The sequence below is a fragment of the Paraflavitalea speifideaquila genome (assembly GCF_032395985.1).
Lineage (GTDB): Bacteria > Bacteroidota > Bacteroidia > Chitinophagales > Chitinophagaceae > Paraflavitalea > Paraflavitalea speifideaquila.
This window is the reverse complement of sequence record NZ_CP135920.1, coordinates 780656-1006940: the sequence shown is the minus strand read 5'-3', so window position 1 is coordinate 1006940 and position 226285 is coordinate 780656. Positions and strand designations below refer to the sequence as shown.

The 226285-nt window shown below is 46.4% G+C and carries 293 protein-coding genes, 1 tRNA gene and 21 pseudogenes (2 of these 315 cut by a window edge); 83 read left to right on the top strand and 232 right to left on the bottom strand.

All coding sequences use genetic code 11. From position 1 onward, the window contains the following. The 5 genes from lpxC to RS881_RS07135 form a co-directional block, all read left to right on the top strand. On the top strand, positions 1 to 420 hold the 3' end of the coding sequence (lpxC, locus tag RS881_RS07155) for a UDP-3-O-acyl-N-acetylglucosamine deacetylase (protein WP_315820445.1). Its footprint begins 543 nt before the window's first position; only the last 420 of its 963 coding nucleotides appear in the window; the start codon falls outside the window, past its left edge; the stop codon is at positions 418 to 420. Positions 421 to 508: 88 nt separating this feature from the next. Further along, positions 509 to 886, top strand: a complete 378-nt coding sequence (gene fabZ / locus RS881_RS07150) for a 3-hydroxyacyl-ACP dehydratase FabZ (RefSeq protein WP_315820444.1) — start codon at positions 509 to 511, stop codon at positions 884 to 886. Between the two features lie 221 nt (positions 887 to 1107). Further along, the gene (lpxA, locus tag RS881_RS07145; protein ID WP_315820443.1) at positions 1108 to 1662 is read left to right on the top strand and encodes an acyl-ACP--UDP-N-acetylglucosamine O-acyltransferase; all 555 of its coding nucleotides are present in this window, start codon (positions 1108 to 1110) and stop codon (positions 1660 to 1662) included. Next, positions 1659 to 1913, top strand: a complete 255-nt coding sequence (locus RS881_RS07140) for a hypothetical protein (protein WP_315820442.1) — start codon at positions 1659 to 1661, stop codon at positions 1911 to 1913. The genes lpxA and RS881_RS07140 overlap by 4 nt, the downstream gene beginning before the upstream one ends. Further along, positions 1894 to 2538 carry an ABC transporter ATP-binding protein gene (locus tag RS881_RS07135; RefSeq protein WP_315820441.1) on the top strand — a complete coding sequence of 215 codons (645 nt, stop codon included), beginning with the start codon at positions 1894 to 1896 and terminating at the stop codon, positions 2536 to 2538. The genes RS881_RS07140 and RS881_RS07135 overlap by 20 nt, the downstream gene beginning before the upstream one ends. 56 nt (positions 2539 to 2594) lie before the next feature. Here RS881_RS07135 and RS881_RS07130 read toward each other — a convergent pair. Both RS881_RS07130 and tsaE read right to left on the bottom strand, forming a co-directional pair. Further along, positions 2595 to 3808, bottom strand: a pseudogene (locus RS881_RS07130) (alanine dehydrogenase). A 63-nt stretch (positions 3809 to 3871) separates the two neighbouring features. Then, positions 3872 to 4312, bottom strand: coding sequence for a tRNA (adenosine(37)-N6)-threonylcarbamoyltransferase complex ATPase subunit type 1 TsaE (gene tsaE, locus RS881_RS07125; RefSeq protein WP_315820440.1), 441 nt, complete (start codon positions 4310 to 4312; stop codon positions 3872 to 3874). 229 nt (positions 4313 to 4541) lie between these two features. On the opposite strand from tsaE, the gene RS881_RS07120 reads away from it, so the two are divergent. The 5 genes from RS881_RS07120 (at position 4542) to RS881_RS07100 (ending at position 8598) form a co-directional block, all read left to right on the top strand. Beyond that, on the top strand, positions 4542 to 5579 hold the full coding sequence (locus tag RS881_RS07120) for a heavy metal translocating P-type ATPase (protein WP_315820439.1): 1038 nt from the start codon (positions 4542 to 4544) through the stop codon (positions 5577 to 5579). Continuing rightward, a complete protein-coding gene (locus RS881_RS62205; RefSeq protein ID WP_315820438.1) occupies positions 5522 to 5881 on the top strand; it encodes an HAD-IC family P-type ATPase in 360 nt (119 codons plus the stop codon). Before RS881_RS07120 ends, RS881_RS62205 begins: the two co-directional genes overlap by 58 nt. Beyond that, a complete protein-coding gene (locus tag RS881_RS07110) occupies positions 5818 to 6663 on the top strand; it encodes an HAD-IC family P-type ATPase (protein ID WP_315824385.1) in 846 nt (281 codons plus the stop codon). The genes RS881_RS62205 and RS881_RS07110 overlap by 64 nt, the downstream gene beginning before the upstream one ends. A 95-nt stretch (positions 6664 to 6758) precedes the next feature. After that, positions 6759 to 7388, top strand: coding sequence for a RecQ family ATP-dependent DNA helicase (locus RS881_RS07105; protein ID WP_315820437.1), 630 nt, complete (start codon positions 6759 to 6761; stop codon positions 7386 to 7388). Further along, positions 7309 to 8598: a RecQ family ATP-dependent DNA helicase gene (locus RS881_RS07100; protein WP_315820436.1), complete on the top strand. Its 1290-nt coding sequence runs from the start codon at positions 7309 to 7311 to the stop codon at positions 8596 to 8598. Before RS881_RS07105 ends, RS881_RS07100 begins: the two co-directional genes overlap by 80 nt. Before the next feature lie 224 nt (positions 8599 to 8822). Here the strand turns inward: RS881_RS07100 and RS881_RS07095 are convergent. Next, positions 8823 to 10264 (bottom strand): annotated as a pseudogene (locus RS881_RS07095) (helicase HerA-like domain-containing protein). A gap of 318 nt (positions 10265 to 10582) precedes the next feature. Next, entirely contained in the window at positions 10583 to 10861 is a 279-nt protein-coding gene (locus RS881_RS07090) for a co-chaperone GroES (RefSeq protein ID WP_315820435.1), read from the bottom strand. A gap of 333 nt (positions 10862 to 11194) precedes the next feature. Here RS881_RS07090 and RS881_RS07085 point away from each other — a divergent pair, with 333 nt between their 5' ends. Continuing rightward, positions 11195 to 11896, top strand: a complete 702-nt coding sequence (locus tag RS881_RS07085; RefSeq protein ID WP_315820434.1) for a response regulator transcription factor — start codon at positions 11195 to 11197, stop codon at positions 11894 to 11896. A 61-nt stretch (positions 11897 to 11957) separates the two neighbouring features. Here the strand turns inward: RS881_RS07085 and RS881_RS07080 are convergent, their stop codons facing one another. Then, positions 11958 to 12887 carry a hypothetical protein gene (locus RS881_RS07080; RefSeq protein WP_315820433.1) on the bottom strand — a complete coding sequence of 310 codons (930 nt, stop codon included), beginning with the start codon at positions 12885 to 12887 and terminating at the stop codon, positions 11958 to 11960. 558 nt (positions 12888 to 13445) lie between these two features. On the opposite strand from RS881_RS07080, the gene RS881_RS07075 reads away from it, so the two are divergent. The 3 genes from RS881_RS07075 to rhuM all read left to right on the top strand — a co-directional run bounded on the left by RS881_RS07075 (position 13446) and on the right by rhuM (position 14740). Beyond that, positions 13446 to 13724 carry a hypothetical protein gene (locus tag RS881_RS07075; RefSeq protein WP_315820432.1) on the top strand — a complete coding sequence of 93 codons (279 nt, stop codon included), beginning with the start codon at positions 13446 to 13448 and terminating at the stop codon, positions 13722 to 13724. Between the two features lie 115 nt (positions 13725 to 13839). Further along, positions 13840 to 14304, top strand: a complete 465-nt coding sequence (locus tag RS881_RS07070) for a RhuM family protein (RefSeq protein ID WP_315820431.1) — start codon at positions 13840 to 13842, stop codon at positions 14302 to 14304. Further along, a complete protein-coding gene (gene rhuM, locus RS881_RS07065; protein ID WP_315824384.1) occupies positions 14297 to 14740 on the top strand; it encodes a RhuM family protein in 444 nt (147 codons plus the stop codon). Before RS881_RS07070 ends, rhuM begins: the two co-directional genes overlap by 8 nt. A gap of 63 nt (positions 14741 to 14803) precedes the next feature. Here the strand turns inward: rhuM and ruvB are convergent, their stop codons facing one another. Then, positions 14804 to 15832, bottom strand: a complete 1029-nt coding sequence (gene ruvB / locus RS881_RS07060) for a Holliday junction branch migration DNA helicase RuvB (RefSeq protein ID WP_315820430.1) — start codon at positions 15830 to 15832, stop codon at positions 14804 to 14806. Positions 15833 to 15881: 49 nt separating this feature from the next. Here ruvB and RS881_RS07055 point away from each other — a divergent pair, with 49 nt between their 5' ends. From RS881_RS07055 to RS881_RS07030, 6 genes are all read left to right on the top strand, one after another. Further along, positions 15882 to 16238 carry a type 1 glutamine amidotransferase family protein gene (locus RS881_RS07055; RefSeq protein WP_315820429.1) on the top strand — a complete coding sequence of 119 codons (357 nt, stop codon included), beginning with the start codon at positions 15882 to 15884 and terminating at the stop codon, positions 16236 to 16238. Continuing rightward, positions 16129 to 16575, top strand: coding sequence for a type 1 glutamine amidotransferase (locus RS881_RS07050; protein ID WP_315820428.1), 447 nt, complete (start codon positions 16129 to 16131; stop codon positions 16573 to 16575). Before RS881_RS07055 ends, RS881_RS07050 begins: the two co-directional genes overlap by 110 nt. 357 nt (positions 16576 to 16932) lie before the next feature. Next, a complete protein-coding gene (locus RS881_RS07045) occupies positions 16933 to 17361 on the top strand; it encodes a MarR family winged helix-turn-helix transcriptional regulator (protein ID WP_315820427.1) in 429 nt (142 codons plus the stop codon). A 63-nt stretch (positions 17362 to 17424) separates the two neighbouring features. Further along, entirely contained in the window at positions 17425 to 17667 is a 243-nt protein-coding gene (locus RS881_RS07040; protein ID WP_315820426.1) for an NAD(P)H-binding protein, read from the top strand. Positions 17668 to 17684: 17 nt separating this feature from the next. Further along, the gene (locus tag RS881_RS07035) at positions 17685 to 18311 is read left to right on the top strand and encodes a Rossmann-fold NAD(P)-binding domain-containing protein (protein ID WP_315820425.1); all 627 of its coding nucleotides are present in this window, start codon (positions 17685 to 17687) and stop codon (positions 18309 to 18311) included. Between the two features lie 230 nt (positions 18312 to 18541). Further along, positions 18542 to 18826, top strand: coding sequence for a hypothetical protein (locus tag RS881_RS07030; RefSeq protein ID WP_315820424.1), 285 nt, complete (start codon positions 18542 to 18544; stop codon positions 18824 to 18826). Positions 18827 to 18943: 117 nt separating this feature from the next. Here the strand turns inward: RS881_RS07030 and RS881_RS07025 are convergent, their stop codons facing one another. From RS881_RS07025 to RS881_RS07015, 3 genes are all read right to left on the bottom strand, one after another. Beyond that, positions 18944 to 19564: an OmpA family protein gene (locus RS881_RS07025; RefSeq protein ID WP_315820423.1), complete on the bottom strand. Its 621-nt coding sequence runs from the start codon at positions 19562 to 19564 to the stop codon at positions 18944 to 18946. A gap of 131 nt (positions 19565 to 19695) precedes the next feature. Continuing rightward, positions 19696 to 20058 (bottom strand): DUF937 domain-containing protein, encoded by a 363-nt coding sequence (locus tag RS881_RS07020; RefSeq protein ID WP_315824383.1) that lies wholly within the window; start codon positions 20056 to 20058, stop codon positions 19696 to 19698. A 377-nt stretch (positions 20059 to 20435) separates the two neighbouring features. After that, complete coding sequence (locus RS881_RS07015; protein WP_315820422.1) at positions 20436 to 21122, bottom strand: peptidoglycan DD-metalloendopeptidase family protein; 687 nt, start codon at positions 21120 to 21122, stop codon at positions 20436 to 20438. Positions 21123 to 21248: 126 nt separating this feature from the next. On the opposite strand from RS881_RS07015, the gene RS881_RS07010 reads away from it, so the two are divergent. The 4 genes from RS881_RS07010 (at position 21249) to RS881_RS06995 (ending at position 25831) form a co-directional block, all read left to right on the top strand. Beyond that, positions 21249 to 23264 carry a S41 family peptidase gene (locus RS881_RS07010; RefSeq protein ID WP_315820421.1) on the top strand — a complete coding sequence of 672 codons (2016 nt, stop codon included), beginning with the start codon at positions 21249 to 21251 and terminating at the stop codon, positions 23262 to 23264. After that, the gene (locus RS881_RS07005; RefSeq protein WP_315820420.1) at positions 23228 to 24502 is read left to right on the top strand and encodes a S41 family peptidase; all 1275 of its coding nucleotides are present in this window, start codon (positions 23228 to 23230) and stop codon (positions 24500 to 24502) included. The genes RS881_RS07010 and RS881_RS07005 overlap by 37 nt, the downstream gene beginning before the upstream one ends. A 352-nt stretch (positions 24503 to 24854) precedes the next feature. Beyond that, positions 24855 to 25175, top strand: coding sequence for a hypothetical protein (locus RS881_RS07000; protein ID WP_315820419.1), 321 nt, complete (start codon positions 24855 to 24857; stop codon positions 25173 to 25175). Between the two features lie 29 nt (positions 25176 to 25204). Further along, positions 25205 to 25831, top strand: a complete 627-nt coding sequence (locus RS881_RS06995) for a hypothetical protein (protein ID WP_315820418.1) — start codon at positions 25205 to 25207, stop codon at positions 25829 to 25831. Between the two features lie 152 nt (positions 25832 to 25983). On the opposite strand, the gene RS881_RS06990 is transcribed toward RS881_RS06995, so the two are convergent. The 4 genes and pseudogenes from RS881_RS06990 to RS881_RS06975 all read right to left on the bottom strand — a co-directional run bounded on the left by RS881_RS06990 (position 25984) and on the right by RS881_RS06975 (position 28784). Further along, on the bottom strand, positions 25984 to 26583 hold the full coding sequence (locus RS881_RS06990; RefSeq protein ID WP_315824382.1) for a class I tRNA ligase family protein: 600 nt from the start codon (positions 26581 to 26583) through the stop codon (positions 25984 to 25986). An 861-nt stretch (positions 26584 to 27444) separates the two neighbouring features. Then, positions 27445 to 27908: pseudogene (locus RS881_RS06985) on the bottom strand (leucine--tRNA ligase); the annotation flags it as partial. A gap of 64 nt (positions 27909 to 27972) precedes the next feature. Further along, positions 27973 to 28299 carry a hypothetical protein gene (locus RS881_RS06980; RefSeq protein WP_315820417.1) on the bottom strand — a complete coding sequence of 109 codons (327 nt, stop codon included), beginning with the start codon at positions 28297 to 28299 and terminating at the stop codon, positions 27973 to 27975. A gap of 2 nt (positions 28300 to 28301) precedes the next feature. Continuing rightward, the gene (locus RS881_RS06975; RefSeq protein ID WP_350340096.1) at positions 28302 to 28784 is read right to left on the bottom strand and encodes a class I tRNA ligase family protein; all 483 of its coding nucleotides are present in this window, start codon (positions 28782 to 28784) and stop codon (positions 28302 to 28304) included. A gap of 364 nt (positions 28785 to 29148) precedes the next feature. Between RS881_RS06975 and RS881_RS06970 the strand changes: the two genes are divergently transcribed. From RS881_RS06970 to RS881_RS06940, 7 genes are all read left to right on the top strand, one after another. Further along, positions 29149 to 29922: a cell division protein FtsX gene (locus RS881_RS06970; RefSeq protein ID WP_315820416.1), complete on the top strand. Its 774-nt coding sequence runs from the start codon at positions 29149 to 29151 to the stop codon at positions 29920 to 29922. 250 nt (positions 29923 to 30172) lie between these two features. Continuing rightward, a complete protein-coding gene (locus RS881_RS06965; RefSeq protein ID WP_315820415.1) occupies positions 30173 to 30337 on the top strand; it encodes a DUF3098 domain-containing protein in 165 nt (54 codons plus the stop codon). A gap of 109 nt (positions 30338 to 30446) precedes the next feature. Further along, positions 30447 to 31088 carry an undecaprenyl-diphosphate phosphatase gene (locus RS881_RS06960; RefSeq protein WP_315820414.1) on the top strand — a complete coding sequence of 214 codons (642 nt, stop codon included), beginning with the start codon at positions 30447 to 30449 and terminating at the stop codon, positions 31086 to 31088. 245 nt (positions 31089 to 31333) lie between these two features. Further along, the gene (locus RS881_RS06955) at positions 31334 to 32059 is read left to right on the top strand and encodes an MFS transporter (RefSeq protein WP_315820413.1); all 726 of its coding nucleotides are present in this window, start codon (positions 31334 to 31336) and stop codon (positions 32057 to 32059) included. Then, the gene (locus RS881_RS06950) at positions 32026 to 32403 is read left to right on the top strand and encodes an MFS transporter (RefSeq protein WP_315820412.1); all 378 of its coding nucleotides are present in this window, start codon (positions 32026 to 32028) and stop codon (positions 32401 to 32403) included. Before RS881_RS06955 ends, RS881_RS06950 begins: the two co-directional genes overlap by 34 nt. Before the next feature lie 88 nt (positions 32404 to 32491). Continuing rightward, a complete protein-coding gene (locus tag RS881_RS06945; protein ID WP_315820411.1) occupies positions 32492 to 32662 on the top strand; it encodes a hypothetical protein in 171 nt (56 codons plus the stop codon). Then, a complete protein-coding gene (locus RS881_RS06940; protein ID WP_315820410.1) occupies positions 32634 to 33347 on the top strand; it encodes an MBL fold metallo-hydrolase in 714 nt (237 codons plus the stop codon). The genes RS881_RS06945 and RS881_RS06940 overlap by 29 nt, the downstream gene beginning before the upstream one ends. 266 nt (positions 33348 to 33613) lie before the next feature. Here RS881_RS06940 and RS881_RS06935 read toward each other — a convergent pair whose 3' ends face one another. From RS881_RS06935 to RS881_RS06920, 4 genes are all read right to left on the bottom strand, one after another. Then, positions 33614 to 34120: a DUF3108 domain-containing protein gene (locus tag RS881_RS06935; RefSeq protein ID WP_484557630.1), complete on the bottom strand. Its 507-nt coding sequence runs from the start codon at positions 34118 to 34120 to the stop codon at positions 33614 to 33616. Beyond that, positions 34075 to 34422, bottom strand: coding sequence for a hypothetical protein (locus tag RS881_RS06930; protein WP_315820409.1), 348 nt, complete (start codon positions 34420 to 34422; stop codon positions 34075 to 34077). The genes RS881_RS06935 and RS881_RS06930 overlap by 46 nt, the downstream gene beginning before the upstream one ends. Positions 34423 to 34539: 117 nt before the next feature. Next, complete coding sequence (locus RS881_RS06925) at positions 34540 to 34800, bottom strand: hypothetical protein (protein WP_315820408.1); 261 nt, start codon at positions 34798 to 34800, stop codon at positions 34540 to 34542. Continuing rightward, positions 34785 to 35264 (bottom strand): hypothetical protein, encoded by a 480-nt coding sequence (locus tag RS881_RS06920; protein ID WP_315820407.1) that lies wholly within the window; start codon positions 35262 to 35264, stop codon positions 34785 to 34787. Before RS881_RS06920 ends, RS881_RS06925 begins: the two co-directional genes overlap by 16 nt. Positions 35265 to 35608: 344 nt before the next feature. On the opposite strand from RS881_RS06920, the pseudogene ruvC reads away from it, so the two are divergent. After that, positions 35609 to 36120 (top strand): annotated as a pseudogene (gene ruvC, locus RS881_RS06915) (crossover junction endodeoxyribonuclease RuvC). A 596-nt stretch (positions 36121 to 36716) separates the two neighbouring features. Here the strand turns inward: ruvC and RS881_RS06910 are convergent. The 8 genes and pseudogenes from RS881_RS06910 to RS881_RS06875 all read right to left on the bottom strand — a co-directional run bounded on the left by RS881_RS06910 (position 36717) and on the right by RS881_RS06875 (position 41772). Then, complete coding sequence (locus RS881_RS06910) at positions 36717 to 37106, bottom strand: HIT family protein (protein WP_315820406.1); 390 nt, start codon at positions 37104 to 37106, stop codon at positions 36717 to 36719. A 133-nt stretch (positions 37107 to 37239) separates the two neighbouring features. Further along, positions 37240 to 37365: a GreA/GreB family elongation factor gene (locus RS881_RS06905; RefSeq protein ID WP_315820405.1), complete on the bottom strand. Its 126-nt coding sequence runs from the start codon at positions 37363 to 37365 to the stop codon at positions 37240 to 37242. A gap of 19 nt (positions 37366 to 37384) precedes the next feature. Then, complete coding sequence (locus tag RS881_RS06900) at positions 37385 to 37714, bottom strand: GreA/GreB family elongation factor (RefSeq protein WP_315820404.1); 330 nt, start codon at positions 37712 to 37714, stop codon at positions 37385 to 37387. A gap of 362 nt (positions 37715 to 38076) precedes the next feature. After that, positions 38077 to 38975 (bottom strand): annotated as a pseudogene (locus RS881_RS06895) (NAD(P)-dependent oxidoreductase). A 50-nt stretch (positions 38976 to 39025) separates the two neighbouring features. Continuing rightward, positions 39026 to 40246, bottom strand: a complete 1221-nt coding sequence (locus tag RS881_RS06890) for an alpha/beta hydrolase family protein (RefSeq protein ID WP_315820403.1) — start codon at positions 40244 to 40246, stop codon at positions 39026 to 39028. Positions 40247 to 40423: 177 nt separating this feature from the next. Continuing rightward, the gene (locus RS881_RS06885) at positions 40424 to 40732 is read right to left on the bottom strand and encodes a hypothetical protein (RefSeq protein ID WP_315820402.1); all 309 of its coding nucleotides are present in this window, start codon (positions 40730 to 40732) and stop codon (positions 40424 to 40426) included. 87 nt (positions 40733 to 40819) lie between these two features. Next, positions 40820 to 40990: a hypothetical protein gene (locus RS881_RS06880; protein ID WP_315820401.1), complete on the bottom strand. Its 171-nt coding sequence runs from the start codon at positions 40988 to 40990 to the stop codon at positions 40820 to 40822. A gap of 257 nt (positions 40991 to 41247) precedes the next feature. Next, positions 41248 to 41772, bottom strand: a complete 525-nt coding sequence (locus RS881_RS06875; RefSeq protein ID WP_315820400.1) for a hypothetical protein — start codon at positions 41770 to 41772, stop codon at positions 41248 to 41250. A 77-nt stretch (positions 41773 to 41849) separates the two neighbouring features. Between RS881_RS06875 and RS881_RS06870 the strand changes: the two genes are divergently transcribed. The 3 genes from RS881_RS06870 to RS881_RS06860 all read left to right on the top strand — a co-directional run bounded on the left by RS881_RS06870 (position 41850) and on the right by RS881_RS06860 (position 43868). Beyond that, the gene (locus RS881_RS06870; protein WP_315820399.1) at positions 41850 to 42152 is read left to right on the top strand and encodes a hypothetical protein; all 303 of its coding nucleotides are present in this window, start codon (positions 41850 to 41852) and stop codon (positions 42150 to 42152) included. A gap of 56 nt (positions 42153 to 42208) precedes the next feature. Next, entirely contained in the window at positions 42209 to 42661 is a 453-nt protein-coding gene (locus RS881_RS06865; RefSeq protein ID WP_315820398.1) for a helix-turn-helix domain-containing protein, read from the top strand. Between the two features lie 733 nt (positions 42662 to 43394). Continuing rightward, positions 43395 to 43868: a hypothetical protein gene (locus tag RS881_RS06860; protein ID WP_315820397.1), complete on the top strand. Its 474-nt coding sequence runs from the start codon at positions 43395 to 43397 to the stop codon at positions 43866 to 43868. A gap of 137 nt (positions 43869 to 44005) precedes the next feature. Here the strand turns inward: RS881_RS06860 and RS881_RS06855 are convergent, their stop codons facing one another. The 9 genes and pseudogenes from RS881_RS06855 to RS881_RS06815 all read right to left on the bottom strand — a co-directional run bounded on the left by RS881_RS06855 (position 44006) and on the right by RS881_RS06815 (position 52027). Next, positions 44006 to 44644, bottom strand: a complete 639-nt coding sequence (locus RS881_RS06855) for an FN3 associated domain-containing protein (protein WP_315820396.1) — start codon at positions 44642 to 44644, stop codon at positions 44006 to 44008. A gap of 243 nt (positions 44645 to 44887) precedes the next feature. After that, positions 44888 to 45034 carry a hypothetical protein gene (locus RS881_RS06850; RefSeq protein ID WP_315820395.1) on the bottom strand — a complete coding sequence of 49 codons (147 nt, stop codon included), beginning with the start codon at positions 45032 to 45034 and terminating at the stop codon, positions 44888 to 44890. Next, on the bottom strand, positions 45028 to 45303 hold the full coding sequence (locus RS881_RS06845) for a hypothetical protein (protein ID WP_315820394.1): 276 nt from the start codon (positions 45301 to 45303) through the stop codon (positions 45028 to 45030). Before RS881_RS06845 ends, RS881_RS06850 begins: the two co-directional genes overlap by 7 nt. Before the next feature lie 17 nt (positions 45304 to 45320). After that, a complete protein-coding gene (locus RS881_RS06840) occupies positions 45321 to 45785 on the bottom strand; it encodes a c-type cytochrome domain-containing protein (protein ID WP_315820393.1) in 465 nt (154 codons plus the stop codon). A 541-nt stretch (positions 45786 to 46326) separates the two neighbouring features. Continuing rightward, positions 46327 to 47250, bottom strand: a complete 924-nt coding sequence (locus RS881_RS06835) for a DUF1501 domain-containing protein (RefSeq protein ID WP_315820392.1) — start codon at positions 47248 to 47250, stop codon at positions 46327 to 46329. Next, positions 47177 to 47761, bottom strand: a complete 585-nt coding sequence (locus tag RS881_RS06830) for a DUF1501 domain-containing protein (RefSeq protein WP_315820391.1) — start codon at positions 47759 to 47761, stop codon at positions 47177 to 47179. The genes RS881_RS06835 and RS881_RS06830 overlap by 74 nt, the downstream gene beginning before the upstream one ends. A gap of 52 nt (positions 47762 to 47813) precedes the next feature. Continuing rightward, a complete protein-coding gene (locus tag RS881_RS06825; RefSeq protein WP_315824380.1) occupies positions 47814 to 48740 on the bottom strand; it encodes a DUF1553 domain-containing protein in 927 nt (308 codons plus the stop codon). Then, a pseudogene (locus RS881_RS06820) lies at positions 48656 to 50151 on the bottom strand (DUF1549 domain-containing protein). Before RS881_RS06820 ends, RS881_RS06825 begins: the two are co-directional and overlap by 85 nt. 307 nt (positions 50152 to 50458) lie before the next feature. Continuing rightward, the gene (locus RS881_RS06815; protein ID WP_350340095.1) at positions 50459 to 52027 is read right to left on the bottom strand and encodes a DUF3320 domain-containing protein; all 1569 of its coding nucleotides are present in this window, start codon (positions 52025 to 52027) and stop codon (positions 50459 to 50461) included. Here RS881_RS06815 and RS881_RS06810 point away from each other — a divergent pair. Then, complete coding sequence (locus RS881_RS06810) at positions 52001 to 52210, top strand: hypothetical protein (protein ID WP_315820389.1); 210 nt, start codon at positions 52001 to 52003, stop codon at positions 52208 to 52210. The genes RS881_RS06815 and RS881_RS06810 overlap by 27 nt on opposite strands. Before the next feature lie 18 nt (positions 52211 to 52228). Here RS881_RS06810 and RS881_RS06805 read toward each other — a convergent pair whose 3' ends face one another. The 3 genes from RS881_RS06805 to RS881_RS06795 are packed head-to-tail and all read right to left on the bottom strand — an operon-like array spanning position 52229 to position 55036. Further along, a complete protein-coding gene (locus RS881_RS06805) occupies positions 52229 to 53713 on the bottom strand; it encodes a hypothetical protein (protein ID WP_315820388.1) in 1485 nt (494 codons plus the stop codon). Then, entirely contained in the window at positions 53698 to 53862 is a 165-nt protein-coding gene (locus RS881_RS06800; RefSeq protein WP_315820387.1) for a hypothetical protein, read from the bottom strand. Before RS881_RS06800 ends, RS881_RS06805 begins: the two co-directional genes overlap by 16 nt. Positions 53863 to 53869: 7 nt before the next feature. Next, on the bottom strand, positions 53870 to 55036 hold the full coding sequence (locus RS881_RS06795) for a DUF4011 domain-containing protein (RefSeq protein ID WP_315820386.1): 1167 nt from the start codon (positions 55034 to 55036) through the stop codon (positions 53870 to 53872). Between the two features lie 473 nt (positions 55037 to 55509). On the opposite strand from RS881_RS06795, the gene RS881_RS06790 reads away from it, so the two are divergent. Genes RS881_RS06790 through RS881_RS62195 form a run of 4 tightly spaced genes read left to right on the top strand, consistent with a single transcriptional unit; the run spans position 55510 to position 56894 of the window. Next, on the top strand, positions 55510 to 55782 hold the full coding sequence (locus RS881_RS06790) for a hypothetical protein (protein WP_315820385.1): 273 nt from the start codon (positions 55510 to 55512) through the stop codon (positions 55780 to 55782). Next, positions 55779 to 56186 carry a hypothetical protein gene (locus tag RS881_RS06785; RefSeq protein WP_315820384.1) on the top strand — a complete coding sequence of 136 codons (408 nt, stop codon included), beginning with the start codon at positions 55779 to 55781 and terminating at the stop codon, positions 56184 to 56186. Before RS881_RS06790 ends, RS881_RS06785 begins: the two co-directional genes overlap by 4 nt. A 55-nt stretch (positions 56187 to 56241) precedes the next feature. Beyond that, positions 56242 to 56517: a DUF6304 family protein gene (locus RS881_RS62200; protein WP_315820383.1), complete on the top strand. Its 276-nt coding sequence runs from the start codon at positions 56242 to 56244 to the stop codon at positions 56515 to 56517. Beyond that, the gene (locus tag RS881_RS62195; RefSeq protein ID WP_315820382.1) at positions 56490 to 56894 is read left to right on the top strand and encodes a DUF6304 family protein; all 405 of its coding nucleotides are present in this window, start codon (positions 56490 to 56492) and stop codon (positions 56892 to 56894) included. Before RS881_RS62200 ends, RS881_RS62195 begins: the two co-directional genes overlap by 28 nt. A 12-nt stretch (positions 56895 to 56906) precedes the next feature. On the opposite strand, the gene RS881_RS06770 is transcribed toward RS881_RS62195, so the two are convergent. Then, entirely contained in the window at positions 56907 to 58793 is a 1887-nt protein-coding gene (locus tag RS881_RS06770) for an FtsX-like permease family protein (protein WP_315820381.1), read from the bottom strand. Further along, the gene (locus RS881_RS06765; RefSeq protein ID WP_315820380.1) at positions 58766 to 59290 is read right to left on the bottom strand and encodes an ABC transporter permease; all 525 of its coding nucleotides are present in this window, start codon (positions 59288 to 59290) and stop codon (positions 58766 to 58768) included. The genes RS881_RS06770 and RS881_RS06765 overlap by 28 nt, the downstream gene beginning before the upstream one ends. A 404-nt stretch (positions 59291 to 59694) precedes the next feature. Between RS881_RS06765 and RS881_RS06760 the strand changes: the two genes are divergently transcribed. Then, complete coding sequence (locus tag RS881_RS06760) at positions 59695 to 60999, top strand: hypothetical protein (protein ID WP_315820379.1); 1305 nt, start codon at positions 59695 to 59697, stop codon at positions 60997 to 60999. Positions 61000 to 62396: 1397 nt separating this feature from the next. Here RS881_RS06760 and RS881_RS06755 read toward each other — a convergent pair. The 4 genes from RS881_RS06755 to RS881_RS06740 form a co-directional block, all read right to left on the bottom strand. Beyond that, positions 62397 to 63758, bottom strand: a complete 1362-nt coding sequence (locus RS881_RS06755) for a cellulase family glycosylhydrolase (protein ID WP_315820378.1) — start codon at positions 63756 to 63758, stop codon at positions 62397 to 62399. Beyond that, positions 63716 to 64006, bottom strand: coding sequence for a hypothetical protein (locus RS881_RS06750; RefSeq protein ID WP_315820377.1), 291 nt, complete (start codon positions 64004 to 64006; stop codon positions 63716 to 63718). The genes RS881_RS06755 and RS881_RS06750 overlap by 43 nt, the downstream gene beginning before the upstream one ends. 253 nt (positions 64007 to 64259) lie before the next feature. Then, positions 64260 to 65660, bottom strand: a complete 1401-nt coding sequence (locus RS881_RS06745; RefSeq protein WP_315820376.1) for a glycoside hydrolase family 30 protein — start codon at positions 65658 to 65660, stop codon at positions 64260 to 64262. Positions 65661 to 65684: 24 nt separating this feature from the next. Beyond that, positions 65685 to 67103 (bottom strand): glycoside hydrolase family 30 protein, encoded by a 1419-nt coding sequence (locus RS881_RS06740; RefSeq protein WP_315820375.1) that lies wholly within the window; start codon positions 67101 to 67103, stop codon positions 65685 to 65687. 1453 nt (positions 67104 to 68556) lie between these two features. Here RS881_RS06740 and RS881_RS06735 point away from each other — a divergent pair. Further along, positions 68557 to 68988, top strand: coding sequence for a glycosyl hydrolase family 18 protein (locus RS881_RS06735; protein WP_315820374.1), 432 nt, complete (start codon positions 68557 to 68559; stop codon positions 68986 to 68988). Further along, on the top strand, positions 68967 to 69197 hold the full coding sequence (locus tag RS881_RS59095; RefSeq protein WP_350340192.1) for a glycosyl hydrolase family 18 protein: 231 nt from the start codon (positions 68967 to 68969) through the stop codon (positions 69195 to 69197). The genes RS881_RS06735 and RS881_RS59095 overlap by 22 nt, the downstream gene beginning before the upstream one ends. Positions 69198 to 69266: 69 nt before the next feature. On the opposite strand, the gene RS881_RS06730 is transcribed toward RS881_RS59095, so the two are convergent. The 17 genes from RS881_RS06730 to RS881_RS06650 all read right to left on the bottom strand — a co-directional run bounded on the left by RS881_RS06730 (position 69267) and on the right by RS881_RS06650 (position 79622). Then, positions 69267 to 70634, bottom strand: coding sequence for a triple tyrosine motif-containing protein (locus RS881_RS06730; RefSeq protein ID WP_315820373.1), 1368 nt, complete (start codon positions 70632 to 70634; stop codon positions 69267 to 69269). Further along, entirely contained in the window at positions 70520 to 71140 is a 621-nt protein-coding gene (locus tag RS881_RS06725) for a hypothetical protein (protein WP_315820372.1), read from the bottom strand. The genes RS881_RS06730 and RS881_RS06725 overlap by 115 nt, the downstream gene beginning before the upstream one ends. A 247-nt stretch (positions 71141 to 71387) precedes the next feature. After that, entirely contained in the window at positions 71388 to 72176 is a 789-nt protein-coding gene (locus tag RS881_RS06720) for a hypothetical protein (RefSeq protein WP_315820371.1), read from the bottom strand. A 110-nt stretch (positions 72177 to 72286) separates the two neighbouring features. Then, complete coding sequence (locus tag RS881_RS06715) at positions 72287 to 72844, bottom strand: alpha/beta hydrolase (protein ID WP_315820370.1); 558 nt, start codon at positions 72842 to 72844, stop codon at positions 72287 to 72289. A 196-nt stretch (positions 72845 to 73040) separates the two neighbouring features. Beyond that, positions 73041 to 73766 carry a VOC family protein gene (locus tag RS881_RS06710; RefSeq protein ID WP_315820369.1) on the bottom strand — a complete coding sequence of 242 codons (726 nt, stop codon included), beginning with the start codon at positions 73764 to 73766 and terminating at the stop codon, positions 73041 to 73043. Positions 73767 to 73786: 20 nt separating this feature from the next. Next, positions 73787 to 73996: a VOC family protein gene (locus RS881_RS06705; protein WP_315820368.1), complete on the bottom strand. Its 210-nt coding sequence runs from the start codon at positions 73994 to 73996 to the stop codon at positions 73787 to 73789. Positions 73997 to 74008: 12 nt separating this feature from the next. After that, positions 74009 to 74269, bottom strand: coding sequence for a VOC family protein (locus RS881_RS06700; RefSeq protein WP_315820367.1), 261 nt, complete (start codon positions 74267 to 74269; stop codon positions 74009 to 74011). A gap of 32 nt (positions 74270 to 74301) precedes the next feature. Beyond that, positions 74302 to 74832 (bottom strand): VOC family protein, encoded by a 531-nt coding sequence (locus RS881_RS06695; RefSeq protein ID WP_315820366.1) that lies wholly within the window; start codon positions 74830 to 74832, stop codon positions 74302 to 74304. Next, positions 74829 to 74942, bottom strand: coding sequence for a VOC family protein (locus tag RS881_RS06690; protein ID WP_315820365.1), 114 nt, complete (start codon positions 74940 to 74942; stop codon positions 74829 to 74831). Before RS881_RS06690 ends, RS881_RS06695 begins: the two co-directional genes overlap by 4 nt. A gap of 28 nt (positions 74943 to 74970) precedes the next feature. After that, positions 74971 to 75504, bottom strand: a complete 534-nt coding sequence (locus RS881_RS06685; protein WP_315820364.1) for a YceI family protein — start codon at positions 75502 to 75504, stop codon at positions 74971 to 74973. 398 nt (positions 75505 to 75902) lie between these two features. Next, complete coding sequence (locus RS881_RS06680) at positions 75903 to 76445, bottom strand: YceI family protein (protein ID WP_315820363.1); 543 nt, start codon at positions 76443 to 76445, stop codon at positions 75903 to 75905. Positions 76446 to 76616: 171 nt separating this feature from the next. Next, entirely contained in the window at positions 76617 to 76901 is a 285-nt protein-coding gene (locus RS881_RS06675) for a pirin-like C-terminal cupin domain-containing protein (protein ID WP_315824379.1), read from the bottom strand. Positions 76902 to 76932: 31 nt separating this feature from the next. Next, positions 76933 to 77265 (bottom strand): pirin family protein, encoded by a 333-nt coding sequence (locus RS881_RS06670; protein ID WP_315820362.1) that lies wholly within the window; start codon positions 77263 to 77265, stop codon positions 76933 to 76935. Then, entirely contained in the window at positions 77211 to 77468 is a 258-nt protein-coding gene (locus tag RS881_RS06665) for a hypothetical protein (protein WP_315820361.1), read from the bottom strand. Before RS881_RS06665 ends, RS881_RS06670 begins: the two co-directional genes overlap by 55 nt. Beyond that, the gene (locus RS881_RS06660; protein WP_315820360.1) at positions 77465 to 78439 is read right to left on the bottom strand and encodes a BamA/TamA family outer membrane protein; all 975 of its coding nucleotides are present in this window, start codon (positions 78437 to 78439) and stop codon (positions 77465 to 77467) included. Before RS881_RS06660 ends, RS881_RS06665 begins: the two co-directional genes overlap by 4 nt. Continuing rightward, a complete protein-coding gene (locus RS881_RS06655; RefSeq protein ID WP_315820359.1) occupies positions 78400 to 78597 on the bottom strand; it encodes a hypothetical protein in 198 nt (65 codons plus the stop codon). The genes RS881_RS06660 and RS881_RS06655 overlap by 40 nt, the downstream gene beginning before the upstream one ends. 89 nt (positions 78598 to 78686) lie before the next feature. Then, on the bottom strand, positions 78687 to 79622 hold the full coding sequence (locus RS881_RS06650; RefSeq protein WP_315820358.1) for a hypothetical protein: 936 nt from the start codon (positions 79620 to 79622) through the stop codon (positions 78687 to 78689). Between RS881_RS06650 and RS881_RS06645 the strand changes: the two genes are divergently transcribed. Continuing rightward, on the top strand, positions 79621 to 79800 hold the full coding sequence (locus RS881_RS06645; protein ID WP_315820357.1) for a hypothetical protein: 180 nt from the start codon (positions 79621 to 79623) through the stop codon (positions 79798 to 79800). The genes RS881_RS06650 and RS881_RS06645 overlap by 2 nt on opposite strands. Positions 79801 to 79822: 22 nt before the next feature. Here RS881_RS06645 and RS881_RS06640 read toward each other — a convergent pair whose 3' ends face one another. The 10 genes from RS881_RS06640 to RS881_RS06595 all read right to left on the bottom strand — a co-directional run bounded on the left by RS881_RS06640 (position 79823) and on the right by RS881_RS06595 (position 87815). Beyond that, the gene (locus tag RS881_RS06640; protein ID WP_315820356.1) at positions 79823 to 80179 is read right to left on the bottom strand and encodes a hypothetical protein; all 357 of its coding nucleotides are present in this window, start codon (positions 80177 to 80179) and stop codon (positions 79823 to 79825) included. 23 nt (positions 80180 to 80202) lie between these two features. Beyond that, entirely contained in the window at positions 80203 to 80781 is a 579-nt protein-coding gene (locus tag RS881_RS06635; protein WP_315820355.1) for a metallophosphoesterase family protein, read from the bottom strand. 8 nt (positions 80782 to 80789) lie between these two features. Then, a complete protein-coding gene (locus tag RS881_RS06630) occupies positions 80790 to 81206 on the bottom strand; it encodes a metallophosphoesterase family protein (protein ID WP_350340191.1) in 417 nt (138 codons plus the stop codon). Positions 81207 to 81510: 304 nt separating this feature from the next. After that, positions 81511 to 82005 carry a polyphosphate kinase gene (locus RS881_RS06625; protein WP_315824378.1) on the bottom strand — a complete coding sequence of 165 codons (495 nt, stop codon included), beginning with the start codon at positions 82003 to 82005 and terminating at the stop codon, positions 81511 to 81513. 67 nt (positions 82006 to 82072) lie between these two features. Continuing rightward, positions 82073 to 82495, bottom strand: coding sequence for a phospholipase D-like domain-containing protein (locus RS881_RS06620; protein ID WP_315824377.1), 423 nt, complete (start codon positions 82493 to 82495; stop codon positions 82073 to 82075). A 7-nt stretch (positions 82496 to 82502) separates the two neighbouring features. Continuing rightward, positions 82503 to 83546 carry a polyphosphate kinase gene (locus RS881_RS06615; RefSeq protein ID WP_315820353.1) on the bottom strand — a complete coding sequence of 348 codons (1044 nt, stop codon included), beginning with the start codon at positions 83544 to 83546 and terminating at the stop codon, positions 82503 to 82505. Positions 83547 to 84954: 1408 nt separating this feature from the next. Next, entirely contained in the window at positions 84955 to 85824 is an 870-nt protein-coding gene (locus RS881_RS06610) for a helix-turn-helix transcriptional regulator (RefSeq protein WP_315820352.1), read from the bottom strand. 67 nt (positions 85825 to 85891) lie between these two features. Then, entirely contained in the window at positions 85892 to 86185 is a 294-nt protein-coding gene (locus RS881_RS06605) for an Hpt domain-containing protein (RefSeq protein ID WP_315820351.1), read from the bottom strand. A gap of 29 nt (positions 86186 to 86214) precedes the next feature. Further along, positions 86215 to 87540, bottom strand: a complete 1326-nt coding sequence (locus tag RS881_RS06600) for an ATP-binding protein (protein WP_315824376.1) — start codon at positions 87538 to 87540, stop codon at positions 86215 to 86217. Then, on the bottom strand, positions 87492 to 87815 hold the full coding sequence (locus tag RS881_RS06595; protein ID WP_315824375.1) for a PAS domain S-box protein: 324 nt from the start codon (positions 87813 to 87815) through the stop codon (positions 87492 to 87494). The genes RS881_RS06600 and RS881_RS06595 overlap by 49 nt, the downstream gene beginning before the upstream one ends. 555 nt (positions 87816 to 88370) lie before the next feature. Here RS881_RS06595 and RS881_RS06590 point away from each other — a divergent pair. From RS881_RS06590 to RS881_RS06555, 7 genes and pseudogenes are all read left to right on the top strand, one after another. Beyond that, positions 88371 to 88670 carry a hypothetical protein gene (locus RS881_RS06590; protein ID WP_315820350.1) on the top strand — a complete coding sequence of 100 codons (300 nt, stop codon included), beginning with the start codon at positions 88371 to 88373 and terminating at the stop codon, positions 88668 to 88670. Between the two features lie 32 nt (positions 88671 to 88702). After that, positions 88703 to 89287 (top strand): hypothetical protein, encoded by a 585-nt coding sequence (locus tag RS881_RS06585; protein WP_315820349.1) that lies wholly within the window; start codon positions 88703 to 88705, stop codon positions 89285 to 89287. 129 nt (positions 89288 to 89416) lie between these two features. After that, the gene (locus RS881_RS06580; RefSeq protein WP_315820348.1) at positions 89417 to 90028 is read left to right on the top strand and encodes a tetratricopeptide repeat protein; all 612 of its coding nucleotides are present in this window, start codon (positions 89417 to 89419) and stop codon (positions 90026 to 90028) included. Continuing rightward, complete coding sequence (locus RS881_RS06575; RefSeq protein WP_315820347.1) at positions 90025 to 90336, top strand: hypothetical protein; 312 nt, start codon at positions 90025 to 90027, stop codon at positions 90334 to 90336. The genes RS881_RS06580 and RS881_RS06575 overlap by 4 nt, the downstream gene beginning before the upstream one ends. After that, the gene (locus RS881_RS06570) at positions 90324 to 92123 is read left to right on the top strand and encodes a DUF3857 domain-containing transglutaminase family protein (protein ID WP_315820346.1); all 1800 of its coding nucleotides are present in this window, start codon (positions 90324 to 90326) and stop codon (positions 92121 to 92123) included. Before RS881_RS06575 ends, RS881_RS06570 begins: the two co-directional genes overlap by 13 nt. Before the next feature lie 303 nt (positions 92124 to 92426). Continuing rightward, positions 92427 to 93005 carry a HipA family kinase gene (locus tag RS881_RS06565; RefSeq protein WP_315820345.1) on the top strand — a complete coding sequence of 193 codons (579 nt, stop codon included), beginning with the start codon at positions 92427 to 92429 and terminating at the stop codon, positions 93003 to 93005. A gap of 42 nt (positions 93006 to 93047) precedes the next feature. Continuing rightward, positions 93048 to 93430, top strand: a pseudogene (locus RS881_RS06555) (DUF3037 domain-containing protein). A 25-nt stretch (positions 93431 to 93455) separates the two neighbouring features. Here the strand turns inward: RS881_RS06555 and RS881_RS06550 are convergent. The 14 genes from RS881_RS06550 to RS881_RS06485 form a co-directional block, all read right to left on the bottom strand. Next, positions 93456 to 94139 (bottom strand): FHA domain-containing protein, encoded by a 684-nt coding sequence (locus tag RS881_RS06550; RefSeq protein ID WP_315820342.1) that lies wholly within the window; start codon positions 94137 to 94139, stop codon positions 93456 to 93458. A gap of 476 nt (positions 94140 to 94615) precedes the next feature. Then, positions 94616 to 94795 (bottom strand): hypothetical protein, encoded by a 180-nt coding sequence (locus tag RS881_RS06545; protein ID WP_315820341.1) that lies wholly within the window; start codon positions 94793 to 94795, stop codon positions 94616 to 94618. 17 nt (positions 94796 to 94812) lie between these two features. Beyond that, positions 94813 to 95109 (bottom strand): hypothetical protein, encoded by a 297-nt coding sequence (locus RS881_RS06540; protein ID WP_315820340.1) that lies wholly within the window; start codon positions 95107 to 95109, stop codon positions 94813 to 94815. A gap of 238 nt (positions 95110 to 95347) precedes the next feature. Beyond that, positions 95348 to 95659, bottom strand: coding sequence for a hypothetical protein (locus RS881_RS06535; RefSeq protein WP_315820339.1), 312 nt, complete (start codon positions 95657 to 95659; stop codon positions 95348 to 95350). Between the two features lie 139 nt (positions 95660 to 95798). Continuing rightward, complete coding sequence (locus RS881_RS06530; RefSeq protein WP_315820338.1) at positions 95799 to 97487, bottom strand: FtsW/RodA/SpoVE family cell cycle protein; 1689 nt, start codon at positions 97485 to 97487, stop codon at positions 95799 to 95801. Continuing rightward, positions 97478 to 98182: a hypothetical protein gene (locus tag RS881_RS06525; protein WP_315820337.1), complete on the bottom strand. Its 705-nt coding sequence runs from the start codon at positions 98180 to 98182 to the stop codon at positions 97478 to 97480. The genes RS881_RS06530 and RS881_RS06525 overlap by 10 nt, the downstream gene beginning before the upstream one ends. Before the next feature lie 77 nt (positions 98183 to 98259). After that, positions 98260 to 98424 (bottom strand): hypothetical protein, encoded by a 165-nt coding sequence (locus tag RS881_RS06520; protein ID WP_315820336.1) that lies wholly within the window; start codon positions 98422 to 98424, stop codon positions 98260 to 98262. A 203-nt stretch (positions 98425 to 98627) separates the two neighbouring features. Further along, positions 98628 to 98855: a hypothetical protein gene (locus RS881_RS06515; RefSeq protein ID WP_315820335.1), complete on the bottom strand. Its 228-nt coding sequence runs from the start codon at positions 98853 to 98855 to the stop codon at positions 98628 to 98630. A 34-nt stretch (positions 98856 to 98889) separates the two neighbouring features. Beyond that, positions 98890 to 99186 (bottom strand): hypothetical protein, encoded by a 297-nt coding sequence (locus RS881_RS06510; protein ID WP_315820334.1) that lies wholly within the window; start codon positions 99184 to 99186, stop codon positions 98890 to 98892. Positions 99187 to 99391: 205 nt separating this feature from the next. After that, entirely contained in the window at positions 99392 to 99727 is a 336-nt protein-coding gene (locus RS881_RS06505) for a protein kinase family protein (protein WP_315820333.1), read from the bottom strand. 88 nt (positions 99728 to 99815) lie between these two features. Beyond that, complete coding sequence (locus RS881_RS06500) at positions 99816 to 100325, bottom strand: serine/threonine-protein kinase (protein WP_315820332.1); 510 nt, start codon at positions 100323 to 100325, stop codon at positions 99816 to 99818. A gap of 334 nt (positions 100326 to 100659) precedes the next feature. After that, positions 100660 to 101778: a PP2C family protein-serine/threonine phosphatase gene (locus tag RS881_RS06495; protein ID WP_315820331.1), complete on the bottom strand. Its 1119-nt coding sequence runs from the start codon at positions 101776 to 101778 to the stop codon at positions 100660 to 100662. A gap of 87 nt (positions 101779 to 101865) precedes the next feature. Further along, the gene (locus tag RS881_RS06490; RefSeq protein WP_315820330.1) at positions 101866 to 102372 is read right to left on the bottom strand and encodes an FHA domain-containing protein; all 507 of its coding nucleotides are present in this window, start codon (positions 102370 to 102372) and stop codon (positions 101866 to 101868) included. Between the two features lie 88 nt (positions 102373 to 102460). Next, positions 102461 to 102829 (bottom strand): hypothetical protein, encoded by a 369-nt coding sequence (locus RS881_RS06485; RefSeq protein WP_315820329.1) that lies wholly within the window; start codon positions 102827 to 102829, stop codon positions 102461 to 102463. A 269-nt stretch (positions 102830 to 103098) separates the two neighbouring features. Between RS881_RS06485 and RS881_RS59090 the strand changes: the two are divergent. Then, a pseudogene (locus tag RS881_RS59090) lies at positions 103099 to 103877 on the top strand (DUF92 domain-containing protein). Positions 103878 to 103922: 45 nt separating this feature from the next. Here the strand turns inward: RS881_RS59090 and RS881_RS06470 are convergent. Together RS881_RS06470 and RS881_RS06465 are read right to left on the bottom strand one after the other, a co-directional pair. Further along, on the bottom strand, positions 103923 to 104573 hold the full coding sequence (locus RS881_RS06470; protein WP_315820327.1) for an START domain-containing protein: 651 nt from the start codon (positions 104571 to 104573) through the stop codon (positions 103923 to 103925). A 426-nt stretch (positions 104574 to 104999) separates the two neighbouring features. Then, a complete protein-coding gene (locus tag RS881_RS06465) occupies positions 105000 to 105212 on the bottom strand; it encodes a hypothetical protein (protein ID WP_315820326.1) in 213 nt (70 codons plus the stop codon). Positions 105213 to 105231: 19 nt separating this feature from the next. Between RS881_RS06465 and RS881_RS06460 the strand changes: the two genes are divergently transcribed. Continuing rightward, positions 105232 to 105501: a RidA family protein gene (locus tag RS881_RS06460; RefSeq protein ID WP_315820325.1), complete on the top strand. Its 270-nt coding sequence runs from the start codon at positions 105232 to 105234 to the stop codon at positions 105499 to 105501. Next, positions 105498 to 105689, top strand: coding sequence for a Rid family hydrolase (locus RS881_RS06455; protein ID WP_315820324.1), 192 nt, complete (start codon positions 105498 to 105500; stop codon positions 105687 to 105689). Before RS881_RS06460 ends, RS881_RS06455 begins: the two co-directional genes overlap by 4 nt. Positions 105690 to 105693: 4 nt before the next feature. Here the strand turns inward: RS881_RS06455 and RS881_RS06450 are convergent, their stop codons facing one another. The 3 genes from RS881_RS06450 to RS881_RS06440 all read right to left on the bottom strand — a co-directional run bounded on the left by RS881_RS06450 (position 105694) and on the right by RS881_RS06440 (position 106873). After that, complete coding sequence (locus RS881_RS06450; protein WP_315820323.1) at positions 105694 to 106185, bottom strand: carbon-nitrogen hydrolase family protein; 492 nt, start codon at positions 106183 to 106185, stop codon at positions 105694 to 105696. 14 nt (positions 106186 to 106199) lie between these two features. Then, positions 106200 to 106427 (bottom strand): carbon-nitrogen hydrolase family protein, encoded by a 228-nt coding sequence (locus RS881_RS06445; RefSeq protein WP_315820322.1) that lies wholly within the window; start codon positions 106425 to 106427, stop codon positions 106200 to 106202. 68 nt (positions 106428 to 106495) lie between these two features. Then, a complete protein-coding gene (locus RS881_RS06440) occupies positions 106496 to 106873 on the bottom strand; it encodes a hypothetical protein (RefSeq protein WP_315820321.1) in 378 nt (125 codons plus the stop codon). A 355-nt stretch (positions 106874 to 107228) separates the two neighbouring features. On the opposite strand from RS881_RS06440, the gene RS881_RS06435 reads away from it, so the two are divergent. Next, positions 107229 to 107756 carry a Panacea domain-containing protein gene (locus tag RS881_RS06435; RefSeq protein WP_315820320.1) on the top strand — a complete coding sequence of 176 codons (528 nt, stop codon included), beginning with the start codon at positions 107229 to 107231 and terminating at the stop codon, positions 107754 to 107756. Between the two features lie 591 nt (positions 107757 to 108347). Here RS881_RS06435 and RS881_RS06430 read toward each other — a convergent pair. From RS881_RS06430 to agmC, 33 genes and pseudogenes are all read right to left on the bottom strand, one after another. Further along, on the bottom strand, positions 108348 to 108782 hold the full coding sequence (locus RS881_RS06430) for a hypothetical protein (protein WP_315820319.1): 435 nt from the start codon (positions 108780 to 108782) through the stop codon (positions 108348 to 108350). Further along, positions 108782 to 109009: a hypothetical protein gene (locus RS881_RS06425; RefSeq protein WP_315820318.1), complete on the bottom strand. Its 228-nt coding sequence runs from the start codon at positions 109007 to 109009 to the stop codon at positions 108782 to 108784. Before RS881_RS06425 ends, RS881_RS06430 begins: the two co-directional genes overlap by 1 nt. Next, positions 109006 to 109350 carry a hypothetical protein gene (locus RS881_RS06420; RefSeq protein WP_315820317.1) on the bottom strand — a complete coding sequence of 115 codons (345 nt, stop codon included), beginning with the start codon at positions 109348 to 109350 and terminating at the stop codon, positions 109006 to 109008. Before RS881_RS06420 ends, RS881_RS06425 begins: the two co-directional genes overlap by 4 nt. 96 nt (positions 109351 to 109446) lie before the next feature. Continuing rightward, positions 109447 to 109875, bottom strand: coding sequence for a GntT/GntP/DsdX family permease (locus RS881_RS06415; RefSeq protein ID WP_315820316.1), 429 nt, complete (start codon positions 109873 to 109875; stop codon positions 109447 to 109449). After that, positions 109872 to 110186, bottom strand: a complete 315-nt coding sequence (locus RS881_RS06410) for a GntT/GntP/DsdX family permease (protein ID WP_315820315.1) — start codon at positions 110184 to 110186, stop codon at positions 109872 to 109874. Before RS881_RS06410 ends, RS881_RS06415 begins: the two co-directional genes overlap by 4 nt. Further along, positions 110153 to 110446 carry a GntT/GntP/DsdX family permease gene (locus RS881_RS06405; RefSeq protein ID WP_315820314.1) on the bottom strand — a complete coding sequence of 98 codons (294 nt, stop codon included), beginning with the start codon at positions 110444 to 110446 and terminating at the stop codon, positions 110153 to 110155. Before RS881_RS06405 ends, RS881_RS06410 begins: the two co-directional genes overlap by 34 nt. Before the next feature lie 43 nt (positions 110447 to 110489). Beyond that, a complete protein-coding gene (locus tag RS881_RS06400) occupies positions 110490 to 110780 on the bottom strand; it encodes a GntT/GntP/DsdX family permease (protein WP_315820313.1) in 291 nt (96 codons plus the stop codon). 11 nt (positions 110781 to 110791) lie between these two features. Next, on the bottom strand, positions 110792 to 111340 hold the full coding sequence (locus tag RS881_RS06395; RefSeq protein WP_315820312.1) for an MOFRL family protein: 549 nt from the start codon (positions 111338 to 111340) through the stop codon (positions 110792 to 110794). A 54-nt stretch (positions 111341 to 111394) separates the two neighbouring features. Then, on the bottom strand, positions 111395 to 112108 hold the full coding sequence (locus RS881_RS06390; protein WP_315820311.1) for a glycerate kinase type-2 family protein: 714 nt from the start codon (positions 112106 to 112108) through the stop codon (positions 111395 to 111397). Between the two features lie 225 nt (positions 112109 to 112333). After that, positions 112334 to 113785 carry a hypothetical protein gene (locus RS881_RS06385; protein WP_315820310.1) on the bottom strand — a complete coding sequence of 484 codons (1452 nt, stop codon included), beginning with the start codon at positions 113783 to 113785 and terminating at the stop codon, positions 112334 to 112336. Continuing rightward, positions 113767 to 114090 carry a hypothetical protein gene (locus tag RS881_RS06380; RefSeq protein ID WP_315820309.1) on the bottom strand — a complete coding sequence of 108 codons (324 nt, stop codon included), beginning with the start codon at positions 114088 to 114090 and terminating at the stop codon, positions 113767 to 113769. The genes RS881_RS06385 and RS881_RS06380 overlap by 19 nt, the downstream gene beginning before the upstream one ends. A 22-nt stretch (positions 114091 to 114112) precedes the next feature. Then, positions 114113 to 115153 (bottom strand): hypothetical protein, encoded by a 1041-nt coding sequence (locus RS881_RS06375; protein ID WP_315820308.1) that lies wholly within the window; start codon positions 115151 to 115153, stop codon positions 114113 to 114115. After that, the gene (locus tag RS881_RS06370) at positions 115057 to 116004 is read right to left on the bottom strand and encodes a hypothetical protein (RefSeq protein WP_315820307.1); all 948 of its coding nucleotides are present in this window, start codon (positions 116002 to 116004) and stop codon (positions 115057 to 115059) included. The genes RS881_RS06375 and RS881_RS06370 overlap by 97 nt, the downstream gene beginning before the upstream one ends. 32 nt (positions 116005 to 116036) lie before the next feature. Then, complete coding sequence (locus RS881_RS06365; protein WP_315820306.1) at positions 116037 to 116771, bottom strand: hypothetical protein; 735 nt, start codon at positions 116769 to 116771, stop codon at positions 116037 to 116039. Further along, on the bottom strand, positions 116728 to 117516 hold the full coding sequence (locus tag RS881_RS06360) for a hypothetical protein (protein WP_315820305.1): 789 nt from the start codon (positions 117514 to 117516) through the stop codon (positions 116728 to 116730). Before RS881_RS06360 ends, RS881_RS06365 begins: the two co-directional genes overlap by 44 nt. A 104-nt stretch (positions 117517 to 117620) precedes the next feature. Then, positions 117621 to 117815, bottom strand: coding sequence for a hypothetical protein (locus RS881_RS06355; protein ID WP_315820304.1), 195 nt, complete (start codon positions 117813 to 117815; stop codon positions 117621 to 117623). Positions 117816 to 117864: 49 nt separating this feature from the next. Further along, positions 117865 to 118764 (bottom strand): hypothetical protein, encoded by a 900-nt coding sequence (locus RS881_RS06350; protein WP_315820303.1) that lies wholly within the window; start codon positions 118762 to 118764, stop codon positions 117865 to 117867. Then, a complete protein-coding gene (locus RS881_RS06345) occupies positions 118725 to 118985 on the bottom strand; it encodes a hypothetical protein (RefSeq protein ID WP_315820302.1) in 261 nt (86 codons plus the stop codon). Before RS881_RS06345 ends, RS881_RS06350 begins: the two co-directional genes overlap by 40 nt. A gap of 103 nt (positions 118986 to 119088) precedes the next feature. Continuing rightward, positions 119089 to 119415 carry a hypothetical protein gene (locus tag RS881_RS06340; protein WP_315820301.1) on the bottom strand — a complete coding sequence of 109 codons (327 nt, stop codon included), beginning with the start codon at positions 119413 to 119415 and terminating at the stop codon, positions 119089 to 119091. 14 nt (positions 119416 to 119429) lie between these two features. Next, complete coding sequence (locus RS881_RS06335) at positions 119430 to 119753, bottom strand: hypothetical protein (RefSeq protein WP_315820300.1); 324 nt, start codon at positions 119751 to 119753, stop codon at positions 119430 to 119432. Between the two features lie 24 nt (positions 119754 to 119777). Beyond that, positions 119778 to 120146 (bottom strand): hypothetical protein, encoded by a 369-nt coding sequence (locus RS881_RS06330; protein WP_315820299.1) that lies wholly within the window; start codon positions 120144 to 120146, stop codon positions 119778 to 119780. Then, a complete protein-coding gene (locus RS881_RS06325) occupies positions 120110 to 121375 on the bottom strand; it encodes a hypothetical protein (protein WP_315820298.1) in 1266 nt (421 codons plus the stop codon). Before RS881_RS06325 ends, RS881_RS06330 begins: the two co-directional genes overlap by 37 nt. 189 nt (positions 121376 to 121564) lie before the next feature. Next, positions 121565 to 122404, bottom strand: coding sequence for a hypothetical protein (locus tag RS881_RS06320; RefSeq protein WP_315820297.1), 840 nt, complete (start codon positions 122402 to 122404; stop codon positions 121565 to 121567). Next, on the bottom strand, positions 122338 to 122877 hold the full coding sequence (locus RS881_RS06315; RefSeq protein WP_315820296.1) for a hypothetical protein: 540 nt from the start codon (positions 122875 to 122877) through the stop codon (positions 122338 to 122340). Before RS881_RS06315 ends, RS881_RS06320 begins: the two co-directional genes overlap by 67 nt. A 4-nt stretch (positions 122878 to 122881) precedes the next feature. Further along, positions 122882 to 123295 (bottom strand): hypothetical protein, encoded by a 414-nt coding sequence (locus tag RS881_RS06310; protein ID WP_315820295.1) that lies wholly within the window; start codon positions 123293 to 123295, stop codon positions 122882 to 122884. Then, positions 123292 to 124957: pseudogene (locus RS881_RS06305) on the bottom strand (DUF6603 domain-containing protein). The gene RS881_RS06310 and the pseudogene RS881_RS06305 overlap by 4 nt, the downstream one beginning before the upstream one ends. A 62-nt stretch (positions 124958 to 125019) precedes the next feature. Continuing rightward, positions 125020 to 126309, bottom strand: a complete 1290-nt coding sequence (locus tag RS881_RS06300; RefSeq protein WP_315820294.1) for a hypothetical protein — start codon at positions 126307 to 126309, stop codon at positions 125020 to 125022. A gap of 1 nt (position 126310) precedes the next feature. Then, positions 126311 to 126808: a CFI-box extended C-terminal domain-containing protein gene (locus RS881_RS06295; protein ID WP_315820293.1), complete on the bottom strand. Its 498-nt coding sequence runs from the start codon at positions 126806 to 126808 to the stop codon at positions 126311 to 126313. Beyond that, entirely contained in the window at positions 126748 to 127203 is a 456-nt protein-coding gene (locus RS881_RS06290) for a galactose oxidase-like domain-containing protein (RefSeq protein WP_315820292.1), read from the bottom strand. The genes RS881_RS06295 and RS881_RS06290 overlap by 61 nt, the downstream gene beginning before the upstream one ends. Beyond that, positions 127185 to 128078 (bottom strand): Kelch repeat-containing protein, encoded by an 894-nt coding sequence (locus tag RS881_RS06285; RefSeq protein ID WP_315820291.1) that lies wholly within the window; start codon positions 128076 to 128078, stop codon positions 127185 to 127187. Before RS881_RS06285 ends, RS881_RS06290 begins: the two co-directional genes overlap by 19 nt. Before the next feature lie 44 nt (positions 128079 to 128122). Then, complete coding sequence (locus RS881_RS06280; RefSeq protein WP_315820290.1) at positions 128123 to 128497, bottom strand: hypothetical protein; 375 nt, start codon at positions 128495 to 128497, stop codon at positions 128123 to 128125. A gap of 427 nt (positions 128498 to 128924) precedes the next feature. After that, positions 128925 to 129170 carry a T9SS type A sorting domain-containing protein gene (locus tag RS881_RS06275; protein WP_315820289.1) on the bottom strand — a complete coding sequence of 82 codons (246 nt, stop codon included), beginning with the start codon at positions 129168 to 129170 and terminating at the stop codon, positions 128925 to 128927. A gap of 8 nt (positions 129171 to 129178) precedes the next feature. After that, on the bottom strand, positions 129179 to 131056 hold the full coding sequence (gene agmC / locus RS881_RS06270; RefSeq protein WP_315820288.1) for an adventurous gliding motility protein AgmC: 1878 nt from the start codon (positions 131054 to 131056) through the stop codon (positions 129179 to 129181). 99 nt (positions 131057 to 131155) lie between these two features. On the opposite strand from agmC, the gene RS881_RS06265 reads away from it, so the two are divergent. Beyond that, positions 131156 to 131368 carry a hypothetical protein gene (locus RS881_RS06265; RefSeq protein WP_315820287.1) on the top strand — a complete coding sequence of 71 codons (213 nt, stop codon included), beginning with the start codon at positions 131156 to 131158 and terminating at the stop codon, positions 131366 to 131368. Between the two features lie 123 nt (positions 131369 to 131491). On the opposite strand, the gene RS881_RS06260 is transcribed toward RS881_RS06265, so the two are convergent. The 8 genes from RS881_RS06260 to RS881_RS06225 all read right to left on the bottom strand — a co-directional run bounded on the left by RS881_RS06260 (position 131492) and on the right by RS881_RS06225 (position 135549). Beyond that, complete coding sequence (locus RS881_RS06260) at positions 131492 to 132454, bottom strand: hypothetical protein (RefSeq protein ID WP_315824374.1); 963 nt, start codon at positions 132452 to 132454, stop codon at positions 131492 to 131494. A 44-nt stretch (positions 132455 to 132498) separates the two neighbouring features. Beyond that, positions 132499 to 132711 (bottom strand): hypothetical protein, encoded by a 213-nt coding sequence (locus tag RS881_RS06255; protein ID WP_315820286.1) that lies wholly within the window; start codon positions 132709 to 132711, stop codon positions 132499 to 132501. Then, positions 132708 to 133094 carry a TlpA family protein disulfide reductase gene (locus RS881_RS06250; protein WP_315820285.1) on the bottom strand — a complete coding sequence of 129 codons (387 nt, stop codon included), beginning with the start codon at positions 133092 to 133094 and terminating at the stop codon, positions 132708 to 132710. Before RS881_RS06250 ends, RS881_RS06255 begins: the two co-directional genes overlap by 4 nt. Before the next feature lie 208 nt (positions 133095 to 133302). Further along, positions 133303 to 133506, bottom strand: a complete 204-nt coding sequence (locus RS881_RS06245; protein ID WP_315820284.1) for a nuclear transport factor 2 family protein — start codon at positions 133504 to 133506, stop codon at positions 133303 to 133305. Between the two features lie 22 nt (positions 133507 to 133528). Continuing rightward, positions 133529 to 133774: a nuclear transport factor 2 family protein gene (locus tag RS881_RS06240; protein WP_315820283.1), complete on the bottom strand. Its 246-nt coding sequence runs from the start codon at positions 133772 to 133774 to the stop codon at positions 133529 to 133531. A gap of 1025 nt (positions 133775 to 134799) precedes the next feature. Further along, positions 134800 to 134886, bottom strand: a tRNA-Ser gene (locus RS881_RS06235). Between the two features lies 1 nt (position 134887). Beyond that, positions 134888 to 135094, bottom strand: coding sequence for a TatD family hydrolase (locus tag RS881_RS06230; RefSeq protein WP_315820282.1), 207 nt, complete (start codon positions 135092 to 135094; stop codon positions 134888 to 134890). Further along, positions 135019 to 135549 (bottom strand): TatD family hydrolase, encoded by a 531-nt coding sequence (locus RS881_RS06225; protein ID WP_315820281.1) that lies wholly within the window; start codon positions 135547 to 135549, stop codon positions 135019 to 135021. The genes RS881_RS06230 and RS881_RS06225 overlap by 76 nt, the downstream gene beginning before the upstream one ends. Positions 135550 to 135979: 430 nt before the next feature. Here RS881_RS06225 and RS881_RS06220 point away from each other — a divergent pair, with 430 nt between their 5' ends. From RS881_RS06220 to RS881_RS06210, 3 genes are read left to right on the top strand one after another with little or no spacing between them, the layout of a single operon-like run. Continuing rightward, a complete protein-coding gene (locus RS881_RS06220) occupies positions 135980 to 136195 on the top strand; it encodes a hypothetical protein (RefSeq protein WP_315820280.1) in 216 nt (71 codons plus the stop codon). Continuing rightward, the gene (locus RS881_RS06215) at positions 136192 to 136488 is read left to right on the top strand and encodes a hypothetical protein (protein ID WP_315820279.1); all 297 of its coding nucleotides are present in this window, start codon (positions 136192 to 136194) and stop codon (positions 136486 to 136488) included. Before RS881_RS06220 ends, RS881_RS06215 begins: the two co-directional genes overlap by 4 nt. Continuing rightward, positions 136452 to 136694, top strand: a complete 243-nt coding sequence (locus tag RS881_RS06210; protein ID WP_315820278.1) for a hypothetical protein — start codon at positions 136452 to 136454, stop codon at positions 136692 to 136694. The genes RS881_RS06215 and RS881_RS06210 overlap by 37 nt, the downstream gene beginning before the upstream one ends. A gap of 150 nt (positions 136695 to 136844) precedes the next feature. On the opposite strand, the gene RS881_RS06205 is transcribed toward RS881_RS06210, so the two are convergent. The 3 genes from RS881_RS06205 to RS881_RS06195 all read right to left on the bottom strand — a co-directional run bounded on the left by RS881_RS06205 (position 136845) and on the right by RS881_RS06195 (position 138505). Then, positions 136845 to 137048, bottom strand: coding sequence for a polysaccharide deacetylase family protein (locus tag RS881_RS06205; RefSeq protein ID WP_315820277.1), 204 nt, complete (start codon positions 137046 to 137048; stop codon positions 136845 to 136847). Between the two features lie 56 nt (positions 137049 to 137104). Next, complete coding sequence (locus tag RS881_RS06200; RefSeq protein WP_315820276.1) at positions 137105 to 137464, bottom strand: polysaccharide deacetylase family protein; 360 nt, start codon at positions 137462 to 137464, stop codon at positions 137105 to 137107. A gap of 117 nt (positions 137465 to 137581) precedes the next feature. After that, positions 137582 to 138505 carry an ARPP-1 family domain-containing protein gene (locus RS881_RS06195; RefSeq protein WP_315820275.1) on the bottom strand — a complete coding sequence of 308 codons (924 nt, stop codon included), beginning with the start codon at positions 138503 to 138505 and terminating at the stop codon, positions 137582 to 137584. Between the two features lie 182 nt (positions 138506 to 138687). Between RS881_RS06195 and RS881_RS06190 the strand changes: the two genes are divergently transcribed. The 4 genes and pseudogenes from RS881_RS06190 (at position 138688) to RS881_RS06170 (ending at position 141077) form a co-directional block, all read left to right on the top strand. Continuing rightward, positions 138688 to 139386, top strand: a complete 699-nt coding sequence (locus RS881_RS06190; RefSeq protein WP_315820274.1) for a glutamate--tRNA ligase — start codon at positions 138688 to 138690, stop codon at positions 139384 to 139386. Beyond that, a pseudogene (locus tag RS881_RS06185) lies at positions 139299 to 140152 on the top strand (glutamate--tRNA ligase). Before RS881_RS06190 ends, RS881_RS06185 begins: the two are co-directional and overlap by 88 nt. Positions 140153 to 140212: 60 nt before the next feature. Next, positions 140213 to 140566 carry a four helix bundle protein gene (locus RS881_RS06175; protein WP_315820272.1) on the top strand — a complete coding sequence of 118 codons (354 nt, stop codon included), beginning with the start codon at positions 140213 to 140215 and terminating at the stop codon, positions 140564 to 140566. Positions 140567 to 140711: 145 nt separating this feature from the next. Next, positions 140712 to 141077: a cobalamin B12-binding domain-containing protein gene (locus tag RS881_RS06170; protein ID WP_315820271.1), complete on the top strand. Its 366-nt coding sequence runs from the start codon at positions 140712 to 140714 to the stop codon at positions 141075 to 141077. Position 141078: 1 nt separating this feature from the next. Here the strand turns inward: RS881_RS06170 and RS881_RS06165 are convergent, their stop codons facing one another. Further along, the gene (locus tag RS881_RS06165; protein WP_315820270.1) at positions 141079 to 141258 is read right to left on the bottom strand and encodes a hypothetical protein; all 180 of its coding nucleotides are present in this window, start codon (positions 141256 to 141258) and stop codon (positions 141079 to 141081) included. A gap of 100 nt (positions 141259 to 141358) precedes the next feature. On the opposite strand from RS881_RS06165, the gene RS881_RS06160 reads away from it, so the two are divergent. Then, the gene (locus RS881_RS06160; protein ID WP_315820269.1) at positions 141359 to 142135 is read left to right on the top strand and encodes an enoyl-CoA hydratase/isomerase family protein; all 777 of its coding nucleotides are present in this window, start codon (positions 141359 to 141361) and stop codon (positions 142133 to 142135) included. 139 nt (positions 142136 to 142274) lie between these two features. Here the strand turns inward: RS881_RS06160 and RS881_RS06155 are convergent, their stop codons facing one another. The 8 genes and pseudogenes from RS881_RS06155 to RS881_RS06120 form a co-directional block, all read right to left on the bottom strand. Beyond that, positions 142275 to 142832, bottom strand: coding sequence for a hypothetical protein (locus tag RS881_RS06155; RefSeq protein WP_315820268.1), 558 nt, complete (start codon positions 142830 to 142832; stop codon positions 142275 to 142277). A gap of 74 nt (positions 142833 to 142906) precedes the next feature. Then, positions 142907 to 143443 carry a c-type cytochrome domain-containing protein gene (locus RS881_RS06150; RefSeq protein ID WP_315820267.1) on the bottom strand — a complete coding sequence of 179 codons (537 nt, stop codon included), beginning with the start codon at positions 143441 to 143443 and terminating at the stop codon, positions 142907 to 142909. Positions 143444 to 143453: 10 nt separating this feature from the next. Further along, complete coding sequence (locus tag RS881_RS06145; protein ID WP_315820266.1) at positions 143454 to 143687, bottom strand: DUF2231 domain-containing protein; 234 nt, start codon at positions 143685 to 143687, stop codon at positions 143454 to 143456. 99 nt (positions 143688 to 143786) lie between these two features. After that, complete coding sequence (locus RS881_RS06140) at positions 143787 to 144368, bottom strand: sugar phosphate isomerase/epimerase family protein (protein ID WP_315820265.1); 582 nt, start codon at positions 144366 to 144368, stop codon at positions 143787 to 143789. 82 nt (positions 144369 to 144450) lie between these two features. Next, complete coding sequence (locus RS881_RS06135) at positions 144451 to 144714, bottom strand: hypothetical protein (RefSeq protein ID WP_315820264.1); 264 nt, start codon at positions 144712 to 144714, stop codon at positions 144451 to 144453. 250 nt (positions 144715 to 144964) lie between these two features. After that, positions 144965 to 146391, bottom strand: a pseudogene (locus tag RS881_RS06130) (DUF1501 domain-containing protein). A 101-nt stretch (positions 146392 to 146492) separates the two neighbouring features. Next, the gene (locus RS881_RS06125) at positions 146493 to 147791 is read right to left on the bottom strand and encodes a DUF1553 domain-containing protein (protein ID WP_315820263.1); all 1299 of its coding nucleotides are present in this window, start codon (positions 147789 to 147791) and stop codon (positions 146493 to 146495) included. Continuing rightward, complete coding sequence (locus RS881_RS06120) at positions 147740 to 149221, bottom strand: DUF1549 domain-containing protein (RefSeq protein WP_315820262.1); 1482 nt, start codon at positions 149219 to 149221, stop codon at positions 147740 to 147742. The genes RS881_RS06125 and RS881_RS06120 overlap by 52 nt, the downstream gene beginning before the upstream one ends. Positions 149222 to 149349: 128 nt before the next feature. Here RS881_RS06120 and RS881_RS06115 point away from each other — a divergent pair, with 128 nt between their 5' ends. From RS881_RS06115 to fumC, 3 genes are all read left to right on the top strand, one after another. Continuing rightward, positions 149350 to 150012, top strand: a complete 663-nt coding sequence (locus tag RS881_RS06115) for a LacI family DNA-binding transcriptional regulator (RefSeq protein ID WP_315820261.1) — start codon at positions 149350 to 149352, stop codon at positions 150010 to 150012. Between the two features lie 94 nt (positions 150013 to 150106). After that, a complete protein-coding gene (locus RS881_RS06110; RefSeq protein ID WP_315820260.1) occupies positions 150107 to 150361 on the top strand; it encodes a substrate-binding domain-containing protein in 255 nt (84 codons plus the stop codon). A 39-nt stretch (positions 150362 to 150400) separates the two neighbouring features. Next, positions 150401 to 151798 carry a class II fumarate hydratase gene (gene fumC, locus RS881_RS06105; protein WP_315820259.1) on the top strand — a complete coding sequence of 466 codons (1398 nt, stop codon included), beginning with the start codon at positions 150401 to 150403 and terminating at the stop codon, positions 151796 to 151798. Positions 151799 to 151895: 97 nt separating this feature from the next. Here fumC and RS881_RS06100 read toward each other — a convergent pair whose 3' ends face one another. The 40 genes from RS881_RS06100 to RS881_RS05905 all read right to left on the bottom strand — a co-directional run bounded on the left by RS881_RS06100 (position 151896) and on the right by RS881_RS05905 (position 179430). Further along, positions 151896 to 153383: a TonB-dependent siderophore receptor gene (locus RS881_RS06100; protein ID WP_315820258.1), complete on the bottom strand. Its 1488-nt coding sequence runs from the start codon at positions 153381 to 153383 to the stop codon at positions 151896 to 151898. Further along, complete coding sequence (locus RS881_RS06095) at positions 153362 to 153919, bottom strand: TonB-dependent siderophore receptor (RefSeq protein ID WP_315824372.1); 558 nt, start codon at positions 153917 to 153919, stop codon at positions 153362 to 153364. The genes RS881_RS06100 and RS881_RS06095 overlap by 22 nt, the downstream gene beginning before the upstream one ends. Then, positions 153910 to 154113, bottom strand: a complete 204-nt coding sequence (locus RS881_RS06090; protein ID WP_315824371.1) for a peptidase associated/transthyretin-like domain-containing protein — start codon at positions 154111 to 154113, stop codon at positions 153910 to 153912. Before RS881_RS06090 ends, RS881_RS06095 begins: the two co-directional genes overlap by 10 nt. Next, the gene (locus RS881_RS06085) at positions 154110 to 154343 is read right to left on the bottom strand and encodes a hypothetical protein (RefSeq protein ID WP_315820257.1); all 234 of its coding nucleotides are present in this window, start codon (positions 154341 to 154343) and stop codon (positions 154110 to 154112) included. The genes RS881_RS06090 and RS881_RS06085 overlap by 4 nt, the downstream gene beginning before the upstream one ends. Before the next feature lie 803 nt (positions 154344 to 155146). Further along, a complete protein-coding gene (locus tag RS881_RS06080; RefSeq protein ID WP_315820256.1) occupies positions 155147 to 155746 on the bottom strand; it encodes a hypothetical protein in 600 nt (199 codons plus the stop codon). 11 nt (positions 155747 to 155757) lie between these two features. Further along, positions 155758 to 156315 carry a C40 family peptidase gene (locus RS881_RS06075; RefSeq protein ID WP_315820255.1) on the bottom strand — a complete coding sequence of 186 codons (558 nt, stop codon included), beginning with the start codon at positions 156313 to 156315 and terminating at the stop codon, positions 155758 to 155760. Positions 156316 to 156808: 493 nt separating this feature from the next. After that, the gene (locus tag RS881_RS06070) at positions 156809 to 157318 is read right to left on the bottom strand and encodes a hypothetical protein (protein ID WP_315820254.1); all 510 of its coding nucleotides are present in this window, start codon (positions 157316 to 157318) and stop codon (positions 156809 to 156811) included. After that, positions 157302 to 158105 (bottom strand): hypothetical protein, encoded by an 804-nt coding sequence (locus tag RS881_RS06065; RefSeq protein WP_315820253.1) that lies wholly within the window; start codon positions 158103 to 158105, stop codon positions 157302 to 157304. The genes RS881_RS06070 and RS881_RS06065 overlap by 17 nt, the downstream gene beginning before the upstream one ends. Further along, entirely contained in the window at positions 158102 to 159589 is a 1488-nt protein-coding gene (locus tag RS881_RS06060; RefSeq protein ID WP_315820252.1) for an RHS repeat domain-containing protein, read from the bottom strand. The genes RS881_RS06065 and RS881_RS06060 overlap by 4 nt, the downstream gene beginning before the upstream one ends. Further along, the gene (locus RS881_RS06055) at positions 159490 to 162096 is read right to left on the bottom strand and encodes a LamG domain-containing protein (RefSeq protein ID WP_315820251.1); all 2607 of its coding nucleotides are present in this window, start codon (positions 162094 to 162096) and stop codon (positions 159490 to 159492) included. The genes RS881_RS06060 and RS881_RS06055 overlap by 100 nt, the downstream gene beginning before the upstream one ends. A 32-nt stretch (positions 162097 to 162128) precedes the next feature. Continuing rightward, positions 162129 to 162992 (bottom strand): hypothetical protein, encoded by an 864-nt coding sequence (locus tag RS881_RS06050; protein ID WP_315820250.1) that lies wholly within the window; start codon positions 162990 to 162992, stop codon positions 162129 to 162131. Next, entirely contained in the window at positions 162953 to 163414 is a 462-nt protein-coding gene (locus tag RS881_RS06045) for a hypothetical protein (RefSeq protein WP_315820249.1), read from the bottom strand. Before RS881_RS06045 ends, RS881_RS06050 begins: the two co-directional genes overlap by 40 nt. A gap of 92 nt (positions 163415 to 163506) precedes the next feature. Beyond that, complete coding sequence (locus RS881_RS06040; RefSeq protein ID WP_315820248.1) at positions 163507 to 164223, bottom strand: hypothetical protein; 717 nt, start codon at positions 164221 to 164223, stop codon at positions 163507 to 163509. A gap of 44 nt (positions 164224 to 164267) precedes the next feature. After that, positions 164268 to 164843: a DUF6443 domain-containing protein gene (locus RS881_RS06035; protein ID WP_315820247.1), complete on the bottom strand. Its 576-nt coding sequence runs from the start codon at positions 164841 to 164843 to the stop codon at positions 164268 to 164270. Positions 164844 to 164872: 29 nt separating this feature from the next. Further along, the gene (locus RS881_RS06030; protein ID WP_315820246.1) at positions 164873 to 165109 is read right to left on the bottom strand and encodes a hypothetical protein; all 237 of its coding nucleotides are present in this window, start codon (positions 165107 to 165109) and stop codon (positions 164873 to 164875) included. Next, the gene (locus RS881_RS06025; protein ID WP_315820245.1) at positions 165102 to 165632 is read right to left on the bottom strand and encodes a hypothetical protein; all 531 of its coding nucleotides are present in this window, start codon (positions 165630 to 165632) and stop codon (positions 165102 to 165104) included. The genes RS881_RS06030 and RS881_RS06025 overlap by 8 nt, the downstream gene beginning before the upstream one ends. Before the next feature lie 34 nt (positions 165633 to 165666). Beyond that, the gene (locus RS881_RS06020; protein ID WP_315820244.1) at positions 165667 to 166524 is read right to left on the bottom strand and encodes a hypothetical protein; all 858 of its coding nucleotides are present in this window, start codon (positions 166522 to 166524) and stop codon (positions 165667 to 165669) included. Positions 166525 to 166543: 19 nt separating this feature from the next. Next, positions 166544 to 166915 carry a hypothetical protein gene (locus RS881_RS06015; protein WP_315820243.1) on the bottom strand — a complete coding sequence of 124 codons (372 nt, stop codon included), beginning with the start codon at positions 166913 to 166915 and terminating at the stop codon, positions 166544 to 166546. A 24-nt stretch (positions 166916 to 166939) separates the two neighbouring features. After that, a complete protein-coding gene (locus tag RS881_RS06010) occupies positions 166940 to 168100 on the bottom strand; it encodes a hypothetical protein (RefSeq protein ID WP_315820242.1) in 1161 nt (386 codons plus the stop codon). Next, complete coding sequence (locus RS881_RS06005; protein ID WP_315820241.1) at positions 168097 to 169239, bottom strand: hypothetical protein; 1143 nt, start codon at positions 169237 to 169239, stop codon at positions 168097 to 168099. Before RS881_RS06005 ends, RS881_RS06010 begins: the two co-directional genes overlap by 4 nt. Further along, entirely contained in the window at positions 169188 to 169802 is a 615-nt protein-coding gene (locus RS881_RS06000; RefSeq protein WP_315820240.1) for a hypothetical protein, read from the bottom strand. Before RS881_RS06000 ends, RS881_RS06005 begins: the two co-directional genes overlap by 52 nt. An 80-nt stretch (positions 169803 to 169882) precedes the next feature. Then, the gene (locus RS881_RS05995; RefSeq protein WP_315820239.1) at positions 169883 to 170062 is read right to left on the bottom strand and encodes a hypothetical protein; all 180 of its coding nucleotides are present in this window, start codon (positions 170060 to 170062) and stop codon (positions 169883 to 169885) included. Between the two features lie 82 nt (positions 170063 to 170144). Continuing rightward, the gene (locus RS881_RS05990; RefSeq protein ID WP_315820238.1) at positions 170145 to 170489 is read right to left on the bottom strand and encodes a hypothetical protein; all 345 of its coding nucleotides are present in this window, start codon (positions 170487 to 170489) and stop codon (positions 170145 to 170147) included. After that, entirely contained in the window at positions 170456 to 171139 is a 684-nt protein-coding gene (locus RS881_RS05985) for a hypothetical protein (RefSeq protein ID WP_315820237.1), read from the bottom strand. The genes RS881_RS05990 and RS881_RS05985 overlap by 34 nt, the downstream gene beginning before the upstream one ends. A 426-nt stretch (positions 171140 to 171565) precedes the next feature. Then, entirely contained in the window at positions 171566 to 171790 is a 225-nt protein-coding gene (locus RS881_RS05980; protein WP_315820236.1) for a hypothetical protein, read from the bottom strand. A gap of 121 nt (positions 171791 to 171911) precedes the next feature. After that, entirely contained in the window at positions 171912 to 172238 is a 327-nt protein-coding gene (locus tag RS881_RS05975) for a hypothetical protein (protein ID WP_315820235.1), read from the bottom strand. A 321-nt stretch (positions 172239 to 172559) separates the two neighbouring features. Continuing rightward, positions 172560 to 173213 (bottom strand): hypothetical protein, encoded by a 654-nt coding sequence (locus tag RS881_RS05970; protein WP_315820234.1) that lies wholly within the window; start codon positions 173211 to 173213, stop codon positions 172560 to 172562. Between the two features lie 39 nt (positions 173214 to 173252). Beyond that, entirely contained in the window at positions 173253 to 173411 is a 159-nt protein-coding gene (locus tag RS881_RS05965) for a hypothetical protein (protein ID WP_315820233.1), read from the bottom strand. A gap of 336 nt (positions 173412 to 173747) precedes the next feature. After that, positions 173748 to 174155, bottom strand: coding sequence for a hypothetical protein (locus tag RS881_RS05960; protein ID WP_315820232.1), 408 nt, complete (start codon positions 174153 to 174155; stop codon positions 173748 to 173750). Continuing rightward, on the bottom strand, positions 174106 to 174309 hold the full coding sequence (locus RS881_RS05955; RefSeq protein ID WP_315820231.1) for a hypothetical protein: 204 nt from the start codon (positions 174307 to 174309) through the stop codon (positions 174106 to 174108). The genes RS881_RS05960 and RS881_RS05955 overlap by 50 nt, the downstream gene beginning before the upstream one ends. Further along, positions 174294 to 174644, bottom strand: a complete 351-nt coding sequence (locus tag RS881_RS05950) for a hypothetical protein (RefSeq protein ID WP_315820230.1) — start codon at positions 174642 to 174644, stop codon at positions 174294 to 174296. The genes RS881_RS05955 and RS881_RS05950 overlap by 16 nt, the downstream gene beginning before the upstream one ends. After that, positions 174644 to 174856, bottom strand: a complete 213-nt coding sequence (locus RS881_RS05945) for a hypothetical protein (RefSeq protein ID WP_315820229.1) — start codon at positions 174854 to 174856, stop codon at positions 174644 to 174646. The genes RS881_RS05950 and RS881_RS05945 overlap by 1 nt, the downstream gene beginning before the upstream one ends. A 29-nt stretch (positions 174857 to 174885) precedes the next feature. Then, entirely contained in the window at positions 174886 to 175458 is a 573-nt protein-coding gene (locus RS881_RS05940) for a hypothetical protein (RefSeq protein WP_315820228.1), read from the bottom strand. After that, positions 175437 to 175805 (bottom strand): hypothetical protein, encoded by a 369-nt coding sequence (locus tag RS881_RS05935; protein ID WP_315820227.1) that lies wholly within the window; start codon positions 175803 to 175805, stop codon positions 175437 to 175439. Before RS881_RS05935 ends, RS881_RS05940 begins: the two co-directional genes overlap by 22 nt. Positions 175806 to 175928: 123 nt before the next feature. Next, the gene (locus tag RS881_RS05930) at positions 175929 to 176285 is read right to left on the bottom strand and encodes a hypothetical protein (protein WP_315820226.1); all 357 of its coding nucleotides are present in this window, start codon (positions 176283 to 176285) and stop codon (positions 175929 to 175931) included. Positions 176286 to 176304: 19 nt separating this feature from the next. Continuing rightward, positions 176305 to 176478: a hypothetical protein gene (locus RS881_RS05925; RefSeq protein WP_315820225.1), complete on the bottom strand. Its 174-nt coding sequence runs from the start codon at positions 176476 to 176478 to the stop codon at positions 176305 to 176307. Between the two features lie 49 nt (positions 176479 to 176527). Continuing rightward, positions 176528 to 176896 carry a hypothetical protein gene (locus tag RS881_RS05920; RefSeq protein WP_315820224.1) on the bottom strand — a complete coding sequence of 123 codons (369 nt, stop codon included), beginning with the start codon at positions 176894 to 176896 and terminating at the stop codon, positions 176528 to 176530. Then, entirely contained in the window at positions 176893 to 177300 is a 408-nt protein-coding gene (locus RS881_RS05915) for a hypothetical protein (RefSeq protein WP_315820223.1), read from the bottom strand. The genes RS881_RS05920 and RS881_RS05915 overlap by 4 nt, the downstream gene beginning before the upstream one ends. A 436-nt stretch (positions 177301 to 177736) precedes the next feature. Further along, positions 177737 to 178414 (bottom strand): PQQ-dependent sugar dehydrogenase, encoded by a 678-nt coding sequence (locus tag RS881_RS05910; protein ID WP_315824370.1) that lies wholly within the window; start codon positions 178412 to 178414, stop codon positions 177737 to 177739. After that, positions 178414 to 179430 (bottom strand): PQQ-dependent sugar dehydrogenase, encoded by a 1017-nt coding sequence (locus RS881_RS05905; protein WP_315820222.1) that lies wholly within the window; start codon positions 179428 to 179430, stop codon positions 178414 to 178416. The genes RS881_RS05910 and RS881_RS05905 overlap by 1 nt, the downstream gene beginning before the upstream one ends. Positions 179431 to 179663: 233 nt before the next feature. Here RS881_RS05905 and RS881_RS05900 point away from each other — a divergent pair, with 233 nt between their 5' ends. Both RS881_RS05900 and RS881_RS05895 read left to right on the top strand, forming a co-directional pair. Further along, positions 179664 to 180065 carry a hypothetical protein gene (locus RS881_RS05900; protein WP_315820221.1) on the top strand — a complete coding sequence of 134 codons (402 nt, stop codon included), beginning with the start codon at positions 179664 to 179666 and terminating at the stop codon, positions 180063 to 180065. A gap of 43 nt (positions 180066 to 180108) precedes the next feature. Next, the gene (locus RS881_RS05895) at positions 180109 to 182025 is read left to right on the top strand and encodes a hypothetical protein (protein ID WP_315820220.1); all 1917 of its coding nucleotides are present in this window, start codon (positions 180109 to 180111) and stop codon (positions 182023 to 182025) included. A gap of 91 nt (positions 182026 to 182116) precedes the next feature. Here RS881_RS05895 and RS881_RS05890 read toward each other — a convergent pair whose 3' ends face one another. The 16 genes and pseudogenes from RS881_RS05890 to RS881_RS61525 all read right to left on the bottom strand — a co-directional run. Next, on the bottom strand, positions 182117 to 183001 hold the full coding sequence (locus RS881_RS05890) for a hypothetical protein (RefSeq protein ID WP_315820219.1): 885 nt from the start codon (positions 182999 to 183001) through the stop codon (positions 182117 to 182119). Positions 183002 to 183047: 46 nt separating this feature from the next. After that, complete coding sequence (locus tag RS881_RS05885; RefSeq protein ID WP_315820218.1) at positions 183048 to 183353, bottom strand: hypothetical protein; 306 nt, start codon at positions 183351 to 183353, stop codon at positions 183048 to 183050. 221 nt (positions 183354 to 183574) lie between these two features. Further along, positions 183575 to 183958, bottom strand: a complete 384-nt coding sequence (locus tag RS881_RS05880) for a signal peptidase II (protein WP_315820217.1) — start codon at positions 183956 to 183958, stop codon at positions 183575 to 183577. Further along, positions 183888 to 184253: a signal peptidase II gene (locus RS881_RS05875; RefSeq protein WP_315820216.1), complete on the bottom strand. Its 366-nt coding sequence runs from the start codon at positions 184251 to 184253 to the stop codon at positions 183888 to 183890. The genes RS881_RS05880 and RS881_RS05875 overlap by 71 nt, the downstream gene beginning before the upstream one ends. Before the next feature lie 70 nt (positions 184254 to 184323). Beyond that, positions 184324 to 184602: an alanine racemase gene (locus tag RS881_RS05870; protein ID WP_315820215.1), complete on the bottom strand. Its 279-nt coding sequence runs from the start codon at positions 184600 to 184602 to the stop codon at positions 184324 to 184326. A gap of 26 nt (positions 184603 to 184628) precedes the next feature. Beyond that, complete coding sequence (gene alr, locus RS881_RS05865) at positions 184629 to 185357, bottom strand: alanine racemase (protein WP_315820214.1); 729 nt, start codon at positions 185355 to 185357, stop codon at positions 184629 to 184631. A 41-nt stretch (positions 185358 to 185398) separates the two neighbouring features. After that, entirely contained in the window at positions 185399 to 185992 is a 594-nt protein-coding gene (locus RS881_RS05860; RefSeq protein ID WP_315820213.1) for a glutamate ligase domain-containing protein, read from the bottom strand. 8 nt (positions 185993 to 186000) lie between these two features. Next, complete coding sequence (locus RS881_RS05855) at positions 186001 to 186162, bottom strand: hypothetical protein (protein WP_315820212.1); 162 nt, start codon at positions 186160 to 186162, stop codon at positions 186001 to 186003. A 56-nt stretch (positions 186163 to 186218) separates the two neighbouring features. Beyond that, positions 186219 to 186818 carry a Mur ligase family protein gene (locus RS881_RS05850; protein WP_315820211.1) on the bottom strand — a complete coding sequence of 200 codons (600 nt, stop codon included), beginning with the start codon at positions 186816 to 186818 and terminating at the stop codon, positions 186219 to 186221. A 57-nt stretch (positions 186819 to 186875) separates the two neighbouring features. After that, positions 186876 to 187268: a TerC family protein gene (locus RS881_RS05845; RefSeq protein WP_315820210.1), complete on the bottom strand. Its 393-nt coding sequence runs from the start codon at positions 187266 to 187268 to the stop codon at positions 186876 to 186878. Further along, positions 187262 to 187855 (bottom strand): TerC family protein, encoded by a 594-nt coding sequence (locus RS881_RS05840; protein WP_315820209.1) that lies wholly within the window; start codon positions 187853 to 187855, stop codon positions 187262 to 187264. Before RS881_RS05840 ends, RS881_RS05845 begins: the two co-directional genes overlap by 7 nt. A 36-nt stretch (positions 187856 to 187891) precedes the next feature. Beyond that, positions 187892 to 188976, bottom strand: a pseudogene (locus RS881_RS61535) (Gldg family protein). A 163-nt stretch (positions 188977 to 189139) separates the two neighbouring features. Continuing rightward, the gene (locus tag RS881_RS05825; protein WP_315820207.1) at positions 189140 to 189451 is read right to left on the bottom strand and encodes a DUF7088 domain-containing protein; all 312 of its coding nucleotides are present in this window, start codon (positions 189449 to 189451) and stop codon (positions 189140 to 189142) included. A 305-nt stretch (positions 189452 to 189756) separates the two neighbouring features. Further along, positions 189757 to 190314 carry an ABC transporter permease subunit gene (locus tag RS881_RS05820; RefSeq protein ID WP_315820206.1) on the bottom strand — a complete coding sequence of 186 codons (558 nt, stop codon included), beginning with the start codon at positions 190312 to 190314 and terminating at the stop codon, positions 189757 to 189759. Positions 190315 to 191229: 915 nt separating this feature from the next. After that, positions 191230 to 191652: an aminotransferase class V-fold PLP-dependent enzyme gene (locus tag RS881_RS61530; RefSeq protein ID WP_315820205.1), complete on the bottom strand. Its 423-nt coding sequence runs from the start codon at positions 191650 to 191652 to the stop codon at positions 191230 to 191232. A 155-nt stretch (positions 191653 to 191807) separates the two neighbouring features. Beyond that, positions 191808 to 192329 (bottom strand): annotated as a pseudogene (locus tag RS881_RS61525) (cysteine desulfurase family protein); the annotation flags it as partial. Between the two features lie 177 nt (positions 192330 to 192506). On the opposite strand from RS881_RS61525, the gene mce reads away from it, so the two are divergent. Further along, positions 192507 to 192911, top strand: a complete 405-nt coding sequence (gene mce, locus RS881_RS05805; protein WP_315820204.1) for a methylmalonyl-CoA epimerase — start codon at positions 192507 to 192509, stop codon at positions 192909 to 192911. A 121-nt stretch (positions 192912 to 193032) separates the two neighbouring features. Here mce and RS881_RS05800 read toward each other — a convergent pair whose 3' ends face one another. From RS881_RS05800 to RS881_RS05785, 4 genes and pseudogenes are all read right to left on the bottom strand, one after another. Next, on the bottom strand, positions 193033 to 193461 hold the full coding sequence (locus RS881_RS05800; protein WP_315820203.1) for a cytochrome-c peroxidase: 429 nt from the start codon (positions 193459 to 193461) through the stop codon (positions 193033 to 193035). Beyond that, complete coding sequence (locus RS881_RS05795; protein WP_315820202.1) at positions 193431 to 194075, bottom strand: cytochrome-c peroxidase; 645 nt, start codon at positions 194073 to 194075, stop codon at positions 193431 to 193433. The genes RS881_RS05800 and RS881_RS05795 overlap by 31 nt, the downstream gene beginning before the upstream one ends. 2 nt (positions 194076 to 194077) lie before the next feature. Next, positions 194078 to 194857: an MbnP family protein gene (locus RS881_RS05790; RefSeq protein WP_315820201.1), complete on the bottom strand. Its 780-nt coding sequence runs from the start codon at positions 194855 to 194857 to the stop codon at positions 194078 to 194080. A gap of 182 nt (positions 194858 to 195039) precedes the next feature. Continuing rightward, positions 195040 to 195285 (bottom strand): annotated as a pseudogene (locus RS881_RS05785) (peptide chain release factor-like protein); the annotation flags it as partial. 85 nt (positions 195286 to 195370) lie between these two features. Between RS881_RS05785 and dtd the strand changes: the two are divergent. Beyond that, a pseudogene (gene dtd, locus RS881_RS05780) lies at positions 195371 to 195821 on the top strand (D-aminoacyl-tRNA deacylase). A 35-nt stretch (positions 195822 to 195856) separates the two neighbouring features. Then, positions 195857 to 196183 carry a nucleotide pyrophosphohydrolase gene (locus tag RS881_RS05775; RefSeq protein ID WP_315820198.1) on the top strand — a complete coding sequence of 109 codons (327 nt, stop codon included), beginning with the start codon at positions 195857 to 195859 and terminating at the stop codon, positions 196181 to 196183. Between the two features lie 45 nt (positions 196184 to 196228). Here RS881_RS05775 and RS881_RS05770 read toward each other — a convergent pair whose 3' ends face one another. Continuing rightward, positions 196229 to 196423: a hypothetical protein gene (locus RS881_RS05770; RefSeq protein WP_315820197.1), complete on the bottom strand. Its 195-nt coding sequence runs from the start codon at positions 196421 to 196423 to the stop codon at positions 196229 to 196231. A gap of 494 nt (positions 196424 to 196917) precedes the next feature. On the opposite strand from RS881_RS05770, the pseudogene RS881_RS05760 reads away from it, so the two are divergent. Further along, positions 196918 to 198191: pseudogene (locus RS881_RS05760) on the top strand (glycine--tRNA ligase). Between the two features lie 414 nt (positions 198192 to 198605). Continuing rightward, positions 198606 to 198791: a hypothetical protein gene (locus RS881_RS05755; protein WP_315820194.1), complete on the top strand. Its 186-nt coding sequence runs from the start codon at positions 198606 to 198608 to the stop codon at positions 198789 to 198791. Positions 198792 to 198886: 95 nt separating this feature from the next. On the opposite strand, the gene RS881_RS05750 is transcribed toward RS881_RS05755, so the two are convergent. Beyond that, positions 198887 to 199645, bottom strand: a complete 759-nt coding sequence (locus RS881_RS05750; RefSeq protein ID WP_315820193.1) for a ferredoxin--NADP reductase — start codon at positions 199643 to 199645, stop codon at positions 198887 to 198889. 586 nt (positions 199646 to 200231) lie between these two features. On the opposite strand from RS881_RS05750, the gene RS881_RS05745 reads away from it, so the two are divergent. From RS881_RS05745 to RS881_RS05730, 4 genes are read left to right on the top strand one after another with little or no spacing between them, the layout of a single operon-like run. Further along, entirely contained in the window at positions 200232 to 201065 is an 834-nt protein-coding gene (locus tag RS881_RS05745; protein WP_315820192.1) for a hypothetical protein, read from the top strand. A gap of 41 nt (positions 201066 to 201106) precedes the next feature. Next, on the top strand, positions 201107 to 202186 hold the full coding sequence (locus tag RS881_RS05740) for a CarD family transcriptional regulator (protein WP_315824368.1): 1080 nt from the start codon (positions 201107 to 201109) through the stop codon (positions 202184 to 202186). After that, positions 202183 to 202554 (top strand): DEAD/DEAH box helicase, encoded by a 372-nt coding sequence (locus tag RS881_RS05735; protein WP_315820191.1) that lies wholly within the window; start codon positions 202183 to 202185, stop codon positions 202552 to 202554. Before RS881_RS05740 ends, RS881_RS05735 begins: the two co-directional genes overlap by 4 nt. Beyond that, positions 202467 to 203600 carry a TRCF domain-containing protein gene (locus tag RS881_RS05730; protein WP_315820190.1) on the top strand — a complete coding sequence of 378 codons (1134 nt, stop codon included), beginning with the start codon at positions 202467 to 202469 and terminating at the stop codon, positions 203598 to 203600. Before RS881_RS05735 ends, RS881_RS05730 begins: the two co-directional genes overlap by 88 nt. Before the next feature lie 172 nt (positions 203601 to 203772). On the opposite strand, the gene RS881_RS05725 is transcribed toward RS881_RS05730, so the two are convergent. The 15 genes and pseudogenes from RS881_RS05725 to RS881_RS05660 form a co-directional block, all read right to left on the bottom strand. Beyond that, positions 203773 to 204615 (bottom strand): tetratricopeptide repeat protein, encoded by an 843-nt coding sequence (locus RS881_RS05725; RefSeq protein ID WP_315820189.1) that lies wholly within the window; start codon positions 204613 to 204615, stop codon positions 203773 to 203775. Positions 204616 to 205077: 462 nt separating this feature from the next. Further along, on the bottom strand, positions 205078 to 205590 hold the full coding sequence (locus RS881_RS05720) for a T9SS type A sorting domain-containing protein (protein ID WP_315820188.1): 513 nt from the start codon (positions 205588 to 205590) through the stop codon (positions 205078 to 205080). Positions 205591 to 206097: 507 nt separating this feature from the next. Beyond that, a complete protein-coding gene (locus RS881_RS61515; protein WP_425476345.1) occupies positions 206098 to 207069 on the bottom strand; it encodes a hypothetical protein in 972 nt (323 codons plus the stop codon). Between the two features lie 28 nt (positions 207070 to 207097). After that, positions 207098 to 207676, bottom strand: a complete 579-nt coding sequence (locus RS881_RS61510; protein ID WP_425476344.1) for a hypothetical protein — start codon at positions 207674 to 207676, stop codon at positions 207098 to 207100. A gap of 29 nt (positions 207677 to 207705) precedes the next feature. Then, a pseudogene (gene atpH / locus RS881_RS05710) lies at positions 207706 to 208268 on the bottom strand (ATP synthase F1 subunit delta). A gap of 95 nt (positions 208269 to 208363) precedes the next feature. Further along, positions 208364 to 208858 (bottom strand): F0F1 ATP synthase subunit B, encoded by a 495-nt coding sequence (gene atpF, locus RS881_RS05705; RefSeq protein ID WP_315820187.1) that lies wholly within the window; start codon positions 208856 to 208858, stop codon positions 208364 to 208366. Positions 208859 to 208952: 94 nt separating this feature from the next. Next, positions 208953 to 209204 carry an ATP synthase F0 subunit C gene (atpE, locus tag RS881_RS05700; protein WP_315820186.1) on the bottom strand — a complete coding sequence of 84 codons (252 nt, stop codon included), beginning with the start codon at positions 209202 to 209204 and terminating at the stop codon, positions 208953 to 208955. A gap of 40 nt (positions 209205 to 209244) precedes the next feature. Next, positions 209245 to 209813, bottom strand: a pseudogene (gene atpB / locus RS881_RS05695) (F0F1 ATP synthase subunit A). A gap of 2 nt (positions 209814 to 209815) precedes the next feature. After that, positions 209816 to 209968 carry a hypothetical protein gene (locus RS881_RS05690; RefSeq protein ID WP_315820184.1) on the bottom strand — a complete coding sequence of 51 codons (153 nt, stop codon included), beginning with the start codon at positions 209966 to 209968 and terminating at the stop codon, positions 209816 to 209818. 103 nt (positions 209969 to 210071) lie between these two features. After that, a complete protein-coding gene (locus tag RS881_RS05685) occupies positions 210072 to 210332 on the bottom strand; it encodes a hypothetical protein (RefSeq protein ID WP_315820183.1) in 261 nt (86 codons plus the stop codon). Between the two features lie 92 nt (positions 210333 to 210424). After that, positions 210425 to 211132, bottom strand: a complete 708-nt coding sequence (locus tag RS881_RS05680) for a hypothetical protein (protein ID WP_315820182.1) — start codon at positions 211130 to 211132, stop codon at positions 210425 to 210427. A 55-nt stretch (positions 211133 to 211187) separates the two neighbouring features. Further along, entirely contained in the window at positions 211188 to 212165 is a 978-nt protein-coding gene (locus RS881_RS05675) for an ABC transporter ATP-binding protein (protein ID WP_315820181.1), read from the bottom strand. A 29-nt stretch (positions 212166 to 212194) separates the two neighbouring features. After that, a complete protein-coding gene (locus RS881_RS05670; RefSeq protein WP_315820180.1) occupies positions 212195 to 213058 on the bottom strand; it encodes an ABC transporter ATP-binding protein in 864 nt (287 codons plus the stop codon). 57 nt (positions 213059 to 213115) lie between these two features. Further along, positions 213116 to 213889 (bottom strand): hypothetical protein, encoded by a 774-nt coding sequence (locus RS881_RS05665; RefSeq protein ID WP_315820179.1) that lies wholly within the window; start codon positions 213887 to 213889, stop codon positions 213116 to 213118. After that, a complete protein-coding gene (locus RS881_RS05660; RefSeq protein WP_315820178.1) occupies positions 213886 to 215046 on the bottom strand; it encodes a hypothetical protein in 1161 nt (386 codons plus the stop codon). Before RS881_RS05660 ends, RS881_RS05665 begins: the two co-directional genes overlap by 4 nt. A 453-nt stretch (positions 215047 to 215499) precedes the next feature. Between RS881_RS05660 and RS881_RS05655 the strand changes: the two genes are divergently transcribed. The 5 genes from RS881_RS05655 (at position 215500) to RS881_RS05635 (ending at position 217378) form a co-directional block, all read left to right on the top strand. Continuing rightward, positions 215500 to 215829, top strand: coding sequence for a response regulator (locus RS881_RS05655; RefSeq protein WP_315820177.1), 330 nt, complete (start codon positions 215500 to 215502; stop codon positions 215827 to 215829). A gap of 74 nt (positions 215830 to 215903) precedes the next feature. Then, positions 215904 to 216185 carry a winged helix-turn-helix domain-containing protein gene (locus tag RS881_RS05650; RefSeq protein WP_315820176.1) on the top strand — a complete coding sequence of 94 codons (282 nt, stop codon included), beginning with the start codon at positions 215904 to 215906 and terminating at the stop codon, positions 216183 to 216185. Between the two features lie 139 nt (positions 216186 to 216324). Continuing rightward, positions 216325 to 216615 (top strand): hypothetical protein, encoded by a 291-nt coding sequence (locus tag RS881_RS05645; protein WP_315820175.1) that lies wholly within the window; start codon positions 216325 to 216327, stop codon positions 216613 to 216615. Between the two features lie 8 nt (positions 216616 to 216623). Next, positions 216624 to 217055 (top strand): histidine kinase dimerization/phospho-acceptor domain-containing protein, encoded by a 432-nt coding sequence (locus RS881_RS05640; RefSeq protein ID WP_315820174.1) that lies wholly within the window; start codon positions 216624 to 216626, stop codon positions 217053 to 217055. Next, positions 217013 to 217378 carry a sensor histidine kinase gene (locus tag RS881_RS05635; protein WP_315824367.1) on the top strand — a complete coding sequence of 122 codons (366 nt, stop codon included), beginning with the start codon at positions 217013 to 217015 and terminating at the stop codon, positions 217376 to 217378. Before RS881_RS05640 ends, RS881_RS05635 begins: the two co-directional genes overlap by 43 nt. Positions 217379 to 217432: 54 nt before the next feature. Here the strand turns inward: RS881_RS05635 and RS881_RS05630 are convergent, their stop codons facing one another. From RS881_RS05630 to RS881_RS05570, 13 genes and pseudogenes are all read right to left on the bottom strand, one after another. After that, on the bottom strand, positions 217433 to 218230 hold the full coding sequence (locus RS881_RS05630; RefSeq protein ID WP_315820173.1) for a hypothetical protein: 798 nt from the start codon (positions 218228 to 218230) through the stop codon (positions 217433 to 217435). Positions 218231 to 218327: 97 nt separating this feature from the next. Further along, positions 218328 to 218839: pseudogene (locus tag RS881_RS59075) on the bottom strand (ArnT family glycosyltransferase). 161 nt (positions 218840 to 219000) lie between these two features. Beyond that, complete coding sequence (locus RS881_RS05620) at positions 219001 to 219525, bottom strand: phosphatase PAP2 family protein (protein WP_315820171.1); 525 nt, start codon at positions 219523 to 219525, stop codon at positions 219001 to 219003. 238 nt (positions 219526 to 219763) lie between these two features. Next, on the bottom strand, positions 219764 to 220747 hold the full coding sequence (locus tag RS881_RS05615) for a TIGR03364 family FAD-dependent oxidoreductase (protein WP_315820170.1): 984 nt from the start codon (positions 220745 to 220747) through the stop codon (positions 219764 to 219766). Beyond that, the gene (locus tag RS881_RS05610) at positions 220744 to 220887 is read right to left on the bottom strand and encodes an FAD-dependent oxidoreductase (protein WP_315820169.1); all 144 of its coding nucleotides are present in this window, start codon (positions 220885 to 220887) and stop codon (positions 220744 to 220746) included. The genes RS881_RS05615 and RS881_RS05610 overlap by 4 nt, the downstream gene beginning before the upstream one ends. Further along, a pseudogene (locus tag RS881_RS05605) lies at positions 220887 to 222070 on the bottom strand (DUF5690 family protein). Before RS881_RS05605 ends, RS881_RS05610 begins: the two are co-directional and overlap by 1 nt. Before the next feature lie 99 nt (positions 222071 to 222169). Beyond that, on the bottom strand, positions 222170 to 222853 hold the full coding sequence (locus RS881_RS05600; RefSeq protein WP_315820168.1) for an HAD-IA family hydrolase: 684 nt from the start codon (positions 222851 to 222853) through the stop codon (positions 222170 to 222172). Positions 222854 to 222938: 85 nt separating this feature from the next. Next, complete coding sequence (locus RS881_RS05595) at positions 222939 to 223514, bottom strand: HD domain-containing protein (RefSeq protein WP_315820167.1); 576 nt, start codon at positions 223512 to 223514, stop codon at positions 222939 to 222941. Positions 223515 to 223519: 5 nt separating this feature from the next. Next, the gene (locus RS881_RS05590) at positions 223520 to 224017 is read right to left on the bottom strand and encodes a hypothetical protein (RefSeq protein ID WP_315820166.1); all 498 of its coding nucleotides are present in this window, start codon (positions 224015 to 224017) and stop codon (positions 223520 to 223522) included. A gap of 5 nt (positions 224018 to 224022) precedes the next feature. Then, positions 224023 to 224346 (bottom strand): hypothetical protein, encoded by a 324-nt coding sequence (locus tag RS881_RS05585; protein ID WP_315820165.1) that lies wholly within the window; start codon positions 224344 to 224346, stop codon positions 224023 to 224025. Further along, entirely contained in the window at positions 224295 to 224597 is a 303-nt protein-coding gene (locus RS881_RS05580; RefSeq protein WP_315820164.1) for a hypothetical protein, read from the bottom strand. Before RS881_RS05580 ends, RS881_RS05585 begins: the two co-directional genes overlap by 52 nt. 224 nt (positions 224598 to 224821) lie before the next feature. Then, positions 224822 to 225423: pseudogene (locus tag RS881_RS59070) on the bottom strand (SusD/RagB family nutrient-binding outer membrane lipoprotein). Then, positions 225336 to 226285 carry the 3' portion of a SusD/RagB family nutrient-binding outer membrane lipoprotein gene (locus RS881_RS05570; RefSeq protein ID WP_315820162.1) on the bottom strand. Its footprint extends 112 nt past the window's final position, so only the last 950 of its 1062 coding nucleotides appear in the window; its start codon lies beyond the right edge, outside the window; the stop codon is at positions 225336 to 225338. The pseudogene RS881_RS59070 and the gene RS881_RS05570 overlap by 88 nt, the downstream one beginning before the upstream one ends.

Genomic DNA, 226285 nt, shown 5'->3' with positions numbered 1-226285 from the left:
GGCACCCAGCATGCCGGCCTTAAATCTATGCAGGAATTCAGAACAGAGATAGCTTCCTCCCGCACCTTCGTTTTCCTGCATGAGCTGGAAGCCCTGTTGGAGCACAACCTCATCAAAGGAGGCGATATCAACAATGCTATTGTTGTAGTAGACAAGCCCGTTACCGATGGGGAAATGGAGCGCCTGGCCAAAGCCTTTGGCCGCAAGAAAATGGAAGTAAAAAGCGAAGGCTACCTCAACAACCTGGAGTTGCGCTTTTCCAATGAGCCCGCCCGCCATAAACTACTGGATGTTGTTGGCGATCTTGCCCTGATCGGTTATCCCATCAAAGCACATATTATTGCCAATCGCCCGGGCCATAGCACCAACGTTGACTTTGCACGCAAGATCAAGCAATACATTAAAAGAATAAACACGTAAAAGATATTCCTGTATACGATGCAAACCAACCGCCGGTTTATACGTTACAGCAAATAGAAAAACGTTACCGCATCGTTTTCCGTTCTTATTGGTCGATAAAATCATTGAACTGAGCGATCGCCACATAGTAGGCATCAAGAATGTCACCTTTAATGAGCCTTTTTTTCAGGGCCATTTTCCAGGCAACCCGGTTATGCCTGGTGTATTACAGGTAGAGGCCCTCGCACAAACGGGCGGTATTCTCTGTATCAATGCCATGCCTCCTGGGGAATATGATACCTACTTTCTCAAGATTGACAATGTTAAGTTCAAGCAAAAAGTAGTTCCCGGAGATACTATGATCCTTAAAATGGAGTTGTTAGCTCCAATACGCCGTGGTATCTGTGAAATGCGTGGAAAAGTGTACATCGGCAATAAGATCGCCACAGAAGGCGACCTGATGGCACAACTGGTAAAACGTGGCTAACGAAGCAATTATAGGCAGGCAACCCGCTTTAACAGAATAAATTATATTTGATTATAGGGGTTAATTGCATGACTTTTGTCTATTTTAGTACAATCATTTAATATCAAACATCAACCAATCCATAAGTATACGCCAGGCGAGCATCAGCCGGATTCCCAGGGGGAACCGATGTCTGTAGCTCAAAAAGCCAATTTCAGGCTACACTTAAGAATGTCAATACAATGATCCATCCTCATACGTATATTCATCCCAATGCCAGGTTGGCTACCAACGTTAAGATCGATCCTTTCACGGTTATTCACCAAAATGTAGAAATTGGTGAAGGCACCTGGATCGGCAGTAATGTTACCATCATGGAGGGAGCACGCATCGGTAAAAACTGCCGCATTTTCCCCGGCGCTGTTATTGCAGCCATGCCCCAGGATCTCAAATTTGAAGGAGAGGATACCATTGTGGAAATTGGCGACAATACCACCATCCGTGAATTTGTAACCATCAACCGGGGAACCAAAGATAGCTGGAAAACAAAAGTAGGGCACAATAGCCTGATCATGGCCTACAGTCACCTGGCACACGATTGTGTGGTAGGCAATTATTGCGTATTGAGCAACAATACCCAATTGGCTGGTCACGTAGAAGTAGGCGATTGGGCCATCCTGGGCGGTATGTGTGCTGTTCACCAGTTTGTAAAGATCGGCCAACACGCCTTTGTAAGCGGAGGTTCACTGGTGGGCAAAGATGTGCCCCCTATATTAAAGCTGGCCGCCAGCCATTGAGCTATTCCGGCGCCAACTCGGTAGGTCTTAAACGCCGGGGCTTCACCATTGACAAGATCAATCATATCCTCGATATTTACCGTGTTATCTACAACAAAGGAATGAATACCAGCCAGGCCCTCGAATTCCTGGAAGAAGAATTCCCCGCAACAGATGAGCGCGACGAGATCGTAACTTTCATCCGCGAAAGTGGTCGTGGTATCATCAAACGCTATGTAAAAGGTAGCCTGGATGAAGATATCGCTGACTAAAGCTGGCAAAAGATTCAACCGCGATTGGATATTCCGTAACGTCAATTACGAATTTACTTCTGGCAATGCCTATGCCATCACCGGCCCCAATGGCTCGGGTAAATCTACTTTATTGCAGGTAATAGGCGGCGCACTGATGATGAGTGAAGGAACACTTGGTTATCAGGTGGGAGTATCCGGAAACCAGCATCAGGAAACCGGAAATAGCAGATTAATTGACAACCTTTATCAACACATCGCTATTGCCGCTCCTTACCTCGACGTGATCGAAGAAATGACCGCTACCGAATTCCTGGCATTTCATACCCAATTCAAACCATTCCTGCCAGGCGTTGCTACCACCCAGGCCCTTGAAGTGGTAGGCCTCGCCAAAGCCGCCCACAAACAGATTCGCTATTATAGCAGTGGAATGAAACAACGCATCAAACTGGTCCAGGCCATCTTCAGCCACGTCCCTTGCGTACTTTTGGACGAACCTTGCACCAACCTCGATGCCGAAGGAATTGCCCTCTACCAGCAACTCATTAATGATTATTGCACCACACGCCTCGTTATTGTAAGTAGTAATGATATCCAGGAATATGGATTCTGCAAAGAGAAGATCAGTATACTCGATTATAAGTAGAAAACAATTACCCGGCCCAACTCAGCAATAAACATTGCAGCCATTTTCAAATTAACTTACCGTTGACTAGCTATCAATAAATTCAGGTCCGTATACTTGAGATCAAAACGCTGACTCAGGTGGAAATTGGTAAGCGCCCCTTTGAAGATATAGATGCCACTGCGCAGGTGCACCTTATGCCATACCAGGTTTTCAAACCCGCCTTCGTCGCCGGCTTCCAGCAACAATGGCATCAATACATTACTAATGGCCTGAGAGGCCGTACGGGCAAAACCCGATGGTATATTGGGCACACAGTAATGAATAACCCCATACTTCATAAAGATGGGCTGCTCATGACTGGTAATTTCAGATGTTTCAAAACACCCCCGCGATCAATACTCACATCAATCACTACACTTCCCGGGCGCATATTGCTCACCATTTCTTCTGTTACCACCACCGGCGTACGGCCACTTTGCGATGCCAGGGCTCCCACGGCAACCTCACAGGTCTTTAACTGCTTGGCCAGGATGCGTGGTTCCATCACAGAGGTCCACATACGCTGACCGATATTGTTTTGCAACCGCTTCAGGCGGTATACACTGTTGTCAAATACTTTTACCGAAGCTCCCAGGGCCAAAGCGGCACGGGCGGCAAATTCACCTACAATACCCGCTCCCAGAATAATTACTTTGGTAGGCGGAATACCGGAAATACCTCCCAGCAATACCCCCTTGCCATGATTGGCCGAACCCAGGTACTGCGCCGCAATCAGCATCACGGCACTACCCGCAATTTCACTCATGCTGCGTACAATGGGCAGGCTATCACTGTCATCCTTTAGCGTTTCAAATGAAATAGCGGTAATGCGCTTGTCCATCATTTTCTGCAGCAACTCTGCCTTCATGGCCGACAGATGGATGGGCGAAATGATCACCTGGTTAAATTGCAGGTAAGGAAGGTCCTCCTCCACCACAGGCGCACTCTTCACCAATATGGGCGATTTGAATACTTCCGCCTTGTCATATACAATGCGCGCACCCGCTTCACTATAATCCCGGTCGCGGTAATGAGCAGCTTCGCCTGCATTGTGTTCAATGATCACCTCATGACCATTGCTGATCAATACCCCTACAGCCTCAGGCGTAAGCGCTATCCGGTTTTCCTGGAAAGCGGTTTCCTTCGGTATACCAATATGTAATTGAGCCCCCTTGGGTTTTATATCAAGTTTTTCTTCAAGTGTTTCGTAACTGAAAGAGGTGCTGATGATCGGTTTTTGCTGAGACATGAAGCGTTTTCAGTTTTCAGGTTGCTATTGTTTAAACTTATGGCCGAAAGCCATCAAATATACTCATTTATCCCCGATCCTCAGAAGACGGGTTTGAGGATCAAGGGCCTCAATGAAAACAGGTACCGTATCATCCGGAAAGATCCCTTTGGCCCTTTCGGGCCATTCTACCAGGCATATCTTGCCCGAATACAAGCAATCTTCTACCCCGGCCTGTATAGCTTCGTCTTCATCTTTCAACCGATACAGATCAATATGGAACATCGTTCCACCCGGCCAGGCATATTCATTGATAATGGAAAAAGTAGGACTCCCTACCGTACTGCTTACCCCTTTCACATCACACAAAGCATGAACAAAAGTGGTTTTACCGGCTCCCATGGCGCCATGAAAAGCGTAGACCTTTGCCTGCCCGGCCACTTGCCAGAACTGCCTGGCCGCATCCTGAATACCCTCAAGGAGAACCGTATTTCCATAGGCCGCAAAGATACAGCCGGGAACCATGTTTTAAGACCAGACTAACAGGAAATTGCAACCCAGTAAAGATATTAATCGTAGATTCACGCCGTACCCCGTCATTACGCGGTAAATTTGCAGTAGCCCCTGAACGCAATAGTCCCATAGAAATTCTATGAACTGCCAACCAACTTGTAAGAACACCCATTCACTATGAACTGTTTGATCCCCATTGATCAACAGTAATATCATAGCGAGATCAAAACCCGGCTAGTAAATGAAAACAGTGAATTGGAAAGTTGAAGGCATGACCTGCTCTAACTGCGCGTTAACCATCCACAAATACCTTGAAAAAGAAGGTATGGAAGATGTTAAAGTGAGTTTGGCCAGTGGCGACGTCAGCTTTGGCATCAATGGCGGTAACACCACCAGCCAGCAGATCGTTAAGGGCCTCGAATCCTTAGGTTATACCGTTCATGACGAAACGGGTGCCATTCCCCCTGCCAGGAAAAAATTCCTGTCCAACCACAAACAACGCTTCTTATTCTGCCTCCTGTTTACAGCGCCCCTCATGCTCCACATGCTCGACAAATGGGTTGCTATTCACTGGCTCATGAACCCCTGGATACAGTTAGCACTCTGTTTACCCGTTTTTATTGTAGGCATGGATTTCTTCGGTCGCAGTGCTCTCCAAAGCATCCGCAATGGCATGCCCAACATGAATGTGCTGGTAGCCATTGGCGCCACCGCCGCCTTTGTATATAGCCTGATAGGCACCGGCTTTAACCTGGGTACCGGCTTTCTTTTTTATGAAACAGCCGCCTCTGTCATTACCCTCGTATTCCTGGGCAATTACCTCGAAGATGCTTCCATACAATCCACCCAACGCGCTTTGAATAAACTGGCCCGCTCACAAAAAGTGATGGCCAATATGATCGCCTACCACGAAGGACAGGAAAATGTATTCCCAGTAGAAAATACCGCCCTCCGCCCTGGCGACCTCATCCTCATCAAAAATGGAGAACAGATACCCGCTGATTGTAAAATTCTATCCGGCGAAGCCACGGTAAATGAAGCCATCCTGACCGGCGAAAGCATGCCCCTCCATAAAAAATCAAAAGACACCCTCATCGGTGGCAGCCTCCTCATAGATGGCACCATCAGGGCCCAGGTTACCACAGAAGCGAAAGACTCTGTACTGGCCAATATCATTAACCTGGTAAAAAGAGCTCAGGGCGAAAAGCCCCGGTACAACAAATGGCCGATAAGATCAGCGCTGTGTTTGTACCTGTTGTATTGGGCATTGCTGCTGTAACCTTTATCGTAAACTTTATTGTACTGCAAAACTTCACTGCCTCCCTCATGCGCAGCATCGCCGTATTGGTTATTGCCTGTCCATGCGCCATGGGATTGGCTACGCCCGCCGCCATTGCAGTAGGCCTGGGCAGGGCAGCCCGCAATGGCATCCTCTTCCGCAATGCCAAAAGCCTTGAATTGTTCCGCAATATCAGGCAGGTGGTATTTGATAAAACAGGCACCCTCACGACCGGCAAATTTGTAGTAGCCGATTACAAACTGATAACAGACAACATTACCCTGGACGAATTCAAAAGATAGCCACTTCCCTGGAAAAATATTCCAACCACCCCATCGCGCAAAGTATTGCCACGGAATGGAAACATCCGGAAGTGATCCGCTGGCAAACCATCGACGAAGTGAAGGGCCAGGGAATGAAAGCCACCACCAAAGAAGGCGATGTATACCAGGCAGGCTCTTACCGCATTGTCATGGCCCATACCCGCGATGAAAGCCACAATGTATACATCCTCAAAAATGAGGAACTACTGGGTTGGATCGATGTAAAAGATGAAATACGCCCCGAAGCCATACAGGTTGTACAATACCTGCGCCACAGGAATATACGTACCATCCTGCTTAGTGGCGACCGCTATGCTAAATGTCAGCAACTGGCCACCTTCATCGGCATAGATGAAGTGATTGCCGAAAAAACACCCGAAGAGAAACTGACAGTGGTAGAAGACCTTACCCTGCAAGGTCCTACTGCCATGGTGGGCGACGGCATTAATGATGCCCCGGCATTGGCCAAAGCTACCATTGGGATTTCATTGAGTGAGGCATCACAGATAGCCGTACAAACGGCCGATGTAGTGCTCATGAACCAGGGCATCAGGAACCTACCCCTCTCATTGGGCCTGGGCCGGCATACTTTTCTTACCATCAAACAAAACCTGTTCTGGGCATTCTTTTATAATATCATTGCCATTCCCGTTGCTGCTTTTGGTTTACTCACCCCCACCTTCGGCGCCTTGGTCATGGGATTAAGCGATGTGGTGTTAGGGATTAATTCTGTACGTTTGTTTGTTAAAAAAGTAACCTGACCGTGAACCAGTCATCGTGTTCCGACGGCAATCAGCCACTATAATGATCAGCGACCTTTTCACGATTGACGTTTCACGTCTCACGTTTCGCCTCCATGTCCAACATTCACTCCATACTAAAATACTATTGGAATTATGATTCCTTCCGGCCCTTACAGGAAGAGATTATTACCTCCATCCTGGATGGGAAAGATACCCTCGCCCTTCTGCCTACAGGCGGCGGCAAATCACTCTGCTTTCAAGTGCCCGCCATGGCCCAGGAAGGATTGTGTTTGGTAATTAGCCCATTGATTGCCTTGATGAAGGACCAGGTGCAGAACCTGCGCAAGAAAGGTATCACAGCCTATGCCATCTATTCGGGCATGAGCCGTAAGGAAGTTATCAATGCCTTGAAGGTGGCTACTGATAGCAATTGTAAGTTCCTCTACGTATCACCCGAGCGACTGGAAACCTCTCTCTTCAAAGAATACCTGCCGGCATTGGATGTAAGCCTCATTGCCGTAGATGAAGCCCATTGTATTTCTCAATGGGGTTATGATTTCAGACCACCTTACCTGCGTATTGCCGCCCTGCGCGAAGAATTGCCAGGAGTCCCTATCCTGGCCCTTACGGCATCGGCAACTCCCACCGTACAACAGGATATTTGTGAGAAGCTGGAATTTGCCCAACCCAATATCTACCGCCAGTCTTTTGAAAGGCCCAACCTATCGTACAGCCTTTTTTGAGGAAGAGGCCAGGAACAATAAGATTGTCGATATACTACAGAAGGTACCCGGCAGTGCTATTGTTTATTGCAAAAGTCGCAAACGCACCAAATCCATCAGCGACCTGCTAAATATGCAAGGTATCCAGGCCGATTACTACCATGCTGGCCTTACGCAGGATGAAAGGAACAAGAAGCAGGAAGCCTGGATAAAGGATCAAACCCGCATCATCGTTTGCACCAATGCTTTCGGCATGGGCATCGACAAGCCCGATGTACGTACCGTGGTCCATGCCGATGTGCCCGATTGCCTGGAAAACTATTACCAGGAAGCAGGTCGTGCAGGCAGAGATGGGAAGAAAGCCTATGCTGTATTGGTGTATGATAATAAAGAGCTGGACGAACTGCAAGCTTTGCCCGATGTTCGGTTCCCTACCCTCGACAATATCCGGTTGGTATACCAGGCCATTGTAAACTACCTCCAGGTGCCTACCGGTCTGGGCGAAGGCGTATATTATGATTTCGACATAACCGACTTTGGCAGCAAGTTCAAACTGGATGCCTGGCTTACCACCTATGCCCTCAAGGCACTGGAACAGGATGGCTGGCTTAGTTTTAATGAGCAGGTATTCCTGCCTTCCAAAGTACAGTTTGTAACCGGTAAAGAGTGGTTGTATGGATTTGAAAAAAGCAGCCCCTTACTGGAACCCCTTATCCAAACCTTGTTAAGGACTTATGAGGGCATTTATGATGTGCCGGTAAGCATTCACGAAAAAACACTGGCCTTCCTGCTCAGAAAAGAACAGGAGGAAGTGGTGAAGCAATTAAAAATACTGGATGCCAATGCCATCATTGAATATATACCACAGAAGGATAAACCACAGCTTTACTTCCTGCGCCGACGCGTGAAAGCCGAAAACCTGTTTATCAATATGGCGGATTATGAAAAACGCAAACAACAATACAAAGAAAGGATAGCCGCCATTATACGTTATATCCGGGAAAAGAAACAATGCCGCAGCCAATACATAGCGGCCTATTTTGGCGACAAAGCAGTACGCGATTGTGGCATTTGCGACAATTGCCGCAACCGGCAGGAACAGCCATTATCAGCCGAAGATTTTAAACAGATCCACCAGCGCATCAACGGCATTCTAGGCGTCAGCCCCATTAGCATCGATACTTTACTGCAGCAACTCAATGGTATTAAAAAGAAAAAGCCTGGCAGGTGATTAACTTCCTCCAGGCCGAACAAAAAATATCAGTTGATGAAAACGGGTTGATCAAATTGTCACGCTAGACCTGCTTCCTGCCTCCCGCAGCTTGTCGAAGAGCAGCTTTAGACTAAGGTGAGTCACCCTGCAGCCCGGCAAAGCAGCGCAGCAGGGTGGCCCATCTTCAAGCAAAATCTGCATTCAACTCTGCACAATGACGATTAAATCAGTGTAATCTGCGTTTAGAACCAGCTACTACTTTTCTTCTTGCTGCTCTTACCACCCAATCCCAATGCACCCAGCAAACTACGCGTAATCACATTGGCAGCAGTACGTCCTATCTGGCGCGTTACTGAATTATCCAGCACTTGTTCCAGGGTAGACTTTTCCTGCTTGCCACCTGAAGTCTTTTTAGCAGCTTTTTCTTCCTCTTTCGCAGCTTTCTCTTCAGCAGATTTCTGTGCTGCTTCTTCTAACTTGGCATTCAGTATTTCATAAGCACTTTCCGTATCAGCTGTTTCAGCATATTTCTTTACCAGCTTCGATCCGCTCACCAGCTTATCTATTTCACCATCACTCAATACATCCATCCTCGACCGGGGCGATACCAGCATGGTATGCACCAGCGGTGTGGGTATACCCTTTTCATTCAACATCGTCACCAGCGCTTCACCAATACCCAACTCGGTAAGCAATTCCTCTGTTTTATAGAATTCTGTTTCCGGATAGTTTTGAGCAGCTTGTTTGATCGTTTTACGATCGGCAGCCGTAAAGGCACGCAAAGCATGTTGCACTTTTAAACCCAGTTGACTTAATACACTGGCCGGTACGTCCTGCGGATTTTGCGTACAGAAGAAGATACCTACCCCTTTGGAGCGGATAAGCTTGATCACCGTTTCAATTTGCTGCATCAACGCATCCGTGGCTTCCTGGAATACCAGGTGCGCTTCATCAATGAACATCACCAGCTTGGGTTTATCCAGGTCACCGGCTTCCGGAAGTGTGGCATACAATTCGGCCAGCAATTGCAGCATGAAGGTCGAGAACAACTTCGGCCTGTTTTGCATATCTGTTACCCGCAGTACACTGATCATCCCCGGCCATCATCGGCAATACGCATCAGGTCGTCCACCTCAAAAGAAGGTTCTCCAAAGAATACATCAGCTCCTTGTTGTTGCAATTCAATAACCTTACGTAGAATGGTGCCCGTACTGGTGGTGGCAATTTTACCATACTCTTTTTCTATCTCCGCTTTGCCCTCATTGCTTACAAATTGAAGTACTTTAATAAAGTCCTTCAGGTCCAGCAAGGGCAACTTATTGTCGTCACAATATTTAAAGATCATGGCCACCAACCCTTGTTGCGTATCGTTGAGGTCCAATATTTTTGACAACAGTATCGGGCCAAACTCGCTCACCGTAGCCCTTAACCGTACTCCCTTCTCATTACTCAGGCTCATCAACTCTGCTGGAAATGCAGCGGGCTTATATGCCCCTCCAATAACAGCCATCCTTTCTTTGATCTTCTCATTTTCCACCCCCGCAGCGGCAATACCACTTAGGTCGCCTTTAATATCCATCAACAATACCGGCACGCTGGCATCACTCAATGCTTCTGCAATTACCTGTAAGGTTTTCGTTTTACCTGTACCCGTAGCACCGGCAATCAAGCCGTGGCGGTTCATGGTTTTGAGGGGCAGCTTTACCAACGCCCCGGGAACGGCTGCTTTATCAAGCATACCTACTCCCAATACAGCAAATTCTCCTTTGAAAGTATAACCACCCTGCACAGCTTGCAGGAATGCTTCAGTGTTTGGCATAAGGCAATATTATAGAAGGAAAGATACAGGATTGACCGAATATCAATCACAAAAACTTGTTATCTGTATGTAATTAGCTGCCCACTCGTCACTACATATCCTCTTCCCGCTCCAACATGAGGATGGCACTTTGCGGTACGATATAGTATTTTTCACTTTCATACAATACCTCAGTGGCGCCACTCAAAGGAATACAGCCAGGTCACCTTCCCTGGCCTGCAGGGGTATATATTTCACCTGTTCCTCCTGCCCTTTCCAGGATTCATCTTCTACGGGCATGGGAATGACATACCCGGGTCCCGTTTTGATCACATAGCCTTGTTGCACCTTTTCTTTTTCCTGGACGCCGGGAGGCAGGTACAGCCCACTATCCGTACGTTCATTGGCTTTGGAAGGCCGTATCAAAACCCGGTCACCGATCACTATCAGTTTCTTAAAAGTATTATCGTTCGTCAGTCGCATATCATTAATCTTAAGCTACAAAAATACGATAAAAGACGAGTGGTAAGAGGCGGGTAGCCAGTGGTGCCCTGGAGGGTCATTTTTATGGATATTTGTTCGTAACCTGCCATATATAACCGCCTCCCGCCACAGCCGGAATCAAGGTTTGCCACGCAAACGCCTCCCGGCGAATGGCAGCACCACTAGCCTGTAACCCCACTTGCCATTTACCACTATCCCCTTTAACCACTCCTCACTGCCCTCCCCATTTATTAACAAAATATTACACGGCACTTGTCGGTTATAGCAAATAGATTAATTTTATTTACACTATCGAACTAAATCTACCAAACAATGGACGGAAAGAAACCGAAAATATTATTGTGTGAAGACGATCAGAACCTGGGCAGTGTATTGAAGAATTACCTGGAGTTAAATGATTTTGATGTAACCCTCGAACGCGATGGCCGCTTGGGACTGGCAGCTTTTCAAAGGGAGAAATTCGAGCTTTGCCTGCTGGATATCATGATGCCGCACATGGACGGATTTACCCTTGCCGAAGAGATCCGCGATATTGATCCCGATATTCCATTATTCTTCCTCAGTGCTAAAACCATGAAAGAAGATATCATTCAGGGCTACAAACTCGGCGCCGATGACTATATTACCAAGCCCTTCGACAGTGAAGTACTGTTAATGAAGATCAAGGCCATCCTCAAAAGGAATGAAGAAGTTACCCGCGAAGCAGAAAACAAAGAGTTCGACCTGGGCGGCTATCACTTTAATCCCAAATTGCGCGAACTAAGCCATGCCGGTAAAACGCAGACCTTATCGCCCAAAGAAAATGAATTGCTGAAAATGCTTTCCGAACATATGAATGACCTGCTTCCCCGCGAACAGGCATTGAAAAAAATATGGGGCAGCGATACTTATTTCAATGGTCGCAGTATGGATGTGTACATTGCCAAACTGCGTAAGTACCTGAAAGAAGATGAAAAAATAGAGATCGTAAACATCCACGGAAATGGCTTCAGATTAGTAGCGCCCGTAGCATAATACGATATTACATACTTACAATATATTAAGTCCCGCTTAGCAATGGCGGGACTTATTCATTTTAAAACTTCACCCTTTTTGTTCTGCCTATCGACATGCTCAACTTGAACTGTATTGTAAAATAAGCGTCCTTATCTTTTGGATTGCCGCGTATACTTCCTTCAGTGGTCACAATGGTAGGGTCCAGCTCCTGCCGCCTGTCGGCCATTTTCACAGCCAGTTCTGCCTCCCCATGCTGCAAATTCTCTGCAAACAATGCCGGGTTAATATACTGTTTGCTTACATCATCCAAATAATCGGTGGTTAAGACGCGGTGCATAATTTCCAATCTTGCATTTAGCCAGGCAGATACCTCATATTTAACGCCAATGCCCATAGGGAAATTAGCCTGCGTCAGCTGGTAAGTCCTTCTGTCGGGATATTCAGTAAAGCCCTGTCCTTCTGTTCGCAAGGGTTGTAAGGCCACCCATTTCCATCCTGTAAATGCTTCGGGGTTAAAATGAAATATACCTACCCCACCTACGATATACGGCGAAAAATGAGAAGGCTCTTTAGCGAGTGATTGGAAAAGGGTAAGCGGATGAAACTCGGCCAGCAAGGCCAGTTCTGTTATCTTACTCCGGAAATGCAGGTTGCGCATGTACCGGCCTTTGGCCGCACCTACATCGCCTGTCAACATATTATCAGCCGCACTGACCGTACCAAAGGTGGCTTCCAACCTGCCCCCAATGGTTTGCTGATAAAGTGCGCCTACATAAAAACCACCGGAAAAGTTAAACTGCTGCCCGTTGAGGTCTTTAATAAATCCCCTGCCTACGCCTTTCTTACCACCCAGGTCGGTAAAACAATTCATGGCGCCTATTGATACGCCGGCCTCCCACAGTACAGCAGGCTCCAATAGTTCATTATCATAAAAATAGTATTGGGCTGATACGGTATGGGCGCACAAAGACATTACCCATAGTATCACAATGGATTTCAATAATCTCATAGCAATAAGAATAAATTAGGCTTACAATCAGGAAGTGGGGTGTAGTGAAAGGCTAACCAAACAGACTTAACTGCTAATCAAAAAGAGTACCACTTACGAAAATATATGGTGGTTGGTTTTATATTTTGAAAATAAAATACTGTACAACTCCCCGAACAAAATAAAGCAGCCATTACTAAAACTGTTGTAGATAGTAAAAATTTAGCGACACTCCAGCTATCATAAGAAATCCGCTTTTTTGAAGCTCGTCTAAATTCTAGCTTCTTTCTTTTCAGCTTCCGGCAATAGCTATTCCATTAAAAATGTAATAGCCTTTATTAATAACTTGAGCAATAGCCCGGGCGCCATATTCCTATCTAAGATTTAGGAAAATCCAAACAAAATACAAATAAGATTGAATTAAAATTCAAATAAGAAACTAAAATAAATACAAATAAAATTCATTATATTTACATATATGAAAATTAAATTCTTTAATCCAAATAATTTGGATAAAAACCTTAAAGCTACGGTTCATAAAACTGGCAAGCTTGGGTTTTCGATGGATGCAGCCCAAAAATGCAGTTATCAGTCGAAAAATCAGCAGGAATTGGCATGAATGAGGAGAACGAGGCCGATCCTAGTTTATATATCGTCATTTACCCGCACAAACAGGAAGGGGCGTTCACCATAAGCAAAGCTGGTAAATACTATTACATCAATACCAAAGCCCTTTTCGATAACTTAAGGGTCGATTATATCAATGAATATGTCGCATTTAACATTTCCGAGCAATCCATTGATAATCAACGAATTTTCAGATTCGAAAGAAGAGAAAGAATAGAAAAAGATCAATAACGAATCATAAACAAAAAGAAAATGGAAAGCGAAATATTAATATATCAAACCGAGGGGGAATACTAAAATTGAAGTTCGACTTGAAAACGATGATGTTTGGTTAAGTCAGGGGCAGATGGGCATCCTATACCAAAAAGCGAAATCTTCAATAAGTGAGCATATAAAAGAGATTTTTAAGGATGGAGAATTGAATGAAGATTCAGTTGTTCGGAAATACCGAACAACTGCTGCAGACGGGAAAGTTTACAACACTTCTTATTATAATCTTGATGTTATTATTTCTGTTGGGTACAGGGTAAAAAGTCATCAGGGCACTCAATTCAGAATTTGGGCAACACAACGAATTAAAGAATATATCATTAAAGGCTTTACTATTGACGATGAAAGACTAAAGTCCGGCAATCAGCCCAACTATTTTCAGGAATTACTGGACCGGATAAGGGATATCAGGTCCTCGGAAAAAGTATTTTATCAAAGAGTCAAAGACATTTATACAACCAGTATTGATTATGACCCTGGTGCTAAAACAACAGAAACTTTTTTGCTAAGTACAAAACAAATTACACTGGGCAATCCATAAACATACAGCCGCTGAGTTAATATACAACAGAGCAGATGCCGAAAAAGACAATATGGGATTAACCACCTGGAAATCTGATAAGATCAGGAAAGGTGATGTTACAATTGCGAAGAATTATTTATCAGAATTAGAACTGAAGGAACTTAATCTTTTGGTTGAACAATTCCTGGCTTTTGCCGAAGCTCAGGCACTTGCTCAAAGGCCAATGTATATGGTTGACTGGTCAAATAAATTAAATGATATACTGACCATCAATCAAAGAGAAGTTTTACTGGATGCAGGCAGGATCAGCAAAAAGATTGCAGATGAGTTGGCCGAAAAAGAATTTGAAAAGTATACTGTCAAACAAAGAACAATAGAGGCTACTCAAAGCCTGAAAGAATTGGAGAACGATGTAAAGAGTTTCAAGAATAGCAATGGGAAAAAGAAAAAATGAACTCTTTGAAGAAGCTACATTCATTCCTAAACCAGCACACAATTATAAAACAATCTTCCAGCCTCAAAACAACAAGTGCTCACCACTGCCGCCATGTTTGCGGCCCAGGTGTTCATAAGCCTTGGGCGTTACTTCGCGGCCACGGGGTGTACGCTTAATAAAGCCTTCCTGAATTAAGAAAGGTTCATATACCTCTTCCAGCGTACCTGTTTCTTCTCCTACGGCCGTAGCAATGGTGGTGATGCCCACCGGGCCGCCTTTGAATTTATCAATGATGGTAAGTAGAATACGATTGTCCATTTCATCCAGGCCATATTCATCCACATTCAATGCACGCAAGGCATGTTGGGTAATAGCCAGGTCGATCACCCCATTGCTCAATACCTGTGCAAAATCGCGCACCCGGCGCAAAAGGCCATTGCCAATACGGGGTGTACCCCGGCTGCGACGGGCAATTTCATTGGCCGCATCTGACGTGATCTTTGTATTCAGAATGCCAGCCGCACGATTAATGATCTTTTGTAATACTTCGGCATTATAATATTCCAGGCGCGATTTAATAGCAAAGCGCGATAATAAAGGTGCTGTCAATAATCCGCTGCGGGTGGTAGCGCCCACCAGTGTAAAGGGATTCAAATTGATCTGTATACTGCGGGCATTGGGTCCGCTATCGATCATAATGTCCAGGCGATAATCTTCCATCGCCGCATAGAGGTATTCTTCCACTACCGTACTCAACCGGTGAATTTCATCAATAAACAATACATCATGCGGCTCCAGGTTGGTGAGCAGCCCGGCCAGGTCGCCCGGCTTTTCAATAACCGGCCCGGAAGTTTCTTTGATGTTCACGCCCATCTCATTGGCCACAATACGGCTCAGCGTGGTCTTACCCAGTCCGGGAGGGCCATGAAACAATACATGGTCCAATGCCTCACCACGCAGCTTGGCAGCTTTGATAAATATTTTGAGGTTCTCAATGATCTGACCCTGCCCCGCAAAATCTTCAATTTCTGTGGGTCGAATATTGTTTTCAAACTCTTTATCTGCAGCGGATAAGGAACTCTTTTCGGTATGTAAGTTTGGTTTGGCCATGCTTTTCGCTCAACTTTGTAAAACTACACAAAAGTAAGCCAGTAATACCATGCACCTGCATTTTATACAACATGTACATTTTGAAACGCCCGGCTATTTATTGGAATGGGCAGCAGCACAACAACACAGCACCAGCTTTACCAAAATATTTGAAGCAGCAAACTTTCCGCCGCCCAATAGCATGGACCTGCTGGTGATCATGGGTGGCCCCATGGGTGTATATGAAGAGGATACCTATACATGGCTTGCTACCGAAAAAGCCTTTATCAGATCCGTGATCGATGCCGGCAAAAGTATTGGGCATTTGCCTCGGCGCTCAACTCATCGCCGAAGTATGCGGCGCAAAAGTATATCCCAACAAGGAAAAAGAAATTGGCTGGTGGCCCATACAGAAAATAAGCAATGAACACACAGCTCCCCTCACCACCTCCCTACCCGCTACCTTCATCACCTTTCACTGGCATGGCGATACGTTCGACCTGCCACCCGGCGCCCACCACCTGTTCGCCACCGGCGCCTGTACTCACCAGGGCTTCCTATTGAATAAGCAGGTGACAGGTTTACAATTCCACCTGGAAGCTACACCCGCCCTGGTACAACAAATGGTAATCCACGGACAACAAGAGTTGGTACCCGCTCCATGTATCCAACCGGGACCGCTCATGGAGGAACAAAGCGCCCGGTTCGTTGCCAGTCAGCAACAACACCTCGCTACTTTCCTTTCCCATTTCCTGCAACTGTAAGCCGATCTTTTGGCAATTGAACCCCGGCTGGGTAGACTGTCCAGGCATACCTGAGTGCTGCCTGAAATAGACCTTATTCAATGATAAGCTGTAGATAAGCCGTATATAAGCTGTACATAAGCCGTAGATAAGCCATCCTTATATAGATACGGCTTATCTTCAGGTTACATACAAGTTACAGACAGGTTAAATACAGGTTATTGATGAAGTTAACCCAAACCTCTCCCGGTTACAACAGCCTTATGCCGGCATAAATAACTGAATAGAAATGTCTTATATTCTTCCATCCGGGGAATTTAATATTTTTCTTTCTATATTTGCATATACAAATAAAAAGCCCTTACCTTTGTTCTGTACATGAAGGCATCTGACAGTAAATACCGGCATTGTTTATATTTTGTAGCCAATGCATTGGGCCGCAGGATTGAGAAACTGGCCATTGAAAGCTGGAAAAAGGTGGATCTTTCCCCCAGTCACGCCTATCTTTTGATGCTGGCCATTGAAAATCCAGGTATTCAACCAACGGCCTTGAGTGAACAATTGATCCTGACCCCCTCTACGATTACCCGGCTAATAGAAAAACTGGAAGGCAAAGGGCTGGTCATCCGCAATACAGAAGGCAAGCAAACATTGGTTTATCCTACCGATAAGGCCAAAGAATTGTACCCGGTACTGTTGGGATGCATTACACAATTCGTTGAGGATTACTCCAGTATACTGGGCAAGGAAGAAAGTGTACGGATGGTGGAAAATATGGCCTGCCTGGCAGACAAATTAGGCGATTAATTTTTTTTACCCCAATACTTGTATATACAATAATAAAACACAATCATTCTCAAATCAACTATTATGAATTACGTACTTACCGGTGGCGCAGGCCACATTACAAAACCCCTGGCAGAAACATTATTAGCAGCAGGGCACCAGGTTACCATTATTGGGCGCAATGCCGCCAATTTGCAGGAACTGGTCAATAAAGGGGCTAAGGCGGCCATAGGAACGGTTACTGATATTCCGTTCTTAACAGCAGCTTTTGCGGGGGCCGATGCGGTGTATATCATGAATCCCCCGATTATACCAGCAATGAGGTAAAAGCCAACCTTGAAAGGGTGGGCAATAACTATACAACGGCCCTGAAGGCCAATAAAACGCCCTATATAGTACAATTGAGTAGTATAGGCGCTCACCTGCCTCAAGGGGTGGGACCGGTAAGCGGCTTATACCGGGTAGAACAATCATTGCGTAGTTTGCCCGGCGCCAACATCCTGCATCTGCGTCCGTCTTATTTCTATTATAACCTGATGCCCAATATCGGGTTGATCAAACAGGCGGGCATCATGGGCAGCAACTTCAATGTAGCCGCCAATAAATTCCCCATTGTTGATACCAGCGATATTGCCGCCGTGGCTGCCGAAGAACTCCTGCAACTGAAATTTAAAGGGCATAATGTACGGTATATCGTTAGTGATGAAGTAGGCACCGATACCATTGCCGCCACGCTGGGTAAGGCCATTGGCAAGCCAGCGCTGGCCTGGGTTAAATTTGCCGACGAGCAGGCAAAAGGCGGTATGGTACAGGCCGGCCTTACACCGGACCTGGCCGATAATTATATTGAGATGGGTCATGCCATAGACAGTGGCGTTATGTTTGAAGATTACTGGGCTCACAAGCAGGCCCTGGGTAAAGTGAAGCTGGATGACTTTGCAAAGACATTTGCAGCAGCCTACAATGCTTAAGGGATAACACCAATTGCACGAATTATATGAATTGATCTTCAGGGGTACTGTTCATCTGGATGATCAATCAAAGCGGCGACAGCTTTCACTGGCATAGCAAAATAAGACCGCCTATTCTTTCGCATACAGGTGGGCCTCTCTGCAGCCCGGCATAACAGGGCGGCAGGGTGACTCGCCTTCTGCCGCATTACAAAGAAAAGGTGTCGCCACTTTTGTATCTTTGAAACACTATGAATTACGATCAATTCTATGCCAGCATAACGCACTCCACTCCTCCCCAGGGGTTGAGTGTTTATTTGCAAGCCTTGTGGCAGGATGCTAAAGGCGATTGGGAGGCTTCACATAATACAATACAGGATGTTCCCGATAAAACAGCTTCCTGGATTCATGCCTACCTGCACCGCAAGGAAGGCGATGTATTCAATGCCAATTACTGGTACAATAAAGCCGATAAACGGATGCCGGGTTATTCACTGGAGCAGGAATGGGAAGAAATTGTAAAAGCGCTTTTATAAGATGCCCTTACAGCATTAAAAAAGCATGAAGAATAACTTCATGCTTTTTTAATTTGGAGGCAGGTCCCTATAGGTAACCTGCCTTACCGGGAGTAATTGCTATCTACATGTATCCTTTTATTTCTCTCTTACGCCAATGGCAATCCTTCTGTCGAGTTTGCGCTCGGCATCGGGTGCATCGGCGGCGGCTTTGGCAAATTCAGCTCCATATCCTTCTGCACCTACCAGTTGATCCTTGTTGGCACCTGAATTACCTAAAACACCCAGTACAGCATCGGCTCTTTCCTGGGATAGTTTTTTATTGATGGATGCATCACCGCTCTTATCGGTATAACCTCCTATCTTGATCTTCAATTTGGGATAGGCTTTCAGGATAGCGGCTATATTATTTACCTGCACCATGCTTTCGGGGGTTAGCTCGGCGCTGCCCAATTTGAAATTAAGGTTGTCGAAATCAAACCACACATCTTTACCACCCTTAGAGGCGGGATCATTCAAGAAAGTGACCAGCTTATCTTCAATACCTCCTTTATAAGCATCCAGCTCTACACCATCGGGTAGTTTCACCTTGATGGATTCCATGCCAGCAGGTGCGGCTGCAGGTGTTTCCTGGGCCGGTGTTACCTGCGTGGTAGTAGTATCGGTTGGCGGTACTGTTCCCTCTCCTGCATTCTTATTACAGCCCTTCATGAAATACCACAAAGCGCCAATGATGATCAGGGCCAGCAATAAGGGCAATAACCATTTATTACCTCCACTGGTTGCTTTATCGGCAGTGGCCCTGGCGGTACCGGCAGCATTGCTGAAGGCGCCGGTAAGCTTACTGCCCAGGTCGCCCAGGCTTCCTAAGCCCAGTGCACCAGCAAGGTTCAGGCCTGATGGCAGGGCGCCCAGGATGGAATCTTTTGACCGGCCAATAAGGAAGTGAGGCCCGATACGTTTAAATTGTTCTGTGTTACCTGTTTGCCCAGGGTACCCAGGGCTGCCGGCGCTGCTACGCTCAGTACAGAGGCTGCAGATGAATCGCGGATGCCAGCATGGCCGGCAATCATGCTGATGATACTATCTGCTTTATCACCAAAAAGTTTCTTTATCCATTCCAGTCCTTTACTTACCAGGCTGCCGCCACCTGCCAATCCGGCCAGGTTGCCAAGCAAACCACTACCCGCTGCTTCTTTTGACAGGTTTAAAATACTGGAGGCCCCGTCTGCAGTGCCTGCTTTATTTAGCAGACCAGCCAGTACAGTAGGGATAGCGCCACCAATGGCTTTTTGATCCCACCCTCACTTTCTCCGAAAGAAGAAGCCATTTTGGAAGTAAGGTCGCTCGTAAAAAGGCCTTTGACAGAATCAAGAAGGTTGAATGACATAAACAAAACATTTTTAGATGAATAAAAAATGAGTGGTAGAAAAGCGATTGCTTTAAAACTATTAGATATAACCGCAGTTGGGCGGAACGGAGGAGGGTTATGGCATATAGCCGGGGCTGGTGGGCTCAGTGGGAGTAACAATCATAAAGCATCCGCAAGCTGAAATATAGCAAAAAAGATAATATATAGCCCTTTTTGTTGAACTTTAAGGGGAGGTTTAGGTGGGTTTTGCATAACGCATTAACTGCAATACCAGGTCAGGATCGGGGCAATTGGCCAGGTATTTTTCTCTTTCGGAGTACTTACACACGCCCGGGTAATCGCCTTTTTTAGCTCCATGTCAAGGATCAGTTGGAAGTGCAGGTGGGGAGGCCAATGGCCATTCTCGGCCGCCTGGCCAAAGCGGGCTATTTGCTGCCCGATAGAAACATATTGACCGCTGGCCAGTTTCTGTATATCGGCCAGGCTAACATGGCCGTATAAGGTATAAAAGGGTAATCCGTCCAATTGGTGCAAGAGGATCATGGTGGCGCCATAATCGCCATACTGCTCGTTGAAAGCAAAGCTATGTACCATACCGCCCATGAAAGCATATACCGGTGTACCCGCCGCTCCCCAGATATCGATACCCAGGTGCAGGCGCCGGGGCTCCTCGCCTGGCTGGGTTGCATCAAATAGCTTGCTGCGGTTGTATACCGTTCTATGCTCATCATACCCGCCAATACCAAAACGGCTGTGGGTAGTTTGTAGCTTGTTATCTATATAAGCTGCGAACCGGGCCGTATTGTCAATGATGGTTTCATGCAGCTCCTTGTTCTTTTCTGTAAAATCAAGCAGCAATAACTTATCCTGTTCAGGATCCACTTTCACTACAGGATGAAAGGTAGACTGGTATTTACGAATGGTATTTTCAAAAACAGAGGGCATATACAGGATTTAAGGATAAAAACTGCCGTTTGTAAGCAATTTGCTGCTTTTATGCATTCCCGCCAATTGCAAATATCCCGGTTTGCTACCTTTAAATCAATATGAATCTCTAAAACGTATTGTTTTATGAATAAATCCCTATTCCTGGTCCTGCTATTGATTATGGTCAAGGTAACAGTAGCCCAACAAACCCCTTTATGGCTAAGGTATCCAGCCCTTTCACCGGATGGCAAAACAATCGTATTCAGTTACAAAGGCGATCTGTATAAGGTGCCGGCGGCTGGTGGAGATGCCATTCCCTTAACCTTGCATGAAGCGCATGATTTTATGCCGGTATGGAGCCGGGATGGTCAGTTTATTGCTTTTGCCAGTGACCGCTATGGCAATTTCGATGTATACATCATGCCGGCCAGTGGTGGCGAGGCCACGCGCCTCACCTATCATTCGGCCAATGATTATCCCTATGATTTTACACCGGATGGCAAGAAGGTGATCTTTGGCACCAACCGGAATGATATTTATACCAGTGCTCGTTTTCCCCAGCGCAACCTGTTTCAGAAGTTATATGAGGTACCGGTTACAGGCGGGCGCTCGGTTATGTTCCTGTCGGCAGGATCCGAATTTGCACGTTTTAACAGTAAAGGCGACCAACTGGTATTCCAGGACCGGAAAGGATATGAAGATGCCTGGCGCAAGCACCATACTTCGGCTGTTACCCGCGATATCTGGATCTATGATGTGAAGAAAGATGATTACCAACAAGTCTCGGGTTTTGGTGGAGAAGACCGGGAGCCGCTCTTTTCGGCCGATGACCAGTCATTCTATTACCTGAGCGAGAAGAATAGCAATAATCAGAATATCTACAAGGCGCCTGTTAAAACAAAGATGGCGGAGCAGCAGTTGACCAAATTCAAAGACCACCCGGTGCGTCACCTCTCCCGGGCCAACGACAATACGCTTTGTTTTACTTATGATGGAGAGATCTATACGCTGAAGGAAGGCGATCAACCCAGAAAAGTAAACATCCGCATCAATACGGATGGCCGCACAAATACAGAAAAGATCATCCCTATCAATACGGGGGTTACGCAAACGGCTTTATCGCCCAATGGCAAAGAGATCGCTTTCATTGTACGGGGTGAGGTATTTGTAACATCGGTAGAAGGTGGTATCACCAAACGCATCACGAATACACCGCAACAGGAACGTACTTTACAATTTACACCTGATGGCCGTTCGCTGATCTATGCCGCCGAAAGGGGCAATAGCTGGGATATTTACCGTACTACGATCGACCGCAAGGAAGAACCCTATTTCTATGCCTCTACGGTATTGAAAGAAGAACCGCTGGTAGCCACAGAAGCTGAAGAGTTTCAGCCGGTGGTATCACCCGACGGAAAAGAAATTGCCTACCTCGAAGAAAGGAATATTATCAAGGTATACAATATCGCTTCTAAAAAGAGCCGCACCATTGTACCCAAGGGTATTAACTTTTCTTATGCGGATGGAGACCAGAGTTTCAAATGGTCGCCCGATGGTAAATGGATTGCCTTCAATTCAGCAGAAGGTAAGTGGGGTACTGCAGAAATAGACCTGATGAAAGCAGATGGTACGGGCGAAAGAAAAAATGTAACAGAAAGCGGTTTTTCGGATGGATCGGCCAAATGGGCTTTTAATGGCAAAGCGCTGTTGTGGTTAACCGACCGGGATGGCAAGAAACCCCTGGCTTTCCAGGGAGCGCGTGAAGTAGATATTTATGCGATGTTCTTCGACCAGGAACTGTATGACCGCTTTAAGCTCAATAAAGACGATTATACGCTCCTGAAAGAGAAAGAGGAGAATGACAAGAAAGAAAAGAAGGATTCTGCTTTGCAAGTGTTGGCAGCTAAAAAGGAAAAAGACTGGCAACCGCTGTTTGAAAACCTGGGCAACCGCAAGGAAAGGCTCACGATCAATTCGGGTAATATTTCTGACTATATCCTTTCGGCCGATGGAGAGAAGCTCTATTACCTGGCCCGGGTAGAAAAAGGATATGATCTGTGGTTGACCAATACACGCACGCGTGAAACAAAAATATTGACCAAGCTGGATGGGGTGCTGCCGGCATGGAAATTACCAAAGATGGTAAGAGCTTGTTTGTAGCCAGTGATGGCCGCATCATGAAAGTAGATGCAGAAGCGGGCAGGATATCGCCGGTAACGGTAAATGGGGAAATGAACCTGAATGCAGCAGCAGAAAGGAGCTATATTTTTGAGCATGCCTGGAGGCAGGTGGTGAAGAAATTCTATGATCCCAAATTACAAGGCACGGATTGGAAACTGTATAAAACAACCTACGAAAAATTCCTGCCCTATATCAACAACAATTATGATTACCAGGAATTGCTGAGTGAACTGCTGGGTGAGCTGAATGCCTCACACACAGGAGGCCGTTATGCACCACCACAGGTTAATACAGATGCCACGGCCAGCCTGGGTTTGTTGTATGATGAAACCTATGATGGGGCAGGTGTAAAAGTGATGGAAGTAATAGAAGGCGGCCCCTTACTGAATGCCAAAACAAAGATCGCTGCCGGCACGGTGATCGAAAAGATAGATGGCGAGCAGGTTGCTGAAAACCTGGACTGGAATAAATTACTGAACCGTAAATCGGGTAAGAATGTATTGCTAAGCCTGTATAACCCTACAACCAGGGAACGTTGGGAAGAAACCCTGAAGCCCATTTCCCAAGGCGAAGAACAAGGCTTGTTATATGGTCGTTGGGTAAAGACGATGCGTAAAAAAGTAGATGAATTATCGGGTGGCAAGGTAGGTTATGTACACGTACAGGGTATGAATGATGGCAGCTACCGCACGGTATATGAAGAAGTGCTGGGCAAAAACGCGGATAAAGAAGCACTGATCGTAGATACGCGCTTTAATGGTGGCGGCTGGCTGCATGATGACCTGGTGACCTTCCTGGGTGGCAAGAAATACATGAATTTCTCTCCCCAGGGAGTAACGCCTACCTCGGGCGAACCCCGTAATAAATGGGCCAACCCTTCCTGTGTATTGATGAGTGAAAGCAACTATTCTGATGCCTTCCTGTTCCCCTATGCTTATAAGAGTCTTGACCTGGGTAAACTGATCGGTATGCCGGTACCAGGCACCGGTACAGCGGTATGGTGGGAAACACAGATCGACCCCACGCTGGTATTCGGTATTCCCATGGTAGCCACCATTGGTAAAGAAAACCGCCCCACGGAGAACCTTCAACTGGAACCGGATATTAAGTTGCCCAATGATTTTAAGTCTATCCTGAAAGGTTATGACCAGCAACTGGAAAGGGCGGTGAAGGAAATGCTGGAAGAGATCAAGAAGTCGCCGAAGAAAGGTTTCTGATCGCAGATGAATCGCAGGTTGCGCAGATTGGAGTTGATTGCACAGATGAATACAGGTAATCACGGATTATGCGGAATGGATTTGATTATACGGATGAATACCGATAATTCAGCATCGGGAAACGGAGATACACAATGCGCAGTATAAAATAGCCACTGCGTGATCAAAATAGCTCACAGACAAGGTTGATGAGCACAGATGATAAGGTTTAAATAAAACGGTGGACCACCTTTGAAGGAGTCCACCGTTTTTTATTCTATATGCCCTTATTGGTACATTCGTTAAAAGAAACCAAACACAAAATATTCAAGTGTAGGGGGCGTTTCTACTAGTATCATCCAACAATAACTATTTGAAAACTATTGCCATTTCGTGGTGTTGCCTGGTGGCCGCCTTTGCGCTTACTCAACAAACGGCTCTATCCCAAACCATTACAGGTGCCTGGAAAGGGAAAACAGGTAATGTACGTACGGAATTGAAACTGGTTAAAAAGGGGGATAGCCTGCTGGGCACTGTTTACTATTATACTTCCAAGGCCAATTACCGGCGCTATGGAGTACGGGGTTATTTCGACGGGCAAACGAATGCCGTGGTATGGTGGGATGAATCGCTGGTAGAAGAAAAAGGCGGAGGCAGCCTATTTGGTTCCTCAAAGAACCGGTACTTACGGTAGCTGATTTTAACTGCCCTGGTGAAGATAAAATGTTACTGGATGGCAATAGTACAGCGCGGGACCATAAAGATAAACCCAAAGGGCCGGTAGCCCTGGAAAAAGTGAATAGTCCCGGCTTTACGGATGAGTGGGACTATGTGATCGAAAACTATATGGTGGGGGCTAATCACCCGGCTATCATTGACAGCATTGCGCGGCTATCTTTTACAGTACCGCCCACAGAAGAAGTAATACCTGCTGATCGTAACTTAACCGCTACCAGTCTGCCTCCTACCGCACCGGTTATAGTGGCCGGGCCGGCCATTAAAGCGCTTCCACCGGTGGTGGTATCAGCTCCGGAAGAAAAGAAGATCGTTGGCAAACCTATTACACCGGAAGACAAGTTCACTGCCCGTACCAATAAATTGCAGACGGTAATACCTGTCACGGATAAAAAGATCGAACTGCGCTTTTATGACAATGCTCAGGTAGATGGAGACAGCATTGCGCTATTCCTGAACAAAAGACTGATCATTAAAAACATCCGCCTCACCGAACAGCCTTACACCATTTTCCTGAATGCCGATGAGCTGGACAATGACAATGAACTGGTAATGGTAGCTGAACCTGGGCTCCATACCACCCAATACCTCCTTCATGGTAGCCATCGTGGGTAAGAAACGCTATGAAGCCCGGTTACATGCGGATGAAAACAGCAGCGCGCTGATAAGACTGATCAAACAGGATGGAGACCAATAAAAAGCAAGCCAGAGGCTTGCTAAAAGGCGTCACCAACCAGAGGCTGGCGACTGAGACCCACCTTATAGAATTATACCACTACATTGACCATCTTTCCCTTTACATAGATGATCCGCTTGTGGGGCTTGCCCTCCATCCATTTTTGGATAACATCATTGGAAAGTACCAGCTTTTCAACATCTTCCTGTACAGCATCCATAGCGATATTGATGGTGGTACGCAGCTTGCCATTTACTGAAATAGGATATTCCTTATTGCTTTCTACCAGGTACTTCGACTCAAACCTGGGATAGGCTGCATCCAGGATGGTAGTAGTATTGCCCAATAAGCTCCAAAGCTCTTCGCACACATGGGGCGCAAAAGGCGCCAGCAAAATAAGTAAGGGCTGCAGAATATCTTTCTTATTACATTTCAGATCGGAGAGATCATTCACACAGATCATGAAAGTGCTCACGGCTGTATTGAAAGAGAAACGTTCGGTATCTTCTTCTGCCCGCTTAATGGCTTTGTGCAATACCTTCCATTCCGCATCGGTAGGGGCATTGGTATTCCATACCTGTCCTTTCACCTCATCATAAAACAACCTCCACAGTTTCTTCAGGAAGCGGTGTACACCCTCAATACCCTTGGTATCCCAGGGTTTGTCCTGCTCTACCGGGCCAAGGAACATTTCATACATCCGGAAGGTATCGGCACCATATTTATTGACGATATCATCTGGATTCACCACATTGAAATAACGCTTGCTCATCTTCTCCAACCGGGAGCCGCAAATATATTTGCCCTCTTCCTGGATGAAAGTAGCAGTATAATATTCAGTTCTTGACTTTTTGAAAGCCTCCTGGTCCAGTTCCAATCCATCTACCAACGATACATCCACATGGAGTTCGTCGGTTTCATGTTGGTCTTTCAACCCGGCAGATACAAATTGGTTGGTACCCCGTACCCGGTAAACCAGTCTGGAGTCGCCACCAATCTTACCCTGGTTCACCAGTTTCTTATATGGTTCATCGAAACCAATATGCCCCAGGTCATACAGGGCCTTGGTCCACATGCGGCTGTACAGGAGGTGCCCCACGGCATGTTCGGTACCGCCAATGTAAAGATCCACCTGTCCCCAGTAATCACTTGCTTTGCGATCGCAGAAAGTGCTGTCATTATGGGGGTCCATATAGCGCAGGAAATACCAGCTGCTGCCGGCATAACCGGGCATGGTGGAACTTTCCCTTTGTCCGCCGATGGGAGAAGCATTGATCCAGTCGGGCAAATTGCTCAAAGGGCCTTCTCCTTCTTTACCGGGTTTTATTTCATCAATATGGGGCAATACAACGGGTAGATCGGTTTCGGGCAGGGAATAGGCCACCCCTTCTTTCCATGCAATGGGAAATGGTTCGCCCCAATAACGCTGGCGGCTGAAAGCAGCATCGCGCATTTTAAAATTCACCTTCCGGGTACCAATGCCCAATTCCTCCACTTTATTGGCAGCTACTTCTATCGCTTCACGCATGACCAGTCCATTGAGGAAACCTGAGTTTTCCAATACCGCATCCTTGGTAGGATTGGCTTCTTCGCCATTGTAATGGCTGCCGATGATATTGGTAATGGGTATATTAAAATGCCTGGCAAACTTATGATCACGCTCATCACCACAGGGTACGGCCATGATGGCGCCGGTACCATATCCCGCCAGTACGTATTCGGAGATCCAGACGGGTATTTCGCGGCCATCAAAGGATTGAGTACATAGGCGCCGGTAAAAACGCCGGATATTTTCTTTTCGGCCATGCGCTCCCGCTCGCTGCGGCTCTTCACGTAGGTAATATAATCTTCTACCGCCTTTTTTTTGTTCAGGGGTAGTGATCTGGTCAATCAACTCATGCTCGGGGCAATGACCATGAAGTCGACCCCAAAGATGGTATCGGGACGGGTGGTATAAACAACCAGCTGTGAGCTGTGAGCTGCGAGCTGCGCGCTTTTCTCTTGCTCGTGGCTCATGGCTCGTAGCTCGAAGCTGATCTCAGCGCCATAGCTTTGCCGATCCAATTGCTTTGCATTTCCTTCATGGCATCGCTAAAATCAACCTGTTCGAGGCCTTCCAGGAGGCGGTCGGCATATTCAGTAATGCGCAGGTACCACTGGCGGAGTTTTTCTTCACCACAGGAAAACCACCGCGCTCACTTACACCATTGATCACCTCATCATTGGCCAATACGGTGCCCAGGGCTTCGCACCAATTCACCTCACCAATACCACAATAAGCCAGGCGGTATTGCATCAGGATATCCATCTGCTGCGCCTCTTCAAAGCTGATCCATAATTGAGCAGTAAACTTAAGGGTTGAATCGCCAGGACAAGGGTGGCTGGCATTGCCTTCCTTTTCAAACAACTTTACCAGCTGATCAAGGGGCTCGGCCTTTTGGTTTTACGGTTGAACCAGCTGTGGAAGAGTTGAAGGAAGATCCATTGGGTCCATTTATAGTATTGGGGATCGGAGGTTTTGATCTCGCGGTTCCAGTCGTAACAAAAACCGATATTGTCGAGTTGACGGCGAAAATTGTTGATATTGTCGTCGGTGGATACGGCAGGATGAATGCCATGATCAATGGCATATTGTTCGGCAGGGAGGCCAAAGGCATCATAACCCATGGGGTGCAGCACATTGAATCCCTGAAGTCTTTTATAGCGGGCAAATATATCGCTGGCAATATAGCCAAGGGGATGGCCTACATGAAGGCCGGCTCCGCTGGGATAAGGAAACATATCCAGCACATAATATTTGGGCCGGCTGTTATCATTGCTCACCTTGTAAACGTTGGTCTCTTTCCAGGTCTGTTGCCATTTCTTCTCAATATGGCTGAATTTGTATTCCATATATCCGTTACGATTCTGATTGTTTTAATGGTATTATTCTTGTACCGCTGCATGCGGGCTGGTACTGCAGGGCCATACCTGCTATTATTTCAAAGACGAATTATTTCGTTGAGGAAACGTTAAAAGGCGTTACCCCGAAAAATTTTTCCGGCCCTGCAACCGTTAGTAGGGCGTCAAAAATACGGATTATCCGGCTTAAGCTGGATAAAACCGCTATTTTTGCCGTTATCCGTTTATTAACTAACCCATCAAAATTATTGTTTCATGGCGCAATTAGGTAAAGGATCGGCCAGGCGTTCAAAGCCCTCGTATTTTATGGCCATTTTGGGGTCACCATTGTACTTTTCTTTGTCGGCATTTTTGGTTGGTTGCTGCTGAATGCCCGTCAATATACCGAGGAAATGAAAGAGGATGTGAAAGTGCAGTTGTTTCTCCGGAAGAACATTACCCCCAGGATGTAGAGACCCTCAAAACCTTCATTGCAGCCCAGCCATATACTAAATCTTACGAATATATTGATAAGGAGGCCGCCAAACAGCGTTGGCTGAAAAGCGGGGAGAATGACTTTAAGGAGCTGCTGGACGAAAATCCGCTGCCTGCTTCTTTTGACCTGAACCTGAAAAGCAACTACGTACAAAAAGATAGTGTAACAGCGATCAAGGCCGACCTGGAAAAGCAGTCGATGGTGATCGAGAGTGTTCAATACCCGGCTTTTGTGGTAGAAAAAATGAGTAGTTCAGTCCGGGTAGGATTGATTGCTTTTGCCATCCTGGCGGGTATATTCTGTATTTTCTCCATTGTGTTGATCGATAATACCATCCGCCTGGCCATGTACAGCAACCGGTTTATCATCAAAACCATGCAAATGGTAGGCGCCACCCGTGGTTTTATAGCCCGGCCCATGACTGTCAGGGCCATTATTAACGGTACTATATCGGCCATTGTGGCCATTGCCATCATCTACATTGTGATGATGCTGAGTGAGTATTTCCTGCCTTACCTGCGCGATCTGCGTGATAATGGCAAATTGATCCTGTTGTTTGCCTTCCTGGTATTGCTGGGCATCAGTATTTCGTTGTTCAGCACCTACCGGAGTGTGGTAAAGTACCTGAAAATGAAGCTGGACGACCTATATTAGCCTCGAGCTGTGAGCTACGAGCTGCGAGCAAAATACAAGGTATCCGGGCTCGCAGCTCGTAGGTCGCTGCTCGCCACTTTCTCCCGTCTATTACTTTGAGCGTGAAACTTGTATCTTCTACCTTATTTCCTATATTGCAGCCCTAATTTTAATGGATAATGGCCGAAAAGTTAACCACTGAAAAAAGCAACCTTCTACTACCCTGTTTGGGAAGGAAAACTATATCTGGATCTTCGCCGGACTGGTGGTCATGTTACTGGGCCTGCTCCTGATGGCAGGTGGCAACAGTAAAGACCCCAATATATTTACGGATAATGAAGTGTACAGCTTCCGGCGCATTACTGTAGCCCCCATTGTTATCCTGCTGGGTCTGGGCATTGAAGTATTTGCCATTTTCCGGAAACCGAAAGGCTAGCTTAATTTGACAAAGAGTCAATTTGAAAATTTGAAAATGGAAATCTGTTGATTAGCCGGTTGGCAGTTCATTACCACCTTTTCAAATTACCGAATTATCAAATTCTCCCATGAGCATATTTGAAGCCATTATCATCGCCATTGTAGAAGGCATTACTGAATATCTTCCTGTTTCTTCCACCGGGCATATGATCATTGCCAGCAGCCTGATGGATATTCACAAGGAAGAGTTTACCAAACTTTTTGAAGTAGCTGTACAGTTGGGAGCGATCCTGGCGGTAGTGGTATTGTATTGGAAGAAATTCTTCGACTTCAAACGCTGGCAGTTCTATGTGAAGTTGATCGTTGCAGTGATCCCTGCCATTACATTGGGTTATTTCTTTTCCGATAAGATCGACGCATTACTGGAAAGCCCTACCACGGTAGCCATCACGCTGTTGGCGGGTGGTATTGTCTTGTTGTTTATCGACAAAATTTTCAACCAGCAGGCGACCAGTCAGGTTGATACTGAAGAAAAGATCAGTAATGGCAAGGCATTTTCCATTGGCCTCTGGCAATGTATTGCCATGATTCCTGGAGTTAGCCGCAGTGCCGCCACCATCATTGGCGGTATGCAACAAAAGCTTACGCGTAAGCTGGCTGCCGAGTTCTCTTTCTTCCTGGCTGTGCCTACCATGTGCGCCGCCAGCGGCTATTCACTGTTCCTGAAAGCGTGGAAAGGCCCGGAGGGGCCTCAAAAGGCTATGAGCTGATCATGAGTACCCCGGGCAACCTGTATGCTTTTATTGTAGGTAATATTGTAGCTTTCGTAGTGGCGATGCTGGCCATTCGTTTTTCATAGGCTTTTTACAAAAACGGGGGTTCCGTTTGTTCGGCTGGTACCGCATTATTGCCGGTATCATACTGCTGATCCTGATCTATACCCAGGTGATCACCGAGTGAGTAAGGTAAGCCCTCAGCGGCGTGGAGTGTACTTTATGTAATAAACCCTTCTGCCATGCAAACAGCTTCCAAAAAAGTAATTAACGGATGGGCCATGTACGACTGGGCCAATTCGGTGTACAACCTGGTTATTACAACCACTTTCTTTCCTATCTATTTTAATGCAGCTACCAAGGACCATTTCAAAAGTGATCATATCACTTTCCTGGGCAGGCAGTACATTAATTCGGCCTTGTACGATTATGCCATTGCGGCTGCCTACCTGGTCATAGCCTTATTATATCCCCTGCTTACCTCGATTGCCGATACCAGGGGTAATAAAAAGCGCTTCATGCAGTTCTTTTGTTATATGGGAGCGCTCGGTTGTAGTGCCCTGTATTTCTTCAATGGAGCCAATGTTGAGTTTGGAATATTCTTCTTTATACTGGCAGCCATCGGCTATTGCGGCAGCCTGGTATTTTATAATTCCTATTTACCAGAAATAGCAGCGGAACAGGACAGGGACCGGATCAGCGCGCGAGGTTATTCCTTTGGTTATGTCGGCAGCGTATTGCTGCAGATCATTGGCTTTGTATTGGTGATCGTATTGCCCAGTGCAGGTCTGGCTTCCCGTATCACCTTCCTGCTTACCGGTATCTGGTGGCTGGGGTTTGCCCAGATCACTTTCAGGGTATTGCCCCTTCAATCCCTTCCATCGAAAAACATACAGCCGGGGTATTCAAAGAAAGTATCAGTGAAATCAAAAAAGTGTATGGGCAGGTTAAGGCAATGCCGGTATTGAAACGCTTTCTGCGTGGATTCTTTTTCTATAGCATGGGAGTGCAAACGGTAATGCTAGCTGCCACCATGTTTGGCAGTAAGATGTTGGGACTCAATGAAACCAAGCTGATCCTTACGGTAGTGATCATTCAGCTGGTAGCCATTATTGGCGCCTGGGGTATGTCGAAGTTATCGGCTGTGTTCGGAAACCTGAAAGTACTGATGGGGGTAGTGATCTTCTGGATCCTTATTTGCGTAGCCGCCTATTATACGGCCGTACTGAAAGAAAATGGAGTGGACCCGGAGTTTCATTTTTATGGATTGGCTGTGGCTGTAGGTTTGGTAATGGGGGTATACAATCACTAAGCCGGTCAACTTATTCCAAGCTGATGCCGGAAACAAAAGATACTGCTTCATTTTTAGCTATTATGACCTTACAGAGAAGATTGCCATTGTGATTGGCATTTTCAGCTTCGGCTTTATTGAAGAGAAAACGGGCAGTATGAAAGCTTCCGTATTATCATTAATCGTTTTCTTTGCCATCGGGCTGGTCTGGTTATATTCGGCCCTGTATAAGCAGCAACAAAAGCTTCCTGATGAAACTACATACTGTACATACGGGTAATTTTAAGTTGGATGGTGGCGCTATGTTTGGGGTAGTACCCAAAAGTATCTGGCAAAAGTTAAACCCCGCCGACGATAACAATCTTTGCAGCTGGGCCATGCGCTGCCTGCTGATTGAAGATGGCAAACGGCTGATCCTGGTAGACAACGGGATTGGCAATAAACAGGATGCTAAATTCCTGGGGCATTATTGCCTGCATGGCAATGAGTCGCTGGATGGATCACTCAGTAAACTGGGCTTTCACCGGAACGACATTACCGATGTATTCCTCACCCACCTGCATTTTGACCACTGCGGGGGCAGTATTGACCGGGAGGGAGACCAATTGGTCCCTGCTTTTAAAAATGCCACTTACTGGAGTAACCTGAAGCATTGGGAATGGGCTACACAACCCAATGAACGGGAGAAAGCCTCTTTCCTCAAAGAAAATATCCTTCCCATAGAACAGAGCGGGCAATTGAAATATATAGAACCGCTGGATGGGATCAACTTCACCGACCATATTTCCATCCGTTTCGTAAACGGGCATACGGATGCCATGATGTTGCCGCAAATACGGTACAAAGGCCGCACCATCGTTTTTATGGCCGACCTGCTGCCTTCTACCGGGCATATCCCCCTGCCCTACGTGATGGCCTATGATATGTTTCCGCTGACCACTTTACAGGAAAAGAAAGTCTTTTGACTGAAGCTGTAGACAATGATTATATCCTGTTCTTTGAACATGACCCCTAAATGAGTGCTGTACGCTACAGCTGACAGAGAAGGGCATCCGGCACAAGGAAGTGTTCAGATTGGAGGATATCTGAGGTTAGAAGTCAGAAAGTCGGGAAGTCCGGAAGACCGGAAGTCGGGAAGTCCGGAAGACATGAAGTCTGAGGTCTGAATGCAGCAGATGACAGGTAATCATGTAATGAGAAGTACAGCCGCATGGGTTATACCAATGCCGGTTTAACGTACATCGATCAAGGAAGTAAGATCGTGGCGAAGGTTGCGGTAGCTGATCATATCCACCTTTACGCTGCCTACAGAGATGGGGCTTTCCACCCTGAGGGGAATATGGTTTTTGTCATCACTTACCCACACGGTCATTTTCTCGCCGCCTTCAAAAATGGTTCCTTTGATGAGGAGGGGCTTAAATTTAATAGCCCTGAATTTCCCATATTTGGTTTTCACGGTTTCCTTACCCAGGTACCGGATATACATTTCAAATACTTCTTTATCGAGGAAGAGGGAGAAGTTGATCTTATCGCCGGGCTTGTATTTGTTGAAGTCGATATTACGGGCATAGTAAATAGCGCTTAATACATCCTGCACGCATTCGGGCACTTTGTACACGCCGTCATTCGTTACTGCCGCATTGGTGGTTTTGTTGAAATCAACATGTTCGAATTTCTTATAGCTGCCTTCATTCACATTGCGTACAAAACGGTAGGGCTGGAATGTAGCGGTATCGATATAGGTTTCATACTTATCGCGTACTTTGAAGATGCCATCATAAAAGCTAAAGGTTTTACCCTCCCTATGATATGGTATACGGGTTTATTGTTGAGTTGTTCGATATTGGACCTGAAAGTGGCCTCACCAGCTCCGAAATAGGCGCCTACTACTGTATAGAATACCTTATAGGTCAACGTTTCGGCGGCATGGAAAGCAGTGTTCCTGATATCGCAAAAGCCATTGCCCGAGCCATTACCCGCCTGGATAGGAAAGCTGATCACCGTGAGCAGGAGGAAAGCCAAAGGTCGATAGAGTTTCATGTAACAATCTTATTCTTATAATAATACGAACCAATCATGCCAGGGGTTTATTCCCTTACCTGTTTTTGAAGATACGGATTCCTAAAATTAGCAAACTCCCAATCAATGCAGGTATTACTAAATTAATAAACCATATTGACAACGAAGTAGCCAATACCCCCATGTATTGGTACTAAAAAACTGTACCAACTCTATGCTGGCCTTCCACCTTACGCCCAGTTCGGTAATCACGGCAATGGTGGGAACCACGGCCAGGACCAGGAAGACCACCCCAATGGAGGCAAATACCTGCGGAAGGGTGAGTGACACGTCAAAAACTGCAAAGAGCAAAGAATATTGCCCGATAAATACGAGATAACGGGCTACAGATAAAGACAAAATGCGCAGGAGGATAGTTGCGTTAAAAGAATCCAATACCTGGATATAGCGTACAAACCGCTTGATCCCCGGTATTTTTCGATCCACTTGACGAGCCAGGCCAACCGGAAATAAAATAATGTTAAAATGAGGGTACCCAAGGCTGTCATGCACAACAGGGTATTGATCCAGAATAACAGTGATTGATCGGCAGGCTGTTGGGCGCCAATTACATTTTTCATGTACACGAGGGCTACCATACCAGCAAGGAGGGTAACGAGCAACTGGGCCATGCTGCAAACAATGGTGAGGGAAATGGCCTGAATACGTTTATTTTCCTGGATGTATAAAATGCGTCCTACATACTCGCCAATGCGGTTGGGTGTAAAAAGGCCATTGTAGTGCCCGTAAAAGTGGCTTTCAGGACTGCAGGAAGGAAATAGGCTGAATACGACGGATAGCCACCTGCCACTTCCGGGCCTCAATACCCCAGTTGACAAGCATCAGGATGACGGCCAGCCAGAGTTTCCAAATCTCTGCACCTGTAAATGCCAGGCGGATATGTTTAAAAGACGCTTTCAATTGGGTTGCCGCTGTAGCTGGTGATAAATGGACCAGGCCAGCAGGCAGAACACCAACGGGCCGATCACATAGTTGAGGATTATTTTGATATTTTTGTTCAGTGGCTATTAATTATGTTGTCATTAGGATACTGAAGAAGCCGGCTTCAACAGGTACTGGCTGGCAACAATGAGGTACAAAATAAACTGAATTGACGCACTCCTTGCAAAACTCACCCAAAATAATTCTTGGTATTGACCCCGGCACCATGATGATGGGGTACAGTATCATTGCTGCTACACCCCGCCAGATAACGGTTCTCGAAATGAATGTACTGCGGTTGAACGCCCGGAAAGACCACTATGAACGGCTGCGACTGATCCATCAAAAGATCACTGACCTGATTGCCACCTTTAAGCCACAATACTTTGCTATAGAGGCCCCCTTCTTTGGCAAAAACGTACAAAGTATGCTTAAACTGGGCAGGGCTCAGGGTGTAGCCATTGCCGCAGCCATGGGAGCAGGATTGGTGGTACATGAATACTCTCCTAAAAGGTAAAACAATCCATTACGGGTAATGGTAATGCCGATAAAGACCAGGTATGGAAAATGCTGCAAACGATACTAACACTACAAGGTACTGTTATTTCCAACCATGATATCTCTGATGCGCTGGCCGTAGCCGTTTGCCATCATTACCAGGAACGGATGGTAAAAAGGATACCGGTAGTAAGGCAAAGGGCTGGGAAGACTTTATTAAAGCCAATCCGGGAAGGGTGAAGAAGTAGGATAGAGTCGGGAAGACCGGAAGTCTGGAAGACCGGAAGTCCGGAAGAAAAACCTTTTGATGTAAATAGGGGTTAAGAAGTAGGATAGAGTCCGGAAGACCGGAAGTCTGGAAGACCGAAAGTCTGGAAGACCGGAAGTCCGGAAGAAAAACCTTTTGATGTAAATAGGGGTTAAGAAGTAGGATAGAGTCCGGAAGACCGAAAGTCTGGAAGACTGAAAGACCGGAAGTCCGGAAGTCCGGAAGAAAAACCTTTTGATGTAAATAAGGGTTAAGAAGTAGGATAGAGTCGGGAAGACCGAAAGTCTGGAAGACTGAAAGACCGGAAGTCCGGAAGAAAAACCTTTTGATGTAAATAGGGGTTAAGAAGTAGGATAGAGTCGGGAAGACCGAAAGACTGGAAGACTGAAAGTCCGAAAGACCGGAAGTCCGGAAGAAAAACCTTTTGATGTAAATAAAAACGCGGGATTACTGACTTTCCGACTTTACCGACTTTCCGACTTTACCGACTTTCCGACTTTCCGACTTTTCCGACTTACGGACTTTACCGACTTGCGGACTTGCGGACTTTACCAACTTACGGACTTCTTCAAAGTTTAGATACAATCTTTTCCTGTACTGCTTTTAACTGATCAGGGCTTAGTTTCAATTTTCCACGGGTAAAATTAAGGTCGTCGGCACTATTGATGGGCATCAGGTGCAGGTGTGCATGGGGCACTTCCAATCCTACAACTGACATGCCACAACGGTTGCAGGGAAAAGCCTGTTCAATAGCATGGGCAATGGGTTTGGCAAATAGTAGTATCCGGGCCAGGTATTCATCGGGCACATCAAAAAATTTGTCTACTTCTAATTTGGGAACAATCAGCACATGGCCTTCTACCAGAGGAAAGATGTCGAGGAAGGCAAAAAACTGATCATTCTCTGCAATTTTATAGGCAGGGATCTCACCTGCTATGATCCTTGAAAAAATGGTCATACCGCCCGTCATTTTGGATATAAGGTTAAGCAATGTGGATTTGAGTCGTATGAAAGATATTCCTTTCATGGGACAAAGCTAATAAAAAACCCCGCCCTGGGGGCGGGGCTGGTATATAAGTTGTTGGTTCAATTTATACGGTGATGTTTTCGATCTTGAACTTAACCACGCCGGCGGGTATCTGCACTTCGGCCACTTCTCCAACGGTTTTGCCCAGCAACCCTTTTCCAATGGGTGAGGTAATGGATATTTTACCCAATTTAAGATCGGCTTCCTTTTCAGAAACGATCTGGTAGGTAAGTTCTTTTTTTAGTAGTCAGGTTTTTAAGTGTGACTTTGGTCAGGATGGATACTTTACTGGTATCCACGTTATCTGCTTCCAGTATACGTGCGGTGGCCAGATCGCCCTCGAGCTTTTTAATTTTAGCTTCCAGGATGCCCTGGGCTTCTTTGGCTGCATCGTATTCTGCATTTTCTTTTAAATCGCCTTTTTCACGTGCCTCAGCAATGGCACGGGCAGCAGCGGGTCTGTCTACCGTACGCATACTTAATAATTCCTCTCTCATTTGCTCAAGTGTTTCCTTACTTACATATAAAACACTGCTCATAATAACCTCCTTGTTTTTAATCCGGAAACGGTCCTGTTTTCCGGTAACAGAAAAAAAGAACAACGCCTCAGGTATCCCGCTGAAGCGTTGCATGATTGTAACTAAGCAAAAATATAACTAATTTCTGAATTAGTACCTCAATAAACTGGAATATTGTTCAAACGGGTATCCTGCTCATTGGTTCCTGGCTATCGACTAATCCCCTGTAAAACATTCTCCTGGGAGGCATTTTGTGTTGACGGTACGCAAACCCATTGAGCCGGGGTGGGAAAGCATACTAAAAGTGGGCCACTCGTTTAGGCGGCACTGACCGCACGAAACAAGTGGCCCGGTTTTTATCTAAATACCCAGCTTGTCCAGTACTACTTTGGCCATTTTATAGAAGGCCTCGTGGCTATAACCGGCAATATGGGGGTAATGAGCACATTGGGTTGTGCCAACAGCCAGTCGAGCTGTTGCTTTTCCTCCTCCGTATAGGTGGTCAGTTTCTCATTTTCCAGCACATCCAGTGCTGCACCGGCAATCTTCCCACTTTTTAATGCCCGTATCAGGGCAGCGGTATGGTGAACTTTACCACGGGAGGTATTGATGAAAAAGGCGCCCGTTCCAACGCATTGAAAAAGTCATCATTGGCATAGTGAAAAGTTTCTTCCGTTAAAGGCAAGTGCAGGCTCACCACATCGGCATAACGGGCCAGCTGGGCCGCATTGGCTTCCCTGACCAGGTCCTTAGCAAAGCCAAATTTATATTTGTCATGGGCCAGGATAGTCACCTCAAAGGAAGCCAGTACTTTGGCAAAAGCGGCGCCGGTATTACCAAAACCGATAATACCTACGGTTTTACCCGTGAGTTCAGTGCCACGGTTCAGATCACGGATCCATTTGCCATCCCTGATCTCCTGCATGGAGCTGTTGAGCTTATTCATGAGGTTCAACACCATCCCCAGGGCCTGTTCGGCCACTGCATTGCGGTTGCCTTCGGGGCTACTTACGCAGGTAATGCCTTTGGATTGGGCATAAGGCACATCGATGAGTTCCATGCCGCTGCCCAGCCGGCCAATCCATTGCAATTTCCCGGCCACGTCAAGCATGGGCTTGTCGATCTTCAACCGGGTTGTAACTATTAAGCCGGTAGCCTCTTTTATCTGCTGCAGCAATTCTTTATAGGTGATCTGAGGAAGATACTCTACTGTAAACCCTTTCAGTTCCAATTGCTCCACGAGGTAATTGTGCACTTTGGCGGTAACGATAACTTTCTTCATGTTCACTTAACGCGCTTATTGAGATGATTTATTTTCTTTTTCTACTGCTTTCATTTTGTCCTGATAGCTGGTGCCTTCCGTAATCCAGGAAGGGGCAGGTTTGCCCAACAAAAGTGATCGAACCACTCGCGCTGACGTTTCTGGTAATCGATCTGGTTTTCCTTTTTGGCCAGGCCATGGTTCTCATCCGCATATACCAACATAACATGCTCTTTTTCCATGCGGCGCATCGTACCATACATTTCAATACCCTGGTGCCAATCAACCGCACCATCTTTATCACCAAAAGCTACTAATAACGGAGTTTTGATCTTATCGGCATTGAACATGGGAGAGTTGCGGATATGGGCATCCATGCGATCATACCAGGGCCCATCGAAACGTCCCTGACTGGTTTCAAAGATCTTCTGATCGGGTGTGCCGCTGTTCCAGTAAATGGACATGGACATGCTGATCAGGTCGGTAAGGGGTGCACCGGCACAAGCTGCTTTGAACAGGTTGGTTTGTGTAATAATGAAAGAGGTTTGATAAGCGCCCCAGCTATGCCCCATGAGGCCCACCTTATTTTTGTCGATCATACCGGTTTTCAACACCTGCTCTACAGCGGGAACTACACAATCCACGGCACTGGTACCAGGCTCATTAATATCATACACGATATCGGGCCTGAATACGAAATAGCCATTGGTGGTATAGTTAGTAGTATTGTAGGCACTCCTTACAGAAGGAGAAGTGTACATGTGAACGGTATTGGACAGTATTTCATAAATGTACACGATCATAGGATACTGCTTACCGGGCTCATAATTGGCTGGATAGAATAAAGCTCCCTGCATTTGTTTGCCTTTCTTATTGGTGAAGCTTACCAGCTCACTTTTACCCCAGTAATAGTTCTGTTGCTGTGGATTGGTGGCTACCAGCTTTTTGTTGTCGGTAAAGTTCTCGGTTACATAAAATTCCGGAGATACATTATAATCCTGTTTTGAGAAGGTGAACACATTGGCATCTTTGGCTTTGCTGAGCCTTGTTACCATAGCATCTTCAAACAGCAATTTGGTGAGTTTGTTCTTTTCCAGTTTATAGTAACCAAACTTCTTGGTCTTATCGCCATAGGCAGAAAAGAAAATGGGTTTGGTATCGTCGAGGAAGGGATCTTCAAAATCGAGCCTGTTGACCCGGTATATGGTTTCGTCTTTATCACCTTCGGTCAATTTACGGGCGCCCTTGCCATCAGGATTTAAAGCCCACACATTGTATTCATCGTATACCAACAGTTCTTTATCTCCTTTGATCCATCCACCAAAGCCAAAGGGAGGCTTGGTAGCCGGATGGTCATCGCGGGTATTCCAGAAAGTGGCGTTTGTTTTTCGGTCAGGTTAATGGATTGGCCGGTGGCAGTATTGTAGCTCCACCAGTTTTTGTCTTTAAAGAACACGACATATTTTCCTTCAGGAGAAGGCTGTGGTGAAGTAAAGAAGCCAGCCAGCATTTTTCAAATAACAGTTTCTGCTCTCCAGTCCTGGTATTGACCAGGTAATAATCGGCATAGTCTTCTTTAAAGGCGGGCTTGTATTTTTATTGGTAGAAATAACAGCATACTTGCGGTTGTCGCTGAAGTTGGCGAAAGGGGCTTCTTCTTTGGACAACTGAAACCAGGTATTGTTATCAATATTCCATACGGCCTGTAAACTAAGGTCCTTATCCTGGGGATAGGTAATTTTTGACGGGGTTGTATTTCTGCATCTTTCCAATGCCATACGTCAACTGCTGCCAGTTTATCGTCTTTCTTAACCGGCGTTGCCGCCAGGTTCTTTCCCGTATCGGCTTTTTGGTGGTATCTGTCTTTATCTTGCTGCTATCAGTAGCTTTTTATCTTCTTTTTTGGGCTTGGCTGTCCAGCTCTTGATACCGAAAAATGCGCCACTCATATCATCGCTCAATGTGAGGTTAGCGGCATTGTTGATCCGCATACTGTCGGGGAAACCTTTAAAGCTGGTAGGATCAAATAGCTTCAACAGGGAACTTTGTAGATATTTACGTACGCGTAGACCATGACATTCTCTTCCTCAAACCCTTCTTTCTTAAAGCTTTTGTAGAAGGCAAGGCCCTCTCCTTCTTTTGCCAGGTGAGCTTAGAGAATTTACAAGTATCGCTGGCAAGGACCTTCAGGGAGTAATTGTCGAGGTTAAAGAGCTCTACTGAGTTACCGGCGATATTGGCGGATTCAACAATATAAGCCAGGTAATCGCTTTTTTATTGAAGGACCAGGCGGTCACATTACCAATGGTACGGGTGCTGCTATCGGCCAGTTTGCGCAACAGGAGTACGGCTCCTTTATCTTTGTTTTCTTTGGGGGTTCCAGGCTGATGGCCAGGAGCTTTCCGCTGCGGGAAAAACGGAAATTGCTTACATCCTGGATCACCTCTTTTTTTCCGGTAGCCAGGTTCAACAAGCCCATTTTATAACGGATGGGGAGTTTCTGATCACGCAGTTTTTCTGCTTCTTTGTAAGATGCCCCGATCTGCCAGGCCACCCATTGATTGTCTTTAGACAGTTCAAAATTGGTAGCAAATTCCAGCTTATAGGATTTATTGGTAAGTCTGTTTACCACGTAGAGGGTATCATTTTCCTCCTGGGAAGCAACAATATAAGCTACCCATTCGCCATTGGGCGATACATCGGCAGCAGCAAGGCTTTGCCACTTGCCATAATCATCAGGAGTCAGGTTCTTTTTCTGTGCCGGCACCGTAGTTGCCAGCAGTAATAGCAGTGCTATCAGGGAAACGAAAAACTTCATAATAAGCAGGGGTTTAATGGGGGCTAAAATACGCCATGCGGATGTAGCCGGGACAAAAAGTTATAAATGGGCCAACAATGTGTAAATTGGAAGGGAGGACAGACAATATGAGCAGGGATTCGCATATCATTCATTTTGATCGCTTTAATGTGGAGCGGTCGGTATATCCACCCGGTTTGTACATGGCACCGCACAGGGATAAGCTATCGCGCATCAGTATCATACTGGAGGGAGAATTGTGGGAATCAACGGAACAGGGAGAAGTAAATGCAAACCGCAATAGTGTGGTCATAAAACCCAATTATGTAGTGCATGAAAACAGGTTTGGCGCCAGCCCCTGCACTTACTTTCCATCAGTTTTAATGACAATGAGCTACTGACAAGCCGATTCGCCAAGTGGCAATGGATCAATCACCCGGCGATACATGTATCGGCCATGCGGTTGTGGACACAGGTACAGCGGGTACAGGGTGAAAAATCATTGATGGGACATTTTGACCAGTTTGTAATCATGCTCTCGCAATACGGACAGGAAGGACATCCTGCCCGCCCTTTACACTGGCCGGAAGCCCTGCGGGAGATGCTGGCTACCAGGCTGGATGAGCCACAAGGCATACAGGCGCTTTCGGATCAACTCTCACTGCACCGGGTGGCCATGGCCAGGGGATTTAAGAAGCAATATGGCCTGTCGCCCGTACAGTTCCGTACCTATACCAGAATAATAGCTGCTGTACAGGCGCTGGCCCTGTCGCAAAAGTCATTAACAGCCATTGCTTATGATTGTGGGTTTGCCGATCAGCCACACCTGACAAGGGCCTTTAAAAGCCTGATGGGCTGTACACCCGGGGAATACAGGAAAATGATACAGCAGGCAGATGGGGCGCGGTGAGTGATCTTTACATTCATTGAGAGAACTTTTTGCCCCTTTAGGTGCTCCAACTTTGTAGAAGCCTGTTGGAAGGTTCAAAGCGGCGCCGCAGGTGACGCTACCGGTGGTGCGCCTACAGCGCACAAAAAAAAACAACGATACGTTTTCTACAAAGCGCAAGCCCCTAAAGGGGCTTTCAAAAACAATATGATGAAAGGGAGGAAAAGGTTTCATTTGTTCAAGACAGGGCGAATGCCGGTATCTAAATTTATGCTTAAAAATATGCGATCAAGCTGTTGTTTAGCCTTCCTCCTGTGTGCCATGATGATTACGTTTTCTACAAAGCGTAAGCCCCTAAGGGGCTTTCAAAAACAATATGATGAACAGGAGACAAAGGTTTCATTTGTTCAAGACAGGGCGAATGCTGGTATCTAAATTTATGCTTAAAAATATGCGTTCAAGCTGTTGTTTAGCCTTCCTCCTGTGTGCCATTAAGCAACTTTTACAAAGTGCCCAGGCGGGCTCCCGCACCTGCTGCGGGACTGGGCTGCATCCGCCGGGCGGCAGTGTGACCCGCTTTTCAGGGGTACAAGCAGCACTAAATGACATTGAATGGTGCATACGCTTGGATTGAGGAGTGTTTTTTTGCAAAACGTCAAGGTTATTGACTGGTTCGTCAAAGTAATTATTTAGGGGTGGGGTAATGCTGTTGTTTTGTGGTGTAATGTAATTATTCACCTCAAAATAGTTAGTTATGAAACTTAACAACAGCAATCGCCTTATAGGCAAAACACTGGCTTTATTGGCCGTATGCGCCACGCTATTCTCTTTCTCTTCTTATCGTGGTGGTGATAGCTTTAGCATCTTCCTCAACGACAAACTGGTATTTGAACAGCATGTAGCGATGAAAGGCGGGGTTAAAAGTTTTGAACTGGGTAAGGCAAATGTCAATGACGAATTAAGTATTTATTACAGTCATTGCGGCAAGCCTGGTAAAGGCAGGAGTATTGCCATTAAAGATGAGAATAACCGGACCTTAAAAGAATGGCAATTTGGTGATGGCAGCAGTACGAAATCAAGCATGCGTTGCAAAGTAGGAGATATCCTGGCACTGCAAAAAAACCAACAAGGGAAACTCCAATTGTACTATTCTTCCAAAGAGCTTCCGGAAGGGCATATACTGGCTGCTATTGTAGTCGGCGACAAAGGGAAGACAAGTAGTAAGTAGTAGTGAGTGTGGCGGCGGCTATGACAGGATAACAGGCCAACGCAGTCAGCAACAATATACTTGCATTATTTGTTGGAATATAGCATGAAAAGGCGGGCTGGCAAGTGGCCTGCTTTTTCAATTGATAAATACCTCATCTATGAAGAGCCAGCTTTTGGCTTTTTGTCATTGAGCCATTTGGTGATATTGGGAATGGGTGTAAGTACGAGTTTAATACAAGCTATCTCGCGTGGTGCAAACCGTGTATCGAATGTAATGTTCTCCTTAGCCCGGTCGTCCATAGCGGGTGCTGCCGGACGCAGTGTTTGTAAGAGGGTCAAATGATCCTTATCGGTTCCACCCCATACCTGGATAGAAGCGGGTGGGAAAATATGTTCGTTCACGGATTTCATCATACTAAGGGTAAGGTTGCTGATGGTTCTGGGCTTATGGAAGAGTAAAAAAGCAGTTACCTGCTGACCATGAAAGCCAATCCATTTCCCATTGTTATAAGGAGGGTCGCTCTTTACCTGGTCAATGATGGTACTGGCTCCACTGGCCGTGTATTTAGGATCGGGGGCGGGAGCCAGGATGGCGGTATCGGCTTTATAGGTAGAACGATAAAATTGTTTTTGTATGATCTCACTGCTGATCCATCCCCGTTTATAGGCTTTGGCTTTTACGAGCCCGGTTTCCTTTAGTATTAACTGCTTATTGTACAGGGGAGAAGCAATGCTATCGGGGTCCTTCCCATCGAGGGTATAACGTATTTCGGTTCCCTGGATATAATGTTTCATTTTCAAAGCAGCAGGGGTTGTAATAACTACTTCTTCATTTTCAATAACGGGGGATTGATCTTTAAGGTGGCGGTATCTTTATATCCGTTATAGAAATTAATGGCAGGAGCTGCCTGCTTAAGCTGGGTGACCTGCTGTTCGGTAACGGGGTATTCCAGGTATATACTGCTTTTAAGCGGGGCAGAGCAAGCAATGTCTTCAACTGGCTGACGGTAATGGGTGTACCGGTTAAGGAGAGGCTTTTTAGCTGTTCCAGTTTTTTAATTGTGCCAGTGTATTGCCTGTGATGGCTGTAAAGTTCAGGTTGAGCTTTCTAAGGTTCTTAAACCGGGCAATGATAGCCAGGTCTTCATCTTTCACAGGCATCTTATCGAGGTTCAAACTTACCACCTGTGTTTCCAGGGGTTTAAGGGCATGCAATTCTTTGGCATTGTAAAAGGGCGGTTATAGAAATTTACTTCCAATGCCGGTGAGCCGGCAGCCAGGGGAGTGATGACTCTGTTATTGTTGTTCAGTTCTTTTATTTGGGCATCAGCAGCGGCCTCAAAATCGTAGGAATCCTGTTCAGCCGTTTTAAGGATGGTAGCCGCGAGGGTTTTCAGGGTATCGCCTTCCGGCAGTTCGATCACTTTCTTATCAAAGTAAGCACCTCCCCTCACCCATGCTTTGAGGAGGTTTATTTCATAGGGGTAAGTTGTGGTTTGCCAATCGGGGGCATATGCTTTTTTGCTTCCTCCGGTAAATGGACTCTTTGGATCAGCAACCCGCCATCGGCTTGTGTAGTATCCCATAAGGCCCCACTCTTTCCTCCTTTCAGCAAGGCTTCTTTAGTGTCCATGATCAATTCGCCTTTGGCCTTACTGTTGTTGTGGCAGCTCATGCATTTGGCTTGCAAAACAGGCTCAATAATATCGGCATATACAACTGCTTCTTCCAGGAGGGGTACTTGTTTTTGTTTTTCAGGCGTAATGGGGGCGAGGACAAAATTTTGTCCATGGGTAATGGAACCACCCCAATGAGCAGCGAGCAATAGAATAGCAGTTATTCCCAGGGCAAAGGCATTTAAAGTAAGGGGGCGTTGTATTTTTCGCGGTAAGTATACAGGAAGAAGAGCAGGAAGGAAAGGGCTGCCCCCATCCATTTGTGCCAGGTTAGCAATCCTTCTTCATAGCCTTGTTCTTTAGATAGGAGGAAACCTGACAAAGCAGTAATGGCTGTGGTAAAGCAAGCAGCCAGGAGGAGGCCTTCTGCAACCGCCTTATACCAGTCTGTGTTTTTATGGTGCGTGGAGCAAACCATAGGCAGGCAACATACAGGAGGATCAACACAATGGGAAAATGAAGCAAAAGCGGGTGGGTACGCCCTGGCACCTGGAGCCAGGCAGGGACAACAATTTTACTGCTGAAGGTTATAAAAAATAGCAGCAGTACGTTCAGTGGTAAAAGGGATACGGCAATTGCTTTTTTAATTTTCATGCTGTTGCTTGGATTACAAGGTTGTTACTGTAACCGGGACGGTTTACATGTTGAATCAGGGTCGTTTAGTTAGTTTTTACCCGTGTCAAAGGTGGGCCAAGCTGCAGTGCTGCCGTAGCCGGGCGGTAGTATGACTCACCTTAAAAGAGTGACAAGCTTAACTAAACGATATTGAATACAAAATGCTCGCTATTCAATGTTCATTCATCAGGCAATCAGGTCCTTCACCACATTGCCAGCCACATCGGTAAGGCGGTAACGACGGCCCAGGTGTTTGAATACCAGTTGCTCATGGTCCAGGCCCATGAGGTGCAAAAGTGTAGCATGGAAATCATGCACGTGTACCGGGTTGCTGGCGATATTGTATCCAAACTCATCGGTTTCGCCATATACGCCGGGCTTCACACCACCACCAGCCATCCATACGGTAAAGCATCGTGGATGGTGGTCTCTTCCATAATTGTCTTTGGTGAGGTTGCCCTGGCAGTAGTTGGTACGGCCAAATTCACCACCCCAGATGACGAGGGTTTCATCCAGCAAACCTCTTTGTTTCAGGTCGGTGATCAATGCCGCACTGGCCTGGTCAACATCTTTACACTGTCCTTTTATCTGACCGGGCAGGTTATCATGGGCATCCCATCCCTGGTGGTATAATTGTACAAAGCGCACACCGCTTTCGCTGAGCTTGCGGGCCAGCAGGCAATTGGCGGCATAGGAACCAGGCACGAGGCAATCGGGCCCATAAAGTTTGATAATGGATTCGGGTTCTTTACTCATATCGGTAATCTCGGGCACGGCAGTTTGCATGCGGAAAGCCATTTCATATTGCTGGATCTTGGCTTTGATCTCGGGATCACCAAACTCCTGGTAGGATGTTTCATTCAGCTCGGCCAGTTTATCCAACATCCTGCGCCTATCAGTTTTATCAATTGATTCCGGGTTGTTGAGGTACAATACGGGATTTTCGCCACTGCTGAATTGTACGCCCTGGTGCATAGAATCGAGGAAACCGTTGTTCCACAGTTTCCCATACACACCCTGACCATTGCCTTTTCCTTTAGACAGGAGTACGCAGAATGCAGGGAGGTTCTTGTTCTCGCTGCCCAGGCCATAACTTAACCAGGCGCCCATGCTGGGCCTGTTGCCTACCTGTGCGCCCGTTTGAAAAAAAGGTAAGTGCCGGATCGTGGTTGATGGCTTCTGTATAGAGGGTTTTGATGATACAAAGGTCGTCCACGACGCCCGCAGTATAAGGTAATAACTCACTGATCTGTGCCCTGGCCCTTCCATATTCACCAAACTGAAAAATGGAGCCTGCCAGGGGAAAATGTTCCTGTCCGCTGGTCATACCTGTTAATCGCTGCCCCATACGGATGCTGGCTGGCAGGTCCTGCCCGTGCATCTTTTGCAAGAGAGGTTTATGATCGAAGAGATCTAGTTGAGAAGGGGCACCATTCTGAAACAAGTAGATGATGCGTTTTGCCCTGGGAGCAAAACGGGGCAGGCCAGCCATGATGGCTTCTTCGGGATCTTTGCTGAAGAGGTCGGGTATCAATAATGAACCCAGGGCCACGCTTCCAATGCCAAGGCTAAGTTTTGACAAGAATTTGCGTCGGTTTTGGAAGAGGCCATGTTCCAGCATTTCTTTTTCATAAAGCATTATTTATATCAGCAACAATCCTGGCATGCAGGCGCTAAGATTTAGAGATTGCTTCCTCCAGGTTATAAATGGTATTCACTGTTTTCATTAATGCGGCAGTGGCGTTGATATCCAGTGTATGATTACCGGGATATTCACCCACCTGTAACGTTTTAGCAGCATCCAATAATTTTTGGGTAAATAGTTTTAGTTGTTCGTCATAGTAAGATTGTAATACCAGGAGTTCTTTGTCGGATGCTTTGCGGCAAATGATCTTGCGGAAGGCTGTGGCTAATTTATCTTTTGTAGTTCCGCTTTGGGTCTCCAGTTGTTGGGCCAATACACGGGAAGCTTCCAGTGTAGTAGGATCGTTCATCATGATGAGTGCCTGCAAAGGTGTATTGGTCTTTAATCTTTTTACTTCGCATTGGTCGCGGTTGCTGGCATCAAATAAAAGCATGGAAGGTGGCGGCACGGTTAATTTAATAAAGGTATACATGCCCCGGCGGTACAATTGATCACCATGATCCTGCTGGTAAGTAGCCAGTACGCCCCTGCCTGAGGTGGCGGCTTCCCACAAACCCTTGGGCTGATAAGGTTTTACGCTGGGGCCTCCGATGGTTTTTATCAGCAGGCCGCTGCTGGCCAGCACCATATCTCTGATAAACTCTGCCGGCAACCTGTTGCGGGGTCCATGGGAGAGATAAACATTTTCGGGGTCGATGGCCAATTGGTCTTTTGTTACTTTGGTGGATTGACGATAGGTAGCGCTTAATACCATTTGTTTTACGAGGCGCTTAATGTCCCAATTGTGTTCCATGAAATCGACGGACAGCCAATCGAGTAAGGCGGGATGGGAAGGTAATTCGCCCTGCATACCAAAATCGCCGGTCGTTTTTACAATTCCTTTTCCAAAGAACTCCTGCCAAAGCTGGTTAACAAATACGCGGGCCGTAAGGGGTTGTTCTTGTTCACGGTCCAGGCTGCCAGGCCCAGTCTGTTGCGCTGGAATTGCAGGGTATCATACGGCATGATGGCATTCACTGCTGCAGCCCGCACTTCATCCGAAGGGGCATCATAGGCACCCCGTTTCAGGATATAGGTTTTGCGCAGGGTATCTTTTTCGCCCATCACAGATACAAATAGGGTATTGGTGTCTTTATGGTTAATGAAATTGAGTAATTGTTCTTTTTCCTCCTGTGATACCTGGAGGAAAGGTTGTTTTGCGAGTTTAGACTGTGTAATATCGCCTTCAAAGCCTAACTCTTTGCTGTTGTTGAAAAATGCAAAGAGCTGGTAATAGTCTTTCTGGCTGAAGGGATCATATTTGTGGTCATGGCATTGGGCACATTCGATGGTAATACCCATGATGCCTTTACCATAGGTTTTCGTTTTGTCGAGGTTGTATTCTACCCGGTATTCTTCGGGTATCACGCCACCTTCTTCGGTGTATTTATGGTTGCGGAAAAAGCCGGTTGCCAGTATTTGTTCTTTGGTGGCGCCAGGCAGCATATCGCCTGCAATTTGCCAGGTCAGGAACTGGTCATAAGGCAGGTTTTTATTGAAGGCATGAATTACCCAATCGCGCCAGGCCCATTGGGTGCGGATATTATCATCCTGGTAGCCGTAGGAATCGGCATAGCGGGCAACATCGAGCCAATGCACTGCCATTTTTCTCCGTAGGCGGTATTGGTGAGTAAACGATCGACCATTTTCTCGTAAGCGTTGGCACTGGCATCGTTCAAATAATCATCCATCATTTGTACGGTGGGCGGCAAACCGGTAAGATCAAAAGCCAGGCGTTTCAGCAAACGTTCTTTATCTGCTTCTTCATTGTGGTTAAGTCCTTTTTCCTGGATGGCAGACAGGATAAAGTAATCCACTTCATTCTTTACCCATTGCTGATCATCCACGGCGGGAAGGGTAGGTTTTACGGGAGATATGAAGGCCCAGTGTTTTTCATATTTAGCGCCTTGTTGTATCCATTTGCGGACAAGTGCAATTTGTTGTTCGGTAAGCAGGCCGAGGTGTGATCCGGGAGCTGGCATCTGGTAGGTGGGGTCGGTGGAAATGATGCGCTTGTAGACTTCGCTTTGATCGGGCTTGCCGGGTACGATGGCAAAGGCGCCTTTGGTTTCCTTTAAAGGTGCATAGGCCGATTCGGGATTGTCCAGGCGGAGATGAGCGGCACGTTTGTTGGCATCGGGTCCATGGCAAACGAAACATTTATCTGAAAGAATGGGCCTGATGTGAAAATTGTAGCTAATGGCGCCGGTGGAATTGCCGGAAGCTGTCTTGTTGGTGCAGGCTATGGCGGCTATGGCAATGGTGGTGCACAGGGCACTGACCACCCACAACCATTTAAAATGGCGTACGCAATCGATTGAGGTCATACATCAAGGTTGAGATCAGGAATCCGCTTAAAGGTATGCTTGTAAGTTAACAAAAAATAAGGGCAATTGACGTGCTTTGGCCTAATTAACTGGTTTTAAAAAACCGCCTTCCTGATAAAAATGCTGTTGATGAAGGCCTCTGCCAATCATACCAATTATTTCGGCCTTCATTTCTTCTGTGACTCTGGCAAAACCGAAGATGCGGGCTACCAGTGGTACTACGGCGTCGGGTTGTATGGCAATGGATGCACGTACTACTTTTCAATGGCAAGGATCATTTCTTCGGGAGCAATGTATTTTAGTTTTTTTACGGCGGGGGTAAATTACTCCTGTCGCGAAGTGAAGGTATTTTCATTTCGCGGTGCCAGAGGAAATCTTCACTGACCCTGATCCATTTGTTGGCTTCGGCATATTTTACGGCTTGCTGCAGGGAATCGCGTATACGGGAACCAATTCTGGCAATGCCAGCGGCTTCGATCATCCTCCTGGCTACTTCATCAAAATGAACAGGGCTTTCTACTTTTACGATTTCCTCGATCCAGATGGAAAGTTTGGGTACTGAATGCAGGTGGATCTCCTGGGCGGCAATATCGGCTGGAACTTTTGCAAATTCATAATCAGGAATATCCATGGCAGGTTCAGGCAGTTCTTCTCTTTCCAGGACTATAGGTTCAACGGGCTCTTCTTCCTCAATGGCATCATCTATGTGCTGACCTTCTTTTGCTTGTTCAATGGCGGCTGCCAGTCTTTTTAATTCACGGTCCGGGTCTCTGAACCAATCAGTACTCCAAACGCGGTAAATGCGCCATCCAATGGTTTCCAGCACCTGCTCACGCAGGCGGTCGCGATCACGGGCGGACCGGGCTGAGTGATAAGCGGCGCCATCGCATTCAATGCCCAGGATATACCTGCCGGGGTGATTCTCATCTACAATGGCCAGATCGAGGTAGTATCCCTGTGACCCCACTTGTGTTCTAACGGTATAACCAATGCCCACCAGTTTGGCTGCTACCATTTCTTCAAATGGACTATCGGCTGGCAAGCCTGTTATTGTTCCTGGCAGGTACAGTTTACCATGTTGTGCAAAATGAAGAAAGCTCCTGAGGGTTTGGATGCTGTATTTTTGGGTGCGGCTCAGATCAATATCACCGGCGGTGATATTGGTAAACACTTCGCAGCGCAATTTAGCACGGGTGATCAATACGTTCAACCTGCGTTCTCCTCCTTCGTTGTTAAGGGGGCCAAACGACATGCTTACGGTTCCTTCGGCTGACCGGCCATATCCTATGCTGATAAAGATCACATCGCGTTCATCACCCTGTACATTCTCCAGGTTCTTAACAAAGAAGGGTTCATCGGCATGGCCATTGAAGAAATGCTCCAGTTCAGGATGTTGTCTTCGCCTGGTTTCCAGTGCATCCTGTATGGCTTGTCTTTGTGCACTGCTAAAGGCGGCCACGCCCAAGCTAAGGCCGGGAGATCTACGCGCATGATCCAGTACGGCTTCTGCAACGGCTTCGGCTTCTTTGGGATTGGTCCTCGTTTTCCCCCTGTCGTATACGGTATCTTTCAGGTGGTGAAATACCAATCCCATCCGTTGTTTGGAACCTGGGCTGGGGAATATTACGAGTTTGTTTTCATAAAACTCGTGATTGGAAAGCATGATCAGTGATTCATGGCGGCTGCGGTAATGCCATCTCAACATGCGCTGTGGAGCGCCCTGTGCATCGCACATGCCAAGAATGCTGGGCAGATCGGCGGTCACATTGTCTTCTTCATCTACTTCACTGGTCAATGAATCAAAGAAGCTGGTAGGCGGTAATTGTTTTGTATCGCCCACTACGACTACTTGTTTTCCACGCAGGATAGCACCCAATGCTTCGACTGGGCGTACCTGGCTGGCTTCATCGAAAATAACGATATCAAATTCAACAGAACCGGGGGCAGAAAGTTGGCAATGGACAAGGGGCTCATCATGAATACGGGCTTGATGGCCTGTATGGCCAGTCCGGCTTCTTCTACCAGTTTGCGGATTGGTTTATGTCTTGATTTTTATTGAATTCGGTACGCAGGGTATTTACCTGGCCTCCGGCTTCGAGGCGTGGCATGTTTTCCCAATGTTGTGCAGCCGCGCGTGCCCGGTTGTATTGCAGGTTGAGCTTATCGGTATGCTTAAACTGTTGTACGACTTCTTCATGGCTTGCCCTTTCAAATTTACGGAGGGAAGGATGGGCGGTGATGGCTTGTTGAAACAGGTATTCATACCATGTTTTTGCATGGCAATGGTCAGGAGGTCTTTCGCCTGCGGCCAATTGTTGGCTGTATGGATGAGGGAAAGCAGGTTTTCGGCAGTACCTGTTTCTTCCAGGTTGTTCCATAGAATGGCCTGATGAATAGCGGTAATGCCATTTTGCCAATTCTGCAGCAAGGTTATTTGGGTTGCAAAAGGTTGTTGAAGTAATCCTTTGTTACCAAACCGGCGCGCTTCTTCCAATGCCAATTGCTCAACAACCTGTTGAATGGCATTTTTATGATCCTCCAGTTTAGTGTTTAGTTGGTCGTGGAATGCTTTGGCGATGGCAGGGTCCTCGTGTTTTTCGAGGTAATCCAAAACGACCGGAGGCCAAAAGCCAGCAGCAACCTGCTTGTGAACAATGAGTAAATAGCGGTTAGCTGCTTCGAGGGCGGACCAATTGGACTTTAATTGTTGCCAGCGCCGGCCAAATAGTTCAGTGGCCAATGATTGATATTCCTGTAAAGCAACTTCCAGGCGTTTGCTTTCCAGTATGGCATCAACATATTGCAGCTTGCTGTTATTTTCCTTAGGTAAGGGGGCTTTGCACAAAGCAGCCAACTGTTGGTTGCTGCGGTTGTAAGCGCCTATCATGAACCTGTACCATTTATTCCCATGGGCCAGCAGATTTTGCCTGACCTCGATGACTTCCTGTTGCCAGGCTTCGGGAATAAATAGTTCCTTGTATTCTTCACGCAGGCTGGTAAGACGTTTGCCGGTTTCGAGCAGTTCTTCAATAGCATGCTGACCGGACAGCCAAGCTTTGTGTTTTATGGCGAGTGCTTCGAGGTCCGGTTTAAGGGACAATAGTTTCAAAATGGATACGAGGGCGGTTGCCTCTTCATAACTCACAGGGGCGGTTAAGCCAATATGTTGGGCAGATTGAGCAGCTGCCCCTTCGGCTTCCTTAGTGATCTCAGTGGACGTTTCCAATTGTTTTACCAGCCTTTCCTGATCATTGGGTAGCAATACCAATAGACGGCTACCCCAAAAGAGGAGGTTAGCGGGCATGCCAATTTCTTTTAGTCTTGCCTGTATGCGATTAGAGAATGCTTCGGCTTTTGCCATACGGGTTGCATCCCACTGCTCTATATCTTCCAGTGGTATATTCGCAACTGATTGGTTGGCCGTAAGGTCTTTGATCTGCAATAGGTGGCCAATAACCTGGTGAGGCGTAAGGCCGCTGTTGGCAATGGGAGAATTGATGGCATAGCAATAGATATTCAGTTCCTCCTTTTGTGCTTCGAGTAAGGTTACATGCTGCTGCAATTGCTGCCATGCTGGCTTACCCAGTTCGAGGACACGGCGTAATTCCTGGTGAAGTTCTTTTTATTGGCTTTGTGGCTGTGTAATTCGAGGCAGGCTTCGCCCAGGTGGATATTATCGAGCCGTCGTTTTACCACTTCGAGGGCAGCCATTTTTCGGCTACAAACAATACCTTTTTCCCTGGCCAATGGCATTGGCAATGATATTGGTAATGGTTTGGGATTTCCCTGTACCGGGAGGCCCTTGTATGACCAGGTTCTTTCCTTCATTAACTGCCAACATGGCCAGGAGCTGGGAGCTATCGGCATCAACTACCTGGAACAGTTGATGGGCATTGGTGTCCTCATCAATATGGGCATCTTCGGGAATGTCTATGTTTTCGTGTGCAAAGCCGCTTTCAAAAAGATTAATGAGGATGGGGTGAAGGGCTGGTTTCTTATCAGCCGGCCATTTGTTGGTATCGAGATCATTATAGATCATGAATTTACCGAAGGAGAAAAAGCCCAGCTCTATTTCATTGGGTTCAACCTTCCAACGGGGTGCTTTATCAATGGCTTTTTCGATGGCATTGAAATACCGGTTGATATCAAAATCTTCCGGCTCGGGCATATCAGGAAGGATAATGGCAAACTCGGCTTTCATTTTTGCCTGGAGGGATATATTGGCGCCCATTTCTTCGAGGGTATAACGAAGACGAAAGCGTTCACGGGCGCTGGACCGGTCGAGGGTGACGGGAACCAGGACCAATGGCGCTTTCCTAAGCTCCTGGCTATTGGGTGCCTCGTACCAATGTAGCATACCCAGGGAAAGGTACAGGATATTGACACCTTGTTCTTCAATACTGGTGTGGGCGTCGTAATAGGTATTCAGTAACCTGCGCTGCAGGTTGTTGTCGGTTTCGTTGGTTTGTAGTTTGGTATCTGTGTAAGTTTCTACAGCAACAGGTTCGGGCAGGTTATTTGGTTCCTGTGCCGGCAAGGTGTTTTCCGGAAGTAGTGCATACTGGCTATTGGCATCCTGACCGGGAATTTGGTCGTCTTCCTGTTGGGACAAGGGATTGACCGCCGGATGGGGAAAGAGTTCACCGGGTATTCCGTTATTCGCTGTGGCCTTCGCGGGTTTATTATCTTCTTTGTCCGGCTTACTAAGAAAGGTCATGGCTTTTTGCTGCCGCACCAACATCTCGTACACGGGCGCGGATCTTTCGGCTATTATCTGCAGGCCCCTGGCTGCAGGGATTTTATAATTCAGCAATGGATTGCGCAGGCCCAGGTCTAATAATTCCTTGCGGGAAGCTTCCAGTTTATTCAGGATGGTTTCACTCATATATGGGCATGAAAAATACGGATAAAAGGGGAATGGTGAGTGGTTCTGTCATGTGATGGAGGAAAGCAAACATCAGGTACTAAGTGGGACTAAGGGGTGGATAAAGGCATAGTCACATTTTATCATTCTTTTAGAATTATTAATGGTTGATCTTTAATTATTTACTATTCTGTAATGGGTGGTTACCGGTGAATGGTTTTATGAAAATGCGCCTTTACTACCCTTCCGGCACCCCTGGACTCCCCCTGGACTCCCCTTCAGCTGCCCTTCGGCTACCCTGGCGAAGGAAAAATGTCGGGCCGGGGCGGTAAACAGGGCGATTGGGAGGTGTAAAATGGTTGATGAGGTTATTCTATCATGGGCCTGCTGGGGGTATTATAATAACGGGGAATTGTTTCGTAACTTGAAGTTTAACAAGGGCTTTACCAGGTATTGGAAGTCACAGTTGTGCAAGTGGATCAAAATGAAAAACTATGAGCATCATCGACAAACTGGCATTTACCCTGGGGCGAAGGGATGAGGTACCCAACCAGGAATTGGCAAAACAAATTGTTAAAAAGAAAGACGAAGCCGGAATTAAAGAGCTGGTTGATAATTTAGGTAATAAAAGCAAGGATATTCAACACGACTGTATAAAAGTGTTGTATGAGATCGGGACACAGGATGCCATCTTGATTGCAGGCTATGCCAAAGTATTTGTGGGTTTACTGGGCAGTAAAAATAACCGGCTTCAATGGGGGCGATGACGGCGCTTCATACCATAACGCTTGAAAAGCCGGCAGTCGTTTATGGTGCGCTTCCCGCGATCCTTGCAACAGCGGACAAAGGATCGGTGATCACCAGAGACTATGCGGTGAACATCTTACTTAGTTTGTGTTCGTTAAAGCAATATGCGGATAAGGCCTTTCCATTATTTATAGAGCAACTGCTGGAGAGCCCAACCAACCAGTTGCCTATGTATGCGGAAAAAGCATTGCCGGTTATCAACGATACAAACAAGGCGCTTTTTATTAAAACGCTTAGCGCCCGCCTGGGCGAAATAGAAAAAGACACCAAACGGATACGGGTAGAGAAGGTGATAAAAAAGTGTGTGGAAAATGATAGCAGGTGTTTATATATGAAAATGGTATATTGGCAAGGGATATGCTGATATTAGCGATGGTTCTATAATGAATTACTTATTGAGACTTTATCCCACCACATATATGAAACTTATAATCCCTACGACCTATACTGACAAAACAGGCTCCGTAAATACAACTATAGAGAATGATGGTGAAAATTTAACGCTCACCATTGACAATACAAGGTTCGTAAGTAAATGGTTTAATGACTTTGTTATTGAAAACAGCGACAACAAGCCATCCCGTTTTTCCCTGAACCGTTTTAATGAATTGACAGATTGCAGTCTATTATGCCGTATTCCGCTTATTCTTCTAAAAACGGAAAGGATATGGAAACGGCGCTCACCATGGAAATAGCTTTGAAAAATTCAGCGCTGCTTGGTAATGAAACTACTGCAACTTTTACCCTAACCATTGAAGGAGAGGATATCACTGTAAATAAAGTAGAGCTTTTTGAAGGTGGGTTTGACTCCATTAAAGCAAAGTTACCGGAGGGCTTCGACTTAAAATGCTGCTATGGCTGTGCTTATTCCGATTATAGTGTTTATGGACAAGGTTTTTGGGGCACCATGATGTGCTTCAAAAATATTAAAGAGGATTATTTAATGGTAAAGGATAAAGACGAATATATGGATATCATGGACGACCGTGACAGGTTTGTTCAGGAAACTTTTTATGTACCGACTTTCAAGTCAGACCAAAGGGTACTGGCTACCGGGGCTAAAGCTGTATGAAAGGTTGTGTACTTATTCTGTTTTCAAACTTTTTACGGGGTTAACGAGGGCGGCTTTCATGGCCTGAAAGCTAACCGTTAATAAGGTAATGATGATGGCGCCAGCACCGGTGGTTGCAAATATCCACCAGGACATAGGAACACGATATTGATAGTTTTGTAGCCATTGGTACATGAAATAGTAAGCCAATGGCACGGCCATGAGTAAGGCAATAAATACGAGCATCACAAATTCGCCGGACAATAAACGCCACACGCTCCATACGGAAGCGCCTAATACTTTACGCACACCAATTTCCCTGGTACGTTGTTCGGCTATAAAGGAGGCCAGTCCAAATAAACCCAGGCAGGAAATAAGGATGGCTAAAACAGCGAAGAAACCGGCCAGTTTACCCACACGTTCTTCATTACCGAATTTGCGGTGGTATTCTTCATCTACAAATTTATATTCAAAGGGAGCAGCCGGGATGTATTTATGGAATACGGCTTGCATGGATTGCAAGGCAACGGAAGGACTGGCAGCAGGATTAATCTTTGCAAATACATAATTGGGTATTCCATTCATTCTCCAAAAGAAGGAAGGTTTTACGGGCTCATAAGGAGATTCTGTAACTACGTTTTTAATAACGCCTATAATGGTATATGGCTGTTTATTCCAGGTAATGATCTCACCCACGGGGTTTGTCAATTTCATGAAGTGCACAGCCGCTTCGTTGACAATGAGTGAGGTGGTATCAGCAGGGTATGGGTTGGAGAAATCGCGGCCGGCCATCAATTGCCAGCCAACGGCTTTCCCATAATCAACAGATACCCCTGTAATGGGAAAATCGAAGGTAGTCTGCGGGTCTTTGCCTTTCCAGTCCAATGATCCCGTACTTCCCCAGGTATCGGTAGCCGGGGCTTCTGAACCTGCTAAGGAAATGATCGTATTTTGCCGCTGCAGTTCGTTTCTTACCAGTTCAAACTGTGCGCTTGTACTTCTGGCAGGATTGGGCATCACCACCAATCCCTCCTGGTTGTACCCCAGGGGCCTCGATTTGGCAAATTGGATTTGCCGGATGACAATTATGGTGCAAATAATGAGGGCAACGGAAACGGTAAATTGTATTACCACAGCGGCCTTACGGGGTAGTGCTGCGAGGCGGCCTACCCGGAAAGTTCCTTTCAAAACTTTTACTGGCTGGAAGGATGACAGGTATAAGGCAGGGTAGCTGCCCGCCAATATACCGGTGAAAAGGCTTACACCCAAGCCAGCCATGCAGAACAAAGGTTGATCCCAGGGAATGGTTATTTTTTTGGCAGCGACTATATTGAAAAAGGGGAGTAAGGTTTGCAATAGCAATAAGGCCCCTAAAAAAGCAATGGCTGTTACCAGGAGTGATTCAACATAGAACTGAGTAATAATTTGTTTACGAAGTGATCCAATCGCTTTCCGGACACCTACTTCGCGGGCACGCTTTTCGGCGCGGGCTGTACTGAGGTTCATGAAGTTGATACAGGCAAGGAGTAATACAAATACGCCAATGATGGCAAACATCCACACGTATTTTATTCTGCCACCTGTGTTAACACCATTTTCGTATCCGGCATACAGGTACCACCTATTCATGGGTTCCAGGAAAAGGACCGGTTTAAATTTGGCTTCCTCGCCGCTTATCTTTTGCAATTTCAGGTCTTTGATAAGGCTGGAGACTTTGCTCATATTTGCCGCATCGGCTACTTGCACATAAGCTTGCACGGCGTTTTTATCCCAGGCCTGCCGGGCGTTCTGTACCCAAGGGGCATTGCGTAAATAAAGATCAAAAGGGGCGATGAATTTAACGGCGCTAAAGGTGGAGTTTGCAGGAAGGTCGTCATAAACACCTGTTACTTTCACTTCTTCTTTGTTATCGATCCGCATGAGCTGGTTAATGGGATCGGCATCTCCAAAAATGCGCTGGCGGCTGATTTGGACAACAGGATGGAAGAAGGATCCTGTAATCCATTGCGGGAGCCTTTGAGCATGTGGAGGGAAAACATATCGGGTGCTTGCGGCTCGAGGTACACGCCATGGTGGGAAAGTTTTTTGTTACCCACCGACAGGATATGGCCGGCGCGATTAGAAGACAGCACAATGTATTTGAAATAATTGCTGTAATTGGTGCGTAGTTCGGTGGCCAAGGGAAATGGTACAGCCTTATCGGTATTGATCTCACCATTAACGCTTACATGTTGCCTTATTTTGGCAATGCTGTTATAGTTTTCATGAACAGTATTGTAAGATAATTCATCATAGATCCACAAACCGATCAACATGGCAACGGCCATACCGGTAGACAGGCCAACAATATTGATGGAGGCATGGGCTTTGTTCTTCAGCAGGTTCCTGATAGCGACTTTGATATGGTTCCTAAACATGATGGTGAATGGTCAATAGTGAATAATCAATGACTTGACGCCTTACCGTACCAAAAAGGTGCCGACCTTCTATATCAATGAAATTCAACAATATACAGCTATAAAATATTGATTTCAGTGTACGGTTTTGATACGGCAATTGTCCATTTTTGGCGTACGGGAAAGGGTGCCAGGAAGGCCCATTTACTAAACAAACGGCGGGAGAAAGGGGGATAAGAAGTATCTTAGGTTAAGGCTACAGAAAGTACTAGTACTAACCTATAGCCGCAAACCAATAAACCATCCATACATGAAAAGTTATTTTATTATCGCGCTGCTGCTGGCAGCTGTAGTTCTTGCATGTAATCAACTGGAGACACCCCCACTCCAGGTACCGGACCAGATGACCCCATTGTAATGCAATATTGCCCGGATACGCTCGGGGCAATAACCTTTGTCCGCAACTTCCTTATGATGTTGATTTCCCTTTCCAGGCAGGTTATACTGCTATCCTGGACCCGAAAATTCAGCCCGCCTTTGATATGTTTAGCTGGCAAAGTTTTGCAGCGCTGAACTGGCCGGCAGATTCGGCGGGTAATCCCCTTGGTAATAGCATAGGCGCCTACGCGGATGTGCCACGGGTATGGGAACATTACCCGGATATTGCTGAAGTATTTGATGCGCAAACGCCCTTATTATTGAAAGTAAAGGAGGCAGGCAGGAATAAACAAAAGGCCTTTTATATGATCAGTAAGTTTTCGATCCCGGCAGACTCACTGAATGAAGTACTGAACCCGGATGAGAAACCGCTGATTGACCGCAACCTGAATTTCGCGGTATTTGCAGTCAATACCAACCCGGTAGAGGCGAATTTTATTATCAGCAATAACCTGAATACGAAGAAAGGGATCGATTCGTTTTACAGGAAAAATGGTAAACAGTTTGCCTTGCCACCCAGTGTAATACCCAACAAAGAACAAAAAGGTTCGGCAGGGTCGATGGAAATCAAAACTTCGTGGCGGATACTGGACACAAGCAAAGGGGATATCCCCAGCCGGTATTATACAAGGGAAGCACTGATATATGTAGATGCTGATAATAGTGTAAGTGGCAAAGCTTTTACGATCAAAGCGCTAGTTGGGTTGACAGGGATGCATATTGTGCGTAAAACAGCACGTTTTACAACCTGGGTGTGGAGTACATTTGAGCATGTAGACAATACGCCCGACAATATGCAGGCAGCGCAGGATGAGGTAAAGCATCGATGGTCGTATTACAATACTTCCACGCTTGGGTTAACACCCAACCAGCCTGCTGCCTTTCAACCGGGAGATAATAAAACGTACAAGTTTGATTCTACGAAGCCTTATGCCAAACGTTATGCAGACTCGGTAGCAGGCGAACATTTTGGAGAAAAGGTGTATGGCACGCAAGCGCAACGGATGTATCCTATTTATTACAGGACGGAACAGGTTAACAAGGCCTGGCAAAATAAATTACAGGGTACGGTATGGGCTAATTACAAATTGATCGGCAGCCAGTGGACAGCCGCTGATCCTGGTGTTAAAAACAGTCCCAATGTGCCCAATTTCCTTGGGAATAGTAGCCTGGAAACCTTTCAGTTGATCAATGCCAGTTGTCTTACCTGTCATAAGGGTGCTGCCATTACTTATGGCAAGGAAACGATCTCAACAGATTTTAGTTTTATGATCGCTTTTAATGCGCAATAAACCGGAATTAGAAGAAGTTCTTTGATCAGGCAGGTTTTGTATCGCTGTGTACTGCTGAACGTTTGAGGCTTTACGGAAGGCGCCTTCGGCAAAGCCTGAAGAGCCAGCAGTTGAGTGAAGTAAGACCACCGGATCAAAGAACTTTATAAAGCGGTTGCCCGCGGTGCAACCTATCTACATCCATTGTTGCCCTGGGTGGGAGGCGCCAGCTTCCCTGCCACTTTGTGCAAAAATGGGCTGTTTTTGTGTTTAGTGCTATTAGCATACTCTATCTATACTGAAGGTATACTGAAGCTATACTGAAGCTATAGAGAAGCTATACTGAATGGTTACTGATTATTGATTACTCCGGGCTTTGTATATGCTTTACTGTTATCTTCTGTGCCTTGCTTCCGGTTCTTATCCTTTCTTCTCTTTTCTTTTCAGTAACACTGCAGGGCAAACGTACGACATAGGATATGCCATTTCCAAATGTGTTTTTGTCGTTTCGGCTATTTTATGTCGAAAGCGCTATAAATCGACGTAATTGACGTCGATTTATAGCCGAAACGACATAAACCGGCAATGGGGTATTGGAAACGGGTATCCTGATGTTGTATGTTTGTAATCGAAGAATGAATCGCGGATTGAATCGCAGATAGAATCGCAGATTAAGGGATTAAAGTGATTTCGCGAATTGAATCGCAGATACAAGGATTAAATGGATTTCACGGATTATGAACATTTGCTTCGTTGGATGTCTTTTGAGGGGTTTGGCGGAGTATACATAAAGAAGCTGATCGACTGTGTGGACGGGGCCCCTAAGCACGGTTGATGTATGAGGAGTGTTGTGCAACACTTGGGAATACCAGCTTGGAGCGACGAGCTACGAGCTGTGAGCCTTAGGAGTCAGCAGTCAGGTTTTAGGTATCAGCTATTAGCTTTTGCTTTTAGCGGCCAGGTTGGGCTATTAGCGGTTGGGTTTTAGCAGTTGGCCTTAAGGTTTCGCCATTAGCAGTTTGTTGATGGCTACCGGCTGAGGGCTATTGCCACTGGTTTTCATTTTGCTGCTGTGATCTATAAATAGCTTTGGTGAGCCAGCCACCAGGGCTCGACGGCACAAGTACGCCTGGCATAGTTACCGGGCTGTATACTTGCGGCAGGAACGTGGACAAGGGTCCGGATGCAGCGCGGAGTGGAAGGCAGGTTTTGGCCGGGACAAGGGCCTTGGCTTGAACTGTTAGGAGCTAACGGTTAGGTAGCCTGTTTTTCAACATGTCAATGTTTGGTAAGTATATACAGCAATGCATGCCATCACCTGTATTGACCTGGTGTTACTATGCAATGGCCCCGCTCGTGAGAGTGGGGCCATTTTTTCTTTAGGTCCGGGGCATTGGTGGTAGCTGCACCGGGGCGGTTTATTTTCTGGTGGTTAATTGTATGCTTTTCAGGTTGAATCCACCCTTATTCGCCAACACGCGAAACTGCAAGGCTTTACCTTTGAGGTAAAGGTATTGTGGTTTTGTAAACTGCCAGTGGTGTTCGCCGCCGGTATTGGGCACTATGATGCCTTCGCTTGCAGGCGTATCGCCGAGCAGTACGGTAATACGGCCGGTATCGCTGGTAGCGGACACGTTAAAAGAGATATCATACTTCCCTTCTTTTGGAACGTTAATGGTGTATTGCAGCCATTCTCCATCTTCGATTGAAAAGATCCATGGACCGGCGCTATCGGCCTGAATATCCACGCCATCATTGCGGTAGGTAGCTCCCCTATTACCGCGGGTATTAACACCAGGGGTATAATGGTAGCTGGCGGTATCTTTATCGTAGTAGGCAAATCCTTGTCTTCCCATATCAAAATCAACAGCCTGCAGAAGTGTATTCTTAGTTATGGTATGGTGTTTAAATGGAATAGTGGCAGTAGATCGTACCTGCCTGAACATGGCATCTATTACATCGGGATGTGGGATGTTGTTTTTGATCTTCAGGTTTTCCAGGAACTGCTGCAAGGTTTTCCAGGCTTCTTCCCCGGATGGCTTAGGTCCCTTGCCTGCCCAATAATCCAACAATTGCTGGTATCCGGCAGGGGTTGCAATTTGGAGTGGATTGTTCAGGCCCATTTTTTTGTTTTGCCACCAGGCCCAACCAATATCGTTGCTCTCAACCAGGTATATAGCCTCGGCAAACCAGGTGTTGGAATTTTCGCCCGACTCGCCCAGCCAAAGTGGAATATTGTGTTGATCGCGTAAGGCGAGAAAATTACGAATGGCATCGGTAGTGTTGAAATTACCATACTTATGAAAACTCAATACCATGTTATTGTCCCAAGCGGGCAATACGCCCCGGTAATTGTTGCCAAAGCCATTGCCTTCAATAATGATGATGTGTTTGGTATCTACTTCACGAATGGCCCTGGTAATATCGATCATCAGCTTACGCAAGGGTTCATTCTTTTTCTCGGAGGTACCGCGTACATCTTTGGGATCTTCAAACCCCCAGTTGGGTTCATTGATGATATCGTAGGCTCCTATCCAGGGTTCATTGACATATCGTTCGGCCAGTTTACGCCATAAGGCAATTGTTTTTTGCTGGTTGGCCTCACTGTCCCAGAGGGAAGGCTTAGCAGGGTCGCGGTCCGAAATATTCAGGTCGTTACCTTGTCCACCGGGAGCTGCATGAAGGTCGAGGATGAGGTAGATCTTATTGGCCTTACACCATTGCAGCAGGCTATCGGTCATAGCAAAGCCTTTATCGAGCCAGGTATTTTGTCCTGGCATTTTTCTTCTTCTACGGGTAGGGTGAACAGGTTATAATGTATGGGCAGGCGCATGGAATTGAATCCCCAGGCAGCCATGGAATCAATATCGGCCCTGGTGGTATGGTTGTCCAGCCAGGCTTTGTAGAATTGCTCCGTTTTTTCTTTCCCTACGACCTCTTCTATTTTGGCTTTGATGCGGTATTGCTGGCCAATATTGCCCAGTTTGAACATATATCCTTCCTGCAACATCCAGCCTCCGAGGCCCATACCACGCAGGATGACCTTTTCGCCTTTTCGTTGACGATGAGTTTACCATTTGTTTTGAGAAAGCCCTGACCATGGGTATGGAGGGACAAGAGTACTACGGCGAGAACGGAGATCAGTCTAAACATAAGTATCAGGGTTAACGTTTTTTTAGAAAACCAGGGCGTTTTACCAGGGTGGGTCGTTCTGTATGGGTGGGTCGCCCTACAGCTACTTTCGTCCCCCTTCGACAAGCCCGGGGTGACAATAGAGAGGCTTACCAGATATAGGTGGCGATGGCCCCGGCATTGAGTGTTGAAGAAAATGCTTTCTTTTTATACTGTACTTCAAAGCTGGCTGTTTCTTTACCATCATTAAGTACAATGAGTACGGTTTTGCCCTGTGGGTTCCTGAACGCTACATTGTGCAGGTTGCCCGTAATATTGGAAGCAATTCGTACGGAACCAGGACGTACAAATTTGCCGGCATGGGCAATGATATAATAGGCAGGATTGCGTTTCACGGTATCTCCATCAATGGTAACAGCACCCAGACAACGATCGCAGCCGCCACGGTCGGTATGTGGTTTTAACCGGGAGTTGGAAGACAGGTTCCACTCTATTACTGTGCGGCTCCAATTGCGTGAAGCTCCAATGATGAGGTTGCGCACATGTTCGGCAATATCCCGCTTGAGGTTACCGGGAGCGCCCACCCATTGTTCGGTAAAATAAAGGTTCTTATCGGGATGTGCTTCATGGACTTTTGACAAGGCCTCTATTTTACCGCCATATAAATGAAAGGCTGATCCATCGATGTACTTTTTGGCTTCAGGATCATTGAGGATCGATATGGGGTATTCGGGTTTATCGGCATTGTGATCATAAATAATGATCCTGGTGTCAATACGGGCATTTTTAAAGGCAGGGCCCAGGTGGTTCTTAACGAAAATAGCCTGGTCAGGGGCCAGCATCAATAAGCTGGGCGTATTACCGGGGTGGAGGGGTTCATTCTGTACGGTGATGGCATCTATGCGGATACCTTCGGCCTTCATGGCCTGGATGTATTTTACAAAATAGGTTGCATAAGCGCTGTAGTACTCGGGTTTCAGGTTTCCTCCCCTTGTGTCTTTATTGGTTTTCATCCATACGGGTGGCGACCAGGGAGAGCCCATGATCTTGATCTTGGGGAAGAGTGCCAGTATTTCTTTTACAATGGGTATTACTGCAATGCGATCATGGCCGAGGTCAAAATGTTCCATGGTGGTATCTATTTGTCCGTCGGGCAGGTCATTGTAGGAGAAAACTTTTTCGTCGAGATCAGAAGCGCCAATGCTCAGGCGCAGGTAACTACCGCCAATATTGTTGGCACTGGCGGTAAACAATTCAGTTAAGAGGGCGGTTCTTGTGGCAGGGCTCATTTGTTTCAGATGGCCGGCGCTGCCGCCGGTTAAGGCCCAGCCAAAACCATCTATCCGCTGGAACCTGGGACCATCGTCGACAGTGATTACTGATTGACCAGCCGCTTTTGAAGTAAAAGCAGGTTTGGCAGCTTGTTGTTGAAAAAGTATATTATTATCAGGATCGGTAAGCCATACATCCACTGGTCCTTTCTGTGCATAGGTTTGTAAACCCGCTGCCAATACAAGTGTTAATCCAATTGCTTTATAGGCTGTAATCATTACTATGTGGTTGGGTATGATCAATTATTTTATAACCAGGGTGCTGATGGAATGGGGCAAGGATTCGGTAGCTGCGGCATTGCCGTTCAACCACAAATGATAGGGTAGGTTTTGATCTGTTGTATTCATCACCACTACCACGATGCTTCCATCTGTATTTCTAAATGCTGTAGTTTGTAGTTGGGCCCTGCTGGAAGAAGCGCCGATCCTTTTGGCGCCGGGGCGAATGAATTTGGAGAAATGGCCTATATAATAGTAGGCATTGGTATAAATAAGTTTACCGGTTTGTGTATCGGCATGAACAGGGGCAAAACAAAAGTTGCCAACATGGTTAGGGCCTCCCTTTTCATCAAGGAGGATATTCCAATCGGTCCAGGCTACGGTACCATTGTTGAAATCGTTGATCATGGAGTAACCATATTTTTCGCCCAGGGACCAATTGTTGACGCTGTCGATATGGAATTTCTCTTTACAACCTTCGGTAAAGATGAGGTTCTTACCTGGGAAGGCCTGGTTAACAAGACGCAGGTTATCAAACTGCATGGGTCCGCCGGTCCAGGTTTCGTACCAATGGAAGCCAATGCCCCATACATATTTAGCAGCTTGTTTATCATTGAGGATAACACTGGCGCGTTGATACAGGAGATCGCGGTTATGGTCCCAGGCGATGAGTTTCTTATTACCCAGTCCTTGTTTTTGTAAGGTAGGACCCAGGTATTGCTTGATAAAGTCACGTTCTTCTTCGGCGGTAAAAATGCAGGACTCCCATCTTTGTTTGGCCATGGGTTCGTTTTGTACGGATAAGCCCCAGATGGGTATGCCTTTGGCTTCATAGGTTTTGATAAACTTTACAAAGTAGCTGGCCCATTGTTGTCTTGATTCCGGTTTTAACTTACCGCCCTGGATGATATTGTTATTGTCTTTCATCCAGGCGGGAGGACTCCAGGGGCTTACGTAGGTAGTGAGTTTTCCGCCCGCTGCCTGAATAGCCTGTTTAATAAAAGGAATGCGGTATTGTTCGTCGTGTGCTACGCTAAAAGATTTGAGTGCAGTATCATTGTCGTTGACATAGGTATAGCTGCCACTGGAAAAATCGCAGCTATGAATGGTAGTTCTTGCCAGGGTGTAGCCTATGCCTTTGTCTTTATCGAAATAAGCGCGAAGTAGTTCCTGTTGTTCGTTTTTGGGCAGTTTGGCAAAGGTTTCGGCCGACGCATCAGTGAGTGCTGCTCCAATTCCTATAAAAGACTGAAATGTGTTGGCAGGATCGATAAATACGCAAGGCTGGGTCTCCAGTGGTTGTTTAAACTCTTTAAAGGATAGCTGGGCATTTTGTGAAAGGCGCAGCTCAGATTGGCTGGCGGTGGTATAAACGGTAACCTTTTTCTGTGCCTGCACAAACAGGCAAGCGGGGACCAATAACAAGGCAAGCATTCTTTTCATCTGGCTAGTTATAAATTTTTAAGTGATCTAAGGGCATTCAGTTTCTGTAAACTGATACAATCCAGGCTTTCAAAATTCCGGCATCCATTAGGATTAATCATTCGCTTTTGACGACCGGGGCCCGGGAGTTGACAACAGGATTTATCCTGCTTACAACAGCTTGAACAATGAAAGGTCAAAAGTGCTGATTTACAAGGGTTGACTCCAAATTTAATACTACGCCAAAACCACTACAGTTTAAAAATTAAACATTGACTATCAGCCATTTATTATTACGCCAGGTATACTCCTGCTACGCTGGCGGCTGATCGGGACATTACAACCTGTAATTTCATGGCACTGTAATTTGAAAGGAATGGGAAAATTCATCAAGTTGTTTTTTATTGGGTTCAAGGGTTTCACCATGCCGGCTTGTTGGATGAGTTTGATGGTTATGGTATATGGCGCTGGTTTGAGAACAGGGCTTATACGAGGCTTTTCCGGAATGCTATTTTCTGGGCGGCAGAGAGTCGGGAAGACAGAATGTCCGGAAGTCGGAAAGACAGAAAGCCTTGAAGAAAGGCTACAAGACAAAAAGAGTCGGGAAGACAGAAAGTCCGGAAGTCGGAAAGACAGAAAGCCTTGAAGAAAAGCTACAAGACAAAAAGAGTCGGGAAGACAGAATGTCCGGAAGTCGGAAAGACAGAAAGCCTTGAAGAAAAGCTACAAGACAAAAAGAGTCGGGAAGACAGAATGTCCGGAAGTCGGAAAGACAGAAAGCCTTGAAGAAAAGCTACAAGACAAAAAGAGTCGGGAAGACAGAAAGTCCGGAAGTCGGAAAGACAGAAAGCCTTGAAGAAAGGCTACAAGACAAAAAGAGTCGGGAAGACAGAAAGTCCGGAAGTCGGAAAGACAGAAAAGCTACAAGACAAAAGTAGACATCTAAACTGAAGGACATTGAACTAAGGGCGAATGCAAGCACCGGATAATGGTGTGGTACATTGACCAGAAATAATTTAACCAGATAACGATACGCTAAAATGCTTTCTATGATCAAAACGCTTGCTATCCTTTTTCTTTTTTAACGATTTCCGCATTTGTTCAAAGTCAAACTCCTATTGCCAGCAAACCTGTAGTGATTGGTTATGTAGGCGGTTACAGGGGGCTTGTCAATACGGCGGTAATTGATGTCAGGAAGCTCACGCATATTAATTATGCTTTTGTAGATGTACAACATAACCGTGCCTTTTGACGAATGAGAAAACGGATACGGTGAATTTCAGGACGCTGAATTTATTGAAAGAACAAAATCCTGATCTCAAAATATTGATCTCCATCGGGGCTGGACCTGGAGTAAGAATTTCTCCGACGCTGTACTCACTGATACGAGCCGCCGGGCATTTGCGATCTCTTCAGTTGGCATCATGAAAAATATAAGCTGGATGGGGTTGATATTGATTGGGAGTACCCGGGCATGCAAGGTGACGGGAATGTATTTCGCCCGGAAGACAAGCAAAATAATACGCTAATGTTCCAGGCGATCCGGGAAGAGCTGACGAAGCTGCAACAGGAAACGGGCCGTTATTACCTGCTGACAACGGCTACCGCGGGTTCCCCCAAATTCCTGGAACATACGGAAATGGGAAAAGCGCAGGAATACCTGGATTTTGTGAACCTGATGACGTATGATTTTAGTTATAACGAAGCAGGGCATCATACCAATTTATTTCCCTCGGCGGATTATGACAAGGAAAATTCAGCCCATAAATCGGTAACCACTTATATGGCCGCCGGTGTTCCGGCACACAAGCTGGTAGTAGGGCTCGCTTTCTATGGGCGCGGAGGTGTAGTAGGCAATACTGACAATAACGGCTTCAAGCAAAGATCAATGGGCCCTTCAGGGTAGGTGGCTACTCTTATATTAAAGACAGCCTGATAAATAAGAAAGGTTTCAAGGAATACTGGGATAAGAAGGCCAAGGCTCCTTACTTATTCAATGCGGAAGAGAAAAAGTTTGCCTCTTTTGACAATGAGCGCTCTGTGAAGTATAAATGCCGGTATGTAAAAACACAAGTTGGGCGGGGTCATGTTCTGGGAGTACTCTTCGGACCCTAAGTTATATTTACTGAATGCGATCAATAGGTATTTGTAGCAGACGCGTGGCGGGTGGTGTGATTGGTGTAGCTACCGGGTAATGGAGATGAGGTAGTCAAAAAGGTTGACCTCATTGGCCAGGCCCAATTTCTTCCGTAACCTGTAACGGCTGGTCTCCACACCGCGAATGGAGATGTTCATCAGTTGGGCGATCTCTTTTGTAGATAAGCTAAGACGCAGGTAGGCCGCGAGTTTCAGTTCAGAGGCGGTGATCTCCGGACAACGCTCTTTGAGCTTGCGGAGATAATTGGTGTGAACAGTATCGAAGTGATTGGCAAATTGCTCCCACTCGCCATCGTGATCCAGTTCTTTATCGAGCACGCGCATGATCTTCTGAAATTCCTTACTGCCCTTGTCGGTACCACTGCTGCTCTTGTATTGTACAAGGTCTTCCTTTAAGCGGGATAGTATTTCCATTTTGCGGACAAGGCTCATGGCGGATGATGCCAACTCGGCATTCTTGTGACCTATTTCAGCTTCGAGTTTCTCATTTTCCAGTTGTATGATCTGCTTTTCGCTTTTGCCAATTTCCAATTCGTGCTGTACCTGCAGTTGGCTTTGTTCTTCGGCATACTTACGCTGTTGCTCCTGCAGTTTCAACTGCTGGAGACGTTTGTATTTTTCCTGCTGGCGTTTGTAGAAGATATACAGTAAGCCGAAGAGTAAAAAGGCAAAGAGCAGATAAGCCCACCAGGTTCTATACCAGGGTGGGGATACGTGGAATGACCAGGTTGCGATGGCGGATTCATTATCGGCCGACTGGCGGCATTTTACCTGCAAGGTGTAATCACCCTCTGGCAGGTTGGTATATTCTTTTTCTGTTTTTTTGATCCATTGTGACCATTCCTTATCAAAACCTTCGAGGTAGTAACTGTACTCGGTATTTTGTTCCTGTCCATAAACGCTGGATGCACATTCAAAATGGAGGGAGTTATCGCTGTATTGAATGAGGGGCCCCGGAGTGGTAGCAATGGTGTTTCCATAGCCGCCAAAAATGAGGCCTTCTTTTGGAGTGACAGACCGCACGATCCTGATGCGTACCTGTAAAGGATGAATATTTCTTTTGTACTGCGCGTAGTTGAGGTGGATAAACCCTTTTTCGGCAGCAATGAGCACATTGTTGCTATCGATCACGTTAATGTTCTCAAAACCACTGCCCATTACTTTGTCATCAATTTCGGCAATGTAGGTGATGCGCGGTTCTTTAGCCGACCGGTCGACTATACCAACTCTTTTATCACGGCAAAACCAAATATTGCCAAACTGGTCTTCTTTCAGGTAGCTTAAGGGAGCAGCCCCAAACAGGTTTTCCAGGGAAGCTGATCTAATAAAATCCTTTTCGGTATTGTTGTATTCAAAGATGCCATTATCGGAGGTGAGTACCAGTTGATCACCCAATTTGTACAGGTGGTTGTGGTTGGCCGACAGGATGCCTTTTTATCCTGGTAATTGATGGCAAAGGGTTGTCCCTGGGCATTGAAAGCTACTTTGTATAAGCCTTTGTAGGGATGGGCTATCCAGATCGTGTCTTTATTAATCGCTATATAACGGGCAGATTCAAATTGGGCATGAATGACGGGATTGGTAAAGCCGGCGTTGTTATAGTTATAAAAGTTGATGCCGTTGTAGGTGCCTGCAATGATTACGGGCGATGGCAGGGTATTGTACAATGGCTTAAAGGTCCAGAAACCTGTTTTATCGTCAATCACGCTGATCTTATCATTCTCTACCTGGTATGCTCCCCTATTGTGGGCCAGCAGTAGTTGGTTGTTGACTGAGGAGAGGCCCCATACCTGCCCTTCTGTTTTAGGAACAAATTCAAAGGTGCCGGTGGAATAGCTAAAATCTTTATTACCGGACGGGAGGTTTACTTTGTAAAGTCCGGTAGATAAGCCAAAGTACAATTGATCATTGTGAAAAATGGATGCATAACCAGCATTTCTGTCTTCCCCATCAGGAAAAATGTTCTTGATAGCATTGTTGTAGGTAACGAGGTCAATGCCATTATCGAGGCCCAGCCAGAGGTTTTTATCGCGGTCTAATTTGATGCTTAATATATTGTTGCTTTGGATCCCTTCTTTTTAGAGAACCGCTGGATAAATTCTCCTCGTTTGTTGATGACAATACAACCTACAATATTGGTTACGAGGGCTATCCGGTCGGGTGACAAAAGGCAAGCGCTGTAGATATTTTTGCCAATGATGCTTTTATACCAGGGGCGTCGAACCTGGAAACGGTATCTTTTTTAAGCAGGAACAATCCGTGATTGAGGGTACATAGCAGGGTGCTATCATTGCCAATGGGTAAAACGGTAGTCAGGCGTACATCGTCAGGTAAGGCTCCCACTTTGATAATGGGTTGCCATTCACCCCTATTATAGGTAACCAGTTTATTGGTAAACTCCCAGGCAATGAGGCCAGCAGGAGTAATACCCATGAATGCCCAATCAATGCTTTTGTGTACGGTAATTACATTGCCTTCCAGCTCGAAGATCCTTTTATTGGATCGAAAAAATACGCGTTGTTGCCAGATGCAGATATTCCAAACATCTGCAAAATCATTGCCGGGCTGGGAAACCAGTTTTTTGAGTGAGGTATATACCAGTTCGCCATTCTTTGCCGGAGCGAAGTAACCAAACTCTCCTTGCCCGCCTACATATATTTTATTGCTGTCGCCAATGGCCAAAGATCTTACAATGGTACCTCCCGGCAAAGGGTAAGTTCTCCACGAGGTACCATCAAATACGAGTAAGCCTTTGTTGTTGGCAAAATAAAGAAGGCCATTTTGATCCTGGCCGATATTCCAGTTCTGGTTGCCGGCGTTGTAGGCCTGCCGGGAGTAATTTATAATGGCGGGTATGCCAATGGTATTTTGAGCAAGGGGCAAATGAGCAATGGACAATAAGGCAATTAGTGATATGGCGTATCGAATCTTGAACATAGTATACTTAGGGCAACAGGTACAGGCTTCGCCGGGCCTGAATAAGAACAGCCCGACAGCCATGCTGTAATATGCCCATGAAGTTAAAGATCACCGATTGATTTTAGCAACTATTTATTAAATATGAGGGTATTTGCCTGATCGATCTCATCCTGGGTGATGGTATGGCCCATATTGGGATAGACCTTTTCGGTAACGTTGGCATTCATATCCCTGAGGATGTTGGAAGTAGCATAAACACGTTCAACAGGCACGTGCATATCAGGATCAGAAGTACCTATGAATATGGGGGTATTTTTGAAGTCGCCTGTGTAATGGTCTTTGTAAATCCTGTCGCCTATTAATCCACCGGTAAAGGCTACTACGCCGCCATAGCGGGAAGCATTGCGGGCAACAAATTCCAGGGTAAGGCAGGCTCCCTGGGAGAAACCAAGGAAGTAGAGCTGCTTTTCGGTAAAGCCCTGTGCAATGAGATCATTTACGAGATCCTGCACTACAGAAAGGGCAGAAGAAAGGTAAGGTTCATTTTGTTGTAAGGGGGCCATGAAGGAATAAGGATACCAGGTGTTGTCAGTGGCCTGTGGCGCAAGCAGGGCATAATCTTGCAGGTGGAGGTGTTGAGCCAGGGAGTGTATATTCTCTGCTGTTCCACCCCGGCCATGGATCATGATCAAAACCTTTTGGCTTCGGATAATTTCTTTCCTGCTGTTAGAATATCTTTCTGATGCATAATTGAAAATCTTTCAAGGTGAGAAAACATACCTGTGACAAAGCCAGCCGCTTTGAAATAGGCGTCACTGGCCGGAGGCCAGCGACAGGGAGATCGAATGGCCAATTACACAGATCAGTCCGGGTATTGCTGAATTAAGAATAATAGTCTTTCAGGTTCAGGGATACGGGCGTAAGTGTTTGCTCCAGCCGGGTACGGTTTTTCTCAAACTGGGGAGGCAGTTTGAGTGCTTCGCCCAGGTGTTCTATATTTTCGTCGATGGCAAATCCTGGTCCTGCGGTGGCTACTTCAAACAATACGCCACCTGGCTCTCTGAAATAGATGGAGGTGAAATAATTCCTGTCGAGAACAGGTGTTGGGTTCAACATCCGTTTTATTATCCTGGTCCTTACTTCCTCCTGGGCGGTTCTGTCGGGGGTACTGAATGCGATATGGTGAACGGTACCACTGCCTCCCAGTCCTTTCAGGCTATCGGGCGAGCAAATAATATCCACATAGTTACCGGGCGCATCATTGGCTGCAAAGCGGAAACGATTAGCTTTTTCTGCTATCAGGGTGTGATCCAGTTGTTCTGTCAACAATCCGGCGGTACGCTCATACCCTTCTTCCCATATTTCCACATTGTAGAACCCTTTGATGGCATGTTGGGCAGGTATTATACCATTGCTATAAGCGGGCCTGGCATCTTTATCATTGAAGACAAGCTCCAAACCCAATCCATCGGTATCTTCAAAATAGACTACTACTTCGTCTTGAAAACGTTCTTCGGGCTCTTTGTAGGGGATCCGGAATTTCTTCAACCGGTTAAGCCAGTAATCAAGTGAAATAGCAGGCACAGAGAAAGTGGTGGTATTCAGCATGCCCTTTCCATGACGGCCTCTTACCAATCCCTGGTAGGGGAAGAAAGTAAGGATACTGCCGGGGTGACCTGCTTCATCGCCATAGTAGAAGTGGTATACTTCGGGGCGTCGAAATTCACTGTTTTCTTTACCATTCTCACACCCAGGATGCCAGCATAGAACTCCAGGTTCTTTTGAGCATCTCCGGCAATAGCGGTAACATGATGAATACCTGTTATTAATTTTCCCATTCGCTGAAGGTTTTACTGTAGTACGGGTAATTGTTTTTCGATGTCTTTCCGCATGGGTTCATATTGTGCGGGCAACCTTAAATTGGTCCCTAATTCCGCTACTGATTCATCGGTAGCAAAACCGGGGTTATCGGAAGCTACTTCAAACAATACACCACCTGGTTCACGGAAGTACAAAGAGAAGAAATAATTACGATCTATTTTAGGCGTGATATTAAAACCACGTTTTTCAATCTTTTCCCTGAACTCCATGAGTATCTCATCATTGGCCACGCGGAAGGCTACGTGGTGGTTGGTACCACCAGCTACCTGACCTGTTTTCCCTGCGGATCTTCAATAATATCTACGATGGCGGCATTCTCCACCGCATCTGTGATAAACCTATACCGGTTACCTTGCTGCTCCAACAATTTATACCCGAATATTTCGGTTAACACAGCCACTGTACCCTTGATGCTTTTAAGGGTCAGGGTAATGCTGTGAAAGCCTTTTGTAGCGGCCTGTTCTGAAACATCGGCAGTAGTCCAGGCTTTCCTGGTATCCACCGCTTTGGGAACAGTGAGGCTAAGTTGCAAACCATCAGGGTCCTGGAAAGGAAGGTACAGTTCACCAAACCTTTCGCCGGCAGGCTCTTGTTTTACTTTATATTGATCGAACCTATCTTTCCAAAAGTCGAGGCTGCCTGTGGGAACGGAATAACCGATCCCGGTGGCCATGCCTGTTCCGGCATAACCTGCTGTAATACCTTCCCAAGGGAAGAAGGTAAGGATGGTACCAGGGGTACCTACCTCATTGCCATAGTAAAGATGGTAGGTTCCCGGATCATCGAAGTTCACTGTCTTTTTACCAATCTTAAACCAAGTACCCTGGTATAAAAGTCAAAATTACGTTGGGCATTACCTGCTATGGCAGTGATATGGTGCAAGCCCAATATGTTGTTGTTCATAAAAACTCCTTATGAGCTACTGGCTCTTTTACGCTTGTTTGATTAACTGGAACTCACCTGCAAATTTCACTTCATCGCTTACTACCACATTACCCGCTTCTGTTACAGCGCCCCATCCCAGTCCAAATTCTTTACGATTCAATTTACCTGTTACGGTAAAACCGGCTTTGGTTTGCCCATAGGGGTCAACGGTGATGCCTCCAAAGTCAACATTGGCAATCACATTTCCGGTAACACCTCTAAGGGTCAATGCGCCTTGTAGTTTACCTTCTTCTTTGGTACCGGTATATTTAATACCACTGAACTTAATTTCTTTGTACTCGGAAGCATTAAAGAAATCGGCTGACTTCAGGTGGTTGTCTCTTTGCTCATTGTTGGTATCAATAGAATCTACATCGGCTGTAAATTCAATTTTAGAGGCATTGACAAAGTCATCACCTTCTGTTTCCACTTCGAGGTTAAACTTTTTGAAATAACCGGTTACGGTGGTGATCATCAGGTGTTTTACTTTAAACTGAATTTCACTGTGTGCGGGATCAAGTATCCATTTAGTCTTTGACATGTTGTGTTAATTTATTGATTATCAATTTATTTGTTTGTCATATTGACTATACAAAGTTGCAACATTAATCTAGTTCAGGGAATAGCTATACGGCGGAAAGAGTTGTACATATTATGGAATCGCTGATTGATCGCTGATTATACGGATCAAAAGGGATTATACGGATCAATTGCGGGTTATACGGATCAGGTACTGATTTCAGGGATCGGCAGCTCTTTCGCAAGCGGGCATTGAGGCTACGGGGTTTGGCGCAGTGTTGTTTGAGTAAAAATACAACAAGCGGGCATAAGGCAAGAGGGGGCAGGTTGAGGGATCGGGAAATGAGTGGGATACTGCAAAAAGATTGCCTGGGGGCCCGGGGCGGATTATTGGGTGAAGTGTACAGGCTGGTAAGGAAATCAGGATAGCTTAAGCAGTTGCACATCGCAATGAAGTGTTACTTCATCGGAAAGGAGCAGTCCCTGTTTATCAATAAACTGGTTCCAGGTAATATTAAAATCTTTTCGGTTCAGGGTGGTATCCAATGTAAACCCGGCTTTTGTGTTGCCCATGGGATCGGGACAGGAGCCTACATGCCTGGCCTGGAAGCTGATATTTTGTTCGACTCCTTTAATGGTCAAAGTGCCGGTAGCTTCGAGCAGGTCACCCCGGGTGATCACGTTATTTGATTTCCAGGTGATAACAGGATGGTTGGCAGCATCAAAGAAATCGGCAGACCTGAGGTGGGTATCTCTTTCTTCGTTGCCGGTATAGATGGAGTTGGTATAGATGGTCAATTGAATCTGGCAGGCATTAAAGTTATCTTCGGTTGATACTACAGATCCTTCAAACTGTGCAAACCACCCTGAAACAGGTGTAAGTAACAGGTATTTGGTATCGAACCGTATCCTTGAATGGACGGGGTCGATTACCCAAACAGCTTCCTTATTTATCTCTTCCATACACGAAACCTTTAATACTTAGGGTACGATACCTGCTACCTCATTGAATAGTGAATATAATATGACCATAGGCTGTAGCCAAATTTTGATTTATAGATACAAAATTATGGTTGGGCGAAAATGTAATCAATTGATATATGCAGGGAAGATATGTACATTTTATCGGGTAAATTAATAATCCAATTGCCCAAATACGCCATTTTTATAATCTTCTATGGCCTGCTCAATTTCTTCGGGTGTGTTCATTACGTAATTGTCTTTGGCAGCCACGGGTTCATCCAGGGGTTCGGCCGAGAGAAAGAGTACCTGTGCCTCTTCGGTGGCCTTTACTGTAAACCCGTGGCCTTCTTTGTTAAAAACAATGAGGTTATGAAGTGGAACGGTTTCGTTATCATTCACCAGAACTGTTCCTTTTATTACATACAATAAAGCCCAATAACCGGGGTAGCAGGAAATAATACCTGTCTGCCCGGTGCAATCTCTCCTACTACTGAGATAACGGGGGTAAAGTTTTGAATGGGTCCGGCTTGTCCGTCATATTCCCCACTTGCCAGCCGAAGGTGTACGCCCTCCTGCTGCAATACCTGGGGTAATTGTTCTTTCCTGGCGGACTGGTAAAGGGTTTATCCCATTTATTGGCACGAGGGGCATTGATCCAAAGTTGAATGAGTTCCTGTACGCCGCCATTTTGCTGTACCTGCTTTGTGGGGCCTTCGCTATGAAGAATACCCTTACCTGCAAACATCCACTGCACATCGCCTGCTTTTATGGTTTCGTCGTTGCCTGTATTATCGCGGTGAAAACCTTCCCCCTGCAGCATGAAGGTGTAAGGTGAAAAGCCGCGATGGGGATGGGATGGATCCGTAGCTCCTGGCCTGCTTCTACTACTGCAGGGCCTGCATGGTGTAATACAATGAAAGGATTGGCAAAGCGGAAGTCTTTATGTGGAAGGGGCTGCCTTACGGTTTCTTCTTCGGTGATCTTTTTTTCACGGCCATATAAGATATGCTCAATCTTTTTCATATTGTAATCGATTGAATGAGCAAAGGTACAATATACGGACAGGTATATGATTGCCAAACAGCGGAAAGAGTTGTATATATCATGGATAGGGGAACATCAATACCCCACGGTAAAACGCTGCCGGCTGTGATGTGGTGTTTCGGCCTCCTCCAGTACGGCCACAGCCAGGTCATCAACTGACATGGTGCTCCTTCCCTGGTCATTGTATAAGGGGTGATGGGTGCCTGTTCTATAAATGGCAGTACGCGTACCTGGCTTTCTAAAATCTCATTCCTACTACAACGAAAGGTAACCATCCTTCGCTGGAATAGCCAGCTAATGCACGTATCACGATCATTTGTGCCGGTGCAAAGAAGAGGCCGCCCCCACGCCGTTGTGCCATTTGTTGGAATGTTCGTCTTTTGCCAAACACGGCCAATGTCATAAAAAGCAACCATACCCATGATGCCAGGTAATACATAGCCGCCGATATCGGTGAGTTTGAGGCGCAGTTCCAGGTTATTGTACAGGCTGTGGTCGCCTGAAAAACGGTATTGCCGGTAACCCAACAGGTTTTCATGACCGCCCAGGGTAACGGATTGGTAGAAAGTAGTTTTGCCCACTGTTACGGCTCCCCCTATTCGATTTGCCAATACCATGGTACCTTTGCCATTAAGGGGCATATAGAAAGCTATTTCAGGGATCAACTGGCCAAAGGATTTGGAATAATTGTTCAATCCGGCAAACCCCTGTACACGGACATTAATATAGGAGCCCCAGGCGGTAAGAATAGGATTGTTCCTTTTATCATTGATGTAGTTGACAATAAGACCGGCATGTGCTTTATCATCTGCTATGGTGGCGCTGTCATAAGAGCCAATCAGGGCAGTATTTTCAATGAACCTGCCTTTATTTCCCTCATCATCAAAACGGTAAACCTGTGCGGCAGGTCCTACGCTGATGCTGCTGCCGGTTCTATTGCCCCAGCGCAAAGCTGCATAAGCCTGGTAGGTATTGAAACGGGTACGGTAGTATTTTTGAAGTTACCGGTTTTATTAAATTCAGACTCATTGCCGCGTCCAAAGAAATTGATGGTATTGTTGGGGGCTTTGATCAATGCTTCGGTAATGATACCGGCTTTACCCAGCACCTGTATCCATTCGCCTTTGTAATCGATCTTAAAGGCATCGGTGGAGAAGGAATGTGAAACCAGTAATTGCTGAACACCTGAGTACTGTGCTATTTTGGTATATGGCTTTTGCGGAAGCCCTGCTTGCGCACATGTCTGAAACCAGCGCCTAATAAGAAGCCATCATCGACGTTGAGGCCAATGGAGGCGAGGGGTTGGGTAATATTGTACAGGTCAACAGGGTTAAAACCAGTATGGGCGCTGTCGTTGGCCAGGCGCTTCCGAAGTCTGTTCACATGGCCTGTATAGGTAGCATTGTCTTTTCTTTCGTAGAGTTTTATCCGCCCGCTACCATCGGCTACCTGGTAGGTTTTGCTGCCTTCTCCACCAATAATGCGCAGCTTCACGTCATTGTTGGTACTGTTGATGCGTACGCTGTCATTGCCTTTGGAAAGGTAGAGGCGTATTTCTTTGGTGTGGGCGGGATCAAAGGTTTTTTTAAACAGCAGGTCTTCGGATTTCCTGCTTTTGGACAGTTTATTGATCTGTACGGTGATGCCAGTTCCGGGTGCATCAGTGATCTCTACGAGTTCATGTTTATCGGTTACTTTAATATCTACGATCTTATTGAGGAAGTTATAATACCTTTTCATGGCCCCGGGCAGGTTATCTCTTCTGTCTTTGAATATTTTCAGGAATTGATCATGGCGGAGTTGATAGGCTGAGGCGGGCAGGCGTTTCAATCCTTCTTCCAGGACTGAATCGGTTACTGAAGCCACAAATTCGTTGGTAATGCGCATCCAATCTTCATAGCTGAACTGTACGAGGAACCGTCCATTGAGGGCCCTGCTTTCCCAAAGAATCCCTTCTACATTGTGGTAATTGCTGGTGAAACCCTGCAGGAAAGGGAGTAACCAGCGCCATTTGGCCATGCCGGGAATGACGCCCTGGTTGGTATAAAACACCTGGTCACGGTCGCGGGGAATGGCTTTGTATCTTTTGCCTTTGCCGTCTTTTTTCGGGCAACCAGCGCCATTGGTCCTCATGGCGGTCCCAATCGCCTATCAGGAGGTCGAGCATACGGGCGCGCAGGTACAAGGTGCTATCGAAGCTATTGTCGTTGTCCTCATCCATTTTGCGGCGCATCTTGGGGTATTGTCGGAATTGCCGAGTGGTTCCCTTTCTTCGAGCAGGCATAAGGTATTGGCAAAAGTATTGGAATAGATACCCAATGCGGTATCGGGGGCTACCCAGCCAATGATGGGGTTGGAATGAGGGATACCCAGGTGTTTGGCAATGGGGGTACCACCATTGCCCCATAAGGGTAATTAGAAGACATGTTATCGGAAAGGAGGTCTTTTACAAAGGTTTCGCGCAGGGCTTCGGGTAATAATACATCGGGGTATTTTTCAACGCTTCTCAATGCCCATTCTTTGCCGTCCTTATCCAACAGGCGTAATGATTTGGATTGGTGGCCACCTCCCAGGCGGCTGGGCTTCAGTCCACCTTTCACTTCAGAAACGCGAATAACTGGGAAGGTGGTAGGGGTAGCATAATCTTTCCGGTAGTTTTCACCAAAGAGCCAGCGATGGAAACGTCCCACGCTATCGAACCGGGCCAGGGGTACTACGGTGATGCTATCCCGGGGGTGGCATTAATAGTCAACTGTTCGTTCCCGGCCACTTTTACATAAGGTTGGGTATAGGTGAAAGAAGGGGTAAGGGTGTTGCCGGTTTGTGTATAATAGGTGAAGCGCAGGTTATTGTTGGTAAGGAGGTCGGCGGTTACAAAACCTGCCAGGGTGGAGGAAAACAAGGAATGTTTACCCTTTCTGGCATAATTTCTTTTAGCCCCTGCCCCACTTACTACCTGCACCTGATCGCTTTTAATGAATTGGAGTCCGTGTTCATGGCCTGCTACATGGACCAGGTTGGGAAAACGGCTGGCAATGGCATCTATTTTCCTGATCATGGTTTTGTATAGGGGGTGCCCCATGTCTTCGGGGTTCGCAATGGCCTTCCTTAAAATGGGGTAGAGAGAGCCTACCACAGGTAGCGGAATGAATAGGTTTTTATTGATAGCGGTAAAGGGGAAGAGGTGATCCTTCCAGGAATAGTAACCGCCGTGATGGCCATAAGATTGAAAGGGATGGTGATCGGCCAGCAGGATCATTTTGTACCGGTTCTTGTACAGGAGTTCCAACATGCGGGCAGTTACATCTTCTTTGGTGCGGCAGTCGCAATCGGCATCGGGGTTGTCTTTTTATAGGGGAATAACCACCATTCGCTGTCAAAAGCAATTATGGTGAGGTTGTTATCAATATTAATTTCAACAGGATCGGGGCATCCATCGGGGTACCATTTTGAGGAGGGGGTCGTTTTGCTGATCGAGAAAACTCCACTGGCTTTTATTTTTGCCAGGCCATTTACACCCATTCTATCCCAATCATGGTTGCCCGGCACAAAGTAAACGGCAGCGCCATTGGTGCGCATGGGTGTATATTGGGAGCGCAAGATATCCTGTGTTTGTTTTTCGTTTTTAGAGCCAGGCAGCTCCATACCTGTAGGGTAAATATTATCACCGAGGTACAAAACGGTTGTTTTGTCCTTCATGACCATTCCTGCGGCCAGGGGTATTACCTGTTTTTGTTCTTTACTGATCTCACCGGCATCACCGATCAGGATGATGCGGTGAACAATGCTGTCCTGTGCATGGGAGAGGAAGGGAAGGCAGGATAACAGCAGAAAATATAGATAGTGTTTTTCATGTCAGTTAGTTTAAGAAGTACAAGCTGCGAGCTTTGAAATACAAGCTACGAGCTGTGAGCTGCGAGCTGCGAGCGAAAGGCAAGCGGTGAGCTTTTAGCCTCTAGTGGTTTGCCTTTAGCGATTAGCCAATTACTCTAATATAACAAAATTAAGATACGAATAGGTGTTATAGTGCTTTGTTCTTCAGGTAATGATAAATCGCTTCCTGGGAACGTGTATTTTCTATGGCTTCTGGTATGGGTTGGTTTTGGAGGCGGTTATCGAGTTGTACGGCCTGTTGGGTGTCTTTCCATTGCAATGCTATGAGGTGTTTCAATTCGTTTTGGAGGTCTTTATCATATACGGGAAAACAAACTTCTATGCGCCGGTAAATATTCCTATTCATCCAATCGGCAGAACCCAGGTATATTTCTTCCTGGCCGCCGTTGTGAAAGATGAACAGGCGACCATGTTCCAGGTACCGGTCAACAATACGCCGCACGGTAATATTTTCACTCATACCGGCTACGCCTGGCATCAGGCAGCAGATGCTTCTTACCAATAAATGAACCTCCACGCCAGCCTGGGATGCTTCATACAGTTTGCTGATGAGGGTCTTTTCTTCCAGGTTGTTCAGTTTGATCACCATTTTTGCGGGCTTGCCCTGCCTGGCCCAAGCTATTTCGCGGTCAATTTTATCTATGAAAGCAGGCAGCAGGTTGAACCGTGCTACCAGCAGGTGATTGAATTTAATATTGGCATTGGCCGATTTTTTTCTGGCTTAGGAATACAAAGAGTTGTTCCATCTCGCTCAGCATGGCATAATCTGACGTGAGCAGGATATGGTCGGTATAGAATCGGGCGGTACTCTCGTTCAGGTTGCCTGTGGCCAATAATCCGGCATAGTATATGCCAATTTTATCTTTTCGTTTTACCAGGGCGATCTTGGCATGTACTTTCAGGGATGGTTCGGAGTAGATGATCTTCACGCCGGCGGCTTTCATTTGGCGGGCCCAGCGGATATTATTGGCTTCATCGAACCGGGCTTTCAGTTCTACGAGTACGGTTACCTGCCTGCCATTGCGGGCAGCACTGATGAGGGCATGGACGATCTTTGAGTCATCGGCTACGCGATACAGGGTTACATAGATCTCTGATACGGCAGGATCAATAGCGGCTTCATTGAAAAACGAAGTACGGTATTGTACGATTGATAGGGGGTATGGATAATGAGGTCTTTGGCAGCAATGGTATCAAACAGGGAACGGGTCTCTGAGGCAGCTGCATGCATGACAGGTGGCCAGGGCTCGTATTGGGCCACTTTATTATTGAGCGGCAGGAAGCCAGGTCTTTCAGGTTGTGGTAAGCGCCTCCTTGCACTATGCTGGCATTGGCGAGGCCGAAATGAGTGATCATAGCATCCAGGCAAGGGTCGGGCAAACCAGGCTGAAACAGGAAACGGGTGGCAAAGCCATAATCGCGTTTCATGATCTGCTTTTCTATTTTTTCGGCCATGTCTTCTTCAAAATCGTCTTCCAGATTTAGTTCGGCATCGCGGGTGATCTTACAATTCCAGGCTCCCGCCACGATGGCTTGTCTGAACAGGTAAGGCAGGTGGTGTTTGATGATATCTTCGAGAAAGACAATATAGGTGATGCCATGAAGGGTACAGGCTTTAAAACGGGGCAGTGAGCCGGAAGGAATATTGACTATCACATAATCCGACTCTTTGGCAGTATACTGTAATACAGCCACCAGGTATAATTTATTGTTGCCGGGGAAGAAGTCGGGCCTGATATTGGACAGGTAAACGGGTTGCAGGAAAGCCAATACCTGGGTAAAGAAGTATCCGGTAAGGCCCGGCAATACTTCTTCAGGAATGGGCTGGTTGTACAGGAGGCGGATCTGTTGTTCTTCCAATAAAGGAACAATCCCGGCAATGGTTTTACCAAATAGTTCCTGCTGCCGGTGGATGGTAGCTTTTGCTTCTTCGAGTGCACCGGTATAGATCTCTTCCTTGCTGGTTTTGGATCTATTGATCTTCTGTAATGCCATGAGGGCAGGCATACGAACGCGGTAAAACTCATCAAGATTGGAAGAATAGATGGAAAGGAATTTTAGGCGTTCACCCAAAGGTACAGTGTCTTTTGCGGCCTCCATTAATACCCTTTCATTGAAAGAAAGCCAACTGATGTCCCTGCTGAAGAAATTAGTTATCTGCATACAAAAGTTAAACCCGATGGGAAAGCTATTGTTTATGGATTGGTTACAAAGCTATATTACTCTCTGTTACCGACCATTGATAAACAGTGGGAAGATTTGTACATTTTACCTTTTTGAGCTACGAGCTTTGAGCTGCGAGCTACGAGCTGCGAGCTACGAGCTGCGAGCTACGAGCTGCGAGCTGCGAGCTACGAGCTGCGAGCTGCGAGCTGCGAGCTACGAGCTGCGAGCTACGAGCTGCGAGCTGCGAGCTACGAGCTGCGAGCTGCGAGCCGCGAGCTGCGAGCCGCGAGCTGCGAGCCGCGAGCTGCGAGCCGCGAGCTGCGAGCCGCGAGCTGCGAGCCGCGAGCTGCGAGCCGCGAGCTGCGAGCCGCGAGCCGCGAGCTGCGAGCCGCGAGCCGCGAGCCGCGAGCCGCGAGCTGCGAGCCGCGAGCTGCGAGCTGCGAGCTACGAGCTGCGAGCTACGAGCTGCGAGCCGCGAGCCGCGAGCTGCGAGCCGCGAGCCGCGAGCTGCGAGCTGCGAGCCGCGAGCTGCGAGCTGCGAGCTACGAGCTGCGAGCTGCGAGCTGCGAGCTGCGAGCTTCGAGCTGCGAGCTGCGAGCTGCGAGCTGCGAGCCGCGAGCCGCGAGCTGCGAGCTGCGAGCCGCGAGCTGCGAGCCGCGAGCTGCGAGCTACGAGCTACGAGCTGCGAGCTACGAGCTGCGAGCTACGAGCTGCGAGCTACGAGCTGCGAGCCGCGAGCCGCGAGCCGCGAGCTGCGAGCCGCGAGCCGCGAGCTGCGAGCTGCGAGCCGCGAGCTGCGAGCTGCGAGCTACGAGCTGCGAGCTGCGAGCCGCGAGCCGCGAGCCGCGAGCTGCGAGCCGCGAGCTGCGAGCTGCGAGCTACGAGCTGCGAGCTGCGAGCCGCGAGCCGCGAGCCGCGAGCCGCGAGCCGCGAGCTGCGAGCCGCGAGCCGCGAGCTGCGAGCTGCGAGCTACGAGCTACGAGCTGCGAGCTGCGAGCCGCGAGCCGCGAGCCGCGAGCCGCGAGCTGCGAGCCGCGAGCCGCGAGCTGCGAGCTGCGAGCCGCGAGCTGCGAGCTGCGAGCTGCGAGCTGCGAGCTGCGAGCCGCGAGCTGCGAGCTGCGAGCTGCGAGCCGCGAGCTGCGAGCTGCGAGCTGCGAGCCGCGAGCTGCGAGCTACGAGCTACGAGCTGCGAGCTACGAGCTGCGAGCTACGAGCTGCGAGCTACGAGCTGCGAGCTGCGAGCTACGAGCTACGAGCTGCGAGCTACGAGCTGCGAGCTACGAGCTGCGAGCTGCGAGCTACGAGCTGCGAGCTGCGAGCCGTTTGCTTCGAGGGAAACGGGAGTCGGCAATCGTCAATACGTTCGCTACATGGCGTTTGTTTGTTCAGTGGGCCGGATACTACCCTACCGGATGGTGAGTTCTTTCCGGAAACCGGAAAAACTGGTTCCTGAAACGTTTTTAAAGAACTTGCTGAAATGGGCCACATCGTCAAAGCCCAGGTGCCAGGCAATTTCCTTCATACTGGTATCGGACCAGGCAGCCTGCCTTTTGGCTTCCAAAACAATACGTTGTTGTATATGGTGGCTTGCTGGGAAGCCTGACACTTTTTTGATCACCTCATTGAGGTAGTTGGGGGTTACGGCCAATTGATCGGCATAATCGGCCACCATTTTTTTGGTGGTGAATTGTTGTTCAAGGAGGGAAAGGAACTTTTTGGCCAATTCAATATTCCTGGGCTGTTGAGCCTGTTGGTCGACGCCCTCAAACTGCCGGGTAAGGTAGATCAAGAATATTTTGAGGAACCCCCGCAGTATTTCTGACCTAAGGAGAAAGAAATTAGCATATTCCTTCATCATTTTAGCAACAATGCCTCCCATGTCATCGTCCATTTCACCGGACACTTTGATGACGGGAGAATGGGAGAAGGTATAAAAGAGGCCTGTATTGAAAAGGAGGTTAAAATTATCTTCATTGAGGCTTAGGAATTCGGCTGTAAAAGAGATGACATAGCCATCAATGGGTCCTTCTATTTTCAGTTGGTGTATTTGTCCAGGGGTAAGGCAATAAATGGTATTGTTTTCCAGCTCATACCTGTCTACATCAATAAAATGAACGCCAGTGCCGTTTTTCACCCAAATAATAACAAAGTAGGTATGCCGATGGGGCAGTTCATTTTGCTGGAACCTGTTTTGGGCGATCCATTCCATGGTGTGAATTTCAAAAGGAGCATTAGCCACTGATCTCCCAATTTCCAATAGGGGTGTTACCGCCATGAATGCCTGGATTTTTGAATGAAATTAGGTGAAAATCCCTTCACAAATTGAATGGACTTTTACCTAATCAGATGGTGTGGCCGGCATGCTCTTCGAGGTAGCTGCGAATATGTGTTGCAACACAAGCCACGGTAGTATCTAACTTATGGATGAGTTGTTCCAGGCGCAAGGAAGGCTGATGTTCGAGGGCGGTTCGTTCTATTTCAAGTATATCTTCTTTCAGGGATACAATGCCCAGGTTGGCCAGTATAGGTTTTATACGATGGGCGCAATGATGAATGGTAGCAAAATCATGGCTTTTATAGGCCATATTGATGGCGCCTACTGCGGCAGGTACTTCCTGCAAAAAGAGGTGCAACATTTTCTGTATGAAAGTCTGGTCGCCCTGGCCTATTTTTCCAGTTTGGACAGGTTATACAGGGGTGGCTCTACGGTTATTTTCGCGGGAAAGGCGCCAAGGGGCGGTTCTTTATCCAGCCAGTTGGTAATGATCCGGATCAATTCGTTTTCTTCAAAGGGTTTGGATAGGTAATCATTCATACCTGCGGTCAGGCATTTGTCGTTCTCTCCTTTGATGGCATTGGCGGTAAGTGCTATGATGGGGGTGGTGGTATCAATGGATTCCCTGATAATGCGGGTGGCTTCCAGGCCGCCCATGACGGGCATTTGCATATCCATCAGTACCAGGTGGTACTGATTGTTCTTTATTGCTTCGACAGCCTCTACACCATTTGCTACTTTGTATACGATTGCGCCATAATTGTTCAGGATCACGGTCGCTACCAACCTGTTCATCTCATTGTCTTCTACCAGGAGGATCTTTTTGCCATTTAATTTATTGGTGCCGGGGACTACTTCTTTTTTAATGGGCAGATCGGATTCGACGCCTCTTGTAAAGGGGATGGAGATGGTAATAACGGTACCAATGCCTTTTTCGCTCTTAACATCAATGGAGCCATTCATGAGTTGGGTGAGTTGTCTGCATATACTCATGCCCAAGCCGGTGCCGCCGTATTTACGTGCTACGGTACCGTCTTCCTGGTAAAATTTCCGGAAGATATTTTCCAGGAAAGCGGGCTCCATGCCAATACCTGTATCGGTGACCTTCACGCTAAGGATATCCAGCTGGCCTTTTCTATCGGCCAGGGAGCATGCTATGCGGACGGATCCCTTTTCTGTAAACTTGATGGCATTACTAATGAGGTTGAGCAAGATCTGATTGAGGCGATAGGGATCGCCCAGCAAAACGGGGTGTATATTTTTATCGATGGAGAAAGAAAGGCGGAGGCCTTTTTCTTCGGCCTTGTGTATCATCACGCGGGTGGCGCGGGTAAGGAGGTCATCCATTCTAAACCCGATGTGTTCAATAACGAGTTTGCCGGCTTCAATTTTGGAGATATCGAGGATATCGTTGATAACGACCAGGAGGTTTTCGGCTGCCAGGTTGATGGTATCGAGGTAAAGTAGCTGTTTGTAATCCAGTTTGGTTTTTCTCAACTGGCGGCCCATCCCCAGGATAGCATTCATGGGTGTTCGTATTTCATGGCTCATATTGGCCAGGAAAGCTTCTTTGGAGCGGGATAATTCTTCGGCTTGCCGGCGGGCATCTATCAGGTCATTTTCTAATATCTTCTGCTCTGTAATATCGAGGTGGATGCCGATGGAGCCTACAATTTTACCCAGGTCATTGTACCGGGGGCGCCGCTGATGAGCCACCAACGTTTTTCACCCATCCTGTTGTGTACCTGCATTTCGTAGGCATCGGCAATGCCTTCAAGGCGTGTCGCATTCTTTTCGGCTATCAGTAGTTGATCTTCCTCGCTCATGAACAGGGCTGCTGCATGTCGCCCATAGAGTTCCTGTTGTTTGAAGCCGCTCATTTCGCAGAATGACTGGTTAACGAACAGGATCCTGTCTTCCAGGTCTACTTCAATCAATCCAAAGTTCATGTTGGAGATGATTCCCCGGTATTTTTCCTCATTTCTCCGCAGGAGTTCTTCGGTGTTCTTTTATCGGTTATGTAGCGGTCATAATCGGTATAGGAATCGCTCACAGCCGTTATGAAGGTCAGGAATCGCTGGTCGTTGAGCCACTCGGGGGCGAGGTACGTTTTATTTGGTTTTCAAGAAGGCGGTGCATATTCATTCCGGTCATGTTAGCGTTAATATGGTGATGGTCGATGTTTCATTGAATAGGTAGGGTGTACCGGGATTGTGCCAGTGCTTTGACCTCATGTGCCGGGAGTTGGGAAGCCCTTGTTTAAAATGGGCCGAAATGGTTGAATATCTGCTATTTATGCTACTAAGATACCTAAGAGTGGGTCTATGGATTGCCAGTAACAAATTAGGCTTTTTATCTAAATAGCGCGCCGGGCATAAATTTATTGATTTTTTTAATGGGTTGTCCGCTTATTGGGCAGTTGGAAGTTGGAGCCTCCAATCTATGGAGCGGGTCAAGTAATTCAACCATCCATTAATTAATTGTGCGTTTTGGATACTAATTTTGTGTTGATCGTATAAAGTCACAAATAACCCCTAACCGAAATTATGTTACATCGTATCCTTTTGTTGATACCGGCACTGGTGTGCCTGTATAGCGCCAGCCTGGCGAATGATTATGAAGAAGCCTGGAAGGCATTGCATAAAAATGATCGAAAAACAGCGAAAGCCTTATTGGAGAAAGCGATGCAGGAGTCGTCGACGAGTGTAGACGCTTACCTGACGTATGTGTACCTGCAAACTTTTGAAGGCCGGGAAACTGAAGTGAAAGACTTTATGTCCAGGATCTACAAAAGGTACCGGACGCCAACCCCTACCTCTATGCTCTCTGGTTCAATGAGGCGGTAATGGGGACCTACGGTAAGAAAAAACCGCACCATATGGATCTGTTGGAGAAGGTAATGGGTGATGGGGCTATTAACGGGTCGCTCAAATCGGCCGCACATTATGTAAAGGCGATGCATTACTTGTATGGCAATGAATATTCAGATGCTACGAAGGAATGGAAGTTGATGGGAGCGGCAGGTCCTTTATGGCAGTTAGCCGGCCCCTTCGATAATCTTTCGGGCAGTGGCTTCTATAAAAGCTATGGGCCGCTGGAGCATCCTGAATCAGGGGCCACCTTCACCTCATTGAATAATGCCTCGATCGGTTGGTTCTCGCCTCCTGTGATGAATATGGAGGGCTGGACGTTCCCGCACTCTCATATCCGCTATAATACAGCGATCATTTATGCACAAAGCTTTGTACAGGCGCCTGAGGATATGAAAGTATTGCTGAATGCAGGGGTAAACGGCTCTCTGAAAGTTTGGGTAAATGACCAGCCGGTCCTATCTGAATCGAAAGAAATAGTCACGGAGCTGGATTACTATAAGAATTATGTAACGCTAAAAAGGGTTATAACCGGATACTGGTTCAATTGGGTTATACGGATAATAGTGGTCCTAATTTCATTATCCGCTTAACGGACGAGCAATACAATGTAATACCGGGCCTGAGTTATACGGCTGCTTTACAGCTTTACCCCAAGGCACCGAAAGTAAGTACGGAACCGCGTTCGCTACCGCATTTTGCGGAAGCTTTTTGAAAAGAAGGTGAAGGCGGAGCCTGGGAATGTTGTCAATTATATTTTACTTAGTCAAACGTACCTGCGTAATAAAAAGACCTCGGCGGCCAGGAAGTTGCTGACGGAAGCGCTGGAGCGGTTTAAAGACAATTCATTGCTGCGGTTCCAGTTCATTCAATGTTTACTGAAGGAAGGGAACAGGACGCTGCTGTCGCAGGAAGTGGAAAGGATGAAAGAAACGGATCCCAATTGTGTGTTTACGCACAACATGAACATACAGCAGTTAAAGGAGGATGAAAAATATGAGGAGGCGCTGAAGGAGCTGGATAAGATGGCAGCATTAACGGGAGATGATCAGGACATCCTGGTGAGCCGGATCCAATTGTATGGTTCCCAAAACAAAATGGATGAACTGGTTAAGTTACTGCAGGACAGTTATAATAAGTATCCCGAGAATACGGACCTGGTGACGATGATGTTCAGGCTGAAGAAGAATGGGTACAAGGATGCCAAAGGTGCGCTGAAGGTGTATGAGACGTACCTGAAACGGAATTACAATTACCAGATGATCCAATCGCTGGCGTCGGAGTATAATGAACAAGGTATGTCGGACAAGGCACTCCAACTTTTGAGGGGTTGAAGGAGAAGTTTGCCTATGATCCTGAACAATACATGGCGATTGCCAACTTTTATTATGACAAGCAGCAATATGGCAAAGCAGAAGAACATACGCGGAAGGCGCTGGTACAGGCGCCGTATGTAGCTTCTTATTGGCAGTCGCTGGGGCTGGAATTGCAACAGCAGCATAAGGACAATGAGGCGATGGACAATTTCCGGAAAGCGTTGTATTATGATGCCAATAAATATACGGCCCGTGAACAATTGCGGGAGTTGCAAAAAAGCCTACGGTATGGAAAGCTTTCCCGGAGACGGATGTGTATGAGTTGATCAAGCAATCGGCGGGTAAAACGTATGACCACAATTCGTATTACCTGTTGGATGAAAAAGCAACGGTGGTTTATCCGGAAGGGGCCACGGAAGAATACATTACGATGGTGGTTAAGATCATTAATGAAAAAGGTATTGACAACTGGAAGGAAGTAAGTTTGAATTACAATTCCAATTCACAATACCTGCTGGTGGAAAAGGCAGAGGCTGTTAAGAAAAATGGCAATAAGATCAAGGCTGAACAAAGTAGCAACCAGCTGGTATTTACGGGTCTTGAAGCAGGGGATGCGTTGTATATTAAATACAAAATACAGCACTATTCGCAAGGACGGCTTGCCAAGGAGTTTTGGGACAGGTATACGTTTAATGCCTATGTTCCAGTAGAAAAGGCGCGTTATTCGTTGTTGGTAGCCAAGAATATTTCGCTGCATCATAAAATGATGAATGCGCCGGTAAAACCTACGATCAGCAACTATGACGACTTTGTATTGTATAGCTGGGAAATGAAGGACCCTGCAGTGGCGAAGCCTGAAAAGTTTATGCCGCCACTGAATGATGTAGGGCCTGCGCTTTATTTATCCACGCTTTCTTCCTGGGCCGATATAGCGGCCTGGTATAGTGATCTTTCTTCATCCAAAACGGAAGATGATTTTGAGGTAAAGCAGGTATACGAGGAATTGTTTCCCAAGGGGAAAGGGATGATGAGTGAAGCAGAATGCGCCAAAATAATCTATTCGTATATTACGGGTAATATCCGATACAGTTCGGTATCGTTCAGGCAAAGTGCTTATGTTCCACAAAAGGCGGCCGTGACGATCAATACGCGGCTGGGAGATTGTAAGGACCTGTCGAGTTTATTTGTTGGGCTGGCCAAACTGGCAGGGGTAAAAGCTAACCTGGTGCTGGTGAATACGCGGGAAAATGGCTTGCATTCGATGGCGATGCCTTCGGTGGAGTTCAACCATTGTATTGTCAAGACGACGCTGGACGGAAAAGAATATTTCCTGGAACTTACGGATAATGACCTGCCTTTTGCCAGCTTGCCTTCCAACCTGTATAAGGCGGCTTACCTGGTGATACCAGAAAAAAGCAGTGATACGGCTGGCGCTCAATTAAAATATCTGTACACAACAAACCGGATCAAGGACAGGGTAAGGCGCAATATAGGGGTGGTTATTGAAGGCAATGATATTAAGATGTCGATCAAAGCTGTTAAAACGGGTAGTCTGAGTTCGGGTTTGCGGAGCGACTTTGGTAAACTGACGAATGAGAAGCAGAAAGAGGAGATGGAAAAATCGGTTAGCTCCTGGTATAAAAATCCGGTTAAACTAACGAGTATTTCCTTTACGGGGTTGGAGTCTTTATCGGATTCTGTTTCTTTTGAGTGCAAATACAAGGTGACGAATGAGGTAACTGAAGTGGGTGATATGGGTATGATCAAGATCCCTTTTGGAGATATCATTGCTTCTATTGATAATCTTACGGAAGATGAGCGCAAGTTTCCGATCGAATACTGGAGTTATGAGGATACGGATGAATACGAAACGACGATCACGGTTACTGCGCCTACGAGCAAACAGTTTGTAGAAATTCCGAAGAATGAAAGCTGTACATTCAATGGCAGCACGTATAGTCTTCAATTTGTAAAGAAGTCGAATACGCAGCTGGAGATCACCCGTAGGGCGAAGATCCAACGGGATGATGTATTACCGGCTGATTATGCGGCATTGAAAATGTTCTTTAATAAGATCATCAAAGCGGAGTCGAAGTATATTGCGTTCAAATAGAAAGGCAAGAATACAGGAGACAGAATACAGAAGAGCGGGTATCCCTGGGGATGCCCGCTCTTTGTTTGTGCAGGAAGGAAAATGGGCTTAATTTCAGGCATTATTTTGCAGGGAACGGGTTGTAGTTCGCTGCTGGAGGCTTAGATCATCAGCTTATGAATAATAAAGCATCATTGAGAACAATACAGGTGACCCGGTATGTGACGCCCTTGCGTGAGGGGGCTCGCTGCCCGCTATTGCAGAAGGGGATGACGAGTTCCTGTATGTACTTAAATTCAGGGAGCCGGGCAAGGGGTTAAAGCGTTGATAGCGGAGTTGATAGGCGGAGAGATGGCGCGCCTGCTGGGCCTTAAAGTACCTGAAATTGTATTTGCCAACCTGGATACGGCATTTGGGCGTACAGAGCCGGATGAAGAGATACAAGACCTGCTCAAGGCAAGTGTGGGCTTGAACCTCGGGCTGCATTACCTATCAGGGTCTATCACGTATGACCCGGCCGTTACACGGCTTCCTGCCAGGCTGGCTTCGCAAATTGTGTGGCTGGACTGCCTGCTTACGAATGTGGACCGTACAGCCAAAAACACGAATATGCTGGTTTGGAATAAAGAATTGTGGCTGATCGATCATGGAGCATCTCTTTATTTTCATCATTCATGGAATAATTGGGAAGAGCAGGCCAAACGTGCTTTTGTTAATGTAAAGGACCATGTATTGTTGCCACAAGCCAGTGAACTGGATGCCGTGAATGCTGAATATGGGCCTTTGCTTTCGGAAGAGCGTATCCGCAGCATTGTGGACCTGGTGCCTGATGAATGGTTGAAGGGGGATCGGAAGGCGGATCTGCCTATGACCGCCGGGAAGTATATATTCAATTTTTGTTAACTCGTGTAGCCTCGTCACCCATTTTTGTAAAAGAAGCGCAGTATGCAAGAACAACACTTATTTGAGTATGCAGTGATCCGGGTGGTGCCCAGGGTAGAACGGGAAGAATTCCTGAACGTGGGTGTTATTCTCTTTGCAAGCGACCTGCGTTCCTGGATCTACGGTATAGGTTGGATGCGGACAAGCTGCTGGCTTTTTGTGCAAAGCTGGATATTGAAGAAATAAAAAATTATCTCTGCGCCTTTGAACATATTTGCCAGGGTGATGTTGCCGGCGGCCCCATCGGCAAACTGGATATGCCTTCCCGTTTTCGCTGGCTTACTGCTACCCGCAGCACGATCGTACAATGTTCTAAAGTACACCCTGGATTATGTGCTGACCCAGTGGCTACGCTGGAGAAGTTGCACGAAAACCTGGTATTGTAGAAGACAAAAGCCTCAATGAATGGGGTCAAGCTTTTTTGAACCTCAGGATGGCTTCACCGCCGAGTTCGATCTGATCGCCATCCTGGAGGTGATGGGCAATACCATACATATTTAACCACTTCACTTTGTCGTCGGCAGTATGTACTTTGATCTTGTTGCCACTATCAGGCAGACCGCCTTTGTCGGGATACAGGAGGTACTTATTCGCTTTTGGATCATAGGCTATATAGGCATGGTTACGGCTTATGTGGAGGTTGGCCCTACCTGCTACTTCATCGAAACCAGGATCGCCCACAGCGAGAAAAACGATATCGTTCATTTGGATCTTACCAGAAGATAGTTGCGGGGTTTTGCTTCGGCCAATATTATACCGGAGTTGAATATGCGGATCGAGCACATATTCAAATTGTTCGGCCTGGCCTACCAATACCTGCAGGCAGGCGGTTGAAAATTTTTCTACGATATGTTCGCCTGCGCGGGTGACCTTGAGGCCAAAGTTGCCTTGTTGAATACAATTTTCGGGTAGTTGATCCTTGAGCACCTGGTATTCAAAAAACCAACCGGGCTCCAGTTGTATAAAATGGTTGAGCAGCTTACGCTCCAGGTGTTCGGTTTTAAACATACCGGGTTTATCGGTATATAAGGCAATGCTTGCGGCCTCTTCCTGTTCCTGATCGGGGCACACTATATAAAACCGCAGGCCAGCCACTGACATGCTTTTTCGTCGACATAAGGTTTCAATGCCTGTATGATAAATTTAATAATGGCATCGCGTTTCACGGGAGTAGCCGGAATGAAGGAAACGGTTGGCTCTTCAGGGGTGGAGACGGTTTGATCTTTAACTGACTCTTCCTCTACGAGGCCAAAGCTTTTTTGAGTTTGTTGAGTAAGTTTTTCATTCTTGCATTTTTTGTTTACTGGCCAGCAGGAAGGGTTGTTTTACAGGTGCATTGTTTAAAAACGATCCCAGGTATTCCCTGCGTTGTAAAATTTTTGCTACGGTATTGGCCAAGAGCACGGCATTGGCTGAACTTTGGCCACTCTCTATGCGTATACAGGTTACTGTATGTGATGTATTATCAGGTGTGGGAGCGAAAAATACATACCATCCATCTGATTGTTTTTCGCCCTTGATGATGCGTTCGGGTGTACCTGTTTTGCCTGCTACCCTGGTATCTTTGATCTTTAGTTTTCCGGGGTGCTGGACTGGTCGATCATGAATTGCTTCAGCAAAGAAGCATAGGCAGTATCTTTTGCAACTTTAATACCCTGGGGCAAGCTATCTCCGTGGCCCGCTTCGTGTAATACATACCGGGAAGGTTGAAGTATGCCCTGGTTGGCGATGGAGCCGGCCATCCTGGCCATGGATGCCGGGGTAGCGGTCAATACGCTTTGTCCCCAGGCAAGGCCGGAGAAAACGCTGCGGTATCTTTGGTAGTGCCTGTATAGTTGGGATTGTTGTATTGCTTACGGTCGTGGTTGAGCACTTCTTTGCGCCAGGCTGCCAGGTCCGCCGATTGCTTGAGGGCGTCATTGGATAAAGTATAATTATACCCGCCCCGCTGTTCGATGTTCATGCCGGTTGCCTGGTACAGGGCAGCCATTTCTTCTTCGAGGTGGTTTTCATTGGCCAGGCGGATGAAGAATATATTGCTGGAGTTGAGGATGGCTTCGTGCATATCAACGAAGGGTACTTTGGGAATAAATGGTTCCTGTTCTTTTTATTATCGCGAAATATCTCGTTGCGGTAGATATCGGTATACTTTACTTCGTTGGCCACCATGCCCATTTTATTGAGGCCAGCCATGGCAGTCAGTATTTTGGCAGTGGAGCCAGGGGCAGTGGAATAGGTCATGCCGAGGTCGCGTTCTGTAACGATGGTCTCAAGTTGGTTTCTTTCTCTATCGGGCAACTGCATTAATTCGGGGCCTTCAGGTTGGGTAATGGGTTCAAGGCAGAAGCCAGGACATCGCCCGACCCAGCATCCAGCACCACCACGGAGATACGTTTATTTTGGAAGAGGCTGGTGTGTAAGGAATCCTGTATCTCTACCTGCAGTGCAGCATCTACAGTTAATTGAACGTTGCGGTCTTTGTCTCTTATTTTCCGGATGGCGGCCGCATTGGTATCAATACCAGCCTTCAATCCATCAATAAGGGCGGTATAATCATACCGGGCCATTGGTACGGTTTTATAGAATGGTTTGGTAAACCGGTCGGGCTGGTACAAGGTATATACGGAATCCTGTATTTCGCGGGTGATGCCAAAGCCACGAAGGCTGGTGAGGTGGCGGGCTTCGGCAAAATAGCCGTTGGCCTGGCCCCAAAACAGGCGGGTGTTGTAATCGCCGGTCCAAAAGAATAGGTCCTCACCAAAGGGATAAAAGCGCCTTACTCTTTTGGATCACTTGCTGCAGACCGGTCTTTGTTAAACCTGCCTGTTGAAGGCTGTCGCTATTTAGCCGGATGGCGGCTTCATCGCTGGAAGCCAGGATGAGGCCCTTGCGGTCATATACATTCCCGGCAGCGAGCACGCGCATGAGTTTGTCGATACGGGGATTGTAACTATATACAGGTACACCGTTGCGCATGACCACGCGGGCTTGTTTTACCAGGTATTGCTCGCGGTCGATGACCTGGACAAAAAATAATTTAACTGCCAGTACCAGGATGCCGGCCAGGAAGAAAAGAATGCCGGTGGCTAATACGGGGTCATAGTTTTTCTGCATGGTTTCGCGCTGTACTTCCTGCCCTTCACGTGCTGATATACCCGCTACAATGCCTATGGCTGCGAGGTTGATGATGAGTGATATTTTCCCATAGCTCAAAAATGGTACGGCCACGCCGGTAAGTGGGAGTAGCCCAATGGAACCTCCGGCAATGATGAATAACTGAATGCCGATGGTAATGGCAATGCCAGCACATAAGTAAAAAGTAAATGGTTGTCCGGATCGGCGTGCATGAAGGAAGGTGCGGTGGATAAGGATGCCGAATAGGAGTAAAACAGCGATGAGGCCGAGCCATCCCAATTCTTCACCAATGCTGGGCAGTATCATATCGGTATGGGCGGCTGGCATGGTATTGGGGAATCCACGACCGATGCCCTGTCCGGCAAATCCGCCGGAAGAGAGGGTCCAATAGCTGTGTGCGAGGTGATCGCCACCAAACACATCATTGTTCCACTGGCTTAACCAGATGGCTTTACGATCGGCCAGGCGTTGTCCAATACCGGGCACACGATCACCAAAAGCAAAGGCTGCCATTACCATGATGATGATAACGGGGGCATCGGCAATAGCAGCAAAAGCGCCGTACCATTTTATGCTACGGAGGTTACCCTGTATAAGCAATGCGATGATAACGAGGAGTAAGGCGGCGGCTGTAGCCATCCATCCGGGCAGTAGCCATAATAAGAGGGCATAGACCAATGCTGTGAGAACGGTGAACAGAAGGTTGCCCCGGGCAATGCTATAGAAGAAAAGAAAGGTAAAACAAACTACGAGTGCAGGCCCCATATCGCCCATGAAAAGGTATAAGGCGAGGATGACACCGATACCTGCAAAAACGCCCCAGTTGACATAGAATCGCCAACGTATATCGGACAGGTTACGGATATTTTCGGCATTGGCAGCAAAGAAGGCAGCCAGGAAAAAGAGGAGGAGGTATTTGGTGATCTCGCTGGGCTGGAAGGTGAAGCCACCCAGTTGGAGGTTTACTTTTACGCCACTGCCTTCGGGACCTGTTCCAATCAACACGGTCAGTACAGCCAATAGCACGGCCAACGCCAACCAGGTCCACCCTTTGAGCTGGTAAATATTCCTGTGCTTAAAATTAAACAAGCCGTCAAACCACCAACGGGTATACCATTTACCGATGTTAATGGAACACAATATGGTATAGGCAATGAGGCCGGCGATTACACCCTGCAAGGTTTGAAAAGCATGCAGTGAATCGGTGAGTGGATGCTGAATGCTAAAGAGGGTTAATATGGAAATACCGCACAACAGCAATAGAATGGGCAGGAGGAAAATATCAGGTCGTTTTCTCCTTACTGACAAGATGAGGTGTACAATAAAAATGCGAGGATGAGGCTACCGGCTATTACCTGGAAGCTGGTCTTAAACTCTTCGGGTGTTCGGACAATTAATACCCCATCTTCTTTTAGCTGTCCATATACGATGGAACCTATCAATCTTATTTTATGGGGTTTGGCCACAAAGGAACAGGCGGCATTTTTATCCAGGCGGCTAGTGCCTTTGCGTGTACCAAACTCAAACCCGGGTTTCAGTGGCAATACGCTGTAACCGGAATCACGAAACAAATGGGTGAAAGCAAATTCTCCTTTGGCATTGGTGCGTGCGTAGCCGATAATGGCAGTGAGTGAATCTTCTTCCAGGGAAGGAATGTGTTGTCTTAACTGAACGAGTACGCCTTGCATGGGCTGATGCTGGTACAGGACCCGCCCCGTCATTTCCAGATCACCAGTCGACATGGGTAGGAGACTTTCAGCATGGGTCTCTCCCTGTTTTTCACTTATGACGGGGCCGGCAAGTTCCTGTACGTATAAAGCAGAATCGAACCCAAGTCTTTGACGTGATGCCCGTAACCGGTCTTGAAAATCAAGACCTCCCATGGTTGTTTTCCAGGGAAGAGGAGCGGTAATGGCATACGCTGCTTTATTGAGTGCCCCGAGGTTATCGGGCTGCCCCAATTGCAATAATTTAGCAGCGAGGGAATCCACCAGGAGGTTCACATCGCGTTGATCAGTATAATAGTTGCCATCGGCGATTACCTGACGTAATACTTCTTTGTTGACAACGCTTTCCAGTTTCAGGGCGCTGCCCTGGAGTAAAGCGGTATTTGTTTTTCCAGCTGTGGGCTAAGGGCCTGGAACAGCCTGAAGAACAGGAGTAACAGGATCAATGCCGCAGCTGTTAATAATATCCATCCTTCTTTGGCTGGGCTCCTGGTTGTATTTTTTTCGCGTTCGGCCATATATCTTTTGCGGGTTACAAAGCTGTTGCCCCTAAAGGGGCATAAAATTCTTTATACATATTCTTTCTACAAGGCGATTGCCCTAAAGGGGCACGAAGGCCTTTGTAACATCTTTCCAAAAAGCAGTAGCCCCTATAGGGACATAGCACTTTATTGTGATCCTTTTACAATCAATTGATCGAATGAAACGGTTTGAGCACCATCTACACGAAGGCCAAAATAGTTACCGAAGCCGCCTGTGAAGGATAAGGTTTTTCCAACTTGTCGTTGATCAGAAAACGTAAGGAATTGGCTTGCTTTTCGACGGTAAGCATATTGAGGCCTGCATCGGGACGGATATTGGCAGAGGGAGTCCAATCGACCAAAACATTCCATTGATCTTTTACCAGGGCGCCGATGGAAAAATAACCATTGGAAGTAATGTAGAACACGAAGTAGGAATCCTGCTGCTGATCGCCGCAAAAGTTAATACCAAAAGGATCGCCTGCACTTTCGCCCCAATGGGTGGCATTGGCAGTTATGGTAAAATCTTTTTTGGATATCGAGGTTGAACTTTACGGTTGTGGAATAGGAGAGGCTATCTGCCAATCCCTTCATTATATATTTTCCGTCTTTGAGGTTGTATTCGCTGGTCTCGTCTTTACCTATATCCCATACGCTATCCTGAGGATCGCTAAAATCATTAAAATAAATACCGTTGTTTAAAGGAATACCCGGATTGTGCCCGGGCATTTGTACTGTTTCCTCCTGCACGGGCATCACAGCCAGGGCTGGTGCTTCGATGGGGGTATTGGGGTACTTTCTTTGGCGGCAGATGGGGTATATTTTACTTGCTGAACCTGGGAGGGCTTTATATCAGGCGGCGTAGTTTCCGCAGCCTGGGCCTTGATCTAACGAGGGTAGTCCAGGAAAAGAAACCGCTACGCTGATGAGCAAGAGGACTAAGGCAATGAAGGTAATTTCTCTTTTAGAGCCGGAATAGGTTCGGGCGGTAAGGGGCTTGGTATTTAACGGTTTGCTGCTGTTCAACTGGCGGTAAGGTTCTGATACCGCGCAGGTCTTCAATGGCTGCCATTTTCAGGAGGTGGCGTACCTGTATGGGATCGGCCAGGCGGTGTGACCCTTGTTTGGTGAGCAAGCCTTCGAGCAATAACATCATGCTGGGTGGCAATGAATGGTGCTCGGGCATGCGGGGAACCGGCACAGGAGAAGCAATGACCCGGTTGATGTGCATGAGGAGATCGTCCTGTTCATATTCAAAGGGCACCAGGCCTGTGAGGCATTCATATATTACTACGCCCAAAGAATAATAATCGGTGGGGGTAGATACATTTTTGGATTGGTTGAATTGTTCGGGGAAGCATAATCATAGGTAAGCATGGAAGCACCGGTTACGGTGATGGTATCAGACTGTTCGCGCAATTTGGCAATACCAAAATCGGTGAGCAGGAAATGGATATCGCCCCGGGCAATTTCCTGTACATGATGTTTTCGGGCTTCACATCGCGGTGTACCACGGCTTTGGCATGAATAGCATCCAGGGCTTCGGTCATGTGGTGGGCCAGGCGAATGATGGTGGGTATATCGAGTGTACGGTGCATTTTAAGGAGGCTGCGCAAATCGCCGCCTTCTACCAATTGCATCACTATATAAGGGAGCTCCGCATCGAGGTGTACCTCTATGATCTTAACAATGTACTCATGCTGGATGGATTTCATGATCTCGCTCTCGCGTTGGAAACGCCTGAGTGTATCGGGCTCGGTATTAAAAGCAAAATGCTTGATGGCCACGAGCTCACCGGTTTGAAGGCTCCTGGCTTTTAATACGCGGGCATTGCCGCGACCCAATTCTCCCAGGATCTCGTATCCCTTGAAATACTCCTTAAATATCGAAGTGGCCATGTTTTATCGCTTGACGTTGTTCATGATCAAAAGTGAGGTATGGCTGCTGTCGGATTTCACAGAATTATTGAATGGATATTTGATATTTTCAAAGACAAGGTTATCTGTTCTAAGTAAAATGGGCACGGTGATGCGGATACCGGTTTCAAATCCCTGAGGCGCAGATCTTTCAAGAGGAGGGTATCACCAGGCCGGGCTGATTGTTTGTTTATTTCTATGGCGGCAAATTTTGCCGGGTTGTTTTTAACGGGCAGGATCAGGAGGGTTTTACCTATGCTATCGGCATACTGTTTTAGCTGTTTCCAATTTTGGGTAGCGGCAATACGCAGGGTATCTATTTTTCTTCTACCACGGGACCAGGTACGGCCGGGTGGCTCACACGTACAGAAGAGGGGGCATTTTGGTTGCTATCGACAACAATGACTTCGGGTGGCGGAATGTCGATGGGTCTGGGCGGAGAAAAATACCAACCTGCACCTGCAATGAGTAAGAGCAAGAGGGCCGCCCAGAGAAGCCAGGGGCGGGAAACCTGAGCGGTGAGCGGTGAGGCGGGAGACGGTCCCGCCAATGGGCGGGATGAATCGCTTGCTTCGGTAACGGATGAACCGGCAGTCATCTGCGTCGATATCGGGTGAGGCGGCTGCAGGTTATCATTTGACTCGCCAGGAAGGGTAGGTGTAGTAGGCTGTTTTTTTACCTTGGCTGGTTTGCTTTTTAGAAGCACAACGGTAATATTGTCATTACCTCCCATTTCGTTGGCGAGGGCAATCAGGCTATTGACTTTATTGGCCAGGGGTTGCCCGGTAGACAATACGGTGGTCATTTGTTGTACGGTCACCATATCGGTGAGTCCATCACTGCACAATAGTAAATGATCACCAGGCAGGAGTTCTTCCTTTCCATAATCCAAAAAGTCTTCATCATCGAGACGGTGGAAGGTAGAGCCCACCTCGCGCAATATCTGGTTGCGGTGGGGATGGTGCATGGCTTCGATCTCGGTCATATCACCCGCATCTTCCCTGATGCCCACAAAGGAGTGATCCCTGGTGAGTTTTTGTAATTTGCCGGCCCGGTAGCGATAGAGTCTGGTATCGCCCACGTGGGCAAAATAAAGGGATTGTGCTGCTACATCGGCCACTACAGCGGTAAGCACGCAACACATTTCGCTGATGTATTGATCTTTCTTCCTTTCCTCTACAATTCGGTTATTGGCAAAGACGACTGCCTCACGTAACATGGCCAAGGTATCGCCCTTGGGTAGCTGCATATACTGTTCGATACTTTCTCTGGCAATAGCAGCGGCTTTTTCGCCACCCATATACCCTCCTACCCCATCAATGACGGCTATTAAAGCATTATCGGTTGACCATAGCTGCCTTGCTATCCAGGCGTCCTGATTTTCTTTGCGACGCCTGCCCGGGTCTGTATTACCATTTAAGAATATGCTTCTCATGTTATCGGGGCAGGTTTTTGAAATGCCTGATCAACAGGATAATTACCAATAAACAAAAGGCCACTGTACTGAGGATGGTTGCCATTGTTATGGTTGTTGTTTAAATTCAAGGGTAATGATGCCATTCAATAATAGTTGGCTTTGGGGTTCCAGGTCGAACCAACGGGGGTTATGGACATCGCTCCTGGCAATGACCAGCTCATTTACCCTGGTTTCGTTGGTACTGAAAGCTGCAACCTGGAATTTACCAGCAGCCTCATTGAACCGGATGCGGGCATGGGGATTGGACACGTAGCTGGAATCGATGAGGAGGTAATTATTATAGCCCTGGTTTTCGGGTTCCTTGCGGGCTATTACAATTTCAGTGTCTCTCATGATATAGGTATCAGCCTTGTTCTTATCGCCCATGAAGTAATCGATCCTGGCCAGGCCGCTATCCATATTGCGGGCCTGTTTGAGTAATGAGCCTCCGCCCAATGAAAGGTCGTTGCTGAATTTCACTGTAAAGTTGCCACTCTCGGCAAAATGGATATGGCGTAGTACGTCGAGATTGATATCCATTTTATCAAATACATTGGTGGCCCTGGATTTCATGGTTACTTTGGCGGTATGCCTTTTTCGCTTCCCAGGGCGCCTGATTTAATGCCAGTAAGCATGCCAATGACCTTTATATCATAAGGGCCTATCTTTCGTTGTTGAAATCTGCAGCCGGGCCAAACCTGAATTGCCAATGGGAGGAAACGGGGGATAAGTCTTCATAATTCTTTTTGTACTGCTCCAGCTTTTTATAATACATCTTCACGGCCTCTTTGACCACCACGGGGAAGGAAGGCAGGCGCTGTTCGTATACATCGGGATGGAGGATCACCAGGAAGTGCATGTTGAATACCAGGCTGGCGCCTACGGACTCGGTTTTGCAGGAGTCGTCGAAGCAATCCAGTAATTCTTTCAAGACATCGTTGTTAGTTATGGGCGCAGGAGCATCCTTTGTGCTTTCCGGGATCAACCAATTTTTCATAGCGCCCAAAAAACTACCGGGTCGTTTGTTCATATTAAAACCTGTTGAGTATGCAATAAATACAGGAAGGGTTGCTGCTGATTAAATGTAGAAGATTTTGATGCAAGGGAATGATAAAGAAAATATAAAACGCCGGTGTGGTGCAGCTTTTAATAATTTATTAAGAGAAATAATAGGTGTAGTTGGTTTTACCCGATGCGGGCGCAAAAACGCGGTTGTTCGGGTTTTATTGTTTGTAGGAAATGTTAAATCGCAGATTGTACAGGTATTGAAGGATTGCGCAGATTTTGCGGGTTGTGAGAATGGCGCATGGAGGGTGGCGGGTGGCCAGTCTCTGCCAAAGCTTTGGAACAGGAAGGGAAATTTGTATAGTTTCGTGGGGCAGTATGAATACGACCTTTACTACTCCTTATGTTCTAATGCTGGTTGCACTGTTGGCAGGTATGTTGCTCAGTGTAAAAGCAGGTAAATTAACGCTTCGCGCGGGACTTATGGGTGCGCTGGTGGGCTTCCTGGTATTTACGGGAGGTGGCTATGCGGGCATCCTGATGCTGGTGGCTTTCTTTGTATTGGGGGTGTTGGCTACGGCACACAAAAAAGACAGGAAAGCGGCTATCGTTTTAACGGAGGGGCATTCGCAAAAAGAAATACGGGGCAGGTGTTGGCCAATGGAGGTATGGCTGCGCTGCTGGGATTGCTGGCTATGGTGGACGCTAAGCACCAGGAATTGTATTTACTCATGGCAGGGAGTAGTCTTGCTTCGGCCACAGCCGACACTTTATCATCGGAACTGGGCATGGTATATGGTCGTAATTTCTACAATATCCTAAGCTTCAAAAAAGACGAAAAAGGGTTGGATGGGGTGGTGAGTTTAGAAGGTACCCTTTGGGGCCTGGCAGGGGCAGGGGTTATTGCCAGCATTTATTCGATGTTTGTTGGTTTCGGGAAAAACAGTGGCGTTATTTTACTGGCCGGGCTACTGGGCAACCTATGTGATTCGATTCTAGGTGCTTCGCTGGAACGCCGGCATTTAATCAACAACGATGTAGTGAATTTTCTGAATACATTTTTGCTGCCTTGATTGCTTTGATGATAGCAGGTAGCAAGTAATAAATGGCGAGTAGTATCATGTAACTAGGATTCTCTTTTTTTCCAATATAGATTTGAAAGTGGTCATGGTAGTGAACAGGTTGTTCCTCACAATGGGATCGGCTATCCAGCGGGGTACTTTTTTACTTCGGTGGGAGGAAACGATGTAGGATATTTTCATGTGTCCATAGCCGGCATCTTCCAACAACCATTTGCCTTTTGTACCGGTAATGCGGGTAACGGAGGTTGTAACGGGGAATTGATTATTCAGTGCGCTTTCAAAACTGATCACGGCCATGCGGGGATTGGCCGATTCTTTATGGACGTTATAGGACAGGCAACAATCCTGGTCGCCAAAAGGCCAAGGGACGCTGTACCTGGTATAAGTGATCCAATTGGTACGGTTACCAGTGTGTAATACGTTGTATTTACGGGCATTGGTATTCCATTCCTTCCCTTTTGCCTGATCGATCAGGAGATTGATCACTGATTCTACATCGGACCGTACGATAAAAACGGCTTTGATCTCTCTCACCTGCTCGCCTTGCCCGCCCGGTATCCACCTTTCATACAAGGAAAGGACCTCATCTTGCTTTACCAACTTAAATTCTCCCTCACCGGTTGCCCCGGCATACAATGACTGCACCAGCATTAAGAGAAGACAGCCAAGCACTTGTACGTTTTTCATGCCATTTGTTTTATTATTAAAAGACAGTTTCCAGAGGCCAAACCCCTATTGCGGGGGACAAATTCATCTCATCAGGATAAGTAATTACGTTAAGGCTTAACGATCAATTAATGATCAGGGTACAAAAATGAACGTTGCATTGCTCTGGGCCTATGATTTTCTGCTGAGGTGTTGAATGGGGTTATTGAGTTGTAGAAAAGGGAATGGATCGGTATATTGTAGGAACATTTGAAGGCTATGACCAACCGACTGCTGTATGTGTTATGTACGATCGTGCTTTGCATTGTGGCATTTTCACAATGTGTTAACAAGGCTGGGGAAGAAATAGACATTCGGGGAAAAAAGTTGTCATACGGCTGACAATCAGAATTTTTGTACGTTAACTACGCTACCTGCCACCGCCCTGGTGAAGAACTGTATCGACTGTCATAAGCCGGCGCTTCCCTCAAGCAAGATCACTTTACTGGCGAATGGGCAAACAAGCCCTACGCCCGATTCGATCCGCATGCCCTCATCAGGATATACCCGGATGAAACGGCCCGTATCATGGCGCACCTGAAGGAATAAGTGGTCTATTTTTCCCTGGTCACATCTTTTGGTCACGTTTCCAAACTGTTGTTTGTCTGTATAGGTATTCATTGATCTTCAAATCAAAAACATGAAATATCTATTGATTACGGTACTCATTTTATTTACTATGACGCAGGCAAATGCACAAAAACGACACAATCCGGCTGGCCTATTCGATCCAACACCTTATGGGTTTTCGCATATAGCGGTAATTCCAGGTAGCAGTAAGCTTATTTATGTAGCGGGCCAGGGAGGGGAAGAAGATACTACTGGCAAACTAAGTGTTTCATTCCGCACACAGGTTCAGTTTGCGTTAAAAAATATTCAAACGGCTTTACAATCACAGGGGCCACGATGAAATCGGTATTTAAAGTCACCACGCTAATAGTAGACCACCATGGAGATAAATTAAAGATCCTGATCGAAGCGTTTCAAAAGATGTGGCCGGATAAGCAATTCCCTATTAATACGCTCATCCCGGTTCCTGCCTTGGCGCTGGAAGGGATGCTGGTGGAAATTGAGGCGACAGCAGTGGTAAAAGGGTAGTTTTTTATTTGGTGTTATACACGGTAAGGACTTGCTGTGTAAGGGTATCAAAAATTAACAGGCCTTCCTGTTCAGCATCTAACTGACCAAGTAACCGGCCTTCGCTGTTCCATACGGAAGACCGGCCGCCGGCTGGAAGGCCTTCGCATGAACCAACGCAATTGACCATTAAAGCAGGCATGGCATATTGGGCGGCAGTTTGTGCCATTGTTTGAATGGCTTTTTCTACGCCGGGAATGGTTTTGGCTACGCTGGCCAGGTAAATATTGGCGCCATTGTTATGTACATTCTCCACATGTTGGGGAACTGATAGTTCATAGCAGATAGCGAGCCCAATCCTGGTATCACCTGCTGTCAAATACAACTGCTGATCGCCCGGTACGAAATAAGGCAGTTCATCGGCATGCAAATATTGTTTGGCATAGGTTTGCCTGGGCAGGTGGGGTTGAAAAAGCACCATTCCAATCTGTATTCCTTTCGCTGACCTGATGGGCATGCCTGCTCCAATGGTTACCTGATTGGCATTGCTGAAGTCCTGGAAAAATCGAAGCGGCTATCCTCCTGTGTGGTGGCCAGCTCATTGGCTAATCCGGGTTCATACCCAATAATGGAAAGCTCCGGCATTACGATTGTAGTTATGCCATGGAGCGAGGACATGTCAAGGAAATGGTTGGCCGCTGTTAGATTGTATTGTATATCGCCTTTGCGGGACCTTATTTGCGCCAGGGCTATCTTCATGCAACAATTTAACAAATTCCTGGCAGTTTTCCACCTGCTGTGACTGGCCGAATCATTTTCAGCTTGTCCTATTTTTGTTGCGCCCGGGCTTTGATCACTTGCAGAATATTGTTTTGAATATCTTTCATGATCCAGCCAGCCCAAACGCTGGCATAAAAATTAAAGGTGGTGGAAAGTTTGAAATGACTGTACATTTCCCGCATTCCTGTTACATTACTCCACAGCTTTTCCCGGTTGGCTGTAATATCAAAAAAGTATATGCCTTGTACTGTCCCGGAATATGACCAATGGCTTTTCAACCGTGAAAGGATCAAGGGCAATAATGCGATCAGGGGAACATCGGTATTACCATTGTTTTTCTTTTTCCATTTGAAGTAGCCAGCAATCAGTCCTCCAATGGAGGAAGCATGTAAAAAAAAGGGGGCACCATGACCCAGGAGGCCCAACCTCTAATATTTGTAAGCCAGGTAACGAGGAAGAACAGGTGTACCGGGAGCCAAGGATAGAGATTAAACTCAAGTATACAATGATTGGGAGGGCAAAAAACTACAAATAAGCCAAGCAAATCTGCCGAAAATGATCATTTAGATTGTTAAGGGGTTGCCCTTAACCGGATGTTAATCTTGATACATTTAGCTGAAATAATCCAATGGTTTAGTATCTTGCAAGTGATATTTTCTGCATACGCTTTGCGTCCATTTCTAACCCATTCATTTTTAGCATATTAGCAATACACACTAATATGCAACTTACTCTTCTGATATTTCGTTATATAATATAGGTGATGAAAAAGCCCCTTTAATGGATAAAAAGAATGATATCGTTCGCTTCTTGGCCCCAGTACTATATGTGCTTAGTAAGACTGGACAACTTGACAAGCATCAGCTTTTCAAGATTCTGTATTTCGCTGACAAAGCCCATATAGCAGCCTACGGCCGCACCTTCACAGAAGATGTCTATGTTGCAATGTTGAATGGCCCAGTACCCTCGCGACTTTACGACTATGTAAAGATAATTGAAGGCAAATATACATTGCCGGTGCAAACTGATTTCGTTGAGGAGTTGTCGGCACACATAGCGACAGCAACCCCATATATTGTTATCCCACTAAAAGAAGCTGATGGGAAATTTTTGTCTCGAAGCGCGATTAAGTTCCTAGACGAATCAATTAGTAAGTATCGTGGAAAATCTTTTGGAGAACTAACTGAAGCGTCACATGACGAAGCATGGAAAGCGGCTGCTAGAAATGATCACATGTCTACTATTGAAATTGCAAAAAGTGCTGGAGTTAATGATGAGATGTTGAAATATATTCAAGAGAAAATGTAGCCAATTGCTTATGTGTTCAATTGCTGACCTACCTGTAGGTAGAGTATTTGAGTTATTTCACGATGATCAGTCCAAGCCTCCCAAGCCAAAGATATCTGTAGTTGTTGGAATTTCAAATGATCAGTTTGAAATTGGGACGGTTTTTATCAACTCTGATGTGAACATGTATAAGGTAAGCTCTCAAGAGTTGATTGCTTTACAATATCATATTACTCCAAGTAAGGGTCGCCAGTTTATTTCACATCAGTCGTTTGTGGACTGCTCTGAAATAAAGCAAAGGAACTATATCAACGTATGTAGAGCTATCACTACTCGAGAGGGCCGGTTTTTAGGAACATTGCCCCAATCCGATATCAAAAACGTTCTACAGTTGATTACAAGCGCCGATTCCATCCCCAATATTTCGTCGACCTTTATAATATCCCTAAATAACTTTCCGCCTAAAGACATTCGTTATTACTACCTTTATTCCCCCGTGTTTACGTACTCCTGATTATATCCCGAATTCCCTAACAACTAATGCTGCTAGCTCATCAACTCCCACAATGTTCAGGCAAGAACAAAAAGAATCCCTATCAAGTTCCTGATAGATTACTTAAACTTAAAACGCACACCGAGGTTAAGGCCCAGGCCGCCGATATTGATGAATGATTTGAGGTCGTTGGCGGGTTTGTTGTCGTCTTTATAATTTGTTTTGGTACCTGATGTGCCAATGGGTGTATTGGAATTTTGATCCAGGGTGGTTACGTAGTCGGTATTGCGCTCTGCAACGCTAAGGTCGGCCAATCCTCTTTTTTGTTGGGGCGCTATTTCCTGCCCGGTGGTGGTGTTGATGATCTTCGTTAGTTCATCATAGGTGGTTATTTCTTTGCTTTTACTTTTAACGGGTATATTCCTGTATTCTGTTTCGAGGAAGAGATCGAAATGTTTCTTACTGGCATAGGTTGCGCCGAAGGCGCCCTGGAAGCCAATGGTGGGATAGGGTTTTATTTCTTCCTTGCGGTGGATGGTGGTTTGTGCCACCACTACCGGGGCTGGCCTTGTACTGAACTTGTTTTGGCGGCATCGGTTTCAATGTACAAGCGTCCCCATAGCGGCACAGCAAATCCAAAGCGCATATAAGGATTCAATTTTTTATAGCCAGGGCTTAATACGATACTGGGGGCAAAATCGACGGCATCGACATGACCGTTTGATTCAATGCTGCCCACCACGGTATTGGTGCCCTGAATGGTAGTGATGCTGCGGGTCATGAGGTTTTTGCACTGTGGAAATAGTTGAATGTAGCCTCCACGGAAAAATATTTATTGATCACATAGCCTGCGGTTAAACCACCCCGTACGCCTTCGCCATAGGAGCCGGTCAATACTTTTTGTCGCAGGGTGGTAGTAGCGCCGGTACCTGGATTGATGGCTACATTTTCGTCGTGCGGGGGATAAGGGCCTACGTTGGGAAACTGGCCATTGGATACGCTGAAGAAGTATCCGCCTGCCGCTTTAATATAGAACTGGTTTCTGGTATGCTCCTGGGCCTGGATCCCGTTAAATAGTATCATGAACAGGGCAATCGTTGCCAAACATTTGAGGTGGTTCATATAGAATACTTTTGGAGATTTTAATAAGGTTACGGTCAAAGTACTACCTGAAGCCTTATATAAAAACCGTTCCACATGTCCACCCGCGGGTGAGCGCTATCCAAATACGATAAAAAGTACCCAAATAATGAGTTGTACAGTTAAGCCCATCAGGAGGGTCGCCACGCTGTATACTTTAAGGGTGGCAGCTGTTTCGAGGTTGGAAAAGCGGCTGATAACCCAGAAGTAGGCATCGTTGGCATGGCTTACCACCATACTGCCGGCGCCCATGGATAAGATGGCCAGGGTAATGGCGGTAGGTGATTGTAAACCCAGGCTGGCCAGCAAGGGGGTAACCAAAGAAGCCGCTGTGATAACGGCCACGGTAGAGGAGCCCTGGGCTGTTTTTAAGATAGCGGTGATGAGGAAAGGAAAGAATATGCCGAGTGATAAACCGCTGAGAAGGTCACCGAGGTTCTTGCCCATACCGGTAGCCTGCAGCATTTCGCCAAACATACCGCCCGCAGCAATGATGGCCAATATCATCCCGGCTTTTTCAACACCACCGGTAAGCCAGTGGGACGCTTCTTTTTATCTTCTTTCCGGATGAGGGTAAAGGACACCAATATGCCAATGGCCAATGCGATCACCGGCTCGCCCATGAAGGCAATCATTTTTTGAAAGAAGCCGTGGGTCGTGTTTTGCGGTGTAAAAAGCTGCATCATGGACTTGGCGGCAATCAGGGCAATGGGCAATACCACGGGCAGAAAGGAACGGCTGGCCGGGGGTAATTGACGGGGCAATGGATCGGTGGTTTCAGGCTCTATGTATTCATGGGTAATTTTGATCCACGCCACACGCTCCACAGATAACCTACCAGGGCTGCGGGGATGGCCAGGGCAATACCCCATAGCATCACCATACCCAGGTTGCCACCGGCAGTACCCACGGCGGCTGTAATACCCGGATGTGGCGGCACCAGGCAATGCACGGCATACAGGGAAGTAGCCAGCACGGCCGCCATGACAGGCATGCGAAAATGTGTTTTCTTCACCAGTGAGTGATTTAATCCGCTAAGTATGATGAAACCGCTATCGCAAAAAATAGGCAGGCCCACAATGAAACCGGTGATGGCTACGGCAGCGGGAGCATTCTTTTCTTTACGATGCGCAGGATGGCGTTGGCCATGCTAATGGTAGCGCCGGTTTTTTCGAGTATAACCCCAAAGTGGTACCGAATATAATGAGCAGGCCAATCTTTTCCATGGTATGGCCAAAGCCGGTTTTGAGGATGCCCGCAATATTTTCCAGGGGCATACCGCTCAGTAATCCTACGGCCAAAGCAGCTACGAGCAAAGCAAAGAAGGCGTTCACTTTTTTGTAAGCAGTGATCCAGATAATGAACCCGATGCTGGCTATCAGGAGTAGTAAAAGGTAGTAAGGGGTTGTCATGCTACGGATGTTTATTGTACAATGGCCATCATGAGGTCCATTACATTGGTTTGTGTAGGGCCTGTTATGATCAGGCTGTTGGTTAGTTGGAAGAAATGATACGCATCATGGGCGCTTACATAATCAGCCATTTCAAGCTGCTGGTGTTTGGCACGGACTAGCGTTGTTTTATCGCCTATGGCACCGGTGGCATCGGTGGGACCATCAGTACCATCGGTGCCTCCGCTCAATATAGTCATGTTGTCAATAAGGCTTTGATCCTGTTGTTGGGATAGTTCATACAAAGCGGTCAATACAAAATGCTGGTTCCTTCCGCCCTTGCCCTGGCCGGTAACCTTTACGGTGGTTTCGCCGCCCTGAATGATACATACGGGTTTGGGGCCATCGTAATGGATGGCGGTTTGCAATAATTCCCTGGCGGCCGCTTCTACCTCTCCGGTAATTAAATGGGGAATGGTATGCACCTGGTAGCCCATTTTATTTGCGGCACTGGCAGCAGCATCGACTGCCATGTGGTTATTGCCAATGATGGTATTGAGGGTATTGTTAAAGGGGTTCACCGGGTTTGGGCGTTTCAGGGGCAGCCCCTTCCCTACCCTTTTCGATATGCTGTATTATACCTGGGGGTAATAGGGACAGCAATTGATAATGGAAAGAATGGCGTATGCATCCTGAAAAGTCGAAGGATCGGCCACGGTGGGGCCGCTGGCAATAATACCCAGGTCGTCGCCTGGCACATCGCTGATGATCAAAGAAAATACACGTGCGCCCTTGCAATGGCGTACCAGCTGACCGCCTTTGATGCCGGATAGATGCTTGCGTACGGTATTGATCTCCTGGATGGCAGCGCCTGACCGGATCAACTGATCAAAGGTTGTTTGTACTTCGGGCAAGGTGGCTCCTGGTGGCAGGTCGCACCACAAAGCGGAAGCGCCGCCACTGATGAGGCATATCACAATATCTTTTGGTGTTGCCTTTTCCAATAATTGCAGGGTTTGGGTAACGGCCTGCACGCTGTTCTCATCCGGCACGGGGTGAGCGGCTTCTCTGATCTTGATCATCCGGGTGGGTAGTGCATGGTGGTATTTTGTAGTAACAAGGCCATCGGTGATCTGGCTGCCCAGTATTTCTTCTACTGCCACTGCCATGGCTGCGGCTGCTTTTCCCGCACCTATGACATATACATTATTGAATGAATTGTTGGCAATGACCTGTCCGCAAATAGTCAATGACCCGTTGTTAGCAACGAGGTGTTGTTGTAACAATTGTGCAGGTTGTACGGCTGTGATGGCCGATCGTAAGATTTGCTCCGCCTTTTCTCTATGCATGCTGAAGATAAAAGGTCTAATTTAATTGATTTAGGCGGAGACGGTATTGAAATGGAATTAAAATAGCAAAGCCGGAGGCTTTGAAATGGCCTCACTCGCCAGAGGCGAGCGAGTGCGGAGCCGGAGGCTTTGAAATAGGCGTCACCAGCCAGAGGCTGGCGACTGAAGCGCTTTATGACCAGGGTGAGCCGCTCTGAAAGAGCGACCCACCCTAAGCAATTGCATTTATGGATTTTTGGGTAGTATGTCTTCTATCTGGTCAAATTTCAGGTTGCTCCAACCTTCGCCTTTACAGGCTTCTTTAAACCGGCCAATCCACAAGAAGGTGCTGCCATTGAACCATCGGGTGCGTTGGAAAGATCGCTCTACAATAATACCTGCACGGGGTACTTCTTCTTCATTCACGTAATAAGGGGCCGGCTTTTCTTTTAGTATTACACCCAGGGCGCCTTTGGCGCCGGGCATGGCGGCTCTTTGTAATCTTATTTCGGTATCGCTGCCTTCTATATGTACCGGTATAAAAGGAATCCAGTTCCCGGGCACGGTAGTGCCCAACACATAACGAATGGGTGCATTGGCTACTGGCACAAAAGGAGCAGGCTGTGATTCTTTCAAAGCCATTTCATTACCGCTCACCCCTTTCCCCGCTTGTGAAGGAACGGTATTTTCTACGGCCCATACCATATTGGCCATTTCATCGCGCAGGAAATTCACTTGTTCCAGGGGATCGCCTTCGAGTGCCTTGGTAATAGAGGGCGTAAGGTAATACAGGTTGCTATTGGAATCTTTATTGGCGGTATTGGTATGTTGGAACATGGCCCACTTGTGCCAATTGGTTTGGGCGCCACGGCCTGCCGGCCTGATAAGGATATGCTGTCCAAACACATCGGTAATGGTCATACCTTTAATTTCACACAAGGTATTTACATCAAGGGTATAGGGCAGCATAAACCAGTCATTGGAATAGATCAATCCAAATTCGGCCAGCAATAAGTGCATGGCCCCTGTGGGTGTAGTGTCGATCTTTCCAAAATCGGTTTGGTTCTCTTCCATGGTCCAGAACCTGGGGTTGGGCATGCCTTTAAAAGCAATGGGGGCTGGTATAAACGATACGAAGTTTTCTATGGCTTCATGCCCGGCAGGTTCGGGGTCTAATGGCAGGGAGCGGCCGGGGTTCAGGTCGAAGGAATACCAATCCAGGTGGCCTTCGGCATACTGATCGGCGGTGAGTACTTTTTGTTGTTGCTGTTGTTGGGCGCCTGCTACAGCAAACTGGTATTCGAGTTGTTGGGGCAACCAGGCGGAGCCAATGGCCGGATCGGGTTGGCTATAATTTCTTTCATGCCAACGCTGGAATAGTAATACGATGTCTTTAAATATTGTTTGATCACCATTGGGAATGGCGTTGTCGTTCATCCATTTTTCAAAGCGGGTTTGAGGACCATCCATTGTTACGGTATCAACATGCAGGATAAATCCATCGGGCAGCAGGTCTTTTGAAGCAGCCATCAACTGAATGCCTTCGGCATCGTTTTTATCGATCGTATAATTCAACTGGTATTTAGTAAGCAAGCCGGGTATCCAGGCATCCAGGGCTTTTTGTTTTATGAGGCGCAGGAAATAACGTCCCATCTGAACAGCAAAGAACAGGTTGGCGGTTAATTTTTCTCTTTCCACTTTAGTTTCCAATGGGGTAGCTTCATCATAAGCAAAAAGGTATTGGCGGGAAAGCCTACCCTGTCCATCGTCGTATGCTCGCCCAATATTTGTGCGGTGACTGGTGTAGCAGCATCTTCGCCCTGGAACTCACCAAACTGCCATTGGCGGGTGAGCATCCATAGGGCATCGCGCACTTCGGCTTTCAGGCTGCGGTCGAAATTTGCCGTACGGGGTGTTGGCTCCAGCCTGTTGTAGGCGGTTATAGAAGGAATGCGATATTCCTGCAAAAGTAACATGGATGGCTGGAATACAAGTTCTGGCATAATGTAACTTTTTAAATCGGTATCAATTATTGGTGGCGGTCATTACAGACAGTATGGGTATTGATTGGGCAAAGAATACCAGGTTGAGCCGGTAATCCAATGACACATCAAGGTCATACTCATTGAAGCTGGCCAATAAGGCCGGCAACAACACGCCCAATTCGGGCTTATTTACTTTATCCAGTAATTGTGGTTCTACTGCTCTTAGTTTGGCCCGCTTGAGGGTGTCATTTAAAATACCTACCAGTTTATCCCAATCCCATGCACCTGTTTCCCTGGGTGTTACGGCCAGTAAAAGGGCCTGGGGTGGCGCGGCATTGGGCTGGTTGTAATTGAAGCTAATGCCGGTCACTTCCTGTTTGGCAGGTATCTCTTCTGTCCAGTCGTCGATCAATAAGCCAGCCTGTTTGCTGCCGGGTATAAAGGCCGCCTTGCCCTGTATACATACGGACAAGGTATCATGGGCAATATTGAAAGGCTGGGTAGGATCAATGGGATCTTTATCAGGAAATGCTACAGCCAGCCAGGAATCTTTGGCGCGGTAAGGCAATTGCACGGGATCCAGGTCGAGGGAAGTAGTTCCATTAAACAGTTCCTGCAAGGTGCGGATATAATCCCAGCGGGCCAGTTTGGGCCTTACATGGGCTGCATTCTGCATCCATTCGTCGGCCACAAAGGTCATCTTCAATTGATCGGTAGCATGTTGAAGGAGTTGGGTTCTGTCGGTATTGGATTGTTGTATATCGGCTTCGTTGTTGTATGCAAATAAGGGTAGTATATTAAATACTTCCGACAGTACTGTTTTACCTGCTTCGATCAGTGTTTCAATCTTCTTATCCATCAAGGTAGCTGCTGCCGCTGCTGTAAGCAGGCTGGTAGTTTGAGCATCGGCCAGGGCCATCCTCCGGCACACGCTTTTTGCCTGGTCGAGCAAGATGGTTTTGGCCGCATCATCCAGGGCAGCACTTACCTGGGGGAAGGAATCGGGCAATCCAAAAACAGCAATGTGTACCAAGGTATTTTGCAACTGGGCAGCTTCTGTATTGCCCAGGGTAAATACCACATCGCTAAAAGACAGTTTTTATCGTTCAAGGCAGTAACGGCATCTTTCAGGTCGTTGAATACAGTCACTACACCATTCTCATCTTCTATTTGGGTTTGTACCGGGGTATTATTGAGTTCGGTTAATAATAATTGATAAGCTGTATGAATGGGGGTAATGCGGTTGAGCAACTGCACATCATCATATCCTTTGGGGTTGTTCTTATCGGCCAGGCTGGTTTTGGAATGTGGTTCATAATCCTGGGCATGCAAGGGTCTTGAATCGGCAATCAATGATTTAAGGTGCCTCAATAAAGGAAGCAGTTTGCCCAGGGGCTTTTTACCCGGCATAGTATCGGGCCGCAGGAATTCAATTTTTACGGGGATGGTATCATCCAGGGCATTCAGTTGGCGATAATAATAAGCGATCCTGCTTTCCAGCTCGGAGGTGGAAGTTTTACTTTCTTTGTTGTTCTGTGTTTCGCCGGTATTCAGTTCATTGCCGGTGATGTATACAATATCAATGGGCTGGAGTTGCAGTTTATCGATGGTGATATCATCAGACGCTATTTCATTACCCAGGGCATCGAGGTGGGCTACATGAAATATCAGGTCTTCGGCCGGCCCCACAATGCCTTTCAACCACTGGTTAATGCCGGGTTCCATTTTGGCACGGGGTGTCATGGGGATGGGTGACCAGGGATTGTTACCAGGATCATTGGGATCGAGGTTATCAAAGTGAATGGTAACGCGGTTGGTAAAAGTAAACTGGTGGCCGCGGGATGTATTGATGATGTCAATATCGGGTGGTATCTGTGCGTCTTTCAGTGCATTGACCAGGGCGGCAGCGCGTTCATAATTTCCCTGCACCACCTGGTACATGCTTTCGCTAAGCAGGAGGTCTTTTACAGCATCGAGGAATCGGCCAGTCTGTCTTTTTCCAGTATAATGGCAATGCGTTCGGCGGGACTGGCGCCTACCACATCACCTGTGGCGCCAAATGGGAAAACGGTGGTTACCTCGGCCAGCTTAACACCATTGACTACGTTATTAGCTGGTATGGCCTCGGTGGTTTCATTGGTTCCCTGCTGACGCACGCGGTGTTGGTTGAAGGGATAAGCATCCCTGAAATTATAGATGTACAGGTTTAGTTTTTTCAAACTGTTGTCGGCCGAAGCGCGGTCGTGCAGGCCTCTTTCAAACTGGTATCCCAGCAGGGCTTCCAGGCTCTGTCCATTACGAATACCTTGCAATATGAACAAGGCGCGGCGTACGCGTTCGGAAGATAGGTTAACGGCCATGGTATCGGGGCTGGCCGGTGTAGCATGGCTCATATAACCACTGCGCAGTACGGCTGCTGCCGAAGCCTGGTTTAGTGAGGGTGCATGCACAAAACCGCCGTTGTCGATATACTCAAAGAGAGGCGCATTGTTTTTAGGAACGAGTTTCCCGGGCACGGTATCTCTCACTACCTGCCGCCGGGAGGCAGGTTTTACATTTTCGACCCATCCGAAGGAGGCGAGATAAATACCTGTTTTTCTTTCACCTGTTCCTTGCTCATCACCATGATCGCCTCCGTGTTCCAAATCATCATGATCACCGCCCCGGGGCATCCCCACCTGCGGGACCATGGGCAGCACCCTCATGGGTATGGGGCGTACCATCGTGTTTATGATCGGGTGATACATGTGATATCTCTGGTTTTAGCTTGCGTTGCTTGCGCAGCCGGGTATTGAACAGGGCTGTTTGCCAGGCATCCAGGCGGTAGGTGCAGGTATCGAGGTGTTCGGTAAAACAGCGTTCCAGCCTCGCCGTGGGCAAGTCCGACAGGTAGTCCAATGACTCCCTGATCTTATTGAGAAAGGCAGCTTCGTCTTCTCTCTTGCCGGTTGACAAGAGGTATTCGGATATCAGTTTATTTTTTTGCCAGTGGTTGGGATCGGCTACGGCCACCTTGGCCTTCATCACTTCCCATTTGGTAAGATCGCCTTGTGGCCGGATGTTGTGGAAGTTGACGGGCTTGATGGTTTGATTTAGCCGTATGTCTTTCTTTCTGAACCAACGCACAGTAGCATCATGTATTTGCAGAATCAACGCTCTTCTAAGCTGCATATACAGCAAGGCCGAAGGGGCTTTGATGCCGGCGCCAAAATCCTGCTTTTCGAGGGCGGCGATGGTATTGGCTTCCTTTAACCAATTGAGGTAGTTCTTTTTTTCTGCTTCGTTATAATAATGGATGCTGTCTTTTTCCGACAGAGGCATATTGTCGACCAGGTTAGCCGCATCCAGCAAGGTTTGATAATGTTGAAATACAAGGCGAAACTGCTGGGGTATCTGCAACACGCCTTTATCGTCCATCATGGAATTGCCCCAGGCATTGAACAATGCCAGCAGGTCGTTTTTGCTGTCGAAGGTTTTGGATATATCAGCCCCATATTTCCCGTTGTGTTGAAAATCGTCGAGGTTCTTCAGGTAATCGGTACTGTACCCTACACGTTGGTAAAAGAAGCGGAGCCGGGTTGTAAACCCAGGATATCCATGAGTACTTTAGAAGGGTCTTCATTGGGTTTGCCTACATACATTAACTGGGGCAGGATTGATTCGTAGAGGGATTGATAATGTGTCAGTAATGTGTATAGCTTATTGAGGAACGGAGTTCCCAGGAATTCTTCTCTTTTTGCCATTGCCAGTTGGAGAAATCGCTGGTCAATAAAACACCATAAGGCTGGTTGCCTACACGCAAAGCAGGAAGGGGCCACGACCGGTAACATACTGCACAAAAAAATCACGTAGCTTATCCTGGTCCTCTTCGGTTAATCCCGGACTCAACATCGTACTGAAATAATAGCCCAGGGTGGAAGGATACAGGGCGGTATTCATGGCCACGGATTCGGTATAATCGGTGGTATCGCAATTCAGGATATGTTCCAGCGGTACATAATCAATGCCCAGGGCATCGGCCAGGTTCTTTCCATCGCAATCGCAATCATCGCCGGGGAAGCACATGGGTTCCTGTGTTTCTACAAAATAACTGATCTCGCTAAAGGGATCGTTCTTGGTGTAACCCGATCCATCGGCTTCGGTATTATTGGTAGGCGAACCTTGTTTAATGAGGCTAAATCCTTTGGGTGAGTAATGGTGGTTATCGATCAATTCTTCCAGCTGGGCCTTGCTCATCTTTTCATCGGCCGACAGGTTAAGACCCAATACCAATATTTTATCAAAGCCATTGACAGCCTGCGTGGCATTGAGGGGTATTTTAAAACCCATGCCATATTGTACCGCTTTGTCGAAGTTGGAGGTCCAGTCGAAGGCTTCCCCAAATACGAGTTTTTCATCTTTGGTAATAAAGGCATCTTCCACTTCCATGGGATCGGGACCAACAAACAGTTCATCGGGGATAGGGTTGCCTACAACCTCTTTCCTGGTGGCGCCTTCATACAGCATCACCACAAACCGATCGGGCAATACCCGGGTGCGGGGAGCCCGGCTCCAGGCCGCTGTTTTGGTGAGGTCATGTTCGGGAAAATGCAATTCACTGGCATCATTCAGTTCATCGAGGTGGTGCCAGTTGGGAGGTTGTGTTTGGCTGGCTACCCAGGCACTGCGTTGGGGGCCAAACAAGGTAACCATATCACTCCAGGCCGATTTCTTAATATCCTCCTTTTCATCACCGCCATTTTTTCAGCATCAAAGAGGGCTATCCAGTATTTAGTTCCTTCGATCACTTCTTCGCCCGTCAGTGTTTCTTCGTGGGTGTGCACGGCGATGTCATCGGGATAAATACGCAACCACAACTCTGTATGTTCACGGGTAGCAATAAACCTTGTTTCAATGCGCACGGGCATCATCAAAAAAGGAATGCTGTCGTCGAGGTGGGTAAGTAGTTCGCGCGGGTGGGGATCTACATAGATGGCACCAATGGTGGTTTGGAGTTTTATGCGGTTATCTATTAAATCATTTTTCCCTTTGTTGGCTTTGGCAATCAGTTCTTTTCTTTTGCTTCCAGCTCATCCGTATTGGTTGCAGGTGATTGTAAAGCGGCGCCCAGGTTTTCCCGGGCCTGTGATAAACGGGCTTGCAGGTCTTTTCTTTTTCCTGCAATTGTTCGCGGCGTGCGTTAACTTCTTGTTGTTGCTGCTGCAAGCTGGCTGCTTTTACTTCGGCCGCGGCTAATTCTTTTTCCAGTTCAATCAACAATTGTTCCAGTGTTCTTAACTGCGCCTCAATTTCCTTTATCTCTTTGGGATCGGGGTTTTGTGCATGTCTTGCTTCTTCCAGCACTTCCTTTACCCGTACTATTTGATCTTTGGTAGTGGCAATTTTCTTTTGAGGAATTCAATCCGACTGGAGTTATCATTCAATGCGGCCTGAAAATCATCCAGGGCATTCATTTCACTGCTCAGTTGTTGCAGCTCTTGTTGTAATTGGGCAATCAATGTTCTCAATGCTGCGATGGCCTGGGCATCAGCAGGCAATCGGGTATCACCCCGGGTAGCTTGTTGCAGTGCTTTTTCGGTCTTCAGCAATTCGGTTTTATCGGTATACAATTGCTGATCCAGTTGGCGCACTTTTTTCCGTTGTACTTCAATAGCAGCTATTTGTTCTTTCCAGCTTTCCATAATAGGTGTTTAACACTTGGTTGATCAGGCAGGCAGGGTGTCCAGCATTTCTTTAGCATGTACCGCCACCATACTGGGTTTTTGAAACAATACAAAGGCCATATTGGCCGAATCGGCTCCCCACCTGAAATCATCGGAGGGGTGTATAGTGGGCCTTACGCCAGCTTTAATAAATTTTGTATTACCGGGTAAATTGGTCCAGGCCAGATCGTCCCACGACAGGCCATCACTTCCCTGGTTGAAACTAATGTCCATACCAAACCTTGGTTCACCCGGTAATTCCTGGATAATAAAAAACCAGCCGAGGTGATCTGTAAACGGCGGGGTAAGATCAATACCACGGGCCTGCTTAATGGTCAGGTCAAACCCAAAGAATTTAATATCGGGTGGCAATTCAGCTTTGTATAAGGGAACTTCACCTGTTGTTCAAATTCCTGGGTGGTAAGGTCAAGGTCTATTTCGGGTTCTTCTTCTGATTTACCGGCGATGGCCTTCTGTGCAAAGATGAGGGTGTTGGGATAACGCTTCAGTAAATCACCGCGTATCACCAATACGGTTTGTTCTGCATCGCCCTGGGCATCGCGGTTATTGTGGCGACCCAGGTCGCTACTGATGGGCCAGGTATGTATGGGTTTAATATCCTTGTAATCCTCGGTCAGTTCTGCTTCGGATTTATTTTCTTTCGGTTTAATAATACCCTTCACATCCCAGAATTGGCGGAAATAGCTGCCCCGTTCGTCGGTAGGATATTCACGCCACAACAATTCCCGCCCCATTTCATGGTTGAGGCCCACCATATAGGACTCAATGAATTTTTGGTTGGTCTTTAATAGGGAGATGGTGTTGTTGGGTATCAGTTTGAGATTGGGCAGCAACAGTTCGCCGGAAATATCAGACAAGGGCTTATACATCGGTTCTTCAAAATCGGGGTAAGCCATGGCCGGGAAAATGGTTTCCGGGCGATCTATTTTAATATAGGCCGGGAATTGCACCAGTGATGACAAGCGATAAGGGAAGGAAGTATGTGGATGAATGGCGGTGCTTACCTTGGTGTAAGCGTTGGCCAAATTCAAAGGCAATATTTCGCGTACGGGTTGTACAACAGCCAGGCGTTTGGTAAATCCTGTGAGGGCCATTCTGAAGTTCCTGGCTTCCACACTATCGGTGGTGGTACCGGTGGGGGTAGGTCCGGGATTGGTGGTTTCGTCGCTAAGGGTTAAGGTAAAATTGGGACGTACGGGTATTTGTGCAATGGCGTCGACTTGTTTTTGTGGATCAGCAATGGCTTCGGCAGCAACCACATCTGCTTTTAGTTTGCTCAGGAAAGGATAGGCCACTGCAGCCAATACGGCCAATATACCCAATACCAGGAATGCACCGGTAATGAAGGCCAGTAGTACAAGAAGGAGTAATAGAATGAGTAGGAAGAGTTCAAAGTTTTTCAATAACCATAGTAGCCAGGCGGGTAATTTATAAGGAAAAACCTGGCTGGCGATGCCGGCGGTATTGGGCATGCCCGCCGGGGTGGTTTTCGGCGGCGCTGCGGTTACGGTTCCTTCATTCAGTTGGGTAACCAGGTTTCCATAATTAAAAGGCAGGCTATTGCCCAGGCGCCTGGCCAATTTGCCATTGGGGCGAATGATTCGCCTGAAGGCACCTGAAAAACAGCCAGGGGCAGCCGACTTTCCTGTATTTGCTGGTGGATGGTAGTGGGGCTGCCCATAATGCGTGGCAATAGGGGCTTGCTGATGGCCAGTAAGGTAGTGGTAGGCAGTTTACTGAAACTTTTACGGTAAACTGCAGGGACACTTTCATAAAAACAAGGTGGCCCGTATACGTTTGTTGGCTTCTATGATCTTTAATACCTGCGTCCAGGCTTTGCGCATGTATTTCTCCTGGTGCTTTTGGATGATGCGGGTACCGAAACCCGCCGGCACCCTGGTACGCGGATCTTTATTGAGATCGTGGAGCCAGGTGGTTTTATTGATATCGAGGAGTACTACTTCATTGGCCGATTTCTTAGCATGTTTACCACCATACAGTGGTACGGAAATGATGGGATCGCCTGAATCGTCTTTACCAATAATGGTAGCAGGCAGGTTGACGATCTCCTGTAGTTGTTGTTGAAAATCTTTGGCCGTTGGCGGATTGGGAAAAACAGTGGAAATGGTAGACGGCGATTTCAAGGCGCCTTCTAATCCAATAATGGGTGGTTGTGTGCCGCTTATTTCCAATGCGGGATTATCGGCGCGCACAAATCCGGGTCGGGAGCAATCCATATCGCGGATGCCTACCTTGGGGTCCATGGGCCTTGGCTGCAACAGTTTGACCAATGATTCAAAATCGGCATTGGTACCGGTGCGGAAGAACCATTCATAATATATGGGCATTTCGCCCCGGGCGCCATTGTTATCCCAGGACGCTTGTTGGGCATTCACGCCGGCAGTGGGCTGCTCCAGTCCGGCCAGGCGGCCCGTTTCAAAAGCAGGGATCAAAAAAGCATGGTAAGCTGTATTGGGTTCCAGTTTGCGCGGGCTCATGATCCTGGAATATACCTGGTCGGGATCGTCGGTAGTTATTTTATTCAGGGAGAGTAAGAACTTCTCATAATCCGATAATTCATTATCCGGTATATCGGCATTGCTGTGCATGTGGGCCCATAACCAAGTTTCGCTGACGGGTGGGAAGGCTTCTTTTTCTTGACGGTAATAGAAGGCACCGGGATCTTTCGTTTGGTGCGGTCGAACTCATCTTCTTTTAATACGAGCACAAAGATCCAGGGACGCAGTTTAGAGCCTTGTGGTGCGGCCGGGGTATAACGCCAGGCAAAATCTTCATCATAAAACTCTATGAAGGAAAGGTAATTGGGCTCAAAGTCGGTGATCCAGTTGAGGGGTTCCACCCGCACGATCATATTGTGGTTGATGCCGGTAATATCGCCCGGACCAATCAATGCAAAATTCTTGGCCATACCGGCCCCATTCAGGGATACGGCCACTGGCACTTCGGCCCTTTCAACGGTAGTACCACTACCCGTACCGAGGTCATCGCTCTCAATGATATTACCGGCAATGCCCTTACGTGCCCATGAGTGAAACTGGTATCTTGCGATTTCAACGCTCATACGCTTAGTTTGGGTTTAATTCATAATGTGATACAACCTGCACTTCATCTTTCAGCGCCGGATTGTCCTTCACCAACTTATTGTACAGTTGCACGGCTTCGGTATAACTACCAGCTACCATGTCTTTGCCATATAGTTTCATATCGCTCTTACCGGCCACTGCAAATTGTTCGGTTGTCATACTCACGGCTTCCGGAGCATTGGAAGAGAGTTTATTGTTGGCATTGGACAAAGTAGATTTGGCCACAGCGCCACCTTTGGTATTGGCCTTGAAGAGGCCCTTGGCATATTTATAAATACCGGCAAATACCAACACGCGTTTCTTTCTCAAATAGGTCAGTTCATAATCCACGCTTTTGCTAACCGCTACAGGGGTTTGTACAGCCGAGGAGCCGGTGATCTTAAATCCACTCTTCATGGATTCAAAGAGGGTCGGGCCAGTTTCTCATTGTCCTTCAGTTCTATAAAATTGGCCGGCGCAAATTGCTCTTTTACTTCTACTGTTTTAAGGCTGGCATCGGTGGTTTTTATTTCAAAGCGTTTGGCATCCTTGGGTAGTTTGTTGCCAAACTTATTGATGTCCAGTTCAAGCGGTACCAGTCTTTCGCTGAAGGTAAGTACCCCAAAAGGATGAATAACGAGCTTATCGCCGGTATCCTTGATCTCCTTGATGGAAACATGCAGGTTGTTGTTATCGGGTATATCGGCTTTCCAGTTACGGTTGTCATTCACCTCATTGGTAAGTAACTGAATGATATCAACTTTTTCTTTACCGGTATCATCAGGGTCATCGCCCCAGGTTTCGTGGAAGCTGACGGTAATATCAAAGAAGAGAATGGTAAAGCTGGCTTCTCCTTTCACATCCCATGGCCTTGGGCCCGACAGTTCGCCTGAGAGGCGGATGCCCATAATAACGGAAGTACCGCGGCGCAGGGCCAGGCCGGCATATACGGCAGCGATAAAATGGAAAGGATCGAATTGGAAAAGCACATCAAAGCCCAGGTAGCCATATACATTGAAGCCACAGGCTTCGGCATACACCGGCTTTGGCGCCCAACTGAACGGTATTGCTGGTAACAGCAAAATAGCATTGAATGGAGATACGTGGATTGTCGCCACTTAATAAGCTAATGGTCAGCCTGCGCATGTTCTGCAGGTCCTGCGGCGCTTCATGGAAGGCGGGGTGGAAACCACCCACACTTAATATAAATACCGGCTGATCGCCCCACGATAAACGGAAGGCCATATCGCCGGTAAGGGTGAATACGAGTAAGCGGGAATCGTACAAGCTGGCATCGAAAGAAATGTATTTGTTTTCAAAATCTATGATGCCCAGGAAGTTTACCTGCAGGCGCAGCAAGGCTGCCTCTTCAGTAGGTAGTACTGCTTTGATAACACCCAGTATGATGATCCGGGGAACGGGAATTTCGATGAGTAGTCCCAGCTCAAGGGTAATGAGAGAAGGGGTACCCCATCCCACCTTAGCCATGGGGCCAATAATAAAATGATCGGGGTAAGGGGGAAATACCTGTTTGATATCACTTACAATGCGGTTGATATTGGCCACCACATCTTCGGGAAACAGGATGCTCTTGATGGCATTGGTTTTAATACCCTCGCGCAAAACATCAACCTTAGTAGTTCGGTTCAATCCCAATAACCCACCTACTCCATTGAGGGTAAAACCAAAGCCCAGTTGTATGGGTGTAAATTCGGCAGTAATGATGATCAGCAGGGAGAAGCCCTGGCTGCCATCGGGCATTTTGGTATTGATAATGCCCACCGCTTTGAGGCTGAACAGGCTCTGGAATTCCAGTTCGAGTGATCCAAAGTATTCGCCTTTATCAAAATCAAGGTAGAGGAAACCACCGCCTTTGATAACGCCTGTATCGATGGACAGGCCCACGCCATTGGGTGGCTTGAATCCAAAATCCACTTGCATGGGCCCCATATTGCCACTGTTGTTGGGCGGGAAGGAAAAAGTGGCAGTAACACCCATATTTTGTACCACAGCAACCAGGGGACCCAGCGAGGCTTTGATATCGGTGCCCAGGCTGATGGGAAATTTCCCTTGCTCCATTTTCAAAGTAAGGGTCAACCCTTCCAACGCAATGGGGCCAATATCTACGTGGATGGGTAGTTTTATTTCCAGGGCACTGCTACCCTGGAAATAAAATCCTTTGTCGGAGGATACACCGACGAGAATATCGAAATCGGCTTCGGCTTTGATGCCGGATAATATTTTTTGATGAGGCCATCGCCTTTTGAAGAGTCGATAATGATCTTACCATTCTTCAGGGACGATTCAAAACCAATGGCGCCTTTGGCCGCATTGGCCCCGCTATCCCAATTAAAAGAAACGGTAACGCCATTACTTACCTCTCCTATTTCCACACGGCTGCCACCTGCTTGTCCCAACAAGATAAAGGGACGTGGTGGATTGACGGGCTTGCCGATCAGTTTGAAAGCGGCTGAACCGCTTACTGAACCGGAAGGCGGAATAATACTTACGTTATGAGGAGGGACTATCCTGATACCGGTTCCTGCTGCCAGGCTGCCTGCCAGGTCAATCCCAAATTTCCAGGCAGGGTTCCATAAAGGAACGGTGAAACTGAGCGCACTGGCTACTTCGCCAAAGATCAGTGCTTCCAGTCCAGGTGGGTTGGTGATATTGGTAGGCCTTAGCCGGAAGATACCAAAGCGAAGGGCTGGTCCAATTTCTCCTTCACTGGCTCTTTGTAAAGTGACGGGTATGGCGAAGGCTTTCAATACGGAGTGAATGCGGGGAATAAATTGCTTGCCATCAAAATCATTGGCGCCCCATTTATATATCTCTGTAAATAGTTCCTGTGGTTTGGTAAAGAGTTTGGGGAAACGATCAAACCGAACGACTCGTTTTGTATAAGCTGGTTTGGCCAGGTTGACGGGATCGGCAGCTATCTCTTCTTTATCGAACAGGCCCATAAATTCAAAGAGGGAACCTACAATCGGGAAACGAGTTTCACAATAACGGATGACCAGGAATCCAAAAAGGTTTTCGGGAAGCTTTTGTGCAAAGGCAGCTACTTCAGCGGGTGGGATGGTACCAATACCGCCAATGGCTCCCAACTCATCGGCAATGGTTTTGATGTTGGTAATGATGTTAATGACGCTGGTGAGCAGGTCGGCCGACTTGCTCAATATATCGCCGGTATTATCGGCCTCTATGGCTGCTATAAGGGCTGTAATTTTGGGGGCCAGCTGGCCGGCCTCATTACCGGTTTGTACAAAGGCATTGCTTAGGGCTACATTATTGAGCAGGGTGGGTGGAAATTGTAATCCCAATTCGGACATCAACACCAATACCTGGCCCGATTGGAGGCGCTGCTCCAGTGGCTTGAGCACATTGCCCAATTCAATACCGATGAGTTCTATCGTTCCTCTGGCGGGCATGTTATTGATTTAGTTGGTAAATGAATAAATGATAACACCAGCTGATCAACCAGGCCGCTGCAGCAGTTACACCTAGCAGCAACAGCATAAAGGCGATGATAAGGCTCAAACTCTTTAAGGAGGCTGAGGATAAGCCCGCAGTTATTTTCTTAACAGCCTGCATGTACAATATGATGGGTCGTATAACCAATACCCGCGCCAGGTTGCGTGGCAGGGTATGCCTGCTGAGGTAACCAGCCACAGCGGGACTGAAACTGTAATATCCTTTGTTGAGGTAGTAAACAAAGTGTTGACCAAACCGGGTAGCGGCCATATCTACATCACGGATAGCTTTTAAAAGCTGCACCTTGGGATGATCGGGTGTGTCAAAACAAACGGTAGCGATGATGCAGGACCGGCTGGAAGTACCTGTAATGGAGGCAAGATTGGAAACGAGCTTTACAAATTTGGCGCGCTCACAAGGGCGGCCTTCTTCAAAATTATCGATGATGAACAGCATGTACATACCGGGGGCGCCACACTGCGATCGCTGATCATGTTCACTCTTAGCTTGCCATTCTCTACGGTAAAATCAATCTCTTTTACAAAGGGTATATGTCTTTGTTCAGTATCGGTATGATGGGTCATGGCGCCGGGGCGGATGAGCACGACCTTAACAATATCATTGACCTGGGGTGTTTCAACAAAGAAGGGACGGCCATAACAAATCTCATTGGCCACATTTCTTTCATTTTTAACGGAAGTGATCGTTGGTCTTGGTCCCGAAAGAAATAGATAGGAAGGTTTATAGATCTCAAAGTTCTTTTGGTTTTCGGCCATGCCTGGAAAAGTCACGGAATCTTCATCTCTATTGGGGTTTACGCCACCGGCCACGATCACGCTACCATCGGGCAATAGTAAGGCGGCTGAATGGTATATCCGGGGTCGTGCAAGGAAGCAACGGGCGTAAATGTTCTGGCTACCGGATCGAATATATCGCATTCAAGGGCCATTGTCGAAGCAGGGCACCATTTGTAAAAATCATGTCCGCCCAATACCAGCACTTTTCCATTGACCAGGTTTACCGCACTTACATTGATACGGTCTTTGTTCATCTCGGGCAGTGTTGTCCAGGCATAAGGCAACACTTTGGTATCCAGTAGCTCGGCGCTTTTGGGATTGGAACCGGCCACCAGGGGATGAGCCGCCCGAAAGCCGGCGACTCTCGGTGGATCAGTATGTCCATTGGCCGGCATTTTGGCGCCGCCCAGTAATAATATATTGCCATCCTGAGCGGGCGACAGTAAGATGGAGGTTCCTTCTTCCCTGAACTTAACGTGGGGTTCAAGGAATACGTCTGGAGGTCCTGGCGGGCGCAGGTAGGCGAGGCAATTGGCTCTTACACCTGCAGCAGCATTGGCCGTGACCATATAGGAAACTGTTGGTACGCCATTAAGTGCAGTAGGCTGGGCTGTGCTTTCATACCGCCAGTTGGTGCCTGTATGAAATACGTCACTTCCTTTTACCAGGTGCATACCGGGATACGTTGCGAATGCCGCCGCCTGGGCCTTGTGTACGCCATCCATCGCCACTGTTCTTGCCGTACCATAGTTGCCTGCCGTTAGCATTTCTACCGACTCGGCAATGTAGGCACCCGACAACACATCTTTCCTTCCGGAGAACACCAGTATATTTTCATCTTCCATGAACACCGCTGTGGGGTACCACCTTGCTTCGGTCATATCGCCCAGCTTCACAAATCCAGCTCCTGGATTGTCCGGATCGAACATATTGATATCCCTGATGCCCCGTCCGTGCTGGCCTGTTCCATCTCCTATATGGGGCCGGCACCTGCACCGCCCATGGTGATCACTTTGCCGTCGGCAGCATGGACATGGTGGCAGCAGAAAATATCTACTCCGGGAAAGGTAATGATGGTGGCATTGGAAATATCGGGCATGGTAGTACTGCCATGAACGGTTTCGGCATTGGGGGTAGGGTCAGGAACAGTAGCTGCCAGTGGGTCCCACATCACGGCTTCTGCTATATAGTGAATGGTTTCGGCATGGCCTGACCACCACAAAACTTTTCCCGTATGAAGCATGACGGCATGGATCACAAAAACGCCCAGGTTATCGCCTGCTGTGTGTGAGTTGCCCGGTGTTTTGTAGGGTCCAAACCATTTTCCTAAAGGTTGCGAACTTGGCATATATCAGGTATATGAGATCAAACCAGTTTATAAAAAGCAAAGCTTTCAATGAATGAGGAGCATACAACAGCCATCTCTCTCAATGCATAGACATTGATGGAACAGGTACAGTTTTTAACAGCGAACCCATGTATGATGGCTTGCGTGGCAGGGATATGCTTACCAGTGCATACTGATAGAATGGTGCCTACTAAATGACAGTGCTAACTAAACGAGGGCCTGATTTTCTATAGAGTATAAAGTGGGAGAGAACAGTAAGTCGTATAACTAAGATAATAAAGTTTTTGATGAATTACGAAATATGGGGAAAACTATTGTGCAGGGTAACCGTTTCCAGTATTATTTCCGCCGAGGGCACAGGCATGATGCAAAAAGGCCTGCAAATTCAATGCTTTGCAGGCCGGTCATTATTGAATAAGTTACTTGTTTAAAGTTTGATGAATTTCCGTTTCTCTTCATTAGCCTGTATATAATATACACCCGGTTGCAGAGATTGTACATTGATAAAGGTTGATAAGGTAGCGCCATCAGTTACCAGCTCCTTTTTCAGCACCACTTTTCCGTTTGCATCCACCACCTGTATCACCAGCCGTCCGGCCTTGGTCTGCAGCTGAACATTCAGCACATCTGCTACCGGGTTGGGGAATATCTCGAAGGACTGCGCCCTATTCAAACGAATAATCAGGATGTTGCTGTAGGTAAAGCGGCCATCGAGATCGATGCTTTTAAGCGGTAATAGTTGATGCCGGGTGCAGAATGCGCATCGGTATAAGCATAGGTTGTGGGTGTTGCAGCAAAACCGGCAGCAGGCACATTACCCAATGCCGTAAATGAACGCCCATCATTGCTACGCTCCAATGAAAAACTATGGCTATTGCTTTCTTCACCCGTGGTCCAGTTCAGGGCAACACCATTATTTGTTCTAACCGCCTTAAAGGATAGCAGTTGAACGGGAAGCGTAGCCAAAGTATTGAAAGATACAGTAACCGGTGAACTGTACAGGGCTTGTGCAATAGCATATACTTTCAATGTATGTACCCCATCGGCCATGGTACCCGGATGGTTATACGTAAAATTGCCTGCCGCATCGGAGGTCACCGTATTCAGCAACGTATTATTTAAATAAAGCGCTATAGAGGTATTGGCCGGGCCGGTACCAGAGATGTTTGTCAGGTTCTTGACTACACCGCCTGCTGCAGGTGTAACAATGTTGGGCGTCGCAGGAATGGTCATACAACCCGGAATAACGGTAATTGAACCAGCTGCTCCTGCGATAGCTCCATACGCGATTCCATCGGGCGCAAATGCATTGGACTGTGTACCTGACTGCGCCCCATTTACTGCCCGACTACCACCAATATTACAAGCCTGTATTAAAACAGCGCCACCACCGCCGCCGCCGCCGGGGCCATGTTCGGGGCTGCCGGGTGATCCGCCGTTTCCACCGGTAGCCTGTAAATTGCCAAAATTTACATTACCTGTGGCACGCAGGTAAACGGTGCCTCCTGCACCGCCGCCGCCGGCGCCATCATCCGACGAGGTCCCTCCAAGGGCGCCATTGGCCAGGAGACTTCCTGTACCTGTCATTTGATTGCAGCGAATGAACACTACGCCACCTCCTGCACCGCCAGACGAACCCGCATTATTATCGCCATGGCCAGCGGCACCGCCCCCGCCCATCAACAAATGATCCAGCGGAGAATAGAGCAGGGAAACACCACCCAGGCCACCCATCCCTCTTGACCCATCCGACGAATGTGTTCTGCCACCTTTGCCGCCAGCTCCTTTGTTGCCGCCGCCGCCACCGCCCGAATTAAGGGCCACACCACCGCCAGCACCATTGGCCATATTGCCTCTGCCTGTAAATGTAGCACCATACCAGTTGGCCACAATGCCCTCTCCTTTTTGTGCACCGGAGGGCGCTGCTTCATTAAGACCAGTGGATCCCATATTACCAGTCAGATCATCCACATACACTCCGGCCCTGTTTCCTCTTCCCGAGGCATTGATAGAACCATTCAGATCTATAGTTCCCGATGCAAGCAAAACAACAATGCCACCTCTGACGCCATCCCAGGGCATGGCGACTATACCCTGTGCGGCAGGAATGGTAAGATTGGTATACTCCGGCACCTGAATTATCTGGGTAACGTTGGCAGCATAGCTGTTTGTGCAAGCTGCCGTGAAAGTGATGGTACTGCCGGCTACCGAAGCCACACGGGCAAACTCCCAACGCCCAACAGGATCACTGGAAAGGTTAATGGCCGCCTGGGAACCCACCGCAGGCGCTGGCACAAAGCCCGTAGCCTGCCATATCATCAGCAGATCGCCGGCTGCAATTGCTCCCGGCACTGTAGACGAACCAAAAGTAATAGTAAGATCTCCCGGTGCTACAGGTGCTGTCACTATTGCATAAATGTTGACGACGCCGGTGGAGCCCATAATGGTTGAAGCACCATTACGGCCAGTACCATTGCCAAAAACATCCTGCCGGGCCTGGACAGGTACATTAAAACAAAATAAAATAAATAAAGTAAATATTGAGTAACGTAAAATCATAAGCTACAGTTTATGTTAGGGGGCGCAATGATACGCTTGATTATTAAGAATGCATGACAAGACAGCTGGTTTTAATTCTCCTGCTGATCGTATGAAAGAATGTTTGGCAATTTAAATGGCTTCACCGCTCATACTATTGTGTATGTTATGGATGGACGTCGCATCTGGCATATGGCGCAAGGTTGCTTTGAATTACAAAAGGGCAGTAGTGTATTTGTACGGAAGGGAGCCAGCCTGGTAGAATACTTTAATGATTCAGCTTTTTGTGTGATCGTATTTTTGTACCGGATGATTTTCTTTGCGAGGTACTAAAAACCATTCCCCCTGGCAATACGCGTCAGGATAATGATCCAATTGTTACCATCGACAACAAGGAGGCCATCAACAGATAGTAATCCTGATCATTTTCAGCACCGGTGAAAATCAATGGCCGTATTACTCATCAGCGGGCAATACTGGCCAGTTTGATTGTTTTTTCTTTGTTATCGGTCCAGGCAAAAGAATATTATTTCCTGAGCGGGTCATTTGCGGAAAGCCGCCTGAGCGGGATTCGGAAGAGGAGGCAATGATAACGGAAGTATCTTTTGTACCGTTGGCATATACTTTTACGGCTTTAATAGCAGGACCTTCCATCCAGCTAACGAAGGCAGTTGTATCATTGATCATCAACAGATCCACACGGCCAATCGTCTTGCCTTCATCTATACGAACTGGCTTACTGAACGTAGCGCCACCATCAGCAGAGAAAACCACATTCACCTGTGCCTGTTGTGCAGGCATCGAAAACCAGGCAATGGCCAGGTTGTTGCCGATAGCATCTATTCGTGGCCCATTCACCGGGCAACCTTCTATTTTCCAGTTGTCGGAATGAATGGGTATGGGTGAAGTCCAGGCACCCTTTTCATAACGAACAATGGACATATCTCTTATTTCGTCGTTCGACCGGTCTCTGTATACCACAACAGGACCATTGGCAGTAATGGCTGCACTGGTTTGACAGCAATCGCATACGCGGCTGTCCAGTTCCCATTCATTTTCTTTTTTACCGCTCTTGCCCAGGATGGCCGCCCGGATGGTCATTTCGCCGTGATGGCCTTCATGTCCGCCGTGTGCTCCTTCTTTAGCAGTATTCCTTCCATCGAGCCAGGAAACAAAATATTTTTCGCCATAGGGTACAATGGATACAAAACCATGCTCGGCCTTTTTACCATCCTGGTGTAGTAATTGGGCATTGCTCCAGGACTGGCCTTTATCGGAAGAAGTAACCATTTTTATATCGTAGGTAAAAGTATTCGGAGCGCTTTTCTCCAGGAAGTGAGCCACCAGGTTGTTGTTGCCATCGGCTACAACGATCGGGTAATCGGCCCAGTTCACAAACCAGTTATTGCCGGTACTAATATTGACTGGAGGGGTCCATTTATTATTTTCGAGGGTCGAGAACTTCAGTGTGCTTTGGGTTCCTTTTTCTCCACCCAGGAAAGCAGCACTTGTCCATTTTTATCAGTGAATAGGAATGGTTCGGCGCAGGAATCTGCCGCAGGCGAAGCAAATGCTTCGGGGTCAACGGGGCCAGTTATTTTGTCTTTGGTATCGCTGGTACCAGCACAGGAGGCCAATATACCACACAGGATGGCGGGGGTAAGTAGTTTGATCATTTGGAAGTAGTAATGGTTCGTATTAGATCGATTTGTTTTTGTTCATCCCATTTCCGGAAGCCCATTTCGGAATATATCAATTTACCGGCTGGGTTATAGATAAAGGTCGTGGGCAAACTCATGATATTTAATTCGGCGGCATTTTCAACCCTTACATAGTTGAAAGCATCATTACCATCCGATTTAAATTCTTTGATTTGCTCCAGGGTTTCATCCGAAGCAAATAAAAACGCTACGGGCTCGTTTTGCAATATTTGTTGCGCTTGTTGGATGGAAGGTATTTCCCGCAAGCAGGGTTTGCACCAGGTGGCCCAGAAATTAAGGAATAGTGTTTTGCCTTTGTATTGTGCCAGGTCGATGGATCGGCCTTCCAGATCGGTCAATACTATTTTTCAAGATCTGTTTTCTCCTGGTTCAGCGTTACCGCCACCTTGGCCGCTTTGGGTTTGCAACAAAGCAGGATAAACAGGGGCAAAACGAATAGCAATCGGATAAAGCGCATGTAATAAATTTTTGGTTGTCGCTCTCCTCAAATATAAGACTTGGGAGTTTAATTCTATCAACAAATGTTAAGTCAGTTTTTTCCCCAATCTACTGACTGGTATTATTAAAATGTTGCCCGGCAAACTGGATGTTTGATGCCTTGATATTGTCAATAGCCTGCTGCTGAATGGGCGTATTTTGCACGGAGGCGATCAGCCATTTTCCCTCTTGTTTAAGCATTACAAAGGTGAGACTGGCCTGGGCTGTTTCTTCCAGCCGGTCTTCTTTTTCAGGAATACGTGTTTGATACAACTTACGAGGGCAACGTCTTGCCTTAGCATAAGAATTTCCAGTAATTTGTGTTGGGTAACAATGCAGAAAGGGCGGTTTGAAGAGCAGCTTGTATCATGCCAGCAATTGTATCCCTGCCGACAACCCGGAGACCTACAAAATTGATGAGGTTAACATCAGGTGTAAGCAGTGCCGGGAACCTTTCAGCATCACTCTGGTATCGTTGTGCATCTGCTACCACTTGTTTGATCGCGTCGATGTCCTGTTGATTGGGCATAATAGCTTCCATATTATGGATCGTGTTTTACAACACAAGATAATGGTTAACGGTTACTATATGCTATTGAACAGATGCTACTTTCATAGTAGGGGTATTGATGAAGAGGCAAGCTTACTCATTTGCGAAGCGGTGGCTCAACTTCACAAATCACGGGCGACTTCTTTTCTGATGTATTGACAGATCTGTAGAGGTCAGGTTTTACCTTATTTGTCTGCTGCAACCCGACCACCTGATGTTGAAAATAGAGCCATAAGTTTTAAAATTATCATCAACGAAATAGTTGCTTGCCTTGCCTGAACTACGCCAGAAAACACAGGCTTCGAGTTTACAAAAATTTGCTAAAATCAGGTAATCCTTGCCAGGAATTTTAACAGATAGTTTGATTTTCTGAAATTAAGCTCTTCCATTCGGCTGCATTTTTCAGTGGTTGTCCTCAATGGTACCTCGATAGGTCCACACATCCTCCTCTTTGGGTCCTCATTGCTTCCTCGGGGCCCGAGGAGCCAAAGAGGAGGCATTGAGGAAGATCCGGGGAAGCAAAGAGGACAAACAAGGTTTTTGTGTTGTTCGTCCCTGGACGTTCACTGTTCGTCCCAGGTGTTTCCTCGGGCCGTCCCAAATAGGAAAGTGTTTTCGGGGAAAAAATGCTGTTCGTCCCAAGACATCAGGCGTTCGTCCCAGGTTTCCGGGAGACCGACCTATTTTTGAAAAACAGGAGTGGAGACTGCTGTAGATTTGTGCTATCAGTTACTGCTAAAGGGGATTTCGCCTGGGTATAACAGGAAGCGCGAACCTGTTAACCCGCTCCCGGGCAGGGGCTGGTAAAGAGCATGCAATTTTTAAACTTCGAAAATGATCAATGGCGCCCAAGGTTTGGGTTTGATTACCAGGTATAGGTTTGATCCTGCAGCAAAAAAATCGGCCACAGTTCTTTGAATTGATTTCCAAATTTTCAACCCGATTTGATTAATCGGGGTAAACAGAGAGGTAATAAATAAAAAACCCGCCTAGGCTTATGCTACGGCGGGCAGAGGCGGAGACGGAGAGATTCGAACTCTCGATACCCTTTCGAGTATACACACTTTCCAGGCGTGCTCCTTCAACCACTCGGACACGTCTCCTTTAAAAATGGGTGGCAAAAATACAGTTTAACACCCTATCAACCGAATATTTTTGGGCATTGGCGGTAGTAATTTTTGCGACCTCTTCTTTGGATACTCCTTTTACCTCCGCCAGCTTCTCCCATACATACTTTAAATAGCTGCTTTCATTCCTTTTACCCCTGAAAGGCACCGGCGGCAGGTAAGGCGCATCGGTTTCCAGTACCATGGCCTCCAGCGGAATATCTTTGAGGGCCCCGGGCAGCGTAGATTTTTATAGGTCAATACACCGCCAATACCGAGGTAAAACCCCGCATCAATAATTTGCTGCGCCTGAGCAGCCGTGCCAGTAAAACAATGGAAAATGCCATTCAATGCACCATTCTGGTGCTCCCGTACAATGCCTATACAATCGTCCATTGACTCGCGGGAATGGATCACAATGGGCAGTTTGTATTGCAAAGCCCATTCTATTTGCTGATGAAAAGCCGCTACCTGCTGCTGGTCGAAAGCCCGGTCCCAATAATAATCCAGGCCAATCTCCCCTACGGCGGCAAAAGGTCTTTTGCCCAGCCAGCCGGCAATAATGGCCAGCTCTTCCTGGTAATTTTCTTTCACGGAAACGGGGTGCAGACCCATCATAGCTATACATTGACCTGGAAACCGGGTTTCCAGGGCCAGCATGGCCTCATGGGTTTCACTATCAATGGCAGGCAGGTAAAAGCGCTCTACCCCTCTGCTACCGCCCGGCCAATGACGGCATCAATATCACCGGAAAACGGCTCACTATATAAATGGCAATGAGTATCAACTATTTGCATAATCACAGGTTTCTGAACGGCAAAAATAATTGAAGAATATTTAAACTATCACCCCATCTTCCCGTCTCACGACGTTAAATACTTATCACAAATCCCTTTTATGAAAACACTGAGCAAGCTCTCCCAATCTCTCTTTGTCACCGCTTTTATGGCGGCTGTTCTTTTACGGCCTGTAAAAGGATAGTAAAGACGATTCATCGCAGATCCAGGCCGAACAACAGGATTTTGCCACAAATAGTACCCGGGCCGATGCAGAGTCGGATGCGGTATTTGATGATGTACTCAATAATGTATTGGGTGTCAATAGTGAAGTAGCTATCGGCGGTACGGGTGTTTTTGCCAGGGCAGGCCGGCCCATCAATGGCAAAGAAAATGGTGTAGAAGGCCCTACCTGTTTCACTGTTACCGCAACTAAGTTGAATGGAACCAATGCCTTCCCCTGCAGGTGGTCATTGATTTTGGCGCCGGCTGTACGGGCGCTGACGGCAGAATACGCAAAGGAAAGATGACGATCGTTTATTCCGGCAGGCTATTATTACCCGGCAACAGCGCCACCACCACATTTGAAGGCTTTTACCTCGACTCGATCCAGGTAGAAGGCACGCATAAAGTGACGAATACCAGCACACAAGACAAGCGGAGCTTCACGGTGGAGGTGACCAATGCCAAGCTAACCAAGCCCAACGGTAATTTCAGTACCTGGAGCAGTAACAAGACGATTACGCAGACCGGGGCATGGCAACCCTGCTGGATTTCACGGATGATGTGTTCAGTATTACCGGCCAGGCCAGCGGCACGCTGAAAAGGGGCGACAAAACCTATCAATGGACGGCGGCCATAACCAGCCCACTGATCAAAAAACTGACCTGCTGGTGGATCAGCCAGGGTACCATTACCATCAGTCGCAATAATACCCCCATCGGGGTGCTGGATTACGGAACCGGACAATGTGACCGGAAAGCTACCCTTACGGTGAATGGGGTGATATTCGAAATATCTTTGGTTTAATCAAAAATTATTCTACCTTTAAGTCAGTTTTCATAGGGTACGGATTAAAAACGGGCCAGGGTGTCTACCCAGGCCCAAATTTTTAGGGACCCTTCTCCAATTTTGGGAATCTAATACACGACAAATTTTCAGTCTTACAGTATTATTTTTTTACAACTGAATAGCCTCAAACCGGAATCCTTTTTCACTAAAATAATGCAGCATATCTGGTAATGCTTTTTGCATACGCGGAAAAGCTTTTTCGCTATCGTGAAATACAATTATGCTACCCGGTTTTGTTTTATTGATCACATTGAGTGAGCAATTTTCAGCAGAAAGGGCCTTATCAAAATCTCCACTTAACACATCCCACATAATCACTTTAAGGGCTTGGTTGGAACCTTTATACGCCGCTGTGCCAGACAGTATTTTTACTTGAAATTGGGTAATCCGGCCGTAAGGTGGCCGGAACAGGTTGAGTCTATATATTTCGCAGCTTCAAGGATGTTATTGATATATTGATCGTTCTTTACTTTCCATCCATTGAAGTGATTGTGGGTGTGGTTGCCCGTACGATGTCCTTCGTCTAAGATCCGGCGGTAAATAGCCGGGTATTCCACCACATTTTTACCGATACAAAAGAAGGTGGCTTTGGCCTGAAATTGCTGTAAGGTATCCAGCACAAAAGGGGTAGCCATGGGGTGCGGTCCGTCGTCGAAAGTGAGGTAAATGATCTTTTCCCGGGTGGGTATATGCCAGGTACAACCAGGGTACAGCTTTTGAGCAGCCATGGAGTTTTTACAAAATAGAACATAATGGCGAGTGGTTAGTGGTAAGTGCCAGTGGTTGGAGGCATTTACCCGCGACTCCCCGTTTACCACCTGGCTTCAGCGTAAAGGTAGCAGAAATTATTCGGCATACCCGGTTATATGGTATACCTTCTGCTCGTACCTGAAAATCTTACCATGCTTTTTCAGGTATACTTCCTGGTCCCGTTCGCTGGTCAGTATCTTGTCGAGGTAGGTTTTAACAGCGGGGTCCTTGATCGTTACAGGGCTTCCTTGTTCAATAGCCGCTTCTATATAGCCTCTTAACAAAGGCTCCAGCTCTTCCTGAAACAGGTTATTGCCGGCAAATACATCCATCCCGATCACCTTATCGCCACTTACGCATACAAAGCCCGTTATGCTGCTATCCTGTAAGATCTTGTCATAAAAATAGCGGAAGTATTCCGTTTCCTGCAGCATGTATTTCTTATCCTGCTTCCTGGCGGTATAGGCCAGGGTGGGCGATTTGATGGCACTGCCTTCCAACTGACCAAAGATCTCTTTCCATACCAATACCTGATTCCTGGACTGATCGAGCACCTTACGCAAAGCGGGATTGGCGTATCCATAATAGCCAAACTTTTTCTCCTTATCACTCCAGCGGCCTTCTTCCACACACATCACATCAATGTATTGATCCCTCCCATTGGGCGCCAGTACTGTGTCTCTCGTAACCATGCGGTCCTGCCGGCCACCGGTAATGATCTCGCCCGAAGCAATGAATACGGCGGTATCCGAGCTGTTGTTGATCCTTAAATAATGAACATTTTCGGTAGAGGCGCTTCCCCGCTCACTTATTTTTACATACCCCAGTTTCAATGCCTGGCTGAGAGAAATGATGGGCCTGCCTTGTTGTTGGGGAAAGGCAAAGGGATTGCCGGCTCCGCCACCCTTGGGACGGATGGGTATTATTTTGAGGTTTTTGTGCTCCCAGGTACTGTCATAGTCCACCTCCAGGTTTTGGTAGGTAAGCTGCGCCTGTGTACGTTTTACAACGCAGCACAACAGTAGCAGGAAGAACAGCTTGGGTATATAATAATAACGACCGATGATCTAAAATAGTACTTTTCCCAACGTCACCAACCTTATCCCTTCTACTTGCGACTCCTTATCTTTGCCCCCTATGGCAAAAAAAAGTACGTGTTCGTTTTGCACCCAGTCCTACAGGTGGCCTGCACCTGGGTGGTGTGCGCACAGTTTTATACAATTACCTGTTTGCCCGCCAACAAGGGGGCGATTTTGTGCTGCGTATTGAAGACACAGACCAAACGCGTTTTGTACCCGGCGCTGAAGAATACATTATTAATTGCTTGAAGTGGTGCGGCCTGGAACCCGATGAAGGTCCGCATGTGGGTGGTGATTATGGCCCCTACCGCCAAAGTGAACGCAAGGCCATGTACCGCCAGTATGCGGAACGCCTGGTACAAACTGGTCATGCTTATTATGCATTTGACCGGCCCGAAGAACTGGAGTCTATGCGCGAAAGGTTCAAAACTGCCGAGAATCCCTCGCCACAATATGATCGTACGGTACGCCTGCAAATGCGTAACTCCTGCTCTCTTACGCTGGAAGAAACTGAAACCTTGCTGGAAGATGGCATACCGCATGTGATCCGCATCCGGATGCCGGAAAATGAAACGGTGAGCTTTAACGATATGATCAGGGGTGAAGTAAGTTTTAATACCAGCCTGGTAGATGATAAAGTACTCTTGAAAGCAGATGGTATGCCTACCTATCACCTCGCGGTGGTAGTAGATGATTACCTGATGAAGATCACACACGCTTTCCGGGGCGAAGAATGGCTGCCCAGTGCGCCAGTGCATGTACTGTTGTGGAAATACCTGGGCTGGGAAAAGACATGCCCCAGTGGGCGCACCTGCCTTTGATCCTGAAACCCGATGGCAATGGTAAATTAAGCAAACGTGATGGCGACCGCCTGGGTTTCCCGGTATTTGCCATGAACTGGATAGATCCTAAGAACAATGAACAAACCAAAGGTTTCCGGGAACTGGGCTTTTTGCCCGAAGCCTTCGACAACCTGCTGGCGATGCTGGGATGGAATGATGGTACAGCCCAGGAACTCTTTACGCTGGAAGAGTTGATCGCCAAGTTTTCGATGGACCGGGTACATAAGGGTGGCGCCAAGTTTGATTATGAGAAAGCCAAATGGTTCAACCACGAATGGATCAAGAAACTGCCGGTTGAACACTACCAGTCGACTGTAAAGGCATACCTGGCAGAAAAAGGACTGATCATTTCCGATGACAATTACCTCACCAGGGTCATGACCCTTGTAAAGGACCGTTGTACGTTGCTAACCGACTTTTATGAGCAATCGAAGTTCTTGTTTGAAACACCTGTCCAACTGGACCTGGAGGCAGTAAAGCCCAAATGGAATGCAGATAAGAAAGCATTCTTTGATGCAGTGATCGATGAGCTGCAGGCTGCCAGCAGCTGGAAGGCCGCCGACCTGGAAGCCTCTTTCAAAGCACTGGCTACGCAAAGAATATAAAACCCGGAGAAGTATTACTGCCCTTGCGCATCATGCTGGTGGGTGGTAAATTCGGTCCGGGCGTATTTGATATTGCTGAACTGATTGGGAAAGAAGAAACATTGAAGCGGATCAAGATGGCACTGAGCCAGCTCTCGTAGCTACGAGCCACGAGCTGCGAGCTACGAGCTAATGCAAATCCATTGCTAAATCCAATGCTTATGAGAAACTTTAAGGATCTAAAGATCTGGCAGAAGGGTTTTGATATTGCTGTGCTTACTTTTAAATTAACAAGTACTTTTCCTAAAGAAGAAAAGTTTGGCTTGTGTTCGCAGGTAACCAGGGCAGCGGTGTCAATCCCTTCCAACATTGCAGAAGGTAGTAGCCGGAACAGTGGAAAAGATTACAGCCGTTTTGTTGAAATTTCCCTTGGATCTAGTTTTGAATTAGAAACCCAATTGCTGATTGCAAAAGCAGCCAATTTTGGGGACAGCAACCTAACTAACGAATTGCTTCAGCAAATAGATGAAGAGCAAAAAATGCTAATGAGCTTCCTTAGTAAGTTAAAAAAATAAACGACTTGTTGCAACTTGCTAGCTAGTCCACCTAAGCAAATGCTCAGGGCTCGCAGCTCGAAGCTCACAGCTCATAGCTCTAAAACAAGCTATATGAATGATAAATTAAACCGACCTGTACGCGTATTGGTGGCGAAAGTAGGCCTTGACGGGCACGACCGGGGCAAAAGTAATTGCCACAGCCTTGCGCGATGCAGGGATGGAAGTGATCTATACGGGCTTGCGGCAAACACCCGAAATGGTCGTCAATGCTGCCCTGCAGGAAGACGTTGACGCTATTGGCATCAGCATCCTTTCCGGCGCCCACATGACCATTTTCCCCAAAGTGATCCAACTGATGAAGGACAAAGGCATGGATGATGTATTGCTTACCGGCGGCGGCATCATTCCGGAAGATGATATGCAGGAATTAAATGGCATGGGTGTAGGCAAACTCTTTGCGCCAGGCACTTCCACCAATGATATTGCCAGTTATATTACCAACTGGGTAAAGGAGCACAGGAGCTTCTAACCTACTCTACCTGTCGAACCGGCTTTTTAAATGCCGGCGCTTTTTCCCGGTTGCTGTTCAATTCTATTTTTAAAGGCCCTTTCCAGATCATGGTGAGCTTTGGATTTTGATACAGGCTCATCGTTTCACACTTATAGTCAAAAGCATAGTTGAACTTCCTATCGGGGACCAGGATTGCCATATTGCAGTCACCCTTTGGGACAAATACGGAAAAGGGAAATTAGAGAACCGGTTGACAGCGCATATAGAAGACATTCCTTAGATTTGGAAAAATCTTTGTTATGTACGAAACATTGCTTGTAGAAGTAGAACAGCAAATTTGTATTATTACGATCAACCGTCCCGACAAATTGAATGCACTGAATAAAACAGTGATGGATGAATTGAGCAAAGCTATTGATGAAGTATATAACAATACGGGTATTAAGTCGGCTATCATTACCGGATCGGGCAGTAAAGCGTTTGTAGCAGGTGCTGATATCAGCGAGTTTCAGGGATTGACCAAAGAACAAGGTATGGCATTGGCTAAAAAGGGCCATGATATCTTTTTCAAAATAGAAAACGCTCCCAAACCCATTGTAGCAGCCGTGAATGGTTTTGCACTGGGTGGTGGCTGTGAATTGGCCCTGGCCTGTCATTTTATGATCGCTTCGGACAATGCCAGGTTCGGACAACCCGAAGTGAACCTGGGTTTAATTCCCGGCTATGGTGGTACACAAAGGCTGCTACAGGCAGCAGGTAAGGGCCGGGCGATGGAACTATTAATGAGCGGGAAGATGATCAACGCAGCGGAAGCACAGCAATACGGACTGGTGAATGAGGTAGTAACGCTTGATCAACTGTTGCCCAAGGTAAAAGAGATCCTGCAAAACATACAATCCAAGGCGCCCATTGCCATTGCCAATATTATTGAGTGTATCAATCAATTTGATCATACGCAAAAGGGATATGACCTGGAGATACAGAAATTTGGAGAATGCTTTGCTACGGAAGATATGCAGGAAGGCGTCACCGCCTTTTTGGAAAAAAAAAGAAAACCTGTATTCAAAGGCAAATAAAAAGCTGTCAAATTTCACTGTCCGGTTTCAGACCCCGGACATCAGGCTTCCAAACCCGGACTTCCGGACTTCCGTCTTTCGGACTTCCCGTCTTCCGGACTTCCCGTCTTCCGGACTTTCGGACTTCCGGACTTTCGGACTACTTATTCAGCATCGGCTTTACCTCCTGGGTATCTGTCGTCAACAGCGGTACCTGGTATCCGCCTGAATCAATGAGGGCATGGGGAAAGGCTTGCCGTAATTGAGCATAGTCTTCTTTCCGGATGGCGGTCTGATAGCAATAAATAGATTGGAGTTGTTCAAGCCCCTTCAATTGGAGAAGGCCCGTTGCACTTATTTTCGTTCCTACCAGGTTGAGGTACTGCAAATGTTTAAGTCCTTTCAACTGCTGTAAGCCGGCATCGGTAATATTGGTATGATCCAGTTGCAGGCGGGTGATATTGCTGCATTGGGCAATAATATGTAAGCCGGTATCATTCAGGGAGGGTATGCCCAGTTTTAACCATACCAGTTGTTTTTTTACAGGCAATAACAATTCCAGGTCTTTATTCTTTGCCCCGCCGGCTGTTATGAAATTGGCTGACAGGTAATTGCTGGCCTTCGACACCGGGATGATCACTACGCCCAGCGCTCTTATTCTTTTCAGTGCGCTGTCATCTGCTTTACCTACTGGCTCGGCCGGAATGGCGGCAGGCAATGCCTTCTTTTCAATAGTGGGCGTTTGCAGGGCCAGTAGTGCTGGTTTTATAGCGGCGGGCTGCTCCAGTTCTTTTACTTTTTATCGAAGGAAGCGCCTGATTCGATCCACCAATGTACCAGGGCTATTTCGCTTTCGGACATTTGAGGTTTCTCTTTGGGCGGCATATGGTCATCATGTTCACGCGGCAACAATAGGCGCTTCATCATTTCGCTTTCGGCAGCCTTGCCGGGTGTTAAGGCTACTCCATTCTTTCCGCCTTTCAGCAGGAGTGCCTGCTCATCCATACGCAAGCCACCTTTTTGTTTGTTCTTATTGTGGCAGCTATAACATTTGGTTTCCAGCAGGGGTTGTATAACCTCCTTATAGGCTCCGGCTTCCTGCACATTGGCAATAACCACGCGTTTGGCTGTATCGCCTCCCTGGCTCCATCTGTAAATGCCCTGGTTAAATAATCCGAACCATGGGTAAGTGATCCACCAATATGCCCCGTAATACTTACCAGCACAATCAATAAGATCATCAAGGGCCAATGCCAGCGTTGTGCGGTATTGCGCCTGCGCAGAAAATACAATACAATGGCAACCACCGCTACGCCTATACCCAGCCATTGGTGCTGATTCACCATTTGTTCATCATAATCATCGCTGTGCGATAAAAATAACCGGTAATGCAGGCAATAACCGCACTGATCATACCAATCAACAGGGAAGTGGTAATAGCCTGCGCAAAATCAGTACCCGGCTTTCTCTTTTCTATCAGCTGGAGGATACACGCGAGTATAAGAATCCCAATGGGCAGGTGTACGAATACGGGGTGGAAATGACCAATGAATGAAGACATAGTTGAAAACAAGCTACGAGCTGCGAGCTTTGAGCCGCGAGCCTTGAAATACAAGTTTTGAGCCCCCTTAGGTTGTAGCTCGAAGCTCGTAGCACAAGGCCCGCCGCTTATTTAAGAATATCGTTTTCTAAGCAATTGCATCATGTGCACATTGATGGCCCACTGATCGGCCAATGGCTGCCGGGTATAAGGCAGGGTGGGCATATAATCGGGCGGACCAAATTCTGTAAGGATGGTCAAAGGCAGTCCTGCCTTCTTTTTCTTTTCGGCGATGCTGTCCCACCAGGCGATATGTGCTTTTACGGCCGGTTCCCATTCGGGTGCACGGGGATCGCTCACCTGTGGCCCTTCGGGATGGCCTACGCGCGCATGGATATGATCCGTACGGTCCAGGGCCAGTTTTACCGTTTCGGGTTGATCGCCCAGGAAGCTTTCATGTACTGTACACCAATGCGAAATATCCAGTGTAAGGCGCAGATCGGGCAATTGTTCCATGAACTGCCTGGCAATGGAAGCGGCAAACAATATCCTCGACCGGTGTGTTTCATGGCAAATACGGATACCCGTTTGTTTGGCCAGTTGGGTAGTATGTTCAATAAAGGCTTTATTCTGTTCAAAAGAAAAATAATCGCGGCCCGAGTGGCAGTTGATGTACAGGGGTCGTTGGCTGGTATTGTTGGCTGCTGCATCCACGGCCTTCTTAAAATCGGCCAGGTGTTGTTGCCAGTTACTGGATGATCCGCCGCAAAGGAAGCCAATATCAAGTCCATGTTTTTTAGGGCAGCAAATAACTCTTGCTGTCCTGCTGCATCACCTGGCCACCACATTTCAATACCATCATACCCTTCTTTTTTGCCCTGGCGCAAAACTCATCCACTGTACCCCGGAAACCCCAGTTGGTACCCATGATCTTTAATGAATAACCCTGGTTGGTATGGAATGCCGGCTTTTCCATGGCCAATGTTTCAAATGATGTTAACATCATAGCGGCACTGGCCGATGCGCCCATTCCAAAAAACTTTCTACGGGATAATGGCATTGTCCTTAGTTTATTTTGATAATAAATGATTATCCATTTTCACTTCCTGATCAGACTGTAGACTTGGAGCGGCGAGCTTTGAGCTACGAGCCGCGAGCCTTGGAATACAAGCTGTGCGTTTCAAGCTGCGAGCTAAAGGCTTCCCAGAGGTGACACCTTTCGCTTGCTAAGAGAACGAAAGGTGTCACCTCTCTGCTAGTCGAAGGCGGTTTCCCGCTAGCTGGCGGGACTCAACCTGACATTTCCTTCCTTATGCAATGATCTCCTCAATGACCCGGCCATGCACATCCGTGAGCCGGAATGGCCTGCCCTGGAACTGATACGTAAATTTTTCATGGTCAAATCCCAGCTGGCTCAAGATGGTAGCCTGTACATCAAAGGCGGTTGTTTTACCGCTGATGGCGCTATAACCTATTTCATCTGTTTCACCATAGCTGGCGCCCCTCCTGATACCACCACCGGCCATCCAAATGGTAAAGGCTTCTACGTGGTGGTCCCGGCCTTTGAAGGGGTTTTGTTTGCCATCCCGGTTTTCCATCATGGGTGTGCGGCCAAATTCGCCACCCCATACTACCAGCGTATCTTCCAGCAAACCCCGCTGCTTGAGGTCCAGCAGCAATGCCGTAGTGGCTTTATCTACCTGTCGGCATTTGTTGATGAACCCTACATCAATGGCCAGGTTGGAATCGGTACCATGGCTATCCCATCCCCAATCGAACAGTTGCACAAAGCGTACTCCTTTTTCTACCAGCTTGCGGGCCAGCAATACATTATTGGCATAACATGATTTGCCTGGCTGGGTGCCATACATTTCATGAATATATTCAGGCTCATCATTGATGTTCATCACTTCCGGCACGGATATCTGCATGCGATAAGCCATTTCATATTGCGATATGCGCGACAAGGTTTCCGGGTCCTGAAACTCGGCATACTGTTGCCGGTTCACTTCATTGATAGCATCTATCGACGCTTTGCGCAGGTCACGGTCCATACCGTCTGGATCTTTGATAAACAATACGGGATCACCTTCACTACGGCATTGAACACCCTGGTAAACGCTGGGTAAAAACCACTGCCCCAAACGCTTTTACCTGCATCGGGAAATTTGCCACTGGAGGTGAGCACTACAAAACCGGGCAGGTTTTGGTTTTCTGTTCCCAGGCCATAGGTAGCCCAGGAGCCAATACTGGGGCGACCAAGACGTGGTGCGCCGGTATGCATCAGCAATTGAGCAGGGCCATGATTGAACTGATCGGTAGTAACTGCTTTCAGGAAACTCACTTCATCGGCCACGGTAGCCAGATGTGGCATGTGGTCCGATACCCAGGCACCACTTTGTCCACGTTGTTTGAATGCAGCCTGTGGTCCCATCATTTTGGGAACACCTCTAATGAAAGCAAACTTTTTCCCTTCCAATAAAGAAGGCGGACAATCTTGTCCATCCAATTTCATCAGTGCAGGTTTATAATCAAATAACTCCAGTTGGGAAGGAGCGCCCGCCATGTGCAGGTAGATCACCGACTTTGCCTTACCGGGAAACAAAGGCAGTTTGGGCGCCAATGGATTGGCCGCATCAAAGGCGGTATTGGCTACAGCTTCTTCCTTACCCGGGCCACACATCCCCAGCAACGATCCCAGGGCCAGTGCACCTAATCCCATCGCACTTTCCCGCAGGAAGTTACGCCGGGTAAAAAATGCAGCGCCCGCGCATTGGCTTCATTGAGGAGGCGTTGGTTATGCAATTCTTTTTGAGTCATGTTAGTAACGGATTGCTGCTAGTTTTTGGTGATCAATTCATCCAGGTTCAACATCGCATTGGCAGTGACTACCAGCGCGGCCATTTCGGGTTTATTGTGTTGATCCATGACACCAATCATAGCACAGGTTTTATCTTTATCCTGCTGATATTTTTGCAGGGCTTCATTATACAATTTGGTCAGGGTAGCCAGTCTCGCTGCTGTAATGGGTTTATACATGGCCAGCTCATACCCCTTACTGATCTGTTGTTGTACGATATTACCCGCCAGTTGCTCCATCCGGTAAGCGAGGTGCCGCGCCATATCGAGGTATACTTCATCATTCAGGGTCACCAGTGCTTGTAAAGGAGTGTTGGTACGTATGCGCCTGGACACGCATACTTCTCTTGGCGCTCCATCAAAAGTGATCATGGAAGGATAAGGCGCTGTACGTTTCCAATAGGTATAAATGGCACGCCGGTGTGCATTTTCGCCGGTTGCATTCCGCCATTGGGCGCCATTCCAGGGCGATAACCAAATACCATCAGGCTGGAAGGGGAATACCGCAGCGCCATACATATTATTACTCATCAGACCGCTGATACACAAACCCTGGTCTCTTACCTGTTCGGCCGATAAGCGCACGCGTGAACCCCTTGCATATAATTTATTGAAAGGATCTTTTTCCAACAGCTCCGGGTTCACTTTTGAATCCTGCCGGTAAGTAGCTGATAATACAATTTCCCGTATCAGCTTTTTAATGCTCCACTTGTATTGGTGCATTAGCTGGTAAGAAAGATAATCCAACAATTCGCGGTGGGTAGGCTGAATACCTTGTGTGCCCAGGTCTTCGAGCGTTTCGGCCAGGCCGGCGCCAAAGAATTGTTCCCAGATCCTGTTGACCATGGTACGCGCCGTGAGGGGATTATCCGTTTGTGTTAACCACATGGCCAGGCCCAGCCTGTTGCGTGGAGCTTTATCTGGAAAACGGTTAAGTGCATGTGGCACATCGGGGGTAACGGTTTTTCCTTTCACCAGCCAGTTGCCCCGCTCAAATACCTGTGTGGGCCGGTGCATGCTGGCAGGGTTGTCCATCATAATGGGTGTAGCAGGTACACCTTTATTCAGCAGTCCCCACCAACGCATTTCATTTTCTGCAAAACCCGGTTGCCCTTTGCCCGGGAAAGCCGCTGCAAAATGAAACCAGTCGAAGGTAACCCCACTGGCTTCGGGATTGGTAAGACTGGCACTACTATACGTTAAATAGAGCGGATGCACCCCCTTCGTTAATGGCAGGTCAAAGCGATGGATCTCCCAACCCTTGGTAGCGGGCAACATGATCTTTTAATAATGGGTCCTGTAGCGCTATCCAATCGTAAGTTCAATACCCCATCTGCCAGTCCCGTTGAATAACGGAGTATCAATTGTGTTTTATCCTGCAGGTCTACCTGGTTCAAACGGGCAATACCATTGTTTCGGCAGGTGAGCCACTTGGTATCGGCCAGTGCACTATTGGCAATTACATCGGCAGTAAGTGAATGGATAGAGGGTTCCCAGGTTTTTACAAATAACTCCCATTCGCGGGCCACTTCTTTGGTTGAATACCTGGTAGCATAGTTAACCATCGTTACCAATTCCTGTTTCATCGAATCGGTAAAATGCCGCAATAGCGGATAATCTTCATAGGTATCTTCATCACGCGTATCATTGAAGAAGGCCATGAACTTATAATACTCATCATGTGTAAACGGATCATAAGGATGGCTATGACATTGAACGCAGGCAAAGGTAGTGCCCATCAATCCTTCCCAGGTAGCATTCACGCGGTCAAGGACAGCTGCTGTACGGAACTCTTCATTGTCTGTTCCTCCTTCATCATTGGTCATCGTATTGCGATGAAAGGCGGTAGCTATGAATTGCGCATCGGAGGGGTCGGGCAGCAGGTCGCCGGCTAATTGTTCGGTAAGAAATACATTATACGGTTTGTCTTCATTAAAAGCCTGGATCAGCCAGTCGCGGTAGCGCCAGATATTGCGCCCCGCATCACGTTCATATCCCTTGGTATCTGAATAGCGGGCCAGGTCGAGCCAAACAGCCGCCCATTTTTCTCCAAAACGTGGAGAAGCCAGCAAGGTATCCACCAATTGTTCATAAGCATTGGGCGCCGTACTTTTTAAGAACCGCTGGGCTTCGACATCACTTACCGGCATTCCGGTGAGGTCGAGGCTTACCCGCCTCAACAAGGTTGCCTTGTCTGCTTCAGGCGAAGGCTTCAGCTTAGCTTCCTCCAACTTTTCATAAATAAAATGATCTATTTCATTGCGGGCACTGGCATTAGCGGTGGCAGGCACCGGCGTTTCTTTTACCGGAACATAGGCCCAGTGGTCGCCCCATACAGCGCCTTGCTTTACCCAGGCCGTTAAGACCTTGATCTCATCCTCGGTTAGTGGTTCATGCTTATAAGGCATTCGCTCTTCGGGGTCTTTGAGGGTAAGCCGGCGGATCATATCACTTTCATCAGGCCGGCCGGGAATAATGGCCGGTTTACCCGATTCGGTATTGGCCAATGCTTCCGAACGGAACAGGAGGCTAAAGCCGCCCTGACGTTTTACACCGCCATGGCAGGAAATACATTTCTTATTAATGATGGGTTTAACTTCGGTATTGAAGTCAATGGTGTGGCTACGGGTACTAAACGTAAATACCAGTACAGCTGCCAATAAAACAGCAATAACCAATAAGGTTTTCTTTACAGCAGGAGCAATCATATGTGATAACCGTTTGGCTGACGGATAAAGTTAGCATTAATCCCGCTGCCCTAACCTGCAAAAAAAAAAAAGGAAGATGCGCAATCGTTTGTCTTTTTTTAATATATTACCGGTTTATTTTCGTTTATATGGAGAAAAAACTGCCTACCATTAAAGAAATAGCTCAGCGCCTGAGTATTTCCATTTCTACTGTTTCCCGTGCATTGCATGATCACCCCAGCATTGGGCTACGTACCCGGCTGGCAGTGAAGAAGATGGCGGCAGAGTTGAATTACGAACCCAATCAAACGGCTATTTTCTTCAAACAGCGCAAGACCTTTACGATTGGTGTCATACTGCCCAACCTGCGCGAGGAATTCTTTTCTTCGGCCATTAATGGGATTGAGGCCATCGCCCTGCAGAATAACTATATTGTACTGATAGGTCAGTCGCACGATGATATTGAGAATGAGAAGAAGATATTGGAAACCATGAAAAAACACCGGGTGGATGGTATCCTGGCTTCTATATCCAAGAATACCACACAGATTGACCATTTTGAGCAGATACGGAGTTATGATATCCCGGTGGTGTTTTTTGATCGGGTGCCCGATGTGCCCGATGTGCATTCTGTAAGCTGCAACCTGTACCATAGCTCAATTGAAGCAGTAGAATTCCTGATCAATAAAGGCCATAAAACGATTGGTTATATACAGGGCCCACCTACGCTGGGCATTAAAAATGAAAGGCTGGCCGGTTATTATGAGGCGCTGAAAAACACAAGCTACCGGTTGATGAAAGCCTGTTGGTAAGCACCGACCTGTCGACCCAAAGCACCGAAGCTGCCCTGGACCAGTTGTTGAGTAAAAGAAAAAGCCTACGGCCATCCTGGTATTTAATGATTATGTGGCCCTGGATGCCATCCATTATGCCCGTCAAAAGAAACTCAAGATCGATAAAGACATCACTTTTGTGAGCTATGCCAATGTATCGGTAACCAGGTACCTCGACTATCCTCCCATAGCCTCTGTTGAACAGTTTCCCTACGACCAGGGCGCAAGGGCTACGGAATTGTTATTCAAACTATTGGACACCAAATCCAACCGGCAGGATATTCCCTATGAGAACGTGGTATTAAAAAGCGAATTAATCGTGCATTAAGGCCTAATCCGCCTACCTTTGCCCACAAATTTTTTTGTTATGGATTATCGTATTGAAAAAGATACCATGGGCGAGGTGCAGGTACCGGCCGATGCTTTATACGGCGCACAGACCCAACGCAGCATTGAGAATTTCAAGATTGCACAGGACACGAATAAAATGCCGAAAGAGATCATCCGTGCATTTGCCTACCTGAAGAAAGCTGCTGCCATTACCAATTTTGAAGCAGGTGTATTACCCCAGGAAAAGTCGGACCTGATCGGACAAGTATGTGATGAAATACTGGCTGGTAAGTTGGATGCTTATTTCCCGCTGGTAGTATGGCAAACGGGTTCCGGTACGCAGTCCAATATGAACGTTAATGAAGTAGTAGCCTACCGCGGTCATGTGATCAAAGGTGGCAAGCTGACGGATAAAGAAAAGTTTCTGCATCCCAATGATGATGTAAACAAATCACAATCTTCCAACGATACGTTCCCTACTGCCATGCACATTGCGGCCTATAAAATGCTGGTGGATGTAACCATCCCCGGTATTGAAAAGCTGCGTGATACCCTGGCTGCCAAGAGCAAGGAATATATGAAAGTGGTAAAGATTGGCCGCACACACTTTATGGATGCTACGCCCCTGACGGTAGGCCAGGAGTTCAGCGGTTATGTATCTCAATTGAACCACGGCCTGAAAGCCATCAAAAACACCCTGGCCCATTTAAGTGAACTGGCCCTGGGTGGTACCGCTGTAGGTACCGGCATCAATACCCCCGCTAACTATTCAGAGAATGTGGCCAAACATATTGCGGCACTGACGGGACTTCCATTCATCACCGCCGAGAACAAGTTTGAGGCACTGGCGGCCCATGATGCGATCGTAGAAGCCCATGGCGCCCTGAAAACAGTAGCCGTAAGCCTGATGAAGATCGCTAATGATGTACGCATGTTGAGCTCTGGTCCACGCAGCGGCATCGGCGAACTGTTCATTCCTGACAATGAACCCGGTTCTTCCATCATGCCCGGCAAGGTAAACCCCACCCAGTGTGAAGCCCTCACCATGATCGCTGCACAGGTACTGGGTAATGACGTGGCCATTAATATTGGTGGCGCTACCGGTCATTTTGAATTGAATGTATTCAAGCCCGTAATGATCTATAACTTCCTGCACAGCGCCCGCCTCATTGGTGATGGCTGCGTAAGCTTTAATGACAAGTGTGCAGTTGGCCTGGCACCCATTGAAGAGAATATCAAAAAGCATGTTGATAATTCCCTGATGCTGGTTACAGCCCTCAATACCAGGATCGGTTATTACAAAGCCGCTGAAATAGCCCAGAAGGCACATAAGGAAGGTACTACCCTTAAAGAGATGGCCGTGAAGCTGGGCTATGTAACACCTGAGCAATTTGACGAATGGGTAATCCCAGCCAATATGGTGGGTAAGATCTGACACCAGAAGGATCAAAGCGAATTATAATAAAAGACCCTGTATGTAACAAAACATACAGGGTCTTTTATTTACACAGAGAACCAGAAACTATAGGTTGCTACAACTTCACGGCCACATTGGCCAGTACATTCATCGGCATTTGCGGAGTGATCGTACCCTGACCCAGGAAGTATTGCTCATCAGTGATATTATCAAACTTAACACCCAGGCGGAACCTTCTTGTTTCATAAAACACCGTCGCATTCAGGAGTGTATAGGGATCAAAGGTAAATACACCTGTGACAGCCGAATTGGCCGTCATATGCTTACCGGTATAAGTGCCACCAACACCTACACCCAATCCTTTGAAGTCACCCTTCAATATGGAATAGCTCACCCAGAGATTGGCCAGATCTGCCGGGCCTGCAGCAGCCGGACGCCTGCCCTGCAACGCTGCTGTTGTCTTCGTCAGTTTGCTGTTATTGTGTGCATAGCCACCATTGATATTCAGTCCTGGTAAAGGATTAGCATTCAGCTCAAACTCAATACCCTTACTCGTTTGCGTACCATCCTGCACCGTCACATTGTAATCAACACCATTTTGCTTGTACACATCCGGACGCGTAATATTATCTACCTTAATATCATAATAGCTGGCCGTAAAGTTGAGCTGATTGTTAAACAGTTCCAGCTTCACACCACCTTCAAACTGATTGGCCTGCTGCGGCTTGAATGTGCCTGACAGTTCCGGTATGGGCTGTGTCACCGGCGGCACATTGCTGAAACCATTCATGTAGTTACCAAACACCGATACCTGGTTTTTGATCACCTCATACACTACTCCGAATTTGGGAGAGAAAGCTGTTTGTTGGTAATTACTGTTGGCCACTATCGCATTGGTAGCATGGTTGATCGTACCCTTGCTGTCAAAACGATCTACCCGCAAACTAAGCATGGCCAACAGATTGGAAGTGAGGTTTATCACATCCGATGCATAAACACTGTATATATAGGAACTACCATGGTTCCTGGTAGCAGCGAGTGTGCTCGCCATCAGCTTTTGGTCCACCCCATATTTGGAGATCTTCGCATAATTCTTGTCATTCAGCGTACCATTCACAGTATCATACGCGATATACGGTGAATTGTCATTATTCACTTTCAGCCGCAGGTAATCGATCCCTACCAGCAACCTGTTCTTAAACCCGGCAATCCTGAAGTTGCCAATAAAGTTCTGCTGGATATCCAGTGCCGTGTTGATCGTATTCTGTAAGGACACATTCCGTTCCAGCGAATCATCCGTATTCCTACGGATAAACTGGTATTGGTAATAACCATCTGATTTCCGGGTATTGCTGGAAATGACCGTTTGTGAAGTCCAGTTCTCCGACAATTTGTAAGTACCTACCGCACGTACATTCACCGTAGGTGTTTTCATGGTAAGGTCATTGCTCGTATAAGAACGCTTCCAGTCGAAGTTCAACTCATCAGGCCCATGCGCCACAAAGGGACGTATACGATTGAGAAATGCCGTAGAAGGGCTGGTAGCTTCGGCATTGTAGAAATCAGCATTCAGGTTGATCTTCAATCTTTCGCTGGCACGCAATTCCAGTGAAGGAGCAAGGTATATTGTTTTTTGAAGCCTGCATCCTGCCAGCTAAGCTGGTGATGATACGAAGCATTCAACCTGAATAGTACCGTCTTTTCCTTGTTGAGCGGCCCGTATATATCAGCCATCACCCGGTTGAGGTTAAAACTGCCCGTAGTATAAGAAACCTCACCGCCCAATGTATCCAACGGCTTTTTGGTAATGATATTCACCATGCCGCCAAAAGAAGTGACCGCACCACCAAACAAAGTAGCAGAAGGCCCTTTCAATACTTCGATCCTTTCGATAGAGGCCGGATCATAATCACCATTCGTTTGTCCCGGCACACCATCAACCATGGAAGCTTCCGTGCGGAAGCCACGCAGAGAGTAGAAAGAGGCTCCATCTGCATTAATACCCCGGCTGCCCTGTACTTTGTAAAGGCCCGGTGCATTGCGCAACGCACTGCCGAAATCGATCACCATTTGCTCCCGCAGCAGGTTTTTAGGGATCGAAGTATATACCTGTGGGTTTTCCAGCCGGCTCAGCGGCATCTTGGCCACCGACTGACTTTCTTTGGAATAGAATTTGTTTTTCTGCCGGCTATCACGATCTCTTCCAGGAAAGCATGGTTTTCTGTAAGCCTGAAATCATATTCAGCAGCTTCATTCTCCTTAATAGATATCTCCTTTTCTACAGGTTTCAGTTCCACAGAACTCACCCGGAGGACATAATTGCCCGGAGCTATACCAGTAATTTTGTATTCGCCCAGCGTATTGGTAGTGGTAGCGTGTTTTTACCTACCAATACCACAGATACGCCCTCTGCAGGCTGACCATCCGAAGAAAATACCTTTCCATGCAGGGTCCCGCCGCCCTGTGCATAGGACAACGTGCGGGCCAGGGTTAATGCACAGCAAAACAGCGTAAAGAGTAGCTTAATTTTCATGGGCGCAAAGGAAGGTACTACCCTTGACACCCGCTTACGGGATCAGGAAATCAGCTTACGAAATGGGTAACAGTTTGGGGACATGCTACTGCTCTTTTTGCTTTTCTACCTCATTCGCCCGCTTAATCCTTATAATTCTTAAAGGAGTCACTATCAGGACCACGAAAAATGCATAAACCGGATAGTGCCCTCCCTCATAAAGATAATCCCAATAATTTCCGTTAAAAGGCTGTGAAAGGTTCCAGTCGCATATTGAAACTGTAAAAACATAGGTTAATGCTAAAGCAATCATTGACAAATAAATCCAATTCATCCCTTCCACTACTTTCACAACCCAAATGGCAAAAAAGATAATACAGGCTAAATAAAATAAGATGGGTTAGAAAAGCGCCGAAACAAGCATAAGTCATTACCAATAAACTTTGAAAATAGGTCAAATGCTCTCTCTTTGAATATTTTAAAGACTCAAATAATATACTTAAAAGCATACTTAATAGAAATGCCCATATAAAGGATCTCACTTTCATTATTTGACCTGTTAATTACCACTATTTATTACTTTCTGCTTATCCTCGAGCGTCACGCTGTTCTCATAATCAATCCTATTCGCTATTATGCCTTGCTTATTGAAAGTGGCTACTCCTCCCAACTTATGAACACGCTCTACAACCCTTTCCATAACCTGCGTCCATAGATAGTCAGTTTTAAACGATCGACCTTTTAGACAGCAGTTTATCCCCTTATTGATGTACAAAAAAATAATGGCATTGTCAATCAGTCAATGCCATTACATATCTTACTTCCTGCAGGCGCTAATCGGCACACAACCTACACTACCGATGATTCTCAGTTTCCTGACTTCCTGACCCGGTCCAGTATTTTTTGTAATCCTGGCGAGCATAATGTTTGTATTTTTCTGGAAGAGCATTTAAGAATTTCAACAAGGGTGTAGCAGGTTCGTAACTCATTTTTTCTTCATCATATACCAAACGAACTATTGAGCTGTATACCCTATCCTTTCCGACAACAATATATTTAATTGTCCGAGGATCTAATCCGTCACTTCCAAATTCGTAGAAAAAGAAGAATTCCTCAGATTTTCCGGCGATTATTCGACGAACAAGATCCCTATCATAAAAAAGCAACTGGCTAACCTGGGGATTGCATGTGTCTTTATATTTTAAAACAAGGGCATTTTGTTTTGGACTAACCTTTGCTTTTTTTAAACTTATATAACACTTTGTTGTTTGTCCAGGTATTACACCATCAGGCCCGGCCTCCCCGATCAACGAAATCTCTAATTTGAACCTTTCTCCATTTTCTTTCCAAGTAAATGCAATGGTTGTATCTGTTATCGTTTTTATATCAAGGTTACTTGCACTCGTTGTTTTACAAGTGCATAGGATGGCAATAAAAGTTAATAATTGTTTCATAATTGATTAGTTTATCGAGTCGCTTCACCAGTTGTCCCTCCGCTCCTGATTGGGAGTGTTCTTGCAGTTTCTGGCACAGTATAGCTAATTGGTCTCATGAATGCAACAAAATTCGACTTGCTATAAGGAGATATTTTTACCTGATCTCCTTGATTGCCTCCCAGGCCATACAAAATATTGCCATTAGCGCTTTGGGCAATAATAAAAGTTACGTGGTATTGAGCACCGGATTTATGTACGCCAATTGCACCTATGAACGGATTTTGCTCTTTAGCGCCCCAAACAGGATCAGTGTAAGTTTCATTTTTATATCCTTCAAATCCAGCTCTGTGCCTTGTTTTGATATTTGAATAAGATGCTGCACCAGCATCTAACTGAGCTTCATAGTCTGTGCTTGAAAGGCAATACCCAACAAAGGAAGCACACCAAGCCATTCCAGCAGTTTCTGGTTTATACTCTCTATTGATGCTGTGGTATCTATTTACCACAGTTGAAGGAGATGTCTTTTCATGTATTCCAACTTGAGTTCTTGCAAGTAATGTCCAAGATGGTTCAAAAATCTCCTTCATAAATATTACTCCTTTAAAGTCCCATAACTGGGATTCATAAGCAAAAGTACTTATGTATTTTGAAAAGTCGTTAGCTACGTTGACGTCCGTCTTGACTGTACTGTTAAAGTTGACATGTTCTTTTTGTAAATATCTCTTGCACTTTTATAGAATTTATCATTCATTTCAAAATGTTGGTTAGGGTTGCTATTATCAATCCGTTCAATTAATCCTCCAGTCTTTTGACTATAGTACCACGTGGTATCTCCTCTCGGATCAATAGATAATATTGGGTTGTTAGCGAGGCTGGCATAGGGGCTCATATCTTTGCTGGGTTTAGGATCCAAATTCCATCTCCTCCCAATCCTCGGGTCATACTCCCAAAACTCAGCAGTATAGCTGTTCCCCTCGCCCTTTATCTCATTCGACTTTTCCTGCCCATTAAACCCATACCGGTAATTCCCATTGACAGCTGTACTGTCCCCTCCGTTGCATATAATGGTGCGCTGGCTACCTACCGTATCAAGCCGGGAAATACTAAAATTGTCAATTGTGAAGGGGGTGGTAAGTCCATCATAGCTGGCAGGGGAGTAGTACCCGAACGTTGAAATTCTAACCGGATACTGTCAGCGCCAAACGGGAATTGCATATTCACCATATTATTGCCCGTTCCAAAATAGAAGAGTCCCTGATAAAATGTATTTGTCCACACCCCTCCCACACGGCTGAATACATTCAAGAACATTCGCTTGTCCGCCGAATCCTCTGCCAGGTTAAACCGGAGGATATAATCGTAACCGCCCGCCAGGGGAAGCGTTGTTTTTACACGGCTGTCATTAACATTGGTGCAGTTTACTTTTATCTTCCGGTCAGTAGTACCCACCAAGCTCAAACTCGTAATACTGCTGTTAAATGGTGTCCACACCTGGCCATTGTCGTTTACATTCACGCCGCTCATCACCGCTGTATTGAAATTGGTGCTATATAAAGTGCTTTCTTCCGCCTTCTTATATTTCCGCAGCACAAAGTTGTCTACTACAAAATAAGTGCCGGAAGTTACAACATTGGAAGTGATCCGTAACCGGAAAAAAAGTAATGGGAGTAGCAGGCGTGGTGACCAATACGCTATGATGCCCAAGCCCGGTTTTCCGTGTAGTAGCACGGTATTGATCATTGCCCGAACTATGGGCCTGACAGCTAAAATAACTAATGCCTGAGGACTTTTCGGTAATATCAAACTCCATCACATAAGTTGTATTGGGCTCTACCTGGCTGATAGGTACTATCGCCAACACGCCATCACTGCTGCCCCCATTGGTCATTTTAACGGCCTGGTTATATAAGGTGATCGTACTGGTAGTTGTCATGCGACCCCATCTCACACCGTTGTGATTCACTTCCAGTCCATCTTGCACCGCACCGCTATCGAGGTTGCTGGAAGCTTTCACTTCTGTAAGATCTTCCACTACTTCATGACAGCCAGGACCTGAGATTCCTCTCCCCGCCATAGCCATGCCAAAAGGATAGTAATCCTGGACTGATAATACCTCAGCAGCATAATAAGCAGTTTTGGTACTATCCGTCGACGAAACAATGCCATGTTTTTTATCGGAAATAACTCCTATTACATTACTGAGGTGGTTCACCAGCTCATAATTAATACGGCCAGACATAATACTATCTGTAACATAGGTTCCATCCTCTGTTACCACCGCCGGTGAAACGGGCGGAAGGGTGTCATACCGATAAATGCCCAACCGGCTGTTACCATATAATAGTTGTTCTTTCCAGGTTAGCTTATCATTTTTCAAACTATAAATAGCCAGGGGTTACCCTGTGCATCACGCACATAAAAAGTAGTAACCGTATCACCATTCACAGGCGCATAAACCTTGGTAACCCGGTTACCATTGGCATCATATCCATAAGTAATGGTAGAACTGTCTTTTTTGATCTTTTCAACTTTCCCATAAATTGTCCACTGGATACTGTCAATTCCTTCAGACACATCCCGTATCAGGTTACCAATAGCATCATATACATAATTCAGGCTATCCTGGTCGTCAATATCTACTTTATGGTTGGTGGCTGCAATACTGTCATCAATATGGTCCAGCTTGTTTGTGCCCGGCAAATAGCGGTAGGTCATATTATCCATTGCCAGCGGGCTATGGGTTGTTCCGGCGCCATTACGGATATAACTTAGAATATTTCCATTGGCATCATAATTTATTCTCTCCTTGTACGCATCAATTATAGAAGTATTACTCCAGCCCGTATCTGTACCCATTAAAGCATGACGGCTCATGCCAGTAAGCCTGTTCAGTTGATCATACAAATAAGTGTAACCGGCCGGCGCGCCATTATTGATTCCAGACAAGGCAAGGGTGGCATAACTGATATTGCCATTGAACAAGGAACTACCTGTTACGGAGCCTGAAGGCGCTGGCGCCTGATAGTTTACCCGGAAAGCTGCAGCACCCGCACCACCTATGGGCTTGTAATCATTGGCGAAATACCCAAGTGAAAAACCATACACATCACGAGACACACGGCTGAATACACCCGTATCCTTTCCGTCTCCCGCTATTTCGTTTGCCGGGTTTACCTGTACACCATTCATTCCTTTGAGCCACCCTTGCAGTGTATAAGCATAATCTATCCCCTGTACTTTATAGTGCCCCAATTCTATCCGGGCCAGCTGGCCATGCAAATAATACCGATAGCTGGCGTCCGTATTCCAAAGCAGGCCATCCCTTCCGGATTGGGCTTCAATGATTCGATTCTCTGCATCGTACAGGTATTTATAGAAGAATTGATCTCCTTCGCCAAGCTGGTAAACCACCCGGTTCACTTTTCCGCTCACAAGATCATAATCATAATCAATACGCTTTCGGCCATTGTTCTCTATAACCCTTAGCGCTTCTATACTTTGCCATATTGATTTTGCATTTCCGTTTACATCATAACTGTAAAAGGTCGAATCTCCGGCGCTGGTTGGCGTAGCCTGAAATACATTGGCTACTACCCGCTTGCGGGATGTACTGCCTGCCTGCTCAGTGAGCAGTGGTGCATCATAGATTGTTTTGGTAACCTCTTTATTATTATTAAAAAAATCCATGAACCAATCCAGGGATTCCTGGTTTTTGGCTATATTATCATCCATTACATATGAATAGAAGGGCAGTTTTTCACCTACCTCTGTAATCCTTCCCAACGCATCATAGCGGGTATAGCTGAAGCGTGGTATACCACCAGCTTGTGTAAGCTGACGTTGGTTTTGAGATACTGCCAACCGGCCAATCCGGTCATACCAAAATTGGTAGCCCCGCCATCCGGGGTTTGCTGATATACAATTGAACTCAGTGTATTATACTGGTAGTTGGAAGTTAACGTGTGCGCTGGCAACATTCCGTTGTAAGGCTGCCAGACAAAAGGCTGCCAGTTAGGATCAATGATTATACCATTGTTTCTGGACACTTCTTCCACCAAAGCGCCGTATTCACCTACTTCATTCAGTATGGACCAGAATACCAAGCCCTGCTTTGTGACCGGCAATTGACAACTATTGGCAGCTTGTTGCGCAATTTCATTGGCAGTTAAACTACGGTTATAAAGGCGCAGGTTCCTCACTGATCCGGTGAATTTTGCAGTCGTACCATCAAACCGTCCCACCAGCAGGTCCGAACTCCACATGCCTGAAAGGCTATAATTCTTGATGCTGTCTGCTTCATAGGTCAAAGCCACCGCAGTTCCATTAATGAATACCCGTATAGGCTGTATGGTATCGGCAATACGCTGTATGGCAATATGCGTCCAGGCACCCGGTGATACCAGCGTGGACAGATTGGCTGTAACTGCCGTAGAAACAGCAGGCCGAATACTGTCGTTTACCGACTGAAGGTTAACGCGTAATTTACCATCCACAATATTTACCCGCCAGCCTTTCAAAAACGACTCCATCCCGATATCTTCATATCCTTCCTTCCGCATCAGTTCCTGGTCGCCAAAAGCAGTGAAATTAAACCAACCTTCAACGGTAAATGGCGAAGAACCAGCATTCATCTGCTCATTGCCGGAAAAATACATCCAGCCATTGTTGTTGAACAGGATTGAATCGGAATACTGGTAACAGTTACCCTCGTTGTATAAACGGTATTGCTTTACCTTTTCCAGTTCAGCATCCGTCAACAGTTGCACACCGGCAGGTGGCACCGTTTTAGCCAGGTTTCCGGCCAGATCATAGTAATATAAGGTGTAATGATATTCATAAAGATTAGCAGTCATGGTGAGCTGCGGTTGTACACTCATGCACTTGGTAAGCCAGGCATCACGGAATGCCCTGTGCACAGAGTCAATATATTTCACATAGATATTATTGGCATTGGTCAGCGCTGTAGCAAATAATTCTGCCGTACAAGGGTTGAGCTCTTCATTCGCGACAAATTCAGTGATCACCGGCTGGTTGCACAGCCTGCTGCTTACTTGCCCATTGGCGCAGTTTTCCAGGAAAGTTTTATACTCACTGTAGGAAAGCGCAAATCCCAGCCGATAATTAAAATAATTACTGAACAAGGTTTCATAATGATCCTCCGTGCTATCAACTGCAGGAAACTTATTCTGAAACTTAACCAGGAGGGCCTGTGCCGTATCACATGCCAGGCACGGTTTGCTGCTTGGTTCAAAGGCCATGGGCAGCTCAATATCATTTTTCAGAATGCCATTACAATTAGTGCAGCCATCAATCAAACCGTTCAACTCCAGGGAATCAAGGTTGTAATCACCGGGGAAATTATTCAGCAAATACCGGTGGAAGGAACCACTGAAACCGGAAGACTGATAGGTAGACTTCACCAGGGCCAGCTTGTTGCATACTGCGGTATCGGCCTCTGATATTATTCTCTTTTCGTAAACAGGTAGTTTACCATGGGGATAAATATTACCCAATAACTCTACCGCACAAGAATCATTAACGGCTGATATGCCTAAAACACCTATAATAGCTTCTTCAAAACTATGGTAGTTTGCTTCGATACTATCAGGAATAGAGGATGTTCCGAATGGATTACCCATGGTACAACCTTTAGAGCAGATATCAATGAACGCCACCTTCAGTTCATCGAGCAGGTATTGTTCTGTGGTGCATTTTTTCAATTGCTTTATCCATACATCTGCCACGGCCTCACAGTTAGAGGCGCATTCTGCGCCAATCTGCTCTTCAATATCTTCACTCTTCTGTTCAGGATTGGTAGCCAGCAGATCAGTCATCATTGCGGAAGGATCCACATATTCCGGATAGCGTCTTTGCTTGTTAGCATATAAAGCGTCATTCGAACCGCCGGTACATTGATGGACTGGGAGTTTCAATGAAAAACAGCTAACAGTTTCATCAACAAGCGTGTTTTGTGTAACATAGGGCGAGTTCATCATCCCGTTAAACATAGCCCCGTAATTAATATAAACAGTATCTATCCCTGTTCTAAAAGTAATGACCGTATCGAAATAATGAAGTTGAGGTTGACCAAACATTTTTACGACCTGTGTAACATGGCGTGTTACCATATAACTTCCACCACGTGGGCCATTATAGTAATACTTACACCAGAAAATGCCATTAGGATTACCTGTACTGGGAGGATCTGCTCTAAACGCAACGCCAAAATTACTTTCATTGGCAGGGCAGGTAAATGCAGTTGTTTCATTGGTACATACCCACACATTTTTGAATGAGCAATAACTGCTACTGCCTGTCTGCGCACTAAAAGAGGCATAAAACCTGGCATTCCCATAGTTTGCAGGCACGATAGAAGGCAATACGTCTGAACTTCCGCGCTCTATATAAAAGACATATCCGGCTTATCAAGCGATACGTAAATGCCATTGGCGCATGTGTCAGGAATACCGCATGTTGATGAGGAGGGATTGTAAGCCAAATAGGGAGGTTTACAGGAAACAGCTTCGAGCCATGCGCTATCAATCAATATCTGAGTAGGGGAAGCTAAGCCGATTTCAAAAAGCCACCAAAATTTCGCATCCATCTTCCTGACAACAACAGTATCCGTATTATTCGTTCGGAATACTCGTATCGTTCCATAAACGGCCGGATAAGGTAAGGGATCTTCAGTGTACCTTTTGTAGGCAATCTGCACAGCAGGGTAAATCTTACATTTATCAGTTCCAGTACAAAGATGAACTTCAGTGGATACACTAAAATCAGTTAAGGAAAGGGCACAGGTATCCACAATATCCAGCGGAGTAGAGCCTACATAGCAGTTGGCGCAGTTGGCAAAAACCTGGTTGCTGCTATTAATCCGGGCCAGCTCATAAAACCGTTGTTTCAGGTTCAGGTAAAACTGTTTATATAAGCCCCATTCCTGGTTGGCAGACCGGCAATCGTTATCCACCACACAGGAATTCCAGCCATTGCATTGTTCTTTACAATACAACATCCGGTCAATGTATTCCAGCACATTTTTGTCGGTTTGCGAAATCCCAAAAATAGTACGTGAAAACAAGCGCAGGCTATCCTGCATAAGCGGATTGAACGCAGCTCCAATATTTCCTGCGGAAAAGAAGGGATCTTTCTTAAGCAATGCCGCATAATCACCACGGTCGTAATAATCCAACGTAATGGCCGAATCGCCATCAATATCATTCTCTACAGCCTCATCAAAGACGTAACTACCAGAGTTGGCCATACACCACAGGTAGCGGCAGTATTCCGGTGCAGCCGCACCAGGGAGTCGCCCCAGGATGATTTAAAATATCGAATAAATAAGGAGTCCGGTAAGTTCTTTACATCCGTTAATACCTCTTCCCCTGCACTATTAACCACCGTCACAGAATCACGTTTTCCGGTTTCATCAACAAAGAAAGCGATGCTGCCCCGCTGCGCCAATACATTGATACTGGCTTCCAGCAATGTATAATTCGCGCTGTCGTACAAAGCATATTGACTGCCCGGTGATACATCCATTTTGAGCAGCTCCAGCTTTTCATCACAGGGCGATTTCACACAAGTGCTCTGAATACGGAGACAATTCTGCCAGAGCGAATCATACAAGGCCAGTACGAATAAGGAATCCTCCTGGGCAAAAGCAATGGAATCCCTCGTATACATACCTTTAAACCTGCCAAAGAACTCAGCAGGTGTTCCGAGATCGTCCTTGCAGGTTTCACAATTATTATAGCATCCGTAAAAATCTGAATTCTTCAACTCATCCAACAAAAAGTAATTGAGCTTCTTAACGTTGGTATTTTTACAATATGCACATTGTCGTAAAAATTGAGGGCATCCTCACTGATCTTTAATTGATAGCTTACATAGTATTCGCCAATAGCGGGAACTTCTATCACCAGCGAGTCAGTAATAACAGCGGGGATGTTGGCGCAGGTAGTGTCAAACACCATACCGGCGGCACGGGTGGCCGTTTTCAGCGTATTACCACAATCATCTTTCACCACAATTTCCAGATCATAATAACAGTTATTACAAATAATACTGTTATCGCCAGGGCCATGCAATACCTGCAACCGCACAGGATCAAGCCTATAATGCAATGTATAATCACCCGTTATCGGCGCCATGAAGGTAGCGTTGGCAGAAAGCGAATAGTCTTCAGTACTTTTCAGGAAATCATCGGGCTTGATAAGATCGGCCGTTACGCGGGTAGAAGCCCCCGCCCCATTGGAAGGCAAACCTTGTACATTGGGAGGGGTGGCGCCGGCCAATGCCGTAGCTATAGTTTTGCCTCCGGCGTTCATATAACTTACACTGATCTGTCCATTGGGATCCACTACCATATTCTTAAGGTAGCGACTGGCGTTGCCGGCTTCTGATCCAAACAACCTGTCCAGCTCTACCTGCGTAGGTTTGCCATAAAAATATTTGGTTTCATGGCCCGATCCAATCCTGAAAGCAGGACCCAAACCGCCTTGCCTTTTAACCCGGCCCGTATTATCACCTGTAAAATCTATGATGGTAAAGGGTATCCTTCAGCATCCGGAATATACTTTGCATAGTAGTAAGCATGCTGAAAAGTATTATTGGGGGAATAATACTGAGAAGCCCCGGAAGTGCTCTTCATGGAAGCACCATTCGTTACACAACTATCCTCATCAATATCAGCAAAACTGTAGGGTACGCCGGCCTGGTTCTTATTAAAGCTTTTAAAATAATGGATCGTATTATCGGCAACGGGTACCGGAAGCACCGAAGCCTTTTGCCTGCCCAGGTTGTCATAGATCGTTTCCAATACAACAGCAACCTGATCGGAAGTATTCAAGGTCACCGATTGCCTGCTTCTCAGGGTACCATCAAAATAGCTGATCACTTCTTTCCGCTTGCCTTCTTCTGCAAAAGTAATTGAGTATTGCCAGTTCAAATGTTCCTCGTGCCAGTCAAACTTTACGACCCCGCTCCCGGGAGTAGGAGCAGATAGCTCTTTGGCAGCATAATTCCAGTTACCTTCATACCGCAATACGTTGTTGTCGCCCCGCAACTGTACGCCCCGTATGCGGAATAATATGAACCCGCTGTTGTATATCATATTGAGCGTATAGCTGGTAGCAGCAGTAGTTACCCGCGAACTGTTATTAGTAAACCAGGCAGCCAGCGTATCTTCCGGAACAACATAGTGCCCCCGCTATAAAAATTGTTTTGCAGGGAGTTTCCAGCAGCACTGCTGCTGTCAATAACGGTATATTCCAGATCAAACAATTCCGCCCCGGGGTAATTAGCTGCAACCCAGTTAACAGACACCTGATTGCCTGTTTTATGAAAAGTAGCTACATCAGTGCTAACATCCTCAAACAAGTATTTTCGCTGTATGATCGTTTGCCCTTTCAACCGGAAAATGGGTGGAGGCGCCCCCCAAAGAATAGGCAACACTATTTATGGTAACTGTATATTTATGGGCGCCTTTAAATTTGAACAAGGCTACTCCCTTGTATTTGCCGCCACTGGTCGTGTCAAAGCGCACTACCATTGATATATTGTTAAACTGCTGCGCTATTTCGGAAGTATCGGAGGGGTTATTGTAGGTAGTGATGTTCAGATTCACCGTACAGGTGAACGGTTTTGAATAAAAATATACCGACGTATCAAAATTGATCTCAAAGGAAATAATATTATCTGCCACCTGCGCTATCGAATGATCGATAAGTGCCCAGGATGAGGGAGATTTAAATTTTTCATCTGTTACAGAGAAAGACTGGCCGGCTGTAACCTGGGCGCCTTTCAATTCATTTACATAAGGTTCTTCTGCCCCCACCACAGGCTGGTGGATCAGCATAGCCAGTACCGGCAATAGACACAGAATAAGGTTCTTGATTAGCATTGTCTTTTTCTCATGCTAGGGCAGTGCGTTTATGTTATTCCTGGTTGATCAATTCGTAAGCTGAATAAGGCGCTTTCAGCGTTATTTTTTTACCCGACCCTGAGAAATACTTCTTTTCAGGATCAAAGCTTGTAGTAGTTTCCTCTTTCTGTGCCGAATATTCAATGGCCATCCGGTAATTGAAAGCGTCAACACTTTCATCTCCTTCCTCCACGGGGGCGCCTCCCTTACCAGATGCGCCTGTCCTTTCACCTTCTTCAAGCGGTGTTAACTGCCACATGTCAATATTTATTTTTTGGATCCGATGATCCAAAGGAGAATAATAAATACTGTATCCCTGCATTCCGGCTTCTTTTAAGCCTTCCACCGTTAATATCTTGAATGGCCCTTTCACAGTAACTTTCGCCGCCGCCGCCTGCTGTTGCATTAATTGCCTGAACTTTTCCAAATCGAAGCCAGGTGTCATTTTCGGAGCCGGGTTCTTTTCTACTGGTGTAATAGCGATTACATTTTCTTCATGATCAATGAGGATAAACCGCTGGTCCTTCCTGATTATTTCCACCTTGCCAATGATATAAACATAGTTCTGTCCAAACAGGGTGTACCTGAATGGTTTCTCTTCCATGAGCCGTGGAGTCGCTTCATTTTCATCAAACAATCGCAACACTCCTTCATAATTTATTTTCCCCTGTCTGTAATGGGCCTGCACCAGGTTGTTCATTACTGCAAGCGGGTCTTCCCCGGTAGGCTGCCCAAGGTCGGTTGTATCGCCGGTGATGGCCTCTTGCTCTACCACAACAGTCCTTTTCTGTATTTGGGCAACGCCCAATCCCCACAAAATGGCAAGCCCCGCCACCCCTACTATCAACAACAACGCTTTTCCTTGTTTCATACACTAATGGTTTTACAACTTAGTTTGTAGTTCGTTTTGGTGAAGACCTCGTTTCCCTGATGGTCATAATACCACGCTCTGTTTCCTTCTTTACCCGCACCAATATACCTTCATCGTCGTACTCATAAAAAGTGGCAAAGTTATTTTCGTCCATCTCAGCCATCAAACGTTGACTAGAAGCATCGTAGGTATATGATTTCATCTGACCATCAAACGGATGTATACGTATATCGTCCACGTAAATAGTAGAACCCATACCCGTAAGCTGAAGGGTAAATGATACAGCAGATGAAGCCAGGGCAAATGGTATTTCAACCCGTTTCCAGCCTTCAATAACAGGCCATTTATTGATACTGCTGATAAGGTTGGTCCCGTTTAACGAAACATTCATAGCGGCAGCGGCATCGCGGGGGCATTATCTTTTACCCAAAGGCTGAGTATATATTTTTCTGACGCAAAGGAAGAAATCCCTCGCCAGTGCATCTGATTTCAAAACATACTGCCCGTTGATATCAAATTCAAACAAAGCGGTACCAGGTTCTGCAGCATAAGGTCTGTCAAGCGTTAGCGTATTACCGGCAGCAAGCCTCAGACTGTACTTACCGCTGTGTGCCTGGTTGGAAAGGGCAACGCCCGTTCCATTTATGGAACGCCTGAAGTCAAAATGCCCCTTAGCGCAGGTATCAGCTCCGCAATCAAGCGAGAAATAATAGTCCTCAAATCCGTCAAAACCGATTTCCCGGTATTGGGCATTAGAAGCAACTGCGGTGGGTGCCGATTCCAAGTAGCCAAACAAGGCTGAACTATACCTGTTAAGCACATCCCTGCTCTCTACTTCGGTTCCTTTTCCATTGTAAAGTGTTACAGTATTCGTAGCAACCCAGTTGGGACCTCCGTTCTTTTCGAATTGAGTGGTGAAATAATAAAGAGGGATATATGAATTGAAATAACCAGCCCTTCTGATGTTCGTGCTGCCCGGGATGGCATCGCTGCCAACCGGCGCGCCTCTTCTTTCCTGGTAGGAATATTGTTGCATAGGATGCCAATTGCCCAATACTCCTTCTGTATAAGGATTGAAAACATTATTGATGCGAAGCCCCGGCATGCCGGCAATATCCAGTTGCCTGCACCGTACAGGTGTGCCGCTGCTGTCAATGGTAAAACCACCCGGGCAATAGGCAGTCAAAGGAACGTTGGCCTGAAAATTAATATTCCGGATCTCGTTCGTCGTAAATATCAGATCGAGTTGCTCATAATTTTGAGCAGCGGCAATCTCGGCAGGCGTATTATTATATATTTCAGCGCCAAAAAGAGCTGGTCCTCCCAAATTACTGCCTACCAGTTGAATTTTATTGGGTCCTTCCCTTAAATTGACCGGATAGATATGCCATTGCTGGAAATTGGCGTCATTGGTTACATCCAGGCGTAAAGTATCGTTCACTATGATGCGTACATAATTGTCACCAGCTATACCGATATAATACCTTTTAGCGGCAGGCGCCGTTACGTAGGCAGTAAAACCCCGCCAGGTAGTGGTGGTGGCATCGCCGCAAGGCCATACACCTGCGCGGTTCATTGGCCCAAATACAGTCCCCCGTCAAAGTTCCACCAGAATGTATTGGCTGCATTTATTGTTACCGGATTGCCTCCTGTGCCGTCCATATTGAAAGAACTATCATGAATAACAGTACCCAGGCCACCATAGGCCCCGTTACCCTGCAAACAATAACTGCCCGATACATTGCTGGTCAGCGAATCCATCACATCCCGGTACAGATAACGATAACAATAATTACCATCTCCCGAAAGCGTATACCCTGATGGGCAACTACCGGCCGTCACGCACGTCTGCGCCAACGGCATGCTCCACTCCTCACTGAATACAGCAGCTTTAGCATCCAGTACCCTCGAAAATTCATTGATCTGCAAAATATTGTTAAAGACCTGATAGCGCATGAAAGCAATAGTAGCCAAGGCATTACCAGGCATATTTCTTTTGCCCGATCTCAACACCCGCACCTGCAGGCCCGATACCTGCTGAATAATGCCCGATTTGTCAATAAGGCGTAGTTCATTACCTCCCAATCCGTTTGCCGCCGTATTGATCACCCAGTATTTATTGCTGGATGCAATATCAATGAGCTCATCTCCCGGACCGAGCGCAGACTTGTATATGGGATGCAGAATTTCGCCATTCGCATTGGTACTGAAGCCAGACATAATAGTTCCAAGGTTTTGGGAAGCCAACCCCATGCCGCTATTTATCCAGTGAGCGGGATAACTGAAGCTATAGACCGGTTCATCAAACTCATTCTGTGATTTGGCCATCAACACGGCACCCGTTACAGCATCCCACATTACATTTTCAGCAGTAACAGACGATCCGTTTTCAGTACTCCTCACTTTCTCCAGCACTGCAAAACGGTTTACAATCTTAATAGTGGAGGCGGCCCGGTAAGAACGCTTTTCATAATTAACACCGATACCTGGGAAAAAGAAGGGTAATGGAAAGAACAAGGCAGCTCCAGACCCGCCACTCACCTTTACACTTACACCCAGGTTATCCATCGTTTGCTCCCGCATATCCGTGAAAAGCTCCACATCAGTACCTATCACAGCATCTTCCACGTGCATGTCCGGGTAAAGTACCTTGACAGCATTATTCAACTCTTTCTTTTCGGCGGTTTCATTAACCGTCTTATAATAGTTCTCCACGGATGAGACCTTCTGCCCCGATCTATTATAGATAGTAGTAATTTTTCCTTCCCATGCATATCATTCAGCTCCACGACATAGCCCTGAGAAAGACCAATATGATCTACCACCACGGCACTCACCAGCTTGAGAATGTTTGAACTCATGGGCTTCCGGCGCTCCAGCGGCAACCAGTCCACCTTTACCGGGTATTCCTTTGCTGTATAAAATTCACTGATAGTTTCCCCCGTCCTGTTGGCCGTTTCTGCGTCGCCGGTCCCTATGTTTTTAACAGACACCTTACTATACCCAACCGTGGCTGCCGGGAAAAAGGATTCACAAAAGGGCTGCTCGATATAATAGAAATTATCAAGCCCCAGGAATTGTTTTTGTTTATAGGATACCGGTTGACGAAAAGGATTCTCATCGTTACCGATCATCGGTTCATAAGAAGCTACGCCCGATGAAATAACAAACTTATTGCCTGCATTGTCTTTAATAGTATTAGTATAGGAATACAATTGAGAATAAGTGGCCGTTTGAGCGCCGGGCGTTCCCGACATATTGACCCAATTGTCACTCATGTCAATACGCTTTACGCGGGCCCCTCCACCATACTTTTTAAATGCAGGACTATACAATCTTACCCAGGACTTAGATAACTCTACATTATTGGAGAATCCTTTGTGCTTGGCCCTTTTTCAAAACCATACACCAATTCCTTAATAGAAGCAACGGCTGTTACCAATGCTTTAACAGCTTTTACAAAATCGCCTCCATCGTCCTCATAATTATCCGATCCGGGATAAGCATATTGGGGAGGTGCATACGCAGGAACTGCCAACCGGCTTTGGCAATAGGATTAATACCACTGTTTTTGTCCAGCGTTATCCGGGCAGTAGTGGAATTTACATAACTCACACTCTTTATAGATGCATAGCCAGGCACAAACTCTTTATGACCTTCTCCATCAACATCCATAAAAATTTGAAATAAAGATTTTCCATATCCTTATTACCCTCTCTGAAATACCTAAACCTCATTTCCTGCTCGTTGCTAACCGGCCGGGGCAGGGTTACATAAATATGGTCGGCTTCCACCAACCCACCCGAGGAGCCCGGTGAGCCTACTCCGGATACAAAACACATTTGAGCCGCCCGCTTATCCTGAACATAGGCATAATCATCTGCCTCGTAGGTAACCTGGATGGCGCCTCCGGAGGGCAGGTCAATCTTCTTTAATTGCCAGGCGGCTGCATATTTTGATCCCAATGTACTGTCCTGCAGCGTATAAGGAAACTCAAATTATTAAGGCCGCCGGGGTTATTCGCCACATCCTTGAAATTTCCCCACCGGTCATATTGCCGCACCGCATATTGACTGAAAGTAGAATCATAATGAAAGGTATAAGGATGCAACCGACCCCGTTGATTTTGACCAAAAGTGAAATAAACCTTGCGCAGCGTTAACTTTCCCTGATTACCAATCGTATTGGGAAGCCCTGAACAAACGGAATAATCGTATTCAAAATGGGCTACCTTGATGGGTATGGTAAGGGCCGGATTATTACCATGGAGTTTAAGATCAGATTTGGAGTATAAGCGTATCTCTTTAAGTCGCTTCAATTTTGCAGAAGTATCCTTTCCTCCTGCAGGCCCCGCTACCCCCAAACCATCAGCCCTGTCTTCCACAATGAAATGCGCCACCATCGTTTTGGATTCTACAGAATGCAGGTACCATACCTCTTTGCGGCCATACACGTAATTGGCCTTATCATCCCGGTTGTCGCTCAAAAAACCTTCATTGTAGTTGGCACTGTCATAAGGTGTACGCCACTGATATTCATAAGGCAGTTTGGAATAATTGAATTTGGTAGCCGTTCCCAGGTCATCATCAGAGATTCCATTACCTGTACGGTCCACATAATCGGACGAAAGCACAGCCGATAATAAATAGGAAGTTGCATAAGGCGGTGTGATGTCTTTTGAATAATAACTCTCCCTGCCATGGGTATTACTGGCTGAGTTATCAACACCATGCTCATAATTGATGATCCCCCTGTTCCGCTTTGTAAGATCCGGAGGTACGCTAAAACTTACCTCCTCCTGGTACGTGTTGTATACCGGTATCCCATAAACAGTCCTTCTTCCGTCACTGCCTGTAACAGTAGCTTCTGAGATATGGTGTTTTTCCTATAGTCACTGGAACGATTAATATTTGTTACTGCAGTGCCGCAATTATTAATGACCAGCGAGTCAGGATGAAGACTCCTGATCTGCTTGTCCAATGCATGATTTACAGCTTCTGAAGCTGGCAGATAGCTGAATGGTTCGTTTCGTAATTCTCTTTTATCCCGCTTCAGCGCTCCCTATTGCAATACCCGAACGTTGAGCTTTTGTGACCAGGCTATTGCCTGCAGAAGCACCATCTATCACATTACTGAACGACTTGGGAAGGCTCACCGCTACAGGTTGCGTATTATGGATTTTAGCAAGATAGTCCTTGTCTGTGATCACCGATTCGCCTACCTTTTTAAAATAGGCCGGCTCATCCAGCGGAGTGAGAAAGTTCAATTTATCCTGAAATCTCCATTCCGGATAAAATCATTTTGCTTTTTCCATTTTCCGTTATTCGTTTTTGTTCCCTGGTAATACAAGTTGGCCCCTATATCAAAATAAGCACCGGCCCCCAGTTCTACACCCAGGGAATAATCGTTGCTGCCCCTTCCGATTTATGATCAAACAAAATGCCCGAGCTACCACGATAAGCCCTGTACTGCCCTACCCCGCCCTGGCTGGTAGCCATAAACAGATCATTAGTAGGTACAGGTATTGGTAAATAACTCACCTCAGGGCTATAGGGAATATCTTTTTCCCGGTTAAAGTCAAGTAATGCATCAGAAGCATTCCTCCCCTTTTCACTGTGGATGTATCCATAAGCAGGAAGGCTGCGTACATTTTGCGCCAGCTTTTGCTGACTGTAAAAACCACTTATACCCAATCCCACGTAGGCAACAAACACTTCTGGCCCCACTTCGAAAGAAAGATTGTAAGAGTTCGTCTTGTTAGGAATATCGATCGTCGGCGTATAAGTATCACTATTAAAAGAAATAAAGAGCTATTGCTAAAACTTGCATTCCTTAACAAATTGCCTACCTTATTCTTCTTAAACCCCTTACCTGCACTAAAGGAACCACTCAGCGTCATGCCAGCCAGACCTGCTCTTGAATTATAGGAGAAGCCGATCGATTTGGAAAGGGATGCCGAATTCTCACTGGACCCCAGGTTGACCTTTAGAATATTGGCGTTGATACTGGTACTGGCGCCGTCAAAGAACTCAGGTTCAAACCCACCGATCCCAGGTTTTTGTGCCGGAAAGACTTAATGTATCCGTTGGTTTTGCCGTCTTATCTCCCGCCACATAGTTAGAAAGACTAAGCCCCGTGTTGGCCCCCAGCTCCATACCAACACCCCGGTAATTATCAAACTTTACACCGAGACTAAGCGAAAGTGTCAGGTTGAGTTGCTTTTTCTTCTTGGCCTTGGCCTTGATCTTATCTTTGGGTATACCCAGGAAATCCAATGACACCGAAACCTTAGCGCCCTTGGTAATATGATCTTTCATACTCATCTCACGCGTCATCATATCCTGCCCATTAAAATCATCTGGCAGGCCCCTCAATTGTCTGTTCAACACGCCGGGGTTAAGGCCCCAGCCATATCCTACCCAACTGGCTTCATCGTCCATACCCGAGCCTGCCTGGTACGCAAGGTTCAAGGGGTATCCACCCACATCCATCAAAGGAATATTATAATTAAAGTCACCCGTAAACAGGTCTACCAGGTCCGAACCGCTTATTGGTTGAAACCCGGTCATTTCAGGTTGAGAAGGTCCCGACGTTAAGGCCACTGATCGAAGAGGCAACAAGAGTTCTGCCGCCATCAAGATCAGGAAAAAGCGGGCAATCAATTTCCGATGTCTGTCAATCTTCATCATGTTATATCCCGGAAGGTTTAGGATTTGTTGGTTATTGGGTCATTTATAGGTAAAGTGTTGGCGTCCCACGCCAAAAGCCTGGTCGTTATAAATGAGCTCTATATCTTTTGGAACAATGCTGTCTGTTTGTTGAAAAGCGATCATGTACTCATATAAGTTTGCCTGTCCATTCTCTATCTTCTGGCAAATAGCCGGCAACAGCGTATCCCCTGCCTGTACCAGTTCAAAATCCCGTTGGATATCAAAACCAGGTAAGTCAATTGGTCTTTCTCCGGACGCTTTGTACTTTCTTGCCGTATGCGTACATTGAAATAATAAAACTGATCATTGGCTGAGTCGCCAGTTTGCTGCACAGTTGGTGTTGGCCCTTGCTGATCCCCTGTGGCAATAATCGACTCGTAATGGTTATTGTACCTGATTTAATTTCCTGTATATACCGCCTATCATTCACCCCCATAGTTATCTGTTGCCGGTTCCTGGCAGTACATCCTGCAATGCAAATACTAACCACCAAAACAATTAGCTGCCTGTTGCTCATTTTTCGTCTTTATAAATAAAACGTAAACTACCAATCCTCCCATTGGGCAATGCCACCTTCAGCAGGTACTGCTGCCCTTCCTTGAATCCATTTAATGAAGAAAGATCAAGGTCATACTTATTTAATCCTGCATTCAACTGCAGTTCCGGCAGTTGCTTCACAAAAGCGTCCGGCTGGGCCAGGTTTACAATGGAATAATTTAGCCGTGTAGCCGCATACGCATTGGTGCAGGAAAAACGCAATACACGATTGGCTATATAAAAGCTGCCATCGGGTACCTCTTTTAATTCGCGGTAAGAATCTTTCTCTTCTTTCTTCTTTTCTTCCTCACAGCGTATTGTAAATGCCCATATTTCAGATTTCGTGATGATGGAAGTACCGGTATAGGCTGTTACCTGCCACACATATTTTTCCCAAAACCAGGTCGGGCAACTGGGCAGGATAAGCCAGGTTATTACTCAACAGGTCGGCCTGGTTAATAACCGGTACACTGTTGCTGAGCGCCTGGATGGCTGTTTGTCCGTCTTTCAATTCTGCCAATATTAACCGGAAACGCATGGCAGGAGAAACCGGTGTAGGGGCTGCCAGATGAATTGCGGCCTTGTGTTGCATATTTCATCACCATCTATTGGATTTACCAACAACAAAGGCGTAAAAGGCTGATTGAAATGATTAAAGCAATTCTCAAATACTTCCGGCAGTGCTGCATTTTTCGATTCCCCGATGTTCACTTCATAACAATACTCCAGGTCACCTTCCGGAAAACGGCCCGTATTATTCACAATAGTACCCATGGCCGAACGGGAAAAAATGAATTTACTATTGGCATAAACAGTCCGGTTGATCAGCGTCTCCCCTGTTCTGAACAACATAGAGGGAGTTTGGATCACCACTATTTCCCGCCCCCGTTTTCCCGGACACGGATGGTAATAAACCCACGCAGCTCCCCTCCGGAAGAGTTCATGACCTGCGCCAAAGCCAGGCCATCCATGGTTTGTCCATATATTGCCGGGTTAAAAGTGACCACCACTTGTCCACTGCACATGGTCACAATGCCACATACGCCTATCAACATCAAAAAGTATTTCAGAAACCGTTTCCGCATTAGTAATTATTTAATCAGGTATTGAATACTCAATCGCCCCTGAACAGACGCTGTAATACAGGTCGTTCTACATGCAGGTTTTTACGAACATCCAGGTATAAGGTCATCATAAACCTTTTCCCCAATTGCCCCGACAGGTTTTGCTTTATACCAGCCTGCCTATACCAGCCTTCTATACTATTGTAACCAATTGCCGAAGAAGCACTCACCTTTCCAAACAAGGAATACGTAAAACCCACATCTGTTACCAAAGAAGAGTTGTAATAGACCCAGCCGGTAGTATTGTTACCAACATGATTATAGCTGGTATTCCAGTACAGCATATGCCTGCGGATGGTGATGTTCTGTGTAGAGGTAAAAAGCACCGACCTGTTAAAGGCCATTTTATCAGCAGCAATCGCATACTTATTATTTTGTAAGGAGACCGACAGGTAATTACGATAATACAACCGGGCAATCTTTTGGGAGAAATTACCATCGATTGTAAAGCGGTCTGCTGCATTCTGTATGTACCGGGTCCCTTCTTCAATACGCAAGGATCGTACGGGCTGATAGCGCAGGCCGATATATTGTCCCCTGGTTACTTTCCACCGGGCATCCAATGTAAGATTCGTATTACGCCATTTTTTTCCAACTCATCGTTATACTTGTATTCACGCAGATCACCACGGATACCAATACGCAACACTTTCTTGAATAGATCTTTCCGGAAGTCTATACCCGCTTCCTTACTTCCTCTTGGCAGATACAGGTTACCAGGATTTTGATACCCATTGGCAATACTTTTTACGTAGAAGCGGTAAGAAAGCCCGATATCTTCAACCATATCTTCATACGACATTGACAAGGCCAGGCTTTTGGAAAAATGGTCGCCGGACAACAACCGGTTGATGGCCGATTTATCCTGCTGTGATGTATCCACCGCACTCCGTACATTTTCATACTGCATGGAAGATTTGGAGATCTCAGCAGATATATTCCCCGGGCGCCGATATCCAGCCGGTTACTGAGTGTCATTACTATCGTATTCTTCTGTGGACTTACAGTACTGAAATTATTACCGGTATTTATCTTATCGTTGCGTTGGTAGGAGAAAAACTGATGTGTGCATGCGTAGCATCCAGTTCGCCTTTACCGATACGAATACCTTTACAAAACTACCGGTATTATTAAGCGCATTCGTAAATGGCATATCATACAGGGAATTATTATCATCCTGCCGGCCAGCAACCAGGAAAAGATAATTCTTTTTATTACCCAGCTCGGCCTGTACCCCCGTACTGATATGATCCTGTAAGGTAAATGGACTTAATGACACAGCCTGGCGCCCCATGCTGAGCTTATTAAAGCTTAAAAAGAATTTTTGAAAAGCATTCAGGTTAAGATACTTCCTGGCCAGCATTTTTACAGAAGCAGGATCGCTTAGCAACTCATCCAGCTTTCCTTTTTCAGCACCCCTCTTCCTTTATCTTTCTCATTAACCCATTCGACTCCAGCCGCTTTCGCCAGGCGGCTACTTTTTCCATCAGCTCCAATGTTCCTTGATATTGATGCAGTCCTTCTTTAATCCTGCTCATCACCTGCTCATCTACCGGCTGGCCGTTGTTGACCTTATCCTGCAATTGCAGATACTGTGTTTCATAGTCCTTTATTTTTGCAGGTAACTAGTATTCAGCAGCCGCTTTTGTATAGAAAACAAATCCTGGTTAAAAAGATCCTCTGTATTGCCCAATTCCTGCAGCTTTCCTTCCAATACCCCGTCATACTTTCCTGCAGGTTTTTAAGATCATTTTGGAGAGCATTAGCAGCCTGCTGTTTCATGGACCCCAATAACTCCGAACCGTCAGGCAACAGGTTTTTCAAGTCTGCAGTTTTACGCAACCTGTTACCCAGATCACGTAAATAATCCTTCCTGTCAAAATCCATAGAAAAATTATTCATCCCTTTCCCAGGAAATACCGAATAATCCAATCGCTGGTAATCGAGGGACACCGGAACGCCCAATATGCCCAGGTCCAGCGATGCAGATACTTCATTCACAACGGATGACTGACCAGTATAAAAGAATAGGGTTCTACAGAACCATGATAATTCACAACAGCGCTATTTACACTAACCGGATTTACGAAAGCATCCTTCACCAACTGCTTTATTTCCTGTGCTACTTTCAGAGAGTCCCGTATAGGCAAATGCTTCTTCAACTGGCCTACATACTTATCAACCGACCCTGCCTTCTTTACATCCCGTAGCGTGGCTTCGATATTTCCCTGCAGCTTTTGAACCACCAGGGAATCAAATGCCTCATGCGCCCGTTGTGTTTTAAATGTAGAATCATTTACCAACGATAAGATGGCAGTTTGAATATGCTTTTTTGCTGTTCTGCTTAAACCGGAGTCGGGGAGAAGTTTATTACCAGCTATTTCCCGGATAGCATTATGCTCCAACAGTGCCTTGTTAAACACAGCCGAATCAACTTTTGAATACTTCAGCGCAGATTTAATCTGAAATTGGTTAGGGAAGGTATCACGTACTAGCCTTCTCGTTGGAATGCTGTCATGATTTTTTTGGGACCAGGCAATGAAAAAAAGGCACTGTCCCACTAAAGATAAGGTTACGATCTTAGCAGTCAAGTTTTGGATTTGGGTTCGACTAAAATTAATTAAAACAGATGCTCACAAAAATTAATTTTATGCTTCTAAACACCTAACCCTTACCAATAATGTTTAGATATTGCATGCAGCCTGCAATATGATAAAAAATAAATTATATCAACTACCGTATTTTCCACATCAGCACTACCAATAGATTTTCGTTTGACCACAGTTTATTGCAAAATGATCTTATCCATCCTGATCTCCGATCCATATCCATTGTACAATTTCAGGATATATACCCCTCTTTTAAAACGACCCGTTTCAATAGTAAAATTGTTCCTGGCTGTTTTTCATCCAGGATCAGTTTACCATTCATATCGATCAGCCGGTAGCGGATCGGTTTCTGCACAGCAGGTTCTGTTTCTACCTGTACATAACTGGTGGCAGGATTGGGATACACACTGGTAGTATATTTCCGGGGAAGGTCTTCCGGGTGCTCCCGGATGGGCAGGATTGTACCGGCAAATTCAAAAACCAGGATCGCTCCGCGATTGTCGAGGTCCTGGTTGTTAGAGCCGCTGGGGCCTGAAGTAGAGCCAATACTATCTGTAATAATGAATATTTTGCCATCCGGGCTTAGTGCAATGTCACGGTATCGGTTGTCCGACTTGAAATACCTAACAGAATCGCCGATGATCGCATCTTTGGCAGCATTGAGCCGGTAGCGGAACAATATACCCGTACGCAACGTTGGCACCAGCAGAGAAGGATACCAATTGGGGATACCCCGGCCACTGTTGAGGTTATAAAATTCAATACTGGAGGGCGCAATAGTAGGATATTTCAACCAGCCATTGGCAATCTCACAAACCGAGGAAGGTAAGGGAGTACAAACCGTATAGGCTTTTACCAGCGGCTTCTTGAAAAGGCTCTTTACTGCGGCAGGCGCATTTTTCTCCTGCATCACTGTAGCACCGGAAGGAATATAAAAGGGCTTTCCACAAATCCCTGGTTACAATTGGTAGCCGTAGACCAGTTTACGTATTGATAATTTACTTCATCAGTATCGCCTGCAATATAAGGCCAGCCATAATTTCTGCCACTCTCGATGCTATTCACTTCATCATCTGTGTTGGGGCCATGCTCAGCGCTGAAGAGTTTACCGCCCGGTGTAAGTATAGGATAAGTAGCCCCATTGGAAGGATTTTTCTCCCATACCAGGCCTTGGGGATTCCTGTGCCCGATAGTATAAATATGGCTCCGCACCCCATTCCACAGCGGATTATCATCGGGTATCGACCCATCAAAGTTGAGTCTTAATACCTTGCCCGAATACAATGTATAAGTACCATTATTTATATCCGTTTGCGTAGGCAGTTTTTGTGAGCGTATTTCTGTACACCGGTTATTAAACTGGTTATTGCCCAGGTCGCCACAGGAATAATACAGCTTTCTGTCGGCACCAATGATCAGCCTGCCAGTGCTGTGATCACCCCCGGCAGGGATACCTTGTATCAGTGTGGTGGGATTGGTAAGCGAAGGAGAGGCGCCGCCATTGTATAAATAACGAACGATCCTGATATTACTGCCATTGTAACTATAGGCTACAAAGATCGAATCAGTACCATTGTTAAAATCAGGGTGCAAAGCCAGTCCCAACATACCATTCTGGCCAATGCTGGAGGCAGCATGGGGAAAGGAGCCATCCCGCGTAATATTCAACGTCACATTTCCCTGGATGTCAAGAATTACCTGCCGTACACCTGTACCGGTATCCACCCGTAAGATGCGACCCACTTTTTCTGTAATATATAAATGGTTATCCGGCCCGTACACGATATCAAAAGGATGTGCCAGCCGGTAATTACCAGCACCCGCCTTTTCATTTAAAACTGTACGTGTAAAAGGTTCATTTTGAGCAATTGCAGAAAAAGAAAATAATATACCAATGGTGGGCAGTAGCAGGATATTGTTTTTCATATTCGGGATAAGGTTGGGTATAACGGGTTATCGATCTTAACATTACGAAAATGGTAATTTTTAACTGTAAAACAATAGCTGAAACCCGCACTGGACCTAGTATATATACGATTGTAGGTTTGACACCCATGTTATACATTTACGCTTAACCATGGTACCATAAGGTACCCAATCCAAAACTTATGAAAACATATTTACCAGTAAAACCAATACTGCTCTGCATATGTTCTTTAGTGTTACCCCTGATAACCCTTGCACAGGTGGCCCTTGTGCAAACTGGTAAAAGTTATGTAAACGTTACCAAAGGTTTAAACGGAGGCACTATTGAACCGGGAGATACTTTAGAGATCCGCGCTACCATTGCTGTAGGCAATTGGGATGCCCGGTCAGTGAGCCGTGCCCACTATGTAGATACCATTCCCGCCAACACCACTTATATTCCGGGCAGTTTGAAGATCCTTACCAATGAAGGCTTGACTTTCAAAGCCTACACGGATGCTTCGGGAGATGACCCTGCCTACTATGATCCCGCAGGCTACCTGCGCATCAACCTGGGCAGTACCAATAACACCGGCGCTAGTTTAGGCGGTGCCTGTACCAGTACTACCCCTGGTCTTTACCCTATGGGGGATTGATACATGGAGACGGACGCCCTTCTTTTATAGAGGGGTATGCATCATGTCGGCCTCCTTTCGCATCCGTGTCAATCCATCCATGACCTATGGAAGCTCCATCTATTTGCATGGTGGCGCTTTTTATTTCCGAAACAATAGTAACCAGGTAAGTAGCCCCTGTAATAAGTATACCATTGCCCTGAAACAGAATGCAGGTCTCTGCGCCAATGCCATTGGCGCTAATGCCGTGATCGATTATGGCGGCACTTTTGGTAACGGCACTACCCAAAACAGGCTCACCTCTGCTATTGTTCCCGGCTTTATTTTCCAGAACGTAGCTACCGGTCAACCCGAAGATGGCAGCTATTCCATTGTCAACAATATGAGCCCTTCCGGTAATACCAATCCCAATTCGCCCATACCGAATGCCACTAACCGGGTTTTCAAAGTTTGGGATATTATGGGCGACCATACCGGGGCCGCCGACCCGGCTGCAGGCAATTTGCCGGTGGCGCCTGGCGCCAATGGTGGTTATTTTGTAGCGGTAAATGCCGCCTATGCCAACAGCAATGCCATCCAGCAAACAGTTGGAGGCTTATGCCCCAACACTTACTATGAATTTTCAGCCTGGTTCAAAAATATCTGCCGGTATTGCGCTTGTGATTCTACCGGCGATCCTTCTTATGAGACGTCCGGGGCTGTCCCTTTTGCCAACCCCAATTTCAATGGTCCGGACTCTTCCGGTGTAAATCCCAACCTCACTTTTACAGTGGATGGGGTAGATTACTATACCAGTGGCAACCTCAAGTATACCGGACAGTGGGTGAAGAAAGGATTTGTTTACCTCACGGGCCCCACACAAACCACTTTCACCATCACCATCCGCAACAATGCAGCCGGTGGTGGAGGCAATGACTGGGCCATTGATGATGTGACCCTGGCTACCTGTACGCCCAATCTCGACCTGCAGCCCTCACCTTCTTTAACGGTTTGTTTGGGGCAATCGATCGATATGTTTGCCAATATCCGCTGCTTTTCCCCCAACTACATTCACTGGCGCTGGGAAAGAAGTACCGATGGGGGTGCCACCTGGACCAATACAGGTGTAAGCGGAACAGGAGCGCCGGTATTGAATGCCGGAGAATATGAGTACAGAGCCAGCTACCCTACTTTCCTGGCCAACTCGGGCACCAACAATGAACGATACCGTATTCGCATCGCCTCCATGCCCGCTAACCTGAACGACAATGGTTGCTCCTTTACGGCCGCCACGCTCATAACACTCACCACTACCAATTGTACCGTACTGGTAAAAACGGATATCCAGGCATTCTCGGGCAGGGTAATCAATGAACGGGGACATCTCCAATGGACCACTTTCAATGAAGAGGATGGAACAGTGTACGAAATAGAGAGCAGTACAGACAGGATGCACTTTACAAAGATTGGCTCCCTCAATGGCAAGCAGGCAGGAAGTAACACCTATCAATTTACCGATCCCCAGGTATTGGTTGCTCCACGTTATTACCGTATCCGTATTACAGATGGCAAAACCAGTAAATACAGTAGGGTCATTCAGCTAACAGGTGGCAACCTTGAATTTGCGGTAAGGAGCATTATAAACCCTTTCCGGGATAAGATCAATATTGAATTGACAAGCCCTGGCAATACCCTTGTCACCATCAGTTTATTGGATACCTATGGCAGGGTGATCAAAAAACATCCACGACGATCTATAAAGGGTTCAATACCTTATCCATCACTAACCTGGAGCAGGTGCTACCGGGCACTTATATCCTGCGCATCCAAAAACAAGACCAGGTCATCAATAAAGCGTTACTTAAGCTGGAAAGAGAATAAAGAAAAGAGTCGGGAAAGTCGGAAAGACGGAAAGACGGAAAGTCGGGAAGACGGAAAGACGGAAAGTTTGGAAGACCGAAAGCCCGTAAGCAGATTCAACTACTACGAATCTATTTACTGACTTTCCGACTTTACTGACTTCCGGACTTTACTGACTTTACTGACTTTCCGACTTTACTGACTTCCGGACTTTACTGACTTTCCGACTCTACTCAAAAACATTTATACGAGAGCACATGCCTGATCTCTGAACCATATACTGATCCATCGCCAGTTATGTCAAAACTCTTGACATAACCATTGGTATCAAACACATGGTTCTTAAATTCCGACACAGCAGGCGTTCCATCCGGCGTACCATTCGCCAGGTAATCCGTCCAGGTGGATTTAACCGGGATATTGGCCGAATTCTTACCGAAGTTCACGGCATTCTGGAATAATATGATTTCCGGATTAGAATGAAATGCCAGGAATCCTTTTGCCGGTGTAGTATTGTATTGATAGTCTATTACCGATTTTTCACCCGTTATAAAGTTCATGGTAACCTTGGCCAGGTTGCTGCCCGTCCACTGATAATTGTAAATAAGTACGGGTTGCGTTGGGAAAAGCTCCAGCGCCAGGGAAGCCGTTGCCAGGTAGCCACTGCCATCATACGAATAGGTGACGATCACACGCAAAGAAGTATCCACTGAGGGATCGGCATTACCACGGAATTCCGTTATACGTCCACCCCCATCCAGTTTGAAATATTGATTGGCAGATACATTGATCTGTGATGCTGTGTAGTTGAAATTAAATTCGTAATCTATCCCCACGGGCTGTGTGGTACTGTCAGTTAATAGCGTTTTGATAACCTGGTTCTGCGCATTGAAGAAACTGGTAATACCGCCTATTTTGGCACCGTTGCCCAATTCATAACTGCCTATATTACTCAACTTGCAGGTATTGGGCGTGGGAGGGGCTGTTCCAAATTTAGCGGTAAAAGAACCGTCTGTGATCGTTTTGATATTGCCGGAGGTATCTTTTACTTCGCCGGAGAAGATGCCCGCCACCTCCGTTGAATTGATCTTGGTAATGGTTAACGTAAACTTATTCACAGCCAGCGGGTCATTGCTGTACAGCAGCTTTCCATTGGCATAATACTCAAAAACTACCGAGGGGTACCATAAGTGCCTGTGGCAATATTGGCGCCCAGTATTTCCAGGTAAAGATCATCTTTGAGGTCCGTCGATACCCCTTCCAGGGCCAGGGAGTTGACGCCCCGGTGCTGTTGTAATAGGCCGTATCTATTGGTCCCTTAAAGGAGTTACCCCCTTCCTTAAATGCCCAGGCCGTTGGCCCCAGGGGTCCACCATTGCCGGTCTCAAAGCTTGTTTCCTTTTGACAACCAGTGATCACCATGCCGGCTACCATAGCCAGCAAAAAAGCAATACGCTGTATTTGATTCATATCCACGGGTTTAAATAGTCAATTAGACCATTGATCGCCCGGCCAGAGAAATCAATCCTGTAAGCCCTTCCTTGCCATGCCGGAAGTAAATACCAAGCTGTTAATGAATGCCTGCCAGAAAGTATATGATGTAGATCAATAAATTCCCAATCAACTCCCGCTCAAGACTTCCAGGCTCGCAGCTCAAAGCGCACAGCTTGCCTTACAGCTCACAGCTGTTTTCACAAAACCTGAACAGTGTCGTTTACCGGAGAATTAGTTTCCACTGTAGTACGTGGTTCTTCGTGCGGATGTTTTTTAAAGAAGCGTCGCTGAAACAAAAGTATGACAATAACACCGATAGAGATAGATGCATCGGCAATATTAAATATGGGAGAAAAGAAAGTAAACCGTTCGCCACCCCAGAAAGGTATCCAGGTAGGGAGGGTTTTATTTTCAATGATGGGCACATAGACCATGTCCACCACTTTACCATGCAAGAAACTGGCATAGCCGCCACCCTGAGGGAACAATTTAGCCAGGGGCAGGCCATCATCACTGGGCGAAAAGATAAGACCATAGAACATGCTGTCGATCAGGTTTCCCAGGGCGCCGGCAAAGATCATGGCTACACAAATGATGAAACCACGGTGGTACTTTTTTTCGTACAATGCTACGGATATAGAATACACCGAATACCACGGCTACCAGCCTGAATAAAGTAAGCGCCAGTTTGCCCCATTCGCCACCGAATTTCCAGCCCCAGGCCATGCCTTCGTTCTCAATGAAGAAAAGGCGGAACCACCTGCCAATCAAGGGTATTTGCTCACCATAATTCATAGAGGTTTTTACCCAGATCTTCAATATCTGATCTATAGCTATGATACCGATAATGATTAAAGCGACCGTTCTGATCTTCACCGTACAAAAATTTTTAGTTTTCAAAGATAATGCTTTCACCCTGGAGTTCCTTGGTCAAAAACGGTTGTTTTCACTCCTCAAAATACACCCTTTTTACCCGCTGCGAAATACCTGTCAGCATCTCATAGGGAATCGTTTGCGCCCAGTGTGCTACCTGGCTTACAGGCAATTCCCGGCCAAACAGTACCACTTCATCACCCTCCTGCACATGCGGAATATCCGTAATATCAATCATCACCATATCCATACATACCGTTCCAATTACTGGCGCCAGCATTCCTTTCACCCACATTTTACCGATCCCATTACTCAGGTTACGCGGATACCCATCCGCATAACCGATACGCACCGTTGCTACCGTGGTATGCAGGTTTACTACCCCCTACGGCCATAACTTACCGTTTCGCCTGCCTTCAAATGTTTGATCTGCGCAATAGTAGCTATCAGTGTAGATACTTCTTTCAACTCCAGTTTATGTGTATTGGCACTGTCAATACCATACAACCCGATTCCCAGCCGCACCATATCCAGTTGAAGATCAGGATGCCGTGCAATACCTGCTGTATTGGAAATATGACGCAGGAAAGGATAACTGATCACGCCCTGCACCTGCTCCACCATCGTATCAAAAATAGCCGCCTGCTGCCGGGTAAAAGCATCATGCTGCGCATCTTCACTGGCTGCCAGGTGACTGAATACGCTTTTCACCATAAAAGTATCCCCTTTCAATGTTTCCAGTAGCACCGGCAGTTCCGACGGTGAAAAACCCAGCCGGTTCATCCCCGTTTCCAATTCAATATGTACAGGGAACTGACGTATCCCTTCTCTTTTCAAAAATGCCTCAAAAGCCTGTAATAAGCCCGGCGAATACAGGTCGGGTTCCAGGTTGTATTGTACCAGCACATCAAAGGTCGAACTATCTGCATTCATGACCATGATGGGCAGGTTAATGCCCCCTTTACGCAATTCCACCCCTTCATCGGCATAAGCCACCGCCAGGTAGTCTACCTTATGGAACTGCAGTGCATTGGCAATTTCATAACTGCCACTGCCATAAGAAAAAGCTTTCACCATCGCCATTAGCCTGGTAGCAGGTTTCAACAATTGCTGGTATTGCTTGAGATTATGCGCCAGTGCATTGAGGTCTATTTCAATACCGTTTGATGTACTTTCTGCTCCAGCAACCGGTCTATTTGTTCCAGTTCAAATACCCGCGCTCCTTTCAACAGGATGGTCTCATCGCGAAAAGCGAGGTGATGAAAATCATGTTTAAAGCTTTCAACTGAAGGATAAAAAGCCAGCTCGGGTATGGGGCATAACCTGAAGATACCCTGATGCTGCATCATCTTATCGCCAATGCCTATTAATCGAGTGATGCCGCGTTGTGACAGGGCCTGCGCCACCTCTTTGTACAATTCTTTTTCATTACGCCCACTCTGCAAAATATCCGACAGGATCACCGTTTTACGCTCATGCTGCCGCTGTTGCGACAGGAAGTCCAGCGCAATATTGAAGGAGCTAAGATCGGCACTGTAACTGTCATTGATGATAGAACAATTGTTAATTCCCTTCTTCAGTTCCAGGCGCATGGCCACCGGCCCCAATTGCAGCATCTTTTGTCCAATAAGGCGCGATTGTATACCCAGGTGCAGCAATACACACCAGCAATGGATGGCATTCTCTACCGAAGCATCATCTGTAAAAGGTATGGTAATAGAGATCGTTTGTTCCTTATACAAAGCCGTGATCAGCGTGGCACCCCATCCTTAAAGATGGTAAGTACCTGTAAAGTGGCTTCTGTAACCGTACTCCAGTTGAATATCTCAAAACTACCCTTCCCTCCTTTATTGAATTGCTGCCATAACGTAGCGACCCCTTCATTGATCTCCGGCGCATCTTTGCAATACACCAGCGTTTTAACATGCGTGAAAAGCCGCAGCTTTTCATTGACCTTCTGCCGGCTGTTTAAAAACCCTTCACTGTGCGCTTCCCTATATTGGTAAAAATGCCAATTGTAGGCTGAATGATCTTTTGCAGCTTATCCATTTCTCCACTTTGCGATATACCTGCTTCAAAAATACCCAGCTCATGGTTTTCATTCATGGGCCACACACTCAGGGGCACACCGATTTGCGAGTTATAACTGCGCGGACTGCGAATAATCGCATACTCCTCATCCAGCAATTGGTTCAGCCATTCTTTTACCATCGTTTTACCATTGCTGCCTGTAATACCAATTACAGGGATCGAAAACTGTTTGCGGTGATGCGCTGTCAGTAACTGCAAGGCGTGCAACACCTCTTTCACCTGTACAATATTGGCTTCGGGCATAGCAGAGGCATCAACCTCCTCACTTACCACAAAACTCCGTACCCCCTTTTCATAGAGCGCCGGCAAAAAACCATGCCCGTCCCGGCGGGGACCTTTAATGGCAAAGAATAAGGTGGTAAAAGGAAAGATCAGTTTCCGGCTATCCGTCAGCAAATGTTCAATCAATGCATTGTCATGCTGCTGTTGCGCTTTGCCTTTTACAATCGAAATAATATCTTCTATATAGTACTTCATGTTTTATTTAAAATTGAACTTGTCCACTCACCCTTCCCTACTGTTTTCGCTCGTAGCTCACAGCTGTCTTTCCCCTTCAATGCAGATCCCGGTTATGTCCTGCATCATTCGTACCATTTTTTCGCGGTCGGCCGCGGCTACCGAATAGACCATCGAGGCGGCAATACTTACCACGATCACCAGCAGTGAAACATATACCGGCACTTTTATGTTGAATATCTCTACCAGCATTTTCAGACCAATGAAAATGAGCACAAAAGCGATCCCTTGCTGCAGGTGGCTAAACTTGTCTACCGCTCCTTTCAACAAAAAGAACAGTGAACGAAGGCCCAGGATGGCAAATATATTACTGGTATAGATCACCAGTACATGCGTAGAAATGCCCATTACAGCGGGAATAGAGTCTACCGCAAATACAATATCTGTTGTGGCCAGCATCACCACTACCACAAAAGCGACGTATAAATCCGTTTGCCATCCACCTTAACAATGTAGCGGCCACCATAGTCTTCCATGGTGACGGGCAAAAACTTGCGCAGCCATTTGTACACCGGACTGTCGGCCGGATTGTACTCTACCTTATTGTCGTGCGTAAACATCTTATAACCCGTCCAAATGAGGAAAGCTCCAAATATGTACAATATCCAATGGAACTGTTGTACCAACCCCACGCCTACCGTAATGAACAATACCCTGAATACGATGGCCATGAGGATACCAATGAGCAATACCCGGGCATAGTAATCTTCTTTTACATAGAAAAAATTAAAGAGCAGGATGAACACGAAGATATTATCAATACTCAGGCTTTTTTCCATCAGGTAGGCGCTCACATATTCAAGTGCCATACCCTTACCCAGTTCAAACCAAATGAAAACACCGAAACTAAGTCCAAGCGCTATCCAAAAAACACTTACCCAAAAGGCTTTTTTGAGCGATATATGCGTGGAACGTTTACTGAAGAGCCCCAGGTCAATTACAATGGCCAGTACCAGTACAATCCCAAAGACCAGATAGGTAATTTGATCCCTTGTCATGCTTATTGATTAATGGCAGCAAAGATAGGGGAGTGTCTACTGGTATTTCCGCTTCCTTAGTGCCTGATAAATAAAACCAAATACAATGACCAGCAAAACAGGTATGGCAATATTGATCAATTGCCATTGCGATTTTTCAGCCGCTACTTTTTCAGGGTCTAACAGGCGCAGCGTATAATCTTTGGCCCTGGTTTCCAGGATACCGGAGGGATTAACGAGGTATTCGATACTATTGAGGATAAAATCTTTATTGGCATATTGGTAATTGGTAAACTGGTTGTACCCCATGGTAAGGGGCCCCTGGCTTTTCAACACCACATTGGTTGCAATATCTCCATCGGCGATTACGATCATTTTGTTATCCTGTATTGGTGCAGCCCGGAATGGCTGTTTGTACAGGCCCGCCAGGGTATCCATGGATGCCTGCGACAAGCGATTGGTAAACAGGGAAGAAAAACGTCCTTCCAACAATATTGCCACGGGTATATTGACCTTATTGAAGGTCTTCATATCCTCTTCTGTTTTCAAACTGTTGAGCGATACAATGGCTGGCGTACTCAAACTCCTGGAATTGGCGGAACTGGCCAACAACACGGTTTTTGTACCCCGGTGGCTTTAACTGTATCTATCGAGTTGGGGAACATCGATAACACCAGGTCCATATTCTTAGCAATCGCATGTCCGCTATAAGAACCCAGTAATGGGAAATAAGGCCAGGATTGCAACTCTGTTTGCGGCTTATCACCATAACTGCCAACTACCAGTGGCAACCGGTCGCACTGCAGGTCCTGTACCAGGTCGGGATTGATGCGTACGCCATACCGGAACAACAGGTCATCCAGGTTCAGGCCAAAATCAAAAGCTACAAAATCGCTTTGTTTACGCATCAGGCTGTCCAGGCTGGCATCGAGCTTATCGATGAGCCAGATCACCTTTCCGCCATGCATGATGTATTGATCGATCTTTAATTTCTGAGCATCCGAAAAGCGAACGGCAGGCTTCATGATCACAATGGCATTAAACTCCAGCGGTATCACAGGCACGCTGTCGATCGGAATAAATCCAAATCCATAATTGGGTTTCAGTGTACCTTCAATGAGATCAAAAACATTATAGTTCATGGGTTCTCCGTTACCCAACAGGTAACCAACGGCAGGTACTGTTTCGGCGGTAATTTTTTGTATGGCATGAGCCAGTTTGTATTCCAGTAAAGCTTCTGCGTTGTTGAGGGTGCTAAAGGGTCGCCATCGGTGACCTTTGAGCTTTGCAGAAAATCGACAGGTATTACGCGGTCATGAAAGGTGACCAGAGCACCGGGGAAAAGATAGCGCTGTTCTTCCCCTCCCCTTCCCTGGCCTTCACCCGTACATTGGTGGGTTTGAGGCCCATGCGCATGAGTGAATCCATTGAAAAAGCGCCTGTGGAGTCGGCAGGGTCCATCCCTGGCCGCTGAAAGCGGTATTGGATATTGGCCTTGCCCGTTTCTTTGAACTCCTGTAATAGTTCCCGCGCACTGTTGGAAAGTCTTTTGAAACCGGCAGGCATGTCGCCTTCCAGCAATACGGTTACCGTAACCTGGTCGCCCAATTCCCGCAATAGTTTCCTGGTGGGCGCCGATAACGTATAGCGTTTTTCTTGTGTAAGGTCAATGCGGTAATGAAACTGCGCCGCCAGGTAATTAATACCAGCCAGTACGATCAGAAGATATAACCACCAATATTTTGAGGCAAGAAGCTTTTCATAAGTTTAGCGTGCACTGCCGGTCTGACTCAGGCTGAGCCGCCTTTGGAAGGCGACCCACCGCAAGCCAGCCAGCTTTTATCGTTTCAATAAATTCCTTCCTGTAAATACCAAAAAGAAGCCGATCAGGCCCATAAAGTAAATAATATCCCGGCTATCCACTACCCCCGGCTTACGCTGCGGTAATGGAAGTCGATGCCCGCCATTTCCACATAATAATCCGCCCCCGATTCCAATGCCGGGATGCGGCTAAGGGCATTGAACCCACTATATAGGATAAAACAAACAAAAGCACTCACAATAAAAGCTACTACGGCATTATTGGTAAAACTGCTGCAACAGATGCCAATGGCCACAAATACGCCTACGAGGAAAATAAGGCCTATATAGGAGCCTATAATGGCCCCACTGTCAATACTGGCTGATTCCGACAACTGCAGGATGGTAAACACATAAATAAGCGTTGGCAGGAGGGCAATCAGCACTACCAGCAGGGAACCGAAGTATTTACCGCCTACCACCTGCCAGCGGCTAAGCGGTTTGGTTTGCAGGATCTCAAAAGTGCCGCCTTTAAACTCATCGGCAAAGCTGCGCATGGTAATGGCGGGTATCAGCAACAGTAATATCCAGGGTGCTAATTCAAAAAATTTATCAAGTGTAGCATAACCAAAATCAAGGATATTGGTATCAGGAAAAACAAAAAGAAACAGTCCATTCAAAAGGAGGAAGACCACTATGGCGATATACCCGGTGAGGCTACTAAAAAACTGACGAAACTCTTTTTTACAAACAGGCCACATGCGTACGAAAATAAGGGATTATGGGTATATAAAAAGAAAAGCCAGGGATAGTGAGGAACGAATAGAGGATTTCCCTAAATTCGCTTTCTTCCTACACAAAAATCCACTACCTATTGTTTAACCGTCCGTGAATATTAACGGATTAGCCAAATATATATTTTACACAGATAACCATAACCTACTGCAACAAAAGCTCTCCACCCGGAGAGTTTTTGCGTTTATAGGCATTTGATCGGGAAGTGATTTATGCAATGAACGCTATTTGTACCCTATTACTAACCTTCGACTACCCTTCAGCTACCCTTCGGGTACCAACAAACCTGATGTGACTCGTCTGACTCGTCCTAAAATAGCTATACAGGTTAATAAATCGTCCTAACCGGACTTTACACTTGATTAAAATAGCACAGGTGTTTGCCGACTCCCTTCGACTCCCTTTGTCATTTGCCCATTCTTCGCCTCTCATTCGTATCTGATTCGTACCTCATTCGGGACTTGTTCGGGGTTCGCTTAGGCCAATGCGCTTTAACCCTGAATAAGGCCCAGCTTTGGCCCCTTTCTGGTGTATATGAGACCTTATTGAGGCCTATAATAGGAAAGGGGGTACCCATTTAAGGGAGTGGATGCAAAAGCGGGTGCACCAGCCTGGCTATAGCCTTCAAACTGCCTGCATATAGCCTACACATAGCCTACACATAGCATAAGTCATTGATATATACAATATTAGGCCTTGTGTAGGCTATGTGTAGGCAATACCTGGGCAATATGCAGGCAATATCCCAGCAAGAATAGACCGGGTGATACCGCCAGTTTGCGGGGCCTGGAGGGAAGGTATTATGAATTGGAATGGCTCAGGGCTCTTAAGGTGTTGACCGTTTCGCTGACTTTTTGAATGGTGTAGTTAATCTCTTCGGCGGTGGTAAAACGGCCCAGGCTAAAGCGGAGGGAACTGCGGGCCAGTTCATCCTGCAAGCCCAGGGCTTTGAGTACAAAGCTGGGCTCCATTGAGGCGGATGTGCAGGCCGATCCGGTGGCCACGGCTATATTTTTATTGAAGCCCAGCATCAGGGCATTGCCATCCACCTGTTGAAAAGCCAGGTTGCTTACATGTGGCAGGCGCTGCTGCTGGTGGCCGTTGATCGTAACACCCTCCAGTTGCAGTAAAGCCCCTTCCAACTGGTTGCGCAGCAGGCCAATGGCTGGACCGGCGGCCGGCAGTTCGAGCCGGCAAAGTTCGGCCGCCCTGCCCAGACCCACGATACCGGGTACATTGAGGGTGCCGCTGCGCAGGCCCCGTTCATGCCCGCCCCCATCGATCTGGGCGGTAAGCCGTACCCGGGGATTTTTACGCCGCACATACAAGCCCCCACTCCCTTGGGACCATACATCTTGTGCGCCGAAAAACTCATGATATCAATTTCATCTGTCTGCACATTCACCGGTATCTTGCCCACGGCCTGGGTGGCATCGCTAAAAAACAAAACCCCGTATTGTTTGGCCAGGCGGCCAATGACCTGTACCGGTTGTATGACCCCTGTTTCATTATTTGCATACATGATGGCTATAAGAATAGTGGCCGGGGTAATGGCTGCCTCCAGTTGTTGCAGGCTGATCATTCCCTTTTCATCAACCGGCAGGTAGGTAACCTGCACCCCTTGTTTTTCGAGGTGTTTGCAGGCATCCAGCACTGCCTTGTGTTCGGTAACTGCCGTAATAATGTGATTGCCTTTGGCTGCATATATTTCCACCACGCCTTTCAGTGCCAGGTTATTGCTTTCGGTGGCGCCCGATGTGAATACGATCTCGGTAGCATCGGCCCCAATAAGGGCAGCTACCTGCTGGCGGGCATAATCCACTGCCTCTTCCGCCTGCCAGCCAAGCGCATGCTGCCGGCTTGCGGCATTGCCGAATTGCGTAGTAAAGTAGGGCAACATGGCTTCCACTACCTGCGGATCGCAGGGCGTAGTAGCATTGTAATCGAGGTATATGGGGAAATGCAACATAACTTTATCCTAACGCAAATTTACCTCAATTGGTTGGATGCCTGGCTTTGAGTTTTATTGCCCTGTACCCGATTAGCCGGTATCTTTGAACGACTTCAATTAATACCTATGTTGAAAGTAGAACATATCGGCATTGCCGTGAAAGACCTGGCACAATCCATTCCCTTATTTGAGCAACTACTCAATACGCCCTGCTATAAAACCGAGCCAGTAGCTACCGAACAAGTCACTACAGCCTTCTTCAGGCAGGGTGAAACCAAGATTGAATTACTGGAAAGTACCAACCCGCAAGGTGTTATTGCCCGTTTCATTGAAAAGAAGGGTGAAGGCATTCACCATATTGCTTTTGAAGTAGCAGATATTGAAGCCGAAATGAAACGACTGCAGGCTGAAGGATTTACGCTTCTTAATGAAACACCCAAGGCCGGCGCTGATAACAAACTGGTATGCTTCCTCCATCCCAAAGGCACCAATGGCGTGTTGATTGAATTGTGCATGGAACGGAAGAGCTGAGTGGGAATACAAGCTGCGAGCTTTGAGCTACGAGCCGCGAGCTAATAAAACAACAAAGCCAACGACTGCTCCCGCCCTTTGGTGGGATTGATTGCCGACTGCCGATTCACGATTGCCGTATTTATTCCGGTGGGCCAAAGCGTGGATCTTTAATAAAAGTAGAGTCTGTTAATGTACGCAGGAAGAACTGCAGGTACGTTTTATCATTGTTGCTAAGTGGTATGCCATTCTTTACTAAGGGGTCTACTGTAGCACTCACCTGTACGCCGCTATTGTAATGTTCCAGTGCCTGGTTGATGGAAACAAAACGTCCGTCATGCCCATAAGGGAAGGTAGTGTAAAGGTTGCGTAAGCTGGGCACTTTGAATTTAAGTGAATCGGCTTTGTTATTGGTGATGCGCATCCTGCCCATATCTTTAATGGTAGGATCTACTGCGAGCCCGGTATTGCGGAAACTATTATCTGTAAACAATGGTTCAGCGTGGCAGCTATTGCATTTGGCCTGAAATAGTGTATACCCTATTTGCTCCTGGGCCGTAAAACTGGCCAATCCTTTTTCACCCGGTCATATTTTGAATCGGCCGAGACCAGTGATCCTACAAACTGCGTAATGGCCAGCAACATACGCTGGCTATTGATCGTTTCATCACCAAAAGCTGCTTTGAATAGTTGTTTGTATTGACCGTCCTGGTTTAATTTACTGAGCACATTATTGATATCCTCGGCCATTTCATTGGGTGCGGTGAGCGGCGCCAGGGGCTGCACTTCCAGGTTATTGATACCTCCATCCCAATGGGTTTGCTTTTGCCATACTACATTGAATAGGGCTGGTGCATTGCGGATGGTGAACTGGTTATTGAACCCATGACTTAAGTTATGGTCATAAGTGGTAAAAGCAGCAAAAGGCTGGTGACAGGAAGCGCAGGGGAAATTACCGTCCTTCGACAGGCGGCCATCATAAAACAATTTCCGGCCCAACTCAAACCCTTCCTCTGTTAATGGATTGGAACTAAAATTATAGTAAGGCGCCGGAAATCCAGGCGGGATCACAAAACTAATAGCATTGGGACCACTGTTACCCCCATTCGATTTCTTACATGCCTGTATCCATACCGTTCCCAGTATCAGAAATAGTGCAATGCGTATAGTCCATCTTATGGTCACAGTTAGTCATTAATGATCTCTACTACCGTAAACATTTTCGAGTAGTTGTCGGCAATCTGTTGTGCCAGCGTACCCGGCGTCATGACCGCTGCATTGGCGCTGATGCGGATATCATGCGGGTTATTGAACCAGTCATATACATCGGCGGTCACATTGATCTCCGTGGTCTTTCCCGATTTCATATCCACATTTTCACCAAAGGGGAATAACAAAGTTACTTTTTTAATTACGCTTTGGGCCTGGGTAAAACCACCAATATGGTATTCAAACATATTGGCAGGAGCCGTTGAAGCGGGTGAAGTACCTTCCAGCTTGGCCATGATGTAACCCGTATTCCAGGTCCAGAACATGCCCTTGGCAGGATCGAGTGCATCTGTTTGTGCGCCGCTTACGTTCCTCGCACTGTCCACCCCCAGTGTAAAAGCAATGCGATTGTATTTATAGGGCAATACGGCCAGTTTGAGCTTGATGGAATTGGCATCGGCAAAATCAACCAGGTAATACTTATTGTCTCCTACACGGTATACTTTATTGGAATCGGTATTGATGAGCTCAATATTATGGATATAAAACTTAAATGCTTTTACCTTAAAAGGCTCTTTGAAAACGTTCTTATAGGTTACTGTATCAAATTTCATTTCTACGGAATCAAATTGCACTACCGGTTTAAAACGCAATACGATATTGTGATCGGGCTTTTCTACTGGATCTCCCTTCAGTTCCTTTTGGCAGGAAACAATGGCCAGGGAGAGCACGAGGATAAAGGCTATTCTGGTTAGCATGGCTGAGTAGTGTTGGTAAATTGGCATTTGCACGGATTTAGGTTAATGATCGAGGGGCCGGACCTTCTGACGGTTTTGTTTCTGGCCCGATTGCTTCTTTTTAGATTCCAGCCGTTTTTCCCGGGAAGCTTTGGAAGGTTTGGTAGCGACGCGCTTTTTTTTCCTTTTAAAAGCCTGCTCCATTAAAGCATGCATCTTTTTACCACCTCCTGTTTGTTTTCCAGTTGGGAACGGTGAACCTGGCTCTTCACTTGCAAAAACCCTTCCGAATTTAACTTTGACTCCAATTTTCTAAGTAAGGTTGCTTTTTGCTCTTCATTTAATATCAAGGAGTTACCAATATGGAAATAACCTTCCACCATGGTTTCCACCTTGTTCACGTTTTGTCCGCCTTTACCGCCACTCCGGGCGGTTTGAAAGACAATTTCTCTGGTTATATCGATCTTATTCATAATACACGGGCATTTGACGGTTGCCCAATCTTCCTATAAATTTACACACTAACCTAAAATTATGCGGGCAGTTATTCAACGCGTTAGCCAGGCCAGTGTTACTATCCATCATATAATACGCGCATCCATCGGAAATGGTTTGTTGGTACTGATAGGAATTGAAGATGCCGATACCGACGAAGACATCCTTTGGCTGAGCAATAAGATCGTGAACCTGCGCATCTTTAATGACGACCAGGGCGTGATGAATGTTTCGGTAAAGGAAAATGGCGGAGATATAATCCTGGTCAGCCAATTTACCCTGCATGCGGCCACCAAAAAAGGCAACCGTCCCTCCTATATCCGCGCCAGCAAACCCGAAGTGGCCATTCCCTTTATGAAAGATGGTGGCCCAACTGCAAGCCGACCTGGGCAAGGCCATTGGCACGGGTGAATTTGGCGCCGATATGAAAGTAAGTCTCCTCAACGACGGTCCGGTAACGATCGTCATTGATACCAAAAACAAGGAATAGTAACCCTGTCCGCAAAAAATAGTAAAATCTGTAATATGGAAATAACCTTAAATGAAGCCCAGCAACAGGTAGATCAATGGATCAAAACGGTAGGCGTACGGTACTTTAATGAGCTGACCAACCTGGGCATCCTGGTAGAGGAAGTGGGTGAACTATCCCGGCTGATGGTGCGCATTTATGGAGAGCAATCCTTCAAAGAAAGTGATAAGGATAAGAACCTGGCCGATGAAATGGCCGATGTATTGTGGGTACTTATTTGTCTGGCCAACCAAACCGGCGTAAACCTGACTGAAGCCCTGCAAAAGAATTTTGAAAGAAAAACATCCGTGATGCCAACCGGCATCTCAACAATGATAAGCTGAAATAAGTATACTGTGCGAATGCCCAGTATACTTAAACAAGAAATATTATCGCCTGGAAATTTCTACCAATTTATAGATCAATCCGCCCACACCCACTACCAGCATTACAATGCCAAAGGTATAGGAAACACTGCCGGAAGGATATTTGCTCATTTTCATGATACCACTGAAAATGAAATAAATGGAGATCAGTACGGAGGCAATGCCAATGCCAGCTGATGATTTGGCCCGGGCAGCCACATTGGTTTGTTTAAAAGCTGCATTTACATCGTCGGGGTGATGTTGTGCGAAAGCAAGTTGTGCCTGATCTCATCAGCTGTAAAACCAGCAGCTATTTGTTTGTCAATTTCAACCCGGATTGTTTCAACGTTTGTCATGGGGGTGGATTTAATGGCATAAATATAATAGCCGGTCCCAGCTTTCGCAATAACTGAATAATTTCAAGTATCCGGCTTTGGAAACCAGCTATTTGCCCCTCTGATGGCTCCACGGCAGTAAAAAATTGCACGCTTTATATTTTTTAAGGCATTGGAACAGATAATATTACCCCTTCTTATCTTTGCCCGCTATGGCAACAGATACCACTAAGTTTCATGCAATTATTTCGCATTGTAAAGAGTACGGCTTTATTTTCCCTTCCAGTGAGATCTATGATGGATTGAGCGCAGTATACGACTACGGTCAGTGGGGCAGTGAATTGAAAAAAAAACATCCGCGATTATTGGTGGAAAAGCATGACTCAGATGCATGAGAACATTGTGGGTATTGATGCAGCCATCTTTATGCACCCAACTACCTGGAAAGCCAGTGGCCATGTGGACAATTTCAGCGATCCTATGATTGACAATAAGGACAGCAAAAAGCGCTACCGGGTTGATCACCTGATCGAGGCTCATGCCGAGGTATTGGAAAAAGAGGGCAAAAAGCGGAGGCCGATGGCTTGATAGCCGACATGGAAGCCCTGCTGGCCAAAGATGATATGGCCGGCCTGAAACAGCTTATTGAAGACAACAAGATAAAATGCTCCGTTAGCGGCACTTCCAACTGGACGGATGTTCGCCAGTTCAACCTCATGTTCTCTACCCAAATGGGCAGCGTGGCCGAAGATGCCAATGAAATTTACCTTCGCCCGGAAACAGCGCAAGGTATCTTCGTCAACTTCCTCAATGTGCAGAAAACGGGCCGAATGAAGATCCCCTTCGGTATTGCCCAGGTAGGTAAGGCCTTCCGCAATGAGATTGTAGCTAAGCAGTTCGTATTCCGTATGCGCGAATTTGAGCAGATGGAAATGCAGTTCTTTATCCGCCCTGGCACTGAAGACCAATGGTATGAATACTGGAAAGAAGAACGCCTAAAATGGCATTTAAGCCTGGGTATCAGCCCCGAAAAGTACCGTTTTCATGATCACGTCAAGCTTGCTTTTTATGCCAAAGCCGCCTGTGACATAGAATACGAGTTTCCTATTGGTTTTAAGGAAGTAGAGGGTATCCACTCCAGAACAGATCATGACCTTACCCAGCATCAACTATTCAGCAAAAAGAAGTTACAATATTTTGATTCTGAGATCAATCAGAACTATATACCCTATGTAATTGAGACCTCTATTGGTCTTGACCGGACGGTATTGCTGATCCTCAGCGAAGCCTATGTTGAGGAAGACCTTAGTACGCCCGAAAAGCAGGATAGCCGGGTGGTACTGAAATTACCGCCCAAGCTGGCCCCTATTAAGCTGGCAATACTTCCGTTGACTAAAAAGGACGGGTTGCCCGAAATAGCCAGGGAGATCATGAATACCTGTAAATCACAGTTTTACTGCTTTTATGAAGAAAAAGATGCGATCGGCAGGCGTTATCGCCGTATGGACGCAATTGGTACCCCTTTCTGCGTAACAGTAGATCACCAAACGAAGGAAGATTATACGGTCACTATCCGTTACCGCGATACCATGCAGCAGGAGCGGATACCGTTAAATAAAATCGCGGAAATTGTTCAGAAACAGATTAATTAATTCTATATTTGACTTGCAACAAGAGCTATAAAAGTTAATTCCTGAAAGACCTCACTCCTTCTTTTTTGAAAACAGATCACTTGTCCTTTTAGAAAACTGACTACCACGTTAGGCTCATTGGTATTAGTAGACTGTAAAATAATTTAACTGGCAATCCGTTATAGGAAGACTGTCTTTTGACATAGATCAATTGTAGTTGATATATGTAGAAATGACAATATCCCCAATAAAGGAGAGCTGGCATTCAAAACTAGAGGTTCTTTACCCTAAAAAGCTGTCTATGCTTGCAATCATTATTCCTGTGAATGTTTATCTGCTTGGCGGCCTGATCGTATTGGCATTCCTTTCAGGTATTTTTATTAAAAGAATTCAGATTCAGAAACTAAAAAGAAAGTCCTGGAGCTCGAGAATGAAATGCTGAGTAATCATGCAGACATTCTTGAACTTCAAAAAGAAAAATCCCACCTTGAACAAAAATTGAAGGAATTACATATCCCTGTCATTCCTATTTCTTCTAAGGATGACGCTATGAATTCCAAAGTGCAGGATATCGCTAAGCGGAAACTTGCTCAACAAACCGGTAGCGGAACGAAGCATTAATACATTCAGAACACCTTACTGATCATTACAACTACCTGCTCAATCAGGTACACAATTTAGCATTGCTATACTATAAGGGATTGTTATAACCAGCTCTATCCATATAGCTCCTGATGGATGGATTTTCTATCATAACCCATTCCCTGTATACGCTGTTTGGCTTCATCGATCATATCCTTCCAACCACATAGGAAGAAATAAGCGGGCTTGGGCATCAACAGGTCTGGGTTGTCCGGAGAAGGGAACTTGTTTTCCTGACAGATCTTTTCATAAACACCATGTACATAACCCGTGCAATGATTGCCCGGTTCTTCCCGTGAAAAGGTAGGTATATATTTAAAGCTGGGAACCTTGGCTTCCAGCTCTTTCAACTCTTTTCCATACAAGGCATCACCGAATTTACGGCAACCAAATACCAGGTAGATCGTTTGATGTGGTACCAGGTTATTATGGATATGGTAACTCATAGAACGGAAAGGAGCGACCCCTGTTCCCGTACAGATAAAAAACAGATCGCGATCCACGGGCTCTGGTAATACAAAAACACCTTGGGGGCCGCGCAGGGTTAATTCCGATCCTTCTTTCACTTCATTGAACAGATAATGTGTACCTGCACCTCCTTCCAGCAAAACGATCACCAGTTCAAATACATTGGTCCCATCCGGCCAGGAAGCAATGGAATAACTACGCCAGCGTTTATTCGGTTTCTCATGTATCGGCAGATCCAGTGTTACAAACTGGCCAGGTGTAAAATCAAATGATTCCAATTCGGGCACCTGTATCCAGAAACGTTTAGTGCTGGCCGTTTCATCGGTAATGCGTATAACCTTACCAGTTCGCCAAGGTTGTAACATGGGATGAGTTTTCTTAAATATACAAAAATCCAAACGGATTAAGCTGCAAGGCCCAGGGGGGAAAAAAGAAAGGGAAACTGACCAAAGAAAAAGGAGCAGCCTGAAAGCTGCTCCTGCAAGTGCCTTAATGGCAAGCAATCGAGTCGGGTGCTAAAGTAGCCCATTTTTCCATGCGGTAATACGAAACCTTTCTTTTTATTTCCACCTTTCGTGAATTACTATTTTTCATAGGTAAGCAGCATTTCCCTACCGCCCAACTTCCTTGATCCCAATCAATTGCTATAATGATTTAGCCAATTGGGGTAGCCCAGGGGCGAGCGCTTTACCTTATACTACCTCGTCTCTTCCTGGCTCATTAAATTCCAGGTATTTCAGGCTCCCGCCTTCCGTCTTTCCCTCTTTCTCCTTCTTTGCGCTTCGCAGACTTCCTGCTTTTTCGTATCTTTGCGCCCGTTGATATGAATTTGCAGACGTTGTTGGATAGTTATAAAAGTAACCCCCGCCTTTTCAACTGGCGGACAGGCTTTCTTTTGCCCAGCCACAGCATATTTACTGCAGCCACCTCCGCGGAAGCTCACCCGCCTTTGTGATCAGCACTATTTTTCAGCATCCTTCCTGCAGCCAACAGAACCACGTAGTGATCTGTGAAGATGCCGAATCAGCAGCCTATCTCCACAATTCGTTGGAGAACCTCACCAATGCGATCAATGTCTATTTCTTCCCCTCTTCTTTTAAGAACAGGAAGAACTTCCGGCTACTGAACTCATCACATGTCATGTTGCGAACCGAAGCGCTTACCCGTTTTGCAGCACAGGCCGCAGGAAAAGGCAACCGCACCGGCTTACTGGTTACCTACCCCGAAGCATTGTATGAAAAGGTAGTATTACCCGACTCGCTCTCCGGCAATATCATCTACCTCAAATCGGGCGATACCATTAATGTGGATGGCCTGATGGAAAAAATGGTAGGCTATGGCTTCCAACGCACGGACTTCGTATACGAACCCGGGCAGTTTGCACTGCGGGGCGGTATCCTCGATATTTATTCCTTTGGTAATGATAAACCTTACCGTGTTGAACTGTTTGGCAATGATGTAGACTCCATCCGCATCTTTGATCCGGAAACCCAGCTAAGTGAAAGAAAGCTGCTCTCTGTAACTATTATTCCCAATGTAGAAACACAGTTTGACAGCGATGAAAAAACATCCCTGTTCGATTTCCTGCCCGACAATACGGTGGTATGGATGCAGGACTGGGCACTTACCAAAGAAAAGCTGATCACACAGGAAGAAGACCTTCACCTGTTCATGAACCTGCAAAGGATGCGGCAGCAGCAGCAGCGGCCGCAAGTGCAGCAGCTACAGCCAAGGGCAGGGACGCCAGAAATAAGTTTCAGGAAGAGGAGGAAGAAACCAGGTTAGTAAAAGTCAATATCAAAGCGGATGATTTTGTGCCAGCCGATATGCTGGAAATACAATTACAAAAACGCCATATCATAGAGTTTGGTCACGAATCTTCTTTCCCCTTCTTCAATGGGGCTGAAGCATTCACGATTCTTTTCAATACCAAAGATCAACCGGCCTTCAACCGCCAGTTTGATATGCTGATCCGGGATCTCAAGCAATGGGCTGCCAAAGGGTTTCACCTGTACCTGTTTGCCGAAAACCCCAGGCAGTTGGAAAGGCTCAATAGTATTTTTGAAGACCTCAAAGCCGAGATCCAGTTTACCCCCGTTCCAACATCCATACACCAGGGCTTTATTGATGAAGACCTCAAAGCTGTTTGCTATACCGATCACCAGATCTTCCAGCGTTACCACAAATACAAGGTAAAGCAAGCGTACAATAAGAATAAGGCCCTTACCCTACGCACCCTGCGGGAATTACAGCCAGGCGATTATGTAACGCATATTGACCATGGTGTAGGCACTTATAGCGGATTGCAGAAGATAGATGTGAATGGTAAATTGCAGGAAGCAGTACGCATACTGTATAAGGACAGTGATATTTTATATGTAAACATCAATTCACTCCATAAAATATCCAAGTATACGGGCAAGGAAGGCACCATACCCAAAGTGAATAAGTTGGGTAGTGATGCCTGGAACAAACTGAAAGAGAAGACCAAGGTTAAGGTGAAGGAAATCGCCTTTGATCTGATCAAGCTATATGCGCAGCGCAAAGCCCAACAGGGATTCCAGCATACGCCGGATAATTATATGCAAACCGAGTTGGAAGCGTCCTTCATTTATGAGGATACACCCGACCAAAGCAAGGCTTCTGCCGATGTAAAGAAAGACATGGAACAGCCGGCTCCTATGGACAGGCTGGTTTGTGGCGATGTGGGATTTGGTAAAACAGAGATCGCTGTACGGGCAGCCTTTAAAACCTGCTGTGACAGCAAGCAAGCAGCGGTATTGGTACCCACAACCATCCTGGCCTTCCAGCATTATAAAACTTTCAAGGAGCGTTTAAAAGACTTCCCTGTCACGGTAGATTATATCAACCGCTTTAAATCGTCAAAGAGAAGAAAGAAACCTTGAAGCGGCTGGAAGAGGGGAAAATAGATATCATCATCGGTACACATGGGATATTGGGAAAAGAAGTGAAGTTCAAAGACCTGGGCTTGCTGGTCATTGATGAAGAACAGAAATTTGGAGTAGCCCACAAGGAAAAGATCAAGACGCTGCGTACCAATGTAGACTGTCTTACCCTCACTGCTACCCCCATTCCCCGCACCCTGCAGTTTAGTTTGATGGGTGCCAGGGATCTGAGCATTATTAATACACCGCCCCCAACCGGCAACCCATTCAAACGGAAGTCATGGTCTTTAATGAAGACCAGATTCGGGATGCCATTTATTTTGAAACAGAGCGGGGCGGACAGGTGTTCTTCATCCACAATCGCGTAATGGGTCTCGGTGAAATGGCTGGTCTGATCCAGGCCCTATGCCCCGATCTCAGCATTGGCACTGCTCATGGTCAAATGGAAGGGCATGACCTGGAAGAACGTATCATGGACTTCATTGACAAGAAATATGATGTGCTGGTATGTACCAATATCGTAGAAAGTGGTGTGGACATTGCCAATGTAAATACCATCATCATCAACAATGCTCACCAGTTTGGCCTGAGTGACCTGCACCAGCTGCGGGGCCGTGTAGGAAGAAGCAATAAGAAAGCATTCTGTTACCTCATGGCGCCACCGATGAGCACCTTACCCGATGACTCGCGCAAACGCCTGCAAACGCTGGAGCAACACAGCGAACTGGGCAGCGGCTTCCAGATTGCCATGCGTGACCTGGATATTCGTGGCGCCGGCAATATGTTGGGTGGAGAACAAAGTGGGTTTATGGCCGAAATAGGCTTTGAAATGTACCAGAAGATCCTGGACGAAGCCATCAAAGAATTGAAACGAACAGAGTTTCGCGCCCTCTTTAAAGAAGAGATTTCCAAGCAGGAAGATTATGTACAGGATTGTACCATCGATACCGACCTGGAGATACTGATCCCGGATACTTATGTAGAAAGCATTACAGAAAGATTGTCCTTATATACCCGGCTCGACAATTGTGAAGATGAAGCAGCCCTGCAGGAGTTTGCCCAGGAATTGCAAGACCGCTTTGGGCCCATTCCCAAGCAGGTAGAAGACCTGTTTGATACTGTACGCAGCCGTAAGCTGGCCGTAGAACTGGGCTTTGAAAAGATGCTATTACGCGATGAAACCTTAAAGTGTTTCTTCATCAACAAAGCCGATTCTCCCTATTTTGAATCCGATACCTTCCGCGAAATACTTACCTATATTCAGAAGTATACCAACAATGCGAAGCTCAAACAAACCGGTAAGCTGTTCCTCCTGATAGCAGATAATATCAAGGATATGCAAGTCCTTACTCAGTTCCTAAGCAGGATGCGGAACTTTGTGAAATCCGAAACCGAAAAGCCGGTCAGTCAGTAATAAGCCTGTCAGTAACTTTCAAGCTCTCGTAATAGTCAGAAAGTCAGTAAAGTCCGAAAGTCAGTAAGTAAATACAGCAGTTGTAAAATCGCTTTGGTTCCGGACTTCGATCTCCCCGTCTTACGTACTTTACCGGCTTCTTAACTTACGGACTTATTCCGTTTGATGCTTTTTAACCAAGCCAGCAGGATAAGAAAAAAGCTATTAAGGGTATGGCCCATACCACACTGGCCCACCGGAAAGTATCTTGTACGGTTTTCTTTTCTTCTTGTAGAAATGCCTTGCGTGCAGCAATTACCTGATGAAGAGCAGGGCTGTATTTTGCTGCATAATCATAGAAAGCTATAGCTGTATCCTTTGTTTCCGTTTTGGCCACCATATCAGCAAAGTCCAGCACCAGTTGTCCTATTACACTATCCGGAGGTGCGATGAATCCAATACGCTCATGCAGCTGGAAAGCGATTTGTATTTTTAGCGAGTCAGCCGGGCGGGTAAATACATAGCTTTTATTGTTAAGCCATTGGGGAAAATCCTTAATACCAAGATTTATGATCTGATCATATAGTTGGGCACCCAGCTTCTGTTCAAGGATACCAATATGAATCCATTCCGATCCGTGATGTGCGTGTGGGTTAATAGCTACCGCTTTCTTTAGCAACTCAAGCGCCTTTGCATTGTTGCCCATCACTTCGTACGCGGTTCCCAGGTTAGCTATAATATTATACTCACGAGGATACTTCTTATAAAGCTTCTCTAAAATATCAAGCGCCAATTTTCTGTCACCCATCTTTAATTCAAGTACCGCATAATCTGAAAGTCCTTTATAATCCAGCTTGTCAATCCCAACCTTCTTCAAAGAATCCCAACGGGCTTCCACGTCCGCATCAAAAAAGCCATGGTGCCAATAGCCGTAAGCCACTCTATCAGGGTGATCCAATAATGAAGACAAGGCCACTTTATTATTGTCGAAAAGCATTTCCGTCTGGATATAATCATTGAGGCAAGCAAATGACAAAACTGGAGATAGTAAGAAGATTATGAGGAAGTATTTTTAATCAGGTGCATAGTACTGCAAACTTAACCGTTCTACCCTGCATTAAAAAGAAGGCCTGGCTTAGAAAAGCCTGGCCGTTTGTTGATCGTACCCTTTAAAAAATCTTTACTATTTTATAACAAGCAGTTAGTTTGGGTTTGAAATCTGCCCTGGAAAAAGAGCCGTTTTAAAGAGCCATCCCGAAGAATCGGGACGGCGTTTGTTGATCGTACCCTTTAAAATAAAATTGTATGTAAATGATTAAAAATCAGCTTGGTAACACATATCCTGGTTCCACAATGATGGCGATTAATTAGAATGACAAGTCAAATAACGAAAACCCTATGGCTGGTACGAAAAAATGTTGTTAAAGCTTTAGAAGAGCCATCCCGAGGAATCGGGACGGCGTTTGTTGATCGTACCCTTTAAAACCGCTGAATATTTTTATTTAGACTTTACAATGCGTTGGATGATCGTTTCACTACCATTCGATACACGCAGTACATAGATCCCATCTATCAGGTCCTTTACAGAAATGGTTTCTGTAAGTAACGATTGTTGGTTCAGTAAGTATTTTACTACCTGTCCATTGGTATTCATTAACTCAATAGACACAAACTTATCTTTCCATGTTTGTGGAAGCGTAACGCGCAAGTCAGTAGATACCGGGTTAGGTGACACCTTGACTACGGGTGTTTGCTTTTGTTCAGAGGTGTATACAGTATGGGTAGCCGATTTTTGAATACGACCATTCATATCCACCATATTAATCCGGTAGTAGATAAATCCTTTGCGCAGGTTCTTTACATCGTCTGAAAAACTATAACTCTTACTATCACCTGCTTGTTCATCATTGCTCGTAAACAACAATCCTACTTCTGAAAAGTCGGTATTGTTCAAGCTACGCTCGATTACAAAGTGACTATAGTTAGCAGCTACAGGTGTATTCCAATTCAATACTACCTTTTATTGAAGCTTGTCTTTGTGTTCTGAGAAAACCAGTCAATGACCAGGTTACTAACAACAGGGGCATTAATATCCACCTGAAAATATGTTTAAGAATAATGGGTTGTGGTTGAACAGTTAGGTACAGGTACGTTTTCATAACTTATATTTTAGGGACGGAATAACGAATTATTAGGTCCACAGGAGGTTGGAAACGAACCGGTTATTTTCGTGGGAATTGGTATATAATCAGAACTGTAAAATGGAATTGGATGAAAGAAACTTGATGCGGTTTGACTGGGAGATTGGTACGGTTTGTATCGGACTTGGAGGAGTGATCGTTGTTGTTGATCGTGGGTCAAAGATTGAAACAAAAATTGGTTTATGCAATAGTCCCCGCCAAGTTTTTTGACTTATGTCCACCACTTTTCGGTTATGCATTGATTTACAACCATAAAAAAAAGTCCCTTCGTGAAAATACGAAGGGACTTTTCTATATTAATAGGTTCAGTAGACTGATTACTTATACTGAGGCATGATGGATTTTGCTAATGCAACCATTTTCTTAATACCATCTTCAGGCAGGTTACCTTTCTTAAACTGTACCAATATATCAGGTAGTTTGTTGTCCATCTCCATCAGGAAATGTTCTTCAAACTCCTTCACACGCTTAACAGCTACTTCACGCAGTAAGCCTTGTGTACCCAGGTAGATAATAGCAACTTGCTTTTCTACTGAGAATGGCGAGTATTGAGGTTGTTTAAGGATCTCCACGTTACGGGCACCTTTATCCAGTATCAGCTTAGTAGCAGCATCGAGGTCGCCACCGAATTTAGAGAAGGCTTCCATCTCACGATACAAGGCCTGGTCCAACTTCAGGGTACCAGCTACTTTCTTCATGGATTTGATCTGCGCATTACCACCCACGCGGCTTACAGAGATACCTACGTTGATAGCCGGACGGATACCACTGTTGAACAGGTTACCTTCCAGGAAGATCTGTCCGTCAGTGATCGAGATCACGTTGGTAGGGATATAGGCAGATACGTCACCAGCCTGAGTTTCAATGATGGGCAATGCCGTCAAAGAACCACCACCTTTTACCAGGTGCTTGATCGACTCGGGCAAGTCATTCATATTCTTTGCTACGCCATCATCATTAATCACCTTGGCAGCACGCTCCAATAAACGGCTGTGCAGGTAGAATACGTCACCAGGATAAGCTTCACGGCCTGGGGGACGACGTAACAACAGGGAAACTTCACGATAAGCTACGGCCTGTTTTGACAGATCATCATAAATGATCAAAGCAGGGCGGCCGCTATCACGGAAAAATTCTCCGATCGCAGCACCTGCAAAGGGCGCATAGAACTGCAGTGGAGCAGGATCAGAAGCAGAAGCGGCTACGATGGTAGTATAAGCCATCGCACCATGATCTTCCAGTGTTTTCATCACACCGGCAATGGTAGAAGCTTTTTGACCAATGGCCACATATATACAATAAACCGGTTTACCGGCTTCAAAAAAATTCCTTCTGGTTGATGATGGTATCAATGGCAATAGCCGTTTTACCAGTCTGGCGGTCACCAATGATCAGCTCACGCTGTCCACGGCCGATGGGAATCATCGCATCGATCGCCTTCAGACCTGTTTGGAGAGGCTCTTTTACCGGCTCACGGAAGATAACACCGGGTGCTTTACGCTCCAGGGGCATCTCGTATTTTTCACCGGTCAAAGGACCTTTTCCATCAATAGGTTCACCCAATGTATTTACCACGCGCCCCAGCATGCCTTCACCTACATTGATAGAAGCGATCTTACCAGTACGGCGTACTTTAGCGCCTTCCTTAATATTACCGCTTTCGCCCATCAATACCACACCCACATTGTCTTCTTCCAGGTTCAGGGCAATTGCACGCACACCATTCTCAAACTCCACCAATTCCCCGGAACTTACATTGTTCAACCCGTAAACACGGGCAATACCATCGCCCACCTGCAGTACGGTACCTACCTCTTCGAGGTCGGCCTCCGCATTGAAGTTGCTCAGCTGCTGGCGTAATATCGCTGATATTTCATCAGGCTTAATGTCTACCATATCTAACTGTTTATAGTTTGTTGTTTGTTTTATCTTATTTTATAAATAAAGTCATTGTTCAGGAACTGGCTCTTGATCTTGTTCAGGTCATAAGCAATACTGGCATCTACCAAGGTACCACCCAAATCCAGCGCATAACCGCCAATCAGCTCTTCCTTTACCACCGTTTCCAACTCAATATTCTTCATGGCTGTTTGCTCCTGGATCTTGGCAATGATCTGTTGCTTCAGTTCTTCACTTACAGGCGCAGCAGTAGTCAGCTTTACAGTGTGAATACCCTTCTTCTTTTTATACTGGTCAATGAAAGCATCAATGATCTCTGGCAATCCTGCTTCCCGTCCTTTTTAACCAGGAGGTTGTTGAAAGCAGTCGTGATCTCACTCACCTTACCATCTGTGATGGCCTTCAAAATGTTCTCTTTCTTATCGGCTGTAATTACAGGGCTTTTTAAAATGGCAACAAATTCACGGCTCTTTTTGCATACCGACTGCATAAAAAGCATGTCATTATGAATGGCATCCAATTGATTGCGCTCTACAGCCAAATCAATCAAACTCTTTGCGTACCTGCCTGCTAACCGGGGATTAAGCATCTTATTAATTTGAAAATTTCACAATTTGAAAATTTGAAAATACCTGCTCTTAGCGGCTGATCATTAACTATTCAGCACATTCTCAAATTATCAAATTAATTGAGCTTTACTTCGTTCGTCAGTTGTTTGATAAAGGTCTCTTGCTCTGCTTTTCCAGCCAGTTCACGACGCAGTACTTTTTCAGCGACCTCAATCACTAAATGACCTACCTGGTTCTTCACTTCAGTAAGTGCAGCCATTTTCTGATTCTGGATAGCAGCTTGCGCTTCTACAATGATCTTATTGGCTTCAACTTTAGCCTGTTCCTTGGCTTCATTAATGATCTTGTCCTTGGTATCGCGAGCTTCTTTCAGCAATTGCGCCCTTTCTTCACGCGCCTTAGCCAGCAATGCCTCATTCTCATTCTTCAACTGGGCCATTTCAGCCTTTACCTTCTCTGCAGATGCCAATGACTCGGCAATACCCGTTTCCCTTTCCTTTAATGACTTCAGGATGGGTTTCCAGGCAAATTTCTTCAACAACAAAAACACAATAATAAAAGCGAGCAAAGTCCAAACAAAAAAACCAAGATGGGGAGTTAATAAACTCATAGAAAAAGTATTATAAAGCTTTAATTCAGTGTTTGAAAGTAACTGCACCCTCCGCCCTGTGCTTCAGGTGCAGTACTAAGTTGGGAAAGTATGATTAGCTCAGAACCGCCAGCAGACCAGCGATTACTGCGAACAGCGCAACACCTTCAACGAAGGCAGCTGTAAGGATCATACCACCACGGATGTCGTTTGCAGCTTCCGGCTGACGGGCAATAGCTTCAGTTGCACCTTTACCAATCTGACCGATACCGATACCTGCGCCAATAGCAGCAAGACCAGCACCCACAGCACCACCAAAGTGTGACCAGCTACCGGAAACTTCCAACATGATGTTCATTAAATCCATGATTCTGATTTTTATAATTAAAAAGAAACTTTATTACAGATTAGTGATGAGGATCTTCTTCATAATGATGATCCCCAATGGCCTGACTGATAAACACCGAAGTCAGGTTAGTGAAAATATACGCTTGGATAAATGCTACCAATATCTCGATCAGGTAAATAAATACCGCAAAAGCAATGGATACCGGGGTAAAACCAATGCCTGCCGTTTTGGTCATTTCCGAGAAAATGAAGATCAAACTCACGAAGCTCAGGATAATGATGTGGCCTGCGGTCATATTGGCAAACAAACGAATGATCAAAGCGAAGGGCTTGGTAAACACACCCATTAGCTCTACCGGCAACATTAAGAACTTAACGCCAATAGGAACACCTGGATACCAGAAAATATGGCCCCAGTAATGCGCGTTGGTACTGAAAAGGATAACGAAAAAGGCAATGATACCCAATACCATCGTAAAGGCAATATTACCCGTTACATTGGCACTGCCCGGCAATAAACCGACCAAGTTATTAATGAGGATAAAAAGAATAATGTGAGCAGGTAGGGCAGGTATTTTTCGGCTTTAACACCCAGGTTGGGTTTTGCTACATCATCACGCACAAACATAATTACCGGCTCAATAGCATTTTGTAATCCTTTAGGAGCAGAAGTAAGCCCCTGGCCGGATTTGTATTTTTAGCCATCCGGGTAAGGATCAGGAATAAAACGATGAGGGCCAGGAACATCTGTACCACATTCTTGGTGAGGGAGAAATCATACACTTTTACGGTTTCGTCTACGGAACCATCTTCTTTACAGGTATAATGTCGTGCCCTACCAGCTTGTAGCCTTCGTGGATCTCTTCGCCATGGTGGAATTTGGAGCTCATGAAAACACTAAGCCCTTTTGAGGAGAGTACAGGATCACCGGCAAAGGCAGGGTGGCATGGAAATCATGGCCGCCTTCGTGCTTGATGGTGAAAAAGTGAAATTCGTGTGCATCTGCAATGTGATCCAACATTTCCTTACCTGGGTCAAACTTGCCCTCTCCACCTTCTCCATCGTTGGCCTTGGCCGAACCGGATAAAAGCACTAAAAAAAGGCTGAAAACCGCTACTGATAAGGATTTGAAACGTTTGAAAGCCATACTGTTCCTGAAATTTGGCGCAAAGATAAGGAGGGGCTGTCAAAAACGATCGCCGTAATGAAGTATTTTGAAGATTCAGGCCAAGAAAGGAATCAGGACGAGGGTTTACGTTGTTTTTCCCGGATTTGCTTTATTTTCTCTAATTGGAGCACATCCAATTGATCTTTGGGCCGGTTAACTGCTTTTTTGTTGTCTATCAAGTGGTTAATATGGAGAAACGGAACTTGAACATCCCCAAGATCAGCAAAAGACGCTTTGGAAAGGCATTCCTCAAATGAATAATTTTCCAACCCCTTCATATAGGTCATGATGTCCAGTTCAATTCCACTTCCAACATAGAAATTGGTCCAGCCCGGAACAAACTGCATCATTTCCAGCGAGGAAAAATCACCATATCCCAGCTCCTTGAATGCATTGCGTAGGTTTTGCCGGTTTTCAACAGTATCCATCAACCACATATCGAGATCATCTGTTGCTCTGTCAAATCCATGAAACCTTGTAGCGAACCCTCCAACCATAATGTATTTTACCTGGTTGGCATTCAAACCTTTCCAGAATTGAAGCAATTCTTCATCCAACACATCCATGGCAAAAGAAGTATTTAATCTTTGTGGCTTAGCATTTTTGTATAAAGCATTCCTTCGCAGCATTTGCGTAAAGCTATGTAGCTTTTCCATATCTGTCATATTCATTATCCTCAATAACCGCGCCTCCTCCTGCTCCTCGGAATTGCCGTAAGGAGCAGGATCCTCCCGGGCAATATTTTCATTTTCTTGTTGTCCTGGCTGGTAGTCTTTCATACCTCTAAATTACTAAATTATTTATCTTTTTCCTATAAAATGCCTATTTCAGGAATTACACAACTCCTTGTTTTTCAAACTGCATCTGGTGTAGTTTATAGTAGAAGCCTTGGTTTTTCATGAGCTCCTCATGATTACCAATCTCTTTGATCTCGCCTTTATCCAATACAATGATCTTGCTGGCCTTACGGATGGTGGAGAGTCTGTGGGCAATAACGATAGAAGTGCGGCCCGCAATCAGTTTATCAATGGCATTTTGGATCAATACCTCGCTCTCCGTATCTACCGAAGAAGTGGCTTCGTCCAGGATCAATATAGAGGGATTGTATAAAAGCGCCCGGATAAAGGACAACAACTGCCGTTGACCCAATGAGAGGCTGCTTCCCCTTTCCATTACATTATAATCATATCCTCCGGGCAATTGCATGATAAAGTCATGCATGTCGATCATTTGGGCCGCGGCAATCACCTGCTCCCGGCTGATCGACGGGTTCCGCAAGGTGATATTTTCCAGGACAGAACCCGAAAACAAGAAAACATCCTGCAATACCACACCAATATTTTTACGCAAAGCTTCCAACTTGTAATCTTCAATCTTTACATCATCAATACTAAGTGTTCCTTTTTGGATATGGTAAAGCCTGTTCAGCAGGCTAATAATCGAAGTTTTGCCACTACCTGTATGCCCCACGATCGCAATCGTTTCACCTGGCATTGCAGTAAAGGAGATATCCTTTAGCACATAGCGATCTTCCACATAGGCAAACGACACATGATCAAATACGATCTTGCCTTTCATTTGCTGTGGCGCGTAACTGCCTTCTGTTTTTATATAATCATCATTGTCCAGTACTTTGAATACCCGCTCACTGGCCACCATACCCATCTGCAACACGTTGAACTTATCGGCAATTACCCGGAGTGGACGGAACAGCAGGTTAAGACAGAGGTAAAAAGAGATCATTTTACCAATCAGGCTTTGGGCTTCCTCTCCTTGCAGATTCAGCGCATGGATAGCAGCCCACCATACCATTAATCCTGTACCTACCGCCAGTACGATTTCTACCAGGGGGAAAAATACAGAATAGGCAAAGATGGCTTTGATATTGGCGTTGCGGTGTTCGCGGTTGATCTTTTGAACTTATTGAACTGCCGCTCCTCCGACGCAAAGGCCTGCACAATAGCCATTCCGGTAATATGCTCCTGAACAAAGGCATTCAAACTGGCTACGGCATTTCGTACCCGGATGAATGATTTGTTGACACTTTCTTTAAAATAGTAGGTAGCTATAATGAGAAAGGGGAAGGGCGCCAGGCTGATCAGTGTAAGCCGCCAGTCTACCCAGAACATAAATACCAGGATGGCAATAATGGACAATAGGTCAGCGATAATAGATATCAACCCTTCGGAAAAAATATCATTGATGGCTTCAATATCATTGATGGTGCGGGTGGTAAGCGTACCGATCGGAGTGGTATCGAACTGGGAGAGGTTTAACCCCAATACCTTTCTGTATACCTTTACCCGGAGGTCTTTTACGACCGTTTGCCCCAACCAGGATGTAAGAAAAGAAAAATAGAACCGGAACAGCACCTCCAACAACAATAAACCTACCTGGATGATGGTGATCCAAACTACTACATTCACTACATCCAACTTGGTAAGCAGTGTACCGGCTGCCCCCTTGGGCACATAGTTATTGATGGTAACCTGTATTAGCCAGGGGCGTATAGGTGAAAGTATGGCCAGCAGAATAGCCAATACCAAAGAAATATAGAATTTCTTTTTGTACGGCGCCGCAAACCGGAATACCCGGCGAAGCAAGCTAAAATCAAATATTCTTTTCGCTGAACCTTTTTCTGACATAATGGAAGCGGGCAAAGATAGACCAATTTCGGGTTCACTATAACCGGTTTCGGTTAGCACCAGTCACTGGAATTGTTAAATTATTATGACTGGTAGCCAGATCAATACAACCGGTATTCAAAATGATTTATTCACCCATTGCCTTGCGGTAGGCTTTAATGAAGATAGCGCCCAGGTTTTTATATGGAGGTATGTAATCGTCAAACTTTTCCTTGGCCCCTGCATCGTTCCTAAAACGCCCTCCCAGGTCCTTCCACATATTGATCCAGTCAATATTCTTACCGGCCACCAGGTTGGCATTAATAGCTTCAGAATGGGTTCATTAACCGTTTTAGTGCCCACCTGCTTTGAGGAGATGATATGTGCATCCCGGCAAATGGTCAACACTTCGTTCAGGTTATTATAACCACCGCAGGATCCCAGCACCACAATACGGGCCGAAGGGGCTAGTTTTTTGAGGGTATACGGCAAATGGTAACTATGTCCGCGGTGTACTACCACCGTTGGCTGCAGGTTCTTCTTTTCCAGGTACTCTATCAATTTTAACTGTGCTTTCTCATCCAGGTCTTCCTCTGGCTTATATAATGGCTTATTGGCATATATGTAAACCGGCTTTCCCCTGGCTGACCTGATGGTAACCCACTCGGGTTTATCTTCCACCTTCCATTCAGCCTTGTTACGGAACATGCCCATAAAATTGATGAAAGAGTTTTGCCCATCCTTATCTTCATCACCATAGAAAAATACCTGCTGTATTACTCTTCCGCTATCATCTGTCAGCGACTTGTAATCCTGCGCATAGATCGAAGGTATGCCCAGCATGGCCGATAGATCTGATTTACGGGACGTGTCAGCCGACTCAAACAATATTTTCAGCAAATTATAGATCACAATCCCCGCTTGTTATTATCCTGCACATTCTTGTCGTAATTCCACTTTACTTCGTTGAGGATAAAACCAGCTAATTCCTTATTCTTATCCATGATGCTGCTGTAGGAATCTGCCACATCTACCGCATCTTCCAGGTCATCACCCCGGTCATTTTTCTTCCTTTCCAGGCCAATTACAAATGCCTTCATCAGTGTTTCCGCTTCTTCCTTACCCATGGTACCCAGGAAATGGTTGAGGGTATTATACCCAGCCGCCATTTTAATGAATTTGCGGAAATAATCGCCATTCACACTCATCAGCAGGCTATCACCACGCGGGTTGGGCATTCGTTGAAATATACGTGGATATACGCCGCTAACATAGCTGGAGGTATAGATCTCGTCTTCGCTTAATACAACAACGTAGTACAATTCCTGGGGTGTAAGCTTATCCAGTGACCTGAACCGTACGCTGGGATCATTCACATCATGCAGGGCATTGATCTCACGTACAAAAAGCTGGCGGGCTTTACGCGCCATCATTTCTGTCAGTGCATTCAACTCTGTAGCGGTATCCCGTACAGGAGGCAACAGCCGTCCCGCATATTCAATACGCGTTTTCACCAAGAGCCTGAAATAACTGAAGTCATTGTCTTTTACACTATCAATTTCCTGGAGAGTGATCTTTCCACGAATCAGGTTATCCAGGAAGGGGAAATACAATTGCCCGTTGCGGCTGGTAGCCATACGGGATATCATTCGCACCAAGGTATCCGGGTGGCTGGCAATGCGGTTGGCAAGTGTTCCCCGGGCCTGGGCATAATCGTAAAACTTACGGATATCGCGATGGGCGGCTATTTTTAGTAAACTATCAGCAAAAGGTACCATAGGGGCCTTTCGGAGCTCTTGCAGAATTTCATCGGGGTGCAGGCCACAGTATTTCCGAATAAGGGCGATCCTGGCCGGCGCCATGCCCGGATTATCATTAGAAAAAGACAACCCATCTACAAGCATTTTACCTACTCCATAGTCGCTGGCTTCAATAATGGGCTCAATACTTTCTCCCTTTCTATCAAGGGCAATACATTCACGAAGGCCTTTGATGAGGGTAGGGGCCGAGGCAAAGGGGAAGTCTTTTGCCCCTGGTTGCAGACAATTGTTGTAGCGTGGATTCCACATTTCGGAGGTATTTGATCTTTCCCATGTTGGGAAGCAGGGAGTCACTTTCCAGTTCCTCCTGCAATTCGTCTACCTGGCGGCCGATAGCATCCGTTATTTGAGAGCTACCGTTTCATCGGGCACCGTTTTTGAAATGCCCGCAAATAACTTTATCTGCTGTTTATCAATGTTTTCATGCCATAATACTCGCTGCATAGCCACTTTGAACGGATAAGCGCTCGTTTGGCCATAGCCAGCATTGGCAATTAACAGTAAAATAGAACTTGCGAGTATAAGTGGTTTCATACAGTATTACAACTATCTGCATCAGTTACAAGAGCAAAAATACTACCAATTGGTTGTATAGAACGGAAAATCAACGCTTGCCGTATAACATCTGTTAACAATTTCATAATTGGAACAAGCCTTGTCACATGCAGTGGAAAATTAACTTTGCGTAAATTTATTGTTAACATGGATTCTAAAGGTAAGAAGATCCTGATAGCTGATGACGAGCCCGATATCCTGGAAATCATACAGTATAACCTCCAAAAAGAAGGCTATGACGTGGTGACGGCCAAGGATGGAGATGAGGCGCTTACCAAAGCCCGTTCTAACCAGCCCGACCTGATTGTGCTGGATATTATGATGCCCAAGAAGAACGGTGTAGAAGTTTGCGAGATCCTGCGCGCACAGCCCTCCTTCAAAGATACCCTGATCCTTTTCCTGACAGCCTTAAACGATGAGGGTTCGCATGTAAAGGACTGGAAACCGGAGCAGATGACTATATCAGCAAGCCGGTAAGCCCTAAAATACTGGTTAGCAGAGTCAATGCCCTGTTTCGTCGTACCTCGGCCAAGGAACCGGAAGGCGAGAAAGTGATCCGTATCGACAACCTGGAAATTGATCCGGTAAAGTTTGAGGCAAAGGTGGATGGTAAAGCCGTAGTATTGGCTAAAAAGGAATTTGAGCTACTGTACTTACTGGCTTCTAAACCAGGCCGGGTATTCCTGCGCAATGAGATCCTGAACCAGGTATGGGGCAATGATGTTATTGTAGGCGACCGTACCATCGATGTACATATCCGTAAAGTGCGTCAAAAACTGGGAATCGACTGCATTACCACCGTAAAAGGTGTTGGATATAAGTTTGATATATAAGTGCCTGCCGCAGTGGCAAATGGCTGAATTCAACCAAAACCGGGAGCTTCAAACTGCCCATTGAGTATATATTTCAATAACAAAGGTGGGATTGAATTAATTTCGTACCACATCAAAACCTGGTTTAAGCACAAGGGGCATGTTCTCCACTAAAAACCTTTCTCCGCGGCAGTTAGCCGCCTTCACGGCCGGTATTTTATCGGTTCCTATCGCTATTGGCATTTTTCTATTCACCCTCGACTGGCGGGTAGGTATCGGCTCCCTGGCACTTGTTTTTGCAGGCAGTTATGGCCTCATCATCTTTACCCTGGAAAAGTTCATTTACCGGAAGATCAAACTCATCTATAAACTCATCTATCAAACCAAGGCTACCAAAAAGAGGAAGTCTACTTTAAATACATCCTTCCCCAAAAAAGCATTGATGAAGTAAGGGAAGACGTGGAAGCCTGGGGCGAGCGGCGCAACAAGGAGATCGAAATGCTGCAGAAAAATGAGGCTTACCGCAAAGAGTTTCTCCAAAACCTGGCCCATGAGATCAAAACCCCCATATTCGCCATCCAGGGCTATGTAGATACGCTCCTGGGAGGAGCTATGGAAGAAGAGGTGATACGCAAGAAATTCCTGGAAAACACTTCCAAAAACGTTGACAGGCTTGTTAACCTGGTCAATGACCTGGATGAAATATCAAGACTTGAAAGTGGTGAACAATTATTATACAAACAGAATTTCATCATCCAGGACCTGATCCGCGAGATCTATGATTCCCTTTCCATCAAGATCCAGGAAAAGCATGTAAAGACCACCATTAAAAAGGATGTGAGGCACCAATCACTGTATTTGCCGATAAAGAAAAGATCAAGCAGGTACTGATCAACCTGGTAGAGAATGCTACCAAATACGGCAAACCCAATGGCACCATCGTAGCCAGTGTTTACAAAACCGATGACAAACACGTATTGATTGAAGTAGGAGACGACGGCATAGGCATAGAAGAAGAACACCTGAACCGCATTTTTGAACGCTTTTACCGTACCGATACAGCCCGCAGCCGCGACAAAGGCGGCACCGGCCTGGGGCTCGCCATCTGCAAGCATATTATTGAAGCACATGGTCAAAGCATACATGTACGCAGCACTCCCGATGTAGGAACCACCATTGGATTTTCACTGGAAGCCAAAAGAGAAAATGCTTAACCATTACCAGTTGACCGGTCATGCAATAATCTGCTGTTAGAAAAATAGGTCACCTTAATTCGTTACTCCATTGCGCGGTATCCCTCCTTTATAGTTTTTCAGCCGGTATACGACAAAGTGACGCACCGCCATGCCCTGCCTGTGTTGGTGAATGATCACAGGCGCATCCACTTGCTGGAAAGTTGCTGCAATAGAAGCGGGTAGCGGATCGAAGTAATTGGAAACGGTGATATAATAGGCGTCCTGCCCGGGAACGGGAGCCGGTCGAAATTCATTAAGCCAGGCATAATGGTGAATGCCACCATAAGAACCAATAGCCATGTTATGGATTCCGGTAGGGCGTGCCACATAATAATCCAGGTGGGCTGCTGGAAACCAATAATCCGATATAAGAAATGCTCCACTCTTCATCCTACCCATTGCACTATCCTGTTTATACAGCGCATTAAAATCGCTACCAAATTCCTTCCAGCCACTCATATCCAACAAAAGATCCCCTGCTCCTAAATGCTGTTCCTCCTTATTACCCATGCGTAGTGGTAACCAGTGAATGCCAACGATCAACAATGCCAGCAACAATACCGGCAATCCCATAGCCCACTTCGCTACACCGGGCATTAATACTCCTGGTAATTTACTTTGCACCTGCCTTGCCGTATACGCGGCCGCCAGGGGAATCAATGAAGTATAAGCTGGTCCGGTCCAGTGTGGCAGTGTATCTTTGAACAACGACATAAACCATACTACCCCTATTAAAGGAAAACTAACTACCAATAGCAGCTGTTGTTGACCTGGTTCGTTTAAGAGTTTTATTTTTCGCAGCGCGAACAACGCCAACACGATCAATACCACATTGACCGGGTTATTATAAAGAAACTCGCCAATAAGCTGCCTGAAAAATGTGTCCCACTGAATATGACTGAAAAACCAACCCGGTTACCATGATAATTCAACGTAACAAAATTATTATCGAGGTTCCATAAAAGATGGGCAGCATGATAGAGCAGGTAAGCAAAACACCCAGGTAAAGAAAAGGGGTTTTAAGTTGCTCCCGTTTATGCAATAGGATATATAAAAAAGCGCCAGCCCATATAAATACCCCATGCACCTTACTCATGATGCAAAGGCCAGCTACCACACCCAGCAATAAAAATCGACGGTTCCTACCTTGCCTGCTGCCACCACTCTTAAAAATGTTAATAAGCAGCAGCAATGCCCATAACCAGAACACCATTTGCGGTGCATCTGGCAAGATCATTAACCCAGCTAATATGCCGCCATAAATAGAAGCCGTAAAAAACAAGCCGCCAGCCAGCCCGTGTACTCATCCTTTACCCGCTTGCCAAGCTGGTATATTTGCCAGGTATTGATGGCTGCGCACACAATGGCCCCCAACCGTATAAATAACTCCTGTTGTACCAGCAGGTTGCCAGTAAAAAGGCGGATCAGCAAGGCGATCATAGGGGGATGATCAAAGTAATTCCATTGCAGGTGCAGCGCGTAGGTCCAATAATACACTTCATCATTCGACAATTCTATGCTGCCTGCCACCACCATGCGTATCAGGGAAGAAATAACGATAAGCCCTATAAGCGGTTTATGATAGTTCAAGTGCCGTAAAGTTAATTATGTATAACCAAAGGAGCCAGTGAAGGTTCTCCGCCAATCCTCCGTCCAAATATCCTCAATTCCGGCATCGCTATATAAACCCAGCCGGCACAGCCAACACCAATGATCGATCCAGCCAGCACATCCTCTAAAAAATGATGCCCCAGATAAATGCGGGAATAACCTACACTGATGGCCAGCAACAAGTAAAGCAATCCAGCCCACTTATTGCGACTGTGTAGTGCCAGGATAGTAGCCAGGGCAAAAGCGGTGGCCGTATGCCCCGAAGGAAAGCTGGACCAGCCACCACGCGTAATACCTTCAATAAAATGTTGATATTGCCCCGCTTGCAGGTATACTCTGGGGCGGGGCATATGACTAAACTGTTTGATCACCTGCGCCACTATACCCGAGCTAATAAATGCCGCCAGGATATGGATGCCTTGCAAATAACTGCGGCGGATGAGGAACCACCCCAAAAGCAGAAAGGCTACAACGCCATCACCCAGCAGGGTAAACCAGGTAAAAAAATTATCCAACCACCCGGCATGGAAAAATTTAGAACAATAAAACAGTCTGCCTTTGAATAAAAGCTGCAGGAGATAAATGTTATTAGCAAAAAGAGGGTAAAGGCAATAATATACTGCCTGCTACCACTAAGGGAGCGGATGATGGAGATCATGTTGGTTATAGGTTATACAAACCTAGCCAACAGATATAACCATTGTATTACCGGAATATTATAGAACTATGAAACTGTGATTAGTGAACATAATTTTACAGGAACGCTGTAGCTTCTTCTGCCAGACCGAAAGAAAGTGTCATGCCTGCACCACTCAGCCCATTCAATACATACACAGCTGGTTCTGGCGAAAAGAACAGATCGCTATCACCATTTGTAAGTTTGGGATAGATCCCATTCCAGGTTTCTATGATCCTGCTATCCTTAAACCGTGCAAAGGTTTGCAGGTAGTTTACAATCATGGTATTGATGAACTCCTTATCAAAGGGATCGTGCGTAGGCCCATATTCGTGTGAATCTCCTACCGTAAGCTCACCCCGTCCATTCTGCGACACCATCACATGGATACCCCAATCCAGGTAATTACCCATATCTTCTTCATATCGCTTTTTTAGAGCAGATAAAGAAGTAGCCGCTGTAAAGCCCTTATAATGGATCAAGGACAAGCCACCACACAAGGCGGGTCCAATTCGCCAATCATTGGGTTGTGCAGCAAATCGCATCATCTGCAACTTGCATTTGGTGAGGGGATAAGCGGAAAAGGCTTCCGGATAAAGCGTTTCAAAATCGGCGCCGCTACAAATAAAGATCACATCTCCTTCATATTCTTCCTCATTCCCGATATAAACGGTATTTTCAGAAATATAGCTTACACATCTGCCCCAAAAGAATTCCACCCCATACTTTTCCTGGAGGTAGCCAGGTACGGCCCCAATAGCTTCTCGAGGATCAACGATCAATTCCTCTGCATTATAAAGCCCGCCCAACAAGTTTTGCTCCACAGCAGCACCGGATCTATCGGCCACGTCTTTGGCTGTCAGCAATTCTACAGGCCTTTCCTGCCTGAAGAGTTCATACAATTCCTGCAATACCTGCCATTCGTCCTGGTGATAAGCCAGGTGTAAACTACCCGGTGTGTCATACCAGAATGCACCTGCGTCTCCCATCTCCTTCCATACCTCACGGCTGCGGAGGGCACGGTCATACAATTTACCGGACTGCCCAATGGGCCAAATCATTCAAAATTGCGGATGGAAGCGCCAACAGCTTTGTGCGTACGCTCAAATACTTTCACGGTATATCCCTTAATAGCAAGCGCACGGGCTGTGGCAAGCCCCACAATACCGGCACCAATTACAATAGCTGAAGGTTTTGACATTAAACAGGTTTTAACGATTCAAATTTTCGATTGAAATAAAGTAACGAAAATATAGTTCCCCCTATTCCAATTACCGAAAATATTACTACACCGGCAGGATAGAACTGAGACCAGGTTAAATTTATTTGAAATATTTCTTTAGAAAGCATGACCACTGTACTTCCCAGGTAGCCGTACGCATCTACCAGGTAAATGAGGAACCCTACATTCCCTACGATCTTGAATGATGCGATCAGCCGCTCAAAAAGATACAATTAAATGGTATGTACCCCATATAAAGTCCAAGCCCTACCAACTGCATCCATAGCGCTCCTTGCATTAAACCTGCCAGGAACAGCGCCGATGAAATACCCGCCAGCACAAAACCTGCCAGTACCATGACATGCACCAGCCGGAACGCACGTATATTTTTACGGATCCCAACCAGCAAACTGATCATTACCAGGATAACAATGGAAGTGATGGTTTCCGTTTTTGTAAAGATCTCGGGCTTTTTCCATATCCCAACTCCATCCACAGGTTCCCCATAAAGTTATCCCGCACATCCCGCATAATGGTGAGAAACAGATAGATAACAATTATGGCAATGGTACCCGCTCCGAAATTACGGAGGAATCGGAGTCGTTGCTCCTTGGTCATAGGCAAGCGTACCGTCCGCTCCTCAATATCTTCTGCATCCGGGGCAGGAATACGCTCCAGCAGGTACATGAAAATAATTAAAGGCACTACAAAAAGCAGACCAGTCACAAAAGCCAGCCATTGTTCTGGCACCCCAGCCATCTTTCAGCCACATTGCAACCGAACGAGTAAAGCCTCCGGCAAAAATAAAACTCACCGCCATGGCAGAACCTATGAAATCAGTGATTTTCCGGCCTTCTACATAACTGAAGATAATGCCCCACATAAACCCCAACATAAAACCGTTTCCAAACATACAGAGCATCCCCCAGGGCGCTGGCACGATGCCAAATAGGAGCAAACATAACCAGGCACTACCTACCAGAATGGCACTGGTTTTCCAGCGCCCCAACCGTTTGAGTTCTGCTATAAACTTAATTCCATAAAATTTACTGAACATATAACCCAATCCCTGGCTTATAATAAGCAGTACCTGGTATTTAATGCCCCAAAAACTAAGCCCTTCAAAAGTGGCTACGGTAAAAGGCTTGCGGTAAGCATACACGGAGGCATAAGTAAGAAAAGCTACCACAGCAGTATACAAAGCTGTTAATACCTGTTTTTGGAAAGCGAAGAAGAAGTAGCAGTAATAGTAGACAATTGGTTATTGTATTAGAGGTGGAAATTCGGCGAGACTGTCAATGATCCTATCAGGGTGATACTGTTCCAGCAGACTACGTGAATAAGCTCCCGTAGTTACACTCACCACCAGGCCACAACCCACGTTCCTGCCTTCTTCTACATCCACTTCCGTATCTCCTACTTTTGCTACCTGCTTGGGATCGGTAATCCCCAACTGCTTCATAATGGCATGTATCATATAGGGGTGCGGCCTGCCTTCGGGCACTTCATCGCTGGTGATCACCATATCTATCACATCATTTTTATCCCATTGCAGTCGTTTCAAGATCGCATCCGTAATAGGCCGCGTAAAACCAGTATTTAACGCAATCCTGATGCCTCGTTGTTTTAACCAGCCAAACGTTTCTTCTACATGCGGCAAAGGAGCAAGCATTTCATCCTGCTCATAAAAGCTGACCATATTATGCGTAAATACTGTATGGATCTTTTCAATCAGCGCCTCTATATATTCCTTCTGTTCAAGATAAAACTTATCAAGCAAAATACGAATTGCTTCTTTTTTACGAAGCCCCATTACCTTATTTACTTCTTCTCTGGGCACCTCTACCCCAAATAGAGCTGCAGCCGCTATGAAAGCATCGGCCACACTACCTTTATCACGCACCGTAGTGCCTGCAATATCAAATACAACCAGTTGAATAGACATTAGGTACGTTCTTTTACTATTATGATTATTGTCTTTCCTTAACTTTTTGGCTGCTCTCCCTATTAACCTATTGACTTATGGCCTACTAACTATTGCCTGCCAAATGACGCACGATCATACCATGATACTTCTCCAGATCAGGCACGGACTGTCCCTCTATCTTGGCTTCTTCATCCCAAAGCCGCATATTAATGATCAGGTTAAATAACGGATATTGCTCAAAAGCCAGCGCTTCCTCATCATTCATGCGCCCACCCTGGTATTCCAGGGTTTTCTTGCTGGCTTCCGATAACTGTTCATAATAGGCAGGCGATTTCCAGGTAAGGTATCGTTTAGCTTCCACATGCGCTTCTACCAGGCGGATAAGACGTTTGGAAAAACCCTTTTCCGCCAAAAAAGCACCGCCCACCTCTTCATGATCTTTGATGCCATATCCATCCATCTCATTATCTCCTTCTGCCGAAACACAGATATGGCCAATATCGTGGAGAAAAGCAGCCAGAATCACTTCTTCCTCATGCCCCTGTTGCTCCGCCAATTGCGCAGCCTGCACCATATGCTCCAACTGAGTCACTTTTTCACCTGCATATTCCGCACCGCCATGATGCTGGTACAACCCAATAATTTCGGTAGCAATAGCCTGAGCCTGTTCATTATTCATAAAGATTATTTTGAATACACAGTATTAATAGGATCTGCCACAGGGTGATTAGCAGTAAAATTCAATCCCAATAACCGCGCAATGGTAGCCGCAATTTGCTTTTGATACAATTGTCCTGGCGTCTTTACCTCTCCGGTCGCCTTGGTGTCGGGCCCTAATACTGCCAGCCAGATCTCATGCGCGTCTTCGATCTTACGGCCATGATGCTTCCAATTCGATTTTTCCTTGTCGCCCCGCCCATGATCTACCGTCACCAACAAAGTGGTTTTGCCATTATATTCCGGCATCGACTGCACCGTATTCCAGATATCCCGGATCATAGCATCTTCGGCATGTGCACTGCCCAGGTATTGATCGTACAACCCTGCATGTGCAAAATCGTCCGTTTCATCAAAAGCAATATACAGCACTTTTGGCTTGTACACCTTCAGATATTCCCGGGCGGCCATATAAGTAATGATATCCGGACGAACCCCAATTGGCTTCGTCGTCAGGAACTGCATATCATTCAGTAATTGAAGCCCGGGGCCTTAAAGGAGATCGTATCAATATCGGCATTTACATATACTCCACTACGCGATTCATTCAGGATATAAGGGAAAACATCCCAGGTCGAAAAAGCGGCCACCTTACCCGTATACCCCTTTTGCCGGTTAATAAACTCCAACACATTCTCGTGTTTGTTCAGGATCTTATCATTTGAATTAACTGCCGAGTCTGGATAACCCGTGAATATTTCATTGTATCCCGGATAAGAAAACCAATGGGGATTGGCATTGTCTACCTTATTATCAAACTGACGGTTGCCATATAACTGTCCTTCCTTTGCCACCGTTGTCCATAGGAAAGGGAACAGTTTTTCCTCCTTTCTGTTAAATCCTCTGCCCAGAATTTAGCTTTAATACCCTCTTGATCCTTATTGAAACTACTGTCGTTCATCAATACAGCATCAACTCCTTTATAAACCTCCTGCCAGCGCATACCATCCAGCGTAACGATAATAAGGTTCTCCGTTTTATGATGTTGGGCCATCACTGTTACAACAACCATAGTTGCTGCAACCAATAAAAGTATTTGCTTCATGATCTTGAATGAGTGGTTGGGTGAAAAAAGGGCGAAACTTAGAAAAGCTTCGCCGTCAACATTAAGAAACTGCTACGATTGCTTATAATTTGAAGAAGATTACTTCTAATAAGTACAGAGGAATCCGGGTGGTGATCTATTCACTAAATGGCTAAGATCAAAAACCGGGTTCGAAGCTAACAAAGAACTTTAATGCACATCACATTCCTATGATTAAGGAATTATTATTTAATCAGCCACATATCCCCGTTAATATCATCTGTTGCACTGCCAAACTGCGCTTTCACCGCTTTCTCCCAATTACCTGCATTCGTTGTACGTTCTAATGAGGGATACTGGAATCGCTTGGGAATACGACTGCTATTACCCGTACCGGTGCCGGTCAGGAAAGTTGGCTGTCCTGTTCTACGATAATTGAAATAAGCTTCCCATCCTGAATTCTGGAAGAATGCCAGGTATTTTGCAACAAGATCTGTTGAAGTCCTGTCGCATTATTACCACTATATTTCACAGCACCTTGCTGATAATAAACATTTTCAAAATCAAAGGGGATAGGGTAAGTAACAGCATTGGTGGCGCCATAAGGATATACCTTATTAAATATTCCTGCTCCATCCACCGGGATACCATAAAAACCAAGCGAAGCCTTGATCCCTTTCTTATACCAGTCTTCAGCATTACCAGTAACCCAGCCCCTATTGATTGCTTCAGCAATATTGAAACACATTTCGGTATAGCCTACCTGAATACCAGGCTCTGCATTATAATTGGCATAATAACGGCTGCGGCTGCGAACCGAATACTCAGCCGTGTCTGCTCTTGACATTTTGGAAGACATAGCGGCCAAATCTTCCCCGAAGAAGCTCCTACGTACGCTGTAATATCAGCAGGCGTCTTTTTATCTACCGTCAGGCTTTTAGTAGCAGGCTCGGCAGTTATAAACGCTCTTGGATCTTTCAATGATACCAGGTTATTCAAATAAGTAGCTGACATATTATACCGGGTAGCATCAAACCCCAGGTTATCAGGATTACTCGGATACTTATTGAAGTTGGAATAAATATACTGCAGGTTATCATTGCTATTGCGAAACAATGGATATTTAGCACCATCACCCAGGATGGCAGTAAACGTTTGTGCAATCTTTAGATCTCCGTCACCAGCCTTTTTGCTCAAGGCTATTAACACTCTCAGGCGAAAGGCATTGATGGTCCGCTGCCAGGCCGATTTGTTGGTAAAATATATGTCGCCATCAATTTTCCCATCTCCCGACTTTGCGATCAGGGCCGCCATTTCAGTATTCGCCTCATCCAGCCATTTAAGTATCTGCAGAAATACTTCTTTCTGCGTATCATAGGTTGGCTCTGGCAGAGCCAATCCCTTCAAGGCGTCTTTCAAAGGAAGATCACCTACCAGGTTCGTCATACGATAAAAAAAGAAAGCCCGGAAAAACTTACCCAATATAGAATACCCATTTTGTTCTGGCTCGCCCACTCGCTTTGCCTCCTCTTCCATTTTCACCACATTTGTCAGCGTTAAATAATTCAATCCCGCGCCTGTCCAGTCATACCGCTGATCCCCATAATAATTATAATTACAGTTGTCAAACTGGCCCCACCGCGTAACCAGGCTCCAGGGTTTATCGCCATTAATATCCGAGAGAACACCTGTCAGTATCAGGTTAGGAG

Coding starts and splice junctions, on each gene's coding strand:
- lpxA (WP_315820443.1), top strand. CDS start 1,108: ATGATCCATCCTCATACGTATATTCATCCCAATGCCAGGTTGGCTACC.
- RS881_RS07135 (WP_315820441.1), top strand. CDS start 1,894: ATGAAGATATCGCTGACTAAAGCTGGCAAAAGATTCAACCGCGATTGG.
- tsaE (WP_315820440.1), bottom strand. CDS start 4,312: ATGGTTCCCGGCTGTATCTTTGCGGCCTATGGAAATACGGTTCTCCTT.
- RS881_RS07120 (WP_315820439.1), top strand. CDS start 4,542: ATGAAAACAGTGAATTGGAAAGTTGAAGGCATGACCTGCTCTAACTGC.
- RS881_RS62205 (WP_315820438.1), top strand. CDS start 5,522: ATGGCCGATAAGATCAGCGCTGTGTTTGTACCTGTTGTATTGGGCATT.
- RS881_RS07105 (WP_315820437.1), top strand. CDS start 6,759: ATGTCCAACATTCACTCCATACTAAAATACTATTGGAATTATGATTCC.
- RS881_RS07090 (WP_315820435.1), bottom strand. CDS start 10,861: ATGCGACTGACGAACGATAATACTTTTAAGAAACTGATAGTGATCGGT.
- RS881_RS07085 (WP_315820434.1), top strand. CDS start 11,195: ATGGACGGAAAGAAACCGAAAATATTATTGTGTGAAGACGATCAGAAC.
- RS881_RS07080 (WP_315820433.1), bottom strand. CDS start 12,887: ATGAGATTATTGAAATCCATTGTGATACTATGGGTAATGTCTTTGTGC.
- RS881_RS07075 (WP_315820432.1), top strand. CDS start 13,446: ATGCAGTTATCAGTCGAAAAATCAGCAGGAATTGGCATGAATGAGGAG.
- RS881_RS07070 (WP_315820431.1), top strand. CDS start 13,840: ATGGGCATCCTATACCAAAAAGCGAAATCTTCAATAAGTGAGCATATA.
- ruvB (WP_315820430.1), bottom strand. CDS start 15,832: ATGGCCAAACCAAACTTACATACCGAAAAGAGTTCCTTATCCGCTGCA.
- RS881_RS07055 (WP_315820429.1), top strand. CDS start 15,882: ATGCACCTGCATTTTATACAACATGTACATTTTGAAACGCCCGGCTAT.
- RS881_RS07045 (WP_315820427.1), top strand. CDS start 16,933: ATGAAGGCATCTGACAGTAAATACCGGCATTGTTTATATTTTGTAGCC.
- RS881_RS07040 (WP_315820426.1), top strand. CDS start 17,425: ATGAATTACGTACTTACCGGTGGCGCAGGCCACATTACAAAACCCCTG.
- RS881_RS07030 (WP_315820424.1), top strand. CDS start 18,542: ATGAATTACGATCAATTCTATGCCAGCATAACGCACTCCACTCCTCCC.
- RS881_RS07015 (WP_315820422.1), bottom strand. CDS start 21,122: ATGCCCTCTGTTTTTGAAAATACCATTCGTAAATACCAGTCTACCTTT.
- RS881_RS07010 (WP_315820421.1), top strand. CDS start 21,249: ATGAATAAATCCCTATTCCTGGTCCTGCTATTGATTATGGTCAAGGTA.
- RS881_RS07005 (WP_315820420.1), top strand. CDS start 23,228: ATGGAAATTACCAAAGATGGTAAGAGCTTGTTTGTAGCCAGTGATGGC.
- RS881_RS06995 (WP_315820418.1), top strand. CDS start 25,205: ATGTTACTGGATGGCAATAGTACAGCGCGGGACCATAAAGATAAACCC.
- RS881_RS06990 (WP_315824382.1), bottom strand. CDS start 26,583: ATGTTCCTTGGCCCGGTAGAGCAGGACAAACCCTGGGATACCAAGGGT.
- RS881_RS06975 (WP_350340096.1), bottom strand. CDS start 28,784: ATGGAATACAAATTCAGCCATATTGAGAAGAAATGGCAACAGACCTGG.
- RS881_RS06965 (WP_315820415.1), top strand. CDS start 30,173: ATGTTACTGGGCCTGCTCCTGATGGCAGGTGGCAACAGTAAAGACCCC.
- RS881_RS06960 (WP_315820414.1), top strand. CDS start 30,447: ATGAGCATATTTGAAGCCATTATCATCGCCATTGTAGAAGGCATTACT.
- RS881_RS06955 (WP_315820413.1), top strand. CDS start 31,334: ATGCAAACAGCTTCCAAAAAAGTAATTAACGGATGGGCCATGTACGAC.
- RS881_RS06940 (WP_315820410.1), top strand. CDS start 32,634: ATGAAACTACATACTGTACATACGGGTAATTTTAAGTTGGATGGTGGC.
- RS881_RS06930 (WP_315820409.1), bottom strand. CDS start 34,422: ATGAAACTCTATCGACCTTTGGCTTTCCTCCTGCTCACGGTGATCAGC.
- RS881_RS06910 (WP_315820406.1), bottom strand. CDS start 37,106: ATGACCATTTTTTCAAGGATCATAGCAGGTGAGATCCCTGCCTATAAA.
- RS881_RS06900 (WP_315820404.1), bottom strand. CDS start 37,714: ATGAGCAGTGTTTTATATGTAAGTAAGGAAACACTTGAGCAAATGAGA.
- RS881_RS06885 (WP_315820402.1), bottom strand. CDS start 40,732: ATGGCATTGGAAAGATGCAGAAATACAACCCCGTCAAAAATTACCTAT.
- RS881_RS06875 (WP_315820400.1), bottom strand. CDS start 41,772: ATGAAGTTTTTCGTTTCCCTGATAGCACTGCTATTACTGCTGGCAACT.
- RS881_RS06870 (WP_315820399.1), top strand. CDS start 41,850: ATGTGTAAATTGGAAGGGAGGACAGACAATATGAGCAGGGATTCGCAT.
- RS881_RS06865 (WP_315820398.1), top strand. CDS start 42,209: ATGCGGTTGTGGACACAGGTACAGCGGGTACAGGGTGAAAAATCATTG.
- RS881_RS06860 (WP_315820397.1), top strand. CDS start 43,395: ATGAAACTTAACAACAGCAATCGCCTTATAGGCAAAACACTGGCTTTA.
- RS881_RS06855 (WP_315820396.1), bottom strand. CDS start 44,644: ATGAAACATTATATCCAGGGAACCGAAATACGTTATACCCTCGATGGG.
- RS881_RS06840 (WP_315820393.1), bottom strand. CDS start 45,785: ATGGATGGGGGCAGCCCTTTCCTTCCTGCTCTTCTTCCTGTATACTTA.
- RS881_RS06835 (WP_315820392.1), bottom strand. CDS start 47,250: ATGGGCGCCTGGTTAAGTTATGGCCTGGGCAGCGAGAACAAGAACCTC.
- RS881_RS06830 (WP_315820391.1), bottom strand. CDS start 47,761: ATGCTGGAACATGGCCTCTTCCAAAACCGACGCAAATTCTTGTCAAAA.
- RS881_RS06800 (WP_315820387.1), bottom strand. CDS start 53,862: ATGGCTGCCCTCGAAGTGGTAAAACGACGGCTCGATAATATCCACCTG.
- RS881_RS06795 (WP_315820386.1), bottom strand. CDS start 55,036: ATGAGTGAAACCATCCTGAATAAACTGGAAGCTTCCCGCAAGGAATTA.
- RS881_RS06790 (WP_315820385.1), top strand. CDS start 55,510: ATGAGCATCATCGACAAACTGGCATTTACCCTGGGGCGAAGGGATGAG.
- RS881_RS06785 (WP_315820384.1), top strand. CDS start 55,779: ATGACGGCGCTTCATACCATAACGCTTGAAAAGCCGGCAGTCGTTTAT.
- RS881_RS62200 (WP_315820383.1), top strand. CDS start 56,242: ATGAAACTTATAATCCCTACGACCTATACTGACAAAACAGGCTCCGTA.
- RS881_RS62195 (WP_315820382.1), top strand. CDS start 56,490: ATGGAAACGGCGCTCACCATGGAAATAGCTTTGAAAAATTCAGCGCTG.
- RS881_RS06770 (WP_315820381.1), bottom strand. CDS start 58,793: ATGCGGATCGATAACAAAGAAGAAGTGAAAGTAACAGGTGTTTATGAC.
- RS881_RS06765 (WP_315820380.1), bottom strand. CDS start 59,290: ATGTTTAGGAACCATATCAAAGTCGCTATCAGGAACCTGCTGAAGAAC.
- RS881_RS06755 (WP_315820378.1), bottom strand. CDS start 63,758: ATGCCAGGACAAAATACCTGGCTCGATAAAGGCTTTGCTATGACCGAT.
- RS881_RS06750 (WP_315820377.1), bottom strand. CDS start 64,006: ATGGGCCTCGGAGGCTGGATGTTGCAGGAAGGATATATGTTCAAACTG.
- RS881_RS06745 (WP_315820376.1), bottom strand. CDS start 65,660: ATGATTACAGCCTATAAAGCAATTGGATTAACACTTGTATTGGCAGCG.
- RS881_RS06740 (WP_315820375.1), bottom strand. CDS start 67,103: ATGAAAAGAATGCTTGCCTTGTTATTGGTCCCCGCTTGCCTGTTTGTG.
- RS881_RS06735 (WP_315820374.1), top strand. CDS start 68,557: ATGCAAGGTGACGGGAATGTATTTCGCCCGGAAGACAAGCAAAATAAT.
- RS881_RS06720 (WP_315820371.1), bottom strand. CDS start 72,176: ATGTTCAAGATTCGATACGCCATATCACTAATTGCCTTATTGTCCATT.
- RS881_RS06715 (WP_315820370.1), bottom strand. CDS start 72,844: ATGATCCATGGCCGGGGTGGAACAGCAGAGAATATACACTCCCTGGCT.
- RS881_RS06710 (WP_315820369.1), bottom strand. CDS start 73,766: ATGCTGAATACCACCACTTTCTCTGTGCCTGCTATTTCACTTGATTAC.
- RS881_RS06705 (WP_315820368.1), bottom strand. CDS start 73,996: ATGGGAAAATTAATAACAGGTATTCATCATGTTACCGCTATTGCCGGA.
- RS881_RS06690 (WP_315820365.1), bottom strand. CDS start 74,942: ATGAACAACAACATATTGGGCTTGCACCATATCACTGCCATAGCAGGT.
- RS881_RS06685 (WP_315820364.1), bottom strand. CDS start 75,504: ATGTCAAAGACTAAATGGATACTTGATCCCGCACACAGTGAAATTCAG.
- RS881_RS06680 (WP_315820363.1), bottom strand. CDS start 76,445: ATGGAAGAGATAAATAAGGAAGCTGTTTGGGTAATCGACCCCGTCCAT.
- RS881_RS06670 (WP_315820362.1), bottom strand. CDS start 77,265: ATGCTGCAGGGGGAAGGTTTTCACCGCGATAATACAGGCAACGACGAA.
- RS881_RS06665 (WP_315820361.1), bottom strand. CDS start 77,468: ATGAAAAAGATTGAGCATATCTTATATGGCCGTGAAAAAAAGATCACC.
- RS881_RS06645 (WP_315820357.1), top strand. CDS start 79,621: ATGGCGGTCCCAATCGCCTATCAGGAGGTCGAGCATACGGGCGCGCAG.
- RS881_RS06650 (WP_315820358.1), bottom strand. CDS start 79,622: ATGAGGACCAATGGCGCTGGTTGCCCGAAAAAAGACGGCAAAGGCAAA.
- RS881_RS06635 (WP_315820355.1), bottom strand. CDS start 80,781: ATGTTGGAACTCCTGTACAAGAACCGGTACAAAATGATCCTGCTGGCC.
- RS881_RS06615 (WP_315820353.1), bottom strand. CDS start 83,546: ATGCAGATAACTAATTTCTTCAGCAGGGACATCAGTTGGCTTTCTTTC.
- RS881_RS06610 (WP_315820352.1), bottom strand. CDS start 85,824: ATGGCGGTAACACCCCTATTGGAAATTGGGAGATCAGTGGCTAATGCT.
- RS881_RS06605 (WP_315820351.1), bottom strand. CDS start 86,185: ATGTTGCACCTCTTTTTGCAGGAAGTACCTGCCGCAGTAGGCGCCATC.
- RS881_RS06590 (WP_315820350.1), top strand. CDS start 88,371: ATGTTACATCGTATCCTTTTGTTGATACCGGCACTGGTGTGCCTGTAT.
- RS881_RS06585 (WP_315820349.1), top strand. CDS start 88,703: ATGGATCTGTTGGAGAAGGTAATGGGTGATGGGGCTATTAACGGGTCG.
- RS881_RS06545 (WP_315820341.1), bottom strand. CDS start 94,795: ATGGCCAGGATGGCCGGCTCCATCGCCAACCAGGGCATACTTCAACCT.
- RS881_RS06540 (WP_315820340.1), bottom strand. CDS start 95,109: ATGCACGAAGCCATCCTCAACTCCAGCAATATATTCTTCATCCGCCTG.
- RS881_RS06520 (WP_315820336.1), bottom strand. CDS start 98,424: ATGGCCGAACGCGAAAAAAATACAACCAGGAGCCCAGCCAAAGAAGGA.
- RS881_RS06500 (WP_315820332.1), bottom strand. CDS start 100,325: ATGGCCACTTCGATATTTAAGGAGTATTTCAAGGGATACGAGATCCTG.
- RS881_RS06495 (WP_315820331.1), bottom strand. CDS start 101,778: ATGAGAAGCATATTCTTAAATGGTAATACAGACCCGGGCAGGCGTCGC.
- RS881_RS06490 (WP_315820330.1), bottom strand. CDS start 102,372: ATGAAATCCAGGGCCACCAATGTATTTGATAAAATGGATATCAATCTC.
- RS881_RS06485 (WP_315820329.1), bottom strand. CDS start 102,829: ATGAACAAACGACCCGGTAGTTTTTTGGGCGCTATGAAAAATTGGTTG.
- RS881_RS06470 (WP_315820327.1), bottom strand. CDS start 104,573: ATGAAAAACGTACAAGTGCTTGGCTGTCTTCTCTTAATGCTGGTGCAG.
- RS881_RS06465 (WP_315820326.1), bottom strand. CDS start 105,212: ATGAATACCTATACAGACAAACAACAGTTTGGAAACGTGACCAAAAGA.
- RS881_RS06460 (WP_315820325.1), top strand. CDS start 105,232: ATGAAATATCTATTGATTACGGTACTCATTTTATTTACTATGACGCAG.
- RS881_RS06455 (WP_315820324.1), top strand. CDS start 105,498: ATGAAATCGGTATTTAAAGTCACCACGCTAATAGTAGACCACCATGGA.
- RS881_RS06450 (WP_315820323.1), bottom strand. CDS start 106,185: ATGCCCATCAGGTCAGCGAAAGGAATACAGATTGGAATGGTGCTTTTT.
- RS881_RS06445 (WP_315820322.1), bottom strand. CDS start 106,427: ATGAAGATAGCCCTGGCGCAAATAAGGTCCCGCAAAGGCGATATACAA.
- RS881_RS06435 (WP_315820320.1), top strand. CDS start 107,229: ATGGATAAAAAGAATGATATCGTTCGCTTCTTGGCCCCAGTACTATAT.
- RS881_RS06425 (WP_315820318.1), bottom strand. CDS start 109,009: ATGACCCGCAGCATCACTACCATTCAGGGCACCAATACCGTGGTGGGC.
- RS881_RS06420 (WP_315820317.1), bottom strand. CDS start 109,350: ATGAACCACCTCAAATGTTTGGCAACGATTGCCCTGTTCATGATACTA.
- RS881_RS06415 (WP_315820316.1), bottom strand. CDS start 109,875: ATGATATTGGCCATCATTGCTGCGGGCGGTATGTTTGGCGAAATGCTG.
- RS881_RS06400 (WP_315820313.1), bottom strand. CDS start 110,780: ATGACAACCCCTTACTACCTTTTACTACTCCTGATAGCCAGCATCGGG.
- RS881_RS06390 (WP_315820311.1), bottom strand. CDS start 112,108: ATGCATAGAGAAAAGGCGGAGCAAATCTTACGATCGGCCATCACAGCC.
- RS881_RS06380 (WP_315820309.1), bottom strand. CDS start 114,090: ATGCCAGAACTTGTATTCCAGCCATCCATGTTACTTTTGCAGGAATAT.
- RS881_RS06355 (WP_315820304.1), bottom strand. CDS start 117,815: ATGGCAAAAAGAGAAGAATTCCTGGGAACTCCGTTCCTCAATAAGCTA.
- RS881_RS06350 (WP_315820303.1), bottom strand. CDS start 118,764: ATGGTTACCTTGTTTGGCCCCCAACGCAGTGCCTGGGTAGCCAGCCAA.
- RS881_RS06335 (WP_315820300.1), bottom strand. CDS start 119,753: ATGGAAAGCTGGAAAGAACAAATAGCTGCTATTGAAGTACAACGGAAA.
- RS881_RS06320 (WP_315820297.1), bottom strand. CDS start 122,404: ATGCACAGCAATGCCGATATACCGGATAATGAATTATCGGATTATGAG.
- RS881_RS06315 (WP_315820296.1), bottom strand. CDS start 122,877: ATGAGCGTTGAAATCGCAAGATACCAGTTTCACTCATGGGCACGTAAG.
- RS881_RS06310 (WP_315820295.1), bottom strand. CDS start 123,295: ATGAAGAGTGGATTTAAGATCACCGGCTCCTCGGCTGTACAAACCCCT.
- RS881_RS06300 (WP_315820294.1), bottom strand. CDS start 126,309: ATGCCCGCCAGAGGAACGATAGAACTCATCGGTATTGAATTGGGCAAT.
- RS881_RS06295 (WP_315820293.1), bottom strand. CDS start 126,808: ATGCTGTTCATCATCGATAATTTTGAAGAAGGCCGCCCTTGTGAGCGC.
- RS881_RS06285 (WP_315820291.1), bottom strand. CDS start 128,078: ATGTTCGATCCGGACAATCCAGGAGCTGGATTTGTGAAGCTGGGCGAT.
- RS881_RS06280 (WP_315820290.1), bottom strand. CDS start 128,497: ATGCCAAGTTCGCAACCTTTAGGAAAATGGTTTGGACCCTACAAAACA.
- agmC (WP_315820288.1), bottom strand. CDS start 131,056: ATGATTTTACGTTACTCAATATTTACTTTATTTATTTTATTTTGTTTT.
- RS881_RS06265 (WP_315820287.1), top strand. CDS start 131,156: ATGTTTGGCAATTTAAATGGCTTCACCGCTCATACTATTGTGTATGTT.
- RS881_RS06255 (WP_315820286.1), bottom strand. CDS start 132,711: ATGATCAAACTACTTACCCCCGCCATCCTGTGTGGTATATTGGCCTCC.
- RS881_RS06240 (WP_315820283.1), bottom strand. CDS start 133,774: ATGGAAGCTATTATGCCCAATCAACAGGACATCGACGCGATCAAACAA.
- RS881_RS06230 (WP_315820282.1), bottom strand. CDS start 135,094: ATGGTACTGGAAACCGATGCGCCTTACCTGCCGCCGGTGCCTTTCAGG.
- RS881_RS06225 (WP_315820281.1), bottom strand. CDS start 135,549: ATGCTGGCCCTGGAAACCCGGTTTCCAGGTCAATGTATAGCTATGATG.
- RS881_RS06215 (WP_315820279.1), top strand. CDS start 136,192: ATGACGATCGTTTATTCCGGCAGGCTATTATTACCCGGCAACAGCGCC.
- RS881_RS06205 (WP_315820277.1), bottom strand. CDS start 137,048: ATGTGGGATGTGTTAAGTGGAGATTTTGATAAGGCCCTTTCTGCTGAA.
- RS881_RS06200 (WP_315820276.1), bottom strand. CDS start 137,464: ATGGCTGCTCAAAAGCTGTACCCTGGTTGTACCTGGCATATACCCACC.
- RS881_RS06175 (WP_315820272.1), top strand. CDS start 140,213: ATGAGAAACTTTAAGGATCTAAAGATCTGGCAGAAGGGTTTTGATATT.
- RS881_RS06165 (WP_315820270.1), bottom strand. CDS start 141,258: ATGGCAATCCTGGTCCCCGATAGGAAGTTCAACTATGCTTTTGACTAT.
- RS881_RS06160 (WP_315820269.1), top strand. CDS start 141,359: ATGTACGAAACATTGCTTGTAGAAGTAGAACAGCAAATTTGTATTATT.
- RS881_RS06150 (WP_315820267.1), bottom strand. CDS start 143,443: ATGGCTGGGTATAGGCGTAGCGGTGGTTGCCATTGTATTGTATTTTCT.
- RS881_RS06135 (WP_315820264.1), bottom strand. CDS start 144,714: ATGCCATTATCCCGTAGAAAGTTTTTTGGAATGGGCGCATCGGCCAGT.
- RS881_RS06125 (WP_315820263.1), bottom strand. CDS start 147,791: ATGTTGCCCGCTACCAAGGGTTGGGAGATCCATCGCTTTGACCTGCCA.
- RS881_RS06120 (WP_315820262.1), bottom strand. CDS start 149,221: ATGATTGCTCCTGCTGTAAAGAAAACCTTATTGGTTATTGCTGTTTTA.
- RS881_RS06115 (WP_315820261.1), top strand. CDS start 149,350: ATGGAGAAAAAACTGCCTACCATTAAAGAAATAGCTCAGCGCCTGAGT.
- fumC (WP_315820259.1), top strand. CDS start 150,401: ATGGATTATCGTATTGAAAAAGATACCATGGGCGAGGTGCAGGTACCG.
- RS881_RS06095 (WP_315824372.1), bottom strand. CDS start 153,919: ATGCCGCTGAGCCGGCTGGAAAACCCACAGGTATATACTTCGATCCCT.
- RS881_RS06080 (WP_315820256.1), bottom strand. CDS start 155,746: ATGAAACAATTATTAACTTTTATTGCCATCCTATGCACTTGTAAAACA.
- RS881_RS06075 (WP_315820255.1), bottom strand. CDS start 156,315: ATGAAGGAGATTTTTGAACCATCTTGGACATTACTTGCAAGAACTCAA.
- RS881_RS06050 (WP_315820250.1), bottom strand. CDS start 162,992: ATGGCCAACTCTGGTAGTTACGTCTTTGATGAGGCTGTAGAGAATGAT.
- RS881_RS06045 (WP_315820249.1), bottom strand. CDS start 163,414: ATGTATACGAGGGATTCCATTGCTTTTGCCCAGGAGGATTCCTTATTC.
- RS881_RS06035 (WP_315820247.1), bottom strand. CDS start 164,843: ATGATATACAACAGCGGGTTCATATTATTCCGCATACGGGGCGTACAG.
- RS881_RS06025 (WP_315820245.1), bottom strand. CDS start 165,632: ATGCTAATCAAGAACCTTATTCTGTGTCTATTGCCGGTACTGGCTATG.
- RS881_RS06020 (WP_315820244.1), bottom strand. CDS start 166,524: ATGAAACAAGGAAAAGCGTTGTTGTTGATAGTAGGGGTGGCGGGGCTT.
- RS881_RS06015 (WP_315820243.1), bottom strand. CDS start 166,915: ATGAATGTTTCGTTAAACGGGACCAACCTTATCAGCAGTATCAATAAA.
- RS881_RS06010 (WP_315820242.1), bottom strand. CDS start 168,100: ATGAACCGCGCAGGTGTATGGCCTTGCGGCGATGCCACCACCACTACC.
- RS881_RS06000 (WP_315820240.1), bottom strand. CDS start 169,802: ATGAGTGACAATTGGGTCAATATGTCGGGAACGCCCGGCGCTCAAACG.
- RS881_RS05970 (WP_315820234.1), bottom strand. CDS start 173,213: ATGATGAAGATTGACAGACATCGGAAATTGATTGCCCGCTTTTTCCTG.
- RS881_RS05955 (WP_315820231.1), bottom strand. CDS start 174,309: ATGCGTTTCCGGTTAATATTGGCAGAATTGAAAGACGGACAAACAGCC.
- RS881_RS05945 (WP_315820229.1), bottom strand. CDS start 174,856: ATGCGGAAACGGTTTCTGAAATACTTTTTGATGTTGATAGGCGTATGT.
- RS881_RS05935 (WP_315820227.1), bottom strand. CDS start 175,805: ATGCAGTATGAAAATGTACGGAGTGCGGTGGATACATCACAGCAGGAT.
- RS881_RS05910 (WP_315824370.1), bottom strand. CDS start 178,414: ATGCAGGAGAAAAATGCGCCTGCCGCAGTAAAGAGCCTTTTCAAGAAG.
- RS881_RS05905 (WP_315820222.1), bottom strand. CDS start 179,430: ATGAAAAACAATATCCTGCTACTGCCCACCATTGGTATATTATTTTCT.
- RS881_RS05895 (WP_315820220.1), top strand. CDS start 180,109: ATGTCGGCCTCCTTTCGCATCCGTGTCAATCCATCCATGACCTATGGA.
- RS881_RS05885 (WP_315820218.1), bottom strand. CDS start 183,353: ATGAATCAAATACAGCGTATTGCTTTTTTGCTGGCTATGGTAGCCGGC.
- RS881_RS05880 (WP_315820217.1), bottom strand. CDS start 183,958: ATGATCTTTGCCGGCGCCCTGGGAAACCTGATCGACAGCATGTTCTAT.
- RS881_RS05850 (WP_315820211.1), bottom strand. CDS start 186,818: ATGAAGTACTATATAGAAGATATTATTTCGATTGTAAAAGGCAAAGCG.
- RS881_RS05840 (WP_315820209.1), bottom strand. CDS start 187,855: ATGACAAGGGATCAAATTACCTATCTGGTCTTTGGGATTGTACTGGTA.
- mce (WP_315820204.1), top strand. CDS start 192,507: ATGTTGAAAGTAGAACATATCGGCATTGCCGTGAAAGACCTGGCACAA.
- RS881_RS05790 (WP_315820201.1), bottom strand. CDS start 194,857: ATGCTAACCAGAATAGCCTTTATCCTCGTGCTCTCCCTGGCCATTGTT.
- RS881_RS05775 (WP_315820198.1), top strand. CDS start 195,857: ATGGAAATAACCTTAAATGAAGCCCAGCAACAGGTAGATCAATGGATC.
- RS881_RS05755 (WP_315820194.1), top strand. CDS start 198,606: ATGCTGAGTAATCATGCAGACATTCTTGAACTTCAAAAAGAAAAATCC.
- RS881_RS05750 (WP_315820193.1), bottom strand. CDS start 199,645: ATGTTACAACCTTGGCGAACTGGTAAGGTTATACGCATTACCGATGAA.
- RS881_RS05740 (WP_315824368.1), top strand. CDS start 201,107: ATGCTGGAAATACAATTACAAAAACGCCATATCATAGAGTTTGGTCAC.
- RS881_RS05730 (WP_315820190.1), top strand. CDS start 202,467: ATGGTCTTTAATGAAGACCAGATTCGGGATGCCATTTATTTTGAAACA.
- RS881_RS61510 (WP_425476344.1), bottom strand. CDS start 207,676: ATGGTAGACATTAAGCCTGATGAAATATCAGCGATATTACGCCAGCAG.
- atpF (WP_315820187.1), bottom strand. CDS start 208,858: ATGAGTTTATTAACTCCCCATCTTGGTTTTTTTGTTTGGACTTTGCTC.
- atpE (WP_315820186.1), bottom strand. CDS start 209,204: ATGGATTTAATGAACATCATGTTGGAAGTTTCCGGTAGCTGGTCACAC.
- RS881_RS05685 (WP_315820183.1), bottom strand. CDS start 210,332: ATGGCTTTCAAACGTTTCAAATCCTTATCAGTAGCGGTTTTCAGCCTT.
- RS881_RS05680 (WP_315820182.1), bottom strand. CDS start 211,132: ATGAAAGACTACCAGCCAGGACAACAAGAAAATGAAAATATTGCCCGG.
- RS881_RS05675 (WP_315820181.1), bottom strand. CDS start 212,165: ATGGTATGGTGGGCTGCTATCCATGCGCTGAATCTGCAAGGAGAGGAA.
- RS881_RS05660 (WP_315820178.1), bottom strand. CDS start 215,046: ATGTGGAATCCACGCTACAACAATTGTCTGCAACCAGGGGCAAAAGAC.
- RS881_RS05655 (WP_315820177.1), top strand. CDS start 215,500: ATGGATTCTAAAGGTAAGAAGATCCTGATAGCTGATGACGAGCCCGAT.
- RS881_RS05645 (WP_315820175.1), top strand. CDS start 216,325: ATGTTCTCCACTAAAAACCTTTCTCCGCGGCAGTTAGCCGCCTTCACG.
- RS881_RS05615 (WP_315820170.1), bottom strand. CDS start 220,747: ATGATTTGGCCCATTGGGCAGTCCGGTAAATTGTATGACCGTGCCCTC.
- RS881_RS05610 (WP_315820169.1), bottom strand. CDS start 220,887: ATGTCAAAACCTTCAGCTATTGTAATTGGTGCCGGTATTGTGGGGCTT.
- RS881_RS05600 (WP_315820168.1), bottom strand. CDS start 222,853: ATGTCTATTCAACTGGTTGTATTTGATATTGCAGGCACTACGGTGCGT.
- RS881_RS05595 (WP_315820167.1), bottom strand. CDS start 223,514: ATGAATAATGAACAGGCTCAGGCTATTGCTACCGAAATTATTGGGTTG.
- RS881_RS05590 (WP_315820166.1), bottom strand. CDS start 224,017: ATGCAGTTCCTGACGACGAAGCCAATTGGGGTTCGTCCGGATATCATT.
- RS881_RS05580 (WP_315820164.1), bottom strand. CDS start 224,597: ATGAAGCAAATACTTTTATTGGTTGCAGCAACTATGGTTGTTGTAACA.